Here is a 221,649-nt window from a genome sequence, read left to right as displayed (position 1 = left end):
GGCGCTCCTCTAGGAAGCTGCAGGCATGCTACGGGGCATCGGAAGGAGCGCCTGTTAGAGCTCGCAGAAGCTTACGGTATCCTTGGCCAGATGAAGCGAATGGTTTTCCGCCGCTCAGGACTAGCTTTATTTAGGACGTAAGGCGCCATAGCATCCGATGGATCGCATCGCTGCTCCGTTCTTAAATTGCGCCTGACTTCTTGTTTCTGTCCACCAGCTTAGATGTTCGTTTGCAGGGTTGTTCCGTTTTTGCAGGAGCGGCAGATGCTTGCCAAGGCTCTTCCGAGGTCAGTAATTTTGTGCGATCGATTATGGCGTGGGCACGCAACGATCGTAAGGAGGGTAGTAGTAATAGCCGTATCCACAGCGCACCGGCGCGGCAGCGCCATAATAGCTGGGAGCGTAGTAACCTGGCCTGTAGTACGCACCTGCGGCGGCACCGAGTGCAGCGGCACCGACTGCAGCAGCGCCGATGCCTACTGCGGGGCGGTAAATACCTCCTCGGTAAACGCCGCCCCGGTAGACGCCGCCACGAACTCCAACGGCGCGCACGCCGCCTGCCCGAAATTCGCCTGCGTAAAAACCACTAGCTCGAAAACCGCCGGCGTGAAAACCACCAGCGCGAAATGCCGATGCTTCGCCTGAAAAGGCCAACAAAACGCCTATGCCGACAATGGCATATGCGGCGAGTGCTCCAACGGTTCGAGCCGACATTTTGCTCCTCCTCACGCTGATGAGATCCGGCCGCGGGCGCCTAAATCGGCCCTACTCGAGCAACCGTACGCCGTGACTGAGCGGCGCCTATGCAGAAACGGCGCTATATGATTTCGACGCGAAGGGCTTCTGACTGGACTGGAGCGACGCCCTAAGCCGGCGCCGCCGCCTTTCTCTGCCGTTTTTGCATAGTCAACGTCTTTCGCCAGCTTTAACGTGTTCGCACGTTTTGCGTGCATGCAAAGATAGCTTTCCGAACTCTCGCTGGAGGCGAAGTCCCCTCTCGGCGGCGAGTAAGCTTTCGGATGCGGCATCAAATACTTCGCAGGGAGCACACATTAGATCTCCGGACGTATTTCGCAATGAATGGTGTTGAGCAGCCTATGGCCTGGAACCCGAGTTTTCAATTTTAACGATCCATTCCCTTTCCAGCAGTCTATCCGAGGGTCGGACAACAAGCCGCTGCTAACAAAAAACGGGGACTTCCGCGCCGAACTGACCCAGGTGACATTCAATCGACTCATGATGCAGCGCTTCGACGTTACGCTGCCGACGAGTTGTCTGGAGTGGAGCTGGAATATTTGGTCCGGCCAAGTTCGATTCTTATGTGGCAATTGCAACAACAGCACGAATTAAATTGGCAAGATGGCCATCGCGACACCAGACCTTCTCGAGCTCCCAGAGGTGGCTCGGGCCTTGAGCACAACATAACTTACACAATGATCAAGTGCCTCACTGACGGCTTAACGACGCAAGTAGAAGGCGCTAATCATCGCCACGGACGGATAGTTGCGCGTTTCGATGCGTTTCTCGAGGCACATCCCGTGCAGCCCTTGTACTTAGCCGATATCTGCACTGCGATTGGTGTAGCCGAGCGAACACTTCGGATGGTCTGCGAAGAACATCTGGGGATGGGACCCATCCGCTATTTGACTCTGCGAAGATTGCATCTGGTTCGTCGCACGCTGCTCAGGGCTGATCCTTCATGCTCGACAGTCACAAAGATCGCCACCGATCATGGATTCTGGGAACTGGGGCGATTTGCGGCAGCTTACCGAACGATGTTCGGAGAACCGCCCTCGATCACGTTGCGCCGGTTCGCGGACGACAACTATGTCTTCGATCGTCCGACCTCTCCGGCAACCTTGTCCTTTAGCGACTAACGTCCGCTTAAGCGTCGCGCTGCTCCGCGGCGGAAGCGGAAAAGCACAGCACATTCGATTCCGACGATAAGTGCGAACGCGACCTTCTCACCAGTCCTTGAATGTGGGCTCGGCGCACCCCCCGCAAACCCAAGGAAAACTCCAGTCGGCTGTCAGTCTCGCGCTTGCGGGAATGTATCGGCTCCAAACCGAGGGTTTGATCGGTGAAATCGATCGCCAGACTACGTCGAACGTTCCTGCAGAATTTATCTTACCAACCATGGCAGGCTTGGACAGATGGTGATTGGTGTTCATCACAACTTCAAAGCCGCTCGGCGCTTTCACTCGCTGACCATACATCGCTTGACGGACGGCGTTCACATCAACAGTGCCGGCTTGGCTGACCGCCTGGGCCCACATTCGAAAACCGACGAAAGTGGCTTCCATCGGGTCATTTGTCATGCTGTCACGCTGCCCGTTGAAGTCAGTCCACATTTTGACAAAAGCGTCGTTTTCTGGCAGCTTGATGGACTGGAAATAATTCCATGCCGCCATTTGACCAGCCAGCTTGTCAGCGCCAATCTGATGCAATTCGCGGTCTCCGATCGAGAGCGCCATAACAGGAAGGGTCGTGGCGCTGATGTGTTGCGCAATCAGCTCACGGTAAAAATAGGTGTTGGCATCCCCATTAATGGTCGAGATAACAGCCGTCTCTTTCCCTTCCGAACCGAACGCTTTGATCCTTCCGACAATCTCGCGCCACTCTGATTGCCCAAAGGGCGTGTAGATCGTTGTGATATCCTCGGGAGCTACGCCCTCGCTGTAAAGATATGCGGTTAGGATCTTGTTGGTGGTGTGCGGATAGACATAGTCGGTGCCGAGCAATACCCACCTTCTAACTTGGCCGCCCTCCTTGCTCATTAAATACCGAACGGCCGGAATTGCCTGCTGGCTCGGCGCGGCGCCACTGTAGAAGATGTTACGCGAACTCTCCTCGCCCTCATACTGAACGGGATAGAAGAGCAGGCCATTCAACTGTTCGAAAACGGGGGTTGCCGCTTTTCGGGACACGGAGGTCCAGCAGCCGAATACGACTGCAACTTTCTCCACCGTGAGCAACTCGCGAGCTTTCTCGGCGAAAGCTTCCCAATTGGAAGCAGGGTCCACGGCTACCGGCTCCAATCTTTTCCCCAGCAAGCCACCCTTTTTGTTCTGGTCCGCAATCATCATGAGAACCGTGTCCTTGAGAACGGACTCACTGATCGCCATGGTTCCGGACAACGAATGCAGAATGCCCACCTTGATGGTCTCTTCGGAAGCATGACCCAACGGACCAGAAAGAGCGAGCATCGCCCACAGCAAGCCGCGCCAGATCGAAGCGAATTTCATGCGAACCCTCCGTCGAGCCCATAGATGCGCGTCTCAGTGGACATCCCCTTCGCCATGACCGCATCGAAGGCCCTGAATTTAAATTGATCGCGAACGCGCGAGTAGACGGCTTCGCTCACTAAGATTGTCGTACCGACCTGCTTGTTCAGTCCTTCGAGCCGAGCAGCAAGGTTCACCGTGTTGCCGAGAGCGGTGTAGTTCATTCGCTCAGTTGATCCGACATTTCCAACGACGGCCTCTCCAACATGAATACCGAACCGCGTGATGAAGGGCTTCCACCCTTCCGCCGCGAACTCAGCGTTGAGTCGTTCACCGGCGGCTCTGGCTGCGAGTGCCGCACGGCAGGCACGCGCGACATGATCTGCTTGTGGCGCGGGCGCATTCCAGAACACCATCACCGCGTCACCGATAAATTTGTCGATTGTGCCGCCTTCCGCGAGGAAGGCTTGGCTTAGGGCCGAGAAGTAGCGCGAGGTCTGCTGCATCAACAAGTCGGGGTCGACCGATTCCGCGATCGTCGTGAAGCCCTGAACATCCGTAAAGATCAACGTGATCTCCTGTTTGATCCCTCCGAGCCTAGTGGAGATGGAGTTGTCCAGCACGCCGCGCACGATCTCTTTTGGAACGAAATGCGCAAAAGACCATATCGCACGCTGCGCCAAATTCACGGTACTGCCTAGATCGTGTATCTCCGCAATGTAGGATGTTACTGGCACTGGATCAGGCTGAGCCAGATTCTGAAGTTTTCCGGCCTGCGCAGCAATAGCGTTTAAGGAACGGGCCATGCGATTGCCGAAAATCCAGACCATCGGGATGAAGGCCGCGCCGACGACGATCGCCAAGATCAAGCCCGTGAACTGTACTTTCCTGACATTCTGTACAAAATCATCCTGCGCCGCCACCAGCAATATGCTGGCGCTGTAGCCATCACTCAAGGTGAAACTCGTCAATCTAAAAAGATAACCATGGCCCCGGTTATCTTCGACCGAACCTTCGTCCACGCCGAGATTGCGTGATATCCGCAGCACAGAGGCAACGAGTCCATCTTTGATTTCGCCGATGTTCGGTAGCTGCGATCGTGTGGGATCGATCATCGCATTTGCGAGTAATTCCACAAAGTCAGGATGGGCAATCAGGGAGCCAGTTTGGTCGAAGATCGTTGCGGTGCCATGCGGTCCTGGGCGCTGGGCCTGGACGAAGGCGCTGAAGCTATCGAGCTTAAGATCGGCCGCGAGCACGCCGGTCACTTTGCCCTGCAAGGGCGCAGCCACAGTAATTACTGGTGCGCCAAGATTGAAGGAAAGATACGGCTCGGTGACAAAGGCCCGGCCCGTTTTCATGGTCTGGGTGTACCAAGGCCGCGTCCGAGCATCGTAGCCGTATTTCCAGAAATCGATTTCGTCGACTTCGCTGCCCTGCCGATCTTGGAACACCCGGCGCATCGGCAGCTCGCCTGCGGCCGTGGGCCGTACGAGATTAATCACGATGTCAGCATTGGCCGGTGCTCGCAGCTTTGCGCGCTGGTCCTCAGTTAGATCGCTGGTGCGCCGCACTTGTAACCAGGCGCCATTCGCAAAGCCGACGTAGATACTGTCCATCTGCGGCATTTCGTGCAGAGCGGCCTTGAACAGGGGGATCGCCCTGCCCGTTTCAGATCGGTCATCCGAATCCGCTACGCTCGAACTAGTAGCAAGCACGTTCACAATTGAAGAGATGGAGCTCAACTCACTATGCAAGCGGCCCAAAGCCTTGGCGCTTGCTGCGTCCATATAGGCTGAAGCCGCTTCGTGCGTTGCCAAGCGCAGAGATCGAACCTGAATTGCAATCAATAAACCTGCAAGCGCAACCACAAAGGTAGCTACAGCAAGCGTTATCGACGTTCGGAACGTGAACATGCAGGCGCACCACTACTTTGAGACTAGACTACGGGAGCTTGCCTCTCGCCACTATGCTAGTTCGGCAACAACGTTGGCTTGATCTGAACACTTTCAGCTTTGCAGTTCCTCGCGCCCCGGGCGTCTCGTTCGACCTAAGGCGACGGCCGTGATCGCCGACGAGACGAGTGCACGAGCAGGATAAGAGGTGCGCTTGATGTGATTGTCCCCCGCTGCTGTCGTTCCCCAGCATGCGGAGAGAACCATTACCCCACAAAGCAGACCCGACTTTTGCCGCGCAGATTGGCCGAAGTAGCATAGTCAGGCCCGCGTCTGTTGATACCCTCTTCACGTGGCGATTTCGGGCCACGTGCAATCACTAGGAGCAAGCGATGATGACTCTAAGGGTTCTGGGCGCGACCGTGATTGTGGTATCAGCCCTTTCCGGCTCTGCTGCATCGGCACAATCGGCCCTCTCTAATCCAGACATGTGCCAAGCTGAATTCGCAAGCTGCACGGGACTTGGGACCGGGGCGACCCCTACCACCGGCTATCGATACCGGCACTCAACGCGGCGCGCCAATATCCAGCCCGTCGCTGCGGCAGCAGGTGCTACGGTCGGCGGATGGGGCAACTCTTACGCCAACGCCGGCGAGATGGGCTGGCACGGCAACTGGAACACCTATGCCACTCGCAATGGCATCGTTTGCCGCCCCGGCACCTATTTCAAGGGTCCTGACGGCCTTCGACATGTCTGCCAATAGGTCGTCCACTGTGACCAGAACCAGGCGGTCCCTCAGGACCGCCTATTCCCTGCCCTGTAGTCGCGTTCGTCCTGAACAAGGAAATCGCACAATTGCAACCGCTTGTGTAGCGGCTGACGACTGCGCCCGAAGTTGCGAGGTGGGGACGTCTCTGGGTAAGCAGGCGCAATGGTTGCAATAGTTAAGCGGCTCAATTGACCTCAGGCCGCCGGTATCCGCCGCGCGCGGTGTCGTCAACAAGATGGCGCCATCCGGCGTCTCAGTTTCTGACGAAGTATAGCGGCGTTCTAATCGTCAGCTGATAGGCGGGCTTTGGTGTCCATGCAATCTGGGCTGTGACGCCAAACAGGCGTTATCGTCCATCCGGTCGAGGTCGAACCGTACAATTGGCTGAGTAAAGGATAGCACTGTCGCCAGGTTCAGCAGTTGCGCTCCGCCAAATGATTGGACGCCCGCGCGGCCCGTGAACTTCCAGTTGTTGGGCCACTGATAGTAGCCGCCGAGATAGCCAATGGTATTCGGGTTGATCGTTGCGAAAGGAGAATCGACATTGATCCTCGTGTATTGGACGCCGGCCAGCAACCCTTTAGTCTCGTCTTCGTTCAGGGCATAGTCGAACTCCACAATGTTGTTGAAGGACGTCGTCGCAAGCGTAGAATCCGGTACCGATCTCGTGATGGTGGTCTGCAGTGTAATCGTTGGCATGGATCCGCCACGATGGTCGTTGACAGCGAAGGACCGCTGAAGCCGATCGAAAGTGTATTGGCGGGCACCGTGGCGTAATGCTGTCGCTAGGATCCTGAGCCAGGGCGGGACCGGATAGACATAACAAAGCCGGCAAGAGCATCAGGCAACAGTACGATCGAACCACATCGGCAAAACGTTGCTCTTGCGCCGTCCCTTAGGCGCGAGCTCGGAAAATGAACATTGTCATCCCAACCGGCCGCTTTGACCGCTGCGGCAGTATGGAGCGGACGTAATAGGTTGTCCAATGTAGCTCTAATGTCTGGTTCCGGCCCATCGCTGCCGTTGATGCGACCCCGCTGAATGTCGGTTGATAGGGACGGACCGGAAGCTTGCGCGGGTGGGCGAACTAGCGCTCCTGAGCTAGACGTCCGGTAGCCCGGTCTTACCTTTGTCTACCAAGGTCGCCGGCGGTCTAGGGACGAAGCTTACACCTTCGTGTTCGTCGCAGTTTCTATAGCGACCAGCAGGGCTGCAGGTTGCAGGGGCTTGGTTAGGAAAGCCGCGCAGCCGGCGGCTTCGCAGCGTTCGCGGGCGCTGGTTTCGTTGTGAGCCGTGATGACGATGGTCGGAATCCGAATCCCTGAGCGAGTGAGTTGGTGCTGGAGCTCAAGGCCGCCCGTTTCGGGCATCTGCAGGTCGACGATCAGGCACACTGGCAGTCCGAGTGGCAGCCCGGCCAGAAAGTCCCGGGCCGAGGTGTATGTCCTGACCTCGAGGGCGCGTGCCCTTAACAAGCGCTCGAGAGCCCTCAGCACGAAAGGGTCGTCATCCACAATCGCGACCCAGCCGGAGTTGTCTCCCATGGCGCCACTATCGGCGTCAGGGTTGTGGCCTGTCGAGTTGGCCCTTGGACCAACATCGCTTCTCATACCCCTCCGCACTAGATCCGCGCTTTTTCCGTCAACCTTACGAGGTCCGCGACCGAGCGTACCCCGAGTTTCACCATCACTCGCCCGCGGTGCACCTTGATTGTCTTCTCCGCAGTACCTAGGTCCCCGGCGATCTGCTTGTTGAGGCGACCGGCGACGACCTGGGTCAGAACTTCGCGCTCCCGCGGTGTCAGCATCGCGAGCCGTACCTTGATCTCGTCGATCTCAGCGATAGCAACACGGGTCGCCGCATCCTGTTTCTCGGCTCGTGCGATGGCAGTCAACAATTCTGTTTCTTTAACCGGCTTGGTCAGGAAGTCGATCGCACCCGCACGCATCGCGCGGACGCTGGTCGATATGTCGCCCTTGCCAGTCAGGAAGATGATTGGCCTTTGCGATCCTGCTGCAGTCAAGGTCTGCTGCAACTCTAGCCCATTTAATCCCGGCATCGACACATCTAGTATGGCACAACCGGGTACCGATCCATCGTGTTCGGTTAGAAACGCCGGCGCAGACGTGAATGTTTTGACGTCGAACTTTCGAGCCCGTAACAGCCGCGACAACGCATTCAGCACCCTTGCGTCATCATCAACAAGGAAAATTGTGAACGTCAGATCTTCCATTTAAGCCTCCACAAGAACTTCTTGCGTTGGCAGCAATATGGTTGCGACGACGCCACCACCAGTACGGTCATTGGCCACGGCAATCCTGCCTCCATGCCCTTCAATGATGGTGGAGCAGATCGTCAGTCCCAGTCCAAGGCCATGGTTCTTTGTCGTGAAGAAAGGTTCGAACAGTCGGTCTTCCTGGGCAACCTCAATCCCTAGTCCTCGATCTCTGACACAAACCTCAATGCATCCCTGCCTTGCTCGGCTGGAGATCGTGATCATCCGTGTCCCCTCGGTCGAAGCCATCGCGTCCATCGCGTTCATAAGGAGGTTTAGCAGAACCTGTTGCAATTGGATGGGATCGCCTGAGAGCTCCGGCAAAGCTGCTGCAAGATCCGTGTTGACCACAATGCGGCGATCGATCATTTCGCTCCGAAGCAACGCGACCGTCTGATCGATCAGTGCGTTTATACTGACGGATTTCAGCTCCGTCTTGCCTTTCTTCAGCAGGCTTCGCAGCCGATGAATGACTTCGCCCGCCCGGTTAACATCTTGCACAATATCCTGCAGCGCGTCTCGAACCTCCGCGACGTTGGGGGGATCGTCAGCCAGGAGATAGAGCGCCGCCTGCGCGTTCGATAAGACCGCAGTGAGTGGCTGGTTGACTTCGTGCGCGATCGCGCCGGAGAGCTCACCCAGAACGGAAACCCTCATCAAGTGCGTGACTTCCTGTCGTTGCAACTCCGCTTCGGCCTCAAAGGCCTTCTGTTCGGTGACATCAACGAAGATTCCGCTAAATCGGTTCGGAACTCCATGATCGTCGGGGCGCACACGCGTCCGGATGCTTATCCACCGGACCCGCCCTTCTGATATGACACGAACTCGCGTTACGGCAGGTTCCCCGGGATGCCGAATTTGGCGGATCGCGGCGAGTGCGACATCGCGGTCGTTAGGGTGTACGACCTCCAAAAACGCATCGCGAGTAAGCGGCAGGTCACCCGCGAGTCCGAACATTGCTCGGCAATGCTCAGTCGTCCACATTTCGTTGGCAGTTTCATCAAACTGCCACAGGCCCACATTTACCGAAGCCGCTGTGAAGCTCATTCGCTCTTCGCTTTCCTTGAGCGAGATCTCAGCTTGATGGCGCCGGCGTCGTTGGAACAGCAATGCGACGACGAAGGATGCCTGCAATCCGACAATTAAGACCGTGCTCAGTACGAGGTGGCGGTGCTCACTCCAGAGAGTAGGCTCCTTGAAGAGCACGACGCTGCCGAGCGGAAGGTCGGTTTCTTTGAGGCCCCACTGCTTCATCGCCCGCGCGTCAGTACGGAAAGCGGGCTTGGGATTGGATTTGGGAGGTACCTTTGTCACCTCGGTACCCGAAAGTATCTCAAGGGCCATGTCAGCGGCAGTTATGCCCAGAGACTCGAATGTGTCTGTGTACCCTCCAACGATCCCAGCGCCGATATAGGTATCGAAGATCCCATAGACTGGAGCGGCGGAAGCTTTCGCCACAGCGGCAGCCACGTCTCTTGGGATGAAGCGTTTGTCTTCGCGATCCGCGAAAAAGGTAAGCATCATGACAATGCTGTCGCTTGGCAGCTGCGAAACATCGCGCAGCAACTCCGCATGAGTGAGGTCAGACCAGTAGACCACCTCAAGCCCGGCATTCTGGCTTTGAATCGCGGTGCGTGCAATTTCGCGCCAGCGGAGATCGACGGCGTCGTTCCCGCTAATCACAACTAAGCGACGTGCGTTGGGCTGAAGCCGTTCTGCAAGCTCAAGTGTTTTGCCAGGATAGGAGTTATTGATCACGCCGGTGATGTCCGGCGGCAGCTGCAGCGCTTCGTAAGTCGACCGTGTGACATCCGAAAATACGACGGGGACCGCCGGGCCGACCACGTCGCGATACTTCAGGATGAAAGGTATCGCCGAGACGCCGATTACGAAGAGAAGGTCAAAATGTACGCCGGCGTATTTCTCGCGAAGGAAATTGGCCATTCGTGATGCGTGCGCCTCATCCGGACGTCGGGCCAGATCCAAATATTCGGCGTCGATTTCAAGCCGCTCAGGAGATCGTTCCAGGAAGCGCTTTCTAACCGCGTCCGAAACCATTGCGGTAGCCGGAAACGTATAATTGTATGCGTGGAGAATTAAGACTCGCCGCGATGCAACTTCAGCCTGAGATCGCGCGATGAGAATCCAAGGCGCGAAAAGAATCAGCAAAAAAACGCCACGCCAAAAACGCGCGTACCTAGCAGCCGGCCAACCACCCCGATCCCAGGCTTTCACGGAGCTCGTCCATTGAAAACTCGGGCGAGGATAGAGCATTCATTCGGGAACTGTCGAGTGGTGAACTCGCCTCGGGGCGTGGCGGGACTAAGCCGCACCGGATCCGAGCCCAATTCATGCGCCTCATGTCCTGCGGCGTCGCCAATGTGGGACCTTGGTCCAATTCAGCGGGGCCGCCTCGGGGAATAACTTCCTCACGTTAGTACCTTTGCTGCGGAGCGTCTGCAGTGCCGTTCCGAAGCGGGCGCGAAGATCAGAACCCCACTTTTGAATGCATCAATTCACGTTTCGGGCGACCAACCGTTTCATTCGCGCGAGATTGCGATAGCAATGCCCCAAGTTCATCATCTCAAGTTGTTTTGGTCCGGTCGGCAGAGCGGCAGCTTCTTCGGTCAGTGCGTCGGCGAGTTCGTCGCACTCGTCCGCTGTCAGGTTGATCGGCTGCTCTGGCTCGCTGCCCATAATCATCCCCGACCCCTTCGGACCTTAAGCGAAAGGGCCTTGCAAGTCTATTGGTGGCTGCCAGCCAGATCGGTTGGGTTGGATCCCGCCGCCGAGCCGCTAAAGCCGACCGTCCAATAAGAAAATGCTGGCACACAACGCGTGTGCCGAAAACTGCGGAGGAGAAGATGGATCGGAGTGCGACGCTCAGTTTTGAAGATCCACTTTGTTACCAGGCGGCGATCACCACTGCGAATTTTGAGGTGCTACCCACGTCAGGCAGTTCGTTTAAAGCGGAACTGACCAAGGTCCACCTAGGTGAGCTATTGCTGCAACGCTTCTTCCACAATTTGCCCACGATCAACACCGGGTTCATCAAACCCGGACGCAGCGTACTTACCTTCCTGACGTCATCGTCGCCGGCTAGTATGCGGCACTGCGGGATGACCGTTTCGTCTGGGAACATAATCGTGAATGACAGCGACGAGATACACCAGCAGACCGAGGCCGAGTTTCGTCTGGGGTCGATATCTCTTGAGATGTCCAGACTTGATGCGGCTTCCCAAGTCATAGCCGGTTGCGACTTGTTTTCGAACTCTTCGCAAAGGCAACTTGTTCGGCCAGATGCTGCTATGATGTCACGGCTGTTGGACCTGCATGAGATAGTGGGCCAAATGGCAGCGAACGCGCCTGAGATTCTTCTAGTGAACGAGGCGGCGCGCTCTTTGGAGAACCAGTTCATTCATCTATTGGTCAGGTGTCTGACCGAGAGCGCCTCTAGTCGATCCATCAATTGCGGCCTGCGTCAGGCCCGGATAATCGCAAAATTCCACGAATATCTCGAAGCTAACCCGAACGTGCCGCTCTATTTAGGAGACATATGCGGAGCGATCGGAGCTGCGGAACGCAGCCTTCGCGCCGCCTGCGAAATACATCTCGGTATGGGTCCTATCCGCTACCTCGCGCTAAGGAGAATGCACCTTGTTCGCCGTGCACTCTTGCAAGCCGGTTCTTCCACGACAACAGTGACGGGAATTGCCATGGAGCACGGATTCTGGGAGCTGGGGCGCTTTTCCGTGAACTACCGCGCGATGTTCGGGGAAACGCCTTCCGCTACGTTGTTCCGAGCCACCGCGCGACCGACCCTACAGATGGCCGATGTGGCGTGAGCGGTCCCAGCAGAATTAATCTGGTAAGTGCCACATCCTTGAAGGAGGCAACTAGCGCCATCTCCAGCTTTCCCCTCCTGCCGCAGAGGATCTCGTACGCCGCTGCGCGAGGAGCGCGACCTCGAGGCACTGTTCGGCGATGTACCGTCACTACAGGGAAAATGTCGATGTTGATCCCGGGCCTGTTCTGACGCGCAGTCGGGCATCCGCAACGAGGCCGCATAGGTCAGACGGTTGGCGCAAGCATAGAAGCCTGAATGTTGATGCTGCTCAAATGCCTCCCATACATGGGCGGCTTCTGCACATATTCCCGGACATTGTCTTTGGTTATTAGCCGTCCGGGCCGCAAGGACCGGGGGCTATATTACAGCTACATCCCCAGACTATGGAAACAGGATGCCGACCGACGCGCTCCGCCGTGAAGAGAAGTTATCGGAAATGCGCAGCTTTTGTGTTGCTTCCACGGTGCGCACCATGCCCCCTCGCCGCCCGGCATCATGAGCTACCTTCGAAGCCTAAGCCGGGCAACCGTTCCCGCGGACCGTGTCTTGGATCTTCCTCTCGTCTTCTCATCCGGCAACCCATTCGCCAAAGCAGCTTTTCGCATTTCAACTGCCTTGGCCAAGCGCGGATCTTTCTTCGCAGCTTCGTAGGCCGGCAACACCGCCTCCATCCACATCAGCATACCTTCAGCCTTGAACACCACGCGGTCGGCGGCGCTGTAAACGCTCTGGGTGATGGCAGCGACCTCACGCGACATCTTGTCTGAGCCGCTCACGCGATGATCCAAGAGCGCGGATGCATATGCACCTTCGCCAAAATTCTCGAAGAAGCTGGTGACGGACCGACGCTCGTCATGAGGGCCAATCCGGTTGGGCAGTCCGACGCCGCTTGTTTGCCATTCGCGGCCATTTGGGGATACATGGGGATACACCCATATGGAGACGGAAGGCCCGCCCTGCAAGCGGTCGATTTACATCGCCCGATAACCTATTATATTGTCAACAAAGTTTGCTTTTGATACCGCTCCAGGTGATATCCTGTTTACAGGCAAGTGGTTTTGTAAACCGAAGGTCGGGGGTTCAATCCCCTCAGCCGGCACCACCGATTTAGCCGACACCGCGGCCTGATAGATCGGGGCACTCCTCCGTCTAACGACAGCTAGAATCGATTTCCCACACATCACGTCAGAGCTTTCCGAGCGACCGTTACACTCAACTGGAGCAGCGGGTGCTTCTCGTTCCTGACTGTAATGAGGACCTGCGCCCCCTTTGCCGACGCGACGTCTCTGGCAATCGAGGTCGCCATTGCGATCGCCTCTCTTTCGGCGGCTTCCGGGCCGGGCAAATCCACCCCATCCTCGTCGACCGCAGCGAAAAAGTCGTCCTTGATATCGAAGTAGAACTTCATGGCTCAGAGCGACGGATTGAGATGAAGGTAAAGCACGTCGAAGTCTGCTATTTCGCGCAACCTGGCTTCATCAAGAATCGATATTCTTCCCCGCTCCAGGTCCAACACGCGCTGAGCACGTAGCTGCTGAACGACCCGATTCATGTGGACCACACTCGTGCCGACGGCGTCGGCGAGGAGTGCCTGAGAGGCCGGAAAATCGAAGGACAGGCCGTCCGCTCGGCCGATCGCCTTCAATCTGGTGTAAAGCTCAAGCACAAGATGCGCCACGCGGCTTGTGGCTTCGCGTTGACCAACGTTGCAAATCCACTCCCGGAAGATCGCGGCGTCGGTCAATGTATCGCGCCAAAGCGCTTCAGCCACATTGGGCCGCTTTCTTATAATTGAGCGCACCGCTGCATGCGGAATGAAGCCGAGAACGCTATCGCCAAGCGTGCTGACGTCATGGTCCATCACATGGAGAAAGAGCCCCTGCAGATCGGGAATGTCGCCAGGTTGGTGAAAGGCCATGATCTGGCGGTGGCCATTGCCGACGATCTTTGATCTCAGGATAAAGCCATCAACGACAAGGCAGCATGCCGAAGGTCGGTCTCCGAGAGAAACGACCGGCTGACCGCCAGCCATCCGTTTCACCGTGATTGGCAGATCACGGATAACGAGCTCGTCCTCTTCGTCAATTTCGGTGCTGACCCGCAACCGCTTCAAGAAAGGTTCGAAAATTTCCGCGTTATTCATCGTTAGCTCCGGTCGGCAAACGAGTTTCTGTCACGTTCGTTCCAACCCGGACCGCTAGCTATTGCCTCACGCGAAGCAGAGGGACTGCCGCAGATTCCACCCTCGCGGAACCGCACGGGAACGGCGTCAATTCATCTCGCCGCGAGCCTTGGAGCGAAATTTGACGCGCAACGCTCACTCCGAATGCTTCGGTGCGCTGCTTTGCTGGAAGTGCTCAGCGTCGGGGATTTCCACCCAGGCATGTTTCGACTGTTCGAAGACCGAGCGGATGGGCGCCGGGTAGTTCGGAACCGCGATCGCGCCCACGGCAACGCCGATCATCGCAGGCAGATTGTCCGCCTTCCAATAGACGGTCGAACCGCACTCGGGGCAAAAATAGCTGCGGACCTCGCCGCCGCTTGCAGCTGTCCGGACGTACTCCTTCGACGTCCCTGAGATCGTGACGCCCTCCGCCGGATAGAACGCACCGACCCCGAACGGCGCGCCGGTTCGACGCTGGCAGTCAATGCAGTGGCAGGCGACGACGAGGCTGGACGGTCCTGGAAGCGACAGCGCGAGAGCGCCGCACCTGCATTGGGCATCGATCATCGAAGCTCCTTCCTCCTCAGTTGGCTGACAGGTTCTGTCGCTCGGCTGGAGCGCAGGGCAATCCAGGACTGACCCTCACTCCTTCGCAACCTCGAACGCCAGCAGTGCGTTGCCGGCGACGCCGCCCCACTGGCCGTAGCCGGAATTGGTATAGAGCATTCCGCCGGCGATGATCGGCCCCGGGCCGTCGATCGCGCCGCCATGAGCAGGGACGCCGTTCACCGTCGTATAGTCTCGCGCCGTGTCGTATTCCCACAACAGCTTTCCGTCGGCTGTCGCGTAGGCGCGCAGAAAGCCGCTGACGCCGCCGGAAAACACGACGCCGGGAATCAGGCTTACGGCAGCCGACAGCGCAGGGCTGCATTGCAGGCGATCGCCACAAGCGACAGGCGATACTTCCATCGCAATTTTTCCGCTGGCGAGGTCGAGGCCGAACAGACCGCCGCCTTGTGTGGAATCGAGCCGCCGCGTACCATCGCGCAGGAACCGCACGTCGGAGTTCGCGACATAGATGCGATCCTGGTCGGCGGCCGAGCCCCACTCGCTGCCGCCGAGCGCACCGCCCTTCCCGATCCGCGTCTGCCACAGGATCTTGCCGCCATCATTAGGATCGAGCGCGTGCACGACGCCGGACTTCTGCGCGATGGCAAGAACGCGCCTGCCGTCACGCAAGGTCACGAGGATCGGCGACTGGCCAAAATCGTGGTCGGGCCCGTGATCTTCAGGACAATTGGTCTTGTCCGCGCCGAAGCACGCGACGATGAAGGCGTCGCTCGGGGTCGCCTGCTGCTTCCAGAGCAGCTTACCGGTCGCAAGCTCGAAAGCGAGGACCGCATCGGCGGTTGCGGCGGGTGGATTCGAATAGGAATTGCTGGTCGCGACGTAGACGGCGTTGCGTTTCGGATCAATCGTCGGTGCCGACCACACCGCCGCGCCGGACGGGCCGAACAGCTGCGTGCCTCTCGCATTCTTGCCGGTCGGATGCGGCACCTCGGGGATCGTGTAGGCCTGCCACACCGGCTTGCCGGTCACTGCCTCGAGCGCGACCACGCTGCCGCGGAAGGTACAGCATTCGTAACTGGCCTGCGAACCGGCGGCCTCCTCCAGCGAGGAGACCGGGATATAGAGCACGCCGGAATGCAGCGTCGGCGCGCCAGTGATGCGCGCTGCCGGATGCTCCTCGACCTTCGTCTTCCAGATCAGCGCGCCAGTCAGTGCGTTCACCGCATAGGCATTGGCGCGCAGGTCACCGAAGAAGATCGCGAACTGATCGGTGCCGGGAAGCGGCCCGAAGCTGATCGCCGCGCGCACCGCGGCATCGGTCGGCAGCGTCCACCTCGTGCAGCCGCTTCGCGCGTCGAGCGCGTGCACCTTGCGGTCAGTGCCGCCGATAAACAGCAGACCGCCCACGATGGTCGGCGGCGCAAACGACACCGAGGCGCCGGGAAAGGCATAAGCCCATTTCAACCGCAGGCGCGGCACCTCTTCCGCGGTGAGGCCGGCCATTTCGGCCGACTGGAAGCGCCTGTTGGCAACGTCGACGCCCCAGCCATTCCAGCGCGGACCATCGAGCGCTTGCGGAAAGAAATTGACCTGCTGCGTGCAGCGTCCCTCCGCATCGACTGCATTGTCGCCCACCGCGGCCTTGCCGGTGACAAAGGCGGCAATCGCACGCCGTTCCGAGTCGCTGCGGTCCTTCGCCATCGCCGCCATGCTTCCAGAAGTCAGCGTTCCCAGCACATGATCGAACGACATCGCCTGCATGGCGCCGCGGCCTGGCACACGGCTCTCGCCATCACCGCCATCGTGACATTGCGCGCAGTGGCTTGCGTAGAGCGCAGCGCCGTCCTGCTGCGCCAACGCGGGCGCGCAGCACCAGACCAGCATGGCGACGGCGACAACACTCGGTCTCATGGCGTGCTCCAACATCGTCACCGCAATGCGAGACGGCATCATGCAACCCAAAGTATAGCGCGAGGGCAATCACTCACGCAACGGACGTTCCGCCCGCGTCCGTCATATCCCCCGGGCAGTGAGGACAGGATCGGGCAGTTCATCGAGCCGCCACAGCCCGAGGCTCTTGTCGCGCCAGCCGCCACTGCCCTCTTCGCAACGCTCGTTGATCAGCTCGCGCGGTGCCGGCCAGTCGAACGGCGCCTTCTCCATGTTCAGCGCCCGCCAGTCGCCGTCCTCGCAATCGCGATTGTCGTCCCATTCGGGAAACGTCGTGACCAGCAGGAAACGCGCGCCGCTGGCGCGAAAGTTCGCGACGGCGCGGACGATATGGTCGAAACTCAAATGCACCAGGCAATCCCGGCACAGAACGACATCGGCGCGCGGCAATGCATCGCGCGTGATGTCGGCAACGAGAAACCGGCCTGACAACTCACCGCCAGCCACGCGCTTGCGATTGGCCGCGATCAGCGACGGCACGATGTCGATGCCGGTGTAGTCGAGATCCAGCTTGATGCGACCGATCCAACCCGCGTCGCCGCAGGGCGCATCGAGCAGCGAGCGCGCGCCGAGCTGCTGCAGGAGTGCAGGAAGCTCCTCGCGGATTGCTGCGGTCGCGGGATTCTCCGAGCCGAGGCCCGACACCGAACTGGCCGCGCCCCACAGGTTGGTCATCTCGATGCGCTCGAACCGCGCGGCCAGATCGAGGCCGACAAAATTCTCGCGGTCGGCGGTGAACCGCTCATGGGCGAGCACGGGTGGGCGCTTGGAGATCATCGTCCGGACCTTAAGATTACGTTGTGAACACTGTGGTCATGCGTTCCATCCGAATCTCATCCCATCCTCAAAACCGGTTTCTGCCACTCCATGATGTGGAAGTAAGGCACCCGGCGATGAAAGGCATTCCTGTCGGGGTCGCCGCCGCTGGGCTGCGGCTCGACGAAAAGGCGCAACAGGAGCCCCTGATCGAGTAGCAGCGTCATGTAGGTGCTGAGCGGACGATGCCAGTTCAGAATTCGGATGCCGCGCCAAGTCACCCAAGTCGGCCGCTCCTCCATGTAGTGATCGATGTTGAAGCGCAAGGCGCCGTCGCCGTCACGCGTCCAGCCGTCGGGCGGACCCGCGGTGTTGAAGCTGGTCAGATTGGCAATCAGCAGCGTACCGCCCGGCCGCAGCGCTGCCACGATCTTCCCGATCGCCGCACCGAGATGGGGCATGTCGACCAGGCTGAGATAGCTGAAGACCAGATCAAATGGCGCTTCGATCTCCATTGTTTCAGCTCGGCCAAGCCGGTAGTCGCCCTGCGGGTCCAATTTCATGGCACGCGCGAGCAGCGCTTCGGTCGGGTCGATGCCGGTGGTGCGGATGCCGGCGCGCTGCATGATGCGACAGAAGCGCCCCTCGCCGCAGCCAACGTCGAGCGCATTGCGGAAGCCGCGCCCTTCGATCCGCGCTCGCATCGGCGCGTCCAGCACGAAGCGGCGACCATAGTCGCCGTCTTCACCCTGCTCGACGATCCAAGCAGCCGCGGACGCGGTCCAGCCGTCGCTGATATCCTCGTTCATGGATCGACCTTCGGGAATGGACGTTGGCCGCACGCATTTCGGGCGCGGCTACTGACCACAGATTGGATCAGAGTTCAACATGAGGTAGCATGCGCATCCCATGCGTCCCTATACCAGCCGAGAGATCGCCAAGATCACCGCGGGTGCTGTCGCGGCGATCGTCGCAACGGGCTTCCTGTTCGCGATCGCGATGTCCCTCTTGCTGCCGCAATAAATCAGCTGCTTGCCGGGGCGCCGTGCCGCCGGAGTTTGTGCCACCCAGCCGGTTGCTGTCGCTCGCCAGCATCTTGGCCGTGGAAAGCACTTGGCCAGCGTCGAGGACGACGCTTCAAGCTCGGTGGACGCCGCGCCCACCGTCTTGATCTCGCCGGCTGCGCGCTCAAAGCCGTCGGCAAGGTTGACCATGTCGCGCTTGCGCTGATGGGCGGCTTGCTTCTCAACCTCGATCTGCGCTGCCGTGAGGCGACCTCGATCCGTGGTTTTGAAGATTTGTCTTTGAAGATTTGTCCTGGCCATGTCCTGATCGCGTCCCGCCGGCAGTTTGGGGAGCGATCCGGGCATGGTCAGACGGAACCGGTCAAGGGCGTCTGCCGTTGTCGACCCATGCGGATCAGGGAAGAAAATCGAAACATGTTTCTGCTGGCCACGGTGACGCTGTGCTGTAGCGCGTTGGCCGGGGCTGTTGCGCTGTTCGAACAGGCTCCCTGGCCGGCTCCGGCAAAGCAGCGGGCTGAAACGGTAGCAATAGACGGGGCCACGCCGACGCCGGTTCGGGTGGTCGGGGCGCCGTTCGAGCCCAACCTCAATCCGCGGGAGCGCTAGCGCTCACGCCGGCGAGACGTCGGCGCCCTCCTCCGGACGGCGTTTGGCGCGGGCCAACTCCTCAGCGAACGCGATCACCTCCGCCCGTTTGTCGGGCGGCAGCGATAGGAACGCGCGGACGAGCCTCAAGCCCTCGGCTTCGCCTGAATGGTCTGCTTTAGCATCCATTCCCCACTGTCGGGCGGCCGGGAAAAATATGCAATCCCCCACCCAACACCTTCTTGATTCGGCCGGCCAGCTTTGCTGGAATGGCGCCAACAGGGGTGCACCATGAAGTGGATCGCGGAACGCGACGCGCTGATCGCGCAGACAATGGCTTTCGTCCAATCGGTAACCGGCAAAAAGGATGACTTGCATCCACCGGAGATCCCGATGGCGACAGTGGCCGCGTCGGTGCAGATCGCCCCCGTCAACACCGTCATCGGGACCGAGCCACTTCAGGCCGCTCCGCCGCAGCCGTTACCTCTCCCGTCGCCCCGGGTGGCGAGCCACGACGTCCGCACCGAAATACAGGCCCGCATCGCCAATTTCCGCAAGCATCAGGAGCGGTTCGAGCGGGAGCGCGAGGAATATTGCGCGGCCACCCTGACCAAATTGCGGGCCGCCATCCGCGAGCCCTCCTCCCGTCCACCGGCTGACAAGTAAAGCCGGATCTCCCGTCGCTGGACTAAAGCCAGGACCACACTAGCCAGAGATTGGCCGCGCAGGCGCCGAACAGGGCCAGCGTGAGGGGCAGCAGCATGTGCCCGCAAGAGGTTTTCAGGTCCGTCGTCATGACCGAAAACATCCGCTGATTCCGCCAAATGAGTCCCGTGGATTCTTTTTTTCGGGATTCAGGACTCGTTAAGGACTCAGGACCCGACGGCCCTGATCACGGCCGCGTGATCGACCGGCGAGCGGAACCCCTACCCCGTCAAATTCGTTAATGCGCTTTCCAGGAGCGGGAACAATGCCCTACGCCCTGTTCTGCAACGATGCCCAGATCAGCAAGGCCTATCCTGACGAGTCCGACGTCTGGAGGCTCGCGCAGCGAAGTGGCCTCGTCGTGGACGTAACCGCGGATGACAACCGTCCCGGGCCACGCCGGGTGCTCGACAACGATTACGAGATCAAGCCGTGCCGGGCCGCACAGGGCGAGGACCCGGCCCGGAACAAGGCCGAGGCTGATCGCCAAGCGAGGATGGAGCTTGAGCTGAATTCCTAAAGAGGAATCGAAGCTGGGAAGCCAGAGCTCAGGAAAAGCTTAGGGGGTCGTCCGTGAACAAGGTTCTAAGCGATTGAGCAGGAGTCTCTTTTTCGGATTCGAGGCGGTTTGAGATTGCAGGGAATGCGAGGTTGAAGCCGCCAAACCCTGCAATTTCGCTTTTGGATTCCCTTTCCCTGCGGCCCATGATTCTGTGGTGCATCGGAGGGAACGATGCGGCCGAAGAAGCACAAGACGACGGGATCGAACGATCTGTTCCGGGCGCGGCTGGACCAGATCATCAATCTGAAGCACGAGTTGGTTCTGCTTGCCGGCAAGATCGATTGGGACAGGATCGACGGCGAGATCGCGCCGCTCTACAGCGAGAACGGCCGGCCGGGGATCGAGACCCGCTTCATGATCGGGCTGTTGTTGCTCAAGCATATCTACGGGCTGTCCGATGAGGGGGTGTGCGAGCGCTGGGTCCACGACCCTTATTTCCAGTTCTTCACCGGCGAAGAGTTTTTCCGGCACGCTTTCCCGCACGAACGCTCGGACCTGAGCCATTGGCGCAAGCGGCTCGGCGACAAGCTGGAGCTGCTGCTGGCCGAGAGCCTGCGGGTGGCGCACGAAGCCGGCGCCTTACGCAGCCAGGACCTCAAGCGCGTCACCGTCGACACCACGGTGCAGCCGAAGGCCATCACCTTCCCGACCGACGCCAAGCTGCTTCATGCGGCCATCCAGGGCCTCAACCGCCTGGCGAGAAGGCACGCCGTCAGGCTGCGGCAATCCTATTCTCGTGTGGCCAAGGCCGCTGCGATGATGGCGGGCCGCTACGCCCATGCCAAACAGTTCGGGCGGCATCAGCGGCAGTTGCGTATCCTGCGCAGCCGGCTGGGCCGGATCATCCGCGACGTCCGTCGCAAGATCGAGGGCCAGCCAGCCCTCGAGGAGGCATTCGCCCTTCCGCTTGGCCGAGCCAGCCAGATCCGCTCCCAGCAGCAGCGCCAGCGCGGCTGGAAGCTCTATTCCTTTCATGCCCCGGAGGTGGAGTGCATCGGCAAAGGCAAGGCCTCAGCCCCTTACGAGTTCGGCGTGAAGGCCTCCATCGTCACCAACAATCGCCGAGCTCCCGGCGGCCTGTTCGTACTGCATGCCAGCTCGCTGCCCGAAAATCCCTACGACGGTCATACCCTGCGGAACGTCATCGACCGGACCGAGACGCTCACCGGATGTCCGATCGAGCGGGCCTATGTCGACAAGGGATACCGCGGCCACGATGCTCAAAATCCACGTCGCATCTTCATCTCCGGCCAAAAGCGCGGCGTCTTCGGCGTCATCAAGCGCGAGCTGCGCCGCCGCTCCGCCATCGAGCCCATCATCGGCCACATGAAGACCGAAGGTCACCTCGGTCGCTGCTACCTCAAAGGCCGTGCCGGAGACGCCGCCAACGTCATCCTCTCAGCCGTCGGCCACAACTTCCGCCGCATCCTAGCCTGGCTCAGAGAACTCTTGTGCCTGTTCCTGGTCCGACTATGCCGCGTGCTGGCCGGTCCAGCCCCGCTCAATTCGCCTTCTTAACGGACGACTAGGGGGTCGCGGTGGCCAGTGACGCCTGCTCGCCCGCCAGAGCCACGCAGGCCTTCCGGCGATGCAGCCCACGGATCGCGCCGGTGACCTTCAGCACCTTACCGGAGGAGCACGAGGCGTCCTTGACGAAGGCCACCTCGTAGGGTGCCAGCATCAGAGGCTCGGATTTGAGGATTGTTTGGGCAGCGCACGGCAAACTGACGAAGCACGAGAGCACCACAGCCGACACCAAGATACGCATGTCCGTCGTCCCACCAGCCCGGTAATTGTCATATAACGCGTTGCGGCGCGCGAGTTCCGTAAGCTGCAAAAATTATTTTTGCTTTACCCGAGCTCCATGACGCGCGTGAGAAAGCGCCCGCCAGAACGTTTGCCTGCAAATGACGCGCCAGATGGTTGACGCGATGCAAACAAAGGACTTGCGAACGAGGGCTGGGCAAACGAAAGGCCGGCGAGAGCCGGCCTTTGTCAGGTCGTGGGTCGCTGGTGGCGCGTCAGTAGCGCGAGGCTGCCGGACCGCCCCAGCCGAAGCGGTAATTCACGCCGACCTTGACGGTATGCTCGTCCTCCCGGCCGCGGACGCCGACGACGTCAGCCGGACCGGAGGTGATCGTCGTGTTGCCGAAGTTGTAATATTGGTACTCGGCCTTGGCCGACCAGTTCGGCGCGAACATGTATTCGAGGCCAGCGCCAACGGTATAGCCGTCCTTGCTGTTGCCGGTGGCGGTGAAGGGCTGCGGGACGCCGGCGACATTGACGCCAAGACCGCCATTGCGCCAGGCATAACCGCCCTTGGCGTAAAGCAGCGCCGGTCCCCAGGTGTAGCCGATGCGACCGGTCACCGAGCCGAGCTGGTCGGTATTGGAGGTCACCTGCGTGCCCAGCGGGAACGTAGCGCCGCCGTTGTTGGTCGGCAGCCAGGAATACTGGGCCTCGACACCCATGACCCAATTGGGCGCGAACTGGTAGTCGAAGCCGCCCTGAACACCGCCGAGGAAGCGCGCGTCGCTCGACTGGAAGCTGCTGTCGCCGGCAAAGGCGCCGCCGACATGGCCACCGATGTAGAAGCCGGTCCAGTTGTAGATCACCTGCGGCGGCGTGTAGGCCGGAGCCTTGGTGTAGGTGCGCGCCTGCATGTCGGCTGCGGCAGCCGGCGCAGCCAGCGCAAGCAGGGCAACCGCGCCCAGCAAAATCCTCTTCATGATTATCCCCGTTCTTTCAATTCGACACTCAGGAAACAACGTGGCGTGAATTGGGTTGCTTCGAGGCGATGCCGGAACGTTGATCGTTCGTTACTGTGACGGAGCGGCAACAGCGCGATTTTGTTCCGTCCGACAGGCGCGTGCCGACGGTTTTTTCCGTCGGAAACAAAACATTCCGTAACGATTAGTCGCAACGCGAAACCACCCCGTTCAAAGCTCCCCGAAATGTGATCCGGCAGCTCCGGCGGGCTTTGTCTATCACCAAGCGATGAAGGTGGGCTTTGCGCTACCGCGTCATCTTTTCAAGTTCCGGAAAGGGTACGTAAACCGCGCCCGCGCACAGCTCGCTGGCGCGATCGACGACGCGGTCCGCCCGGCCGTTGACGAAGATCACGGCGCGCTCCCTCATGGCCTTGTAGGTGCCGTCGGTCTCGCGTGGGGTGAAGTGCAGGCAACTGACGTAGAACTGGCGGCCTCCGACCTCGCGCTGCGCCGGCTCGGCCATGCTGGCGTCACGCACGCCGACGGGATTGTTCAGATAGCTGCGCATCAAGGCCAGCGTGTCGCCACGGAAATTATCCGGGAACGGTTGTGGACCTCCGGCCTGGGTCCCCTCCATCAGGGTTGGACGGTCACCATCGCTGCCGAAACATCCCGTGAGCGCCAGCGGCAGTGCCAGCATCAACGCCAAGCTCACTGCGCGTTCCGCTAGTCGCCGCACCGCTTACGCTCTCCGCTCGATCAGTCTCGGAGACGTTCCAGCCCCAAGGTTGCAATGATGCATGTCTACAGGTGCTTTGCCCGACGAGTCAAACGGATTCGTAAAATCCGCAAATACGCCACCCCTTAAACCATTGATTTATCTACGACCCGCTACTGTGCATGGGGTTGTTTTCGAGGTTTTGTTTGCGGCCGCCAAATCTGGGACGTTGCTCGCGGGCTTCAGCATGGTCATACCGGCCCGCCGCCAGCACCTCGAGCTTTCGCGCAAGGCGTGACGAACGGGCCGGGCCTGAATTCCTCACGCGGCGGCCGGGGCAATGCTAGGACGCCGCCGCGCAGGCTCAGTCGTTAGCTGCGCTTCTCCATCGTCGCCGGCTTGGTCACGTCCGGCTGCGTCTTCAGCGACTTCTTCGCTGACAGATGCTTGTGGTGGTGGTGGCGATGCTTGCGCACGGTCTTGTGCTCGTCCGGTGTGACGGCGGCGTTGGCGTTCATCGCCTTCGACTTGGTGTCCACCTTGGCATCGGCCTTGACGTCCGAAGCCTTGACGTCCGAAGCCTTGACGTCCGAAGCCTTGGCGTTGGCCTTGAGGCCGGCATCGGGTTTCGCGGCGGTGGTCGACACCTTGGTCTGGCTCTGGTCTGCCTTGATCACCGGCGTGGTCGTGGTGGTCTCGGCTGCGAAGGCCGGGGCTGCGATCACGGAGGCTGCGAGCAAGGCTGCGGAAATGGTCTTCAACATGGTTGGTCTCCTCTTGGAAGGATCTTGAGGCGGGCGCCCTCTCGCCAACCCTTTGATCGTAGGTTGGAGCCTAGGAGGCTCGCACTGAACCCAATCTGAAGCCCACAGCAGGCTCCCGTTCATCTGGATGACAAGTTTGTCATCCGCGCTAGGCCAGGATGCCGGGAATGTTTTTGCCTGATGGGTGTTCCGGTCTTTTGGCAATCGTGTAGGATCGCCACGTTCCATACCGGAGAACTTATATGCGCAAACTCTCAATGCTTCTTGTGCCGGGACTTGTGGCCGTGTCGTTGGCAGCGGCGCCGGTGCTGACCAGCGCCTATGCCGCGGGCAGCGACGAGCCCTCCTCGCCACCGAAATCCGACACCTCGACCAAGAAGGGCAAGAAGAAGAGCTCCTCAGTCAGCGATCCGAAATTCCTTGCTGCCTATCGCACCGCCTACACCACGATCTATGACAATCACGACTACACCGGCGCGATCGGCCAGCTGAAGTCGCTCAAGCGCGACGACGTCGCCGACGTCGCCAATCTGATCGGCTACTCCTATCGCAAGCTCGGCGACTACCAGTCGTCGAAGGTCTATTACGAGCTCGCGCTGAAGGACGATCCGAACCACGTCCGCACCTGGCAGTATTATGGCCTCTGGCAGCTCGAGCAGGGCAACCGCGAGCAGGCGCAGTATCACCTGAACAAGCTCGCCTCGCTCGCCGGCACCGACAGCTCCGAATATCGCTCGCTCGCCGCCGCGCTCGACAAGCCGACCGGAGCGACGCTGGTCTATTAAGAACAGAACATCGCATCTCCGAATGGGACGAACGGGCACAACCTCAGGGTTGTGCCCGTTCTGCGTTCTCGGTTAGCCTCTCGCATCAAACACTCTCCTGGTAAATCGGTGCGCAATGGACAAGTGGCTGCGATCCGCGATCGACTACATCGGCTCCTGGATCGAATTCCAGCACACCACAATCCACCAGCCGGGCGTCATGGTCGCCTTCGTCCATCGCGGCGAGGTGGTTGCCGAGCATGCGTTCGGCCTCGCCAATCTCGACACCGGCGAGAAGCTCACCCCGCGCCACCGCTTCCGCATCGCCTCGCACTCGAAGAGCTTTACCTCGGCCGGCATCATGAAGCTGCGCGAGCAGCGCAAGCTCCGGCTCGACGATTCCATCGGCCAACATGTCGCCGGCCTGCATCCGCGCGTCGCCGAAACGACGATTGCGCAAGTGCTCTCGCACAGCGCGGGACTGACGCGCGACGGCGCCGATTCCGGCCAGTTCATCGACAGCCGTCCCTATCTCAACGCGAGCGAGCTGCTCGCGGAATTGAAGCGGCCGACCGCAATCGAGCCGGGCACACGCTTCAAATATTCCAATCACGGCTTTGGGCTGATCGGTCTCGTCATCGAGGCCGTGACGAAGGAGCCCTACCCGGTCTGGATCAAGCGCGAGATCATCGAACCTGCGGGCCTGCGCGAGACCGAGCCGGACGCGCCGCTTCCCAAGGGCGCGTCGTTCGCGCGCGGCCACACTCGCAAGCTGCCGTACGGAGAGCGATGCGTGATCCCCGGCGACAATCCCGCGCACGCGATGGCCTCCGCCGCCGGCTTCATCGCGACCGCCGCCGATACCGCCCGCTTCTACGCGCAGCTCGCGCCCAATGCGAAAAAGAGCGTGCTATCGGTCGCAAGCCGCCGCGAGATGACGCGAAACCATTGGCGCGTGCCGCAAAGCTTCGAGGCCTATTACGGCCTCGGCGTCAACGCCGGCAAAACCGACGGCTGGGATTGGTTGGGCCATGGCGGCGGCTTTCAAGGTTACATCTCCAGGACCTGCTCCATCCCCGCTTGCGAGCTCGCGATCAGCATCCTCAGCAACTCCATCGACGGCGCGGCCCCGTTCTGGATGGACGGCGCGATGCAGATCCTGCGCGTCTTCCAGTCCCGTGGTGCACCCGACCGCCGCGTGCGCGACTGGACCGGCCGTTGGTGGACGATCTGGGGCGCGAACGACCTCGTGCCGGTCGGCAACCGCGTGCTGGTCGCCAATCCCCAGTTCAACAACCCGTTCATGGACGCCGCCGAGATCGAGGTCACCGGCCGCGACACCGGCAAGCTCGCCTGGGCCGCCGGTTACTCCAGCCACGGCGAGCCGGTGCGCCGCGTCCGCGACAAGCGCGGCAAGGTCAGTGACGTCTGGATCGCGGGCGCCAACATCAAGCCTGCGGCCGTCGTGGCGCGTGAGATCGGACGAAGATACAAGCCGCGCACGCGACGGCCTACTCCCGAATGAGAGTCTCGACTTCGCTCCGAAGAGCCTGCCGCGAGCCGTCGCGCGAATAGAACATGTGGCCGCCGGGATAGACCACGAACTTGACCCGCTGCGTTGCGAAGGCCGGCAACTGGTCGAGCACCCGCTTCGATCCGAAATAGGGGGTGGCGAGATCGAACAGGCCGTGCGCGACCAGCACGTTCAGCTTCGCATCCGTGGCAAGGATCTGGCGCAGCTCGGAGACTGATTGCGGCGGATTGATGCCGCGGCCGAAATCCCAATGACCCTCGACGGCGCCGTTCAACACCTCGTAGGAGCCGTCGGGCCGCCAGTTGAGCTTGTGTGTCAGCAGGTCAACCGCCGCACTCGTCAGCGGCGCCTGCAGCGCATCGCCCGAGGGATCACCGAACCGCGAGCTGCTCGAATCCGGATAGGGATCAAGGCCGCGTACCGAGCCATCATAGCGCCCCGTCACCTTGCCGTTCTTGCGGTCGAATTCGCGGCGGAATTCGCCGACGTCGAAGCGGCCGGCAAGCCGACGGCTCACCGCCTGGTCGATGCCGGTGAGCTCGGCGACCTTGTCGGCAAGACGATTGGTCGCCTCCTTGTCCGCCTCGCCCTTGACGAGGTCGGCCAGGAATTCGCCGCGCGCGTAGGCCTCGACGTCGGCGAGATCGGCGCGCTTGACCGGGCCTTTCGCCTCGCGCGCCACCGCCACATAGCTCGGCAGCGTCGCGACATATTGCAGGAGGCTGGTGCCGGTGAATTCGCGGAAGTCCAGGAGCGGCGACACCAGGATCAATCCCCTGACGCCGACGCCGTGCTGGAGCTGCAACTGGCGCACCACCTTCGGCCCGCGAATGCCGCCATAGCTTTCGCCGGCGACGTATTTCGGCGAGGTCAGCCGGTCGTGCTTCTCGAGCCAGCGGCGGATCACCAACGCGATCGAATTGACATCGCCGTCGACGGAGTAGAACGATTTGCGCGCGTCATCGCTGCTCGCGACGAAGCGGCTGTAGCCGGTGCTGACGGGGTCGATGAAGACGAGATCGGTGAAATCGAGCCAGGTCTCCGCGTTCGGCTTCACCTCGGGCGAGGCGGACGGCGACAGCGCTTCGCCATCGAGCGGCAGCCGCCACGGCCCGGCCGCGCCGAACTGGAGCCATGCCGACGACGCACCGGGCCCGCCGTTGAACAGGAACGTCACGGGACGCGTCGCACGGTCGGCGCCGTCGAGCTCATAGGATGTATAGGCGATGTCCGCCACCGGCTCGCCCTTGCCGTCGAACACGCGGATCGAACCAGCGGTCGCTGCGAAATTGAGGCTGCGGCCGGGAAGATCGAGTGTCTGCTTCGTGGTCGAATCCGACGGAAGACGGTGCGGCTCGGCGGATGCCGATGCATTCTGCGACGCGCTTTGTGCGCCGCCGCGCCCGCCCTTCTGTCCGGCTGCCGCCGCCTCGGCGCGCGGCTGCGGCGGATCGTCGGCGCGCGCCAATCCTGCGAGCGCGAACGCCGATACCGCCAGCACCAGGGTCGCACGGCGGAGCACCGGCATATTCATATTCATGGTCGTTCTCCCTGCCGGCGACGACCACCGGTGCGGACCGCAAGGCTAGCGCGGAATTGCGACGGTTTGGGGGATCATGGCTCCGGCGGCGCCTGAAGAGCCCGGTGGGCCACAAATCGACCCGGTTTCATCCTCAAATCGGAATGGGCAGTTGCCGGTCTGCTGTGAAGGGTGGTCATCCTCGACAATCGGGGTCGAGATCGTTAGACGAGCCCGGCGGAACTTTCTCGAGCCAGCGGCCCTGCCCGGAAACCATGACCAAGCCAGCGCGATACGACCAGATCGCCTTCGTCGCCAGCCCGAGCAGCGAGGCGCAAGCCGCCTTCGGCCAGCTCACCAGGGACTTCGGCAATTGCGATCCGAAGGACGCCGACATCGTGGTCGCACTCGGCGGCGACGGGCTCATGCTCCAGACGCTGCATCAGCACATGCATACGGGCAAGCCGATCTACGGCATGCACCGCGGCACCGTCGGCTTCCTGATGAACGAGTACTCGACGGTCGATCTTCGAGCCCGCCTCGAGGCGGCGCAGGAATCAGAAATCCACCCCCTCCTGATGCGCGCGACCGACGCCAACGACCGCGTCCACCTGCATCACGCCATCAACGAGGTCGCCCTGTTCCGGCAGACCTACCAGGCCGCGCGCCTGCGGATCCTGATCGACGAGCGCGAGCGCATGTCCGAGCTGATCGCCGACGGCATCATGGTGGCAACGCCAGCCGGCTCGACCGCCTACAATCTGTCCGCCCAGGGACCGATCCTGCCGATCAACGCCGCGCTGCTGGCGCTGACGCCGATCAGCGCCTTCCGCCCACGACGCTGGCGCGGCGCGCTGCTGCCGAACACGGCTTATGTCGTGATTGAGGTGCTGGAGGGCGACAAGCGCCCCGTGGCGGCGGTCGCCGACCACGACGAGGTGCGCGATGTTCGCCGCGTCGAGGTGCTGTCCGACAAGACCATCTCGATGCGCATGCTGTTCGACCCCGGTCACAGCCTGGAAGAGCGCATTCTGCGCGAACAGTTCGGCTCCTGAGCCGCCTCGTCGGACTGCCGATCGCAACCCTTCATTAACCCCCGGCGAGATATGGTTAACGAAAGTTGACCACTTCGGCCCGGGCTCCATGTTCCGCATCGATTTCAACAAGCTGCGTTTCCTCGTCTGCGACGACAATCCGCACATGCGCCGCATCCTGCGCACGCTGCTGCATTCCTTTGGCGCGCGTGAAGTCTACGAGGCCGAGGACGGCGCCACGGCGCTGGAAATGTACAGCCATTACGTGCCTGACATCGTCATCACCGACTGGGCGATGCCGATCTTCGATGGGCTCGAGCTGGCGCAGATGATCCGGCAGCCGGAATCCAAGGGCAATCCCTACGCGCCGATCATCATGCTGACCGGTCATTCCGAGAAGCGCCGCGTCACGGTGGCGCGCGATGCCGGCGTCACCGAATTCCTGGCCAAGCCGATCTCGGCCAAGGGGCTCTACCAGCGCATCCTCAACGTGGTCGCCAGTCCCCGCCCCTTCATCAAGACCAAGACCTATTTCGGCCCGGACCGCCGCCGCAACATCAACTCAGCCTATATGGGCCCCGAGCGCCGCGTCGGCGAAAAGCACGAGGTGCTGCAGCAGCCCTCGCTGCTCGACAAGGCCCGCTCCTCCATCTAGCGCAACGTCTCTCACGATCGAGGCCGATATCATGGCGAAGAACAGCGCAAGAGACATCGAGATCACGGCCTTCGCCACGCATCAAATCATCACGCAGCCCAACCCGCTGCGGTCGGTCCTGCGCCGCGTCGAAGACAAAGACATGGACGATCCGATCGGCCGCGCCGAACAGGCGCTCGCGGGCCTTGCTGGCGAGTTCAAGGACTGGATGGCGACCGAGATCAACCGACTGTCGGCCGCCTACGTCGCCATCCGGCACGACGGCTTCAGCAAGGACAGGCGCGACGAGTTGTTTCGCGCCGCGCACGACATCAAGGGCGATGCCGCGACTTTCGGCTATCCGGCGGCAGCGGGCGTAGCCGAGAGCCTGTGCCGCGTCATCGAGCACGCGCCCGATCTCGAAAAGGTACCGGCCGAGCTGTTCACGCACCACATCAACGCCATCCTTGCCATCGTGCACGGGAACACCAAGCTCGACAGCATCAGCGTCTCCGCCGAACTCAGCCGGCGCCTGCGCAAGGTCGCCGACGACTATCTCGCCGACGCCAACCGCGATCGCCGCGAGCATCTCGAGGTGATCCTGGCACCGAGTATCGCGCCGGCGGGGTAGCTTCGCCGTTCGCGAGGTGTTGTAGGGTGGGCAAAGCGAAGCGTGCCCACCAATCGACATGGATTGTGCGGAGAGACGGTGGGCACGGCGCAATGCGCCTTTTGCCCACCCTACAGCGTCTCGTTACGCCGCAATCAGATCGTCATAGACCGGATCAACCGTCTCGTCCGCGACCAGCTCGTCGCAGAACAGCCTTGCCTCTTCGCGCGCGGATTCGGTGGCGAAGCGGCGGAGCAGGACCATCAGCGGCTCGGTCGCGCCGCGGTCGGTCTCGCAATGGGTGAGCACGCGCTCGACCATGCGGCGGCGCAGCCTCGCTGCATTGTCGTCGCTGTCGACGAAGCCCTGCTCGTGGCAGGCATCGAGCGCGACCTGGAAGGCTGCAAACGTCGCCTCGGGAAGCCCGGCGCGGCGGAGCAGCGCGTGCAGGCTGTTGCCGCCGCGATCGTGCAGCAGCGCGGACACGCGCGCCAGCGGCAGCTCGGCAAGCTCAGCCAGCGCCGCATCGAACAGGTCGAGATTGCTCGACAGCAGCGCGCGCAGAATGAGACCCGCGGTGAGCTGGCCGGTGATGCGCAGGTGCCGAACAAGCCCTTCCATGTCTTCGCCGCGGGAGCGCGCCGCAATGTTCATGGTGGAGCGGTCGCGCGCCTCGGTCGCGATGCGCTCGGCGCGGTCGGCAGTCAGCCAGTTCCGGGCTACGACGAATTGGGCCAGCGTCTCCGAGAGTTTGGCCACCAGCGCGGCGCGCGTGGCAGACGGCAGATCCTCCAGCACCAGCATCGCCTCGCGGATCGCGGCGAGATGGCCGTGACGCTCGACGATGCGATCCCAGGAGAACGGCGCAAGCTCGGCATGAGGATTTTCGATCAGCTCGAGCGCTGCCGCCGCGCAGCCGACTTCGGCAATGGCGGCGCAGACCGATACCGGCAGCGCGATGCGGCGCGCGACCGCGCACTGCACCTCGTCATTGCCGGTCGCGACGATGTCGACGAGATCGGCGTCGATCAGCAGCGGAGAATGTTCGAGCACGGGCAGCGCGACGGTCGGCTGGTCCGCCGACAGCGCCCGCACGATCGACGCCGGCGCTTCGGTACTGCGCGCGAACGCCTCGGCCATCGCCTGCCGCACCAGCGGCGAGGGATCGTCGAGCAGCATCAGAAGCGCGCCTTCAGCGGCAATACGGTCGTCATGGGAAAGGTCTGAGATCAACCAGGCCCGGGCCAGTGCCCGCGTCGCCTCGGCCCGCTCGCCGGCGGGCGCCGTCCTGATCCAATTGATGAACTGCCGAACGATCATGGTGCTTCCGGCTTACGCAACGAAGACGAAGCGGTGACGGCTTGTCACCTGCAACACAAAATAAACCACGACGCTTAACAAAGCGTTCACCATAACTGGCTGGTTTTATTGACGTTTTGTTAAGGGAACAAAGGCGGCCCGTTCACGCACCGGACCTTGCGCAGCAGCGTTCACGCTGCGACGTGTCCGAGACACGGGAGTGCGTATTAGCTTGAGAACGTGCCGCTGCGATCGCTGAACAGATCAAGTGGCTGGGGCGGCCGGACGTCGGGCGTTGCCGATGGGACCGAGGTCGCGGGTGCGACCGAGGTGAGCGAGGCATTGTTGCCCCACAATTTCTGCACGGTCGTCGAGACCGGCTGGGTGGTGTCGCCGGGCTGATAGATCGAGCGAAACACCGGCGTGATCGGTGCATTGTCCGCGGCCGTCGTTGGCGCTGTCGCGCTGACCGGCATCACCGCGCGTGTGTTCGGAAAGGTCTGGAGATACGCGGCATTGTCGATCAGCGGCGCGGCAGGCTGTACGCCGTTGGCGCTCGCGACCTGCGTGGTCGACGGCGTGCCGCCATACATCGACATCGCGCTGCGGGTGGTTTTCGAATTTGCCGCGCCGGCGTAGCGTGCATCCAGCACGGAATAGACCTCGGAGATGCTGCGCGCGCGGCCGTCCTTGGCGTAGAAGATCGAGCGATTGGCGGACGCCGCGTTAGGAAACAACCGCGCGCCAACCGCTTGCGGATTGTCCTCGGCATTGGCGATCAGTTTCGCGGCGCCGCCGACGCCCATGAAATGCGCCATGTAGAGTTCGCTGTCGGACGGCCTGCGGCCGAGCAGGCCAGTGAGCTTGAAGCTGTTCGACTGCGTCAGCGCAGCCGCCATGCTGGAGGCGGCCTCCGGATCGTCGCGCAGCTTCATGATCGACCGCTTCATCGCGGGATCATCGACGGTGTAGGTGCCCGACGACGTCCTGGTGATGGCGTCCGAATAGTTGCCATAGCCGAGCTGGGTGCCCGCTTCCTTCACCGTGCCAAGCCAGGTCTGGTCGATGAACTGGTAGAGCCCATGCGCGGATGACGTAGTCGCCCCCGCCGTGGGATCGAAATCCGATTCCATCTTGGCGGTGGTCAGCATGTACTGGAAGCTGACGCCACCTACGTTCGAGGCCTGCTTGATCGCACTGGCGACGCGTGCGCGCGACGGATCAAGGACCGCCGCCTGTGAGACACTGGAATTGTCGACCGACATGATGAAGTGTCCGCCCGCATGGCGTTGAGGCGCGCCGGCAATTCGACGCCCTGTCGTCTCACCGTGGGACAGATATGGTTAATGCGGGGTAAATTCGGGCCGCCAGCGCCGCGCTCCGCATGACGGCAGGACTACTTCTTGTACACCGCGTCCGGATCGAACAGCTTGTCCGCATCGACAAAGACGAGCCTGGCGCCGCCGTCTTCGGCCTCGACCTTGCGGTAGAAGCAGGACCGGCGGCCGGTGTGACACGCAGCGCCGATCTGCTCGACGCGCAGCCAGACCGCATCCTGATCGCAATCGGTGCGGATCTCGAGCACGCGCTGGGTCTGACCTGAGGTCTCACCTTTTCGCCACAAGGCATTGCGCGAGCGGCTGAAGTACCAGGCTTCGCCGGTCGCGATGGTCTTGCGCAGCGCCTCGTCATTCATGTGCGCGACCATCAGCACGTCGCCGGTGGCAAATTCGGTCGCCACGACCGTGACGAGCCCGGCCGCATCGAATCTCGGAAGGAAGGCGAGACCTTCCTCGGTTTCATGGGAGTGAGCGGACACAACGCCCTCGCCGGTCTATTCGCGAGGTCAGCGCTGCAGGCCTCGCACCAGGGACAGAAAACGAGCCTGTTCCGCCGGATTGTCGCGGAACATGCCGGTGAAGCGGCTGGTGAAGGTGGAGGCACCATGCTTGGCGACGCCGCGCACCGACATGCAGGTATGCTCGGCCTCGATCAGCACGGCAACGCCGCGCGGCTTGAGGATCTCGTCGATCGCTGCCGCGATCTGCGCGGTCATGTGCTCCTGGGTCTGGAGCCGGCGGGCGAAGATGTCGGTGAGGCGCGCAAGCTTCGACAGGCCGACCACACGTTCCACCGGCGTATAGGCGATGTGCGCCTTGCCGTAGAACGGCATCATGTGATGCTCGCATTGCGAGGTAAACTCGATGTCACGTACAAGGACGAAGTCGTCATAGCCGGCGGTCTCGCCGAAGGTGCGATCGAGCACCTCGGCCGGACACTGGTGGTAGCCCTGATAGAGTTCGTCGAAAGCCTCGACCACGCGGCGCGGCGTGTCGAGCAGTCCCTCGCGGTTGGTATTCTCGCCGATATAGGCGAGCAGTGTCTTCACCGCCTGCTCGGCCTCGGCGCGCGCCGGGCGCGGCTGGTCGGCGCGGACGGCGGCGGCGAGGAATTCGGAAGGATCAAGCTCCGCCGGACGGCTCTCGGGCTGCCGATCGGAGGGCTTGTTGGGGCGGATGGATTTGATGGTAGCGTCCATGTCGACTCCGTTCGACGGCCTTGCGGCCGGAGTGTCACCGGCAGACGGGGCGGCGAACCGCCGGACGCCTGAGAGAACAGTTTCGGCGAAAAGTCTGCAAGCCGTAACGTCGGCAGCAGGGTTTTGGATCACACCACTGCTGCAGCGCTGGACTGTTTTTCCGCCAGTTCCGACCCTATATAAGGCCGTGGACGGCGCACGCCAAGGCCGGTCCTGCTGGACTCCATCACATGCTGAACGACATTTATAACAAGCGCATCATCGAACTGGCCGGGAATATTCCGCGGCTCGGGCGGTTGCCGAATCCCGATGCCACTGCCACCGCCCATTCCAAGCTGTGCGGGTCGACCGTCAAGGTCGACCTCAAGATGGAGGGCGAGAAGGTCACTGACTTCGCCCATGACGTGAAGGCCTGCGCGCTGGGACAAGCTTCTTCCTCCATCATGGCAAGTCAGATCGTCGGATCGACTGCGAGCGAACTCCGTGAGTTACGCGAAACTGTTCGCAAGATGCTGAAGGAGAACGGCGCGCCTCCTGAAGGCAAATGGGAAGAGATCAAGTTCCTCGAGCCGGTCCGCGACTACAAGGCGCGCCACGCCTCGACGCTCCTGACCTTCGATGCCGTGGTCGATGCCATCGGCCAGATCGAGGCGAAGGCGAAGCAGCCGGCTGCGGCGCAAGGCTGATTCCGGAGGCTGATCCGGGCTCGTCGCTCGACCCGGAAATAGATCAGAGATTCGAGGCTACTTCTGCGACGCCGCAACCGGCGTGGCCACGCCGCCCGTGGGCACCAGGGCTTCCGCCGTCTTGGTCGACTTCGCAGGCTGCTCCGGTTCCGCACCGAACCTCGCCTGGGTCTTCGGTGCAAGCTCCGCCATTGCCGGCGCGGAGATGTCGACATGCGGCAGCACGTCGGCCACGAGATCCGTCGTCACGAGATTGGTCAGCTTGAGCTCGCCTGCATCGAGCTGATGCAGATCTTCCCAGGGCGGGACGCTGAGCGCGAGCGACAGCAGATCGCCGGCACCGCCCATGTCGAACGTGTATTTGGCAAGCCGGCCGATGTCGCGCTCCACGATCATCAGGTCCTGCGCGCTGTAGCTCGCCGCCTTGGCATCGTCGGCGCGATCGCCCATCCAGATCTGGTGAACCCGGACATGGGCCGCTTCCGGCACGTAGCGCTTCTTGCCCGCCAACAGCAGGAACACGCACATGGATTCGCAATAGGCCTCCGGCGCGACTGCCGGACGGGCCGACTGCCCGCCGCGGTTCTGAACGCTAATGCCGACCGTGGTCAGAAGTCCGAGATTGCGGAAGCGCCGGCCGAGCGTGATCGCGTCGTTGACGGAACCGCCGCTGGAATCCAGCACCACGGTGGCGCCGCCGAGCTGGCGCCCGCGGGAAAACTCTTCGAAGTCCCGGGGCGTATCGGCGGTGATGATGCCGACTGCACTGACCCAACCGCGGCAATTCGGCTCGCAGGCGACCCAATTGAACTTCATCGGCAGCTTGCGCTCTTCGAGGGCAGCACCGGCCCGGGCAGACGACCCGAGCATCGCGACGGCACCAGCCAGCACGACTCCACAAGCGGCGATTCCTACCAGCAACCAGCCGCGAAGATTGAGCGCCTTCAGAAGTTTCAAACTGGTCCCTTCCCCAAGTCCCAAGCCTTAGCCCAAGCCTTACGGCGAGCCGACTCAGCCAAGCCCCGTTCCGACATTCCAATGAGTCTCACATGGACGTCACAAAAATGGTATCCGGGGGAATACAGCTCGTCCATAGGCATTTGCTGCACTGCTCCCAAAAAGCACGCAAAATATGACGTACAAACAACAGCTTACAGTTCCCTGCACCGGAACCGCGCAAAACCTCGCCCACGATCTCAGCAAAGCGCCCATGAAGCAATCAGCCTGCGAGCACTGTTCCAATCCCGTCGCGGGCGCGCTCCGGCTTCCACGCAGATTCGCCCGCGCGCTGATCTGGCTCTACCGCCACACGCTCTCGCCGCTGGTTGGCTACAATTGCCGGCACCTGCCGACCTGCTCCACCTATGGCGACGAGGCAATCGAACGGTTCGGGCTGTGGGCCGGCGGCTGGATGACGCTCGCGCGCCTGCTCCGCTGCAACCCTTTCGGCACCTCGGGCATCGACAACGTGCCCCTCACCGCACCACAGGGCGCGCGCTGGTACTTGCCCTGGCGCTACGGCCGCTGGCGCGGCGTCAACGCATCCTGAGCATGATGCGGCGCCTCAGGTGTCGCTACCTTGAGTGGAACCGAAACTCTCTCCTCGCGTTGCTGTGATGCTCCCGCGGGAGGAAACAACAATGCGCTGGAAAATCAGCCCTCATTTTCACGTCAGACTTGGACCGGATTCCCGGGGTGGTTCGCGAGGCCACGATCCCAGAACCCTCGACATGCTCGCCATCATCGCCCTGCTGCTGCTCGTGGTCGGTTCCGGCTGGTATCTGGAGACGAGTCTTGCCACGCCGCCTAGCACAACGGCGTTCATCGTGCCGAGCCAGAGCGTGCACTGGTAATTAGCGGGACCAGAAAAAGCGTCCGGGTGGCGGCGGGACCGGCTCAGGCGGACGTGGCCGCTTCGGACGCAGCGGTTTCGGCGACGGCTCGGCGGACGAGGTGGTCTCCGCCCCCGGCGCCGTCTCGCTTCCCGGCACCTTCACCGCCAGCAGCAAGTTCGACTCGTGCATCCGCCAGCGGTAGCCGACGCCGAAATCGATCGGCTGGGCGCGCGTGAACAGCGCGGCGTAGCGTTCCTGGTAGCGGCCGGGAAATTCGCTGATCGGTCCGAGATAGCGGCCGAACGGGAAGAACCGCCATTGCCGCGAATTGTAGCTCGAAAGCGGAATGCCGGAATCGTCCTGGACGATGGTCGCGCTGTTGGCGAGCAACCAGTCGCGCGCCACGGTGAAATTGCCGGAGTGCAGCAGATAGGACGCACTCTTGATCAGGCTGTTGCCGGGTCCGAGCGTCTCGCAGAACTTCAGGAATCCTGCCGCGCGTGCACCTGAATTGGAGAGATCGGTCGAGAAATAATACAGCGTGCGCGCCTCGCCGTCGGGGCCCGCAAAGGTGATGCGGGCGCCGCGCGTCGCGTTCGGTCCTGGATTGTCGTTGCCGACATGCACGCCGCCCTTGTCGTCGAGTGCGACCATCTCGACATTGCGGATGATCTTGCCGGAGCGGACGAGGAAGACGTAGAGGATCGGCAAGGTGCCGTTGACCTGGTTGGTGTGCAGGTCGACCTTCATTTGCTTGGTGATGAAGAAGGAAAAACTCAGGATCGAGCCGAGCGAGCGCTCGACATTATAGAGCGCGGCGCCGACCGAACTGCGCGGCAATCGCGCCAGGTCAGCCACCGCACCGACCGGCTCCAGCGCGCCAAGCACGTAAGTGCTGGCCTTGGGATAGAAGGCGTTGGCGTAGAGGAAGTCGGGGCCGCTGAACCAATAAAACATGGTCGGCCTGGGCGCCGCCAAATTGACGTCGGCCCAGTTGCGGATCTTCGCGAGCTGGCGCTCCTCGAGCTGGGCGAAGGCACTGTCGAAGAATCTCGCGTGGCGTTGCCAACCCGAGTCCTTTGTGAGCGGCACCAGCGGCGAATCCGCCGAAGGCTGCATGCCCGCGAGGAAGCGCGCGGTGTCGTCGAAGGTTGCCTCGGCAGCACGTGCGGACGAGACGGCCGCAGCCAGCAAGGCGAGAGCCACGGCCGCAATTCTCATGGGTCGAAACATGTCTATTCGCGATTGTGTGACGTGCCAGCGGCGACCGGCCGCCTGCGGAAAACAGCATAAATCAACAGGCCCGAGACCATGACGAGCATCCCCGATAGCGATTGCACCGGCCGCTCAGTCAATAAATAGTACATCATCAACGCGGTCACGAGCAGGAACACGAGCGGCGTGAACGGGTATCCCCAGGCACGATAGGGCCGCGGCAAATCGGGATCCGTGATGCGCAGCTTGATGACGCCGGCGACCGTGAAGAACGAGCAGAACAGCAGCGCGAACTGGATGAAGTCGAGCACGGCCTCGAAGCTGCGCGTGAACAGCAGCAAATTGGCGACGGCGAGCTGAAACAGGATGGCATAGGCCGGCGCGCCGCGCACCGATCTCCGCGAGAACACGCGCAGCGCCGGAATATCCTCCCCCATCGTCATCATCACGCGCGGGCCGATCCACATCATCGCGCTGATCGAGGAGATCAGGCCGAAACAGATCATCGCGCCGACGATCCGGCCGCCGAGATTGCCGAAGATCGCGCTGCCGGCAACGCTGGCAACGTCGAGCTGTCCCGCGAGCGCGCTGACCGGCGTGGAATGCAGAAACACCGCATTCAGCGCGACGTACAGCACGAGCACGATCAGCGTGCCCGCGAGCAGCGCGCGCGGCAGGTCCCGCTGCGGCATGTTCATCTCGCCGATGATGTAGGTCGCGGCATTCCAGCCCGAGAACGAATACATCACGAATACGAGCCCGATCGCGAAAGGCGCGCTGACGATATGCGCGAGATCGCCCGCCTGCGGCGTGAAGGCGATCGGCTGCGGCTCGCCGACGATGAAGCCGGCAACCAGGAAGGCAACGATCAGCACGACCTTCAGGATGGTCGAGATCAACTGGAAGGTCGAGGAGTGCCTGACTCCGGTCAGTTGCACGAGCGAGACCAGCCACACCACGCCGATGGCAAGCGGGATCGGCGGCACACCGGGCACGACCGATTTGGCGTATTCGCCGAAGGCCATCGCGGCGAGCGCGACGGGCGCTGCAAAGCCAACCGTCGCCGACACCCAGCCGGCGAGAAAGCCGAAGGCGGGATGATAGGCACGGCCGAGGAAATTGTATTCGCCGCTCGAGCGCGGAAACATGGCACCGAGCTCGCTGTAGGAGAACACCCCGCACAGCGCGACGATGCCGCCGACCGTCCAAAGCAAGAGGATCGAGAAGCCCGAGGGAATGTCCTTGACCTGGAAGCCGAGGCTGGTGAAGACGCCGACCCCGATCATGTCGGCCACGACGATGGCGGTTGCGACCAGAACGGAGACCCCCGACCCGCTTCCGGTCAGCCGGCCGGTCCAGGGTGCAGTACCCGCATCTGATGCCGTCATCGCCGTCCTCAACCTCAGGCGTCACGCCTCGTGGGAAGCATCGTGCAGCTCGGTCCAGTCAATTCAAGCAGGGTTAACAAGGGTTAAATGAGGCGGGGCCAAATCGGTACTGCAGCACCATCAATGCACGATGCGGGCAATAAAGCGTCGTAAACACCGGGACATCCCGTCTCCCTCCCCCCACAATCACGACACGATTGCGTGGTCCCTTTGAGCGTTCCGGATGTGGGGAAGTTTCTCCGGACACTTAACGTCGCCTAAACGCCCATCGGCTCAATTGCCTTAATGATTGCCGATGGACTTGTGGTCATGACTTGGGGTCATGGGTGAATGGTCGGGGCCGTTCCGAAGCCGAGAGCTGACATCCGCGCTGACCGGACCACGTCCGGCGCACGCGGTCGTGCGCTTCGGATCGCTCTGATCTCAGCTTTGGTGCCGTTGTCGCTGACGCTGGTTCAATGCGGCAAGGCGCCTAATCCGGCAGCGCTCGCGGCAAACTCACAGGCCAACGTCCAAGGCAACGTCCCAGCCAACGTCCAGGTCGTCGCGAAGACAAACCAGCAAGTCGCAAGCAACGACACGTTCGAGGATCGATTCCCGGCCCCCCAGTTCAGGGAGCGCTTCCCATCCGCGAGCGAGGGTTTTCTGCAACGGCAGATGTCGGACTTCTCACCCAAGCGCACCGTGCAGCCGCAGCCGGAGCAGGCGCCCTACAAGGTCGCTTCGCTCGCGCCGCAGGCCCCCTACCAGCGTCCGCCACGTGAGGACCTGACGACGCTCGTCAGCATGAAATCGTCAGCTTTCCCCTATTTCGGCAACAACCCCGCCTCCGACGCGCCCTTCCTCAACATCTCCAAGGGCGACCGCCGCGGCCACCGCAGCTATTCCGGGCGCGTATTCTGGCAGGACGAGACTTACAACGATAACCGCGTCCTGATGCACGTGCCCGAACATTTCGACGTGCGGAAGCCAGGCGTGATCGTGGTGTTCTTCCACGGCAATGGCGCGACGCTGGAGCGCGACGTGCGCGACCGGCAGCTGGTGCCGCAACAGATCACCGATTCCGGCGCCAATGCCATCCTGCTCGCACCGCAGATGGCGGTCGATGCCGCCGATTCCAGCGCAGGAAAATTCTGGCAGGCTGGCGGCCTCAAGCGCTTCATCGACGAGTCGGCGAACCATCTCGCCCGCCTCACCGGCGATCCCAACAGCGGCCGCGCCTTCGCCAACATGCCGATCGTGATCGTCGGCTACAGCGGCGGCTTCCTGCCGACGGCCTGGAGCCTCGAGGTTGGTGGTATCAGTGACCGTGTCCGCGGCGTCGTGTTGCTCGACGCCGTCTATGGCGAGATGGACAAGTTCGCCTCATGGATCGAGAGCCACCGCTCCGGCTTCTTCGTTAGCTCCTACACCCGCTACACCGCGCGGCGCGACCGCGAACTGATGAGCACGCTGCGGCAGAAAGGCATAACCGTCTCCGAAGACATGGACGGCCCCTTGCGTCCGGGCAGCGTGGTGTTCGTCGAAACCGGGGACGGCATCACGCATCGTGACTATGTGACCCGAGCGTGGACGCGGGACCCGCTCAAGGACGTCCTGGTGAAGATGTCGGCAACGCCATCACTCGCGCTCACGCGCGTGGCCTCCACCAATCCATCCCCGTCGAGCCGGTAAGCCCGCGATATTGCGCCGTCGGTATTGGCTAGGTGGGCCTGTAACTGTCGCAGGCCCTGATCTGCCTCAGGTCTTTGGCAGCTTCGGAATGCTTTCGGCAAAGCCGTTGAAGCAGGCCAGCCGCTCGTCCTCTTCCTTGAAGAAACGGCAATCGGCGTAGCCCTTGGCCTTGGCCGGCTTCGGCTTTGGCGTCGGCGGGATCACGGCGTCGTAGCAATTGAGCCGGTCCTTGGTGCCGTCATCGAGGTCCAGGCAAGCCTGCAGCCGCGCCGCGATGGATTGTGGCTTGCCCTTCGGCGCGGCAGCCGGCTTGGCCGCAGCCTCCTTGGTGCCCGCCTTGGTCCCTTTGGACTTGACCTGCACCAACGGCTTGTCTCCGATCATTGGTGGCTTGTCGGCTTGCGCGAAAGCGGAAGCTGAATAGAGCACCGCGGCAACCGCCAGAATCATCCTCATCTCAGTCAACCCTCTTTGGTCCCCATGACCGGCCTTCTAGCCTCCCGGCGCGCGGTTTGCCAAGCACCTTGCGCACACAGGCACGCTTCCGTTCAGGCCGGGGCGGCTGTTGCCGGCCGGGGCCGGGTCAGGACGACCAGGATCAGCGCCACCACCACGAAACCGACTGCGACGAAGCTGAGCGTATGCAGGAGCTCGCGGGCGAACAGCAGTCCGCCGACGGCAGAGCCGACCGCCTGGCCGATATAAAGGACGGAGGTGTTGAGTGCGACGGTCGCCGATGCCAGCGACGGTGCAGCCGAGACCAGCCGCACCTGCTGCATCGAATTGGTCGAGGCAAAACCGAGGCCCCAGATCGCGACCGCACCCGCCATCAACGCGAGCGTGCCGGCGCCGAGTGCCCAGCCCGTGATTCCTGCAAGCAGCAGGCAGGTGAACAGCAGCGAGGTGCGATAGGGTCCCGAGGTGTCGACGATGCGGGTCGCGATGACAACGCCGAGGAAGCCGCAGACGCCATAGAGAGCGAACACCAGGCCGATCGCATCGGGCCCTGCGCCGGTCAGCTTGTTGAGCAGCGGCCCCATGAAGGTGAACACCACGAATTGCCCGGACATCTGCAACATCGTGATCGCAAGCAGAAGCAGGATCGTCCCGTTGCGACCGACCGCGCTCCAGGTGTTGAGATCCACCGGCGTCCCCTTCAAGCCCCCCGGCAGCCGCATCAGCAACAGCAGGAAGCTGACGCAACCGAGCGCGCCGATTCCGCCATAGGCCGCGCGCCAGCCATAGCGGCTGGCGATGAAGGTGATCAGCGGCAGGCCGACGGCGGCAGCGAGCGACCAGCCGAGGAAGATGTAGGCAATCGTGCTGCCGCGACGCTCCACCGGCACGATCAACGCCGCCGTACCGGCGGCCTGCGGCGTGTAGAGCGCGCCGACCGCGAGCATCACCAGGCGGGTGACGAGGAGGCTCGCATAGTCGGGCGCAAAGGCCGAAGCGAGATTGCCAAAAGCGAGCACCGCCAGCGTCGTGGTGAGTAACGCCCGGCGCTCGATCCGGCTGGTGAGCCAGGCCGTCAGCGGCGAGCCGATGCAGAGGATGACAGCCCCGAAGGTGATCAGGAGCGCGGCCGCATGGATGCTGACGTCGAGCCCCGTCGCCAATTCCGGCAGCATGCCCGCCGGCGCCAGTACTGAGCAGCCGGTGACGAGATTGCCGAGCATCAGGGCGGTTGGCGCGAAACGGCCGGCGCGTGCATTTTCCATGCAAACGCATGTAGAGCCGCCTTGCGACCAGTTAAAGGGCGTTGCCCGGAATAGTTCGTGCAGCGCCTCCGCTTTTGCGCGCCGGTTTCTTGGAAATGCCGGATTGCGCAGGCCGACTCGCCTGATATATCGCTCGTTCCCGCTTACCTGCGCTCGTTCGCAGGAGTGAGCCTCAGGAGACATGCCATGACCGACCAGCCCAAGGACCCATCCAAGGACCAATCCAAGTCCGAGCAGCCCAAATCCGAATCCGGTTTCCAATACAGCCTCAGCAATTTGAGACCCGTGACCCCACCGGAAAAAATCACGCTCACCTTCCCCGACGGCGCCCGGCGCGAATACGCCAAGAGCATCACCGGCCTCGAACTCGCCAAGGGCATTTCGCCGTCGCTGGCCAAGCGTACGGTCGCGATGGCGCTCGACGGCGTGGTCTCCGACCTCGACGATCCCATCGAAGCCGATGCCAGGATCGAGCTGATCAACCGGGACGATCCGCGCGCGCTCGAGCTGATCCGCCATGACTGCGCCCACGTGCTGGCCGAAGCCGTGCAGACGCTGTGGCCGGGCACGCAGGTAACCATCGGCCCCGTGATCGAGAACGGCTTCTATTACGATTTCTTCCGCAACGAGCCGTTCACGCCGGAAGACTTTGCCGCGATCGAGAAGAAGATGCGCGAGCTCATCGCGCGCGACAAGCCTTTTACTAAGGAGGTTTGGGATCGCGAAAAGACAAAACAGGTGTTCCGCGACAAGGGCGAGGCGTTCAAGGTCGAGCTGGTCGATGCCATTCCCGGCAACGAGCCGATCAAGATCTATTACCAGGGCGACTGGTTCGATCTCTGCCGCGGCCCGCACATGACATCGACCGGTAAGGTCGGCAACGCCTTCAAGCTGATGAAGGTGGCCGGCGCCTATTGGCGCGGCGACAGCAACAACCCGATGCTGACCCGCATCTACGGCACGGCATTCGCCAAGCAGGAGGACCTCGACGCTTATCTGAAGCAGATCGAGGAAGCGGAAAAGCGCGACCATCGCAAGCTCGGGCGCGAACTCGACCTCTTCCACTTCCAGGAGGAAGGTCCGGGCGTCGTGTTCTGGCACGCCAAGGGCTGGACCATCTTCCAGCAGCTGATCGCCTATATGCGACGCCGCCTGGCCGGTGACTATAGCGAGGTCAACGCCCCCCAGATCCTCGACAAGTCGCTGTGGGAGACCTCGGGCCATTGGGGCTGGTACCGCGAGAACATGTTCGCGGCGCAGTCGGCCGGCGAGGAGGCCGAAGACAAGCGCTGGTTCGCGCTGAAGCCGATGAACTGCCCAGGCCACGTGCAGATCTTCAAGCATGGCCTGAAGAGCTACCGCGACCTGCCGCTGCGGCTCGCCGAGTTCGGCGTGGTGCACCGCTACGAGCCGTCCGGCGCGATGCACGGCTTGATGCGCGTGCGCGGCTTCACCCAGGATGACGCGCACATCTTCTGCATGGAGGATCAGCTCGCCGACGAATGCCTGAAGATCAACGAGCTGATCCTGTCGACCTATGCCGATTTCGGCTTCACCGGCGATCTCACCGTGAAGCTGTCGACACGGCCGGAGAAACGCGTCGGCACCGACGCGATGTGGGATCACGCCGAACGCGTGATGGCGACGGTGCTGCGCGAGATCCAGTCGCAGAACAATCACATCAAGACCGAGATCAATCCGGGCGAAGGCGCCTTCTACGGGCCGAAGTTCGAATATGTGTTGCGCGACGCCATCGGCCGCGACTGGCAGTGCGGCACCACGCAGGTCGACTTCAACCTGCCGGAACGGTTCGGCGCGTTCTACATCGACCACGACAGCAGCAAGAAGCCGCCGGTGATGGTGCACCGCGCGATCTGCGGTTCGATGGAGCGCTTCATCGGCATCCTGATCGAGCACTATGCCGGCAACTTCCCACTCTGGCTGTCGCCGGTCCAGGTGGTGGTCACCACCATCACGTCGGAAGCCGACGAGTATGCCAAGCAGGTGCTGGAGCAGGTCCGGCGTGCGGGACTTCGGGCCGAGATCGACCTGCGCAACGAAAAGATCAACTACAAGGTCCGCGAGCATTCGCTGGCCAAGATTCCGGCACTGCTCGTGGTCGGCAAGAAAGAGGCCGAGACGCAGTCGGTCTCGATCCGCCGGCTTGGCAGCGACGGGCAGAACGTGATGCCGACGAGGGAGGCGCTTGCCGCTCTCGTCGGCGAAGCGACCCCGCCGGATATCCGGCGGGCGCGCGGCGCGGCCTGACATCTGAAATCGGTCTAAACTCGCTTTCGGTTGCGGGCGTGCATGCTTATCTCGGCATGGCACGCCCGACGACCAGCCGAAGAGGAAACCGCAGTGCCCGACGCCATCGAACTCCTGAAGACCCGCCGCTCGATCAAGCCGCGCGAGATGTCCGGACCTGGCCCCTCCCCGGCCGAGCTCGAGACGATCCTCACCATCGGTGCGCGCGTGCCCGACCATGGCAAGCTCGCGCCCTGGCGCTTCATCATCTTCGAGGGCGATGCGCGCCAGCGCGCCGGCGAGGTGATCGCGAAGGTGTTTGCCCGGAAGAATCCCGGCGCGCCGGCGGCCGACGTCGAGACCGAGCGCAAACGCCTCACGGATGCGCCGCTGGTGATCGGCATCGTCAGCTTCACCAAACCGCATCCGAAGGTGCCGGCCTTCGAGCAGGAATTGTCGGCCGGGGCCAGCGTTATGAACATCGTCACGGCCGCGGCGGCGCTCGGCTACGGCGCCTGCTGGCTGACCGGCTGGTTCGCGTTCGATCGCGACGTGCTGGATGGCCTCGGCCTCAAGCCGGACGAGAAGCTCGCGGGCTTCGTCCATATCGGCAAGCCGACCAGGCCGAGCGAAGACCGTCCGCGACCGGTCCTTTCTGAAATCGTGACGCGATTTTAATCGAAGGCGTGTTGACGCCTTCGACGTCTTGCGGCTTTGATCCCGGCGAGGGAGGAAGCCCGGATGAAGCGTCGTGAATTTCTGGTCGGAGCCGCGCTGCTGGCCGGCACGATGGCGCGAAGCCGCGCCGCCGACGTCCCCGCGCCGTCGTCCGACGGGCTCGACCGCATCACAGCGTATTTCGACAACGAGGTGACGAATGGCCGGCTGCCCGGCGCCGTGGTGCTGGTCCAGCAGCACGGCAAGCCGGTCTATCTGAAGACTATTGGCGTGCGCGACACCAGGACCGGTCTCGCGATGACGCCCGATACGATCTTCGCCATCCACTCGATGACCAAGCCGATCACCTGCCTTGGCGCGATGGTGCTGATCGACGAGGGCAAGCTCGCGCTCACCGACCCCGTCTCGAAATACGTTCCTCTCTTCGCCGACACCAAGGTGGGCCTCGAGGTCACCAATCCCGACGGCACGTTGCATCTGGATCTCGTGGCCCCGGTCCGTCCCGTCAACATCGAGGATCTGCTGCGGCACACCTCCGGCATCAGCTACGACTACATCGGCGGCAAATGGGTCGAGCAGGCCTACAAGGCCGCCAATATCTTCGAAGGTCAATTCAACAACAGGGAATTCGCCCAACGCATCGCAAGGCTGCCGCTGGCACGGCAACCGGGAACGCTGTGGCGCTACGGTCATTCCACTGACGTCCTCGGCAGCGTCATCGAGATCATCTCGGGCCAGACGCTGTACGAATTCCTCAAGCAGCGCATCTTCGATCCGCTCGGCATGAGCAGCACCAAGTTCGCGCTGGCGACCGAGGACGAGCTTGCGCGGATGGCGCGGCCGCTGCCGAACGACAACATCCTGCTCGCCGCCGAGCGCGAGCGCCTCGATCACCCCGAATGGCAGTCCGGCGGCGGCGGGCTGCTCTCGACCATCACCGACTACCAGCGATTCGCGCAGATGCTGCTCAATGGCGGCGAGTTCGACGGCAAGCGCTATCTGAGCCCCGCTGCCTTCAAGGCCATGACGACCGATCACGTCGGGCCGGGCTCGGGCGTCGGACGCGATTACTTCTATTTTCCGGGCGACGGCTTCGGCTATGGCTATGGCCTCGCGGTGCGGACCGATCCCGGCAACGCCAAACCGCCGCCGCCGGGCTCGCTCGGCGAGTTGAAATGGGACAGTGGCAGCGGCACCTATTTCGGCGTCGATCCCAAGCTCGACATGGTCTACCTGCTGATGCAGCAGACCCAGAACGAGCGCAGCCGCATCACGCCGGCCTTCAAGGCGCTGGTCTACGACTGCTATCCGTCCGAGTTACGCCGTCCGTGAATCTCGCTCGCCGAAATCGGCGAGCAGCTTTGCGATCTCGGCGGCGTATACTCCCATCATCCTCGTCATTGCGAGCGCAGCGAAGCAATCCAGAGTCTTTCCGCGGCGGCAGCCTGGATTGCTTCGCTGCGCTCGCAATGACGGAGTGAGTGGCTGGCAGCCTCGCGCTTCGATTCGCATTCCGAGTGGCAGACACACCTTCGCCCTCTCGCGGCGAATTTCGCCCGAGCTTTGCTCGTCGCCTAGCCCTCAAATGAAAGAGGGCGCAGGGAAGACCGGGTGCCGGCTGGCACCCGCGGTCCACTGTGCGAGATTGTCGTAACAAAGATTGCACAGCGGCATACAGGTGAAGCCAAAACAACCGGCCTTCCCTGCGCAGTGGCTTTACGGCTTATGTCGTGCTCTCCCCGGGGAGCGATGCACTATTGCCCCCGTCGCCTTACGGATGACTGATGCGTATGCCCGGTCGGGCAACCCACATCACCGCAACGCTTGACGCACAGACCCCGGGCGTCAGGACCACACGATTTTGCCGTACGCCGATCACACCGGTCGTGTGCGCGAGGCCTTCACTCACGGTTGCCCGACCTGCGAAGCCGATCGCGCCGATGCGACTAACGTCCACCGCCGCCCGACCCGCGTTCGTGACGATCGCGATACGCCCCTCTTCCTTGGGCCGGGTTGCGGCGACACATACGCCGTTTCCGAATTTCGGTAAAGTGGAATATTTTTGGTGCCGCGTGTTGACCGACCGTTGGGGTGTTTTGCCCGTCGGGCAACGCAAGGTCTTGTAGCCAGGATGAGCGAAGCGATATCCGGGATTCCTACCACGGGCTGTCCCGGGTATCGCTTCGCTCACCCGGGCTACGGCAGCGTGTCAGGAGCCATCACCCTGCCAATCGCTCGATCACGAGATCGAGCAGCGCGCGCAGGCGGGTGAGGCGCTTGAGATCGCGATGATAACCCACAAAAGTGTCGCGGCCGGGTGGCGTCGCGCCGATGTCGAGCGCGACCAGCCGGCGGTCGCGGTCGCCGAGCGGGCGCGGCAGCACCGCGAGCCCGCCGCCGCTCGCGCAAAGCTCCGCCTGCGCCTGCCTGTTGTTGCTGCGCGAGGCGATTTCCATATTCGGCAGCGTGCAGTTCAGCCACAGGGCATCGGGCATGTCGGCGAATTCGGTATTCATCGTCACAACGCGGACACCGCTTCCGTCGCCCGCGCGTGGCGGCTTGCTGCCTTTCTTGCCGTAGAGTGCGTAGGGAATGTGGAGCAGCTTTCGGGAGATCACTTCAGGCTCGCTAAACGGTTTGATGCGGAAGACGAGATCAGCCTCGCGGCGCGGCAGGCTATAGAGGCGCGCATCGGTCAGAAGCTCGACGGTCACCTTGGGATGGCGCTTGCCAAAAGCGGCAATCACCGGCGAGAGTATTACCGTGCCGAACCAGTCCGACGACGACAGACGCAGCAAGCCATCGAGCTGCGTCTCCGCACCGGACGCACGCCGCTCCAAGGCGAGCGCCTCCTCTTCGATCCGCTCGGCATGGCGCAGCACAGCCGTTCCCTCGTCGGTCAGCACGAAACCATCCGCCGTACGCTGGAACAGCGTTTGCCCGAGCGACTGTTCGAGCGCGCGAAGTCGCCGTCCCATCGTCGGCTGGGTCTGGCCGATCTTGCGCGCGGCCGCGCCGAGAGTGCCTTCGCGCGCAATCGCCAGGAAGATGCGCAGATCACCCCAGTCCACCGGAAGCCTCCCTCATACAAAAACGCACGGACATCGTACATTCTCATTCCTTCCCATGCAAAAATTCATGAGCATATTGGGGCCACCAACGGAGCAAGACGATCATGACGAGACTATCGACCATGCGCGCGGCCGTCCTGGAGTCCCACAACGCGCGCCAGCGCCTCTCAACGATCTCCACGCCCGAGATCGGCCCACGCGAGGTGCTGGTGCGAATCCGCGCGAGCGGGGTCAATCCGCTCGACACCAAGATCCATGCCGGTGCCGCGGCGCATGCACGCCATCCGCTGCCTGCGATTCTCGGACTGGATCTCGCCGGCGTGATCGAGCAGACCGGACATGACATCTCGCGGTTCAAGCCGGGCGACGAGGTCTATGGCATGACGGGAGGCGTCGGCGGTGTACAGGGATCGCTCGCGGAATTCGCCGCTGTCGACGCCGACCTGCTGGCATTGAAGCCTGCCAATCTCAGCATGCGGGAGGCAGCCGCCCTGCCCCTCATCTTCATCACGTCCTGGGAAGGACTGATTGACCGCGCGGCGCTGAAGGCCGGCCAGAAGGTGTTGATCCATGGCGGCGCAGGCGGCGTCGGCCACATCGCGATCCAGATCGCGCGCGCGTTCGGAGCAGATGTGTTCGCGACCGGCTCGGCATCGCAGCGCGCCACCATCGAAGGTTTTGGCGCAACCTTCATCGACCGTGACACCGCCATCGCGACTTATGTTGCAGAGCATACGGGCGGCCGCGGCTTCGACGTCGTCTACGACACCGTCGGCGGTAAGGTCCTCGACGCCTCCTTCGAAGCCGTACGCCGCTTCGGTCATGTCGTGAGCGCGCTCGGATGGGGTACGCATGGGCTTGCGCCGCTCTCGTTCCGCGCCGCCACCTATTCCGGCGTGTTCACGCTGCTGCCACTGCTGTCAGGCGAAGGCCGCGCGCATCACGGAGAGATCATGGCGGAGGCCACTCGCCTGGTTGAGGCGGGCAAGCTCTTGCCGCTGCTGGATGCGCGGCACTTCACGCTGGAGAGTGTCGATGACGCCTATGCGCTGATCCGCGATCACGCGACGCAGGGCAAGCTCGTCGTGGATATCTGACGGCGCTCGCAGAGAAGTCCCGTCCCCCCGATGGATGAGGCGCAAGGCGGGGCGGCGGAGACCCGCACGCGCAGTCGCGACTAGTCCTCGCTGGACGTCGCCAAGCGGTTGCGCAGCGGGGCCTGCGACAACAGAAAGAACAATGCGCGCTCGCCATGATATTTGGCGGACGGCCGAGTGCGCTCGAAGCCATCGGCAAATTTCTTGCCGGATTGGTCGCACACCTGCCACCGCCAGCCGAACCGCTTACGCCTGGTGAGGATCACTTCGAACATGCCGACGAGCTTGGTCCCCTGCTCCTTGCCGGTCTCGCAGACGCACGAGCCTGCTCCGGCCTCCCCCGTTGGAGTGATGTCCGACATATAACGCGGCAGGATGGAAAGCGAATAAAATTGATTATCGGAAATAGGTATCTTGCACCGGCTGTGAGGAAGTCGCGGCGCCGCTGGAATAAGCCGCCGGTGCCGGTGTTGATCGGTCCTGCTTGGTAGCGCTGCCAGAGCTGTTCAAATCGAAACGCCAACAATCGCAACAGCGGAGCAGCGGAAAACATCTGCTTTCGCACACGGGACTGGCGGTAATAAGATATGGGAATCCATGCGCTGAATGAGAAGTGTTCACCAGGCACGAAGACCAGCGTCGGGCCGCATGCGGCATCACCGCTCAAGCACTACCGCGCGACGACCTCGACTTCGCCGTCGACGCCGTTGACGACATTGAAGCCGCGCTCGTAGACCTTGCCCTCGTTCTTGGCGATGGCGCGGTATTCGCCTTCGGAGAGCACGACGCGCGGAAAGGCGCCGATCGATTCCTTGATGACGTCGCCGCCCGGGGTCAGCACCGACCAGGCGGTGTTGGCGAGCGCCTCGCCGCCCCTGTCGCTGACGAGCTTGAGCGTAATGACGGCAGCGCGGTGGGTGATGGTGACGTCGGTGAGCTTGCTGGCCTGAACGCGGATGTCCGAGCGCACCACCGAATTGGCGTCGCCGTAATTCGAGATGATGTAGTAGGTGCCCTCCGGCAGCAGCACGACGTCGCCGGCGGCGACGTTCGGCACCAGGGAGGCGCGCTCGCCGGATTCGAACTGGCTGCCCTTGTAGATCGCGAACGAGATCTGGTTCTGCGGAATGCGGCTGGTGCCGACGCGGCCCTCGATGCGCAAGCCGCCGGCGGGCAGCACGAAGGATTCCCGATCGGTCTCGGCTTTCAGGCTGACAGTGCGCACAGCGCTGACGAGGCCAAAGGCGACATGCACGACGTAATTGCCGGGCGGCAACACGATGTTTGGCGTGGCATTACGATCTTCGCGAATCAGCTTGAAGGTGCCGTTCTCGTCGGGACGATCGGCAAACACGCGCCAGACCAAGCCGCTGGTGATCGGCGGGGTGTCCTTGCCGTATTTCGCGGTCAGCGACAGCACGCCCTGTCCGGGCACCGCCGCGTTGAGCGGCGGGGCGGATGGCACAGTCGTGACTGCGGGCGGCGGCATGCTGGGCGTGGTCGGCTGCAACAGGGTCGGCGGCAGGCTCGGCGGTCCGGCACCCGGGCCGGAGGGCGGCGCCAGGCTGACGGCACCGCCGGGATCGGGCACCGACGCGGGCGGCACCGGCGGCGGACGATCGGAGAAAAGCTGCGCCTGCGCAGCATTTTGGCCAAGAGTATAGAGGAAGGCAGCAAGGACCAGCACCGGCAGCAGCGATGCGCTGCGCCGCCATCCGATGATGCCGTCACCCCCGAGAGTCATGCCACCTGCTTTTCACCGAAAACGCGGCAAATTCAAGCCTCTGGACCCCTGAGAAATACGGCCAATACGGTTCTTTGGAACCCGGCTGACGCCTGCGTGATTACCCCAGGGGCACCCGTCCCTCGCCATACTCCTGCCCCGCGCGCTTCCCAAACCGGCATAAACCATGCTTCGGCCCGGTTCTGGCGGAGCGCGAGTGCGGTGCCTAGTCTGACGGCGGGTCCCGGCGTAGGAGAGTTTCGGTGCTGGACATATTGAAGGGTCGGGGTTCGAACAGCGATAAGGTCGGCGAGAAAGTCGGCCTGGGCAGCATCCGCCGGCCGGTCATCGGCCTTGCCCTCGGCGGCGGCGCGGCGCGCGGCTTCGCTCATATCGGCATTATCAGGACCCTGCTCGCCAACGGAATCGTGCCTGACGTCGTAGTCGGCACCTCGATCGGCGCAGTGGTCGGCGGCCTCTATGCAGCCGGCCGGCTCGATACGCTGGAAGAATGGGGCCGCAGCCTGCAAGGCATGCGCAACATCCTCGGCTATCTCGACATCCGCCTCAACGGCTCTGGCCTGATCGGCGGCGAGAAGCTGGCGACCCGGCTCGAGGCTGCCTGCGGCCAGAGCCAGATCGAGGATCTCCCAGTCAAGTTCGCCGCCGTCGCGACCGAGGTCCGCACCGGCCACGAGATCTGGCTGACGCGCGGCCGCGTAGTCGACGCGATGCGCGCCTCCTACGCGCTGCCCGGCATCTTCTCTCCGGTCCTGATCGGCGATCGCTGGCTGGTCGACGGCGCATTGGTGAACCCGGTGCCGGTCTCGGCCGCCCGCGCGCTCGGCGCGGAAATCGTCATCGCCGCAAATCTTTCCAGCGACATCTTCACCTATTCGACGACGGTCTATTCGCACGGCGCGATGCCTGAACCGGTGATCCCCGCGACCGAAGAGCCGGCGTCAAAGCGGCGCTTCCCGAGATTCTTCTCGCCTGAGAAGACGGTGAAGCGCGAGTTCTTCGGCGGCGGCAGCGCCCGGCCCGGCCTCTCCTCGGTGATGGTCGACGCTTTCAACATCATGCAGGACCGTATCACCCGGGCCCGCCTCGCCGGCGATCCGCCCGACATGCTGATCACACCGCGGATCGGCCAATTCGGCTGGTTCGATTTCCACCGCTCCGAGGACCTCATTGCGCTGGGCACCCGCGCAGCCGAGCGTGCGCTGGAGTCCATCCAGGAGGCAATCCACGAACTGGCGCCCGCGCCCGAGGGCGCCGCGCCCAAAGCCGACCAGCAGGCCTGATCAGGCGGTCTACTGATCAGGCAGTCTTGATGTAGTCGCGCAGAGCTTCCTGCTCGGCCTCGTATTCCTGCACCCGACGCTTGACGATGTCGCCGATCGAGATCAGGCCGACCACCTTGCCGTTGTCGACCACGGGCAGATGGCGGAACTTGCCGGTGGTCATCATCTCCATGAGCTCGGCGACCGTGTCGGTCTCCTTGCAGGTGACCACCTTGCGGGTCATGACCTGCGAGACCGGCTCCTCCAGCGCGCCGGCGCCGCGCTCGCCGATCACCCGGACGATGTCGCGCTCCGACAGGATGCCTTCCAGCCGGCTCTGGTTCATCACCAGCACCGCGCCGATCTTCTTGTCGGCGAGCAGTTTGACCGCGGCAGCCAGCTTGGCGTCGGGCTCGACGCTCATGATCTGGTGGCCCTTGGTGTTGAGAATCGAACGTACCGTCATTGTCGCCTCCCTGAATCGCAACCGTCCGCTGTTCGCGGTCCGGACTTGTTCTTCGAGTCTTCAACTAACAGTTTCAGCGCCGGTTCACGCTCAGGCGCTTTGCGAAGCATCGCCGCTAGCGGCCTGTCGCTTCGGAACATTGTTCTCGGGAATGATGGATGAATTCGGGCGGCGCCGCAAGCGCCGCTTCAAATGCGGTCTGAAATGTCCCGTGATGACGCATCCGCAGCATCACTTCGCACGCGCGGCACCGGATCGAACAGCGCGAACAGCAACAGGCCGGCAAGGAAGCCGCCGATATGCGCCTGCCAGGCGACGCTCGTGGTCTCGCTGTCGACGCCAATCGCGCCGACTCCGAAGACGATGTTGACGCCGAACCACACCGCAAGAAAACCGAGCACCCGCCCGTCGCGCAACGCGCGCGACAGCGGCAGCGCCGGAACTCTTGCGGCGGTATCGGCATCCGATCGGCTGAACGACAGGAAGCTGCCGCGAACGAAGGCGAAGCGGATCGCCGCCGCCATCGCGCCGGACACCGAGGCCGAGGCGCCGATCATCGGCGCCACCGCGTGCTCATGGGTGACGAGATGGGCGAGCGCGCCGGCCGCCGCCGTCACCGCGAGGAACAGAAAGAACCTGATGGCGCCAAAGCGCCGCGCCAGCGCGCTGCCGAACGGCAACAGCCACAGCACGTTGAAGCCGAGATGGGTGAGATTGGCGTGCAGCAGCGAATAGGTGACGAAGGTCCAGACCTTGGCGCCGGCTCCGCCGGGGATCTCCAGATTGAGCAGCGAGGAATCGTAGCGCTTGGGGATGAAGCCGAAGACGTCGATGGTCCAGTTCTCGAGCTCCGGCGGCAGCAGCACCCGCAGATGGATCACCGCGAGCAGGAGGATATAGGCGGTCAGCGCGAACGGCAGCGTCAGGATCGGCTCGCGCGGAGCCTCCTCAACGACGGCCGGCACCCCCAGCGAAGCATCTTGCGACGAAGGATCTTGCGGCGGAGAATTTGGCGGGAATTCCAAGGGCGGCTTCGCTTTCAGGCGCGATCGGAGCGACAGGCTTCACGACAGGCCTTGGAGATAGTCGCCTTTGCCCGCGCTGCGCAAGTGCACAAAAGGAAAAGGCAGGGCCCTGGGAAAGCCCTGCCTATCCGTGTCGGACTTCCGGTACCCAGAGAGGCGGGAGTATCCCCACCCCTCCCCGCGGCCGGTGACCAAACTGTTTGACGCCTGTGTACAGGCCTCGCCGAGAACCTGGAGAAAAGCGGCGAGGCTTGCGACCGCGATCACCATAGCAGCGGGGCGGTGCACGGAAAGCGCATAGTTAATTTAACGTTAACGACGCAAAGGCAGCGCCAGGAGCACCGAAAATGCCGCTGCGGCATGGACGCTGCAAAGCCCCTCCTGCACAACAACACAGGGATCGCGGCTGCACTGAAGCGGGACAGGTTTGTCCCGCGAGGTTGCGCCCCGGGGTAAGCGTTCAGCCATGAAACATCCGTCGAGCCGCGAGTTCTTCGCATATTGGGACACCAAGCGGGGCACCGCGCGGGCCCCTGACCGGGCCGATATCGATCCGGCCGCCGTGCGCGGCCTGCTCGGTGACATCTTCGTGCTGTCCTGCGAGCCCCATCTCGGCTTTCCGTTCCGCGTCGCCGGCACGCGCGTCTGCGCGCTCGCAGGATGCGACCTCAAGGACTCAAGCTTTGCGGCGCTGTTCAACGAGGCTAGCCGCCGCGAGATCGAGGAGATCACGACCATCGTCGCCGACGAGAGCCTCGGGGCAATCGCCGGCGTCACCGCCGCGCGCGAGGACGGCAGCAAGGCCTATCTCGAGCTGCTGCTGCTGCCGTTCAACGCCCGCCCGCATACACCGGTGAGCGTGACAGGCGTGCTCGCGCCGTTCGACGACGAATGCGGCGCGCTGGGTCCGTTCGCCCTCACCTCCTGGCGCTATCTGCACCAGCCGGAAAAACTGCTGCCGCGCGCGATCCGCAAGCTGCAGATCGCACGCGGGCTGATGGTGTATGAGGGGCTGCGCTAGGAGTGCACCCTGCTCACGGCATCGCCAGATGCCAGGCGCCGTTCAGAAAGCCGTCGCCCGTGACGTCGCCGGGCTTGGTGTCCTTGGCAAAGGTGTAGAGCGGCTTGCCCTTGTAGGCCCACTGCTTCGAGCCGTCGTCGCGCGTGATGACGGTGTAGCCGTCGGCGGCGGCATCGCTCGCCTCGGCTTTCAGCACCGGCCAGTTGGTCGCACACGGACCATTGCAGGCCGACTTGCCGTCAGCATCCTTGTCGAAAATATAGAGCGACATGCCCTTGGCGTCGGTGAGCACGTTGCCCTTGTCGGTTTTGCCGGTCTTGGTCGGCGGTGCCGCAAAAGCAGCGGGAACCAGCGCCAGCGATATTGCGAGCGTGAGCGCGAGGCGGATCGAGGATGTCGTCATGGTCTCTCCTGTCATGCAATGGGCTTGCATGGGTAGGACGCCGCGCGAGCCGTCGTATTCCTGAGACGGCGGCAAAGATATTTTCGCTGCGCGCATCGTCGCATCGGAATAAACTGGGACGATTGAGACGGAACGACGGATCGACATGAGCAAGCCGCATTGGCGTCCCGCCCGCGCCTCCGATCTGCCGGCGATCAGCAAGATCGCAGCGCAAATCCATCCCGATCTGCCTGAACGCCCCGAGGTGCTTGCGGAAAAGATGCGGCTCTATCCCTATGGCTGCCGCGTGATCGTCGCGGACGACGGGATCGTCGGCTACGGTCTGGCGCATCCCTGGATGCAGCACCGGATTCCGCCGCTCGACGGCTTCCTCGAGCAATTGCCCGGCGATGCGGACTGCCTCTATTTGCACGACGTCGCGGTGCTGCCCGACTTTCGCGGCGGCGTCGCGCGCGACTATGTCATCGCGATCGAACAGCTCGCGCGCACATCAGGAATCGCGACGCTCGCATTGGTGTCGGTCTACGCCACGCGGCCGCTGTGGCAGCGTCTCGGCTTTCGGCCGGTCACCGCGGATGCGGAGCTGCGGGCGAAACTCGCGTCCTACGGCGACAGCGCGACCTACATGCTGCGCGACCTCGCTGCGACGTAACGCCCCTCCCCGTCGACGCCGGTAGGCCGCCGTCAGGCGCGATGCTTCTTTTTAGTCTTCGGCTTCTTCCCGGCGGCGCGCTTCTCAGACCACGACGTGACCGAGGGCTCAGCGTGGCCCGGCTTGTTCTTGTGCTTTTTCTTCTTTGCGAAGGAAGGCGCATCGTCGAATTTCGGTGTGCGTTCGCCGTACGGCTTTTCGTGCGGTTTACCGTGTGGCTTGCCGTGAGGTTTGCCTTGCGGTTTGAACCCGTTCGGCTCGCGCGCGCGTTCGCCCTGGCGTTCACGATGATCGCTGTCGCCGATCTCGCGCCGCGGCGCGTGGGGCCGCTCTTCCGAAGCCGCCTGTCGCTGCGGCGCATCCGCCATCGGCTCGAGGCGGATATTGTCTTCCTTGTCCGGACGCTTGATCTTCACGGCGAAGGATTCCGCGACCCGCTCGGAAATTTCGAACTCGGTCGTGGTGTCCATGATCTTGATCGCGCCGATATCGTTCTTGTCGATGCCGCCGCGGCGGCAGATCATCGGCAACAGCCAGCGCGCTTCCGCATTCTTTTTTCGTCCGATGTTGGCCCGGAACCAGACGCTGCCATCCGCCATGCCATGTTTCGACGACGATTTTCCCGCTTTGGGCCGCGCCCTTTCGGGCCGATCATCGCCACGCGATGCGCGGATATCGTCGCGCGGTGCGCGCGTATCATTGCGGCCGCGATCCTCGCGCGGCCGGCTGCTCCGCTCGCCGGGATCCATAATGTCTTCGGGCGACGGCAGCCGCGCGCGATAGAGCCGTGCGAGTGACGCGGCGATCTCCTCGGCCGACCGCTCGGCCAATAGCGCCTGCGCCAGCGCCAGATCGTCGGCGGTGGTCTCCTCCGTGAACAGCACGTCCTTCATGCGCTCGTGATCGAGCTTGCGGATCTCATCCGGCTGCGGCGCCGTCCCCCAGACCGCGTCGATGCCCGAGACGTTCAGCAGCATTTCCGCACGCCGCCGCCGCACGGGCGGCACCAGCATGACGCTCGTCCCCTTGCGGCCCGCGCGGCCGGTGCGGCCGGAGCGATGCTGCATGACCTCGGCGTCGTTGGGCAGGTCGGCATGAATGACGAGATCGAGGCTCGGCAGATCGATGCCCCGGGCGGCGACGTCGGTCGCCACGCAGACGCGCGAGCGTCCGTCGCGCAGCGACTGCAGCGCCGTGGTTCGCTCGTTCTGCGTCAATTCGCCTGACAAAGCGACCACGGAGAAGCCGCGCTCCAGCAGTGCCGCCTGCAAGTGCCGGACGCCGTCGCGCGTGCTGCAGAATACCAGCGCGCTCGGCGCCTCGTAGAAGCGCAACACGTTGACGACGGCGTGCTCGGCATCACCGGGCGCGATCCGGATCGCGCGGTACTCGATATCGGCGTGACCGCCTTCGTCGCCGGCGACCTCGATCCGGAACGCCCGCTGTTGATACTGCTTGGCCAGCGCGACGATGCCGCGCGGGAACGTCGCCGAGAACATCAGGGTGCGGCGCGTGTCCGGCGTGGTCTTGAGGATGAACTCCATGTCCTCGCGAAAGCCGAGATTGAGCATCTCGTCGGCCTCGTCGAGCACGACTACCTTCAATTCCGAGATGTCGAGACGGCCGCGGCGCAAATGATCGCACAACCGGCCGGGCGTGCCGACGACGATATGAGCGCCGGCCGCAAGCTCGCGCTGCTCGCGCCTGGGGTCCATGCCGCCGACGCAGGAAACGACGCGCCCGCTCGCATGCTCGTACAGCCAGGCCAGCTCGCGATGGACCTGCAAGGCAAGCTCGCGGGTCGGCGCCACGATCAGGGCAAGCGGTGCACCCGCCCGCTCGAACCGCTCGGCGTCGCCCAACAGGTCCTTGGCCATGGCGAGCCCATAGGCCAGGGTCTTGCCGGAGCCGGTCTGTGCCGAAACCAAGAGATCGCGGTCAGCGGCCTCGTCCGTGAGTACGGCGAGCTGAACGGGGGTCGGACGGTCGTAATTGCGCTCGGCCAAAGCTCGGGCGAGCGGCGCACTCATGGTCGGAAAAGACACGGGATAAACCTTGGTTGGTCCAGGCGCGGAACGTCGAGCCGCGCGACCTGAAGCTGCGTAGGCGGCAAATGGTCCAGCCGCACGCGTGGTGATCTGATTTGGACGCTCTTTACGCCAAGTGCGGGCAAATCACCATGCCTATGACGCATGGCTTTGGTGATGCCGAGAAGAAGCTTACTGGCCAGCTCGACCCACTACATCCAGCGTTTTCGGGGCATTTTACTGCATATAGCGGGATTTTGGGGCGAGGCTGCAGATTTTCACGGCCACCTCGCTTAAATTATGCGCGGTTGAAGCTGCCGGAGACGCACAACAGGGCTAAGCTCAGGCCGATTGGACTAGGGAGCACGACGATGCGATTGGCAGTCATTTCCGATATCCACGGCAACCTTGCCGCGCTCGAGGCGGTGCTGGCCGACATCAAGGCGCGTGGCGTCGATCGTACGGTCAACCTTGGCGATTGCGTCACCAGCCCGTTGTGGCCGAAAGAGACTTTCGAAGCGCTCGAGGCGCTGTCGTTGCCGACCGTACGCGGAAACCATGATCGCTGGATTGAGGAGTTTCCGGACGACAAGCTCTCGTCGGCGGGTCTGTTTGCGCGCAACGCATTGACTGCGGAGCAACGTCTCGCACTCCACAGCCTGCCTTCCCAAATACGGCTGGACGATGGGATCCTGGCCTGCCACGGCACGCCCGAGAACGATACGACATGCCTGCTGGAAGAAACGCTCGACGACGGCCGCTTCGTACCGGCACGCCGCGACGTGCTGGCAATGCGCCTCGCGAGTGAGCCGACGGCGCGTGTGGTGCTGTGTGGTCATAGCCACCGCCAGGCCGTCGTTCACGGACCTCATGACTGTCTGGTTCTCAATCCAGGGAGCGTTGGTTGCCCGGTCTTCGCAGACATTCCCGTTGCCGCAAACCTGGAATACCGCTCGCCGCACGCGCGATATGCAATCCTCACGAAGCGACAAAGGGGCTGGCAGGCCGAACTCTTGGCCCTCGAATACGATTGGGACGCCGCATCGTCCCGTGCCCTCGCCAACGACCACCCGAAATGGGCGCAGGCCATATCGTCGGGATATGTCAAATAGCTGCTGGCATCGCTCGACCCAAATTGTGCCGCACGGAAGAACGGGAGAACACATGGCCGACGGAATCTCGCTTGCCGACAAGCTCGCGACATTTGGGGATTTCTGGTCCCCACGCACGATCACGACCTTCAACGATTGCGACGTGATGGTGGTGAAAGTGAAGGGAGAATTCACCTGGCACAAGCATGACGACACCGACGATTTCTTTCTCGTCCTGAAAGGCAGTTTGGAGATCGAATTACGGGATCGCACGGTGACGCTTGGTCCGGGCGAACTCTATGTCGTGCCCAAAGGTGTCGAGCATCGCCCGGTCGCGCGCGAGGAGGTTCATCTCCTGCTCATCGAGCCGACCGGCACGCCGAACACGGGCGACAAGGCCACCGCCGCGGCCCGCAAGCTCGCATAGAGGGCAACTCGCCCAGCGCAGCTCTATGCCTGCAGCCCTAATCCCTGGAGGTCACCAGGCTGCTGAAGCCGCCGACCAGTCTAGCTCTTGCCCGCACAAGAGTGTCCCTGGCCGCGCGGCTCAGTGCGCGGATGGCGCGCCAGGCGTCGGTTGCCTGCAGCCACGCCTTCACCTCGGAGTACTTGCCGTACGTCCAGGCAAATGCCGGAATCCGCATCAGCTTGTCACGCGTGAGATGGAACAGGCGCTCGACCAGCACGAGCTTGAGCAGCTCGCCGACGATAAAAGTCGCCGCCCCGCTCAGGACCTGGCCCGTTGCCGCGAGATAGGCTGCCACGGGCTTGACCGGCTCCAGGATGATGACGGGCACGGAAAACAGGGCGAGCGAGCAATAAGGCGACAGCGATCTGATCCAGGCGCGCAATCGCTTCAATTGGAGATGCCGCCCGATCCAGCGCGAGATTGGCCTCGCCACAGCGATGAAGACCGCATCCACGAGGAAGTAGATGGCGGCCGCGATGTAGGTCAGGGGCTTCAGGATCTGCTTCACGATGAACTCTCCCGTGAACTCAAAGCCGTAACCTGGGCCTAAGTTTCACCCCGGCGTGAATAACTCGCGGATTTTCGGTGGAACTTTTCGTGCACGGGCCCGCCGCTCGCGCGTTTCAGATCTCCGCATAGACCTCCAAAAGATTGCCGTCGGGGTCGCGGAAGAACAGGGTTCGATGCCCGAAAGACTGGTCGGTCGGCGGCGACAGCAGCGCGACGCCGTGCCGTACCAGTTCGTTGGCACACGCATCGACTTCGGCTGCGGAGACCTTGAAGGCCAGTTGCAGCGCGGCACTGCCCGCCGGCGTCGGCGCGTCAGTCGCGGTTCGGCCCGGCTTCGCCAGGGCCAGCGTATTGCTGCCCAAGCCGTATTCGATCCAGTTCGGCGACAGTTCGCGCAGCAGCGGAAATGCGAGGACCTCCTCGTAGAAGCGGCGCATGGCCACCATGTCGCGCACGAAAATGACAGTGTAGTCGATCGCGCGGATGGCGCTGAAGGGGGAGCGGGAGTCGTTTGAGTGCGGCTCCATGGGTCGTCTCCTACTTCACCGAGCGGTCGCCGACGAAGATGCCGTTCGGCTGATGAAAGACGACCTGGTCAATCCGATCGTCCTCTCCGCGAAATTCGATGGCAAAACCGTCCAGCTCGACGATCCGAAACCGGCGGCCCTGCTGCGGCTCGAGACGATAGGCGGGCTGGAAATCGGACTTCAGGATCAGCCGGCCTTCGGCGTCGAGACTCACGTTGTGGTTCACGCCACCGCTCTTGAAAAGCCCGGCGCATCGCTCGCAAAACGCAGGATCTATACACTCGCCGGCGGCGCGGCGTGCGAACACGATGTCCTTCACCATCGGCTCCAGGGGCACGGACAGGTGCACGATATTGCCGTCGCGGTCGGTTTGGAACGTGATGGGCAGGTTGTCCGGATGGAGTTGGTCGATGATCTCTGGCGTGACGAACGTCTCGAAATGCCAGTGCGATAGCGGCGCGCCCATGCCGCGCCACGACCAGTGCAGCGCGTGGTCCCGCTCGCGGATCGATATAAGACGGGATGGGCATAGTCCGCCGCATAAGTGGACAAAGCATGCGCCGGCCTTGTGTCCCTGTGACGCGCTTTCTCGCGCACCTCCTTGTTGGCAGGAATGTGAGCGATGAAGTCGTCGCGCATCTTGCGGAAGCGTGAGAGCCAGTCGACCGGCTCCCGGCCGCGCAGCCGGTCGATGATGTACCACGTCAGGATCGATGTGACCTCGTTTCGACTGCGGTTCGTCAGCACGACCACGCCGATGCCAGCGTCCGGCACCAGCGTCATCAGCGAGCCCCAGCCGTTCCAGCCGCCGCTGCAATACTACGCGCTCGCCCTGATACGTGTTGGACTGAAGCCCCAATCCATAGTGCCAGTGGCCGAACTCGGAAAATTCCGACTTGCCAACAGGCGCGAGCGGCGCGTGCAGCTGGTCCACCAGCGATGCCGGCAGCAGGCGTTCGCCCTCGAATTCGCCCCTGCCGAGATGCAGCCGCATCCAGTTGGCAAGATCGGCCACCGACGTGTTGATGGCGCCTGCGGCCGTGGTGCGGATCGGCAGCCGCAGCGCCGGCGACCGCGTGTCAACGTCGATCTTGTAGGGCCGCGCCGGCTCCTGTGCAGCTTCGAGTTCATCGAGCGAGAAACTGACCGTCATGCCGAGCCGATTTGTCAGGCGCTCGCGGACGAAAGCCTCATAGCTCTGGCCGGTTACGCGCTCGATGAGGAGACCGGCGGCGTTGTAGCAGAGGTTGCAGTATTGCCAGGCGGCGCGGATGTCCCGGCTCAGTTCGAGATGCCGCATCAGCGGCAGCATCTCGGACGGCGCGAGGTCTCCGGGCAGGTGAAGCCAGTCGTGTCGCGGTAACCCCGACTGATGGCTGAGCAGGTCGCGAACGGTGACGCGTTCGGTCGCGACCGCATCCGAGAGGCGAAACTCCGGCAGATAGTCGCGGACCGGCTTGGTCCAGTCGAGCAGCCCCTCGTTATGCAGCAATGCAATCGCGGTCGCGGTGAAGGATTTCGTGATCGAGCAGATCACGAATTGGGTACGCGGCGTGACCGGCAGATCGGCCTCGACGTCGCGCTGGCCGTAGGCGCCTGTGAGCACCACCTTGCCGTCCTGCACGATGGCGAGCGCTGCGCCCGGCACCTTCCAGACCGCCATCGCGTCAGCTGCAAGTCGGTCGATGTCGGGGATAAGGGATGCGAGGGAAACGTCGGGAAATTCGGATGAAATGTTCATGACACCTGCCGGCCTTGCGAGGTGCGCAGGCTAGCTGGTTCAACGTAAAATGGAAGTCGCGGATACGATTTTTTTCGCGATAGCGTGCTCTTCACTCCACCAATTCCGGCCACGGCACGATGGTTGATTTCACCGTCTTCATCGCCATCGCATCCCTGACCGCCTGTGCGACGCCGTCTTCCGTGAACGGATAGATCGTCTGCATCTTCAGCCAGGGATATTTGTCACGGGTGCGGTAGAGCATGTCGACGCCGAGCGGCAGATCATTGGCGGTAAAGCCCCAGGATCCCAGCACATTGAGGTCCTTGGTGCAGATGCGGTGCCAGGACGTGTCGATCGAACCGGCGTCGGTGAACTGGCCCATCTCGACATAGGTGCCGCCGTCGCGCAGCATCTCGATGCCTTCGGGGCCGGCGGAGGGGTGACCCGAGCAATCCATCACCAGATCGGCGCCGAAGCCGCCGACGATGTCGCGCACGCGGGCGATGCGGTCCTGCGGTGACTTCAGTTCCTCGATGTTCACTGTCGCCTCGGCGCCGAACTCACGCGCGAGCTTGAGCCGCGGCTCCTCCGGCGCACCGACGCAGATCACGCGCCCTGCTCCCATCTCCTGCGCGGCAGCGACCGCGAGAATGCCGATTGGACCCGAGCCCTGGATCACCACCGTGTCGCCCCAGGTGAAACCGCCGGCGCGGCTGGCGCGGTTGAAGGCGCGGATGCAGGACGTCAGCGGCTCCGACAGCGCGCCCAGCCGCAGCGACATGTCGTCAGGCAATTTGTAGATCTTGGTGCCCGGCAGCATGTCGAGATCGACATAGACATATTCGGCCCAGCCGCCCCACATGTGAGGCGCCTTGTCGAAGCCGAGATAGCGGCCGTAATAGACCGGCGTCAGGCACTTGTTGGCGACTTGGGGATAATGGATGCAGTAATAGCAGCGGCCGCAGGGCATCAGCGGCGGGATCATCACTTTTGATCCGACCTTGAGCGGCTTGCTCATGAAGTCCTCGGTGAATTCGTCGCCGCATTCGACAATGATTCCGCCGAGCTCATGGCCGAGCGTGAACGGCCACGGCAGCGGCTTCGGCCAATGCCCCTTCAGAATGTGCAGGTCGGTGCCGCAGACGCCGCACGCGCCGACCTTGATCAGCGCGGCCTTCTTGCCGACCTTCGGCCACGGCACGGTGCGGATAACGGGTTCGCTGCCCGGCCCTGCGTGAGTGCAGACGCGGATCTGGTCCATGGCGTGTCCTCGCTGCCCGTCTGTTATGATTGATTGGTGCGGGCTGAAGCGAAGCGTATGTGAGATGCGCGCTGCTGCCAAGCCGCGGTCTCGTAACCCGCATGAGCGAAGCGACATGCGGGGCCAGCATTCCCGGATATCGCTTCGCTCATCCGGGCTACGGGACCCTGGTCTCCACACACCCAAGTGCCTTGAGCGCTCGACGGCGAACGTGTAGGCACGGCGCCAAAGTCCCACCCCAGGTGCCCGCTTGAACCCCCTCCCTCAAAATCCCGTGGTCGCGTCCGGCTCGTTCGCAGCGATGAGGTCGGTGCCCTACCGGCTCCAGTTCATCGCTTACGTGCTGGCGATGATGGCCGACAATATCGAGCATGTGATCAGCTATTGGGTGGTGTTCCAGAAATTCCATTCGCCGGCGCTGGCGGGTTTTGCCGTGCTGTCGCACTGGTTGCCGTTCCTGCTGTTCTCGGTCGCGGTTGGCGGGCTGGCGGACCGGGTGGATCCGCGCCGCATCATTCAATGCGGCATGCTGCTGTTCATCGTGGCCTCGGCTGGATGGGGTTTCTTCTTCATCACCGACACCATCCAGATGTGGCACGCCATGCTGCTGCTGGTGATCCATGGCTGCGCCGGCGTGTTGTGGCAGACGCCGAACCAGCTGCTGCTCTATGATCTCGTCGGTCCGGCCGATCTTCCCAGCGCGGTGCGGCTGAATGCGATGGCGCGCTATCTCGGCATTTTGGTCGGACCTGCCGTCGGCGGCATTATCATGCTGACGCTCGGCACCTCGCATGGCATTATCTTCAACACGCTGTTCTATCTGCCGATGCTGCTGTGGCTGTTCTGGGCGCCGGTGCGGGACAAGAGTGTCGCGGTGCGGCGCTTCGCCGTGCGCGGCCTTGCCGACATCATGCTGACCATCCGCGCCATCGGCACGCAGCCGGTGCTGACGGCGATGACTTGGCTTGCCGGCCTCACCTCCTTCATGATCGGCAATGCCTATCACGCCCAGATGCCAGGCTTTGCCGGCGATCTCGGCCACGGCGATCCCGGAATCTCCTACAGCGTGCTGCTCGCGGCCGATGCCGCCGGCGCACTGCTCGCCGGCATCGCGCTGGAATCCTGGGGGCGGCTCAAGGGCACGCCGCGCACCGCGATCATGCTCGCCATGCTGTGGAGCGTGGCGCTGCTCGGCTTCGCCTCGGTGCGGATCTATCCGGTCGCGATCGTGCTGTTGTTCTTTGCAGGCTTCTTCGAGCTGTCGTTCAATACCATGGCGCAGGCGCTGGTGCAGTTGAACGCGCCGTCCGACATTCGCGGTCGCGTCGTCGGCCTCTACAACATGGCGGGGCTCGGGATGCGGGCGTTCAGCGGCATCACGGTCGGACTGTTCGGTGCGGCGATCGGCATTCACTGGTCGCTCGGGCTCTCAGCCGCGGTGCTGCTGGCGCTGCTATGTCTTCTCTATGGGCGCGCGACGAGGAAGACGGCCGGTTGACTCCGGCGTCTCCCCACCGCACGCTTGATATAGGGTTTGGGGAGATGAAGCGTTGCGCAATCGCTGGGGCATACTTGCGATCCTGTTCGTCGTTCGCCTCACCATGGCATTCCAGTTCCAGAGCGTGGCCGCGGTCGCGCCGCTGCTGCAGCAGAGCTTCGGCGTCGGGCTCGCCGATATCGGCATCCTGATCGGACTCTATTTCACACCGGGCATCGTGCTGGCGCTGCCGGGCGGCGCGATTGGCCGGACGCTTGGCGACAAGCCGACCACGATCCTGGCACTGCTGCTGATGACGGCGGGCAGCCTCGTCATGGCCACCACCGACGTCTGGGGATGGCAGATGGCGGGCCGGCTCGCCTCCGGCGCCGGCGGCGTGCTGCTGACCGTGCAGCTCACCAAGATGGGCACTGACTGGTTCGCGGGGAAGGAGATCGCCACCGCGATGGCGATCTTCGTCAACTCCTGGCCGGCCGGCGTTGCGATCTCGCTCCTGGTGTTGCCGGCGATCGGCACGGCCTATGGCGCGGGCGCAGTGTTCCTCGTGGCCGGCGCGCTCACCGCGATCGGCATTGTGCTGATCACGTTCTACCAATCGCCGCCGGGAGCAACCGCCAGCACGACCGGCTCCGGGCGGCTTGATCCGCTCGCGCTTCTGGCGGTGATCGTCGCGGGTGCGATCTGGGGCCTCTATAATGTCGGCTTCGCCATGATCTTCTCGTTCGGCCCCTCGCTGCTCGCCGAGCGCGGCTGGAGCATTGCCGCGGCGGGATCGGCGATCAGCCTCGTGATGTGGCTGTCGGTGATCTCGGTGCCGGCAGGCGGTTATCTCGCCGATCGCTTCAAGCGGCCGTTCGTGCTGGCGATCGTGGCCAGCCTGGTGGTGGCCGGGCTGCTGGCCTGGCTGACCCGGTCCGACGCCGTGATCACGATCCTCGTCCTGATCGGCCTGATCGGCGGCCATCCGGCCGGGCCGATCATGAGCCTGACCGCCCGCGTGCTCGTGCCGGAAACCAGGGCGATCGGGATGGGCGTGTTCTACACTCTCTTCTATGCCGCGATGATGCTGGGACCGGCGGTGGCGGGCCGGCTCGCCAAATCGGCCGGCACGGCCGCGGTCGCGCTTGACCTCGGCGCGCTGACAGTGCTGGCCTGCCCGCCCCTGATGTGGCTTTTCGAACGCATTGTGTCTGTTCGTCATCGCCGCGCCCGATCCTAACGCGGCATTAACCCTGTGCACCTTAGGGTCGTCCCGGACTCCGCCAGGCGGGGGGTCGGGTTGTGAAAATGGCGTTGGCGCACAAAAAATTTCTTCCGGCCGCCGAGGAACGTCGGCGTTTCCAGCGGGTGAAGGTTCACCTGCTCGGCCGCTACATGCTGCCGGACCGCCGTGAATTCCCCTGCCAGGTGATCAACATGTCGCCGGGCGGGCTGGCACTGCTGGCCCCCGGCATCGGCAATGTCGGCGACCGCGTGGTCGCCTATCTCGACCATATCGGGCGCGTCGAGGGCAAGATCACCCGCATCATCGACAATGGCTTCGCCATGACGGTCGGTGCCACGCCGCGAAAGCGCGACAAGCTTGCGGCACAGCTGACCTGGCTCGCCAACCGCGACATCCTCAATCTGCCGGAAGACCGCCGCCACGATCGTATCGTGCCGCGCAATCCGATCGCGGTGCTGACGCTCGAGGACGGCACCAAGATGACCTGCCGCATCATCGACCTCTCGCTGTCGGGCGCCGCCATCGCCGCGGAGAACCGCCCCCCGCTGAAATCGACGGTTTTGCTCGGCCGGGTGCAGGGCCGCGTGGTCCGAAACCTCGAAGATGGCTTCGCGCTCGAGTTCATGCATTCGCAGCCAATTGAAACTCTCGAAGAGAGCGTTACCGCGCGGTAAAGCGCGAAGGCACCAAAACCACTGCATTTCCAGTACTGAAGGCGGCCTCCGCGATGCGGACGCCGCCTTTTTCATGAGTGGCGTCGAGGCTCGCGCGGGTTAACGCGGAGGCTGCGGGAGCGTGCAAACAACGGTTCCGCTAGCGTTTCCGCGTTAATCCATAAAATTTGAATCAATTGCAGTCATATCGAATTTTATTCAAATTTGACTCAAGTATAGATCGAATTCGCCGCGTGTTTTACTTGCATTCGTCTCGACTTGACTTGACTGACTTAGCGGCAACTCAAAAGCTGCCTGCGCAATGTGGTCCCAACAAGAAACGGGGGCCGCAATGTTTCATTTCAGGGGACAGGGGAAGGGATTGGCGCTCGCCGCCATGCTCTTCGGAATGAGCGCGGCAGCGCAGGCCGGCGAAGGCCGTCTGCTCTACGCAAGCCTCGGCGACACCACGCGTGCGCCGATCGGCTGGGTCGAGTTCTGTGCGGACAATGCCGCTCAGTGCCAGGGCGCACCGACGCAACCGCGTGACATCGTGATGTCGCAGGCTGCATGGCGCGACCTCGTCAAGGTCAATCGCTGGGTCAACGAGACCGTCAAGCCTTTGACCGACCAGGAGCACTGGGGCGTGATCGAAAAGTGGTCGCTGCCGTCGGACGGTTACGGCGACTGCGAGGACTACGTGCTGTTGAAGCGCAAGATGCTGATCGATGCCGGATGGCCGCGCGAGGCCCTGCTCATCACCGTCGTGCGCGACAAGAAGGGCGAAGGACACGCGGTGCTGACGGTGAAGACCGACAAGGGCGAGTTCGTTCTCGACAATCAGAACGAGAACGTCGTTGCCTGGACGGAGACCGGCTACCGCTTCGTCAAGCGCCAGTCGCAGAGCGATCCCAATGTCTGGGTCTCGCTCGGCGACACCAAGCCGGCGATCTCCACCGCCAGCGCAAGGGATCAGTAGAGACAAACGAAAGAGATACGCGACCCGGTCACATCCCCACCCCTCCCCGTCCCAGACCGGTTCGCGCGCGGCCAGCCATCCCCCAATGGCTGGCCGCAACTTTTTTAGGGTGTACTTCGCTTAGTTCTGCGGCGCCTGCCGCGACCAGGGCACGCGCGCGACGGTGAAATCGCGCCATGTGCTTTGCAGGACGGGTTGCACCCCGATCGACGCGCGCGCCTGCCAGCCTGCGATCGCCGCCGCGGCGATGGTGCCGTCGGGCTCGGCATCAAGCCCGTCCAGCAATGATGCCGTAACCGCCATGTCGTTGACGGCGCCAAGCTGCTCCTGCAAGCCGGCGAGCCTTCGCGAGAATTTTCGCGTGGATTTGCGGTCTGCGAACAGCGGCAGCAGAAACTCGCTGAGATAGCGCAGCCGCTTGGTCGCGAGCCGCAGGCGGTGCAACTGTTCGGCGGAAAGCGACTTGAAGCGGCGGCCGCGCTTGAGCACCTTGGCGTATTGCGCCGATAGGATGCGTGCCGCGAAGTCGGCCGCGGGTTCGGCGAGCTGGCCGAGATCCTCGGTGGCGACGTCGTTGCGCCAGCCGCGCGCCTCGATCCAGTTGCCGAGGCCGAGCAGGAACATGGCGCAGCGGCGATCTTCGAGGGCGCCATGCGCCTTGCGATAGGCGTCGGACTGGCGCCCGGCCGCAGCCAGGCCCAGTGCATCGAAGCCCGCGACCGACGGACAGGCTGTTGCGATCTTCGGCAAGGTATCGAGCCGGAACACATCCCAGTCGCGCGCAGCGGAGAGCTCTTGCGCCAGCCATCTGGCTTCCAACCGCAGCGCATCGAGATTGCTGAGCGCGCCGACCGACCCCATCAGATCCAACGCCGATCGAAGCCGGCGCAGCGAGACGCGCAGCTGATGGATTCCTTCCCGATTGCGGCCATCCTCGGCCGCCGGCAGCGACTGAAGCAAATGGAGGAAGCAGGAACGCAGGATTGTCGCGAACGCCTCGTCCAATGTCACCGACGGATCGAGACGAAGTTTTCGCGGACGCCGCGCCGAGGGTGGCTTGTCGGCGGCAAGATCGAAGCCGCGTGCCGATTTGGAGCGAATGGACGGCTTTACGTCGCCGTGCTCCGCGAGCCGCAGCGCGATCTCGTAGACCGCGCTCGCGCTGCCGCTCTTGAGCTCCAGCTCGATCTCGCTCACCGGCAGTGAACGGTCGCCGGCCGTCAACTCACCCTGGTCGAAGGCGATCTCGACCGTGCCTGACGGCAGTTCGATCGGCCGCGCATGGCGATGGACATCGGCGGTGAAGACCGATTCGAGCGGCTGCGCTTCCAGATTGCCGCGAAGCTTCTCGGGAATGAACGGCATTGCCAAACCGAGATCGGGCGCAAGCGACGGTACCCTCATCTCCCACTCACCACGGCGGAGCGGATCGTCCACCGCATCGGTCTTCACGGTCTGCACGAAGCGCGCGCCGCTCTGACGAACGCGCAAGCTCAAGCCGTGGCGACGCAACGTCCGCTCCGGCGTGTCGTAATAGACGGACTTGAGATGTTTGCGCGCGCCCTTGTTGCGCGCGTTCATCGCGATCACAGGCGCGGCCTTGAAATGCGCCATGCGATCGGCATCGACGAAAAGCTTGAGCTCGATCTCACCGGCACCATGCGCGGCAGCGCTCGACCGCAGTGGTTCCGTTGCCGGTTCCGCGTCTTGCAATGGCGTCTGATCGATCACAGGTTCCGCGACGAGTTCGGCCGGCTCACGCTGCCTGAAGAAGCCAGCAACGACTTGCGTTCTCTTGTTTTCCCTTGCAACAGGATTTCCATCCCGCGCGCTCGGAGCCTTGCGAACCGGCGTTGCGTCTGACTTCAGCATTTACGGTAACATGACAGTTCGATGACAGAGCGCCATCCTATAGCCGGTGTGGCTCGCGAGGAATAGTCACGTGACGTCGCAGCGCCCTACCGTCCACACGAGGCTGGGAGCGCACAATCCAGCTTGACCACAGGAACTAAATTGCCGCTGGGCACAGCAAGCGATCGAATTGACTGCGAATCCCGCCCTTCTCGAAACCGAGATGAACGCGTCAGCGAGCTTGACTCATGCCAACCTTCCCGCAATCGGTGGCGATGGCGTCGAGCGCGCTGCCCTGTCCCTCCGGCTGTTGCTTCATCGGCTAGCGGCACAGGCAATCACAAGGAGTTGGCATGACGTCGTTCCGTCCCGTCATCGCGTTGTCCAGGGGCCTCGAAGTCCTTCGGGTGATCAATCAGGAACGGCAGTCGACCGTCGGCTCGCTGCACAAGGCGACGGGGCTGAACAAGTCAACGATCGTCCGCATGCTCGAGACGCTGGAACATGAAGGTTATGTGGTACGTCGTACCGAGCCGGCCAGCTACGCGCCGACGGGACGGGCGCTGCTGCTCAGCGCAGGCTATGATGAGCCGACCTGGATTGGCGGCATCGCCGAACCCATCCTGAACAAATTCCGCAAGCAGATCCATTGGCCGTCAGACATCGCGGTGCTCGATCAGGAGTCCATGGTCATCGCCCACACGACGCGCGTCGATGGATCGCTGCTGTTCAGCCGCCCGCCGGGTTTTCGCTTTCCCGTCCTCGGCACCTCGATGGGACGCGCCTATCTCGCCTTCTGCGAACCCGCCGAGCAGGAGCGCATTGCCGCACGGCTGGCCCTTGGTCCGGAGCCCTGGAACGATCTGGCGCGCAATCCCGGCAGACTTGCCAAAGTGCTGCGCACGATCCGTAGCGCGGGGTTCGCAGTCATGGACGAGACCTACAGCCGCCGCGTCTTCGGGGGCGCAGTGTGGGCGATCGGCGTACCGGTCGTTTTGCGGAATCGCCTGTTCGGCAGCATGAACGTGATGATGCTTCGCGAGGCGGTCGGTCTGGAGGACGGTGTGCGGCGCTTCGTACCTCCGATGAAGAAGGTCGCTTCCGCACTTGCCGAGGCGCTCGGTGCCAAGCTTGCTGCGCCGGGTTCTCCTGCAGGTCGGCGATGATCATTTCACACAGTGAAACGATATTTTGATTTCTTGACCCCCCTTCCTGCCCGTGTGACACCTCGTTGCGGCGGCTGCCGGCTGCCCAATGACACAGGGAAAAGGGGAGGCCGAAGTGCGGACATCCGCGAGAATTTGGGCTGCCGCGATGGCATGCCTGACGATGGCCGCTTCTGAAACGGCTTTGGCCGAAGCCTGGCCGACCCGGGCAATCAGGATCGTCGTCTCCACGCCGGCAGGCGGCATCACCGATGCCTTCGCCCGCGCCTATGGCGACTATATCTCGCAGAAGCTTGGCCAGCCGGTCATTGTCGAAAACAAAACCGGAGCCAGCGGTGCGCTGGCGGCACAGTCGGTGAAGGATTCCCCGGCCGACGGCTACACGCTGATGTACACGATCTCGTCCACCTTGCTCGGTAACCGGCTGTTGTTGAAATCGCTGGCCTATGATCCGGACAAGGATTTCACGATCGTCGCGATGACGCCTTCGGGGCATCTGCCGCTGGTGGTCCATTCCGCCACCAATGCAAAGACGATCGAAGAGTTCGTCGCGTACGCACGTGGCAACAAGGTCACGGCCGGCTCGTACGGCATCGGCTCGTTCGCACATATTGCGATCGCCGAGCTCAACCGGCAATTCGGTCTCGACATTTCCATCGTGCATTACCGCGGCGAAGCGCCGATGTGGCAGGATCTGGCCGCGGGGGTGATCCAGGCGGCCGTCGGCAGCTATCAGGCTGCGCTACCGGTGCTCGATACCGGCATCGGCCGCCCGATTGCCGTGCCGACACCAGTGCGCATGAAGAAGCTGCCCGAAACCAAGACATTTGCCGAGCAAGGGGTCACGGGCAATGTCTTCCAGCTCATCAGTTTTACCGCGCTGGTGGCGCCCGCTGCGATGCCGGCAGACCGGATCGACATGCTCGCCAAGTTGATGGTCGAAGGCGGCAAGACGGAGCGCGTGCAGAAGCTGCTCGATGCCTTCGGCGTCGACCAGCCGGCCATGGATCGCGCATCCTCGATTGCGCTCTACGAAAAGGAAGGGCCGATCTGGCTCGAGTCGATCAAGACTCTCGGATTAGAGCCGCAATAGCCGCCGTCGCGCCCAGCCGGGTGCGGACGCGCCTCGTTGAGCTCAGACCCCGAGCACGTCCGCGAGTCGCAACTCGTCAGCGGCGGGATCCTTCAGAAACAGCTCGGCCTCGATCTCGTTCAGATGCGACAACATCTGCGCGCGCGCGGCCTCCCTGTCGCATTTGCGGATCGCGGAGACGATTCCGGCGTGATGATCGGTGCCGCAGGCCGGCGTGTCGTGCCGGCGGTAGAGCAGGATGATCAGCGAGGACCGCGCGATCAGCTCCTTGAGAAAACCAAGATAGATGCTGTGGCCACTCATCTCGGCGACGAGTCGATGGAAGTCGCCGGAGAGGCGGACCGAAGCACGCGCATCGCCACGCAGCTCCGCCTCGCGCTCCTCGGCAAGATGCCGCTGGAGACGCCCGATCCAGGCCGGCGACACCGCGTCAACGGCGTGATCGACGATTGTCGGCTCGATCAGGCGGCGCGCCTCGAACACTTCGCGGGCGTCCGCAGGCGTCGGCCGCGCGACGAAGGCGCCGCGGTTCTTCTCGATGTTGACGATGCCCTCGTGCGCGAGCTGTTGCAGCGCGGTGCGAACCAGCGTTCGGCTTGCTCCGTAGATCTCGCCGATCTCGTCCTCGCCGAGTTTCGTGCCGGGCAACAGGCGATGCTCGAGGATCGCCGCAGTCACACCTTCCCGGATGCGGCTGACGCGATCGCTCGCATCTGGCGCGTCGGAGTTCGGTCGGGACTTGACGGCCATGGGGGTGAGGACTCGATCGTCGACGAGGGCGTTGAATCCTAATCGACCAGCTGTATCCAATCACAGGCGAAACTTTATACAATCCGCGCCTGTTTTGTGTGCACGCAACTGCGAAGGCAGCGAACCGCCCAAGCCCGTGGGATTCGATCTAACGATCTGACTCCGCTGCACTGTTTTGGAATTCGGCCGGCCGAGAACGATTCAAGCGCGATTGGCATGGACCTTGCGGAGAGAGGCGCAGCATCGCCCTCGCCCCGGACACGCCATGGCCACTCCCGCCGCCCTCGAACTGGTCGCCGTCACCAAGCGCTACGACACGACGCTGGCGGTCGACACCGTCAATCTGAAAATCCCGGCCGGCACTTATTGTTGCCTGCTCGGCCCCTCCGGCTGCGGCAAGACCTCGACCTTGCGCATGATCGCCGGCCACGAGGCCGTCAGCGAAGGCGACATCATCCTGGGTCCGCAGAACGTCACGGATCTCGAACCCGCCAAGCGCGGCACGGCGATGATGTTCCAGTCCTACGCGCTGTTTCCGCACCTCACCGTGCTCGACAACGTGGCGTTTGCCCTGAAAATGCGCGGCATCGACCGGGCGACGCGGCACAAGCGCGCCGGCGAGTTGCTCGAGCTGGTGGCGATGACGCCCTATGCGGCCCGCCTCCCCGCACAGCTGTCCGGCGGCCAGCAGCAGCGCGTCGCGCTCGCCCGCGCGCTGATCACGGAGCCGCAGATCCTGTTGCTCGACGAGCCGCTCTCGGCGCTCGATCCGTTCCTGCGGGTGAAGATGCGGGGCGAATTGAAGCGGCTGCAGCGCGAGCTCGGCATCAGCTTCGTTCAGGTCACGCACGGCCAGGAAGAGGCGATGGCGCTGGCCGACCACATCGTGGTGATGAACCAGGGCAGGATCGAACAGCAGGGAAGCGCCCGCGACATCTTCCATCACCCCCGCACCGAATTCGTGGCGCGCTTCATCGGCGGTCACAACGTCCTCAGCGACGCAGGCAAACTCATCGCCGTGCGCGCCGATCAGCTCGGCATCGCGCCGTTCACTGACGGCGCCCTCGGCGCGCCCGCGCTACTGACCCAGACCGAGTACCAAGGCTCCTACATCGCCGTCTCGCTCACGCTCGACGACGGGACCGCCCTGTTTTCCCACCTTCCCGAGGCCGCCTTCGACGTCCACCAGTTCCGGCCGGGCGATCGCGTGCTGGCCATCTGGGATCCCGCCAAGGCGCAACGTCTGCAATAGCGCCGATCAATCACCGGAATGCGCAACAGAGGAGTGAGTGATATGACCGAAACGACCAGGAAGAAGGGCCTTAGCCGCCGCACGCTACTGAAGAGCACCGCGGGTCTCGCCGGACTTGCCGCGGGCTCCGGCGCCATCACAGGCTTTCCCTATGTAATGTCGGCCGAGCCGAAGGTGCTGCGCTATCTCGGCACCGCAGTGAACGAGGGTGACGAGATCTCCAAGCAGTGCCTGAAGGACACCGGCATCAAGATCGAATATATCACCGCGACCACCGACGACGTCACCAAGCGCGTGATGACCCAGCCGAATTCCTTCGACGTGCTGGACACCGAATATTTCGCGCTAAAGAAGATCGTGCCGTCGGGCAACATCCTTGCCCTCGACGCGAGGAAGATCAAGGAATTCGACAACATCACGCCGGTCTTCACCAAGGGCGTCACGCCCGGCGGCAAGAAGATCGGCGGCCAGGGCACCGCACCCTGGAAGGTGCTCTATCTCGAAGGCAAGGACTCCAAGAAGTTCGCGACGTCTGCCACCGAGTTCGTCACGCTGATCCCGACCGTCTACAACGCCGACACGCTCGGCATTCGCCCCGATATCATCAAGCGTCCGATCAGCTCGTGGGCCGAGCTGCTCAACCCCGAGTTCAAGGGCAAGGCCTCGATCCTCAACATCCCCTCGATCGGCATCATGGATGCCGCGATGGTCGTGGAAGCCACCGGCAAGTACAAATATGCCGACAAGGGCAACATGACCAAGGAAGAGATCGATCTCACCATGAAGGTGATGACCGAGGCCAAGAAGGCGGGCCAGTTCCGCGCCTTCTGGAAAGACTTCAACGAGAGCGTCAACCTGATGGCCTCGGGCGAGACCGTGATCCAGTCGATGTGGTCGCCGGCGGTGACGAAGGTCCGCTCGATGGGGATTGCCTGCACCTTCCAGCCGCTCAAGGAAGGCTATCGCTCCTGGGCCTCCGGCTTCTGCGTCTCCAAGGGCGTCTCGGGTGCGAAGCTCGAATGGGCCTATGAGTTCGTCAACTGGTTCCTGTCCGGCTATGCCGGCGCCTATCTCAACCGCCAGGGCTACTACTCGGCCGTGCTCTCCACCGCGAAGGCGCATATGGAGCCTTACGAGTGGGCCTATTGGATGGAAGGCAAGGCGGCCGAGAAGGACATCAAGGCGCCCGACGGCTCGCTGCTCGAGAAGGCTGGCGCCGTGCGCGACGGCGGCTCCTACGAGGACCGCATGGGCAGCGTCGCGTGCTGGAACGCCGTGATGGACGAGAACGACTACATGGTCCGCAAGTGGAACGAGTTCATCGCGGCGTAATCTGATGGACACGTCGGAGGACATTTTGCAACAGGCATCTCCGGACCTGGTCCGGGGATCGGAGACGGCGCGCCGCAGCAAAGCGGCGCGGCTGTCACCCTCCTTCATCTCCTGGCTCCAGGCCGGGCCGATGATGCTGGTGTTCCTCGCCTTCTTCCTGATCCCGCTCGTCTTCGTCGTCATCGTCTCGTTCTGGGACTACAACGAATACCAGTTGCTGCCGGCCTTCTCGGGCCGCGGCTACACCGACACGTTCGAGGGCTGCATCGCGCAGCTCCCCGATCTCTGCACGATCGCCAAGACTTATCTGAAGACGCTGAAGCTTTGTTTCATCGTGTGGGTCATCACACTCTTCATCGGCTTCTGGGTCGCCTACTTCCTCGCCTTTCACGTCAAGTCGAAAACTTGGCAGATGGGACTGTCGCTGCTCTGCACGATCCCGTTCTGGACCTCCAACGTGATCCGCATGATCGCCTGGATTCCGCTGCTCGGGCGCAATGGCCTTGTCAACTCAGGCTTGGTGAAGACGGGGCTGATCAACCATCCCGTTGAATGGCTGCTGTTCTCCGAATTCTCCGTGGTGCTGGCGCTGGTGCACCTCTTCACCTTCTTCATGGTGGTGCCGATCTTCAACTCAATGGTTCGCATCGACAAATCGCTCATCGAGGCCGCCTATGACGCCGGGGCGACCGGTTTCCAGACGCTCGTCAACGTCATCATTCCCCTGGCAAAACCCGGCATCGTGATCGGCTCGATCTTCGTCATCACCATCGTGATGGGCGACTTCATCACCATCGGCGTGATGGGCGGGCAGCAGATCGCGGCCGCCGGCAAGATCATCGAGACGCGGGTGAATGCGCTGCAATTCCCGGCAGCAGCGGCCAATGCCGTGATCCTGCTCGTCATCACGTTCCTGATCATCACCATGATGTCGCGTATCGTCGACATCAAGAAGGAGCTCTAGAGCATGAAGGAAGGACGCCCGCGCTCTTTCTACGTGCTCGCGATCTTCTTCGCGGCCTACACGCTGTTCCTCTACGGCCCGATGATCGCGATCTATGTGCTGTCGTTCCAGGGACCGCAGGGCGGCCTCACCTTCCCGATGAACGGTGTATCGACTTTCTGGATCGCAAAATTGTTCCAGGGCACCGGCATCGTCGATCTCGGCGCCGCCTTCCGCCGTTCGCTGCTGCTTGGCATCATCGTGATGATCGTCACCGTCGTGCTGTCGGTCGCAGCGGGCATGGCGTTTCGCCGCAAGTTCAAGGCGCAAAGCATCCTGTTCTACTCCGCGATCGCGAGCCTCATCGTGCCCTCGATCATCACCTCGCTCGGCATCTCGCTTGAATTCCGCATCATCGACGATCTGATCAAGGCGCATTGGAACGAGAATTTCGAGACCTCGATGGGTCTGCTCACCTCGGGCCTCGGTGCACATCTGACCTGGACGCTGCCGTTCGGCCTTCTCATCATGTTCGCGATCTTCAATCGCTTCGATCCCAGGCTCGAGGAAGCCGCGCGCGATCTCGGTGCGACACCGTGGCAGGCGTTCCGTCATGTCGTGCTGCCGATCATCCTGCCCTCCGTGATCGGCATTGGACTGTTCGGCTTCACACTGTCCTGGGACGAACTCGCGCGTTCCAGCCAGGCGATCGGGGCGGTGAACACGCTGCCTCTCGATCTCCAGGGCCTCACCACCACCGTGACGAACCCCGACATCTATGCGCTCGGCACCGTGATCTCGGCCGTCTCGTTCACGGTGATCGCGCTTGCGCTTGGCACCATCCACATGCTCAACAAGCGACAGGCGGCCAAAGGCTCGGACGCCGGCAAAGGGCTTGTCTGAGAAGGGGCTTGTCTGATCCGATGCGGCTTCACGTCGTCAATCCCAACACCACTGCGTCCATGACGGTGAAGATCGCCGCTGCCGCGCGCGCGGTCGCCCTGCCCGACACCGTGATCGATGCGCGCCAGCCCACGATGGGCCCGGTCTCGATCGAGGGATTTTACGACGAGGCGTTCGCGGTGCCGGGCATGCTCGGCTGCATCCGCGAGGCCGACCGCGACGGCGCGGATGCGCATGTCATCGCCTGCTTCGACGACACCGGCCTCGACGCCGCGCGCGCTGCGGCAAGGGCACCAGTGATCGGCATTGGCGAGGCCGGCTTCCACATGGCGAGCCTGATTGCCGCGCGCTTCGCCGTGGTGACGACGCTCGGTGTCTCCATCGTGCCGATCGAGCATAATTTGCGGAAATACGGCCTCGCCGAACGCTGCGCGCGCGTCCGCGCCGCCGAGGTGCCGGTGCTCGCGCTCGAGGAGCGCAACACCGATGCGCTCGCAAAAATCTCTACGGAAATCACGGCCGCGATCCGCGACGATCGCGCAGAGGCCATCGTGCTCGGTTGCGCCGGCATGGCCGATCTCGCCAATGAACTCGCCGCCACGCACAGCCTGCCCGTGATCGACGGCGTCGCCGCCGCGGTGACCTTGGCAGAATCACTGGTGCGACTGGGACTGAAGACCTCCCGGCTCGGGCCCTACGCGGCGCCGCGCTCGAAGACCTATTCCGGTCCGTTTTCGCTGTTTCAGCCCTGATCTCTGCCTCTGACGGGGGCACGGATGCCCTAAGGCATCCTGATTGTTGGTTTTTTTGCTCTTAGCCTCTTTTTGGTCCCATTCCTTGCCGACACGTAACGCTTTCGGGACGCCCCGGTAACCTCAGGTTGCCGGTCTTCGCCACTCACCAAGTTTCAATTTGGGTTTTGTCAGCGATGATCGATCTCGCAGAGGACACACGGTCCCATCCCCTCTTTCGCCTTGGCACCCAGCCTATCGCGCTGACCGCCGCCGCGCTCCTGCTCCTGATCGCGGGGGTGACCTCGATCGCGATCTGGCGTGCCTATACCGGTGCGGCCCCTGAGACCGACCGGGTGGTGGCGTCGCGGCAGCTGCAGGCTCGCACCGCACAGGCATCCGAGCAGCTGGTCGAGAAGACCAAGGGGCTGGAGGCAACCCAGCAGGAATCGATTGACCAGCTCCAGGTCGTGCAAGACCAGCTCCAGAGTGTGAAGCGCTTGCTCGCATTCCAGCAGGCCGACACCAAGCGTCTGTCCGAGCAGGTCACGATACTCAACGAGTCCATCGATGGCCTGCGGCAATCCTTTGCCAGCGCCCGGGCGAGCGAGGCGGAGACTCCCTCAGTTACCCGCAGGAAACCTGCACGGCATCGTGTCCATGCCAGTGCACGCAAGCGCTCGCGCGGCTGAGCAGCCGGCGCCGCCACCCTTAAATTTTTGGACTTGTGAACTGGATCACATTCGCCCGTGTGATTCCAAGCGATGCTCGCCGTTACCGGATGGCGTGAGCCGATTTCAATGTCCGGGGCTGGCAAGGTCGTTGACGGTATATTGCGTCAACGGCCTTGTTTTTTGACGGGTACCGCCGTCTATTCGCAGACATCCACGGGGCGGATGCGCCAGCCCGCTGGCGTCATGACGCGCTTCCGCACAACGTAGCAGCCGCCATAACCGCCATCATCGTATCGGGTACCATAGTAATATGGATTGCCGTAATACGGTTGGCCGTAGCCGTAATACCCGCCGTAGTAACCTGCGCCGGCGATACCGGCACCGATGGCGACGCCTGGCCAGAAGCCACTGCCATGCCAGTGGCCGCCATGACCCCAGCCGCCACCACGGCCCCAGCCACCGCCGCCATGACCCCAGCCGCCGTGACCGCCCGCTTGTGCCGCCTGCGGCATCGACGACCCAACCGCCACCACAGCCAGCGCCGTCAACATCATCTTCCGTATCATCACTCGATCCTCTGCGTGGATACCCTCCACGCTCCAAAGCAGGACCAAGCTAATCGGCTTGAGGCGTTCCTGACAGCCTCACTGTCTCACTTCCCCGCGAGCGTCAGCAGCCGCGGCAGATGCTCTTGAGCTTCTTGTCGAGCAGCCGGTTCTCGGCGTTGACGGCGGCGTCGGTGGACCCACCTGCGCCGGTCCCAGTGGTGACGCCGGGTGCATTCGCACCGGACGATTGGGCGGTCCCCAGACTGTTGGTGCCTGGCGCGGGAGCCGGAGAATTGGCGACACCTCCGGCCGATCCTGTGGAGCCGCCGGTGGCTTGCGCGAACGATGCGGCCGGCACCGGAACAAGGGCGAAGATCACGATCACGGTCTTGATTGAACGGGCTATAGGCAATCTGGCCATTGAAATTCTCCTTCGCCGATCAACCGCCGCAGCAAGGACCGGTTCCGGAACAAATGCCGTCGCATCAGCTTGAAACCGGGAAGGCGGGCACGATCACGCGCAAGCTGATCTTCTGCTCCGCAAACAGAAAGGCGCAGTCACGATGAACGATCGCGATGCTTTTGCAGAAGGCGAACGCGCGGCGCGTAAAAACATTCCGGCGGAAGCCAATCCGTACCAGGACGGTAGCGATGAGCATGCCCTATGGTCCGCGGGGCACGAGAAGGTCGCAAGCGCAATAGAAGCGCGCGAGTCCGAAGGAAGCTGAGTTCACCCGATCCGCTTGAGGCCCTTTGTGAAGCGCGGTCCATTGGCGACGTAGAACTTCGCAGCACTCCCCATCTTCTGCACCTGAGCATCGTTGAGCGTGCGGATCACCCGCGCCGGCGAGCCGATGATCAGGGACCGTTCGGGAAACTCCTTGCCCTCGGTGATGACGGAGCCGGCGCCGACGGTGCTGTTGCGCCCGATCCTGGCGCCGTTCATCACGATTGAGCCCATGCCGACGAGTGCGCCCTCCTCGATGGTGCAGCCGTGCAGGATGACGTTATGCCCGACCGTACAGTTCCTGCCGATCTGAAGCGGAAAACCGAGATCGGTGTGGCAGGTCGAGCCGTCCTGCACGTTGGCGCCCTCGCCGATCTCGATCCACTCATTGTCGCCGCGCAGCACCGCGCCGAACCAGACGCTCGCGCCCGGCTTCAGGCGCACGCGGCCGATCACGGTAGCGGTCTCCGCGATGAAGTAGTTGCCGTCGGCGGGAAGGTCGGGCGCCTGCCCGTCGAGCTCGTAGATCGCCATGAGGGTCTCCTGTCGCGTCAACCCCAGCCATAGCGAAACGGCGGCCTTGACGCAAAGGGCCGCCGCGCAGGCAGCCCTACAGCGGCGCGCATCAGACCAGAACGCCGGCCGCGCGGAGCGTCATCAGGAAGAAGGTGCCGCTCATCATGCTCCAGAAGCCGGCGATGACGGTCGCCATCATCACGAATTCGACGCGGCGGCTCTCCACCTGCCTGCCGCGCAGAGTATTGCGCATGATGATGAAAGGCGCCGCGAACACCAGGAACGGAACCGCCGCGAAGGTCTTCGGCGCCACGCCGTCCTGCAACAGACCGAAGCCGGCCGGCCGCTGTGCGACCGTCTGGTATCCGCTCACGAGCGCTCCCGCGAGCGCGAAACCAATGCCGATCGAGAAGAATGTGTTGAGAGCTTCAGGTGTCATCGGAACAGTCCGCCCTTACGCAACGCGAGGTACCTTCCTGTGACAAAGAGTGCCGGTTAACGCTACATTATCCTTAAGGGAAGGTTAACGCCGCCAGCCGTTCCACGCAGGCCTCTCTCCCTTCCCTGCAGCCGGCCAACGCTCCGCGAAATCGCCACCACGTGGCATATTCGCCGCTGATTCGTCGGCCATCGGCCGACTTCCGGCTCATTCGCGCGGCTCATGACGGTGTTTTCGGCAATTTCCCCTCAATCTCCCCGGGTGCGCACCCGGGCCCACGTCGTCCCGATCGTGCTCGGCGGCATTGCCGCGGTGTGCGCCGTCGCGCTCGTCGCCTATTTGTTGTGGCCGACCTGGGGGCCGAGCGGCGCGAACGCCCCGGACAAGCTGCCGGTGAGCGTCGGCGGCACGCTGTTCAACCTGCCGACCAACGCGATCCGCATGAAGATCCAGCGCCACTCCGGGCCACAGGAGCGGATCGATCTCGACTTCCTGTACCCTTCGCTGGAGCCGCCGGGCGCGCCGAAGCACGTCACCGCCGATAGCGTGGATGCGGCGATGCAGCCGATCGACCGCATCTTCCTGTCGATCGCCGCACATCGCGATGCGCTCTCGCCCGAGCAGCGCACCGCCACGATTTATCCACGCTATCTCGACCAGGCCGCGGCAATGCCTCAGGATGGGCTGACGATGCGGATATTCCGCGCTGACACGCCTTACGGCACCGAGGATCTCTATTCTGCCGCAAGTCCCGCGCTGACCGCGCGCTGCACGCGCGATGGTGCGACGCCCGGCATGTGCCTCGCCGAACGCCGCGTCGGCGGCGCCGACCTCACCTTCCGCTTTCCGCGCAGCTGGCTGTCGCAGTGGCGCGATACGGCGGAAGCGATGGAGAAGCTGACGGCGCAGCTGCGCGGCCCGAAGGGCTGAACGCGACCGCGCGACCTGCGCCTCCAAAACAAAAACTGCGAAAACAACCCCATGCACAGTAGCCAAGCTCCTGTAATGCTTCGTATTTTTCGAAGTCAGCTTCGCGCGTATGGTGTCAGGATGGGGCGGCGGCGAAGCTGTTGCTCGTCCTTGCGAGCGAAGCGAAGCAATCTCGGCTACATTGCCTTTTCATCTCAATGCACGATGCCGTGCTCGTCCGACTCACGGACCGAACCGGCAGGCATCCGCGACAGAGGTTAGTCATGATTCTCCGCAGAAGTGACGGTGTGTGGCTAAATGAACCGCAGCGATGGGCGGCAAAGGGTGATGACCTGCGGATCCTCACGGACAAGGCCACCGATTTCTGGCGCGAAACCCATTACGGCTTCAATCGCGATAGCGGACATTTCCTGGGCTTTCCGACAGGCGAAGCATTCACCGCAGATTTGCGTGTTCAGGGCGATTTCCGGGCGCTCTATGATCAGGCGGGCATCATGGTGCGCCTCGACGCGCATCATTGGGTCAAAGCCGGAATCGAATTGTCAGATGGCCGCGCTATGCTCGCGAGCGTGCTGACAAACGGGCAATCAGACTGGGCGACAGCACCCTATGAGCATAATGCCAGCGACTTCTGGGTCCGCGCGACCATCGCCAACGGTGTCCTTCGTCTGCAAGTTTCGGCCGACGGCAAATCCTGGCCCCTCATGCGGCTGGCGGCGTTTCCTAAAGCAAACTCCTACCTTGTGGGACCGATGGCCTGCACACCCGAACGGGCGGGGCTAGAAGTCGTATTCTCGACGTTTCGTCTGACACCTCCCCCCGGAAAAGACCTGCACGACCTGAGCTGAACATCACCCTTGCAGAAATATGTTCTTGCAAGAAAGCAAAGGCATGGAGCCGCGCCCGCGCGGCCCCGTTGAGCGAGACGATCGCCGAACTATTCCTGGTCGACGAGGTCGTCCTCGAGGATCGCCATCTGGAATTGGAACGAGCGATCATCGTCCTCGTCGTCGACGAAGAGCACACCGATGAATTCCTCGCCGATATAGACCTCGGCGGAATCATCCTTCTTTGGCCGCGGCACGACGCGGATCTTGGGATTGCCGAATACGCGCTTCAAATACGCGTCGAGCTTCCTAACTTCCTTGACGTCCACGGCAAGTCTCCAATCGAAATCTGGGTTGGCGCGGGTTTTAGGACGAGACGCGACCAACCGCCAGCATGAATTGCCAAAGAATTTTTGGACGAAAGGGGCGGAAAATCCGCCCCTTCCGACAAGCTCGAAGGCCCGCCTCAGAGGCCCATCTCAGAGTCCCATGGCGTTGATCATCTGATCCATGGTGCGCGACGGCTCGGCGCAGCCAGCTTCGCCGACGACCTTGGCAGGCACGCCTGCGACCGTCACGTTGTGCGGCACCGGTTTGACCACGACCGAGCCCGCCGCGATGCGCGCGCAACGACCAATTTCAATGTTGCCGAGGATCTTCGCGCCGGCGCCGATCAGGACGCCGTGGCGGATTTTCGGATGGCGGTCCTCGTTCTCCTTGCCGGTGCCGCCGAGCGTAACGCCATGCAGGATCGAGACGTCGTCCTCGATCAGCGCAGTCTCACCGCAGACGAAGCCGGTGGCGTGGTCGAGGAAGATGCCGCGGCCGATGCGCGCGGCGGGATTGATGTCGGTCTGGAATACCGCAGACGCCCGGCTCTGCAGATAATACGCAAAATCCTTGCGGCCCTTCAGATAGAGCCAATGCGCGAGGCGGTGGGTCTGGATGGCGTGAAAGCCCTTGAAATAGAGCAAGGGATCGATGAAGCGCGAGGTCGCGGGGTCGCGATCGTAGACGGCGACGAGATCGGCGCGGAAGGCGTTGCCGAGATCGGGATCGTCGCGCAGCGCCTCGTCATAGGTCTGGCGCACGAGATCGCCCGACAGCGCGGAATGATCGAGCCGGTCGGCGACCCGATGGATCACCGCATCTTCCAGGCGGCTGTGATGCAGCACCGTCGAATAGATGAAGGTCGCAAGCTCCGGCTCGCGATGGACGATGTCCTCCGCTTCGCCGCGGATCCGATCCCAGATCGGATCAAGCGTTGCAAGCTTTCCTCCCGGATTGACCTGATGCACTGCCATGAGATCTGCTCTTTCGAATTGGCTCGTTTCACTGGTTCTATAACACAGTCTAGGCGACAAAGTCCTGACGGGCTTGCCTGAGAGTGAACAGTGCGTTGCCCGGCGGGGGCATGCCAACGCGTTGAATCACAACAGTTTCTTCCGACACCCCGGGCGGCAAGGTCGGCTCAAAATGGTCAGGGTTTCGCCAAATTCAAGCCGGGCGGCGTCAAACTATTGGTGAATTCCGCCTCAACGGTAATTGCGGGCATGGTCCGAGTGAGGACGGAGCGGATTTGACCATCACCACCGATCATGCGCGCGCGGGCGCCGCGGGCTCACTCTGGCTGCGGCTCGCCGCCATCGCCCTGCCGCTCCTGTTGATCGCGCCGGCATTCTGGAACCGCTATCCGCTGTTGCAATGGGATACCGGAGGCTATCTGGCGCGCTGGTACGAGGGCTATCTCGTCCCGAGCCGCTCCACCGTGTTCGGCATCTATCTGCACTATGGCGAAAGTTCAGGGTTCTGGATCAACCTCGCGGTCCAGTCGCTGGCCACGCTGTGGCTGTTGCAACTCACCTTGCGCGTGCTCTCGATGATGCAGACGTTCCGTTTCGTCGTGATCAGCCTGCTCCTGATCCTGTCGACTGCGCTGCCCTGGCTTGCGAGCATGCTGCTCACCGACATTTTTGCAGGCCTGTCGGTGCTGTCGCTATTCCTGCTGGTCGTCGGCGGGCCGCGGACCTCGGCGCTCGAAAAAATCTCGCTGTTCGTCTTCACGGCCTTTGCCGCCGCGACCCACAGCGCCACGCTCGGCGTGCTGCTCGGGCTCTGCATCGCCGGCTGGATGGCGCGGCCGTTGCTGGGGCCCCGGCTTCCGATCGCCGGATTGGCCCAAGCGAGCCTCACCATCCTCGCTGGCGGCCTGATGCTGGTGTCGGCGAACCATGCCTTGTCGGGCAAGTGGACATGGACGCCCGGCGGCACCGGCGTCGCCTTCGGCCGCATGATGCAGGACGGCATCGTTGCGCGTTATCTCAATGACCATTGCCCACGCGAAAAACTCAAGCTCTGCCCCTATCGCGACCAATTGCCGGCGAGCGCCGACGAATTCCTGTGGGGCAAGAGCATGTTCAACACGCTCGGCCGCTTCGAAGGCATGAACGACGAGATGGGCACCATCGTCGTGGGTTCGCTCGCCGACTATCCGGCTTGGCAGGCCGGCGCGGCCTTGCAGGCGCTGGGCCAGCAATTGCTGCATGTGGCGACCGGCGAAGGCACCAATGGCTGGATCCCGCACACCCGCGGCATCATCGAACGTTATGTCCCCTCGCAGGCCGCGCCGATGCGCGCCGCGCGCCAGCAGAATTGGGGACTCGATTTCGACACCATCAACTGGCTGCACGTTCCCGTCGCGCTGGCCTCGATGCTGGCGCTGGTCGCGCTGCTGGCGCATGCCCTCGCGAACCGCCGGCTCGACGACCTGACCTTGCTGGCGGCGACCATCACGCTGGCGCTGCTCGGCAACGCCTTCATCTGCGGCGTGATCTCCGGCCCGCACGACCGCTATGGCGCGCGGATGGTGTGGGTTGCGACCTTCACCGTGCTGATGGCGCTGGCGCGCCGCCTTGGGGAAGACAGCAAAGCGCGGTGAGATTGGGGTGAAGCGCCATCGTGCCTGGTTTCGTCCGAGCAGCGATCGCGTTTATCCAGTAAGACCAGCGCATCGTTGGTTCTCAAGGGTGTTTGGAGCCCTTCATCGCCCCCGCAAATCGGCACACGCGGCGGGGCGGTGGCATGAGCACGACCAGCCGTTAGTCAGCCGGCTGCGTGAAAACGGACCCAAGTGCGAGACGGTCAGTGCCGTACAACAACTGAGGCGTTCCGCGGCTAGCTCTTTGTGCCGGTGCCGCCGGCACCGGAAGAATGATTTCGGAAGCGACCCTCCAGTCCTTCCCGACGCGAAGCCAGTTGCTGATCATGAGAAACGGCCTGGCTGTTCCATCTTGCCCCGCATAAGAGACGGTGATGTTCATCGGCACATAGGACTCGGCGACGTCGCGCGTCAGGCCGACAACCCTGAGCTTCGAAAAATCTGGCTCGAGTACGACCGGACCGGGCTACCGATATCATGCAGCTATTGATCAATCGCCGCGTTACCCCAAAAGCCGGCCCAGTTTCCCTCGGACGGGATCGCGCTCTTGGCCACCAAAAGGGCCGAGGGCGATTGCCAGAACATCCGATGCAGAGCCTTGAAATCATGCTTGTTTGCCAATTTCATCAGCCTTCCGAACTTCGATTTGATTGCGCTGAGCGTCGCAGCATTCAGCGGCTCTCTGCTGACGGCGGGAGCAGACGCGGCAGACACGGTGGTAAGAGCCACAGCAGTGAGGGTGACAAGAAGTGCCTTATACATGCAGGAATGTCCATTCCAATGCGTCGCTCACATCATGACAACACTTGTTGCGTTCCGCGATTGGAGGTGTTCACGTCCGTGAGCTGAAGTGTCGTCAGGACGTTTCAGCACTCTACGGATGCCTGGCTTAAAATGGTCGAGCGGGAGCGCGCGGGCTCCCGGCGCCACAGCGCCGGGAGCGGCACCGTCACCTCGTGAGGGCGGCTTTTTCGATCACCTCAGCGACCTGCTTCGCATGGACGACGAGCGAGGCATGGCTGCCGGTGACTTCCGTCGTCTGGGCGTGGATCCTGGCCGCGAAGGACTTCTGGGCCTCGGGCGCGAGGACTTTGTCCTTCGTGCTGATGACGTAGAACGTCGGCTTGTCATGCCAGGCCGCAACGTCGACCGGGGCTTCGAATGCAACGTGGTTCAGCGGAAGCTGCGAGTTGGCCAGGTGCGCGGCGATCTCCGGAGGAAGGTCAGCCGCGACGGCTGACGGAAACACCTTTGGATCGATGTACAGATTGCCCTTCGCATCGGGGTGGATCGCCTTGCCGCCTTCGGTCGGCGGACCGGCCTTTGCCAGCGACGCCAGGGATTCACCGACCTCCGGCGCAAAGGCGGACACATAAACCAGCGCCGAAACCTTGGGATCGTTGCCGGCTTGCGTGATCACCACGCCGCCCCATGAGTGGCCGACCAGAACGGTCCTGCCGGCTTGCTTCGCGAGCGCCTGTTTGGTCGCATCGACGTCGGCGGCGAGCGAAGTGAGTGGATTTTCGACGAGCGTGACGTTGTAGCCTTTCTTGGTGAGAATATCGGCAACCGGCTGCCAGCTCGTCTGGTCTACGAAGGCGCCGTGCACGAGCACGACGTTGTGCGCTGCCCCCTTGGGCAGTTCGGCGGAATGTACGGCTCCGACCAACGTCGTTCCGGCCAGGAGGACGGTGGCGGCTGAGAGGAGAATAGTTCGCATTGTTTGTTCCTGTTGGCATGTCGGACGAAAGTAGTCCGGGGGAATGGACAGGCGTTTCCAGCAAGGTCGCGGTTCTTCCATCTGCCGTTGGCGAAATGGTTGCCGCACGTCCGGTCGGCCCGCCGTGGCATGACGTATTCCGTGGACCTCTCGGACGATAGGGACCAATCGTCCGTGTCTTGTGTCCGATCGTCCGCGGTTCTAGTCTCGGGGGATGGATATACTCACCCAGGTGCTCGATCGGGTTCGTCTCGGCGGGACGCTGCTCTTTCACTTCGAGCTCGGCCATCCCTGGCATCTTGAGTTGCCGGCGCGCCCCTACGCCCTGTTTCACTATCTCAGCCAAGGTTCAGCGACCCTCGCGCTCGAACGGGGAGAGGAAATCCAGATCACCGGGGGCGATTTTGTCGTCATCACACGTGGCGAGCCCCATGTGTTTTATTCGGATCGCCGGGCCGAGCCTTTGCGCATCGTGGATATCGAACGGTCGTCGCCACGCCTCGGATTCGTTCGTCACGGCAGCCGTGCAAAGCCGCTCTCGACCATGCTCTGCGGCAATTTCACGGTGTCGCGGCCGACGTTTGGCAGCGTGCTGGAGTTGCTTCCACCCGTGCTCTTGCTGAAGCCGACGTCCGACCGTGGTTGGCTTGAAGCCATCCTGCGCCGCATGATGAGCGAGTCCGCGCTCGAGCGTCCTGGCCAAGGCGTCGCGCTTTCACGACTGACGGAAGTGCTCTTCGTCGAGGTGCTGCGAAGCTGGATCGCGTCTCTCAGTCCCGGGCAAGGCGGCTGGATCGGGGCCATTTCTGACCCCCATATCGGACCGGCGCTGAAGCTGATTCACGAAAGTCCGGAGCAGCTTTGGACGCTGAGCGACCTAGGCCGTCGCGTCGGGCTCGGCCGCTCGGCATTTTCGGCGCGCTTCACTAGGCTCGTGGGCCAGCCCATGCAACGTTATGTGATCGAACGCCGGATGGCGGAGGCGGCGTTCCTGCTGGAAACCAGCGACGAACCGATCGCACGGATTGCCAACCGGATCGGTTACGAGACTGCAGCGGCGTTTTCGAAGTTGTTTCACCGGCACATTGGTCAGTCGCCCGGCCGTTACCGGGCTGCGCGACGCGCCGACGGAGCCCGTGCGCAGTTGGACGGATCGGAATTGCAAGTATCCGATTGACCTCGATAAAGCTGTGGCTTCGAGCTGAGTCTCATATGCGCCCTTAGCGAACCCCGATCCCTAGGTACAGGAATGGACGGTTGCCGAAGGGAGTGGATGGCCCACTGTAACGAGACATTTCAGGATAGCTGAAACCGCCTCATCGCCTCAGGCGCGGCGTGAGAGGAAATCGAGCACGCCAGTCTTGTAGACCTTGTCGCCGACTGCGCGCATGTGATCGCGACCGGGAATATCGAGCACTTCCGAACCCGGGATGATGGCACCGAGTGCGCTGGCCGAACCCGCGACGTCGTCGGTGCTGCCGACCGCGATCAGCACGGGCACGTCGATGCGCGCGGCTTCGTCCTTCGTCATGAGATCGCGCGTGCCGCGCAGGCAGGCGGCCAGCGCCTTGCGGTCGGAACGGGTTTGGTCTGCAAAAGCACGAAACGTGCGTCCGACGGGATCGGAGACGTCGTCGAGCGAGGGCGCTTCCAGCGCCTTCGCGACGTTCTCGCCGGGCCCGGTGCCCTCGATCAGGCCGCCGATGCCGATGCCGCCAAGGATTGCCGAACGCAGGCGCTGCGGCTCGTTGAGGGAGAGCCAGGCCGTCATCCGTCCGCCCATCGAATAGCCCATGAGATCGGCCTGCGGGATGGCGAGGTGATCCATCAGCGCGAGCACGTCGGCGGCCATGGTCGGGATGGAGTACTGCGCGGGCTCGTAGAGCTTTGCGCTTTCGCCATGGCCGCGATTGTCGAGCGCAATGACACGGCGGCCGTTCTTGCGCAGCTCCGAGACCCAGGTCGGATAGACCCAGTTCACGTTCTTGCTGGAGGCAAAGCCGTGCACCAGGATGATCGGATCGCCCTCGCCTTCGTCGAGATAGGCAATTTCAACGGCGCCGTTGTGAAAGCTCGGCATCATCAGTTCCGCAATCTTGAGGGGAAGAGGTATCTTAGGCCGTGACGGCAGGGCTTGCCAGAACGGCTTCGGCGGCGATCCGCGCCTGGCGAAGTCGCCGCGCCCGTCTGCGATCGCACCAGGCCTGGGTCAGGCGCTCCGTCGTCGCCTTGATCGAGGACAACAGGCCGAGCAGCGTCAACGCCGCACCGAACAGCCAGAGTGCAAGATTGAACGCCCCGCCGATCAGCAGCAGCGCGCCGCGGCCGAGCAGCTTCAGAATCGCGCGCGTCTTGCCGCCCTGCGCTTCCGCGAGCCGCGCCGCGCGTGCGACGTCCTTGGGACCTTCAGCGATGCGCAAGCTATCCATCGCGCCGCGCGTGCCGGTCTTCTCGACCACGCGCGTGACATCCTTGCCGAGCCGAACCAGCGCGCCGGCCTTCTCGGCGCGGAACGCGGCCTTGATCGCGCTCAAGGTCTGGCCCGGCCGCAGCACCGAGCCGGAGGCAACCGCGTTCTGGAGCATCGGCGTATCGACGACCTCGCGCGCGGACCGGCCGGCCCATGCCGCTAGTCCCTCGCCGAGCCGGCCGACCTTGCGCGCGTCCTTCACCAGCGTCAGCCCGGCGCGAACCGGCGCGGCACCGCCGACGGAGACGTAGGTCACGGCCGTGACCGCGAGACCCGCGGCCGCAAGGCCCAGCACCAGGCGATCGGTCTCCTCGCCCATGGCGAGGTGCTTGCCCTCGCGGACGACGTCCCTGATGTCGCCGATGACGAAGAGATCGCCGGCCACGGTTCCCGACAAGCTCGCAACATCATCCGCGTTGCCGGTAACGAGACCGGCGGCAAACCGTTTTGCGAAATGCGAGGTGGAGTTTTCGGCTTTGACCGCGTCACCGACACGGCTCGGGAGGTCGTCAGGCAGCGCGATGTTGCGGTCGCGCGCCAGTGCGACAAAACTGTCGGCAAGATCGGCATCGCCCGATGCGAGCGCGACCTCGATGTTGTCTTGAATCAGGCGGTCGTTGTGCCGCAGCAGCGCGTCGAGCTTGATCTCTGAGAGCGCGGCGGGATCGTCCTGGGCGGCCAGAATCGCCCCGGCCTCGCGGGCGTGCGGTGCTACCTGCGCGAGCATGAAGCCGCATGCCGCGATACCGGTCAACGCTGTGCTGATTCGCAACCACTTCATGCGGAGAGCCTGGACGGTCCTGAGATCGTTGACGCCTAACGGTTGTCTTTCGTCGCAATTACGCTCGTCCACAGACATAGTATGCCAAAATTGCGACACAACGTCCCCGACGAAAGAAGGGCTTCTCTCAGGCCGCAAGATTGTGTCGAATTTGCATGAGCAAATGAGCATGGGGCATTGCGGAGCTTTCGGTTCCGCTGGACTAGCAATCATCTCCACCCACCAGTATGGTCCGCGGCGCCTTAATAATGCCGCGGCAGTCGTGATTGTGTCTGCCGCCATTGCCACTCCAGGATGAGTACGATGTCCGACCATGTCGTCCCGCACTTCCACAACGATGCCGGTGTCCCCGTCATCGAGATCGGCTCGCAAGAGTTCATGTGCGTGGGCGCCAACCCTCCGTTCGATCATCCGCACGTCTTCCTCGACCTCGGCAACGACAACGAGATCATCTGCCCGTACTGCTCGACTCTGTACCGTTTCGCCGCCGACCTGAAGGCGGGCGAAGCCCGTCCGCCGGAATGCGTCCTGAAGGACAAGGTGGCCTGACCGCTTCCATCGGCCAGGGGTGGCGCTCTCCCGAACGATTGTCATCGCCGGTGCCGGCATCGGTGGACTGACGGCTGCGCTTGCGCTCGCGGCCCGCGGCTTCCGCATCATCGTGCTGGAAAAGGCCGAGCGGCTCGAGGAAGTCGGCGCCGGTCTGCAACTCTCCCCGAACGCCAGCCGCGTGCTGGTCGAACTCGGGCTCACCGAGCGCCTCAAGTTGCGCGCCGTGATCCCGGAGGCAGTCTCGATCATGAGCGCGCGGGCCGGCGGTGAGCTTTTGCGCATGCCGCTGGGAGAAGCCGCCGCCGAGCGCGCCGGCGCCCCCTATTGGGTGGTGCACCGCGCCGACCTGCAATCCGCCCTCGCCGGCGCAGTTTCCGACCATCCCCATATCGACCTGAAACTCGGCGCGACCTTCGAAGACGTCGCGCCTCACGCCAAGGGGCTCACGGTGGTTCATCGCAGCGGCACGATCCGGCGCAGCGATCTCGCCAGTGCGCTGATCGGCGCCGACGGTATCTGGTCGACGGTGCGCCAGCATCTATTCCCCGAGGTGCAGCCGCGCTTCTCCGGGCTGATTGCCTGGCGCGGTACGCTCGATGCCACGCAACTGCCGAAGGACTACACAGCGCGCCGGGTCCAGCTCTGGATGGGCCCGAATGCCCATCTCGTCGCCTACCCGATCGCGGGCGGACGCCAGATCAACGTGGTCGCGGTGCTGCCGGGCACTTGGAACAGGCCGGGCTGGAGCACGCCCGGCGATCCCCGCGAAGTGCTGGACGCCTTCGCCGCGCCGCGCTGGCCGCCGCCGGCGCGCATGATGCTCGGCACAGTCGACAGCTGGCGGAAATGGGCGCTGTTCGGCGTCCCCGACGACTGCCCCTGGAGTAAAGGCCCGGTCGCGCTGCTCGGCGACGCCGTGCATGCGATGCTGCCGTTTGCGGCCCAGGGCGCCGGCATGGCGATCGAGGACGCCGCAGTGCTCGCGCAGCATTTGAGCCCTGAGATCGCCGAGACCACCGCGGGCATCACGGCAGCGCTGAGACAATACGGCCGGACGCGCCAGGCGCGCGTGCGGCGGGTGCAGCGGACCGCGCGGCAGCAGGGCCGCATCTATCATTTCAGTGGGCCGCTCGCGTTCGCGCGCGATCTTGCGGTCCGCGCCCTCGGCCCGGAACGCATGCTGGCACGGCAGGACTGGATCTACGGCTGGCGGCCCTGACGCGAGGCGCTGATGTCAGGACGTTTCAGCGCACGGCTCTTGTCGATTTCGGGCCAGGCTTGATCGGGCCAGGATTGGCTGCGGGCGCCGCGGCGGCCGGCGTCGCCTCGGGGGGCGTTTCCCGGCACTTGTTGCGGCGCCAAGCGTCATCGGCCATCTGCGCCTGCCCGCGTACTGCGATGTAGTCGTTGCGATAGGCAAGCTCCGACACCACGGCGCCGCCCGCGCCGGTCTGTGCCTTGTCCATCAGCCTCTGCAAATCGCCGGTGCGGTTGGCGATCGACTTGCGCTCGCCTTCGAGCTGCTTGCAATCGTACAATTCGTACTTGGCGGGATCGGCAAAGGCCGGAGCGACCGTCTCGCTCATGCCGGCGCAGCCGGACAGCGCGAAGTCGGCCGCGAGCAGCGCGGCGACCACGCAGCACGGGCGCAGGCGATATTGGATCAAAGCTGACATGCCGGATGAATAGTCCCCGTCGATTGAGAATGCCTAAAGCAACAACAGATGTCCGGATTGAGGCTTTGCCTTGTGCCGCCGGCTCGCCTAAGGAAGAACCACCCCTCCGGCCTGCAAATGCCAATTCCAGACCGCCGGCAAGGGACTTAAGTGGCTGATCTCGTTGGATCAAGCGGGCATGGCGGAATTGGTAGACGCAAGGGACTTAAAATCCCTCGGCGCGCAAGCGCTGTGCCGGTTCGACCCCGGCTGCCCGCACCACGAAAGCTGCGCGGAGGATCCCGCCGCGCGCGGCGGCCGCGAGCGCTGATACCTCATCAATTCCTGTCTGCTCCTGCACCGCCTGCCAGCCATCCCGAAACGTTGCTTGTGCAACGCAGCATTGAAGATAGATAAGGGCCTCAAATCAGAGGTGAGCTTCTTGTCCGACGTCAATGCCGACGACTGGGTGTCCTCGGGACACCGTCCCATGGGTTTCCCCGAATTCGTCATCGTGATCGCGTCGATCATGGCGCTGAATCCGCTTGCGATGGACATGATGCTCCCGGCACTGCCCAATATCGGGTCGGCCTTCAATATCCCCGTCGCCAACCATCTTCAGCTGGTGCTGTCGACCTTCCTGATCGGCTTTGGCGCGGGGCAGTTCGTCATGGGCCCGCTGTCGGATCGCTTTGGCCGCCGCCCGGTGCTGCTCGGCGGGATGGCGGTCTATGCGGTGGCAAGCGTGCTGGCGATTGCGGCGCCGTCGTTCGAGACGCTGCTGCTGGCACGCGCACTGCAGGGTTTCGGTACCTCGGCGACTCGCGTGATCGCGACCTCGATCGTGCGCGACTGTTACGTCGGCCGCCGCATGGCGAGCGTGATGTCGCTTGCGATGATGATCTTCATCGCCGTCCCCGTGATCGCCCCTTCGTTCGGACAGGCGGTGCTGCTGGTGACGCAATGGCGCGGCATCTTCGTCGTGCTGATGCTCTACGGGCTGCTCGCGCTTGCATGGTCCGTGCTGCGGCTTCCGGAGACCCTGCCTGAGAGCGAACGCAGGTCGCTTGCGCCGGCCGACGTGCTCACGGCCTACTGGCAGACCGTGACCCATCGCCAAACCCTCGGCTATGCGCTCGCCGCCGGTAGCGTCATGGGCGCGCTGTTCGCCTACGTATTTTTGGCTCAGCAAGTTTTTGTCGGCATCTATCACCTCGGCCATTATTTTCCGCTCGCCTTCGCCGGGATCGCGGCCGGCACCGCCATTGCCGGCTTTCTCAATGCGCGATTCGTCGGGACCCTCGGCATGCGCGTGATCTCGCACGGCGCGCTGACGCTCTACACCGCGGTGGCGGGAGTGATGCTGCTGACGGAAAGCCTCGCCGCGTTGCCGCTTCCCCTGTTCATGGTGCTCTCGGCGCTGATGATGTTCTCGTTCGGCATGATGGTCGCCAACTTCACTGCACTCGCCATGGAGCCGCAGGGCCACATCGCCGGCACGGCGTCCTCGCTCTACGGCTCGATCACCACGCTGATCGGCATCGCCGTCGGCATGGCCATCGGACAAAGCTTCGACGGCACGTTGCTGCCGTTCTCGGTCGGCTTCTTCGTGTCGTCCCTCGCCGCGCTCGCGATCGTGCTGGTGGTGGAGAGAGGACGGTTGTTCAGGCCGCATCATCGCGCCATCGGCTGAGGAACTCCGTGGCGCTCTCGATGTTGTACTGCAACAATTTGAAAGGGCGCTTCAATGGAACCGAAACACCGTAAAGACCACGACGCCGCGGAACGGGCGGAGACGGAACGCACGCCGTCGAGCGTCGAAAAGACCGCCGTCACCGTGCCATTCGCGAGTGAAGGGCTCGAGCGGGTCCGCGACAGCCACTGCTGAGCAAGACGCCTATTCCGTTGCGCGCCTGCTGGCGCTGAAATCGTCCGCAATGCCTTCAGGTGCCGCGCCGCTTCCACGGGGCGGCACCATCAGCACAACCACTTCCCGCGTGAGACCGGGCCGGCCCCATAGCTGCGCCTGTATGATAAGTTCCCGCCTGATGAAATGCCCGGCGCGCCCGGCCACCGAGTCCATCCACCGGCTGCAGTCATCCTGATCGCGAAAACAGAGCGCGGCCCAGCCGCGCTCCAGCGTCGTCTTGTGCGGCAAGCCCCCGGGATATTGATCCTCGAACGGCCGCACGTGGTGCGGGTGGTCCGGGCTGTAGAAGGCTGTCGCGAAGGCCAGTGAATCGTCGCCGCTGACGGCGGCGAGCGGCTCGTCCGTCAGTTCGCGCCAGTCGCGTGTCAATCGGCTCGCCGCCTGCGCGTAGAAATTGCGCCCCTCCTCGTAACCGTGATCGTTGCGATAGACCGCGTGGGTCGGCGCGGCGACGAGGACGGCCGTGAGCGCGACACCGGCCACGACCACGGTGAGGTTGACGGTGTAAAAGCGCTCGATTGAATAATTTGCGCCGCAGACCACGAGAATGGCGAACAGAAACAACGCTTGCAAAGCCCATAGCGACGGCAGATCGGTGCCCATCACTAGCGAGATCAGGACCGGCAGCGCAATCGTGCCGACGGCAACGTAAAAGAGGAGCCGCAGGCCCGGATTCATCGCCGCGAAATCGTCCGGAAACTGCTTCAGCCGCGTGCCGGCGATCAATACCCAGCTGACGGCTGACACACTCGTGGCCGCCAACAGGCCCAAAAGGAAGTTCCTGACATCAGCAGCAGAACTCGCCGCAGTGCCGTTGGCATGGTTCAGCGCGTAGGTGAAGGTCGATGCCCCCGTGGTCGCGAGCCAATGAAGATGCGGTGACAGCGCCGCAAGCCCGACGACGACCGAAATCCAGGGCGAGGCGGAAGTGAAATAGGCGCGTCGCGCCGGATGCGCCAGCGCGGCAAACGTGAAGCTCGCGACAAGGAAGATCGAATAATATTTGCCGACCATGGCCAGTGCCGTCGTGCATCCCACGGCAACCGCCCATGACGCCGCTCGGGTCTCGAATGCGCGCAGGAAGCACCAGGTCGCCAGCGGCCAGACCGCCAGCAGCACCGCATTGGCGTTGAAGCGCTGGGCATGGAATTGATAGGCCGGCGTCAGCATCAGGATCAACAGCACCAGGACGCGCTTGTGCCCCCTCACGAATTGCCGCGCGATCCGATCGACGAAGACCAGCGCGAGCCCGGCGTTGGCCATCGCCATCAATTGCAGCGACCAGTCGGTGAGCGGAAAAATGGCGCTCCAGGTCGCGGCAACCCAGCCGGTCAATGGCGGATGCTTGGGATAGCCCCACGCGAAATGCCGCCCCAGCGTCCAGGCCTCCAGCGTATCGGGGTGCAGACCGCTGCCGGCATAGGCGACTGCCAGATAGAGCGTCCAGATCCCGACGAAGCAGGCGACGAGAAGCGGCACGGCCCAGCCCGTCTCGACGCCATCGAGCCAACGCCGGAATGGCCGGCGCCATCGTGCCGGCGCGCGATCGGACCGTTCGGCCATCGCCTGGAATGCAAAATCGATCGGCACTGGAATCAAATGGAGGAAGGAAGATGATGCGCGAGCACGACACATCTAGTTCTGGATCGAAACAAATAGCAATGACCGCAGACTGGGAACGTTGAAAGCATCCGCTTTCTCAGCCGGCGTAAGGTCAACAAAGGACCGAGACTGGCAAAAGAGCGGCGCCGCTGATGACAGCGGCGCCGCATGATGATCCGGACGAAAGGAAGGGCCTTTGCCCTACTCCGACTTGTCGACGTTCCAGAACAGCGGGGTCGCGGGACCGTCGAGCACGCCGGTCAGCGATTTGCGCCAGCCGCTCGGCAGGAGATACTGCCCCAGCGGGATGTAGATCACCTGCTCATAGGCTTCCTTCTGGATGTCAGCGGCGATCTTCTTCTGATCGTCGAGCGAGGCGGCGCGAACGAAGTCGTCCTTGAGCTTTTCGATCTTGGCGTTCTCGGCCCAACCGAACCAGCCCTTCTTGCCCTGGCCGCCGATCGAGAGATTGGCGATCGGGTTGGAGACGTCGGCCGCGACCCAGTTGGTGAAGAACATGTTCCAGCCGCCCTCTTTCGGAGGCTTCTGACTGGCGCGGCGGCTCACCACCGTCTGCCAATCGGTCGCTTGCAGGTCGACCTTGAAGCCGGCCTCGCGCAGCAACTGAGCCGCAACGATCGGCTGCGCCTTCAGCGTCGTGACATCGCCGGGGGCCATGATCACGATCGGGGTGCCGTCATAGCCGGACTCGGCGAGCGCCTTCTTGGCTTCGGCCATGCCGTTGCCCTTCACCAGGGTCTCGGCACCGGCCTCCGTCGCGAACGGCGTATCGCACACGAAGAAGGCGCCACAGACCTTCTGATATTTGGCGTTGCCGACGAGCGCGTCGAGAACGTCCTTCTGGTTTATCGCCAGAAAGGCAGCACGGCGCACTTTGACATTATCGAACGGCGGATAAAGGAAGTTCATCCGGCCGAGCGTCTGGAAACCGAACTTGTTCGAGACCTCGATCGTGATGTCCTTGTTCGCTTCCAGTAACGGGAGCATGTCGTAAGGCAGATTTTCCACGAAGTCGATGTCGCCCGACTGCAACGCGTTCACCGCGGTCTGCGAGTCCGGCATGGTGATCCACTCGACGCGGTCGACCTTCACCACCTTGCCGCCGGAGGTCCAGCTCGACGGCTCCTTGCGCGGCACGTAATCGGTGTTCTTGACATAGACCGCCTTCACGCCCGGCTGGAATTCCGACTGCACGAACTTGAAAGGACCCGAACCGATCTGCTCGGGGATTTGCTTGTCCGGCGGCGTCTCGGCCAGGCGCTTCGGCATCATGAAGGCAACGCGGGAGGACGGCTTGCCGATCGAGTCGAGCACGAGGCCGTAGGGCTCCTTCAGCTTCAGCGTGATGGTCTTGGCATCGGTCGCCTCGATGCTGGCGGTGAAGTCGAGCAGTTTCTGGCCCATGCCATCGACTGCGGCCCAGCGCTTGAGCGAGGCGACGCAGTCCTCCGCCGTCACCGGCGCACCGTCATGCCACTTCAGGCCGTCGCGCAGCGTGAAGGTGTAGGTGAGCTTGTCGTCGGAGATCTTCCAGTCCGCCATCTGCGGCTGGATCTTGAAGTTCGAATCGGGCGCCACGAGCGTGTCGTAGATCATGTAGCCATGGTCGCGCGTGATGTAGGCCGTGGTGAAGATCGGATCGATGATGCGCAGATCCGAATGCATTACCGCCGTGATGGTCTTGCCGGCCGCAAGCACCGGCGAGGCCAGTGCGGTCGAAAGCGCGACGAGCGACAGCGCAAGTTTGGAGGCGAACGCGCGAGGCCCCCGGCGCATCAACTTAAACATAAAAAGTTCTCCTGACGTGAAACTGTTCAAAGGCAGGTTATTGATTGAGCATCCGGTTCGTTCTTTAGGCGAACGAACCTCATGCAATGCCTTTATCTTTTCGAGACTTGCAGACGGTGCCGAGCGCGTCAATCCGGTTTCGCCGCAAGCCCAAGCGGCGCGCACACGGGCTCCACAAGGATCGGTTTGGCTCTACAACACTCTCCGCCTGTCCTGCCCCGCGCCGATGCAATGCGCGTTCCATGTTCCAAAGCCCAAGAGACATTGGAGAGACATTGAGATGAATCCAGCCAATCTTCCCTTCGATTCCGAAGCGATGCTCCAGGGTCTGCGCGGCTGGGTGGAATGCGAAAGCCCGACCTGGGACGCGAGCGCCGTGAACCGCATGCTCGATATCGCAGCGCGGGAGATGGCGATCATGGGTGCGACGATCGAGCGCATCGCCGGTCGCCAGGGCTTTGGCGGCGTGATCCGCGCCCGCTTTCCGCATCCGAAGCAGGGCGAACCGGGCATCCTGATCGCCGGACACATGGATACGGTCCACCCCACAGGCACCATCGAGAAGCTGAAATGGCGCCGCGAGGGCAACAAGTGCTATGGCCCCGGCATCTACGACATGAAGGGCGGCAATTATCTTTCGCTGGAAGCCATCCGACAACTGGCCCGCGCCTCGTTCACGACGCCACTGCCGATCACCGTGCTGTTCACGCCCGACGAGGAAGTCGGCACACCCTCCACGCGCGATATCATCGAGGCGGAAGCCGCGCGCAACAAATACGTGCTGGTGCCGGAGCCCGGCCGCGCCGACAACGGCGTCACCACCGGACGTTACGCCATCGCGCGCTTCAATCTCGAGGCGACCGGCCGACCCAGCCACGCCGGCGCGACCTTGTCGGCAGGCCGCTCGGCGATTCGCGAGATGGCGCGGCAAATCCTCACCATCGATGCGATGACGGGCGAAGACTGCACGTTTTCAGTCGGCGTCGTGCACGGGGGTCAATGGGTCAATTGCGTTGCCACGACCGCCACCGGCGAAGCGCTTTCGATGGCCAAGCGCCAGGCTGACCTCGATCGCGGCGTCGAGAGGATGCTGGCGCTCTCCGGTACAACCAATGATGTCACCTTCAAGGTGACGCGCGGCGTGACACGTCCGGTTTGGGAGCCTGATGCCGGCACCATAGCGCTGTATGAAAGGGCGCGCGGGATCGCCAAGTCGCTTGGCGCAGAACTGCCGCATGCGAGCGCCGGCGGCGGCTCCGACGGCAATTTCACGGGCGCAATGGGCATCCCGACTCTCGACGGCCTGGGCGTGCGTGGCGGCAACGGCCACACGCTCGAAGAGTATATCGAGGTTGAAAGTCTGGTCGAACGCGGCCGGCTGATGGCGGGGCTGCTCGCGACTCTGGAGTAACGGCGCGAGCCACATCGCCAAAACGGGCCAGATCACCGAAACAAGTTGACCGCACTGCAAAAACGGTGGCCCGGATGGCATGGGAATTGCTGAAATGTTAGGCTGGTGGCAGAACCCCAGGCTCCAGCCGCTGTCTCTGATTTGACTCTCATCTGACGGGATCCAACTTGCTCGGATATCTCCTTCGCCGAATTCTCGCCGCCGTGCCCGTGATGGGCGTGGTGGCGCTGTTCGTCTTCCTCCTGCTCCGCCTCACTCCGGGCGATCCCGCCGCGATTCTGGCCGGCGACAACGCCACGCCGGAGCGGCTCGAGCGCATCCGCACCTCGCTCGGCCTCAACGAGCCGCTGATCGTGCAGTTCATCACCTGGCTGAACAAGCTGCTGCATGGCGATCTCGGAACGTCACTCATCTCCAACCTTCCGGTGATGAAGATGATCGGCCAGCGGGTCGAGCCGTCGATCTCGATCGCGCTGTCGACCATCATCCTCGCCGTCATCGTCGCTGTTCCTCTGGGCGTGATCGCGGCCTGGAAGCACGGCACCTGGATCGACCGCTTCGTGATGGGCCTGTCCGTGCTCGGCTTCTCGGTGCCGGTGTTCGTGGTCGGCTACATCCTGATCGAGGTCTTCGCGATCGACCTGCGCTGGGTGCCGGTGCAGGGCTTCCGCAGCATCTCGAACGGGTTTGGGCCGTTCTTCGAGCGCATCATCCTGCCGACCTGTGCGCTGTCCTTCATCTATATCGCTTTGATCGCGCGCATGACGCGCGCGGCGATGCTCGACGTGCTCGGCGAGGACTACGTCCGCACCGCGCGCGCAAAAGGCATCAACGAGGTCGCCGTGATGATGCGGCACGCGCTGCGCAACGCGGCCGTGCCCGTGATCACGGTGATCGGTACCGGCTTTGCGCTTTTGATCTCCGGGGTCGTCGTCACCGAGAGCGTGTTCAACATCCCCGGCATCGGCCGCCTCACAGTGGATGCGGTGCTGGCGCGCGACTATCCGGTGATCCAGGCGATGATCCTGCTGACGTCGCTGATCTATGTCGTCGTCAATCTCCTGATCGACGTCGCCTACACGCTGCTCGATCCCCGGATCCGGTACTAGGGCTAAGGATAACAACAAAAATGTCGGTCGATACCCTTCCCCAGTCCTCCATCCCGATCACGTCGCCGATGCGACCGCGCCTCGGATTCCTGACCTCGACGCCGATCATCGCGGCGGCGACCATCTGCCTGGTGTTGGTTGTGCTGATCTCGATCCTGGCACCGTTGATCGCGCCGTATGATCCGATCCAGCTTGCGCCCTCGCAGCGGCTGAAGCCCTCTTCGGCGCAATTCCTGCTCGGCACCGATGCCTATGGCCGCGACCTGCTATCGCGCGTGATGTATGGCGGACGCATTTCGCTTCTGATCGGCATCGGCTCGGCGATCATGTCGATCGTCATTGGGTTGGCGATCGGCCTCGTCTCCGGCTTCTTCAAGCTGGTCGATTCCGTCATGATGCGGATCATGGACGGCCTGATGGCAATGCCCAGCATCCTGCTGGCAATCGCCGTGGTGTCGCTGTCCGGCGCCAGCCTCTGGACGGTGCTGATCGCGATTACGATCCCCGAAGTTCCGCGCGTGGCACGCCTGGTGCGTTCGGTCGTGCTATCGGCGCGCGAAGAGCCCTATGTTGAAGCGGCGATCTCGGTCGGCACATCCCTGCCAAAGATCATGTGGCGGCATTTGATGCCGAACACGATCGCACCTCTGATCGTGCAGGGCAGTTATGTCTGCGCGTCCGCGATCCTTACTGAGGCCATCCTCTCCTTCCTCGGCGCCGGCATCTCGCCGGAAACGCCGACCTGGGGCAACATCATGGCCGAGGGCCGTCAGTACTTCCAGCTCAAGCCGACGCTGATCTTCTGGCCGGGCCTGCTGCTCTCGATCGCCATCCTCAGCATCAATTTGATCGGCGACGCCGCCCGCGATGCACTCGATCCGCGGATGAAGCAGCGGGAAGGCAAATGATGACCGATCAAGCGATGACCAGCCCCATCCTCGACATCAACAACCTCATCGTGTCCGTCGGCAAGAAGCCGAATGCTGCAAACATCCTCGACGGCATCTCGATCCAGGTGCACGAGCGCGAGACGCTGTGCCTTGTCGGCGAAAGCGGCTCGGGCAAGTCGGTGACCTCGCTGACCACCATGGGTCTGCTGCCGAAGGGCACGCTGGTTCCCACCGGCGGCAGCGTCAAGCTGGTCGGTGAGGAGATTCTCACCGCGACCGACCGCCGCCTGCGGCAGCTCCGCGCGACCCGGATGGCGATGATCTTCCAGGAGCCCATGACGGCACTCAATCCGGTGATGCCGGTCGGCCGCCAGATCGACGAAGTCCTGCGCGCGCACACCAAACTCGACGCGAAGGCGCGCAAGAAGCGCATCCTCGACATGATGGAGCAGGTGCGTCTGCCCCAGGTCGAGCGTATCTTTGCCTCCTACCCTCACCGACTCTCCGGCGGTCAGCGCCAGCGCATCATGATCGCGATGGCGCTCGTGCTCGAACCGAAGCTGCTCATTGCGGACGAACCGACCACCGCGCTCGACGTCACCACGCAGAAGCAGATCTTGACCCTGATCCGCGACCTCCAGCGCGATCACGGAACCGCAGTGCTGTTCATCACCCACGACATGGGCGTGGTCGCCGAGATCGCCGACCGCGTCGCCGTGATGCGGCAGGGCCGACTGGTGGAGACCGGAACGCTGGATTCCATCCTGCGCAATCCGACCATGGAGTACACCCGCAACCTGCTTTCCGCAGTGCCGAGCCTGGTGCCGCGCGCGGCACGGCTTGAGACCAAGGAACCGGTGGTGCTGGAAGCCAACGAGCTTGGGAAGGTCTACCGCGAGCGCGCGTTCTTCGGTAAAGGCCGCGAAGTCGTCGCTGCCGACAAGGTCACGCTGACGCTGCGCAAGGGCCGCACGCTCGGCATCGTCGGCGAGAGCGGCTCAGGCAAATCGACCGTGGCGCGCTGCATCGTCCGCCTGATCGACCCGACTTCGGGCGGCGTGCGCCTCTCCGGCCGCGAGATCTCGGACATTTCGCGGCGGCTGTTGCAGCCGCATCGGAAGAAGATCCAGATCGTATTCCAGGACCCCTACCGCTCGCTCAACCCGCGCGTCACCGTCGGCGAAAGCATCGCGGAAGGCCCGATCAATTACGGCGTGTCGCATGCCGACGCAACGAAGCGTGCGCGCGAATTGCTCGAGCTGGTCGGCCTGCCCGCCGATGCGGTCGCGCGCTATCCGCACCAGTTCTCCGGCGGCCAGCGTCAGCGCATTGCGATCGCCCGCGCGCTCGCACTCGATCCCGACGTGCTGGTCGCGGACGAGGCGGTCTCCGCCCTCGACGTCTCCGTGCAGGCGCAGGTGCTGGAACTGTTCGACGAGATCCAGCAGCGGCTCGGCATCGCCATCCTGTTCATCACTCACGATCTACGCGTCGCAGCACAGATCTGCGACGAGGTCATGGTGATGCAACACGGCCGCGTCGTCGAGCAGGGTCCGGCCGCCGAAGTGCTGACGCATCCGAAGGAGGCGTACACCAGAGCCTTGCTCGAGGCAGCGCCAGGCCGCGGCTGGGATTTTGCGAACTTCCGGCCGGTGGCCGAGGGCGCGGCGGCCAGCGCCTAGTCTCTCGCCTCGTCATTGCGAGCGCAGCGAAGCAATCCAGACTGTCCCCGCGGAGGGATTCTGGATTGCTTCGCTTCGCTCGCAATGACGGTGGTTGCGACAAGCATTCCCAAAACGGCTTGACGCCATGCGCGGCGCGATTGCTTCCCGGCTTGCTCTCGCCGCAAGCACAGGGCTAACGTCGCGCACTTTCAATTGCTGGACTTGAGTTGATGACACGTATCGCCGTCGGCGGCTTCCTGCACGAGACCAACACCTTCGCTCCGACGAAGGCGACGTTCGCGGACTTCCAGCACGGCGGCGGCTGGCCGGCGATGACGCAAGGTCCCGACGTGCTGAAGGTGATGCGCCGCATCAATGTCGGCCTCGCCGGTTTCGTCGACAGCGCCGAGGCCCACGGCTGGGAACTCATTCCAACGATTGCCTGCGGCGCGAGCCCTTCGGCGCATGTCACCAAGGACGCCTTCGAGCGCATCGTGAAGGTCATGGTCGATGGCATTGCAGCCGCCGGCCCGATCGACGCCGTCTATCTCGATCTGCACGGCGCGATGGTCACGGAACATCTCGACGACGGCGAAGGCGAGATTCTCGCGCGCGTGCGCCGCGTCATCGGCAAGGACATTCCGCTGGTCACCAGCCTCGATCTCCACGCCAACGTCACCCCCGAAATGATTGAGCATGCGGACGCGCTGATCGCCTACCGCACCTATCCCCATGTCGACATGGCCGAGACCGGCCGCGCCTGCGCGCAACATCTCGCATTGCTTCTGAAGACACAGCGGCGTTTCGCAAAGGCCTTCCGGCAATTGCCGTTTCTGATTCCGATCAGCTGGCAGTGCACCAACGACCAGCCGACCAAACGCATCTACGAAAAGCTTGCCGCGCTGGAGAGCGACGCGGTTCCGACGCTGTCCTTTGCCCCCGGCTTCCCCGCCGCCGATTTCCGCGATTGCGGGCCGAGCGTGTTCGCCTATGGCAAGACGCAAGCCGATGCCGACCGCGCGGCGGATGCGATCGTGAAGCTGATCGAAAGCCACGAGGACGATTTCGACGGCAAGATCTGGTCACCTGATGACGGCGTACGCCACGCGATGGAACTCTCGAAGGGCGCCAGCAAGCCGATCATCATCGCCGACACCCAGGACAATCCCGGCGCCGGCGGCGATTCCGACACCACCGGCATGCTACGCGCGCTGGTCCGCAACAAGGCCAGCGCGGCGACCGGCGCGATCTACGATCCGGAATCGGCCAAGGCCGCGCATGCAGCCGGCGCCGGTGCCACCGTGACGCTGTCGCTCGGCGGCAAGTCCGGCATTCCCGGCGACGAGCCCTATCGTGCGACCTTCGTCGTCGAAAAACTTTCGGACGGCCGCTTCATCGCGCCCGGTCCCTACTACGGCGGCCGCGAGATGGAGATGGGCCCGTCGGCCTGCCTTCGCATCGGCGATGTCCGGGTCGTCGTATCCTCGCATAAGGCGCAGCTCGCCGATCAGGCAATGTACCGCTATGTCGGCATCGAGCCGACCGAAGAGAAGATTTTGGTCAACAAGAGCTCGGTGCACTTCCGCGCCGATTTCGAGCCGATCGCAGAAAAGCTGATGATCTGCGCCGCCCCCGGCGCGATGCCCGCGGACACAGCCACGCTGCCATGGACGCGCCTGCGGCCGGGCATCCGCATCAAGCCGAACGGCCCGATTTTCACTCCCTCCTCACGCTAACTGGACAGAACACATGCCCACGATCGACCGCATCGACGGCTATGCCGACGAACTCACTGCTATCAGGCGCGACCTTCACGCCCATCCGGAAATCGGCTTCGAGGAAGTGCGCACCTCCGGAATCGTCGCGGACAAGCTGAAGAGCTGGGGCATCGAGGTGCATCGCGGTCTCGGCGGCACCGGCGTGATCGGAGTCATCAAGGGCAAGGGTTCGAGCGGCAAGCGTATCGGGCTTCGCGCCGACATGGACGCGCTGCCGATGGAGGAGAACACCAATCTGAAATGGAGCTCGAAAATCCCCGGCCGCTTCCACGGCTGTGGCCATGACGGCCACACCACCATGCTGCTCGGCACCGCGCGCTACCTCGCCGAAACCAGGAACTTCGACGGCACCGTGCACCTGATCTTCCAGCCGGCCGAGGAAGGTCTCGGCGGCGCCCGCGCGATGATCAAGGACGGGCTGTTCGAGAAATTTCCCTGCGACGAACTCTACGGCCTGCACAACGCGCCCGACCTCAACCACGGCGAGATCGCGATCCTGCCCGGCCCCGCGATGGCCAGCGCCGACTTCTTCGACCTCCGCATCACTGGCTACGGCGCGCACGGTGCGATGCCCGAACGCTCCAAGGACGCGGTGATCATCGCGACCACGCTGGCGCAGGCGATCCAGACCATCGTCAGCCGCAACGTCGAGCCGCTGCAGGCCGCCGTCGTCTCGATCACGCAGATTCACGCCGGTTCGGCGTACAACGTCATCCCCGGCGAAGCGCATCTTTGCGGCACCATCCGCACTTTCTCGAAAGAAGTCCGCATCCTGATCAGCGAACGCATTCGCACGATCTGCGCCGGCATTGCGAGCGCCTATCAGTGCGTGATCGACGTCGACATCCGCGACACCTTCGATGTGCTGGTCAACCAGGTCGAGCAGTCCAAGGTGGTCGAGGAGGTCGCGCGCACCATCGTCGACCCCGCCAACGTGATCACCCGCGCCCAGCCGAAGATGGGCAGCGAGGATTTCGCCGACATGCTTCAAACCATTCCCGGCGCCTATTTCTGGGTCGGCCACGACGGCTCGGTGCCCGTGCACAATCCCGGCTTCGTGCTCGACGACAAGATCCTGCCGATCGGTGCCAGCATGTTCGCCCGGATCATCGAGACCCGGATGCCGGTGGGTGCCCATGCATAAAAAGGGTGTCGAAGAGGAAGTCACCTCGCTGCACGATCTCTCTGCGGTCGATCTGATCGCGGGCTATCGCGCCAAGCAGTTCTCGCCGAGCGAGGTGCTGGAAGACGTGCTCGCGCACGTCGCCGCGTGGGAGCCGCACCTCAAGGCGCTTTATGCATTCGATCCCGACGGCGCGCGCGAGACCGCGAAGGCCTCGACCGCGCGCTGGTCCGGGGGCGAGCCGTCCGGAGCGCTCGACGGCGTGCCGGTGACGGTGAAGGACAACATCGCGACCAAAGGCGTGCCGGTGCCGCTGGGCGCGGCCAGCGTCAAGCTCGTGCCGGCCGAGAAGGACGCACCGCCCGCCGCGCGCCTGCGCGAAGCCGGCGCGATCATCTTTGCCAAGACCACCATGCCCGATTACGGTATGCTGTCCTCGGGGCTGTCCTCCTTCCACGCGCTCGCCCGCAATCCCTGGGACCTCTCCAAGAACCCCGGCGGCTCCAGCGCCGGCGCGGGCGCCGCTGCGGCGGCTGGCTATGGTCCGCTGCATCTCGGCACCGATATCGGCGGCTCGGTCCGCCTGCCCGCGGGCTGGTGCGGCCTCGTCGGATTGAAGCCGAGCTTTGGCCGCGTGCCGATCGATCCCACCTATGTCGGCCGCGTCGCCGGCCCCATGACCCGCACCGTTGACGATTGCGCGCTGATGATGAGCGTGATCGCAAAACCCGACCGGCGCGACGGCATGAGCCTTCCAGCGGAGCCCCTCAACTGGAAAGGGCCGGAGAAATCCCCGCGCAAACTGCGCATCGGATTGATGCTCGATCCCGGCGTTGGCCTGGCGCTGGAGAAACCGGGGCGCGAGGTCGCGGTAAAGGCGGCGAAAGCGTTCGAATCCGCAGGCGCCGTCGTCACCGAGGTCGACGGCATCCTCACGCGCGAGATGCTCGACGGGCTCGACAGCTTCTGGCGCGCACGGATGTGGGACGATCTGTCCAAGCTGACGCCCGCCGAACAGGCAAAGGTGCTGCCCTACATTTTCAAGTGGGGCGAGTCCGGCGCGAAGCTCTCGGGCGTCGACGTCATCAGGGGCTTCAACCAGACCATGGCAATCCGCGCTGCGGCATCAAAGCTGTTCTGCGAGCTCGACTATGTGATCTCGCCGACCGCGCCGAACGTGAATTATCCGGCGGAGTGGGCCTCGCCGACCAACGATCCCATGAAGCCGTTCGAACACATTGCCTATACCGTGCCATGGAATATGTCGGAGAATCCGGCGATCTCCATCAACGGCGGCTTCGACGCCAAGGGTTTTCCCATCGGCGTGCAGATCGTCGGCCGCCGCTTCGACGATATCGGCGTGCTTGGCATGGCCAAGGCTTTCGAGAGCCTGCGCGGGCCGCAGAAGCCCTGGCCGAGCCCGCCGGCGAATTAGATACACTCCGTCATGGCCGGGCTTGTTGTTTAGACTGGCCATCCGCGTTCTCTTACTGGCCGCCACATGCCCAGTCCGCGCAAGACGGACGCTGGCGGCTATGCATGACGTCTCTTCGAGACAGAATTCAGGACAGGAAGGAAACCACCATGGCGTATGAGACGATCAAATACGAGGTCGCCGAGCAGATCCTCACCATCACGCTGAACCGGCCCGACAAGCTCAACGCCTTCAACGCGCAGATGCAAGGAGAGCTGATCGACGCGTTCGACGCCGCCGACAAGGACGACGACGTCCGCGCCATCATCGTCACAGGCGCCGGTCGCGGGTTTTGCGCGGGCGCAGATCTTTCGTCGGGCGCGGACACCTTTGATCGCGACGCGCGTCGCGGACCGGTGAAGCGCTTCGCCGACGGCAAGGTCGACTACAGTGATTCCCAGGTGCGCGACGGCGGTGGCCAGGTGACACTGCGCATCTTCAAATGCCTGAAACCGGTGATTGCCGCGGTGAACGGTCCCGCGGTCGGCATCGGTGTTACCATGCAGCTCGCGATGGACATCCGCATCGCCTCCGATGCCGCGCGCTTCGGCTTCGTGTTCTCCCAGCGCGGCATCGTGCCGGAGGCGGCCTCGAGCTGGTTCCTGCCGCGCATCGTCGGCATCTCGCAGGCGCTGGAATGGTGCTATTCGGGCCGCGTCTTCCCGGCCCAGGAAGCCCTCGCAGGACGTCTCGTCAGCAAGGTCGTGGCCCCCGATGATCTGCTGCCGACCGCCCGCGCGCTCGCCAAGGAATTCGCGGCCAAGACCGCGCCGGTATCGGTGGCGCTGATCCGGCAGATGATGTGGCGCATGATGGGCGCTGACGACCCGATGGAAGCCCACAAGGTCGACAGCCGTGGCATCTACGCCCGCGGCCGCTCCGACGACGTGAAGGAAGGCGTGGTGTCGTTCCTGGAAAAGCGCCCCGCGCAGTTCAAGAACAAGGTATCGAGCGACATGCCGGATTATTTCCCGTGGTGGACTGAGCGGGAGTACAAGTGACCTTGTAGGCGCTTAGTCCATCACCAGCGCCACACGCCCGATCGCCTTGCGGTCGATCAGCAACCGCATCGCCTGCGCAAACTCCTCCAGCGGCAGGCGATGCGAGACGTTAGGGCGCAGCTTGCCCTCTTCCGCCCATGTGAGCAGCGCCCTCAGGCGCACTTCGCCAAGCGCTGGATTTTTCCGCACGGCCTCGCCGGCACGCACGCCGAGCACGCTGGCGCCTTTGATCAGCAAGAGATTGGTTTTCGCCGAGCCGATGCCGCCGGTGAAGCCGATCACCAGCAGCCGTGCGCCCCAGGCGATGCAACGCATCGAGTTTTCGAACACTTCTCCGCCGACGGGATCGAACACGACGTCGGCACCGCGCCCATCGGTAATACGTTTGACAACATCACGAAACGGCTCGCGGTCGTAGCGCACGAGATGATCGGCGCCGCGCGCCTTGGCGATCGCGAGCTTTTCGTCGCTGGACGCCGTCGCGATTACGGTGGCACCCAGCATCTTGCCGATCTCCACGGCAGCAAGGCCCACGCCACCGCCGGCGCCATGCACCAGCAGCACCTCGCCCGGCGCCACCCGGCCGCGGTCGATCAGCGCGTGATAGGCGGTGCCGTGCCCGGCGAGATAGGTCGCGGCTTCCGCATAGTCGAACGTGGATGGCTTCGGCGTGAGCTGCGACGGCGTCACCACGGCTTCATCCGTGAAGGCGCCGTGCCGCATCTTGACGATGACCTTGTCGCCGACGGCGACGCCGCTCGCCTCTGCGCCGACTTCGGTCACGTCGCCGGCCGCCTCCATGCCCGGCGTGAACGGCAGCTCCGGCTTGAGCTGGTATTCGCCGGCCGCCATCAGCACGTCGGGAAAATTCAGGCCGGCGGCACGGATCGCGACGCGCACTTCGCCCGGCTTCAGCTCGCGCGACGGAAACTCTTCGAGCTGCAATTTTTCGGGCGCGCCGAGCGCGCGGCAAACGACAGCCCGCACCATCAGGCCGCGCTCGCCTTGCCGCGCAGCAGCGCCTCGCGGATCAACGGCAGGCGGTCATTGCCAAAATACATGTCGGTCTTGCCGAGAAAGATCGTCGGCGAGCCAAAGCCGCCGCGGGCGACGACTTCTTCGGTGTTGGCCTTGAGCTGATCCTTGATCCCCTGCCCCGAAATGCCCGCGAAGAATTTCTGCTCATCGACGCCGACCTTCCTGCAGATCTCCGCGAGCACTGAATCCTGCGAGATGTCCTTGTCCTCGCCCCAATAGGTCTCGAACACCGCCGTGGCGAAAGGCACCGATTCGTGCCCGAGCCAGATGCAGCCGCGCATCGCTTTCACGCTGTTCACCGGAAATACCGTCGGCGGCATCTTGATCGCGAGACCGGCCGAGCGCGACCAGTCGGCAAGGTCCTTTTTCATGTAGCGCGCCTTCAGCGGCACCGGCGTCTCACGCTGCGCGTAGACACTTGGGTTGACCGTATTGAAGATGCCGCCCACCAGGATCGGCCGCCAGATGATCTCCGCGCCAACCTCCCTGGCCAGCGGCTGGATGTTGTGGAAGGCGAGATAGGTCCAGGGGCTGGAACAGTCGAAGAAGAATTCGATCATGGCGTTTCCGGTCCGGCGCCGCCGGTTTCAAGGCGACTTTTGTTGTTCTGTACCTCGACGTTAAGACATGGCAGGAAGGGGCGCAATCATAACCCGCCGAGAGGGCCGCCATGCTGTTTCCAACCACGATCGCCGGCTCCTTGCCGAAGCCGGAATGGCTCGCCGAACCCAACATGCTCTGGGCGCCCTGGAAGTCGCAAGGCGACGAGCTCGTCCGCGCCAAGCGCGATGCGACGATGCTTGCCGTTAAAGTCCAGGAGGACGCCGGGATCGACATCGTCACTGAGGGCGAGCAGGCCCGGCAACATTTCGTCCACGGTTTCCTGGAGAAGATCGAGGGCATCGATTTCGCCCACAAGGTCGAGATGGGTATCCGCAAGGATCGCTACAAGGCGATGGTGCCGCAGGTCGTCGCCCCGCTCCGGCTGAAGAGCCGCGTCCACGCCGACGAGGCGCGTGTCGCCCGCGCGCACACGATGAAGAAGCTGAAATTCACCCTGCCCGGCCCGATGACCATCATCGACACCATTGCCGATCGCTACTATGGCGACCGCGTCAAGATGGCCTTTGCGTTCGCCGAACTGCTGAACGAGGAAGCCAAGGCGCTCCAGGCCGACGGCGTCGATCTCGTGCAGTTCGACGAGCCCGCGTTCAACGTCTATATGGACGAGGTCAACGATTGGGGCATCAAGGCGCTGGAGCGCGCCGCGCAGGGCCTGACCTGCGCCACCGCCGTGCATATTTGCTACGGCTACGGCATCAAGGCCAACACCGACTGGAAGGAAACGCTCGGCGCGCAATGGCGGCAGTACGAGCAGATATTTCCCGCGATCGACGCCAGCCCGATCCAGCAGGTCGCGATCGAGTGCCGCAACTCGAAGGTGCCGCTTGACCTGCTTGCGCTGCTCAAGTCCAAGATCGTGCAGGCCGGCGTGATCGATGTCGCCAGCGACACGGTGGAGACGGCCGAGGATGTCGTCCAGGTGATCGACGCGGTGTCGAAATTCGTGCCCAAGAGCAACATCATCGCCACCACCAATTGCGGCATGGCGCCGATGCGGCGCGAGATCGCCGAAGCCAAGCTGATGGCGCTCGGCGCGGGTGCCGCGCTGGCACGCGAGAAGCTGGGTTAGGGATGTGATCCGTCTGGCGTTCACCATTGCAACGCTTGCCGCGTTCGCGCTGTCGGCGCGCGCAGAGGATCGTTCCGTGCTTCTCAATTGCAAAGCAATCGTGGAGCGTGCGTCGAAGGATGCGAATGCCGCGAGCGAAGCCGAGCTGACGCGCTGCCGCCAAGTGATCCGCGAATGGGCACTGCGGGATGCGCGGACCACAGTGGATGAGCACGGCAAGCCGCTGCGCTAGCGGCGCGCGGTCCGATGCAGCACAGGTTGATATCCAGCGATGATCGCGCGCAGCGTGGAAGGCGGCGTCAACAGCAACGGGTGATCGAGGGCGCTCGGATGCAGGGCGTAGCCCGCGGGTGACCACTGCAGCGCCTTGCCCTGCGCGAGGAGGAAGCAGTCATCGCCCTGTTGCACCATCGCGCCGTCAGGCAATTCCGCGAGCGGCATCGACAGCACATGCAGCCGTTTCTTGCCACGATCGAGCCGCTCCCGATGCAGTACGGCATCCATCGCCTTGGCGCTGATGCCGCGGGCGTCGTTGCCCATCTCCCATGCAACGCGAAATCGCTTCGCATCGTCGCGGCGGCAGAAGAAGCAGGGCCGATGGCCGGCGGCAAAAGCCGTGGCCTCGTCGAGGAAGAACAGCTCGGTCCAGCTCCGCCGCGCCATCACCGGCCGACGCCAGCCGCGGAATTCGCACAGGCAGGTGATCCAGGTCGGCGACGACCAGCGCTTTTTCAGCAGCGTCTTCGTCGCGGGATCATGAATGATGCCGCGGTTGCCGGTGAACATGCCGCGGTGCGGTGTCGCGATGATCTCGCCGGTCGGCGTGACGCGGTTTTGCAGGGGCATGGTCGCCTCCACCCGTCATTGCGAGGAGCGAAGCGACGAAGCAATCCAGACTGTTTCCGCGGACACATTTCTGGATTGCTTCGCTGCGCTCGCAATGACGGCGATAATCACGCCGCCCCGTCGCGAAGCGGCGGGTGATAGGACAGGGCGGTGTCCCAGGGGAAGAAGATCCAGGTGTCCTGCGAGACTTCGGTGATGAAGGTATCGACCAGCGGACGTCCCTTCGGCTTGGCGTAGACAGTTGCGAAATGCGCGTCGGGGAGCATCGCGCGCACCAGCTTGCCGGTCTTGCCGGTGTCGACGAGATCGTCGACGATCAGGAGCCCCTTGCCGGTGCCGCCGCCGAGCTTCATCACGTCTTCGGAGATGCCCTTCAGCACTTTAAGGTCGCCCTGCTTGTCGTGGTCGTAGCTGGCGATGCAGACCGTATCGATCACGCGCACGCCAAGCTCGCGCGCCACGATCGCCGCCGGCACAAGCCCGCCGCGGGTGATCGCGATCACCGCATGAAACGGACCAACTTCATTGAGCCGCCAGGTCAGTGCCCGGCAATCCCGGTGGAACTGGTCCCACGACACCGGAAAGGGGCGGCCCGCCCGTTCTTCCGCACTTAGTTCCGGTGCTTCACCAGCCATCGTCGTCTCCTGCTTCGTCTGCCGGCAGCTAGGTTGCTAGCGGGTGATGTTCAATCCCGCCAGCATTTCCTTCACCGCCGCCATTGCGGCTGCGAGCTTGTCCGCATCGCGCGAGCGCACCACCAGATTGGTGTTCGGCTTCTGCTCTTCATCCATGAAGGGATAGCTGCCGATGATGGTGTCGGGATGTTGGGCGGCAATCGCCCGCAGCGGGCTGCCGATGTCGCCTTCCCGCGCATTGGCGCGGACCGATTCAGAGAGCATGCGCACGCCCGATTTCAGCTTGGGCGAGACGATGTCCATCATCGCCTGCATGATCGAGGGCACGCCCGCCATCACGATGACATTGCCGATCTTGAAGCCGGGAGCGAGGATGGTCGCGCTCTGGATCAGCTCGGCACCATCAGGAATGCGGGCCATGCGCAGGCGGGCCTCGTTGAGGTCCTGCTCGCTCCAGCGCTCGCGGAAACGGGCGACCACCTCCGGGTGATGGTCGATGCCGACGCCGAACGCCTTGGCGACGCTATCAGCGGTGATGTCGTCATGGGTCGGCCCGATGCCACCTGTGGTGAAGACATAGGTGTAGCGATGCCGCAGTGCATCCAACGCGGCAATGATGTCGGACTCGTCGTCGGAGACGACCCGGACCTCCTTCAGGTCGATGCCGATATTGGTCAGGTATTCGGCGATGAAGCCGATGTTCTTGTCCTTGGTCCGGCCGGACAGGATTTCGTCCCCAATGACCAGAATACCCGCCGTGACGATCTCGCTCATACCTCAAGTCCCTCACCTATCGGCCCGACTTTGCCGAGGTAACGCGTTGAAGTCACGCGGTTTTGCTGCCGAAATAAGCAGTCCTCAGCCATTTTTTCAGGCAAGCCGCCGGCCATCCCCGGCAAATGTCCTCTCCCCATGCTTATCGCGCTGGCCCGGCCCTTGCTACCGCATGAAAGTCATGCACTCTTGCCGCATGGCCAGGACGTTGCGGTCTTCACCAGGGCCTCGCGACCTGTCGAATGGCGCAACGCCTTGCGGAGACAAGTCGGGATCTATGGCAGTCGCGTTTGATGAAATGAACATTCCCGGTGGGGACCTTCGGCCCGCCTATCAGGAGCTGGCGCGCTGGCTCAAGGAGACGCCTCCCGAGGCGCTCGAATATCGCCGCCAGGAGGCCGAGCTCCTCTTCCGCCGCATCGGCATTACCTTCGCGGTCTATGGCGACTCCGAGTCCACGGAGCGCCTGATCCCCTTCGATGTGATCCCGCGGATCATGTCCGGCAAGGAATGGTCACTGCTGGAGAAGGGCCTGAAGCAGCGCGTGCGCGCGCTCAACATGTTCCTGCGCGACATCTATCACGGCCGCGATATCCTCCGTGCCGAGATCGTGCCCGACGACCTCATCTTTCAGAACCCGGTCTTCCGTCCCGAGATGAACGGCCAGCAGGTGCCGCACGACGTCTACGTGCACATCGCCGGCATCGACATCGTCCGGGTCGATGCCGAGGACTTCATCGTGCTGGAGGACAATGCACGCACGCCCTCGGGCGTGTCCTACATGCTGGAAAACCGCGAGATCATGATGCGGCTGTTTCCGGACCTGTTCGCCCGCCACAGGGTGGCGCCGGTCGAACGCTATCCGGACGAGCTGCTATCCGCCTTGCGCTCGGTGGCGCCGCAAAGCGCCTCCGGCGAGCCGACCGTCGCGTTGCTCACGCCGGGCGTCTACAACTCGGCCTATTACGAGCACTCCTTCCTCGCCGACAAGCTCGGTATCGAGCTGGTCGAGGGCCGTGACCTCATCGTCAAGAACAACGAAGTGTTCATGCGGACGACCGAGGGCGTGAAACGGGTCGACGTGATCTACCGCCGCGTCGACGACGACTACCTCGATCCCCTCACCTTCCGCCCCGACTCCGCCCTCGGCGTGCCCGGGCTGATGTCGGCCTATGCGGCCGGCAACATCACGCTCGCCAACGCGGTCGGCACCGGCATCGCCGACGACAAGGCGATCTACTCCTACATGCCGGACATCGTAAAATTCTACCTCGGCGAGGAGCCGATCCTGAAGAACGTGCAGACCTGGCGCTGCCGCGAGCCGAAGGATCTCGCCTATGTGCTGGACCATCTGAGCGAGCTCGTCGTGAAGGAGGTGCACGGCTCCGGCGGCTACGGCATGCTGATCGGCCCTGCCGCGACCAAGGCGACGATTGAAGCCTTCCGCGAGAAGCTCAAACGCGAGCCCGAGGGCTTCATTGCGCAGCCGACGCTGGCGCTCTCGACCTGCCCGACCTGCACGGCATCCGGCCTTGCGCCCCGCCACGTCGACCTGCGGCCGTTCGTGCTCACCGGCAGCAAGAGCACCACGATCGTCCCCGGCGGGTTGACACGCGTTGCCCTGAAGGAAGGCTCCCTGGTGGTGAATTCGAGCCAGGGCGGCGGCACCAAAGATACCTGGATCCTGGACGAGTAGAGAGATGCTGTCGCGTACCGCCGAAAACCTCTATTGGCTCGCCCGCTACGTCGAACGGGCCGAATATCTCGCGCGCACCATCGATGCGACGCTGCGCGTCACCGCGCTTCCCGCCGCCTATATCGGCAAGACCAACGAATGGGACTCGGCGCTCTTGACCGCCGGCGTCGCCGCAAGCTTCTATCAGCAGTACGAAGAAGCCAACGAGCGCAACGTCGTGGATTATCTCTCGTTCTCGGCGGATAATCCGTCCTCGATCAGGAATTGCATCGAGGCCGCGCGGCTGAATTCGCGCTCGGTGCGCACAGCGCTGACGAGCGAGATGTGGGATACCATCAACTCGGCCTGGATCGAGTTGCAGGAGGTCTGGAGCAGAGGGACCTCCACGCGCGAGGATCTCGCAAAGTTCCTGCGCTTCGTGCAGGAGACCTCGCTGCGCTTCGACGGCTCGGCCTACCGGACCATGCTGCGCAACGACGCCTACTGGTTCTCGCGGATGGGCCTGCATCTCGAACGCGCCGACAACACCGCTCGTATTCTCGACGTGAAATACCATGTGCTGCTGCCCGAGGAGGAGCATGTCGGCGGCCCGCTGGATTTCTACCAATGGACCTCGATCCTGCGTTCGGTTTCGGCGCTGACGGCCTATCACTGGGTCTATCGCGAGACACTGAAGCCCTGGCTGATCGCGGATTTGCTCATCCTCAACGATTCGCTGCCGCGTTCGCTCGCAAGCTGCTACGGCAATCTGGTGCGCAATCTCGATCAGATCGGCGTCGCCTATGGCCGCCAGGGTCCGGCCCAGCGCCATGCCCGCGGCATTCGCAACCGGCTGGAACACAGCAATATGAACGACATTTTCCAGCATGGCGTGCATGAATTCATTCAGGAATTCATCTTGGACAATTCCAGGCTGGGCGAAATCATCACGAAGCAGTATTTGATCTGATACTGCTGTCATTCCGGGGACGCCCGCAGGGCTAGCCCGGATCGATGACGCTACAACAACGGTCCACCATGCGCCTGCGAATCCTGCACACCACGACCTATCGCTACGAGCCGCAGGCCACGAGCGTGATCCAGATCCTGCGCATGACGCCCGGCAGCCATGACGGGCAATATGTGGCGGAGTGGCAGATCGACGTGTCGACCGACACCAAGCTCGACACCCACGAGGATGCGTTCGGCAACGTCACCCATGTGCTGTCCTGCGGACCGGTCGGCGATATCAAGATCACCGCCGAGGGCCTGATCGAGACCCATGACACCGGCGGCGTTCTCCGCGGCGCCGACGAGCGCTTTCCCGCCGGCATGTTCTTGCGCGCCACCGACCTTACCACGGTCAATCCGGCGATGAATGCGGTCGCGCGCCAGCTGCGTAGCGAGGCCGAGAGCGACACGCTGGGCTTCCTGCACACGCTGATGACGCAAATCAGCGATCACATGACCTTCGACGAGGACCCCACCAACAGCGGCACGTCGGCGGCGGAAGCGTTCACGCTCAAGCGCGGTGTGTGCCAGGACTACGCGCACATCTTCATCGCCTGCGCGCGCAGCGGCGGCGTGCCGGCGCGCTTCGTCTCCGGCCACTTCCTGCGCTCCGACGGCACGGTGCATCAGGACGCGGGCCATGCCTGGGCGGAGGCCTATGTCGACGGTCTCGGCTGGGTCGGCTTCGATCCCGCCAACAGCATCTGCGCCACGGACGCCCACGTCCGGGTCGCGATCGGGCTCGATTATCTCGGCGCCGCCCCCGTGCGCGGCACCCGCTATGGCGGCGGCGCGGAGACGCTGTCGGTGGCGGTCAAGGTCGAGCAGGCCGGCCGCGGCGGCCAGTCGCAATCGCAGTCCCAGCGGCAGAGCTGAACCGCGCCCCGCGCGCCCCTCACCCATGGTCGGTTTCCACCCTGCCGCCCCGCGGCAATCGGGGGTTGGAGCGGCCCTTGAAATTGGCTAGTAATCCGCGCAAACGCGTTCGGGGACAGGAAATGACCTATTGTTGCGGAATTCTAGTTCGGGACGGTCTGGTGATGATCGCCGACACCCGCACCAATGCCGGCCTCGACAACGTCTCGACCTTCCGCAAGCTCCACATCTTCTCCAAGCCCGGCGACCGCATTATGGCGATTGCCAGCGCCGGCAACCTCGCCATCAGCCAGTCGGTGCTCTCGACGCTGACCGAGGGCCTCGAAGACCCCGACACCGGTGAGATCGAGACGCTGATGAACGCGCCGACCATGTTCCAGGCCGCCCAGCGCATTGGCCGGGCGATCCGGGCCGTGCACGCGACCGAGGGCCCCGCACTGAGGTCTGAGGACGTATCGTTCGACGTGTCCTTCCTGTTCGGGGGCCAGATCAACGGCGCGCGCATGCGCCTGTTCATGGTCTACACCGCCGGCAATTTCATCGAATGCACCACCGACACACCCTATCTGCAGATCGGCGAGCACAAATACGGCAAGCCGGTGCTCGACCGCGCCATGCATTACGACGTCGAACTCTACGAGGCGCTGAAGACCGGGCTGATCTCGATGGATTCGACCATGCGCTCGAATCTCGGCGTCGGCCTGCCGATCGACGTTCTGGTGGTGCGCGCCGACGCCTGCGAGGCCGACCTCAACCACCGCATCGAGGCGGGCGAGCCCTATTTCCACGATTTGCGCTCGCGCTGGTCGGCGGCCTTGCGCGCCGCGCATCAGAACATTCCGCGGCCGCCCTACAAGAACGAAAAAGAATCCAAAACCTGACAGATCAAGAGAAAAGGCAGGAAACGATGAGTGAAGCGAAAAAGATCGCAGTGGTGACGGGCGCTGGCACTGGAGTCGGGCGCGCGGCGTCACTGGCGCTGATGAACACAGGCTTCACCGTGGTGCTGGTCGGGCGCCGGCCCGAGATGCTCGAGGAGACGGCCAAGCTCGGCCCCGCCGGAAAGAGCCTCTGCATCACCGCCGACATGACCAAGCCGGACTCGATTGCGGCACTGTTCGACAAGGTGAAGGCCACCTATGGCCGGCTCGACGTGCTCTTCAACAATGCCGGCATGGGCGCCCCGCCGGTGAATTTCGAGGATCTCAGCCTCGAGCAGTGGCAGGCGGTGGTGAACACCAATCTCACCGGCCCGTTCCTGTGCACCCAGCACGCCTTCCGCATCATGAAGGACCAGAGCCCGCGCGGCGGCCGCATCATCAACAACGGCTCGATCTCGGCGCATGCGCCGCGGCCGTTCTCGGCGGCCTATACCTCGACCAAGCACGCCATCACCGGCCTCACCAAGGCCTCCAACCTCGACGGCCGCATGTACGACATCGCGGTCGGCCAGGTCGACATCGGCAACGCCGCAACGCCCATGACTGACCGCATGGTCAACGGCCCCGGCGTGCTGCAGCCCGACGGCACGTCGAAGCAGGAGCCGCGCATGGATGCGAAGGCGGTCGGCGATGCCGTCGCCTACATGGCCGGCCTGCCCCTCGATGCCAACGTGCTGACCATGACCGTCATGGCAACCAAGATGCCGTTCGTGGGACGGGGCTGAATCAGAAAACGCGAAAACAACCCCATGCACAGTAGGCGGCATGGGGTTGCAGCCTCGCTCCGCAAGCGGACGTGAAGTCGGCTAAATCTCCGCACTGCTTCAACAATCGTCATTGCGAGCGCAGCGAAGCAATCCAGACTACCACCGCGGCAAGATTCTGGATTGCTTCGTCGCGCCAGCGCAAAATTACTTCACAATTTTGTCGCGGGCTCCTCGCAATGACGGGGAGAGAGCGAGCTCCTACTCCAAACTCTCCACCCGGCGCAGACTCGGAAACAGCTTCATCCACAACAGCGCCACCGCAACCGTGCAGACGCCGCCCAGCACGGCTGCCGGCATGGCGCCGAACAGTGCGGCAGCAACCCCGCTCTCGAACTGGCCGAGCTGGTTGGAGGCGTTGATGAAGAGGAAGTTCACCGCGCCGACCCGGCCGCGCATCTCGTCGGGGGTCGCGAGCTGCACCAGCGAGAAACGGATCACGACGCTGATCGTATCGGCCGCGCCGAGAACGGCGAGCGCGAGCACCGAGAGCCACATCCAGGACGACAGCGCGAACACGACCGTTGCGACGCCGAACACGATCACGGCCTGAAACATGCGCAGGCCCACATGCCGCGAAATGGCGTGACGGGCCAGCACCATGGTCATCAGCAGCGCGCCGACCGCGGGCGCGGCGCGGAGGATTCCGAGTCCCATCGGACCGGTCTGGAGGATGTCGCGGGCATAGATCGGCAGAAGCGCGGTGACGCCGCCGAACAGCACCGCGAACAGATCGAGCGAGATGGTGCCGAGGATCGCCGGATTGCTGCGGATGAAGCGGACGCCGGCGAAGATATTGTCGGCTCCCGCGATATCCTTGGCGATCGCCTGCGGGCGCGGCCGGATGAAGCCGGTCAGGATCATCCCGAAGATCCAGAACAGCACCATCACCGCGTAGGCGAGATGCGGCGCAACCGCGTAGGCAAAACCGCCTAGCGCCGGACCGGTAATGGTCGCGACCTGCGCCGCACCGCTGGAGACGGCGGTGGCGCGCTGGAGCGAGCCCTGCGGGGCGATCGCCGGCAGCAGCGCCGCGGTGGTCGGGCTCTCGAACGCACCGGCAATGCCGAGCACGAAGGTGGCCACGAAAATCTGAACTTCGCTGACCAAGCCGAGATAGGTGATGACGCCGAGATAGAGCGCGGTCGCTGCTTCCACGAGTTGGCAGAGCTGGACCACGCGCTTGCGCTCGTAGCGGTCGGCGGCATGGCCGGCGATGAACACCAGCAGCGCCGTGGGCAGGAATTGCACGAGGCCGACCATGCCGAGATCGAAGGCCGAGCCGGTGAGATCGTAGATCTGCCAGCCGATCGCGACCGCCGCAATCTGGCTGGAGAAACGCGACAGGCTGCGCGAGAGCAGAAAGAACAGAAAGGCGCGATGGGAGAGGAGCGCGCGGGCACTGACCGGCGGGTTTCCCGATATGGGCTGGTCTGGCATCGCCTCTTCGGTCACGCTCGGGCTATCCGGCTCCTGATGTCGACGTGCTCCGCGTGGCTGACGCGGACCTGCTTGTCAACAGCGAGACGCTTCGACAATCTCCCGGCATTGCGTTTGCAACGCAGGGGTGGCCATAATCATCGGGGTTTGGGGACATCATGCTGCGGCTGCAATCGGCACTCGGCGTTTTCGCATTGCTGTTGATCGCCTTGGTCCTGAGCGAGAATCGCCGCGCGGCCTCGCTGCGCCAGGCGGCGATCGGCCTCGCCGCCACCTTCGTCACCGCGATCGTTCTCCTGAAGGTGCCCGTCGTCGCGCGCGCGTTCGGTGCCATCAACGACGCGGTGAGCGCGATCTCGGCGGCCTCGCGCGCCGGCTCCTCCTTCGTGTTCGGCTATGTCGGCGGCGGTCCCCTGCCCTTCGACCTGAAAGCACCGGGTGCCGATTTCGTCCTGGCGTTCCAGGCGCTGCCGATCGTGCTGGTCATGAGCGTGCTGACGACGCTCTTGTTCTATTGGCGCGTGCTGCCGCCGGTCGTGCGCGGCATGGCCTGGCTGCTGGAGCGGACGCTCGGCGTCGGCGGCGCGGTCGGACTCTCGACCGCCGCCAACATCTTTCTCGGCATGGTCGAGGCGCCGCTGTTCGTGCGGCCTTATCTCGCGCAAATGACCCGCAGCGAGTTGTTCCTGGTGATGACCGGCGGCATGGCCGGCATCGCCGGCACGGTGCTGGTGCTGTATGCGACGCTCCTTGCTCCCCTCATTCCCGACGCAGCCGCCCATTTCGTCATCGCCTCGGTGCTGGGTGCCCCCGCCGCGATCCTGGTCAGCCTCATCATGGTGCCGGAGACATCCGACAAGCGCACCGGCGGCGCGCTGGAGGCTCCCGAGATGGAGGTCTCCAGCACGATGGACGCGATCGTGAAAGGGACGGGCGCGGGGATCGAGCTGCTGATCAACATCGTCGCCATGCTGCTGGTGCTGGTGGCGCTGGTCTATCTCGTCAATGCGATCCTCGGCCTGCTGCCTGATGTCGGCGGCGCTGCGATCTCGTTGCAGCGCCTGCTCGGCCTCGTGATGGCGCCGGTGTGCTGGCTCATGGGATTGCCGTGGGATCAGGCGATCACCGCCGGCAGCCTGATGGGCACGAAAACCGTGCTGAACGAGCTGATCGCCTATGTCGACTTCTCGAAATTGCCGCCCGGCACGCTCGATCCGCGCTCGCGCCTGATCATGCTCTATGCGATGTGCGGCTTCGCCAATTTCGCCAGCCTCGGCATCATGATCGGCGGTCTCGGCGTGATGGCGCCGGAACGGCGCGAGGAAATCAATGCGCTCGGGCTGAAGTCGATCGTGTCGGGAACGCTGACGACGTGTCTGATGGGAGCAGTGGTGGGGGTGTTGACGTGAAGCTTGTGTGAGGCTGGCGCCCTCGCAGCTCCGATGGGGCGCAGCGCAATCGCGACAATCCTTCCATGTTAATCTCTTCAGGAGATTCGGCTGGAATTGATTCATGAGCAACAGCGCAGGCCAGCGGGCATTTCAAAATGCCCGGCTTCAGAAACGGCAAAAAGCCGAGCTAGGGCCGTTGCTCGCGCGCGCCCTCCAGCTGCACAAGGCGGGACTTCTCCCCGAGGCCAAGACGGCCTATCGCGAACTCCTGGAGCTTGCGCCCGACCAATTCATCGCGCTGCATTTGCTGGGCGCTTTGGAGTCTGAAGCCAAAAACTATCGGCAGGCGCAAGTTTTGCTGAGCCGAGCGGTGGCCTTGGATCCGCGATCTGCCGAAGCCCATATGAGCCTGGGCGTCGCGCTCAACGGGCTGAAACGTCACAATGAGGCCCGCGAGAGCTATCGGAAGGCCCTCGCCCTTCGACCCAACTACGCCTTGGCCCTGTCCAATCTCGGCAACGCAAGCGCGGCCCTTGAACTTTACCAGGAAGCGCTCGAGAGCTACGACAAGGCGCTCGCAATCGACGGAAGACTTTCCGAAGCCCATAACGGCCGGGGTTGGGCGCTCTGCCGTGTGCGCGCCTATGACGAAGCGATCGCAAGCTTAAACCGCGCGCTATCGATCAAGCCTGACTACGCCTCGGCGCTGTCGACCCGCGCCGTTGCATTGCGGGAGCTTCAGCGATTTGACGAAGCCATGGCGGATTGCAATCGCGCAATCGCCCTCGCACCCGACGACGCGAATGGATGGCTCTGGCGGGCCAGTATCTTGCTCCTGACCCGGCAAGTTGCCGAAGCATTGTCCGATTGCGAGAAGGCTCTCGCGGCCGATCCCGGCTTCTCTCAGGCCCACAGCCTGCTCGGCCAATGTCTCGCGGCACTTGGCCGGGTCGACGAAGCCCTCGCCAGTTTCGACAGAGCTCTCGACATCGAGCCTGATCAGAGCACGATTTCCAGCAAGATATTCACCCTCGATTTCATGGCCGACGCCAGCGTTGCGCAGCATCAGCAAGCGCGACATGTATGGTGGGAGCAGATCGGTGCGAAGATCGCCTCAGCAGCGGCGGGATCGCATGAGAACAGCCGCGATCCGGATCGCCGTCTGGTGCTGGGTTATGTCTCGTCGGATTTTCACACACATTCAGCGGCGTTCATTTTCAAGCCGGTCCTGCAGCACCATGATCGGGCACAGTTCGAGATCGTGTGCTACGCTTGTTCACCGAAAACGGATGCGACGACCAGCGAATTTCAGGGGATCGCCGATCGCTGGCGCGACGCCTCGCAATGGTCCGACGATCGCCTCGCCGCTCAGATCCGCGCCGACGGCGTCGATATCCTGATCGATCTGTCCGGCCACACCAGCGGAAACCGCCTCGGTGTGTTTGCGCGCAAACCGGCACCTGTTCAGGCGCATGGCTGGGGCCATGGGACCGGGACCGGGTTGCCAACCATCGATTATCTATTCTCGGACCCGGTCGCGATTCCTGCCGCGGTTCGGCATCTGTTTGCGGAGACCATCGTTGACCTGCCGTGCTTTGTGACGCTGGCGCCGCTGCCACCCGGGATTGCGCGGGCGCCGACGCCGGCGCTCGCGAACGGCTTCATCACATTCGGTGTCTTCAACCGCACCAGCAAGATTTCGAACGAGGCGGTGGAAGTCTGGTCTAGGATTCTCGAGCGGGTGCCGGGTTCGCGACTGCTGATCAAGGATACTGCACTGGACGCTCAGCTGGTCCGCGACAATCTGCTGGCGCGGTTTGCCGCTTGCCGGTTGCCGGCCGAACGCGTCGATCTGCTCGGAGCCACGTCGCGAGACGAACATCTGGCAACGTTCAATCGCGTCGATATTGGCCTCGACCCATTCCCGCAGAATGGCGGCGTCAGCACGTGGGAAGCCTTGCAGATGGGCGTGCCGGTGGTGGCGAAGCTCGGTCACAGCCTGCCGAGCCGTGCTGCCGGCTCCATCCTCACCGCGCTGGGCCTGCCGGAGTGGGTCGCGGACAGCGATGAGGCCTATGTCGAAATCGCAGCGAGCCGTGGGTTGCAGATCGGCGAGCTCGATAAGTTGCGCGGCGAACTGCCCGGACAGATCAGGGCTGCCGCCGCCGGCAACCCAATCTCATACGTGCAAGCGGTGGACGATGCCTATCGCGCGATGTGGAAACGCTATTGCAACGACGGCGGCTGATCTCCGCCTCGCCTACGCCTTAAACTCCACGGTCCTGAACTCCGCCGGCAGGATCACCTCCAGCAGCTCGACGTCGTCCGAATAGTCCAGGATCATGTGCTTGATCTTCGGCGGCTGGGTCCAGGCGCTACCTTCTTTCATCAGCGTCTCGCCCTCTCCGTCCATATAGGTCTTCACCCAGCCCTTGAGCACGTAGACCATCTGGAATTCGACGTCGTGAAAGTGCAGCTTCGACACTTCGTCCGGATTGCAGGGGCCTTGCAGCCGGATCACGTGCGCCTGCGCGAGGCCGTGGCTGGCGGCGGCGATGCCGAGGTCGCGATATTTCGCGTAGGTACGCAGACCGTCGGCTTTGAAGTCTTCCTCGCGGTGATGGCTGATCGCAATGCGCTGCTTGGGCCGCGCCGGTTTCTTGGCGGATGACTTTGCCGTTGTCGTGGGGGCTTTTGCCTTCACCGCCGTGCGCGCCGTGGATCGTGCTGCGGGTTTGGCCCCGCTACGCCTCTTCACCGCGGCTTGCGATGCGCTGCGCGATTTTGCTTTCTTGGCCATGGGCGGCCTCCCCTGTTGTTATGGGGAGAGGCTAGCACAGAATGCGAAATCGCAGGGCGGGTTAGCGCTAACGTACCCACCACTTCTTTGCGCAAGCGTTGAAGCATGGGGGGTTACACTGACGCTAACCCACCCTACAGCTCCGCCCTTCAATGCAGCCGGAATACTCCGTCCACCGCGCGCAACTCGGCCGGCTTGATCAGCTTGGAATGCGCCACTGTCACCGAGTGAAGCGGTCCGTCGAGCTTTTCCTGCCAGAACGCCAGAAAATCCTTCAGCGCCGGAAATTTCGGAAACATGTCGTAGTCCTGCCAGACGTAAGTCTGGAGCAGCGAGGGATGATCCGGCATCCGGTAGAGAATCTGCGCCGTCGTCATTCCGTAACCCAGCAGCTGTTTCCGGAAATCGTCCGAAACGGCTCCACTCCGCAAGCCCATGCCAACCTCCTTTGCAGGAGCGCATTCAAGGAGTGGCTTTCCGGTGCGCCTTAAGAGCCACCCGCTGCTGATGCGCTCACATAAGAGAAATGTGACGCAAACTGACAATCCATCTCAAGCCCAAAAGTTTAACAAGCTGTTGAAATTCAATGCGTTAGCAGCAGATCTAGCTCCGTGCTAATACTGCGCCGAGCGCGATTAACGATGGAAAGAGATTTTGGCAGGCGGCGCCTCCGAGTGCTATTTTTCTGCTACAAGCCCTTGCTCCCGCCAAAATCCTGCCTTATCTCAGTTGTGCCTGCGCTGGCACTCGCCGGCGTAGACTGCTAACAACCCAAAATTCCCAAATCGTGCAAAAGCTTAGGAGAACTGCATGAATTTCCGTCCGCTTCACGACCGCGTCGTGGTCAAGCGCATCGACGCAGAAGAGAAGACCGCTGGCGGCATCATCATTCCCGACACGGCGAAGGAAAAGCCCTCGCAGGGCGAGATCGTCGCCGTCGGCCCGGGTGGCCGCGACGAAGCTGGCAAGCTGATCCCGATCGACCTGAAGGTCGGCGACCGCGTGCTGTTCGGTAAGTGGTCCGGCACCGAGGTCAAGATCGACAACGTCGACCTGCTGATCATGAAGGAAAGCGACATCATGGGCGTCCTCGACGTCCCCGCTTCCAAGAAGAAGGCGGCCTAAGAGCCCCTCTCTTATCCAGTTAAACACCTAAGGAAAAAATCCAGATGGCAGCTAAAGAAGTCAAATTCTCGGTCGATGCGCGCGACAAGATGCTTCGCGGCGTCGACATTCTCGCCAACGCGGTGAAGGTCACGCTCGGTCCGAAGGGCCGCAACGTCGTGCTCGACAAGTCGTTCGGCGCTCCCCGCATCACCAAGGACGGCGTCACCGTCGCCAAGGAGATCGAGCTCGAGGACAAGTTCGAGAACATGGGCGCGCAGATGGTGCGCGAAGTCGCCTCCAAGTCCGCTGACGCGGCCGGCGACGGCACCACCACCGCGACCGTGCTGGCCCAGGCGATCGTGCGCGAAGGCGCCAAGTCGGTTGCCGCCGGCATGAACCCGATGGATCTGAAGCGCGGTATCGATCTCGCGGTCGAAGCCGTCGTTGCGGACCTCGTCAAGAACTCCAAGAAGGTGACCTCGAACGACGAGATCGCCCAGGTCGGCACCATCTCGGCCAACGGCGACGCGGAGATCGGCAAGTTCCTCGCCGACGCCATGAAGAAGGTCGGCAACGAGGGTGTCATCACCGTCGAGGAAGCCAAGTCGCTCGAGACCGAGCTCGACGTCGTCGAGGGCATGCAGTTCGACCGCGGCTACATCTCGCCCTACTTCGTCACCAACGCCGACAAGATGCGCGTTGAGATGGACGACGCCTACATCCTCATCAACGAGAAGAAGCTCTCCTCGCTGAACGAGCTGCTGCCGCTGCTCGAGGCCGTGGTGCAGACCGGCAAGCCGCTGGTCATCGTCGCCGAGGACGTCGAAGGCGAAGCGCTTGCCACCCTAGTCGTGAACCGTCTCCGTGGCGGCCTGAAGGTCGCGGCCGTCAAGGCTCCGGGCTTCGGCGATCGCCGCAAGGCCATGCTGCAGGACATCGCGATCCTGACCGGTGGCCAGGCGATCTCGGAAGATCTCGGCATCAAGCTCGAGAACGTCACGCTCAACATGCTCGGTCGCGCCAAGAAGGTGATGATCGACAAGGAGAACACCACGATCGTCAACGGCGCCGGCAAGAAGGCCGACATCGAAGCGCGCGTGTCGCAGATCAAGGCGCAGATCGAGGAAACCACCTCGGACTACGACCGTGAGAAGCTCCAGGAGCGTCTTGCCAAGCTCGCAGGCGGCGTCGCGGTGATCCGCGTCGGCGGCGCGACCGAGGTCGAGGTGAAGGAGCGCAAGGATCGCGTTGATGACGCGATGCATGCGACCCGCGCGGCGGTCGAGGAAGGCATCGTCCCGGGCGGCGGCGTCGCCCTGCTCCGTGCCTCCGAGCAGCTCAAGGGCCTGCGCACCAAGAACGACGACCAGAAGACCGGCGTCGAGATCGTGCGCAAGGCGCTCTCCGCGCCCGCTCGCCAGATCGCGATCAACGCCGGTGAAGATGGCTCCGTGATCGTCGGCAAGGTCCTTGAGAACAAGTCGTACGCCTACGGCTTCGACTCCCAGACCGGCGAATATGTTGACCTCGTCAAGAAGGGCATCATCGACCCGACCAAGGTGGTCCGTACCGCGATCCAGAACGCAGCCTCGGTTGCGGCGCTCTTGATCACCACGGAAGCCATGGTCGCCGAGCTGCCCAAGAAGGGCGGCTCCGGTCCGGCGATGCCCCCGGGCGGCGGCATGGGCGGCATGGATTTCTGATCCAGCCATTCCGGCAAACGACAAAATGCGAAACCCCGGCAGCGATGCCGGGGTTTTGTTTTTCTTCGGTGGTCCCATCCCGGAGCAGCGCGGAGCCCGGAATGACAGTGGGGCTTCACCACACCTTCCCCAGCCGCTCCATGTGCGGTTCGCCGTGCTGGTCGAGCGACCAGAATATCCGCGTCACCTTGCCGACCAGATTGTCCATCGGCACGAATCCGATCGACGACATCACGCGGCTGTCACTCGAGTTGTCGCGATTGTCGCCGAGCACGAAGAAATGGCCCGGCGGCACGGTGTAGACGTCGGTGTTGTCGTAGTAGCCGTTGTCGACACAGTCCTGCGTCACGTAGGACGCGCCGTTCGGCAGCGTCTCGCGCCAGCGCTTGGCCTTCGCACCGTCATCCACGCCGCAGGTGGAGCCGGCGAATGCCTGCTTCAGAGCGACGCGCGTCACCGGGCGGTCATTGAGGATGAGTTGGCCCTGCCGCATCTGGATGCGATCACTGGGCAGCCCGACCACGCGCTTGACATAGTCGACCGCGGTGTCCTTTGGCGTCCGGAACACGACGACGTCACCATACTCGGGATCGGTGGCCCGGAAACGCCCGGAGATCCACGACGGCGCGAAGGGAAACGAATAACGGCCATAGCCATAGGCATATTTTGCAGCAAAGACGTAGTCGCCGACGACCAGCGTCGGCGTCATCGAGCCGGAAGGGATGTTGAACGGCTGAAACAGGAAGATGCGAAACAGGAACGGCGGCGACCACAGCACCGGAATCAGGAGGATCAGGATGACGATCGCCTTCCATTCCCGCACTTTGGCCTGCGGGTGGATGGTTTCCTGAAGAGTGGTCATGCGCCTGCCCTGATCAAGCCCGTAGTCGTCGCGAGATTACGCAACCCTCGCGCGTACGCAATCCCATAACTTGGTCGCGCCGCGCGCGGATCGCGTTCACGGGTCGCAATCAACCGCGCGCGAGATCGCTGAAGCAGCGGCGGATCCATTCGATGGTGAGCCGCGTCGCCGGATCGCGCTTGAGATGGTTCTGCACCAGCAGCCAGACGTCGCGGCGCCCAGGCAGCAGCGTGGCGCGCAGGCGGCGATCGCCGAGTAAGTCCGCGCAGACATGCTCCGGCAACACGCCGGCGGCCTGATGCGCGCGGATCAGGTTACGGATGACGCGAACGTTGTCGGTAACGCAGCGCGCGTGGGCTTGCTTCATACGCAGGAATTGCATCTCGGGAATGGCACCGAGTTCGTCCGGATAGGCGCACAGCACCGGCTCGCCTTCGGTCGTGACAGGCTCAAAATAATAGAGCTTGACGTCACCGAGCCTGGAGATCGCGAAGTCGCCCTTGTCGGGCTTGCGCAGCCGGATAGCGAGATCGGCTTCCCAGCGCGAGAACTTGACGTTCTCGCTCGAGGTGAGGAATTGCAGCGTCAGGCCGGAATTGGCGCGCAGGAAGTCGCTCGCGCGCGGCGACAGAACCTCCTCGGCAACCGTGTTGGTGGAGGCGATACGCAGGCGTCCCACCGGGCCTGCAAGACTCTCGCCGACGCGACCGATCTCGGCGGCATGTGCGGCCATCGCCTCGACATGCGCCAGCACCGCCTCGCAACTCCGCGTCGGCCGGCGCTGGCCGTCCACCGCATCGAACAGCGGCACGCCGAGATCGCGCTGGATGCGCGCGAGCCTGCGGCCGACGGTGGTCTCGTCGATGCGCAGCCGCGCGCTGGCGCCGGCATAGGTGCCCTCGTCCCTGACCGCGGCGATGATGCGCAGATCGTCCCAGTTCATGGCGATGAGCCTAGCAGGCACGACGGGCTCCTGCAAATTTGCAGCCATATGCTGCAATAGTCCTGCACATTGGCAGGCCGCCGCCGCGCTACTGTGGCGCCATCCGATATGCCTTAGGAAGGCCCGACCCGCATGACCGCCCCAAAAACCCTGCTTGAATTGTCCGGCGCCGATCTCACTCCGCCCAGGCTCGCCGATTCCTGCCTCGTGCTAATCGACATCCAGAACGAATATTGCGCCGGGCCGCTCGCCTTGCCGGACGCGGAGCCCGCAATCGCCGCCGCCGCGCGCCTGCTCGCCCGCGCGAGGGCGAGCGGCGCTGCGATCTTCCATATCGCGCACAAGGGACGTGCCGGCAGCCTGTTCGACCGCGAGGCCGCGCGCGGCGCGATCGTCAGGAACGTGGCGCCGCTCGCCAGCGAAGCCGTGATCGAAAAAGCGCTGCCGAACGCTTTTGCCGGCACCGACCTGCAAGTCCGGCTGGCCGCAACCGGACGCACGAACATCGTGCTGGCCGGTTTCATGACCCATATGTGCATCAGCTCGACCACCCGCGCCGCGCTCGACCTCGGCCTGCGCACGACGATCGCAGCCGATGCCTGCGCCACACGCGATCTTCCCGACGGCCGCGGCGGAGCGCTCTCCGCAAGGATCATCCACGAGGTCGCCCTGGCCGAATTGTCGGACCGGTTTGCGATCATCGCACAAACCGAGACGTTGACCTGAAGGAGCGTAGGCGATGCTGCAACTCTATTTCTCACCGATGGCCTGCTCGCTTGCGAGCCGCATCGCGCTGATGGAAGCGGGCATCGAGGCCCGCTATCATCCGGTCCATCTCCAGACCAAGCAGGTCGTGGACGACGGCAGGGATTTCCTCGGCGTTTCCCCAAAGGGCGCGGTGCCGGTCCTGGTGCTGGAGAATGGCGAACGGCTGACCGAAAGCGCCGCGGTGCTGCAATACATCGCCGACCTAAAGCCGCAGGCGGGCCTTGCACCCGCCTTCGGAAATCCCGACCGGTATCGGCTCCAGGAATGGCTCAGTTTCGTCGGGGCCGAGATCCACAAGGCGTTCCTGTTTCCAACCTTCTGGTACAAGGACGACGCCTCGCTCGCCAAGCCGCGTGCAAGAATAGCGCAGACATTATCGATGCCTGCCGCGCATCTGACGGACCGCGAATTCCTCGTCGGCGACAGCTTCACCGTCGCGGATGCCCATCTCACCTGGGCTTTGCTGTTGCTCCGTCCCGCGGGAATCGACGTCGCGCAATGGCCATCGTTGTCGGCCTATCTCGCGCGCATGCAGGCGCGACCGGCCGTGCGGGACGCGATTGCGACCGAAATGGCCGTCCGCATGACGATGGCGGCGAGCCCGGCGTGACAGGATGTCACGGCCGGGAAATCTGAGCGGTGCTCCGGCAGGGCATTGATGTCGGCGCGGCATGCGCTAATCTGGAGGGATATTTTTCGACATTTCCTTGGAAGGCATTCATGCGTGCTCTTTCCAGATTTTGCCCGGCCGGACTTTGCCTTGCCCTCCTGGTCTGCTGGCTTTCCGTTGCGCCGGCATCGGCGGAAACCCGCGTCGCCCTGGTGATCGGCAATGGCGCCTATGCCAGTACGGCGCAGCTTCCCAACCCGTCGCACGATGCCGAAGACGTCGCCGCCTCGCTCAAGCGCAGCGGCTTCGAGGTGCTCCAGGGCATCGACCTGCGCCAAGCTGACATGCAGGACCTCACCATCCGCTTCGCGCGCGCCGCGAGCAAAGCCGACGTCGCCATGTTCTACTACAGCGGCCATGCGATGCAGTACAACGGCGTGAACTATCTGATGCCTGTCGATGCCGTGCTGAGCGACGAAGCCGACCTGAAGCGCTTCCTGCGGGTGGACGACATCGTGAACGACCTGCAGCAGGCCAAGAACCTGCGCATCCTCATCCTCGATTCCTGCCGCGACAATCCGCTGGCCGAAACCTTGAAACGCTCCGCCGGCATGACGCGCGGCGCCTCGATCGGGCGGGGCCTGTCGAAAGTCGAAGCACCGCGCGGCACGATCGTGTCGTTCTCAACCCAGTCCGGGCAGACGGCGGCCGATGGCAGCGGCCGCAACAGCCCCTATACGACGGCGTTCCTGAAGCACATCGAGGAGCCGCAGGAGATCGGCGAAGTCTTTCGCGACATCAGCAGCGACGTCTACGATTCCAGCGGCAAGACCCAACTCCCGGAGCTGTCGCTGTCGATCATCGGCAAGTTCTACCTGAACGGACCGGTGTCGGTCACGGTGGCGCCGGCGGCGCCACAAGCCGCGCCCCGGGCTGACCCTTGCGCAGCAGCAGAAGCACACTGGAAGGCTGCCGACGGCATCGGCACGCTGGGCGCTTTCGAGGATCACCTCGCGAGATTCCCGAATTGCATCTTCGCCACGCTCGCCAAAGCTCGGATCGAGGGGCTGAAGCAGAAGGTGGCGCTCGCGCCGTCAGGCAACGGCCGGAGCGGCGGAAGCAAGGATTTTGACGGCAGCTGGGACGTGACGTTGAACTGCTTGGCCACCGGCAAGGCGCAGGGCTTCACCAGACCTCTGGTCGCCACCGTCACGAACGGCGTGCTTCATGCCGAGGCGCAGGGTCCGGGCAACAACATCAACCGGCTCGAGATCGACGGCCAGATCCCGGCGGACGGCAAGACCACCTTGAGCGCGCGCGGCACGACGGGAGCGAGCGCGTACACGCTGAACAATCTCGCGCCCGGCTCGCCCTACGCCTTTACCGTCGATGCGCAGTTCGATCGCACCCGCGGCACCGGCAAGCGCAACGAGGCGCGGGCCTGCAATCTGGTTTTCGTCAAACGCTAGCTGCGCATCCCCGGCCGGTCACACGCCCGTCTGGCTGATGAACTTGGTGTTGAAATAACCCTCCATCGCCTCGGTGCCGCCCTCCGAGCCGTAGCCGGAATCCTTGATGCCGCCGAACGGCACTTCGGGCAGCGCCAGACCAAAACTGTTGATCGACATCATGCCGGCTTCGACGGCCGAACCGATCGCGGCCGCCGTCTTGGTCGAGCTTGTGAAGGCGTAGGACGCCAGCCCGAACGGCAAGCGGTTGGCCTCCTCGACAACTTCGTCGAAGGATGAGAAGCGCGAAATCAGCGCGAGCGGGCCGAACGGCTCCTCGTTCATGGCGCGCGCATCCTTCGGCACGTCGCTCACTACGGTCGGCTCGAAGAAATGGCCCTTGTTGCCGACGCGTTTACCGCCGGTCTCGAGCTTTGCACCCTTGCCGACGGCATCCTGCACCATGCCCTCAATGGCGGTGACGCGGCGCGGATTGGCGAGCGAGCCCATTTTGGAGTCGGGATCGAGGCCGTTGCCGACCTTGAACGACTTGGCGCTGTCGACAAATGTGTCGACGAATTCACGGAACACGTCATCCTGGACCAGCATCCGCGTCGGCGAGATGCAAACCTGCCCGGCATTGCGATATTTTGCCGCCGCCAGAATTTTCGCGGCCGATGCGACGTCGGCGTCCTTGAAAACGATCGCCGGCGCATGACCGCCGAGCTCCATGGTGGCACGCTTCATGTGCAGGCCCGCGAGCGCATTGAGCTGCTTGCCGACATGGGTCGAGCCCGTGAACGAGATCTTGCGGATCACCGGATGCGGAATGAGATATTCCGAGATCTCCGAGGGAATACCGTATACAAGGTTGATGACGCCATCGGGCACGCCAGCGTCCGCAAACGCGCGGATCAGCTGTGCGGGCGAGGCCGGCGTCTCCTCCGGGGCCTTGACGATGATCGAGCAGCCGGCGCCGAGTGCGGCGGAGAGCTTGCGCACGACCTGATTGATCGGAAAGTTCCAGGGCGTGAACGCCGCAACCGGGCCGACCGGCTCCTTGATCGCGAGCTGGTAGATGCCCGGCCCACGCGCAGGGATCAGGCGGCCATAGGCGCGTTTGGCTTCCTCCGCAAACCACTCGATCACGTCGGCGGCAGCCATCGCCTCCATCTTGGCCTCGCCAAGAGTCTTGCCCTGTTCCATCGTGAGCAGCGGCGCAATCTCGTCATTGCGCTCGCGCATGATCGCGGCCGCCTTGCGCATGATGCGGCAGCGCTCGAAGGGAGCAACGTTTCGCCAGATCTTGGACCCGGCGCTGGCTGCGGCGAGTGCCTCGTCGAGGTCGGACCGTCCGGCATGGGCGACCGTGCCGATCACCTCTTCAGTCGCGGGATTGCGGACCTCGATCACCTTGCCCGAATGGGCCGGTCGCCATTTGCCGCCAATGAAAAGCTGGGTGTTCGAATAGGCCAACGGATTCTCCTGTGGTCGCTTTTTTCTGCGTTAGGTCGGGATGGGAATAGCTCGGTGACAAATCGCGTCCGCCGCCTTTGTCATCTCCGGCCCCAGATAGGAGCGGAAGCGTGGCTCGGCGACCAGAGCGCCGAAATCGGCCATGCGTGTCACCCCACCGCCGGCCACAAAGAGGAATCGCCCGGCGATCTCGGCAAGGATGTCGAGGTGCCAGGCCGCCGTCGGATGCATGCAGAGAACGACCAGCCGCCCCTCGTCGCGCAGCTTGCGGAAGAAATCGAGCATGAAGCCGATATAGCCATCCTGCAGGTTGAACTGCGGTTCGTCGAACAGGTGAACCAGCGGCGTCCGGGTTGGCGACGGCGCCAGGAAGGCGGACGGAATGCGCTTCCGGAAGCGCCTAACCTGATAGGATTGGTGATAGTGGATCGCGAGCCGGTCGCGCTCGCGATATTTGACACCATGGATATCGGTGCCCGCGACCAGCACGCGCCCGGAGGTCGGGGCGTTCGAGCCCGTCATCATCTCGAACAAGGTCGTCTTGCCGGCGCCATTCGGGCCGACGACACCAACGATATCAGGTTCGTCCAGCGACAGGTTTGCCTGTAGCGTGAATGTCGGTCGGCGGATCACGCGGCCCCGTGTATAGACCTTTCGAACGTCGTCGAGAACGAGCAGCGGTGCGGCCACTTATTGTACTCCCAGCAAGCACTGACGAAGCCCGCGGTCATCGCGCAAGGCCGCGGCCTCCCCGGTCCAGACGATCCGGCCGCGATCGATCACCGCGGCATGGTCTGCGACCGCCAGCGCGATCTCGGCGTTCTGCTCCACGACCAGCGAGGCAATGCCCTCGTCCTTCATGCGCAAGATCGTCGCGAGCACGTCGCCGACGATTTTCGGCGCCAGTCCCTGGCTCGGCTCGTCGAACAGCACCAGTCCCGGCGAGCCGACCAGCGCGCGGGCGATCGCCACCATCTGCATTTCGCCGCCCGACAGGTTTTCGCAGTCGCGCTCCATGAGATATTCGAGCGGTGAGAAGATCGCAGCGGCCTCCTTGACGCTCCAGTGGCGAAAGCGCGTGCGCTTTTGCGCGATCGACAGGTTGCGCGCAACCGTCAATGTCGGACACAGCCGGCGGTCGTCGGGTACCCAGCCGATGCCGGCGCGCGCAATCTCGTGGGTCGGATCGCGCGTGACGTCGTGACCGTCGAAACAAACGGAGCCGCGGCGCGGACGCGTCAGTCCGAGAATCGAGCGGAGCATCGTCGTCTTGCCGGCGCCGTTAGGGCCGAGCAGCGCAAACACCTTGGCGTGCTCGATGGCAAGCGAGGCGCCGAACAGCGCCTGGGTCTCACCGTAAAAGGTATCGACCGCGTCCACTTCGAGGATCATGCGAACTTCCCGAGATTGGAGCGCCGCACCCATTCGTTCTGCTGCAGTTCATGTGGCGTTCCGCGCGCCACCACCTGGCCCCAATGGATGACCGAGATCCGGTCAGCCAACGAGAACAGGAACTCCATATCGTGCTCGATGGCGACGATGGTCAGCCGCCCCTTCAGGCGAGCAATCAGGGCTGCGAGCCGCTGCACCCCGTCGGAGCCGAGGCCGGAGGTCGGCTCGTCCAGGCACAACACCCGGGGCGCCTGCGCCAGGGCGACCGCGATCTCCAGCGCGCGCCGGTCGCCATAGGACAGGTCCTTGGCGCGGATGCCGCCCTTGTCGGCAAGCCCGACCGCCGCCAGCGCTTCAGAGGCCTTCGCGGCAAACCGGCTGTCGCCCGCCGCTGCGCGCGCGATATCGTGGCCACGGGCGCGAAACTCGGGCAAGCCCATCATGACGTTGTCACGCGCGGAGAATTCGTCGAACAGCGTCATGATCTGAAACGAGCGGGCGATGCCCTTGGCGGCGATGCGGTGCGGGCTGAGGCCCGTGACATCCTCGCCGCCGAGCAGGACTCGGCCACGGTTCGGTTTCACCCGGCCGGTAAGCACATTGAAGAATGTGGTTTTGCCGGCACCGTTCGGACCCATCACGCCGTGAAACTCGCCCTCCGCGACCGCGAGATCGACGCTCTCCAGCACGACGCGGTCGCCGAAGCGGACATGAACGGCCGCGGCTTCGATCATGTTCATCGCCCGCTCCCGAACAGCAGCCGCATCGCCGAGGTACCGCGCTGCCGTAAGGCGCCGAGTGAGTGCTGCTGCACGGCAGCGGATATCGCGCCGGCAATGCCTTCGGGGCGAAACAGCACGATGGCGATGAAGAGCAGACCAAAATAGAGCATCCAGGCATTGGTCAGCGCACCGATCACGTCTCGGGCGGTGAGGAAGAGAAATACGCCAATCACCGGACCCCAGAAGCTGACGAGGCCACCGCCGACGAGCGTCATCATCACGACGTAGCCGGATTGATGCAGGCTCATGACGTCGGGGAATGCGGCGAGCTGCGCCATGGCGAACAATCCGCCGGCAAACCCCGAGACGGCGGCCGACAGCGCAAAGATCGCGGCTTTGTAGAGCCACACATTATAGCCGAGATGGCTCGCGCGAACTTCGCTCTGCCTGATCGCAGCGACCACGCGGCCATAGGGCGAGTGCACCAGCCTCCACAATGCGGCGGTGCCGACCGCAAAGACGGCGAGCACGAAATAGTAGAACGCGACATTGTCGTTGAGATCGAACGACACAAGCCCGAAATCGGCCGGCAACCGTTTGATCTTGAGAAGGCCGTCTTCACCGCCGGTGATCCGGTGCGATTTTATCGCCAACGTCCAGAAGATCTGGCCGAAGGCAATCGTCATGAAGGCATAATAGATGCCGCGCCTGTGCGAGATGAACAGCGCCACCAGCACGCCGGCGAGACCTGCCGCCGCGGCCGCGGCAATCAGGCATATCCAGAGATTGGCGACGATGTCGAACTGACAGAGACCGAACGCGTAGGCGCCGATGCCGAAATAGGCACCATGACCGAACGACGGAAGTCCGGCGGTGCCCAGCACCAGGTTGAATGCGAGCGCATAGAGCGACCAGATCAGGATCTCGATCCCGAGATAGGGATAGAGCCCGATCCGCGTGATCCAGAGCGGCACCGTTGCAAGCACGAGCCAGAGCACCAGCATCGTCGGCGTCACGAGGCGCGCAGCGTCCGGTGAAGATTTTGGTCCCACAATCATTCCCTTTAGGCCTCGAGCACGCTTTTTTTGCCCCAGAGGCCGCGCGCGCGGAACGTCACGACGGCCACGAGCAAGATGTACATCGACAACAGCGACCATTCGGACGCGTAGGCGCCGGCAAGGCCGACACATAGTCCGACCAAAAGACCCGCCACGACCGCACCCCAAAAGCTGCCGACGCCCCCGAGCACGATCACCAGGAACGCAGGAATGACCGCATCGACGCCCATATGCGGGCGAATGCCCCAGATCGGCGCGACGATGATGCCCGCGATCGCGGCCAGCATCGTGCCGAACACGAAGACCAGCATCCGCAACCGCGACAGGTTGATGCCGAGCGCGCGAACGATCTCGCTGTCATGCGCGCCGGCCTTGACCGTCGCACCGAACGAGGTCTTTTCGATCAACAGCCAGACCAGGCCGATGACCCCGGCCGCGATGCCCGCTGCGTAGAAGCGATAGGTCGACCAGATCAGGTCGCCGAACAGGAAGCCGCCGTTGATGGCGGACGGCACCTGCAGCACGTAGTCGCGCGTGCCCCACACCAGGCGGATCATCTCTTCGATCACCATCGCGGCGCCGAAGGTCAGGAGCAGCCCGTAGAGCGGATCCTTGCCGTAAGTGCGCCGCATGCAGAGCTCGATCAGCATGCCGACCAGACTCACGGTCACGGGAGCAATGATCAACGTCGCCGCATAGCGCCAGCCGAGCGGCAGCGCGAGCCACGCTTTCGCAAGCTCCATCGGCAATGGAGGGCGCGGCCCCGTGAGCTGCATGGCGACATAAGCCCCGAGCGCGAACAGGGAGCCGTGCGCGAGGTTGATCTGCTCCATCAGCCCGACGATGAGCATGAAGCCGAGTGCGATCAGCGCGAACAACAGGCCGAGCGTCAGGCCGTTGAGGAGATGCGGAAGAAGGTCGAACAAGGTTTTTGGCTCTCGCAACTGGCATGTGTCATCCGGGACGCTGACGGTCCCGGAGGCGCGGCGCGCGAGATGCGCGCCGCTCGTTCTGCGACGTGACGCGCCGTCTCTAGGAGTCGACGGTCGGCACCTGCTCGTAGGGGGTGAGCTTGCACTTGCCGGGTGCCGCATCGTCGGCGGCCGATTTCGGCTCCGTCCAGCTGATGATGTCGAACAGATCGGTATTGTCGACCGGCTTGGCGTTGCGCCGCGCCAGATAGATCGTCTGCTGCATCTGGTGCGTCATCGGATCCATGTAGGCGTCGAAATGCTGCATGCGATCGGTCGCCGAGACCTTCAGGTTCTCGAGCTCCTTGATGATCTTGACGTTGTTGGTCGACCCTGCCCGCTCGATTGCACGCAGCAGTTCGCGCGTGGACATGTAGCCGTTGTAGGAGACGTTGCCCGGCACCGGGATCGGGCCGTCCTTGTTGGCGGCCTGCCACTTCTTGACGAATTCGGCGACACCTGGCAGCGGCAGCTTGTGATACCAGGTGGTGCCGAACACGCCGAACAGGCTGTCGGGCGCGCCCCACACATCGGGCCAGTCCTGCTGGTTGTTGATCCAGGCCGGCTTGCCGTCGAGCTTGAGCTGCGCCACCTGCTCGCGCAATGCCTTGATATCGTCGCCGCCAACGGCGGTCGCCACAACATCGGGCTTGGCCTGCTGGATCTTCAGCAGATAGGCAGTAAAGTCGCGCGTGTTCTGCGGCACCAGCAGATTGTCGAGGATCTTGCCACCGGCGCTCTCGACCTGCGTCCTGGTCGCGGCAGACGTCGTGTGACCCCAGACATAGTCGTTGGTCAGCAGCATCCAGTTCTTGCCGATGGAGTCCACCGCGTTCTTGACCGACGCCTTGGAAAAATTGGTGCCGTTGCCGTCCCATACGAATTTCACGCGCGAGCAGTTCTCCCCGGCTTCGCTGGGCGCGGAGGAATTGGTGTTCATGTAGATCACACCATATTTGCTGGCGACCTGTGTGATGGCGTTGGCGACGCCCGAATGCAGCGCGCCGATCAGGATGGTGCAGTCCTCGCGAGTGATGAAACGTTCCGCGACGCGGCTGCCCGTAGCTGGCGTCGTCTCGGTGTCCGCCGTGATGAAAGTGACCTGGCGCCCAAGTACGCCACCTTTGGCGTTGATCTCGTCGATCGCCATCTTGATGCCGCGGAAATCATCCTGGCCGCTGTTGCCGTATTGACCGCTGGCATCGCACGTCAGGCCCAGCTTGATCGGTTTCGCGCCTTGCGCCCAGGCATGATTCTGCCTCCACGGCCCAAAGAAGCTGCCGGCGCCGCCGATGACGCTCGCCATCAAGCTGCCCTTCAGAACGCTTCGCCGTGAGATCTGACGCCCTCTCATCGTGTCCTCCCGTTTCCGAAGTCTTTTGCTTCTTGTGGGATTAGAATATTCATTCCATATATTATGTAAAGTAGAATATTTGATCCAAATGGTGAAATGCCGTTAAACAGGCGACCGATCCGGAGATCCGACTCGATGAACAAGGCGGCTGGCGCCATGACTTATGACGAACTGCGCGGCGCGATTGCGCAGCGGCACCGGGCACTGTCCGGCCGGCTGCAGCAGATCGCGGAGTTCGTGCTCGATCACCCGACCGATGTCGCACTCGGCACCGTGGCCGAGGTGGCGCAGCGCTCAGGGGTGCCGCCGTCGGCGATCGTTCGCTTCGCGCATGCGCTCGGGTTCGGCGGCTTCACCGAGATGCAGCAGGTGTTCCGCTCCCGTCTCGTCGCCGGCGTCGCGCCAAGCTACAAGGCGCGCCTCGCCCGCATGAAGAGCCAGGAGAAGTCAGTGCTCGGCCGCCAGCCGGCCGCGGTCTTGTCGCGTTTCGTGTCCGAAGCGCAATCATCGCTGGTCACGCTCAGCCAATCCGTCCATGCGCGCGAACTCGACGCCGCAACCGCGATCCTTGCCAAGGCACGTGACATCTATCTGCTCGGCCTGGGCGGCTCGTTCCCGGTTGCGATCCACCTCGCGTACGTGCTGCGCAAGCTCGGACGGCGCGTCGTCCTGCTCGACGGCCTTGGCGGCAGCATCCACGAGCAGTCGCACGCGGCGACATCAGACGACGCGCTGGTCGCGATCAGCTTCCGAAATTACTATCCGGATACGGCGCGCTTGTTTCCTGAACTCGTCGCGCGGGGCGTGCCCACGATTTCCATCACCGACAGCCTTTTGAGCCCGATCGTCGAGGGCGCGAGCGTCGTGTTCGAGATCCAGGACATGCCTGAGCCCGCGCTGCGTACGCTTGTCGCACCGATGTGCCTCGTGCAGGCGTTGGCGATCGGCCTCGACCTCGCCGCAGACTGACATTCACAACAGGAACAAGATCATGACATCGCATGACACCAACAAGCTTCTGGCAGGCAAAGTTGCACTGGTGACCGGCGCGGGACGCGGGCTCGGCCGCGCTTTTGCAGAGAAGCTTGCCGCGCTCGGCGCTGACGTCGCTATCCACGGCATGCGCGAGAACGGGCCGGCCGAGTATGGCGAGGGCACCACCCTCACCGCGGTCGCCGTCGAGATCGGCCGCGAATTCGGCGTTCGCAGCCAGCGCGTGCTCGGCGATCTCACCAAGGGCGAGGACATCGCACGCGTCATCGCGGAGACCGAAGCGGCACTCGGCCCGATCGACATTCTCGTGCACAATGCCGGGGGCGATATCGCGGCCGGCGGCGGCAAGCCCGATCCGAACGATGCGGTGAATATCAAGGAGGCCGACGTGCGCGCGGTGCTGGAGCGCAATCTGCTCTCCACCATCCTGACATGCCAGGCGGTCGCGCGCGGCATGATGGAGCGCCGACGCGGCCGCATCGTGACGCTTGGCTCCGTCGCCGCTTTCAAGGGACGTACCCAAGGCTCGATCTATGCGGTCTCGAAGGCCGGCGTGACCCATTACACGCGATGCCTGGCCGACCAGCTCCGCCCCTACGACGTCGCCGTCAACTGCATCGCGCCCGGAGATACCCGCACCGGCCGCTTCCTCGGAACGCGTGCAGTCGACCCCGACAGAATGGTCGAGACCGGCACGCTCGACCGGATCGCAACCGTCGACGAGGTCGCGCGCGTTGTCGAATTCTTCGCAGGGCCCATGGGCGCCTTCGTTTCCGGTCAGGTGCTGCGGATCGACGGCGGCGGGCAGTGCTGGCCGGGCTAAAACGCACGCGCGAAGCGAAACAGAAAAGGGCCGCTGCAAGCGGCCCTTTTGCGTGATCTCGAATTGACTGAGCCTAGTCCACGCGCGCCAGCACCGCGAGCTTGCGGATGCCCTTGTTGCGGTAGGCGTCGAGGAACGCGTAATAATCCTTGAACGACACGCAGCCGTTGGAATCGCCGTTGGGCCCGAGCATGAAGGTATGCGCGAGCAGGCCGTCGCGGCCGTAGATCGCGCTCTCACCGCCAATCGGGGTCAGGCGCAGCGCAGGCACGCCGTGAAACAGCGCCTCGCGCGGTTTCAGCGTGTAGATATGCGGCGGCGTCACACCGCGCATGCGGACGCGCGAGGAGCGCGGGTCGTCGAGGTTGGAACCGAGGCCGGAATGCGCCTCGAGCTTGGTGCCGTCGGGCAAGTAAACCGTTTTAGCGGAGATGTCGTAGACCGCGGTGTCACGCTCATAGGGCGCCGAACCGCCGAGCATGGGGTTCTGCTCCCTCGGCGCGATGGAGGCGGTCACGCTGGCGTCGGCCGAGGCATAGGCGAGCAGCCCACCGGACGGCTCGCGCTTGCCCCAGAGCTTTTCCACCATCGACTGGCGCGGTCCGGTAATCGACATCACCGCAGCCTTGGCGCGATCGGCAATCGATTTTGGCTTCGCCTCAGGCGCCGGCACGATCTCGGCCGGATCTGCCGAGGCAAGCTGCAGCGGCGCGTCAGCGCCGCGCTTGGACTTCGCAGCGTCAGCGATCTTGGCGGGACCTGGCTTCAGGACTTCCGCGACCCTCGCGATCACGCTCGGCTTCGGCGCGTCCTTGGCTTCGGCGACCTTGGTTGCGGGCGCGGCGCTGGCCGCATTCGATGTCACGCCTTGGGTCGCAGCCGCGGCAAAGCGATCGTTGAACATCTCGCGCGAGATCGGCGCGGCCACCTGCAAGCGGTCGGGCAAGAGCGCAAAGGCGTCCTTGACGGCCTCACCGGCCTCGCGCAGCGCGACCCTGGGCGCCCGCTTGATCACGGGCTCGTCGTAGCCGCTGCTGCCGACGGTCGGATAGACGCTGGCGGCAAAGATGTTGCTGTAGATGGTCCAGCCGGCGCCAAGCACGACGCAGCCGATCACGGCGGCGCCAAGCACGTTTTGGGTGGTCATTTTCCGGGAAGGCTTCCGATAGGAATTGCTCGAGAATCCTTTGGACTTTCGTGCCGCGATGCCTTGCGCAGCGATACTCGTACTCATTCGCCTTGCGTCCAGAACGGTGTCACTCGGTCCCCCTTCGAAGCGCCGCTGGTCACGATCCGGGAACAGCATCTCGCAGAGGGTCGGAGCGTCATTAAGGCCACTTTTAGTTAAATGCGGATTAAGTTCGGGCGGATGTGAGGCAACCCGTTCGGGTGTCCCATTTCGAGAAAAAAGCCCGCAGAACTACGGACTTAAGGGCGTCTGTTAACTATAATTCTCGGCGGGATTGGCGTTGCCGGCGACCGTCTCCGGCCGCATCTCTAAGGCCATCCAACCAAGTCGTTTTCGTGGTGTTCAATACCCGGAAGATAGCGGGGAAGCGTTGCGCGAGGCTGGTGCGCAAGCACCCTCTGCTCCGCAGCCGCAGCGCGGTTGTCAGCAGCTACACCGCGCACGCGAGCAGGTGCCCTGACCGAAAGTTGATCGCACCGCACTGGAAAAGGCCGCAGCGAGAAAATAGCTACGGCAACCGGCACTTTTCAGCAGCCTCTGCGTGTGATACGGTACCGTATCAAGATCGCCTTGAACTGTGCCGAGCACGCAAACGGAGGCTGGCATGAGAGAGTTCGTGCGCGCAGGGTTTTTCGCTCTGGCGGGGTCGTTTCTGTTGATCGGACACGCGATTGCCCAGCCTGCCGCCAATGTGGGCTGCACGGCGACGCCATCTGCTGCCGGTACGCAGACCTGGCGCTGCGACAACGGAATCACGATCGTTGCCGAAAGCGGTGCCAGATTTGAACTTAAGGACGCTAACCGCGACGGACATATAGACTCGGTGGAGTTGAGCAGCAAAGCGCTGCTGGTCGAGGTGCCCAAGAAGCCCGGCGGCAATCCCTTCAAGGTGCTGACGCCGCAGGCGATCGCCGCGGTGCGCGGCACGAAATGGGCGGTCGATGTCGCAGAGGCCAAGACCTCCGTCTTCGTGGCTGACGGCCGTGTCGGCGTGAGCCGCAGGAATGGTGGGCGCAGCGTGGTATTAGACCGTGGCCAAGGCGTCGACGTGGAAGCCACAGGCCCGTTGACGGTCAAGACATGGGGCCAGCCGCGCGTCGACGCGTTGATGGCAAGACTTGGTCAGTAAGACTTGGCCAATGGTTCGGGTCACCTGGGCGCGGCGAACAGCATTTGGACGATAGAGAAATTGCAACACGACCACATGAGTAGCCGACGCGTTCAGATCCTGGTGGCACTCGTCCTCACCGCACTGTGGGGCGCGGGCATCTATGCCGGTCACGCCAACGGTCATCTGCGGTTTCTCGATCGCCTCGAGGCGACGCTGACGGATTGGCGGACGCAGGTCCGCGGCGTGCGGGTTCCGCCCGATCTCGTCACCATCGTCGCGATCGACGACACCGTCGTGAAGCGCGGCGGCAGCTATCCGCTGCCGCGCGCCGATCTCGCCCGCGTCGTCGACACCATCGTGCAGTTCAAGCCGAAGGTCGTCGCGATCGACCTGCTGCTGGTCGATCGCAGCGCTGCGATCGGCGACGCTACGCTGGCAAATACGCTGGCTACGGGTCCCATCGTCCTTGCCGCCGCAGCGATCTTCCCGTCCGCCAGCGAGACCGTGGAGACCAGCGGCCAAGGCCCCCTCGCCGCGCTGCCGCAGGCCGAGCGCTTCCTGCTGCCCTTGCCGGCGTTCGCCGATCATGCCGAGGTCGGCGTCGTCAATGTTGCGACCGGACAATCGGGCTCGCCGCTCTCGGTGCCGATGCTGTTCCGGACGAGCGACAAGGTCGAGCTGTCCTTTCCGTTGCGGGTCGCGGCGCGCGCGCTCGACAAGTCGCTGACGATCGCGCCGGACCATCTGATGCTCGGCGACCGCGCGGTGCCCACCGATGCCGACTTCGCGCTACCGATCACCTATTACGGCCCGCGCCGGACCATCCGCACCGTCAGCGCACAGAGCATCTTCGACGGCACGTTAAGTCGCGCGGCGATCGAGAACCGGATCGTCGTGATCGGGGCCTCGGTCGCCGGCGGCGGTGATTTTTACCCAACACCGTTCGATTCTCTAATGCCCGGCGTCGAAGTGGTCTCCACCGCGATCACCCATCTCGTCGCCGGGGACAGCATCGTGCGCGACCGCAAGGTCCACATCGCCGACGCGCTCATCGCGATCCTGCTGCCGGTGCTGCTGGTGGGCCTGCTCGCCTGGCGGCGCAGCGCGCTCGGCATCGTCGCCGCGGCCGCGGTGATGATCGCCTGGGCCGGGTTCAATCTGTTTGCGTTCACGCATGGCGTCTGGTTGAACGCCGCGAGCACGCTCGCCGCGGCAGTGCCGCCGGTTGCGGTCTTTGCCGGCGTGCAATTGTGGGCGGGAGGCCGCCGCACGCAATATTTTGCCGCCAAGAGCCGGTCGCTCGCGCAATTCCAGGCGCCGGCCGTGCAGGAGTGGCTGGCGCGGGATCCGAATTTCCTGTCAACACCCGTCCGGCAGGACGCAGCAATGGTCTTCATCGATCTCTCCGGCTTCACGGCGCTGAGCGAGCGGATCGATCCGGGTGAACTCCAGGACATTCTGAAGGCGTTTCACGCGCTGATCGAGAAGACCGCGGTCGATTGCGGCGGCATGATCAGCGGCTTTCTCGGTGACGGCGCCATGATCCTGTTCGGCCTGCCCGGCGCGATGCCCGACGACGCCGCACGCGCGCTGAAATGCGCGATCGACCTGCACCGCGGCGTCGAGCGCTGGATCGCGTGGTTGCCGCCAGCGATCAGGGATCAGCTCGGCTTCAAGATCGGCGCGCATTTCGGCCCGATCGTCGCCTCCCGCCTCGGCGAAAGCCATCAGCACATCACGGCGACGGGCGACACCGTCAACGTCGCGAGCCGGTTGATGGAGGTCGCTGCTAAAAACGGCGCGCGTCTCGCGCTCAGCGATACGCTGCTGGATGCGGCCGATTTCCAGGGCGCTCCCCACGGCGTTCTGTCGGGCCCCCTGCTCACGCAGGTCCGCGGCCGCTCCGGCGTCGTGAGCGTCTGGTTCTGGCGCGACCAGGACAGGCCGAACCAGGCCTCGACCAAGGCCGAGATGATCAACTGAACTTTCGTCGTCGTTCCGAGGAGAGCTACCGCGCTTCCGGCGGCGGCGAGCGGTCCAGCACGTCGCCCTTGGCGCCTTCGAGCAGATCGATGCTGTAAGTCTCGATCACGAGCGGGCCGCGCTTGCGCTGCAATTGCGCGACCTGCGTCACCTTGGCAAAGAGATCGTGGACGGCGGGATGGCCGTCAGAGCGCAGCTCGTCGACATAGATCAGTTTGCCCGCAAGCAGCTTTGGATCCGGCTCGGGCATGTTGGCCCAGCGGATGCGCTGGTTTTGCTGCGCCACGCAGCTGCCGCGCGGCAGATAGAAGGCGAGCCAGCCCGTCGTGCCGTAGTCCGGGGCAAGCACGCAGGTCGCGCCATTGCGAGCTCGCACCGCTTCGATTTCGGCAGCGAGCTCGCGCCAGCCGACGCCGACGCTACGCACGGTCGCATCGCGGCGATAGCCGGACAGCCAGCCGGTATTGGCCTGCACGATCAGCGCGGCAAACATCACGATGCCGGTGGGTGCGGCCCAGCGCAGGCAGAAATCCACCAGGCGACGCTGCCGCGGCTTCCACTGCACCAGATTGGCGGCGGCGGCCGCCGCGATGACGAAAGGCGGATAGACCGGCGCGAACCAGTTGGCCTCGACGCGGGCATGCAGCGAATGCCAGACGAAATAGGCGACGATGGTCCAGAACATCGTCTCGATCAGCACGCGCGAGGCGAGTGCGCCGGCCCGGCGCCAGGTCAGCGCGTGCAGCCCCATCGCGCCGAGGATGAACACCAGCGGGGTTGCGAACGCGATCTGCGTCGGAATCAGCTCGGCGATGAAGACCGGACGAAAATCCTCGATCCTGGCGCGCCCGAGCTGCTTTGCGAACGAGACCCATTGATGATCGGCATTCCAGAGGATCACCGGCGAGAACAACGCGAGCGCAACGAAACCGCCCAGATACGGCCAGGGCGAGAGAAACCAGTGCCGCAGTTTCGGCACGGCAGCGATCCAGATCAGGATCGCCAGCCCGAAGAACATCGCGGTGTATTTGGACAGGAGCGCCGCACCGACGGCTGCGCCGACCGCGAGCCACCAGATGCCGCGGCCGCTCTCCAGCACCTTGGCGAGAAAGAACAGCACGAAGCTGGAGGCAACCAGAAGCGGCGCATCGGGCGTGACAATCAGCGTGCCGACCGAGGCCAGCAGCGTTACATTGAGCAGGATGGCGCTGGTCGCGGCCACCCGCGCGCCGCCGATCAGGATCGCGGCGGAGCGATAGACCGCATAGCTCATCGGCAGCGCGAGCAGGATCGAGACCACGCGAACGCCGAGTTCGGTGTCGCCCGCGATCAGGGTACCGGCGCGGATGACGTAGGCAACCATCGGCGGGTGGTCGTAATATCCCCCAGCGAGGTTCTGCGACCACATCCAGTAATAGGCTTCGTCGAAGGTGATCGGCGTGACGGCGGCTGCGACGAGCCGCAAGCCGACCAGCGCAAGGATCACCAGCGCGGTATTGCGGACGATCCGCGCATCAGCCCCGCCCATCGTGAGCTATTTCTTGCGCCAGACGAACAGTCCGGACATCGCGTAGTTCCACACCACGCCCATCAGCGCCCCGGCCGCACCCGCAAGCCACCAGATCGGCTCCTGGTCGTAGACCGAGAAGGCGACGCCGACATTGGCCAGCAGGCCGACGCTGCACACGATGTAGAACGCGATCAGGCCGCGCAGCAGCGCAAAGCCCTTCAGCCGCTGGTCGCGATAGGTGAGGAAGTTGTTGAGAACGAAATTGCTGGTCATCGCGACGATGGCGCCGGAGGCCTGCGCTTCCGCGAACGGCTCCTTGAACAGCTCGAGCGATATGAACAGGGTGGTGAGATGCACCACGAGGCCGATCCCGCCGACCATCGCGAACAGCAGGAAACGTAACGAGACAGCATCGTTGGTGAACTTCGCCAGAACGAGGCCGAGAAAATCCAGCGCGACCATGGAATCGAGCTTGCTTTCGCCGTGCTGGCGCTCGCCGAACGTGTAGGGAATTTCGATGGCGCGCAAGGTGCCGTTAGCGCTTGCGACGAGGTCGAGCAGGATCTTGAAGCCGTGCACGGAAAGTTTCGGCGCCAGCTGCTCGAAGCGGTCGCGGCGAACCATGAAGAAGCCGCTCATGGGATCGGCGATCTCGACCCGCAGCGCTTTCCTGGCGAGTTCCGTTGCCAGCGCGCTGGCGCCGGCGCGCTGCTTGTTGAAGCCTTCGCTCTTGTAGCCCTCGATGTAGCGGCTGCCGACCACGAGCTCGGCCTGCCCGCTCGCGAGCAGCGACAGCATCTTCGGCAGTTGCGTCTCGTCGTGCTGGAGGTCGGCGTCGATCACGGCCGCATAGGGCGCGCTGGAGGCTAGGATGCCCTCGATGCAGGCCCCCGACAGGCCGCGGCGGCCGATACGGCGGACACAGCGCACGCGGCTATCGCGCTGGGCCAGCGCGCGCACGACGTCCCAGGTGCCATCAGGCGAATTATCGTCGACGAACACGACCTCCCAGGCGATGCCGGCCAGCACGGCCTCCAGCCGCCGGTACAGCACCGTGACATTGTCGCGTTCGTTGAAGGTCGGGACGACGACCGACAATTCGGGCGCCGGCGAAGCCTTCTGTGGGATGTCGGAGCCCGGTCTGATCGCTTCATTCATGACGGCAGCGTATATCCGCCGCGTCCTGTGCTGCCAAGAACTTGCGCCAGCAAGCCAGGGTTTCTCTGGGGGGCGGCCCCAAAAGGGGCCCAAAATGCCAACGACCCCGGAACGGCGGGCCGCGCGTACATCCGGCGCAGCCTGTGCTATTCCAAGGTCGTTCCAGCGCCGGAGTTTTTCGCTCAACGTCGCCGTTAGAAGCTAAATGGGAACGGTAACGCCGCTTTACAAGGGGCGGAAGAGGCCTTTTTCACGCGCTTACTGGTTCGGGACTTCCTTGATCACCGGCCCTCGCGGCACGGGCGCGGCAGGGGCCGCCGGCGCCGCAGCCCCGGCCGGCTCGGCCTTCGCAGGTTTGGGCGGCTTGCCGTACTGGCCGATCGGCCCAAAGACGACGGCCATCGCAAGCACGATCGCCGCGACGATCGCGCCCAAAATGCCCCCCACCGACTCAGACGACATGGAAACCCATCCCTGTTCCAGATGCGCCCAGTGATACCATGGATGAGCGCGCTGCCGGAAGGGCTTGTCGGACGCACCGGTTCAATGGGCTATTTCTGCGGCGGCTTGTGCTTGACGAAGGCCGTCACGATGTCCTTCTGCGCCGCCTCCACCGCCCTGTTCGCGGTCGCGAGATGGGCGCCGGCATCAATATCCGGATATTGCGTGGTGAGATAATCGAGCAGTGCCACCCGGTAGTATTGTCGCTCCGACGGACAGGCTCCGGCGACGGAGCGGCCAAAATCCTGTTCCGACAGGCCCTGATTGCCGACGCGCGAATATTCCCGCGCCAGGCAATGCCAATAATCGTCGCGGCCCTGCGTGGCGAGCTTCTGCGCACCCTTGGCATCGTCATCGTCGGCCATAACTGAAGATATCATGGCAGCAGATGTCATCATGACGAGCGCCGCTCCCACCATCAGCATCCGCATCTTGTTCTCCTTTTTTCGCAGATCCTATCGCGAGCTTAGACGGGACGTCGCAACTGGCCAATCACAACTGGTTTGATTAGGATGGAGGCCCTCCTCCCGCATCCGAGATCCTCCCGTGGCCAAAGCAAAAACCGCGTCCAAAAAATCCGGCAACATCTTCATCGGCATCGGCGGCTGGACCTTCGAGCCATGGCGCGGGGTGTTCTATCCGGAGAAGCTCACGCAAGCCAAGGAGCTGTCCTACGCCGCCTCGAAGCTGACCTCGATCGAGATCAACGGGACTTATTACGGCTCGCAGAAACCGGAGAGCTTTCGCAAATGGGCGAGCGAGGTGCCTGATGGTTTCGTGTTCTCGGTGAAGGGGCCGCGCTTCGCCACCAACCGGCGCGTGCTGGCCGAGGCCGGGGATTCCATCAAGCGTTTCTATGATTCCGGCGTGCTGGAACTCGGCGATCATCTTGGGCCGGTGCTGTGGCAGTTTGCGCCGACCAAAAAATTCGACGGCGCCGATTTCGGAAAATTCCTCGAGCTGTTGCCGCGCAAGCTCGAGGGACGCGCGCTGCGCCACGTCGTCGAGGTCCGTCACGACAGTTTCTGCACGTCGGATTTCGTCGCGCTGATCCGCGAATTCGAGACGCCCGTCGTGTTCGCCGAGCACGGCAAATATCCGGCGATCGCCGACGTCGCCGGCGATTTCGTCTATGCGCGACTGCAGAAGGGCAATGACGAGATCAAGACCTGCTATCCGCCGAAGCAGCTCGATGCCTGGGCCAAGCGCTTTCAGGACTGGGCCGAGGGAAGCGAACCCGACGACCTGCCGAAGGTCGACAAGGCCAAGCCGAAGAAGGAGCCGCGCGACGTGTTCGCCTATGTCATCCACGAGGGCAAGGTGCGCGCGCCAGCCGGCGCGATGGAACTGATCGCACGGGTGAGCTGAGGTATTTCGCTAAAGGTGTCTCATGGCAAAGGCAAAAAAGCTCTTCACCATCGGCTATGAGCAGACGCCGCCGAAGGCAGTGCTCGACGAGCTGGAGCAATCCGGCGTCAAGCTCGTCGTCGACGTGCGCGCGGTGACGTCATCGCGCCGGCCCGGCTTTTCCAAGAGGCAGCTCGCCGCAGGCCTCGATGAACGCGGCATCGCCTATGTCCATCTGGCAGCGCTCGGCACGCCCAAGGAAGGCCGCCTCGCCGCCCGCAGCGGGCAATACGATGTACTGGAGAAGGTTTTCTCAAAGCACCTGAAGACGCCGGAGGCCAGGGAGCAGATGGACGAGCTCTCGGCGCTGGTGAAGAAAGCCGGTCCCGTCTGCCTGCTTTGCTACGAGCGCGACCACACCCATTGCCACCGCCAGATGATCGCGGAGATCATCGAGGAGCGCGATGGGGTAACGGTGAAGAATTTGGCGGGACGGCAGGCCTGAACGACTCTCTCCGTCATGGCCGGGCCTGTCCCGGCCATCCACGCCTTGCCACACAGCACGAAGAACGTGGATGCCCGGGCCTTCGCGTCGCCGAAGCGGCTTCGGCCGCGCAGGCGGGACAAGCCCGGGCATGACGATGGAATAGAGAGCTAACCCTCCCCATCAAGCCTCAACGTCCCTTCCATCATCTGCACGCAGCTGCCGCCGACATGGGCGGAGACGATCTTGCCGTCCTGCTTGCGCACGCGCGTCTGCAGGATGCTGGGCCGGCCCATGTCAAAGCCCTGGCCGACCGTGAGCCTCAACTCGCCGTCGCGCCTGGGATCGAGATCGGCGAACAGCGCGGCGGCTGCGACGGTTGCGCTGCCGGTCGCGGGATCCTCGGTGAGGCCGCTGGCGCCGCGCATGAACATGCGCGCCTGGCGCTCACATGGCGCCTCCGCTGCGGGCACGTCACGGGTATAAAACCACACCGAGCGGGCGCCATCGCGTGGCAATATCTTGCCATAGGCCGCGGCATCCGGCCGGGCCCGCTTCAGCGCCTCGCGCGAATGCAGCTCCAGCACGAGAAACGCGTTTCCGACGGTGACGACGTGCGCTGCGTGGTTGTCGGTCTTGATGTCATCCGCGCCGAGCGAGATGCAACTCGCGGCTTCAGCAGGTGACAGTGGCGCATACCGCGCCAGCGGCTGCGGCGCGGTCAGCTCCGTTCTGACCACCCGGCCCTGCTCCCGCACGATCTCGACCGGCACGAGCCCCGCCTTCTCCTCGAACAGCAGGCGAGGTTTCGGCTCCTTCGCCAGCGACGCCAGCACGAAGGCTGTGCCGACATTGGGATGACCGGCAAAGGCGATCTCCAACACCGGCGTGAAGATGCGCACTTCGGCGTCGTTGGCCTTATCGCGCGGCGGCAGTACGAAGGTCGTCTCCGAATAGTTGAACTCGGTCGCGATCGCCTGCATCTGCTGCGTGGAGAGCCCGCCGGCATCCAGCACCACGGCGAGCTGGTTGCCGCCGAAGGCGCGGTCGGTGAACACGTCGACGGTGATGTAGCGGCGCTGCATCTTCGCTTCCTCTTCACGCAAGCGCAGCCTCGGTCGGCTGCATCGCCGGCACTCTACAAGCCGGCGACATCGCCCGTCATGCCCCAAAATAGAGTGCAATCGGAGCAATCGCGGAAGACGGATCAAAAGCGGCAGAGCGAACGTGGCGATGCGAGCACTTGCGCGCGTTCACTCTGATCGACGATCAGCCCATCGATAAATCGCCGGTTCTTCGCGTAGCTTTGCGCCTTCTCGAACTGCGTGTGCGGCCAGTCGCTGCCCCAGAGCAGTCGATCGAGGCCGTACGCGTTGCGCAGCAGCGGGTAGGCCGTCTTCGCAAAATCTTCGCCGGCCGCGCCGTTGCGATACGGCGCCGAATCTACTCGGCCTCCAGCGCGAGATCCCGCGCAGTCCGCCATCAGCGTTCGCGACGCCGGGCTGGCGGACTTCACCGGCCCGGCTTCGTCTCTGCCGCGAGTTAGTACGCGGACGCCGTGTTGGGCAGGCAAGGCGGCTATGCGTAAGGCGCAGAGGCATACGCGCCTGCTGCCGGAGCCCTGACGCAGTCGGCCGCCACGTGAGTTGCGGCGCGGCGCGGCACGCTGTCCCGCGCCGATGCGGCCTGGCTTTGGGTGACAGCGGCGATCAGGGCGGCTGCAACAAGGATCGATCGAGTCATTGGCTTTCTCCGGGTAACAAAGGGAAGCTGAGATTTTCGGCTTCCACCGTGCAAGACCCAAAGCTACCAAGGATATTTCATCACGCGCCTTCAACGAAACGCGAGCCGCTTCAACGAAACGCGACTCACAAGTGAAGGCGCAGGCGGCGGCCCTCACCCCAGTTGAAACACCGCCACCTTCTGCTCATAGCCGCGCACCTCGACCTCCCCAAGCGACACCGCATCGTCGCCGTCCTCGCCCAGCGCCTCGCGGACCGCCGCCGAGATCAAGAGCTGCGAGCCGAACTCCTTGTTCAGCGCCTCCAGCCGGGAGGCGAAGTTCACGGTGTCTCCGATGACAGTGTATTCCTTGCGCCGGGGCGAGCCGATATTGCCGGCGACGACCTCGCCGAAATGGATGCCGATTCCGATTCTGAGCGGCCAGCTCGTCTGCGCGTTGATGCGCGCCATCGCGGTCAGCATCTCGCGGCCCGCGGCGACCGCGCGGTGCGCGGCGTCGGAGGTCTCCAGCGGCGCGCCGAACAGGGCCAGAAAGCCGTCGCCCAAAAACTTGTTCACGATGCCCCCCTCGCGGTCGAGAATGTCGACCAGGACGGCGAAGGCGCCGTCGAGCCGGTCGACCACCTCCTGCGGCGTGCGCGACTGCGCGCCGGCGGTGAAGCCGCGGAAATCGACGAACATCACGGCGACGCGGCGGAGGTCGCCGGCGACGCTCGTCCCCGCCGCCATCAGCCGCTCCACGACCTGTGGCGACACGTGCTGACCGAACAGGTTGGTCACCCGGTCGCGCGCGGTCGCTGCGGCAATGCTTGCGGCGAACTGGCGGCGGAGCTGCGCACCGACCGCGCCTGCAAGCACGCCGCAGATCAGGATGATGGTGCTTCGAACCGCGTGGAAATAGATCTGCGGCTCGCCGCTCCCGCTGGCGGGATCGAAGATCAGCGCCACAGCGAGCAACTCACCCGCAGCGACGAAGCCGGTGAAGGTGGACAGCCAGAAGTCGAGCCGCAGGGTCGAGAGGATGACGAAAATGAAATAGATCAGCGGCACGACGAAGCCGAGCGCCTGGCTCGCGCCCATGCTGCGGATCTGCAGGATCAGGATGACGGTCGGCAGCGAGGTCTCGATCAGCGCGCCGATATAGCGCCGGATCACCGGCAGATCGCGGTCGAGCTTGAGGTTTAGCCTGATCTGGCTGTGGACCCAGACCTCGAACAGGATGAAGCCGGTCAGGAGACCATAGACCTCGGCAAGCCCCTCCGTGCCCCGCCAGACCCGCTGCACCACGGAGGAATTGACGAGGTAGATCGCGGTGAGGAACACGACGATGACGCAGCCCGTCGTGATCAGCGCCCTCACTCGCACGAGCTCGGTGCGCAGCACCTCGCGCGTCAGCTCGCGCTCGAAGTCTTCGGACATCACGGCATGCTGCCGGGCCTTCCTGCTCGCAAAACTGACCATTCCGCCCCCTTGATTCCAGGGGCATCTTGCCTCAATCCAGCGTGCGGCGGAAGCGCGTCACGGCGATGGTCATGGCGAGCAGCATCAGGACCGCCAGCGCCAACGCGTCGAAACGCAAATTTTGCATGCTCGCACCCTTCAGCATGATGGCGCGGACGATGCGCAAATAATGCGTCAGCGGCAGGCACTCACCGACATATTGCGCCCAGGCCGGCATCCCGGCGAACGGGAACATGAATCCGGACAGCAAGATGCTCGGCAGGAAGAACATCATCGACATCTGCATCGCCTGGAGCTGGTTTTGCACCAGCGTCGAGATCGTGTACCCGATCGCCAGATTGGTCGTGATGAAGAGCGCCGAGAGCAGCGCCAGCAGGAACAGATTTCCGAGCACCGGCACGCCAAACAGGCCGACCCCGATGCCAATGATGAGGAACGCCTGCACGAACCCGACCAGCACGTAGGGAATGATCTTGCCGAACATCACCTCGACCGGCTTGATCGGCATCGACAGCAGGCTCTCCATCGTGCCGCGCTCGACCTCGCGCGTGACCGAGAGCGCGGTGAAGATCAGCATGGTCATGGTCAGGATGGTGCCGACGAGGCCCGGCACGATGTTGAGGCTCGACGCGGCGGCGGGGTTGTAGCGGGCGTGCGCGCGGATCTCGAACGGCATCTCCGGGGGATCTCCGATGTAGAGATCGTGCTTGAGTGCGGTCTGCACGACCATGCCGAGCGAGCCGATCGCCGCGCTCGCCGCCACTGGATCGGTGGCGTCAGCCGCGACCAGCAGCGCCGGCTTATCGCCGCGCCGCACTGCCCGCTCGAAGCCGCGCGGGATCTCGACGCCGAACAGAACCTTGCCGGATTTCAGGAGATTGTCGAAATCTTCGACGTCGTGGACTTCGTAGAGAAAGCGGAAATAGGCGGTGTTCTCCAGCGCCTTCAGGATCGAGCGTGCGAGATCGGAATCCTCCTGAAGCAGCACCGCGCTCGGCAGATTGTGCGGCGTGGTGTTGATGGCATAGCCGAACAAGAGCAGCTGCATCACAGGCAGCATCACGATCATCGCAAATGACACGCGGTCGCGCTTGAGCTGGATGAACTCCTTGATCAGCATCGCATAGGAGCGCCTCCAGAAGCCGAAGCGCTCCCGGATCGCGTGCTGGGGTTCAGGATGATCGACCGCGCTCATTGGAAATTGTCCTTGGAACGGCTCATCAATTCGATAAACACGTCTTCCAGTGACGGCGATGATTTGTGCCAATGCAGTCCGCTTTTTTCGCGCCACGGCGCGATGCGGGCCTCGAGCGCGGCGACGTCGCGGCCGGAGACGTGCAGCGACGTGCCGAACGGCGCCACCATGTCGATTCCCGGCTTGCCGGTGAGCGCAGCCGTGAGCTCGTTCAGGTCCTCGCCCGTCACGGTGTAGGTCGTCAACGCGGATTTCGCGATCACCTCGTCCACGGTGCCATGCACGAGCAGATGGCCATAGGCGATATAAGCAATCTCGTGACAGCGCTCGGCCTCGTCCATGTAGTGGGTCGAGACCAGCACGGTGAGACCGTCGGCCGCGAGTGCATGAATCTCGTTCCAGAAATCGCGCCGCGCTTTGGGATCGACGCCGGCGGTCGGCTCGTCGAGCAGCAGCAGTTTCGGACTGGGCAATGTGCAGGCACCTAGCGCCAACCGCTGCTTCCAGCCGCCGGAGAGTTCGCCCGCGAGCTGTTCCTCGCGCCCCGAGAGCCCGATCCGCTTGATCATGTCGCGCGCGGCGCCGCGGGCGTCGGCAAGGCCATAGAGCCGCGCGACGAATTCGAGATTCTCGCGCACCGACAGGTCCTGATACAGGCTGAACCGCTGGGTCATGTAGCCGACCTGGCGCTTGATCTTTTCGGCGTCCTTCAGGATGTCGTAGCCGAGGCAGGTGCCCTCGCCGCTGTCGGGTGTGAGCAGGCCGCAGAGGATGCGGATGGTCGTCGTCTTGCCGGAGCCGTTCGGCCCGAGGAAGCCGTAGATCGAGCCGCGTTTCACCTGCATCGACAGATCGTGCACGACCTCCCGGCCGCCGAACGACTTGGTCAGGCCCTTGACGTCGATCGCGATGCCATTGCCGCTCATCGTTTGTCCGCCACCGGAGTTTTTGGATTGAGATAGACGTCGATCGGCTGTCCGACGCGCAAGGCGTCGGGACGCGAAGGCCGCGCCTGGATCAGATAGACGAGTTTGTTGCGCTCCTCGAGGCTGTAAATGACAGGCGGCGTGTATTCGGCCGAGGTTGCGATGAAATAGATCTTTGCGGTGAGATCGGCGGCGCAATTGTCGCACGCGATCCGCACCGTATCGCCGATCGCAAGCTTCGGCAGCTCGGTCTCCGGCACGAAGAAGCGCAGCTTCATGTTGCCGGGGGGCATGATCGAGAGCACCGGCCGCTGCGCCGCCACCATCTCGCCCTCGCGAAAATAGATCTGCTGGATGGTACCGGCGACCGGCGCAAAGCCCTTGCGCCGCGCCATCCGCGTCTCCGAGGTCGCCACCCGTGCCTCGGCGACGCGCAAGGCGGAGACCGCCGAGTCGAGATTGGCCTGCGTGCCCGAGCCGGTCTTGCTCAGCGAAGCCGCGCGATCGTAGGTTTGCTGCGCATTCGCCAGCGTCGCCTTGTTCTGATTGAGATCGGCAAGCTGGAGATCGTCGTCGACGGAATAGAGGTGATCGCCGACCTTGACCTGATCGCCCTCGCGGACATTGAGCTTCGTCACGCGACCCGCCTCGTCTGGGCTAACGAAGATCATGTCAGCCTCGACCCAGCCCTGGAAGCCGGGATCACGCTTGTCCTTACAACCGGCAAGCCCGGTCGCGAGGACCGCGATCAATGCGAGTACAGAAATTGCTTGCGACGGCCTCATGTCGTGCTCCGTTCGCCAAAAATCAAATCGAGATGAACGCGCAGCATGTCCTGCGCGTCGAGCGGCGCGTGCCGCGCAAACAGGCTCTGCCAGATCACCGCGATCATCGCGGGTGCGACCAGGATCTGCGGATAGTGCGCCAGGTTCTTCTGGCGGATCTCGCCGCGGGCGATGCCGAGCTCGATCAGGGCGCGCATGGCGGAGATGCCGCGCGAGACGACCTCGCGGTAGTAGAAGTCGGCCACGGAGGGAAACCGCGGCCCCTCGGCCACGATCAGGCGCACGAGATCGCCGCGCCTGGTGCCGATGACCTCCTTCAGGAAGTTACTCGCAAACGCCTCGACCAGATCGCGCACCGAGCCCGCCGGTGGCGGCAATGCCGTCAACCGGGTCACGACAGGCACGATCACCGTCCGGACCAGCTCCTCGAACATCGATTCCTTGTCCTTGAAGTGCAGGTAGATGGTGCCCTTGGCGACACCCGCACGCTTCGCGATGTCGTCGAGCCGCGTCGCGGCAAAGCCCCGCGCGATGAATTCCTCCATCGCGGCATCCACGATCGCCGCGCGCCGCTCCGCCGCGCGCGTGGCACGGCTCGACGCGGGCACCGCGTCCTCGCCAGCGTGTGAATTGGCCTTCGCGTTCGCGCGAGCTGCGGGCGGCGTGGCGGCTTTGGCGGGTTTCCTGGTCATCTATCTGATATGACTGACCAGTCAGTCATAGTCAAGACAGCGCTGCGGACCCAATCTGGTCCACAAATTAGTATTGACTAATTCATTAGCGACGGCTAATCTAATTCTATGATCGAAGCCGCCCCAAATCCCGTTACCACCGTCATGCGCGCCCTCGCGGACCCGACGCGACGCGCCGTCTTCGAACGCGTGTTCGAGAGCACGGAGATCAGCGTCGCTGAACTCACGCGGGGAAGTGGCGTGACGCAAGGCGCGATCTCGCAACATTTGAAGTCCCTCAAGCAGGCCGGCCTCGTCGCCGAGCGTGCCGAGGGCCGCAACGTCTATTACCGTGCCGCGCCGCAAGGCCTCGAACCGCTGGTCTCCTGGATGGACCATTACGGCGTGTTCTGGCGCGAGCGCTTCCAGAACCTGCGTGACCTCTTGAAGGAGATCGACCCGTGAGTGCTGTTGAATTGAAAGCCGAGACAAAAGACATCGTCATCGACGAGGTGCTCCCTCATGCGCCGGAGACGATCTGGAAGGCGCTGACCAGCGCCCAGCTGATCGCGCGCTGGCTGATGCCGCCGACCGGTTTCGAGGCCGTCGAAGGCAACACTTTCACCTACCAGACCACGCCGGGCGGCGCATGGGATGGTGTCATCCATTGCCGGGTCCTGGAAGTCATGCCGAACCGCCGCCTCGTCTACGCCTGGAAGGGCGGCGATGAGCGCAACATTGGCTACGGCGCGCCGCTCGACACCGTCGTGACGTGGTCCCTCACCCCGGTCGAGGACGGCACGCGGATCCGTCTGGTTCATGCGGGCTTCGTCTTGCCCAGGAACGAATCGGCCTACACGGGCATGAGCGGCGGCTGGAAGAAGGTCGTCCGCCAGCTCGACGAGATCAGCGGCGAAGACAAGTAAGGAGTAATCGCATGACCAAGCCCTATACCGGCGGCTGCGCCTGCAGCGCGATCCGCTATTCGATTGCCGGTGAGCCGCTGTTCAGCAATCACTGCCAGTGCCGGGACTGCCAGCGCGAAAGCGGCAGCGCCCACGGCTCGTACATGACATTCGCACGCGACGGCGTCACGGTGACGGGCGAGGCAAAGCATTGGGACATGGTCGCCAACAGCGGCAACGTGAAGACGCGCGGTTTCTGCACACAGTGCGGCGTGCCTGTGTACATGACCTTCGCGGCACAGCCCGACGTCTTCACGATCCGCGCCGCAAGCCTCGACGAGCCCGCCCGCTACAAGCCGCAGGCGGTCACTTTCGCCGCGCGCGGACATCACTGGGATCGTCTTGACCCTGACCTGCCCAAATTCGCGGGCATGCCGCCGGGGTGAGGCATCGCAGGTGGAAGCGCGCGCAAGACCGCGCGCGTTCACGTCAACTATGAAACTTCAACCCGTCGACGATCTTGTCGATCACCTTGCGCCCCGCGCGCATCGCGAGACCGACGAGATTGAGATCGGTGCGCGCCACTGCCCTCACCACCTCGCGGTTGGCGGCATCATGAGTGGTCTTGAACATGTCCTCGGTATAGACCGCCGGCTTGACGTTGCGCGTCAGGGCCCGATCGAGCGCGCGCGTCAATGCGGGACCGTCGGCGCCATAGATCAGGATGGGCTGACCGATCAGCGCGTGATATTTCGTGCCCGACGCGTCCTCATAGGGCTCGCCGATGCATTCCGGAAAGGCCGCGGCGATGCCGCTGGTGAGGAAGGCCGCGACGTTGAGCTTCTGCCAGGCTTGAAGATCGGTACGAATCACGATGGCGATCTTGGTATCGAACTGCATGCAACTCCCCGACTGTCATTCCGGATTCGATGCTACGCACGATCGGAATGACTGCAACAGGAATCAACCCTTGGCGTCGCAGGCCCAGGCGCGGATCACGCATTCCTTGCCGCCGTATTTGTAGCATTCGCGCGTGGCGGCATTGAGCGTGGTCGAGATCTTCGGCTTGACGGCATAGCCATAGGCGCCGCAGGGATTGGAAAGATCGACCGACATCGCGGCGCAGGCGCGCTTCATCGTCACGGTCGTGCAATCGCCCTTGCACTGCTTCTGCGCCGCCGCACGGGCTTCGTGCTCGGCGCCATAATCAAAGGCCTGGCCGTAAGCGCCGCACTTGCCGACCGCAAATGCACCGGCGGCATGCGCATCCGTGATATGGCGAGCGCCCGCGATGCAGACGGACAGCGCAAAGAAAAACATCGCGCAACGGCGCGCGACGACGTTCGAAGCCATGGAAAAACCCCTCCCCCCAAGGCAGGTGAAGGTGACTGTAAGCGGCGGTTGTTTCCAGATGGTGAACGGGGCGTTGAATTGAGGCCTGGGCGGCGCGGTAGGTGGGCAAAGCGACGCGTGCCTACCAATCAAACACCACCGTGTCGAGGGATGGTGGGCACGGCGCTGCGCGCCTTTGCCTACCCTACGAACCGCTATCCCCGCCGTGCCGCTTCCAATGCCTGCGGCGTGTCGATGTCGAGGAAGGCGCTCTCGCCGTCGACCGGCACTTCGGCGACGGCCTCGGTGTGCTTGGCGATCAGATGGCGCGCGCCGACATCGCCGTCGAGCGTCATCAACTCCTTGAAGAAGCGGCGCGACCACAGCACAGGGTTGCCGCGGCGACCTTCGCTGACGGGCACGACGATGAGATTGCCGCGGTCCGGTGCGAACGCGTCGATGAGACGGTCGATCAGGCCGGCGTCGATCAGCGGCATGTCGCCGAGGCAGACCACGGCGCCGTCGGACGCCTCGGGAACGGCCGCGATGCCCGCCTTGACCGAGCTTGCGATGCCGCCGGCAAAATCCGGATTTTTGACAAAACGCACCTTCAGGCCCTGCAAGGCTTGTTCGATCAGCTCGGTCTGATGGCCGGTGACGACGATCACCTCGGACGCCTTGGAGGCCAGCGCCTGCTCGGTCGCTATTCGCACCAGCTTCTTGCCATCGAGCTCGGCCAGTAGCTTGTTCGGCCCACCCATCCGGGTCGAGCGGCCTGCTGCGAGCACGATGACCGCGACCTGGTTGTTGCCCTCGATCTCCGGTTTTGCGCGCGGCTGCGGGCGCGTGACGATCTCCATCAGGAGGCCGCCAACACCCATGCCCATCAGCTCGGACCGCGTCACCTTGATGCCCGCGAGCAGCCGCATCAGCACCCAGTCAAAGCCGTTCTCGACCGGCGAGCGCGCGCAGCCGGGCGCGCCCAGCACCGGCACGGCGCCGGCCCGGGCGATCAGCAGCAGGTTGCCGGGGTCGACCGGCATGCCGAAATGCTCGATCTCGCCGCCGATGCTGGTGACGGCCGCAGGGATCACGTCGCGGCGGTCCGCGATCGCGGAGGCCCCGAACACGATCACGAGCTCGGCGCCGAGCCCGAGCAATTCCTTGATCGCAGCCGAAAGCGCCTGCTCTTCATGCGGGACCCGCCGCTCCGCGATGATGCCGGCGCCGGCCGGCGCCAGCCGCTCGGCGGTGACGCGCAACGTCTTGTCGATCACCTTGGAGGACAGGCCGGGCAGCAGCGTCGAGACCACGCCGACGCGCTTGATGACGTAAGGCGCGATCTTCAGCACGTCGCGACCCGCGGCCTTCACCGCGGCATCACGCAAGTTTCCTTTGACACCGAACGGGATGATCTTGACGGTGCCGACCATCTCGCCCTCGACCACCGGCTTGAAGGCGGAGAGCGTCGCAAAGGTGATGGCCTCGTCGACATTGTTGATGCGGTCGACCGCGGCGCGATCGATCACCAGCACGCCTGGCTGCGCGGCGAACAGATTGGCGCGGCCGGTAAAGGCGCGCTCGACATGGATGCCCTCGCCGCCGACCGCGAGCGCGATGCTGGCGGCCGCGACGTCTTCGGAGACATCGCCCTCCTCCATCCGCACCACGACAATGTCCCTGATGCCGGCGCGCTCCAGCGCCTCGACCTCGGTGGGCCCGATCGTTGTGCCCTTTTTCAACACCAGCGGTCCCTGGCGCAGGGTGTGGACGGTCACCCCGCCGATCGCATCCCTGGGACTCGCCGGGCCGAACTTCATGCGGCTTCTTCTTTTTCTTTGGGCGGCAGGCGAAGCACCGCCGTGATCTCGGCCATGATCGACACCGCGATCTCGGACGGCGAGACCGCGCCGATCGCAAGCCCGATCGGCGCATGGATGCGCGCGATGTCGCTCTCCTTGGCGCCTTGCGCCCGCAGCCGGTCGCCGCGCTTGGCGTGCGTCTTCCGCGATCCGAGCGCGCCGATATAGAAGCAGTTGCGCTCGAAAGCGTGCAGCAGCGCGGGATCGTCGATCTTGGGATCGTGCGTCACCGCGACGAAAGCCGTGTAGGCATCGACGTTGAGCGGCGGCAGCGCCGTGTCGGGCCATTCCGCGACCAGCGGAATGTCGGGGAAGCGCTCGGGGCTCGCAAAGGCCGTGCGCGGATCGACCACGGTGACGTCGTAGCCGAGCGAGCGCGCCAGCGGCGCCAGGGCCTGGCTGATATGGACAGCGCCGACGATGACGAGCTTGGCGGTCGGCGCATAGACGTTGAAGAACAGCTTCTTGCCACTGGCTTCGACGCTGGCGCTTTTGCCCATGCGGAGCTGCTTGTCGAGCTCGGCGCCCAATGGATCCTTGGCAAAATCCTTGGCCTTCACCAGGCGCTGCTCGCCACTCTCGGTGTCGGTGACCAAAATCACCGGGCGGCGCGCGGCGCGCTCGGTATTGAGTTCGTGCAGGATCTCGAGCTTCACGGCTAGCCGACTTTCTCGACGAAGACGCGGATGGTGCCGCCGCAGGACAGCCCGACATTCCAGGCAGTCTCGTCGGCAACGCCGAACTCCAGCATCCTGGGCTTGCCGCTCTCGATCACATCCATGGCCTCCGTGACCACGGCGCCCTCGACGCAGCCGCCGGAGACGGACCCCAGGAACGTGCCCTCGTCGTTGATGACGAGGCTCGAGCCCGCCGGACGCGGTGCCGAGCCCCAGGTCTCGACCACGGTGGCGAGCGCGACGCCACGGCCGGCCTTCTGCCAGTCCTCCGCCGCCTTCAGAATATCCTCGTCGCGATCGAGCATGGCTACCTCTCAGGCTGCGGAGCGGATCAAGCTGCGGTGATGCGGCGGCAGCGGCCGGGAGAGCGTGGTGATCAGCTCCTGGATCGAGCTCAAATTATGTACCGGACGGAATTCGTCAACGTGCGGCAGCATCATTTTGATGCCCTGAGCCTTGGCCTCGAAGCCGCCAAACCGCAGCAGCGGGTTGAGCCAGATCAGCCGCCGGCAGGAGCGGTGCAGCCGGTCCATCTCGAAGGCGAGCTTGGAATCGGCCTCCCGCTCCAGCCCGTCGGAGATCAGCAGCACGATGGCGCCCTGGCTCAGCACGCGCCGCGCCCACAATTTGTTGAAATTGTGCAGGGAGGCCGAGATCCGCGTGCCGCCGGCCCAGTCCTCGACCGAGGCCGAGCAGCTCGCCAGCGCCTCGTCGGGGTCGCGCTGGCGCAGCGCCCGGGTCACGTTGGTGAGGCGAGTGCCGAACAGGAACACCGAGACACGTTTTCGCGCGTCCCCTATGGCATGCAGGAAATGCAGGAACAGGCGGGTGTACTCGCTCATCGAACCCGAGATGTCGAGCAGCGCGACGATCGGCGCCGGTTTCTCGATCCGCCCAAGGCGATGGATGTCGATGATGTCGCCACCGGTGCGCAAGGACGCGCGTAAGGTGCGGCGCAAATCGAGACGAAGCCCGCGCGCATCAGGCCGGTGCCGGCGCGTCAATAGCTCGGCCTGCGGCAGCCGCATCCGCTCGACAGCACGGAGCGCTTCGGTGATCTCGGCCGCGCTCATCTGAGCGAAATCCTTCTTCTGAAGGATTTCCTTGTCGGAGACCGACAGGCGCAAATCCTGCTCCTGGTGCTGCGGCGTCTCCGTCATGCGCGGCTGCGACATCGCCTCCTGGACGCGGCGGGAGCCGGCCTGCGGCTTCTTCTTGGCCTGCTCCGGCAGCGGCACCGAATCCAGCATGTGCTTCCACTCTTCCGACGCCCGGAAGAACAGGTTGAAGGCCTGTTTGAAGATCAGCGCATGCTCGTGGCGCTTGACGAAGATCGCCTCCAGGGTGGTGAAGACGTCGGCGCGGTGGCCGATGTCGATCACCTCAAGCGCGCTCATGGCATCGATGACCGCACCCGGCCCGACCGGCATGCCGGCCGAACGCAGCGCGCGGGCGAAGCCCACGATGTTGTCGGCGAACTGCTCGGTCTGCTCAGGCGCAAGGTGGTTGATGGCCATGGTCTTTCCTCGCTCCGTCATTCCGGGGCGTCGCGAAGCGACGAACCCGGAATCCAGAGATTGTGGCGCGAGATTCTCAGGTGCGCAATTGCGCACCAGAGTTCACGCTCCCGCGCGCCCCGGAATGACAAGTTACTCGCTCGTCGCGTCCTTCAGCACCTTCTGCAAGGTGTCGCCCTGCATCCGCGTGATGTCGTCCTGGTATTTGAGCAGCGCGCCCAGCGTGTCGCCGACCACTTGCGGGGTCAGCGAGCGGGCGTCGAGCTCCGACAGCGCAGTGGCCCAGTCGATGGTCTCGGCAACGCCCGGCGATTTGTAGAAATCCTGATTGCGTAGCGCCTGGACGAAGCGCACGACCTGCTGCGACAGTTTCGCGGAGATACCCGGCACGCGCGACTTGACGATCGCGAGCTCACGATCGGCATCGGGATAATCGACCCAGTGATAGAGACAGCGCCGCTTCAGCGCGTCGTGGATTTCGCGGGTGCGGTTGGAGGTGATGATCACGATTGGCGGATGCGGCGCCTTCACGGTGCCGAATTCGGGAATCGTCACCTGGAAGTCGCTGAGGATTTCGAGCAGATACGCCTCGAACGCCTCGTCGGCGCGGTCGAGCTCGTCGATCAAGAGCACCGGCGGTCCCGCAACGTCGGGCTCCAGCGCCTGCAGCAGCGGCCGCTTGATCATGTAGCGGTCGGCGAAGATATCGGAGGAGAGCTGATCGCGATCGGTGTCGCCGGCGGCTTCCGCCATCCGGATCGCGATCATCTGCGCGGCGCTATTCCACTCGTAGACCGCCGAGGAAACGTCGAGGCCTTCGTAACACTGCAGGCGGATCAGCTTCCGCCCCAAGGCCGCCGACAGCACTTTTGCGATCTCGGTCTTGCCGACGCCGGCTTCGCCTTCCAGAAACAGCGGCCGGCCCATGCGCAGCGACAGATAGGTCACCGTGGCCAGCGATCGCTCGGCGAGATAGCCGCGCGACGTCAGGAGTTCGAGCATCGAATCGACCGATGCCGGCAATACAACTGAAGTATTGGCACCGGACGTATTGGCCGCTGAGGTCATGAAAAAGCCAGTCTCGCTACGCCCTCACCGGGGACAAGTTTGGGCCGAGGCGTGAGGATCACTCACTCCTTGGGGCGTTGGCGGCGTCGAGGGCGCGCCGCGTCAGCACGCCGATAAGATGCGCGCGGTATTCGGCGCTGCCATGGATGTCGCTGTTGAGGCCGTCCGCGGGGACCTCGATGCCATCAAGCGCCTTCGCGGCGAAGCGCTTCTTCAGGGCTTCCTCGAACGCGGTGACACGGAACACGCCTTCGGAGCCGGCGCCGGTGACCGCGACCCGCACGTCGGAGGGACGCCGCGCCACGAACACGCCGACCAGCGCGTAACGCGAGGCCTGGTTGCGGAACTTGATATAGGCCGCCTTCTTCGGCAGCGGGAACATCACCTTGGTGATGATCTCGTCGGCTTCGAGCGCCGTCGTGAACAGGCCCTGGAAAAACTCCTCCGCCTTGAGGCGGCGCTTGTTGGTGACGATGGTGGCGCCGAGCGCAAGCACGGCAGCCGGATAGTCCGCTGTCGGGTCGTTGTTGGCGAGCGAGCCGCCGATCGTGCCCTTGTGGCGCACGGCGGGATCGCCGATCTGGCCGGCCAGGTTCGCGAGCGCCGGGATCGCCTCGCCGACGATAGCGGAGCTTGCGACCTCGGCATGCCTGGCGGTGGCACCGATCACGAGCGCGCGGCCCTTCATCTCGATCGTGTTGAGCCCATCGATATGGGAGAGGTCGACCAGATGCGGCGGGCTGGCGAGGCGCTGCTTCATGACGGGAATCAGCGTGTGGCCGCCGGCGATCACCTTGGCATCTTCGTTCTTCACCAGGAGGTTGGCGGCCTGCCGAACGGTCCCGGGGCGATGGTATTTGAAATCGTACATCTGAATGTCCTGATCGCAGAGTGCGCGCGAGGTTTACGCGAGATCGGATTTCGCCATCGCCTTGGCGCCGGCGGAGATCGAGGTGACGATGTTCTGGTAGCCGGTGCAGCGGCAGAGATTGCCTTCCAGCTCCTCGCGGATGGTGTGGTCGTCGAGCTCGTTGCCCTTGCGATGGACGATGTCGATCGCGGTCATGATCATGCCGGGCGTGCAGAAGCCGCACTGCAGGCCATGGTGTTCGCGGAAGGCCTCCTGCATCGGATGCAGCGGCGCGCCGTCGGCGGCCAGGCCCTCGATCGTCTTGACCTCGTGGCCGTCGGCCATCACGGCGAGCGTGGTGCAGGACTTCACGGCCTTGCCGTCCAGATGCACGACGCAAGCGCCGCACTGCGAGGTGTCGCAGCCGACATGGGTGCCGGTGAGCCGCAGATTCTCGCGCAGGAACTGCACCAGCAGGGTGCGGGGATCGACATTGGCCGTGACAGGATTGCCGTTCACGATGAGGGAGATTTTTGCCATAAACACTCTCTATCAGCGCCCCGACGGGTCCCGTCGAAGCGGTTCTTATATTTATTCCAACCCATCATATGGGCCATTATGCCCCGGGGCAACATCACCCGGAATGCAAGGCGCCATGACAAAACGCGATATGCCGAAAGGCGCAATGCTTGAGGTGTTGGCCTTCAGCCCTGTACCGCCTTGGCGAAGTTCGCGAAAAATTCGTCGGCCAGTTTCTTGGCGGCGCCGTTGATCAGACGCTGGCCGAGCTGCGCCAACTTGCCGCCGATCTGCGCCTCGACCTCGTAAGACAAAAGCGTGCCGCCGTCCTTCTCCGCAAGCTTGACCACGGCGCCACCCTTGGCAAAGCCGGCCACCCCGCCCTCGCCTTCGCCGGAGATCTTGTAGCCGTTCGGCGGGTCGAGATCGGACAGCGTGACCTTGCCCTTGAAGCGCGCCGACACCGGACCGACCTTCATTTTCGCCGTCGCGCGAAAGCCGCCATCGTCGGTCTTCTCCAGCTCCTCGCAGCCGGGGATGCAGGCCTTCAGCACCTCGGCATCGTTGAGCTTGGCCCACACGGCCTCGCGCGGCGCCGCAAGCTGGACTTCGCCGTTCATCGTCATGGCCATTGGGTGCCTCCCGGGATACCGAACTTGGATCGCGCAACTATAATGCAGCTCAAGTACCGCACGGAGGCGGCAAAAGAAAGGGTGGCCCTCGGTCACGTGCAATGCATATTCGCAACTGCAAAAAGCTTGCGCCGCCGGTTTGGGATTGGCACAGGCGGGTCATGGTGGTTAGGTCCCGCACAATATGAGCACATCCCTCTCCCCCCTGCTCGCGCCGATGCTGTCGAGCGTGGCCATGCGCGCGGTCTGCGACGACCGGTCGACCCTTCAGAATATGCTCGATTTCGAGGCAGCCCTCGCCCGAGCCGAGGCGGCCACGGGTGTGATTCCCGCGTCCGCGGTGGGCCCGATCGAAGCCGCGTGCAAGGCCGATACCTTTGACATGGCTGCGCTGGCCGAGGCCGCGACTCGATCCGGCAATCTCGCGATCCCCTTGGTCAAGACTCTGACCGCCAATGTCGGCAAGGGCGACGCCGAGGCCGCACGCTACGTGCATTGGGGCGCGACCAGCCAGGACGTCATCGACAGCGCGACCATGCTCACGCTTCGCGCCGGCATCGATGCATTGGACGCCGATCTCAGCCGCGCCATCAAGGGCTTTGCCGCACTTGCGCGCAGTCATCGCAACACGGCAATGGTGGCGCGAACCTGGCTCCAGCACGCCCTGCCGATGCCGTTCGGACTGAAGGCCGCCGAATATGCCGCAAGCCTTGCCCGCGCCCGCTGCCGCCTCAGGCGGCTGCGCCGCGAGGGCCTCGCACTGCAATTCGGCGGCGCGGCCGGCACGCTTGCGGCACTTGGCGACAAGGGGCTCGTCGTTTCAGAACGGCTGGCGCAGGAGCTGAACCTGCCATTGCCAGAAGCCCCCTGGCACACCCACCGTGACCGCATCGCGGAAGCCGCATCAGCCTTCGCGATTCTCGCCGGAAGCTGCGGCAAGATCGCGCGCGACGTCTCGCTGCTGATGCAGACCGACGTCGCAGAGGCGTTCGAGCCCGCCGGGGAAGGCCGCGGCGGCTCCTCGACCATGCCGCACAAGCGCAACCCGGTCGCAGCCGCAAGCGCGCTCGGCTGCGCGACCATGGCGCCTCAGCTCGCAGCGACGATTTTTGCCGCACAGGTGCAGGACCACGAACGCAGCGCCGGTCCCTGGCACGCGGAATGGCCGACGCTGCCGCAATTGATGCTGGTCACCTCCGGCGCGCTTGCCGCCATCGTCGACATCGCCGAGGGTCTCGATGTCGATGCCGCGCGCATGCGCAGCAATCTCGATGCGACGCACGGGCTGATCATGGCGGAAGCGGTTACCTTTGCGCTGGCCGAGACGATGGGCAAGAGCGATGCGCATCATCTGATCGAGGCCGCGAGCAAGCGCGCGGTCGCCGAGAAGAAGCATCTGCGCGAGGTGCTCGCAGCCGATTCGCATGTCACTGCGCATCTTTCGCCGGACAAAATTGCGGCGTTGCTCGAGCCGATGGCCTATCAAGGCGCTTCCCAAGCCCTGATCGATCGCCTGCTCGACAGCCTCGAACGCGAATAAAGCAGTCCTGCGCGCAAATAAAACGGAGACGCCCGCATGCCCATGATTGATGCCGACGGTTGCCTGATCAACGTCTCCGTCGAGGGCCGCGACGGCGGGCCGACGCTGATGCTCTCGAACTCGCTCGGCTGCACGCTGCAGATGTGGGAGCCGCAGATGAAGGCACTGACGCAGATATTCCGCGTCATCCGCTACGACCGCCGCGGCCACGGCAAGTCCAACGTTCCGCCCGGCCCCTACACCATGGAGCGCTTCGGCCGCGACGTGCTCGCCATCCTGGACGACCTCAATATCGAAAAAGTGCACTGGTGCGGCCTGTCGATGGGCGGCATGGTTGGGCAATGGCTCGGCGCGAACGCGCCGGAGCGCTTCGGCAAGCTCATCCTCGCCAACACCTCCTGCTACTACGCCGAGCCGACCAAATGGCTCGAGCGCATTGACGCGGTGAAGAAGGGCGGCATCGCCGCCGTCGCCGACGCCGTTATCGCCGGCTGGCTCACCCAGGATTTCCGCGAGCGCGCGCCCGACATCACCGCCAGGATGAAGGAGATGCTGCTGGCCTCGCCGCTCGAAGGCTATCTCGCCTGCTGCGAAGCGCTGTCGACGCTCGACCAGCGCGCGTTGCTGCCGAACATCAAGAACCCGACACTGGTGATCGCCGGCCGCCACGACATGGCGACGCCGATTTCGGCGGGTGAATTGATCCGCTCAAGCATTCCCGGCGCGAGCATGACCATCATTGACGCCGCCCACATTTCCAATGTCGAGCAGCCGCACGCATTCACCGACGCGGTCGTGGGCTTTTTGACGCAACGCTAGCCACAACCGTCGTTGGGAGCACAGCGATGCAACCAGAAATCCGTCTGCCGTGAGAGACTGGATTGCTTCGTCGCTTCGCTCCTCGCAATGACGAAGGAGGAAACAGCATGGACGACCAGAAACGCCGCGATGCCGGTATGAACGTGCGCCGAAAAGTGCTGGGCAATGCCTGGGTCGACAAGTCGATCGCGGGTCGCAATGCATTCAACACCGATTTCCAGGACATGATCACGCGCTACGCCTGGGGCGAGATCTGGACGCGGCCGCATTTCGACGAGCGCACGCGGCGGGTGCTGGTGATCGGCACCATGGTTGCGCTTGGGCAATGGGATGAATTCCGCCTGCATGTGCGCGCGGCCCTCGCTGAGGGTGGCTTCACGCCCAACGACATCAAGGAAATCCTGCTGCAGCAGGCGATCTATTGCGGCGTGCCGGCGGCGAACCACGCCGTCAAGGAAGCCTCAGCGATTGTGCAGGAGCTCGGCCTGCTCAAGACCTAGCGGCGGGGTGGCCTCGACGGGCTTCTGAACGATCTTGGGCGCCGCCGCGGGCCGCTCGATCACCACCACGATGGCGGCACCGAGCAAGAGCAGAAGTTCGGTGGCGTGCAGCCGCAGCGCGGCCATCTCGCCGACCTTCGAGGCCATGATCATGCTCGCAAACGAGATCAGGCTGCCGATCGCAAGCGCAATGCCGAGCGCTTCGTCGCTGCCGCCGTTCTTGCGGATACGGGGGATGCAGAGCAGCGCAAGGTAGATCGCAAAGAACGCCACCACCGTTAAGCGCCCCAGCGCCAGCAGCCAGGCGGCGCGCACCGTGTCCATCCCCGCCATCTGGAGATGGTCGCTGAGGAAAAGAGCGACTGCGACGCTCGGCCGCTCATAGAGGCCGTGCACCGGCGCCACCATGATGTTGAAGGCAACGAGGGTCCAGGTCGGGATGAAATAGGCCGCCAGAAGTGCGCCGTTGACCGAACCGATCCGCCAGTTTCCGAACATGCCGCTTCCCGCTTCGTTTGGCCGCGCCTTCGATGAAAGGCTCTGCCGGGAGCTAACTCGCATCAGACTGTGGCGGCAATTTAAACCCTTTGTTTACCTTAACTGCCTCCCGACAGGCATCCGATGGCGCTGACGGAGCCGGTTCCGCCCATTGCGGGGGAACCGGAGCGCCAAATGATCTCTGTAAAAGCCTTGATGCGGAGGCGAGGCCGGTTGCAGCCGCCAGTTCCCTCCTGTTACAAAACGAGAATGCTTAAGGGCTGCCGGGGCCCGAGAAGAAACCAGCACTCTCTCGAAGAGCTCCCTTTGAGCCGCGTCAGATTTGGGTACGGCAGCCTATGGATTATTTCGCCCAGCAGCTCATCAACGGTCTCGTGCTCGGCTCGATCTACGGGCTGATCGCGATCGGCTACACGATGGTCTACGGCATCGTCGGGATGATCAACTTCGCCCATGGCGATGTCTTCATGATCGGCGGCTTCATCGCCCTGATCACCTTCCTTCTGCTGGTCTCGACGGGCCTGACTGCGGTCCCGGTGATCCTTTTGATCGTGATCCTGGTCTCGATGGCGATCACCGCCCTGTATGGCTGGACCATCGAGCGCATCGCCTACCGTCCGTTGCGCCACTCCTTCCGCCTCGCGCCGATGCTGTCGGCGATCGGCATGTCGTTCGTGCTGACCAACTATTCGCAGGTGGCGCAAGGCGCGCGGGTGAAGCCAGTGCCGCCAGTGATCACCGGCGGCTATACGCTGCACGAGAGCGCCGATGGCTTCGTCATCCAGCTCTCCAATATCCAGATCGTGGTGGTCATCACCACCATCGTGCTGCTGGCGATCTTCACCTGGCTGGTGTCGCGCACACGGCTCGGGCGCGACATGCGCGCCTGCGAGCAGGACCAGACCATGGCGGCGCTGCTCGGCGTCAACGTCGACCGCACTATCTCCATGACCTTCGTGATCGGCGCTGCGCTCGCCGCAGTGGCCGGCCTGATGTACCTGCTCTATTACGGCCTGGTCGATTTCTTCATGGGCTTCGTCGCCGGCATCAAGGCGTTCACCGCGGCCGTACTCGGCGGCATCGGCTCGCTGCCCGGCGCCATGCTCGGGGGGCTCGCGATCGGGCTGATCGAGACGTTCTGGTCGGCCTATTTCTCGGTCGAATACAAGGATGTCGCCGCGTTCTCGATCCTGATCGTCGTGCTGATCTTCATGCCGACCGGCCTGCTCGGCCGCCCCGAAGTCGAAAAAGTCTGACGGTCGCGCGCGTGAAAGCTCCCTCGATCAATACCGCCAAAACCGCATCGGGCATCCCCGCTCTCCTGAAGACCGCCTGCGTCAACGCACTGATCGCGCTGGTGCTGTTCTCGCTGATGGTCGGCGTCCGCACCGAAGCCGGTTCCGACGGCCAGCTCACCTATTGGACGCGCTTCGGCGAGGTCGCCTCCCTCGTCGCCGCGGTATTCGGCGGCTCGATCGTGCTCGAGCTGCTCAAGCAATGGATCGGTCCGACCGGCGCCGAGAAGCTGGTGCCGCCGGCGGTGCAGAGCGGAATGTCGTTCCTCGGCCGCTATCTCGCACCGGCGCTTCTGATCTTCACCCTGCTGGTGCCTGTGATCTTCTATGACCAGCGCTACATCCTAGATCTCGCCATCCTCGTGCTCACCTATGTGATGCTGGGCTGGGGGTTGAATGTCGTGGTCGGGCTGGCTGGCCTGCTCGATCTCGGCTATGTCGCCTTCTATGCGGTCGGCGCCTATTCCTACGCGCTGCTTGCGACCAATTTCGGCTGGTCATTCTGGATCTGCCTGCCGCTAGCGGGCGTCCTCGCCGCATTCTGGGGCGTGCTGCTCGGCTTCCCCGTGCTGCGCCTGCGCGGCGACTACCTCGCGATCGTGACGCTCGCCTTCGGCGAGATCATCCGCCTCGTCATCATCAATTGGCAGGATCTGACCGGCGGCCCCAACGGCGTCTCCAGCATTCCCCGCCCCTCTTTCTTCGGCATCCCGCTCGACAATAGCGACAACGGCCTCGCAGCCAGGCTCGGCATCGAATATTCGCCGACCCACCGCATCGTCTTCCTGTTCTACCTGATCCTGGCGCTCGCGCTGCTCACCAACTGGGTGACGATCCGGCTGCGCCGCCTGCCGATCGGCCGCGCCTGGGAAGCCCTGCGCGAGGACGAGGTCGCCTGCCGCGCGCTCGGCATCAACACCACGACGACCAAGCTCACGGCATTCGCGACCGGTGCGATGTTCGGCGGCTTTGCCGGCGCGTTCTTTGCGACCCGCCAGGGCTTCATCAGCCCGGAATCCTTCACCTTCCAGGAATCGGCGCTGGTGCTCGCCATCGTCGTGCTTGGCGGCATGGGCTCGCAGCTTGGCGTCGCGCTCGCAGCGCTCGCCATGATCGGCGGTTTCGAACTGTTCCGGAGCCTCGAGAGCTATCGCATGCTGGTGTTCGGCATGGCCATGGTGCTGATCATGATCTGGCGGCCGCGCGGCCTGATCGGCCATCGCGCGCCGACCGTGTATCTGACCAAGGCCCACGCGATCTCATCCGACCTCGTCAAGGAGGGGCACGGATGAGCCGCGACCAGATTCTCGAGGTCGACCGGCTCACCATGCGCTTCGGCGGCATCGTCGCGGTGCAGGACCTGTCGTTTGCTGCCGAGCGGAAGAAGATCACCGCGCTGATCGGACCCAACGGTGCCGGCAAGACAACGGTCTTCAACTGCATCACCGGGTTCTACAAGCCGAGCGGCGGCGCCATCCGCCTCGGCCATGACGACGGCAAGGTGATCGCGCTGGAGCGGCTGAACGATTTCCGCATCGCGAAGCAGGCCAAGGTCGCCCGCACCTTCCAGAACATCCGCCTGTTTCCCGGCATGACGGCGCTGGAAAACCTGATGGTGGCGCAGCACAACGCGCTGATGCGCGCCTCCGGCTTCACCTTGCTCGGGCTCATTGGCGCGCCCGTCTACCGCGACGCCGAGAAGCGCGCGATTGATCTCGCCACCGACTGGCTCAAGCGCGTCAATTTGCTCGATCGCGCCGACGATGCTGCCGGTAATTTTGCCTATGGCGACCAGCGACGACTCGAGATCGCACGCGCGATGTGCACCGAGCCCGCGCTCTTGTGCCTGGACGAACCCGCCGCCGGCCTCAATGCGCGCGAGAGCGCCGCCCTGAGCGAGCTGCTGCTGTCGATCCGGAACGAGCTCGGCACCTCGATCCTGCTGATCGAGCACGACATGTCCGTGGTGATGGAGATCTCCGACCATATCGTGGTGATGGACCACGGTGTGAAGATCTCTGAAGGCTCCCCGCGCGAGGTTCGCGACGATCCGAAGGTGATCGCCGCCTATCTCGGCACCGATGAGGAAGAGGCGGCGGCCGTGATGGAGAGCGGGTCGTGACGTCGCCCACTGCCCTGCTCGCGATCCACGGCCTTCGCGCTGCCTACGGCAAGATCGAGGCGCTGAAGGGCGTTGACCTCGAGATCAATGCCGGCGAGATCGTGGCGCTGATCGGCGCCAACGGCGCCGGCAAATCGACGCTGATGATGACGATCTTCGGCAAGCCCCGCGCCCGCGCCGGCCAGATCCTGTACGAAGGCCGCGACATCACCGAAGTGCCCACCCACGAGATCGCGCATTTGCGCATCGCGCAATCGCCGGAAGGCCGCCGCATCTTCCCGCGCATGAGCGTGGCGGAAAATCTCCAGATGGGGGCGGACGCCACCGAATGCACCGACGCCGAACGCGAGGTGACGCTACAACGCGTGTTCACGCTGTTTCCGCGGCTGAAGGAACGCTACGGCCAGCGCGGGGGAACCCTGTCTGGCGGCGAGCAGCAGATGCTGGCCATCGGCCGCGCTTTGATGAGCCGCCCTCGCCTGCTCCTGCTTGATGAGCCCTCGCTCGGTCTGGCGCCGCTGATCGCGCGCCAGATTTTCGATGCGATCCGCACTCTGAACCGGCAGGACGGCCTGACCGTGCTGATCGTCGAGCAGAACGCCAACCACGCGCTCAAGCTCGCCCATCGCGGCTATGTCATGGTCAATGGCCTGATCACCCTGGCCGGGACCGGTGCCGAGTTGTTGCAGCGCCCCGAGATTCGCGCCGCCTACCTGGAAGGCGGCCGGCACGGCTGAGGCCGCCAAGGCGAACCCGTGCGGCCGAATTTGGCGATATCTCTGCCAATGCCCGTATTTTGCCGGTGACTTCTCCTCGAATTCATTCAAGAATGGCGCCGGTTTGAACCGGGCATGCCCGGTAACTTCCACAGGCGACCACCCTCGAGGTATCTCATGAAATCACTGAAGCTCATCGGTCTGGCATTCGGCGCATCGATCGCGCTGTCGAGCGCGGCATTCGCGCAGGATGTCACCGTCGCAGTCGCAGGTCCGATGACCGGCGGCGAGTCCGCCTTCGGCCGCCAGATGAAGAACGGCGCCGAGATGGCCGTAGCCGATATCAACGCCGCCGGCGGCGTCAACGGCAAGAAGCTCGCGTTGTCCGTCGAGGACGACGCCTGCGATCCGAAACAGGCGCGCTCGATCGCCGAGAAGATCGCCGGCGCGAAAATTCCGTTCGTGGCCGGGCATTATTGCTCGTCCTCGTCGATCCCCGCGTCGGAAGCCTATGCCGACGGCAACGTGCTCCAGATTACTCCCGCCTCCACCAATCCGAAGTTCACCGATAGCGGACTGTGGAACGTGGCGCGCGTCTGCGGCCGCGACGACCAGCAGGGCCTGGTCGCCGCCCAGTTCATCGCCAAGAACTACAAGGGCAAGAACATCGCCATCCTCAACGACAAGACCACCTACGGCAAGGGTCTTGCGGACGAGACCAAGAAGGCGCTCAACAAGGCCGGCGTCACCGAGAAGATGTACGAGTCCTACAACAAGGGCGACAAGGACTTCAACGCGATCGTCTCGCGGCTGAAGCGCGACAACATCGATCTCGTCTATGTCGGGGGCTACCATCAAGAGAGCGGCCTTCTCCTGCGCCAGATGCGCGACCAGGGCCTGAAGACCGTGCTGATGGCCGGCGACGCACTCGCCGACAAGGAATACGCCTCCATCACCGGCCCGGCCGGCGAAGGCACGCTGTTCACCTTCGGCCCCGATCCGCGCAACAAGCCGACCGCGAAGAAGATCGTCGAAGCCTTCAAGGCCAAGAACATCGACCCCGAGGGCTACACGCTCTACACCTACGCAGCGATGCAGGTTTGGTCGGAGGCGGCCAAGAAGGCCGGCACCACCGACGCCAAGAAGGTCATGGCAGCCATCAAGGCCGGCAAGTGGGATACCGTGATCGGGCCGATCGAGTATGACTCCAAGGGCGATATCAAGCAGCTCGACTACGTCGTCTACAAATGGGACGCCAAGGGCGGCTACGCCGCGATCAGCGGCAACGGCACCTAAGCACGCTTGCCGGGGCCTGAAGGCCTCCTCCAATCATCATCGCGCCCCGGCTCGCCCGGGGCGTTTCTTCCTGCGTCAGGATCAGACTGCTGCTTGTATCGCGCCGTCCACCGCGCCTTGGGCCTTCCTCAGCGCTTCAAGAAGATCGTTCGGCCGAAACGGCTTTTGCAGGCAGACCACGCTGGCGAGGTGGGGCGATTGTTCCATGAAGTCCAGCGCCGTCATCCCCGACACGGCAACGACCGGGAGGCTCGGTGCAAGCTCGCGCAGGGTCGTGATGACCTCGACGCCACTGGTATCGCCGAGGAAAATGTCCACGATTGCCGCGTCGAAGCCGACCTCGGTGAAGGCTTTCACCCCGGCTGCGCCGCTGTCGGCCTCAACGACCTCATAACGGTTGACGCGCAGCACGATCGCGACCATCGCACGGACGTCCTTCTGGTCGTCGATGATGAGAACGCGGGGCATAGGGAACAACTCCCGGATCCTGAAATCAAAATGCCTGGTTCAAACCTGGAACCCGCAGCTGCGGGAGAGCATTATTGCACCATCCAGTAAAGCGCATCTTACCCGATCCCCGGTGCGCGTTCCCCCCATAATTAAGTAAACTGTAACCTTCGGTTGAGTCGCAGTGGGTTTTGTCATGATGCGTGCCCAGAACCCGCTACCATGGGCAGAAATTGATTGGGCCAAATGAGATTGGCGAAGATGCTCAAAACCGATCTGCGCGAGCTGCACGTGTCTGCGACGACCGATCGAAGCACATTCCTTTCGACGTTGCCGGCTACCCCGAAGGACCGCACCGCAGCATTGGCGATCGTGGGCGTCTCGTCGATCCTGTTCGCAGTGGCCGTGCCCTTCGCGGGTATCCCGCTACTGCCCGTGCCAGCCTTCGTCGCCAGCTATCAATCCGCCCTTGTGGTCGCGGACATTGTCACCGCCGTCCTGCTGTTGTCGCAGTTTGCGGTGCTCAGGACCAGCGCGCTGCTCGTGCTCGCGACGGGCTATCTTTTCACAGCCGCCGCGGCCGTGGTCCATGCCCTCACCTTCCCCGGACTTTTTTCGCCGACCGGGCTGCTGGGGGCCAACCAGCAGACCACGGTCTGGCTCTACATGATCTGGCACGGCGGCTTTCCGCTCTGCGTGCTGGCCTACGCCTGGCTGAAGGAGGCCGACGGCGGCGCCCGGATCACGGGCTCGGCAAGCAAGGCGATCTACGCCAGCGTGGTCGGCGTCGTCACGATCATGATCGTCTTGACCTGGATCGTCACTGCGCAGCACGACCTGCTTCCGGTCCTGCTGCGCGATGGCGGTTACACGCAGATCATGATCGGCGTGGTGTCCTTTGTCTGGTCCTTGAGCTTCGCCGCGCTGGTCTCGCTGTGGTTCCGCCGTCCGCATTCGGTCATCGATGTCTGGCTCATGGTGGTGATGTGCGCATGGCTGTTCGACATCGCGCTGTCGGCGATCGTCAACGTGGCGCGCTTCGATCTCGGCTTCTACGCCGGTCGTGTCTACGGCCTCTGCGCGGCGACCTTCGTGCTCGCGGTGCTCCTGATCGAAAATGTCCGCCTTCAGGCGCATACGCTGGGTCTCGTCGGCAGGCTGCGCCAGCAGTCGGCATTGGATCGCGACTATTATGGCAAGCGCCTTGCCCTGTACGGCGCCGTCGTCGAATCCGCCAATGATGCCATCATCACGAAGACGCTCGACGGTGTCATCACGGGCTGGAACAAGGCCGCCGAACATCTGTTCGGCTATGCCGCCGCGGAGGCCATCGGGCAGCCGATCGACATCATCGTCCCGGAGGACCGCAAGGCCGAGGTCAGGGGTATCCTGAACCGGGTCGGCGGCAACGAAACGATCGCACAGCACGAGACGGTCCGGATCCGAAAGGACGGCCGGCGGGTCGACGTCGTCCTCAATGTTTCTCCGCTGAAATCAGCCAACGGACAGATCATCGGCGCTTCCAAGATCGCCCACGACATCACGGAAGAGAAGCAGGCACGAGAAAAACTGCGCCGCGAGGTCGAGGAGCGGCAGCGGATCTTCGAGACCTCACAGGATCTGATCCTGGTCACCGACGGTTTTGGCAATTTCATCCAGGTCAGCCCGAGCGTGAAGACCATTCTCGGCTTGAATCCGGAAGACATGATCGGGCACAGCGCCACCGAGTTCATTCATCCCGATGACCTCCAGAAGACGCGCGACGAGATGCGCGCGGCGCGGCGTGGCGCGGTCAAGCGCAGCTTCGAGGCGCGCTACTACCACTACGACGGTCACGAGGTCACGCTGAACTGGATGGGCACCTGGTCCGAGCCGGTCAAGCGCCATTTCTTCATCGGCCGCGACCTCACCGAGAAGCAGGCGGCCGAGGCGCAGTTCAGGCACGTCCAGAAGATGGATTCGATTGGTCAATTGACCGGCGGTGTCGCGCACGACTTCAACAATGTGCTGACCGTCATCACCGGCACGATCGGAATTTTGGCGGACGCGGTCGCTGACCGTCCCGAGCTCGCCGCCATCACCAAGCTGATCGACGACGCCGCCGAGCGCGGCGCGCAACTGACCAAGCATCTGCTCGCGTTCGCCCGCAAGCAGCCGCTCCAACCGCGCGAAATCGACGTCAACGCATTGACGCTCGAGGCCGCAAAGCTCCTGCATCCCACGCTCGGCGAGCAGATCACCATCATGCCGCAACTCACCGAGGATGCGTGGCCGGCACTGATCGACCCGGGTCAGCTTTCCACCGCGATCCTCAACCTCGCGCTGAACGCGCGCGATGCGATGCCCGACGGCGGAACGCTGGTGCTGGAGACGCGCAACATCTTCCTCGACGACGGCTATGCCAGCATGAATCCCGACGTGGTGGCCGGCAATTACGTCATGATCGCCGTCAGCGATACCGGCTCCGGAATCCCGCCGGAGTTGATGGACCGGGTGTTCGATCCCTTCTTCACCACGAAGGAGGTCGGCAAGGGCACCGGCCTCGGGCTCAGCATGGTGTTCGGCTTCGTCAAGCAGTCCGGCGGACACATCAAGATTTACAGCGAGGAAGGCCACGGCACGAGCGTGAAGATTTACCTGCCGCGCTCGAGCGGCGTGCAGGAGACCGAATTCGAGGCGCTGCAGAACGCGCCCGTCACCGGCGGCCACGAGAAGATCCTGATCGTCGAGGACGACGCGCTGGTGCGCCAATATGTCGTGACCCAGATCAAGAGCCTCGGCTATACCGCCCTCGAAGCCGCCAACGCGGCCGAGGCCCTCGTCATCATCGACGCCGACAAGGACATCGACCTGCTATTCACGGACGTCATCATGCCCGGCAACATGAACGGCCGCCAGCTCGCCGACGAGGCGGCTCGCCGCCGCCCCGACCTGAAGACGCTGTTCACCTCGGGCTACACCGAGAACGCCATCGTCCACCACGGGCGGCTCGATTCCGGCGTGCTGCTGCTGGCAAAGCCCTACCGTAAGTCCGAGCTCGCCAAGATGCTGAGGACCGCGCTCGCGGGTTGAGCCTGCGGCATCCCTGCGATATCGCTGAAGCGAGCGCCTTTCAGCCTGCGGAGCCGCCTTGAAAAACCTTCTCACCGATATCGCCGGCGTCCGCGTCGGCCATGCCGAGGATGCGAAAATCGCCACTGGCACGACCGCGATCATCTTCGACGCCCCCGCGGTTGCGGCCATCGATGTTCGCGGCGGCGGACCCGGCACGCGCGAAGACGCGTTGCTCGACCTCGCCAGCACCGTCGATCGCGTTGACGCCATCGCGCTGTCCGGCGGCTCCGCCTTTGGAATCGACGCCGGCGGCGGCATCCAGGCCTGGCTCGCCGAACAAGGCCGCGGCTTGCGGATTCGCGAGGCGGTGATTCCGATCGTGCCTGGCGCAATCGTTTTCGACTTGCTCAACGGCGGCGACAAGGCCTGGGGACGCTTCGCGCCCTATCGCGACCTCGGCTACGCCGCAGCGTTGGCCGCCAGCGACGATTTCGCACTGGGCAGCGTCGGCGCCGGCCTCGGTGCCACCACCGCGACCTTCAAGGGTGGACTGGGGTCGGCCTCCGCGGTCCTGGCCAATGGTATCAAGGTCGCCGCGATCATGGTCGTCAACGCGGTCGGCAGCACAACCGTTGGCGAAGGGCCTTGGTTCTGGGCTGCGCCCTTCGAGGAGAACGGCGAGTTCGGCGGGCGCGGCCTGCCGTCCACGTTCACACCGGACATGCTGGCGATGCGCATCAAGGGCGGACCCGCCGCGAACGCGCGCGAGAACACCACGATCGGCGTCGTTGTCACCGATGCCACGCTGACCAAACCCCAGGCCAAGCGGCTTGCGATGATCGCGCATACCGGGTTCGCCCGTGCGATCTATCCGGTGCATGCCCCGACCGACGGCGACGTGCTGTTCGCCGCCGCAACGGGCGAGAAGCCGATCGAGCCGCTGGTCGGCCTTACCGAGCTCGGAACGATCGCCGCCAACGTGGTCGCACGCGCCATCGCTCGCGGCGTCTACAATGCGACGGCCCTGCCCTTTGCCGGCGCAATGCCGGCGTGGAAGGACCGGTTCGGATAGAAACGAAACGGCTGACACGGCGTTACCCTGGCCGACAAGGTGCACCGCCATGCCGTCTTCCGTGATCCGCTTTTTCCGCTACGCCCCCGATAGGCGCGAGCTGACGGTGACTTTCGTCAGCGGACGCGTCTATGTCTACGCGGACGTTCCGCCCGAGGTCGCCGCCGCGCTCAAGAATGTGCGCTCAAAGGGTACGTTCTTCAACCGCGAAATCCGTGATCGGTATGTCTATCGTGACATCACGCACGAATATGCAGGCTAGCCGTGAGCAAGGTTACACGCTCATCGACATCGATGAACCGACAGCCGCTGAGGCGCCTTGTCCCTGCCCGCCCTGCCGCTGCATCAACTGCGCGAACAGATCGTACGCCGAATTACGGGAGCTGGAGGCGCCCGGGACCGTCGTCGACATCTTGAAGCCGTCGGCATAGGTGACAGTGGTGGTGGTCGAACCGTCGGCGCCGGTCGTCGAGGTCGAGGTCGAGCCGCCGCTGGACCGCGAGGAGGAACCCGAACCGCTGCCGGAGGCATCGCCCGCGCCTTGCGCGTGATGGTGACCGTGATGGCCGCCCTTCAGCGCCTTCGACATCTCGTTGAGGCTGACGCTGCCGTCGGTATTCGAATCCAGCTTCGAGAAAACGTCGTCGGCCTGCGCGAGATTGGTGCCGCCGGCGCCGAGCGCATTCTCGAATTCCGACTTGGTGATCTTGCCGTCGCCGTCCCCATCGATGTGCGAGAACAGATCCTTCAAGGCGGCGTCGCGGCGCGTCGAGGAGGAGGACGTCGAACTCGACGAGGTCGAGCTGGCGGCGCTGCCGGTGCTGTCCGAGGATTGGCTCTGCGCAGCGAACAGCGCGTTCATCGTCTCCGGCGAGATCTGCGGGGTCTTGCCCGCATTGACCGACGAGGCCGCGCCGGTCGTGCTGTTGCTGCCGCTCTCGATCGCGAACGGATTGGTCGCGGGCTTTTGCGAGGATCCCGTCTTCTGCGTCGACGAGGACGATTTCGAATTCGTCAGCGACTGGATCGCGTCGAGTGCGCTCGATACGGCCCCAAGAGCAAACAACATTGCACAACTCCAACCGATGCGGCATGCCGCGGCCAATGTTCTGTTCAGGTGAAGTCAGCAAGCGCCGTGCCAGCGCAAAAAGCTCAATGAAATCCGCTTTCACCGCACTTTGCACGGCCCGGAACACCGGCAATTCATGCCGGTCGCGGCAGAAATTTCCGCCCACAGGAAGCACGCCGCCCCTGCATTGCCCGGCTGAGAGGCCCATGTTAGGCGAGTCCATCTTCCACGGCCGCCACGGGAAACCGCCATGACCCAAGCCTTCGCTCCCCGCGCCCTGGCAATCGCGCCCTCGATCCTGGCCTCGGATTTCTCCAGGCTCGGCGAGGAGGTGCGCGCCGTGGACGCCGCTGGAGCCGACTGGATCCATCTCGACGTCATGGACGGGCACTTCGTTCCCAACATCTCGTATGGCCCCGACGTCATTAAAGCGATGCGCCCGCACACCAAGAAGATCTTCGACGCGCATCTGATGATCTCGCCCTGTGACCCCTATCTCGAGGCCTTCGCGAAAGCCGGCTGCGACCACATCACCGTGCATGCCGAGGCCGGTCCCCATCTGCACCGCTCGCTTCAGGCGATCCGCGCACTCGGCAAGAAGGCCGGCGTTTCGCTCAATCCGGGCACGTCGATCAGTGCGCTCGAATACGTCCTGGACCTGGTCGACCTCGTGCTGGTGATGTCGGTCAATCCCGGCTTCGGCGGCCAGGCCTTCATCCCCTCCGCGATCGGCAAGATCCGCGACATCCGCGCCATGACAGCGGGCCGGCCGATCGATATCGAGGTCGATGGCGGCGTCGGGCCCGACGTCGCAGGTCCCCTGGCTGCGGCCGGGGCCAACGCCTTCGTCGCCGGCACGTCCGTGTTCAGGGGCGGCACGCAGGATGCCTATAAGACCAACATCGCCGCAATCCGCAACGCCGCCGCGGGTGCACGCGGCGAGGCGATCTGAGGGCCCGCTCGACTCCGCAGACGTGCGGCCTCTACGGGTGTTGCGGCGCGTAATGCCTAAATTTGCAACTTGATCCGTACTCCTCCGGGCTTCCCTGATTCGCGCAAATCACCGCAAGTGATTCTTGCCTGTTTTCGCGGGAGCACATCATGACGACGACCCTGGTCTGGACTGGCGTGGCGTTGTGGCTTGGTTTTTGTGCGTTTGTTGTGTTTGGTCCATCGGCCGGACCGGTGAAGGTCTCGGTACGCTCGGCCCGCATCGCTCGTCGCGACTGGTATCGGGCCTGACCCCATGCAGATCGCGCTCGTGAAACGTCAGCCGAAGCGCCGGTGCCGCATCCCGCGGCGCCCACATCCTGACCTCGATTTTTTCTTCGGTCGGCTCGAACGCACCGAAGGCGAGATGCGCGACGACACCGGGCCCGAGATGGACCTGGATCACCCGCTCCGGTCACCGCGCCGGCATTGAATTCTTTTCTGGACCAAGCTCATGAAGCCGCATTGCCCGAACTGCCTCAAGGAAATGACCAAGGCATCCGCGTCGCGTAACCTGTTCAACTGCGAGCCGTGCCGCGAGATCATCCAGTTCTTCGGCGGCAGCGCGGATCACTGCGAGCCCGGCCCGCAATTCTCCTGGCCGATCCGTCGCAAGCGCTCCGTCCACACCGCTCACGCGGCCTGAGCCTCCAGGATCCAGAGCGCGGCCCTATCCGGCCTCCTCGCCCGCATCCGCAGCCATTCGCGGCGGCCGTACCACGGTGACGGTGCAGGCCGCTTCCGAGGCCACCTTGGCCGAGACGCTGCCGAGCAGCGTGCGCCTGAACGAGCCCTGCCGCGCGCCGATGATGACGTGGTCGACGTGGTTGACCTCGCAAAACTCCAGGATGGCCGCCGCGGGATCGACGGCTTCCAGCACGTGAGCCGAGAGCCGGCTCTCATCGAGCTTGAGCGGCGTGGCCCAGTGTCTGAGCGCCACCAACCGGTCGATATGCTTGTTGGAGCCCTGCTCATCCAGCGTCCTGTCAATCGCGATGCGGTTGAGCCTCAGCACGTTGAGACAGGCGAGCCGCGCCGACGGCAGCGTGGCGAGAATACGCTCGGTGGTGACGCGCAACGCTTCGTTCAGCTCGGGGGCGCCTTCCACCGTGTCGAGCGCGACCGCGAGGATCGGGCTTGATGCGATCTGGGCTGCGACATCCGATTTCGCGCGCGGCTGCATGACGCCCTGGTTGAAGCGGCGCCGCCAAGCGAAGCTTAACGGGTCGCGCTTCATCCGCTCCGAGCGTGTGGTGAGCCTGATCTGGTCCGGATGGGTCAGATCGAAGGCGAGCTGCGACGCCGTCGGATAGCGCCGCACCGGCTCGATCTCGAGGCACCGCAGCACCACCTCCTGGAGCCAGGGCGGATAATCAGCGCGCAAGCCGCGCGGCGGGTGCGGATCGCGCCAAAGCCGGCGCCGCATCGCACGCAGTGTCTCGCCCTCGCCGAACGGCCGCTCGCCGGTCGTGAAGAAATAGAGCAGCACGCCCAGCGAGAACAGATCGCTGCGCGGATCGTCGCGCACCCCTGACAACCGTTCTGGCGCCATATAGGGCGCGGTGCCGTAAGGCAGGCGGAATTCCTCCTGCAACAGGTCCGGCAGATGGTTGTGATGCGACAGGCCATAGTCGATCAACACCGCCTCGCCGCTCTCGCGGAACATGATGCTGCTCGGCTTGATGTCGTGATGGATCACGTTCTGCCGGTGCAAATCAGCAAGCCCCGTTGCGATCCTGGCGACGAGCTGCCGCGCCTCGTCATACGGCAGCGGCAGGTCGGGCAACCGCTTGTAGAGCGTGGTCCCGGAGATGCGCTCGATCACGACATAGGCCTGGTGGGCGAAATCGCCGGTGCCGAAACAGGAGGGCACGTGCGGACCCGCAAGCCGCGGCAGGATCATCATCTCCATCTCGAAGGAGACGATCGCCGCGGGGTCCTCGCCCTCCGACACCCGCGGAATTTTCATCAGCAGCGGCACGTCGAGGCCGGGACGGGTGACGGTCCACAGCGTCGCCATTCCGCCGGCATGAACGCATTCGCCAATCGTGTAGCCGTCGATCTCTGCGCCCGATTTGACGAGGGGTTTCGGCATCGGCCTCTAACGCCCCTGCGACAGTCGGTCGGCGAGCCAATGCGGCAGGCCGTTCTCGCGGATCCGGTTCGCGGCCGTCTCGACGTCGTAGGGCGCGCGGCAATAGGTGATCTGGCACGAGACCGTGTCGAACAGCGCGAAAGCCGCGGATGGATCGCCATCGCGCGGCTGGCCGACCGAGCCGAGCACCGCAAGCCATTGCCGGCCACGCAGCAGCGGTACGGAGACGTCAGTCTTGGGCACGAGTCCCGACATCTTCGCCGTCACCGACATCGAATAGATCGCCGGGCGGTGGATGTGGCCGCAGAACGTGACATGAGCCGGCGTCGCGATCAGGCTCTTGGCTGCGTCGGCGGTCGATCGGACATAGTGCCAGCTTCGGGGGCTGGAGGCTTCCGAATGCACGAACAGGCGATCGCCGTCCTCCACCAGCATCGGCAATTCCGCCAGGAACCGCCGCTGCGCGGTGTCGAGCCGGCCGCGGGTCCATTCGATCGCGATTTGCGCCTCGGCATTCATGGTCTCGGCCGAGGAATTCACCGCCTGGTCATGATTGCCGCGCACGGCGACGGCGCCTTGGACAACCAGCTCCATCGCGGTATCCACCACCCATTCCGGATCGGCGCCATAGCCGACGAAGTCGCCAAGCAGGATGAAGCGCTCGGCGCCACGCGCCCGCGCGACTTTCAGGCACGCCTCGAACGCCTGCCGGTTGCCGTGGATATCCGAGAAGACAGCGAGAAGCACGCACCCTCCACCCTCGAACCTTATTGGGAGCCGATAAGGCTAAATTGAGGGAGGTCAAGAACATGCGCCAGCGGCGCGCGGTTTGCCAGCACTGCCCTGTCGCGATGGTGAAGAGCCTATTGCTCGTCCTTCGGCGGCATCCGGGGCGGCGGCAACGGCGTGAACACGGCGCCCTGCGCGCCGGCCGGTGGTGCCAGGAATTCGCCGGTCGAGGAATCGCCTCCGCTCGTCTCCATGATGGTCTTGGGCGTCACATATTCCCGGACCATGTCGATGAGGCTGCCATCGCCGCCGCCGAAATCGGCGGCCCGGCCGCCTTGCGGATGTCCCAGCGCGATCTCGTTCTCCGCCGCATGGGTCTTGTCGGCCAGCCTGTCATTGTAGGGCACACGAAAGGCGCGCGGGATGCCACTCGGCCGATTGTCCTCGTCGAGCTGCTCGACCCAGAGATAGATCGAGCCGGGATCGCCCTCCAGCGAATGCGGCTCGACGATGCGGGCCTTCAGCAGCTTGAACGAGGCCGGCAGCCGATCGGCGCTGGCCCAGCCGAGCAGCCCGCGCATCTCGGTGAAGCTGACGACATAGAACGCACTGGTCACGACCACCGCGACCGCCTTGAACGACCAATGCAGCCGCGCATAGACCAGAACGACCAGCAGCAGCGCACCGATGACGGCGTAGGCTATCGATAGCGTGAGGATGACCGTTGGCAGGCTAGTCACGGCGCACCCTCACAGCGTTCTTGCTCACGCCGGTGCTCGGGTCGAGATCGGCGCCGTTGCGCCAGCCGCTGCGAAAGGTCTCCAGCAGCGATTTCGGCCGCTGGTCCACATTGACGACTTTGCCTTCGGCGTCGAGCCGGAACCGCACCGCAGTCTTCTCGTCGCCGGTGTGATCGACCGTGAACTTGTTATCGAAGATCACCTGCGCCGTCGGATTGAGTTTTTGCACCTTCACATTGGCCGTCACAGGCTCGCCGGTCGTAGCCACGAAATGTGAGACATTGACGGTGTATTCGCCGGGAACGATGCCCCGCACCGTGACGATCTCCTCGCGGATCGGCGAGGCAATCTTTTTGCCGTTGACCATGATGAAGTCGTTGGCTCCGCCGCGATCGTCGCGGTCGAGCGTGAGGAAGCCGGCCTCGCGGTGGCGATACCAGGCGATATTGCCCACGGGATCCTGCACGAACAGGTCGAGATCGTCGGGATGGCTGTCGGGCCAGTCCAGCGTGATCATGAACTCGGCCTTGGAGTCGATCTTGCCGTCCTTGGCGTCCGGCGAGACCGCGAGCAGCGCGAGGAAGAACAGGAAAGCGATCACCTGGAGCGCCTTGAACAGCATCACGCCCAAGGGATCGAACGGCTCCTCGCGCGGATAGAGACCGAAATCATCCATCATGTCGCGATTCCAGCGCCCTTACGTTCCAGCACCGGCGTCACATAGGTCTCGGTCAGCACCACCGCATCCGAGAACACCTTCTGGGTCGCGGCATCCAGCATGTAATACTGGATGCGGACCAGGATCGAACCGACGAGGCCCGCCAGCGTCGTGTACATCGCGACCGCCATGCCGTCGCTCATTAGTCCCATCGAGGATCGCATCGCGACCTTGTCGGCGGCATCCAGTCCCGCGATCGGCGCCAGCATGATGATGAAGCCGACGATGGTGCCGAGCAGGCCGAGCTTCATCAGCGTATCCGAGACGAAGGCCCCGAAGCCGTTGGAGCCGCGCAGCCGGTCGGCGAGCGTTCGCAGCAATAGCGTCTGGTCGACGGGGCGGTAGTCCTGCGCCGCGGCCTTGGTCACGAGGCTCTCAATGTGGTCCCGCACCAGCCCGCGCGGCAGCGCGGCAGCGCCGACGTCGAGCGCCCTGCCGCCCTCGGGGGCCGCAAGCACCGCGCGGCAGCGCCTCGCCGCCGCGCCCTCGCGGGCAATGGCCCGCGTGCGCAGGAAGCAGTGACCGCAGGTGAGGACATAGAGCAGCGCGATCACGCTGGAAATGTAGGTCCGATCTGAGGTCAGCATCAAGCGGATCAGGCCGAACCGCCACAGCAGCACGACGGCGAAGATCGAAAGCCCGGTGAAGATCATCCAGAACAGGAGCGCACTGCGCTCGGATGGGTCGGCAGCAGGCCCCGCGATCGGCCCAATCGTCATCGAACTCATGCTGCACCGCTCCTGGCCGTGAATTCCGCCCATTAGATCAAAGCCGCCGCGCCCGGTCCAAAGAGCCATGCCCAATCCAGCATGGGAAATTTGCCCGAGCTACCATCTTGCCGTGCCTCGCAATTGGCAAGGCGCGGCGGCGTTGTTAGGCTGACCTTAGCAAACTTTGGGGTGATCGCATGCGCCTTGTGCTTCAGCTTGTCGCCCGTCTGTTTCTCATCGTCGCGCTCTGCCTTGGGGCGGCGACGATCTGGGCCACGTTCGACGCCTATCGCAGCGTCGACCGGGCAACTGCGGCCTCGGCGCAGCGGGTCGCCCAGGCGCTTCAGGCCCTGTATTGGCACGAATTCCTGTTGCGTAGCAGCAGAACACGCGAGCAGCTTCTGCCGGTTCCGGAGTGGCGCACGCTGGAAACGATGAAGCTGATCTCACCCGGCGTCTGCGTCGAATTCCAACCGGCCATCGCATTCGAAAAGCCGCTCTGCGGCCAGAGCGAGGGGCTGGGCAAGACGCCGCCGCGCTGGTTCGCGTCGATCGTGCCGACCTTCCTCGGCAGCCATGCCGAAGTGATACGGCCCGTCAGTCCCCGCGCGGCGACCGCCGGAACGGTGGTCGCGACGCCGGATGAAACGGCCGCCATCTCGCTTGCATGGGAGTACATCCTCAACGTGATCGACGTCGCGCTTTTGATGGCGGCGGCGATCGCGCTGCTGGCCTCGCTCGCGATTGCGCATGCGCTGGCGCCGGCGCGCACGATCGTGACGGCCTTGCAGCGCATGGCCCGCGGCCATTATCGCACGAAACTGCCGCGCTTCCGCTCGATGGAGCTGGCGATGATCGGCAGCGCCGTCGGCGAGCTCGGCGGCCGGCTGGAGGAAGCGACCGAACAGCGCGCGGCGCTGACGCGGCGCCTGATCGAGATCCGCGACGACGAACGCCGCGCGCTCGCCCGCGAGCTGCACGACGAGTTCGGACAAAATCTCTCGGCCATCCTCGCCTTCGCCAACACCATCGAGACGGCGAGCACGAAGGCAGACAAGCGCAACGATATCGTGCAGGACGCGCGGATGATCTCGCAGGCCACGCATCATCTGATGGCCTCGCTACGCGACGCGCTGAAGCGCCTGCGCAATCCCCTGCCCGCCGAGCTCGGACTGGAGGCGAGCCTCGTGAATTTGGTGGATAGCTGGCGCTCGCAGAGCTCGGCGCGGCCGACGATCCAGCTCGATCTCAAGGGCGACTTCACCGACATCAGCGGCCCGGCCGCTATCACGGCCTATCGCGTCGCGCAGGAATGCCTGACCAACGCGTTGCGCCACGGCGCGGCACGCGAGATTTCGCTCAGCGTGGAACGGCGCGCGGGCGACGACGATGCATTGCTGATCCGTGTCGACGACGATGGCGGCGGCAACGCAGCACGCGTCAAGCAGTCGGCCGGCTTCGGCCTCACCGGCGTCCGCGAGCGCGTCGCAGCGGCCGGCGGCTCATTCTCGATCCTGCCCGCCCGAGGCGGACTCAGCGTCGCCGCCACCATCCCGCTCGCCGCATGAGGCCGGCATGAACGAGATTACGGCAACAGGCATTTCCGTGCTGCTGGTCGACGACCATCCGATCGTGCGGCAAGGCTATCGGCGCGTGCTGGAAAGCCAGGGTGATCTGCATGTCGTGGCGGAAGCCGACAACGCTGCGGATGCCTACAGCGCCTTCAAGGCGCGCGATCCTGATGTCGTCGTGCTTGATATCTCGATGCCCGGCGCGAGCGGACTGGAAGCCATCCGCAACATCCGCGCGCGCAGCCCGCGGGCGCGCATCCTCGTCTTTACCATGCACAACGAAGCCGTTCTGGTGAAGGCAGCCTTCAGTGCCGGCGCCAGCGGCTTCGTCACCAAGAGTAGCGAGCCGTCCGCAGTCGTGTCCGCGATCCGCAGCGTTGCCCGCGGCGAGCGCGCCATGAGCGACGACATCGCGCACATCTTGGCCGAGGACAGTCTGTCGGCGGGCTCGGCGCTGGATCAATTGGGAGAACGCGAGATCGAGATCCTGCGCCAGTTCGCCGGCGGTGCCACGACCGAACAGATCGCTGCGCATCTCAATCTCAGCGTCAAGACGGTGCAGAACTATCACTATCTGATCAAGACCAAGACCGGCGCGCGCACGGATGCGCAGCTGGTGCGGCTGGCAGCCAATTGTGGACTGACGAAGATCTAGATGTTTGCCCCTCCCTGGAGGCAGGCGCACGGAGCCATCCTCCGCATGCGGGCGTCTCCCAGGTATATTTCGACCGCCTTGCGATGCGGATTGGAACGGAGGCCATCGAACTCCAGTTAGTACCGCAGTGAAGGAGTTCCGCCATGAGTAAGGCTATCCGCGAAGCTACCTATCCCGCGCTCATCACTGTCGGCGAGCTCATCGATGAACTCTGCCGCTTGCCAGACACAGCAACCATTCGATTCCACTGCCCCATGCTCGAACAGGAGCTTGCATTCTACAGGCTTCGAAAGCGGGCGAAGGACCTCGTCGAAATTGAAGTCAATGCGTATCCGGAAAGCCCCCCGGTCGTGCCATTGGCGGGTACCGCTCTTCGTGCGCGGAAAAAGTCCCACCATCCGCGTTCGCTTCGCGATGGTGCCATCGCCCACAAGGTCGACGGATAAAAGCGCCGCCCATGCGGGCGATCGAACGGCTTTGGAACAGCGCGTGGAGTATTCGGCCTACGCCTTCAGCCCGCGCAATACCAGCGCCAGCGTCGCATCGACACGCGCCGAGAGATCGGCATCCTTCCACTCGTCGGCATGGGCCGGATGGTGAAAGCGGACTGTGGCATCGAAGATCGCACGCGCGGTGGTCTTGACGTCATCGACGGCGAACACGCCCTGCGTCACGCCGTCGGACAGGATTGCCGCGATCTGGTCGATCATGGTGTCCTTGTGACATTTGACGGCCGCGCAGGCTTCGCGCGCCAGGGTCAGATAAGTGTCGAACATCTCGGGGTCGTCGAGCACACGCGAACGTTTGGCGGCGAACAGCGTGCGCAGCCAGCGGTCGAGCCTGTCAGGCGCCGGGCCCTGCTCCTTGGCAATCGCCAGCAGCGGCGCGTCGATGCGGTCAAGCCAGCGTTTGGCAACCGCTTCGCGCAGCGAAGCCTTGCTCGGGAAATGGCGATAGACGCTGCCATGGCTCACATCGAGCGCACGGGCAACGTCGACCACGGTGGCTTTGGCCAGTCCGTAACGCCGCAGCACGTCCTCGGTGACTTCGAGGATCCGCTCCGGCGTCAAGATAACGGCTTCGTTCATGCCAGCACCATGTTCCCGTTGAGGCTCAGTTACCCGGCGACAGAGCTGCTTCCGAACCGCCCGTGCCGGTCGTTTCGGAAAGCTCTCGCCTTAATGAGGCAGTTTTGCAGCCTGCGCCGCGATCTGGCGCGCCACCAGTAAATTGAGCCAGTGCCCAATCGTCCCAGTCAAATTGATGATTTCGGTCGTCATTGTCGTAAGTCTCCAATCAATTGGCGGTCCCTGTTGTTCAATTGCGACCCTCAATCCCCCATCTGCTTGGGACGTCGGGCTCCCGGGATGCCGCCGACGCCCAATCGGAGCGTCCGAGAACGGATATACACGTCTCGCTGACAGATTTCAATATCTGTCAGTCAATGATCCGTGATTGACAGTTAATATCTGCGGCCCCGGGGCACGTGCCGCTCATCGCGCGCCGCGGCCGGCCGATGCCCCCACCCAGCCCAATCATCCCCCGCTACGTTGCCGGTGCCGTTTGTTTCGCTCTCCCCGCTCTGCTAAGTCACGGCGTAAAAAGCATTTTGGCAGGTCGCCCCCTTCTGGGTCGCCCGCCCACCTTCCTGGAGCAGTCCAATGATCCCCCGCTATACCCGCCCGGAAATGGCCTCGATCTGGGAGCCGCAGACCCGGTTCAAGATCTGGTTCGAGATCGAGGCGCATGCGGCGGACGCCCTTGCCAAGCTCGGCACGATTCCCAAGGAGGCCGCCAAAACGGTCTGGGCCAAGGCCAAGGACGCCACTTTCGACGTCGCCCGCATCGACGAGATCGAGCGCGAGACCAAGCACGACGTCATCGCCTTCCTCACCCACCTCGCCGAGATCGTCGGCCCCGAAGCGCGCTTCGTCCATCAGGGCATGACCTCCTCCGACGTGCTCGACACCTGCCTCAACGTCCAGCTCACCCGCGCCGCTGACCTGCTGCTCGCCGACCTCGACAAGGTGCTGGCGGCGCTGAAGAAGCGCGCCCTCGAGCACAAGATGACGCCGACCATCGGCCGCAGCCACGGCATCCACGCCGAACCCGTGACCTTCGGCCTCAAGCTCGCCTATGCCTATGCGGAATTCTCGCGCGCCAGGGAACGCCTGATCGCGGCGCGCAAGGAAGTCGCGACTTGCGCCATCTCCGGTGCGGTCGGCACTTTTGCCCAGATCGATCCGCGCGTCGAACAGCATGTTGCGAAAGCCATGGGCCTCGTCCCCGAGCCGATCTCGACGCAGGTCATCCCCCGCGACCGCCACGCGATGTATTTCTCGACGCTCGGCGTGATCGCTTCCTCGGTCGAGCGTTTCGCGGTGGAGATCCGCCACATGCAGCGCACCGAAGTGCTGGAAGCCGAGGAGTTCTTCTCCGAAGGGCAGAAGGGTTCGTCCGCGATGCCGCACAAGCGCAATCCGGTGCTCTCGGAAAACCTCACCGGGCTGTCGCGCATGGTGCGCGCCTATGTGACGCCGGCGCTGGAGAACGTCGTGCTCTGGCACGAGCGCGACATCTCGCACTCCTCTGCCGAGCGCATGATGGGCCCCGACGCGACCGTGACGCTGGACTTCGCGCTGGTCCGCCTCGCCGGCCTGATCGACAAGCTGCTGGTGTACCCCGCCAACATGCAGAAGAACCTCGACCGCCTCGGCGGCCTCGTGCATTCGCAGCGCGTTCTGCTGGCGCTGACGCAGAAGGGCGCAAGCCGCGAGGACGCCTACAAGCTCGTGCAGCGCAACGCCATGCCGGTCTGGCGCGGCGAGGGCGACTTCCTCCAGCTCCTGAAGAAGGACGCTGAAGTGAAGAAGTATCTCACCGACGCCGAAATCGACGAGCAGTTCGACCTCGGCTATCACTTCAAGCACGTCGACACGATCTTCAAGCGCGTGTTCGGCGAAAGCTGAGCGTCATTCGTAACTCGGGTGAGCGCAGCGACACCCGGGACTTTTCCCACAAAAAATCCCGGATTTCGCTTCGCTCATCCGGGCTACAAATCAAGGCGGACCTCCCTCATGCCCATCGTCAACCGCGTTGCCGCCCTCTCCGACGAAATGGCCGCCTGGCGCCATGACTTGCATGAGAACCCGGAGCTGCAATACGACGTCCACCGCACCGCCGGCATCGTCGCCGACAAACTGCGGGAGTTCGGTTGCGACGAGGTGGTGACGGGCATCGGCCGCACCGGCGTCGTCGGCGTGATCCGCGGCCGCAAGTCCGCCTCGGGCAAGACCATTGGCCTGCGCGCCGACATGGACGCGCTGCCGATCATGGAGACGTCGGGCGTCGCCTACGCCTCCAAGGTCCCCGGCAAGATGCACGCCTGCGGTCATGACGGCCACACCGCCATGCTGCTCGGCGCCGCCAAATATCTCGCCGAGACGCGCAATTTCGACGGCGCGGCCGTGGTGATCTTCCAGCCCGCGGAAGAAGGCGGCGGCGGCGGCAAGGCGATGGTCGAGGACGGGCTGATGACGCGCTGGAACATCCAGGAGGTCTATGGCATGCACAACATGCCGGGCCTGCCCGAAGGCCATTTCGCGACTACGCCCGGCGCGATGCTCGCCTCCTCCGACAACATCCAGATCACGGTCCACGGCAAGGGCGGCCACGCCGGCGCGGGTCCGCACAAGTCGATCGACAGCGTGCTGATCGGCTCGCAGATCGTCAATGCGCTGCAGTCGATCGTGTCGCGCAACGTCGACCCGCTCAAATCAGCCGTCATCTCGATCACGCAATTCCACTCCGGCACGGCCTTCAACATCATCCCGGAGGTCGCCGAGCTCGGCGGCACCGTGCGCACGCTCGACCCTGAAGTGCGCGATCTCGTCGAGCGCCGCATCGGCGAAGTCGCCGAGAGCGTCGCGCGCGCCTATGGCGGTTCGGCGGAGACCAAATACACGCGGATGTATCCAGTGACGATGAACCATGCGCGCGAGGCTGGCCTTGCCGCCGACGTCGCCCGCGATATCGTCGGCGCCGAGCGCGTCAACGACAAGTTCATTCCGATGATGGGCGCCGAAGATTTTTCCTTCATGCTGGAAGCACGCCCCGGCGCGATGATCCTGGTCGGCATGGGCGACGGCAACGAGTGCCACCACCCGGCCTATGTCTTCAACGACAACATTCTAGGCCACGGTGCGTCGTATTGGGCGCGCCTGGTAGAGACGCGGATGCCGGCGGGTTAGTGCAGGTCTCGCAGGGTGGGCAAAGCGAAAGCGTGCCCACCAAACTTCTCCGCTGCAAATGGTGGGCACGGCGCTTCGCGCCTTTGCCCACCCTACAACACCGCTCATCCCTGATATTGCAGCACGTGCATGCCAGCGTTCCAGTCGGAGACGAACATCAGCCCGTCAGGCCGGACATAGGCGTCGCAGGTTTTGGCCGCGAGCGCGACGTTCGGGCGCGGATCGATGAGCTTTTTCGGTGTCGGCGGCACCCAATACGCGATCTCCTTCGGTGCGAAGGCGTCCCTGACGTCGAACACCCTGACGCCGGCATTGTTGTAGGTTGCGAAGATCGTCTCCTCGCTCTGGAATGAGCCCGGGCGGTTCTCGTGCAGATTATGCGGACCGAAGGTGCCGTTCGTGCAGAAATCGCGGTCGCGCGGGGTCGGCAGGGTCGCGATCGGCACCGGATTTGCCGGCGCGCGCACGTCGAGAACGAATGTATGGAACAGCCCCTTGGCGCAATTGTCCGCGTTCGCTTCGTCGGCGACGATTGCGAGCTGTCGCTTGGGCAGCGGCAGCGGCGTATGCGTCCCGCCGGCGAAGGGCGGCGACCAGTTGATGTGGGACAGCAGCTTTGGATTCACGGGATCGCTGATGTCGTGAATGGTGAAGCCGCCATCGCGCCAGGCAGCATAGCCGCGATCACCCGCCGTGATCATGTGATGGAGCGCAAAGCGCTTGCCCTTCGGCGTTGCCGGCTCGCCGGCCGCACGGTTCATGCCCGGCAGCCACCATTTCGCGACGATCTCCGGCTTGGTGATGGTCTTGAGATCGACCACGCAAAGGATGTGGTCGGTGAACCCGTCGAGATGCGCCGATACATAGGCATAGCGGCCGCCCGGCCACCACAGCCGATTGATGCCGAAGCCGGGCATTTCGAGGAATGCGATTTCGCGCATCTCGTTCGGTTTCGATATGTCGTGGATCGACAGCCCACAGCGGAATTTCTTGGCCTTGGTGATGCTGTCGACCAGCGTGTTCTCGAAATAGCCGCGCATATTGTCGTAGGACTGCATCGCGACGATGTTGGCGCCGTTTGCAAGCAGCAGCAGGTCTTCCGCCACCTGTAAATGGTGGGTGCGAGTGTATTGTCCCGCGGTGAAGAAATTGACCGGCTTCAGCGCACGCGGATCGGATGCGTCCAGGACCGTCACGCCGTCGCTGAACATATGTCCGACATAGACATGCTGCCGGTTGAACATCACCTGCACGCTGTCGGGCCGTCCGCCGATGTCGCTGTAGGAGATGTGCTTGATGCCCTTGCCGATGCCCTCGGGGGGAATGTCTGCCTCCGAAGCCCTAGCGCATCTCGACCACCCAGGCAGCGCGGCGGATCCGAGCACGGCCGACAATTGCTGAAGGTGACTGCGGCGCGAGAGCTCAAGCATCGGTTTTCCCCATTTTTTTTTTGGGAATGATGCTCGCTTGCGGCGGGGCACGCAAGCCTCGTGTCGCCTACCCTCACCTCAACCGCAGACGTGTCTGGTCCGGCCGGACATCACCGCTGCCTGGCCCTCAGTTGCAGACCTCGCCGGTGATCTTGGCGCTGGCGTTCGCATTGGGCACCGGCCCGAGGTGACAGCCCTTTGCGACCGGTCTGCATCCGGCGTTGTTGCAGATCATCTGCCCAGAGGACTGCGACTTCGGAGCCGCGGACTCCGCCTCCTTGCGGTCCTGGTCGCGCCTCTTCGAATCCTCGCGCGTGACCACCGGCTTCTTCTCCGGCACCTTCTCGCATTCATTGTCATCACCGACGTGATAGCCGGCGCGGCAGGTGATCTTCGCGCATTGATCGCCGTCGGCCTTGAAGCCGAAATTGCATACGAGCGGACAGACGCGTCCTGGCTTCGCCTTCAGCGCATCGAGCGCGTCGACGCTTGCAAGCTTCGCGTCGAGTTGGGTGCCGGCATATTTGTTGAACAGCGTCAGCGAGCGTTGCGATGCGGCGTTCCAATCGCCGTCAGCGGCGGCCGAAAGACAGCCGACGCGGCGCAGCTCGCTCTGAACGGATTTCGCGAGATCGCCGGGCGGCGGGGAGCTTGGCGGCGGCGACAGCGCGGCGACCTTCCTGCTTTCGGCATCAGCCGCCTGCTTGTCCGCCGCCTGCTTCGTTGCGGCCTCCGTCGCCGCTTTCTCGAGCGCCCGCTTCTCCGCGAGCGACTTGGCCGCGGCAGCTTCCGCCGCCTTGCGATCTCGTTCGGCCGCCTCCGCCTTGGCCTGCTCGATCTGCTTGGCTTTCTCGGCCGCGATCCTCGCCTCTTCCGCGGCTTTGGCAGCTGCGGCGGCTTTCTCCTGCTCGGCCTTCTGGGCTCGTTCGGTCGCGAGCCTCGCCTTCTCCTGTTCGGCCAGACGCGCCTTCTCGGTCGCCACCGTGCGATCCTCCTCGGCGGCAATCTTCTTCAACTGCACACGAGCGAGGTTGGCGTAAAAGCCGTCCGGATAGGTCTGGAGGAATGCTTCCCAGGCTTCGCGCAGGCCGGCCTGAAGCGCCAGCTCGTAGTCCTTGCGCACACTGTCCTGCGGGTTTGCCTGCGGACCTGCTGCGACTGGCCTCAGCGGCACCAGCGGCACGTCGCTGCCGCCCAGGGAGCCATAGACATACGGCTCCTGCTTGTTGCCGGTCTTCTTCAAGACGTCGTCACGGACAAACCCGAATGCCTTGCGCAAGTCGAGCCCGGGCTTCGGGAGATGATCGGTCAGCGCGACCGCGAACGGGCTGTTGCGGGAGTCGCCATCCGACGCCGTCGATCCCGCCTTGGCCGCAAAGGCGATCATCGTGTTCGGACTGGTCGGCTCGACCTTGGCAAGTCCGCCACCAATCGCGCGCGAGGCCAGGGTGCGCTTCATCGTCTTGGCGAATGGGTTGTCGCGGCACGCATCGAGGATGACGAGACGGAGTTGTTTGGCCGGTTCGACCGCGTACAGCGCGCGATCCAGCGCGACCGTCTCGTCGAGGACGTCACCGTCAGTTTCCAGCATCGCATCGGTCGGAACGAGATAGTTGCTGCCGTCCAGCTCGATGCCATGGCCCGCATAGTAGATGACTGCCATGTCGGCATCGCGCGTCCTGGCCGCGAACTCGCGCAACGATCGCCGCATTTCGCTGGCGTTGAGATCCAGCCTGACCTCGACCGTATCGAAGCCTGCGTTCCTGAACATGCTGCCCACGAGCCCGGCGTCGTTCACCGGGTTGGCGAGCCGCGGCGCGTTCTTATAGGCGGAATTGCCGATGACGAGCGCAACGCGCTTGTCGGCACAGGCCGGCCCGCAAGCGAGCCAGGTCGCAAAGACCATTACAGCGACGAGCCGATACACACTCAATTGCAAACCTCGGTGGTGACGCTCGATCCTATATTGAGCTTCGTCGTTCCGAGACGGCAGCCCTTTGCGACCGGCCGGCATCCCGCGTTGTTGCAGATCATCTGTCCAGACGCTTGGGACTTCGGCGCTGCGGACTCGGCGTCTTTCCGGTCCTGGTCGCGCCTTCTGGGCTCGTCGCGGGCGGTAGGCGGCGGCTTTCTCTCCGGCACCTTCTCGCACTCGTTGTCGTCGCCGACATGATAGCCGGCGCGGCAGGTGATCTTCGCGCATTGATCGCCGTCGGCCTTGAAACCGAAATTGCACACGAGCGGGCAGACCCGCCCCGGCTTCGCCTTCAGCGCATCGAGCGCGTCGACACTCGCAAGCTTCGCGTCGAACTGGGTGCCGGCATATTTGTTGAACAGCGTCAGCGAGCGCTGCGTTGCGGCGTTCCAGTCGCCGTCAGCGGCGGCCGAAAGACAGCCGACGCGGCGCAGTTCGCTCTGAAGGGATTTCGCCAGATCGGCTGCCGAAAGCGTGGATGCCGGCGCGGACGAAAGCGCGGCAACCTTCTCGGTCCCGGCCTGCGGCAGCTGTCGGTCGGCCGCGGGCTTCGCACCCGCCTCCGCCGAGGCCCTCTCTGCGGCCTGCTTGGCAGCAAGTTCGGCCTTGGCCTTCTCCGCCGCCTGCTTCTCGGCCTGTGCTTTCGCCGCGGCAGCCTCAGCCAGCTTGCGCTGGTGCTCCGCTGCCTCCGTCCTCGCCTGCTCGATCTGCTTCTGTTTCTCCGCCGCGATCCGGGCCTCTTCGGCGGCTTTGGCCGCCGCGGCCGCCTTGTCCTGCTCGGCCTTCTGGGCGCGTTCGGCAATGAGCCTTGCCTTCTGCTGCTCGGCCGCGTTCGCTTTTTGCTCGGCCGACGCGCGCGTCTCTTCAGCAGCGATCTTGTTCATCTGGCCCTTGGCCAGATTGGCATAGAAGCCTTCGGGATATTGCGCCAGGAAGGCTTCCCAACCGTCGCGCGTGGCAAGCTGCAGCGCGAGCTCGTAATCCCTGCGAATCGAATCCTGCGGATTTGCCTGCGGACCGGTTGCAGCCGGCTTGGCAGAAACCAACGGCACGTCATCGCCGCCCAGCGAGCCATACACGAAGGGCTCCTGCTTGTTCCCGGTGCTCCTCAGCACGTCGTCGCGCACGAATCCGAACGCCTTGCGCAAATCTAGGCCCGGCTTGGGCAAGTGCTCGACCAGCGCGGTGGCGAACGGGCTGTTCCTCGAATCGCCGTCGGACGCAGTCGAACCGGCCTTTGCCGCGAAGGCGATCATGGTGTTGGGGCTGGTCGGCTCGACCTTGGCGAGTCCGCGTCCGATCGCGCGCGAAGCCAGCGTCCGCTTCATGGTCTTGGAAAACGGATTGTCGCGGCAGGCATCCAGGATGATCAGGCGCAGCTGTTTGGCCGGCTCTACCGCGAACAGCGCGCGCTCCACCGGGATGGTCTCGTCGAGTACGTCGCCATCCGTCTCCAGCGTCGCGTCGATCGGAATGAGATAGTTGGTGCCTTCCAGCTCGATGCCGTGGCCGGCGTAATAGATCACCGCCATATCGGCATCGCGGGTCCTGCCGGCGAACTCGCGCAACATGCGCCGCATCTCGCTGGCGCTGAGATCCAGCCTGACATCGACGGAATCAAAGCCCGCCTTCTTGAACATGCCGCCGACCAGAGTTGCATCGTTGACGGGATTGCCGAGCTTGGGCGCGCTCTTGTAGGCGGAATTGCCGATGACAAGCGCCACCCGCCGGTCCGCATGGGCCGGTCCGCAGGCGAGGCCAATGGCCAAAATCAACAAAACAAATATCCGAAACGGAATCACTTGCGTCCCCCCGGATGCAATTCCACGAGACTATTCGGACCATGGCTCAATTGCCAATTCTTCCTATGTGATATTTGTCACATAAGGGGCTCTATCGGGGTATGGACAATGCGGCGAAGCGTCGCCCTGCTCTCGAACTGACGCCAAGGCCGTCTGTTTGGCCCGTTACATTTGCACCACCTCGTGGCGCATCACGAACGGTGCAAGCAGTGCGTGCACCTCGCTCGCAACCGCCTCGCGCTGATCCGCCGGCAGGCCCGCGAGCGTCACGGTGGCGATCGAACCGTGGCTGCCGTGAGCGCCGACCCTGACCTTGCAGTCGATGCCGCGCTCAGTGAGCGGCGTCAGCACCTTCGTGAACACGCGCTGGGCTGCGTCCCAGCGCAGCTGCGGCTTGAACACCTTGCCGACGCCCGTCACCGGCATCGGATCGATCGGGATGACCTGCACCGGGACAGCTGCGCGCTCCGGCGTACGCTCGCGCACCCATGTCTCCAGCTCGCCCGGTTCGACGGTCGCGCCCGGCTTCAGCTGCACATAGCCCACCGGCAGCTCGCCGGCATAGGCGTCGGGTTGGCCGACCACGGCGGCAAAGCCGACGGCGGGATGCCGGAACATGATCTCCTCGATCGGCGCCGGATCGATGTTGTGGCCCCCGCGGATCACGAGATCCTTGGCGCGGCCGGTGATCCAGAGATAGCCGTCGGCATCGAGCCGGCCAAGATCGCCGGAATTGACCCAGACCTCGTCGACGAAGGCACCCTTGCTGTGCTCGTCGTTGAGATAGCCGCCGAACACGCCTGGGCCAGCCATGATGACGACGCCAATCTCGTCCGGCGCGCAGTCGCGGATCAGCTTGCCCTCGGCATCGAGCTGGACGATGCGGACCCGCGCGTAAGGCATGGGAAGGCCGACCGAACCGAGCTGGATCGGCCGCGACCGATAGGCCAGCGTGTGCACGCTCGAGGTCTCGGTCATGCCGTAGACCTCGACGACCGGCAGCTTGAGCTTGTCCTGGATCGCAGAACCCACCGCGACCGGGATCGCGGAGCCGCCACCGGCTGCATATTTCAGGCTGGAGATGTCTGCATTGCCAGGCGGTACCGCGAGCGTCGCGGCGAGTACCGTCGGCACGCTCGACAGCGCCTCCGGCTTGAAGCGCTCGACCAGTTGCCAGATGTTCTTCACCGCATTCGGGTTGCGCCATCCGCTCGGCGACAGCACGACCAGCGAACCGCCAGCCGACAGCGTCGTCAGCACCTGCGTCAAGGAGCCCCCGACGTGAAACAGCGGCATGCCGAACAGCATGTTGGCGCCCGGCTTCGACTTCAGCAGCAGATTGAGCGCCCAGGCCTGATAGACTTGGTTGGCATGCGTGTGCCGCACCAGCTTTGGCGTGCCGGTGGTGCCGCCGGTGTGGAAATAGGCGGCGATGTCGCTGCCGAGAATCTTGCGTCCGCTGATAAGGCGGTCCGAAGGCTGCGGCTTGATGAGGTCGTTGAAGGCAAAGATTCCTCTCGCCGGATCGCCAGCACCGAACACCTGCACGATCGCCTTGAGCTGCTTGAGTTGCGGCCTGATCTGCTCGACTTTCTGCCAGATGTCGGTGCCCGGCATCGGCCCGAGCGCCACCAGGATTTTCGTATTCGCGGCCTCGAGGATCTCCGCGATCTGGTGCGGCTCCAGGAGCGGATTGACGGGATTGGCGATGCCGGCGGCCTCCGCGCCGAACAGCGTCACGAAGGCGTCCGGCACCAGCGGCAGCATGAAGCTGACGACGTCGCCCTTCTCCACGCCGAGTGCGTGAAACATGTTGGCGGCTTGCGTGACGCGCGCGATGAAGTCGCGGTACGTGACCACGACCGGCGTGTCGGCGGGATCGGCATTTTGCAGGAACTGGATCGCCGGCCCGTCGGGATTGCGGACCGCACCCAGCCTGATGGCGTCATAGGTGCTGTCGGCCGCGACGCGATCGGCGTAAGGGACCTGCTCGAAGGCTCGAACCTCGGCGTCCGTCGCCAGGTCCGGATAGTCGCTGCCGATGAGCCGATCGAGCGCGTGGATGCCCGCCATGGAATTCCGTCCTCCCTCAGATGCATGTCCGCGCCCCCTGTCTTTTGACATTTTGGTTTGGCGTGGCCTCGACCGATGGGCCGGCCGAGCACGGGCAGAATGATGCATGATTTGGCGTTCGTCCATGACCTAACGGCCTCGGACTGTGGTGAGAGGCTTTTGAACCTGCGCGCCCGATCCGGGGACCAAGAACTGGCATAGGCTCACATGCCGGCGTCCTCGCCAGCGCCCTGGCGCAAGACTGAGGTGATCATGACTACGCCCCCGCGGGATTGCGCTACCCGGCTGTTCATCGCGCTCGCCGTGACAGCGGGGATCATGACATCGGTGATCGCCCTGCCCCGCGCGGCACTTGCCGAGGACGGCCAGCTCGACAAGATGCGCGCCAAAATCTCGGCCTTCATCGGCGACAAGATGGAGAAGCTCGGCGGGTCACGCATCGTCTACAAGGTGGACACCGATGGCCTGCGCGAGAGCGTAGTCACGGATTTGCGCGACGACGTCTACAAGAACCTGCGCGAAGGCAAGATCGCCTTCTCCGGTCTTGCGATCCGCGACGGCGGCGTCGAGTTGAAGATTGCCGACGTCAAGGGCCGCGAGCAACTCGCGCGCAAGCTCGCGTCGGCCGCGGAAGGATTGCCGTCGCATGCACTCGCCGTGACCGACGGCGACGGACTGGTCAGGCTCGTGCCGACCAATGCGGCATCCGCCGCGCGGTTGCACGAACTCGTCGAAGATGCCATCGCCATGATCGAGCAGCGTCTGAAGGAGGCCGGCGTCCAGCTGGCCAGCGTCCAGCCCGATGGGACCGACCGCATCCGCATCTTCCTGCCCGGTGTGATGGAGCCCGAGCGCGTCACCGCGGTCTTCGCCCGCAGGGTCAAGGTCGGCTTCCGCCTGATCGACCTCTCGGTGCCGCCGGAGCAGGCGCAATCCGGCACGCCACCGGCAGGCACGGAAGTCCTGCCCGGCTTCAAGGACAAGAGCCTTTATCTGGTCGCCAAGGACAGCGTGCTCGACGGCGACGACATCAGCTATGCGGGCCCGGGGTTTGCGAACGCCACGAAAGAGCCGATCGCCTCGTTCCGCTTCAACGGCCGCGGCACGCGGCGCTTTGCCCACATCACCGAAGAGAATATCGCAAAGCCCTTCGCCATCGTGCTCGACGGCAAGGTGATCTCCGCCCCCATCATCCGCGAGCCCATCACCGGCGGCTCGGGCCAGATCTCCGGCAATTTCACCCTGGAGGAAGCAAACAGCGTCGCCATGCTGCTGCGCGCTGGTTCACTGCCGGGGCACCTCGGCTTGGTCGAGCAGGAGGTCGTGCCGCCCGCCAAGCCCTAAGGCGGGGGGATCGCCCCACGCCCACGCCTGGTCCCCCTCGCCCGGTCGGCCGCCGAGGTCGACCACGCCGAGGCTCGTACCCACTGGCCCCCGAATCGCGGGCGCGCCACGGCCATATGCACCGCCAAACAGGCAATTGCCGAAACGCCCGATCAGGCTAAAATTTGCCTCTTGCGGCACGGCGGCCCAAAACTTCATTCAAGCGGTCGTCGTTCGATTTCGGCTATAGGTGTCGAGAATACCGACCGAGACTGAAGGCCTTACGCGGGGATAGTACCATGCCGTCCGGCAGCACAGACATTTCGTCGATCCTCGACCGCATTCTCGAGGCGGCGACGGATAACCTCAGGATCGCGAAGATCCTGGTCCAGATGGGCCTCGATCCAAACAACGTCACCTATGACTCGATCTTCAATCGGATGCTGGAGATCTTCGTCCAGAACATCACGTTGGCCAATATGTTCGCCGCGGTCGGCGCCGGCTTCTTCGTCGCCACCCTCCTGATGCGAACGATGGTGCCGCTGCGCGTCGCCAACATGGTCGGCTGCGCGTTCTTCGCCGTCTTCGGCGCGCTCTCCGCCAACGTGTCGACCTTCCTGCTCTATCTCCTGCTGCTACCGATCAACGCCTTGCGCCTGCGGCAGATGCTCAAGCTCGTCAAGAAGGCGCGCCATGCAGCCGAAGGCGACATGTCGATCGAATGGCTCAAGCCGTTCATGACCGAACGCAAATATCGTCGCGGCGATACGCTGTTCAAGCTGCGCGATCCGGCTAACGAGATGTTCCTCACCGTCACCGGCAAGTTCCTGGTCAAGGAGATCAACATCGAGATCCTGCCCGGAACGCTCATGGGCGAACTCGGCTTCCTCACGCCGGACAACCGGCGCACCGGAACGGTCGAATGCATCGAGGACGGCCAGGTGCTGACGATCACCTACGACCGGCTGCTCGAGATCTACTTCCAGGACCCGCAGTTCGGCTATTACTTCCTGGTGCTGACCAGCCAGCGGCTGCTGCAAAACATCGAGCGCCTGCAGAAGCAGCTGGCAACAGAGAGGGCCGCCACCACGAACAGGATCGCGTGAGCGATCGCCTCGCCGCTCAGTCCAAGAGCAGCGCCATGCCCGGGTCGCCCTTCTCCATCGCACGCCGATAGCCCGCCCGCGCACTGATGCGGCCGAGATATTTGACCACGTTCGGAGAGCGCTGGAGGTCATAGGGCTGGAAGTAGCGCATCGTGGTCAGCGAGAAAACTGTCATGATGTCGGCGGTCGTGAAGGCGCTGCCCGCAAGATATTCGGCCTCGCGAAGCCTTGCGTCGAGAAGATCGTAGGCCTGATCGAGACGCCCCTTCATCGCGAGCAGGGTCGGATTGTCCTTGGCGAGATCGAGCCGGTTCAGGATCATCATCCGTCCCATACCGGGTTGCAGGCTGCCATTGGCGAAATGAACCCAATACAGAAACTGCGCGAAGGCGGGATCAGTGGGACCGAGCACGAGTCGGCCGTTGCCATATTTTGCAACGATGTAGTCGACGACGGCGCCGGATTCCGCGAGCACCAACTCGCCGTCGGTGATCACAGGCGCCGTGCCGGCCAGATGCAGCGCCTTGTACTCGGCCGGAGCCAGCATGGTGACGGGATCGCGCGCATAGCGCTTCAACTCGTAGGGAATCCCCAGCTCCTCGCACAGCCAGACGATACGCTCGGACTGCGACTTGCCGAGATGATGGACGGTGAGCATGAGACCTCCTGCGATCGCAATTGGATAGTTCGTGACCCCACACCTTACTCCGTCATTGCGAGCGCCGCGAAGCAATCGCGGGCGCGATGCTTCCTCCCATGTCCGCCCTACCCCGCCTCGTCCGTCACCATCCGCGCCACAATGCGGTCGCGGCGGATGAAATGGTGCCACACAGCGGCGATCACGTGAATCGCGATCAAGGCGAGCAGCACATAGGCAAAGAGGATGTGGCGGTCTTCATAGACGCCAGCCGCCGCGCGGTCGGGAGCCGTGAATTGCGGCACGTGAAACAGGCCGAAGAAGTTCGAATAATCAGGTGCCTGCGCACCGGAATGCGCCCAGCCGAGCATGGTGACGATGATGACAGCGAGGTAGAGCGCGCCGTGGCTGACATGGGCGGCGACCTTCTGCCAGCGCGAGGTCCCGGCCGGCATGATCGGCGTCGGGTTGACGAGGCGCCACACCAGGCGCAGCACGGTGAGCAGCAGGATCACATAGCCGATATCGGCGTGGATCGAGCGGTAGAAGAAGCGGTCGGGACGCGCCGGGATGTGGTTCATCCACCACCCGAAGCCGATCATGCCGATGATGGTCAGCGCCAGACTCCAGTGCAGCCATCGGGAAATGCTGCCCCAGCCGTGACTGGTATTTCTGATCATGTCGGTGCTCCGGAGTTTTGCGGGCCTGTCCCTATCCGCACCGCCGTACGGCAGCTGATACCGGGAACATGTGGCCGTCGCGAAATTGAATCGTTCCAAAATAGGCGTAAGTGCCCTTGCCGCAAAACCGCCCCAAAAACCGAATGGTAACCATGGCGGGCTAGAGTGTTCACGTGACCCATTCTCCGACGATTCTGGTGTTCGATTCCGGCCTTGGCGGGCTCACGGTCCTGCGTGAGGTCGTGGCCGCGCGCTCCGACGCGCATTACGTCTACGTCGCCGACGACGCCTTCTTCCCGTATGGCCACCATAGCGAGGACGAGATCATCGCCCGCGTGGTGCCGCTGATGGGGGAATTGATCGGCACGCACGATCCTGACCTCGTCGTGATCGCCTGCAACACGGCGTCCACCCTGGTCCTATCGCATCTGCGCGCCGCTTATTCCCTGCCCTTCGTCGGCACGGTGCCGGCGATCAAGCCGGCCTGCGCGCAATCGAGGAGCCGGCGCGTGTCGGTGCTCGGCACCAGGGGCACCGTGAAGCGCGAATACACCAAGGCGCTGATCCGCGATTTCGCACAGGGTTGCGAGGTGACACTGGTCGGCTCGCCCGAGCTGGCCGCGCTGGCTGAGGCAGAGCTCAGCGGCTCTCCCGTCAGCGACGACGCCATCCTCGCCGAGCTCGCCCCGTGTTTCGTGGGCGATGCCGGGGACGCAGGCGCACGCACCGACACCGTGGTGCTCGCCTGCACGCATTACCCGCTGCTGCTCGACCGGCTGAAAAAGCTCGCCCCCTGGCCGGTCGACTGGATTGATCCGGCGCCCGCGATCGCCCGCCGCGTCTCGGATCTGCTCGGGCCGCACACCGGTGGCATCGCGCAATCCGGCGCCGAAATGATCTTCACCTCGAACCGCGTGCATGGCCTTTCGGCCATGCTGACGCCGTTCTTCGGCGGCCGCATTCCAGCCTGATCTTGCGCCTCGACGCCCCGCTGCTAGGGTCCGCCGTCGTCGTTTCCTACAGGTTCTTCCCATGTCCGTCCCGACCACGCCGCTCAACCGTCTTCGCCAGCTCTGGCGCGAGGGTCGTCCTGCCTTCGGCGCGATCGCGACGATCCCGAGCGTGCAGACCGTGCAGATCATGGCGCGCTCTCTCGACTGGATCATCGTCGATCTCGAGCACGGGCCGATTGGACTGACCGAAGCACATGCGATGATCGCGGCCACCACCGGCACCCCATGCACGCCGCTGGTGCGCATCGCGGCGAACGAGCCATGGCTTGCGAAGGCACCGATGGACATCGGCACCTTCGGCATCAATTTCCCGATGATCACCAATAGCGCGGAGGCTGAGAAAGCGGTGCGCAGCGTGCGCTATCCGCCACGCGGCGATCGGCTCTGGGGTCCGTTCCATGCGCCATTCCGCTGGGGCCAGTCGATGCCGGACTACATGGCCAGCGCCGACGACGAGATGATCTGCATGATCACGATCGAGCACGTCGACGCCGTCAACCGCATCGACGAGATCATGGCCACGCCCGGCATCGATGTAGCTGTGATCGGCCCCGGCGATCTCGCCACCTCCATCAACAAGCGCGGCCAGATGGACGATCCGGAATTGCTGGAGCTGGTGGCGCGGGCCGAGGCCGGCATCCTCAGAAGCGGTGTGCCGATCGGCGGTGTAGCGCGGACCGCAGATCAGGCCAACCAGCTGGTCGACCGCGGCTACCGCGCGATCGCGCTCGGCTTCGACTGGTCGCTATTCCAGCGCGGCATCATGGCAGCGTTCGAGGGGATCAAGCGCTAGCCATTGAGTCTTGCCGGGAACCGCGGCGCTGCTAGGGTCGGCCGTTCCAGGGAGGAAAAACCATGCTCAAAAAGACTTTGCTCGCTCTCGCCTTCACCGGCCTCGCTGTTGCGGCCTTCGCCCAGCAGCCCGGCATCAAGCGCACCCCGCTCCAGAAGGTCGAGTTTCCCGATGGCTACAACACCATCACGGCCATCGCGGAGGTTCCGGCGGGCGGCGCGGCCGGACGTCATACCCACCCGGGCATCGAGACCGGCTACGTGCTCGAAGGCGAACTGAATCTCCTCATCGACGGGCAGCCGGAAAAGACGCTGAAAGCCGGCGATTCCTACCAGATCCCGGCGGGCGTCGTGCATGACGCCAAAGCCCACGGCGATAAGGCTATGAAAGTGCTTGGAGTTTACGTCGTCGACAAGACCAAGCCGCTGGCCTCGCCCGCGCCCTGATGCGGCGAACCGACCGGCCCCATGCGGGTTGGTTCGTGCTAGAGCAGGCGGCGAGCGGGGACCCCGCTCGCTGCACAAACTTTAATCAGGGGAAACCAAAGAGCGATGCGCGGGACGCCCAAGACCATTTCGCTGCCGCGTCGCCTGATTATCGACCTCATGCAGGCCTCGATGGGCGTGCCCTTCGTGTCCCTGTCCCGTTCGCTCGATATTGGCCCTCTGCTGGAGGCCCGCGCGGGCGCGATGGCGCCAGCCGGCTGGGCCGCCATGTTCGTCAAGGCTTTTGCCCTCGTCGCCAGGGACGAGCCGGTCCTGCGTACCGTCTATGCCAAATGGCCCTGGCCGTCGCTTTACGAGCTGCCGAAGAGCGTAGCGTCGGTGGCCATTGCGCGGGTCGAGGGCGGCGAGGAATGCGTGATCCCGCAGCGAATCGCGGCTCCCGAGGCCATGACGCTGACTGCGATCGACGCCGAGATCCGGCACGCCAAGACCGCCCCGATCGACGAAATTCCCATGTTTCGCAAGATCATGCGGGCGACCCGCCTGCCGCTGCCGTTGCGGCGGCTGTCCTGGGCGATCGGGCTGAATTTCGGCCGGCAACGCGGCAACTGGTTCGGCAGCTTCGCGGTGAGCTCGGTGGCCGCCTATGGCGGTGGCGAGCTTCACCCGATCACGCCCGGCCCCTTCATCGTCAGCTATGGGGTGGTCGGGCCTGACCAGACCATCCATGTCGTGATCCGCTGGGATCACCGGGTCACCGACGCCGCCCCGATCGCCCGGGTCCTGACCCGGCTGGAACAGGTCCTGAACACTGAAATCGCTGCCGAATTGCGTGCGGCCGGGTCGAAGCCGATCCGGGCAGTCGGAACGTGATTCCGGGCCATTCGCATTGACAGCGAGCCCCAAATCCCCCTAAAAGCCGCTTGCTCGCGGGCCGATTTCGGCCCGCGAAGCGTTTCGCGACCCGTGGTCCTGTCCCTTAAGCTTTGGGATCGGACCTGTCAGTGCCGGGCTAGCCCGTCACACAGGAGGGCGCGTTTCCTCAAACCAAGTACCTGAAGAGGACGCGATGACTAAGCGCAGTGAGGCGAAGTACAAGCTCGATCGCCGTATGGGCCAGAACATCTGGGGCCGCCCCAAGAGCCCCGTGAACCGCCGCGAATACGGCCCCGGCCAGCACGGCCAACGCCGCAAGGGCAAGCTCTCCGACTTCGGCGTGCAGCTCCGCGCCAAGCAGAAGCTGAAGGGCTATTACGCCAACATCTCCGAGCGTCAGTTCCACAGCATCTACGTCGAGGCCAGCCGCCTCAAGGGTGACACCGGCGAGAACCTGATCGGCTTGCTCGAGCGCCGTCTCGACGCGGTTGTGTACCGCGCCAAGTTCGTCTCGACGATCTTCGCCGCGCGCCAGTTCATCAACCACGGCCACGTCAAGGTGAACGGCCGCAAGGTCAACATCTCGAGCTATCTGGTCAAGCTCGGCGACGTGATCGAGGTCAAGGAAGCCTCCAAGCAGCTCGCCCACGTCCTCGAAGCCAGCCAGCTCTCCGAGCGTGACACCCCCGACTATCTCGAAGTCGACCATGGCAAGATGACCGCGAAATACATTCGCATCCCGCACCTCTCCGACGTGCCGTTCCCGGTGCAGATGGAGCCGCATCTGGTCGTCGAATTCTATTCGCGCTAAGATCTGAATATCGAAAGGCCCCGGTTCGCCGGGGCCTTTTTTGCTTAAAGAGCCACACTTCAGTGGCCGTTTACCTTCAGGAGGCGTCGCATGCTCTATACCCCTCCCCCGATCGATCCCAAGGCGCCGCCGGTGCGCATCAATCTGCTCTCGGACACGCAGACAAAGCCGACACCTGCGATGCGCGAGGCGATGGCGCGGGCGGAGGTCGGCGACGAGCAGGTCGGCGACGATCCGACCGTGAACGCCCTGTGCGAGCGCGTGGCCGAGCTGCTCGGCAAGGAAGCCGCGGTGTACATGCCGTCAGGCACGATGTGCAACGTCACCGCGACGCTGGTGCATTGCCGCCCCGGCGACGAGATCCTCGCCCATGAGAGCGCCCACATCATCGCGCGCGAAGGCGGCGCGCATGCCGCGATCGGCGGCTTTCAGGTCACGCAGCTGAAGGGACCCGACGGCCAGTTCACGCCGGAGACCTTTCGCAGAGCGCTGCATCCGCGTACCCGCTACCAGCCGCCGCAGACGGTGGTCAGCGTCGAGCAGACCGCCAATATCGGCGGCGGTACGGTCTGGAAGAAGGCCGCGCTCGACGAGATCGTCGCGATCGCGAAACAACATGGCCTCGTCACCCACATGGACGGCGCGCGCCTGCTCAATGCCACAGTTGCGAGCGGCATCTCTCCGCGCGACATGACCGCGGGGTGGGATTCGGCCTGGATCGACTTTTCGAAGGGCTTGGGCGCGCCGATCGGAGGCGTGCTCGCGGGCTCGCGCGCCTTCATCGATGCGGTCTGGCAGTGGAAGCAGCGCCTCGGCGGCTCGATGCGACAGGCCGGAATCTGCGCGGCGGCTTGCATCTACGCGCTCGACCATCATGTCGATCGGCTCGCCGACGATCACGCCAACGCGCGCGCGCTCGCCCGCGGACTGTCGCAGATCGCAGGCATCGAGGTGCAGGAGCCCGAAACCAACCTGGTGTTCTTCAAGCCCGATGGTACCGGCATTCCCGGCGACAAGATGGTCGCGGCGCTGCGCCAGCGCGGCGTGACGCTTGCGATGATGGATGGCCGCATCCGCGCCTGCACGCATCTCGACGTCAATGCGAGCCAGGTCGAGGAGACGATCGGATATATCCGCGAGATCGTGCGCGGAGCGTAATCACCGCCCCATCGCCTGGTAGATCAGCGTCTTCAGCGCCAGTTGAATCCGGCCGCGCTGCGTCGGGGTCTGCACCATGAAGATCCCGAACAGATCGTCCTCGGGATCGATGAAGAAGAACGTGCCGCCGACGCCGTCCCAGCGATATTCGCCAAGCGGCCACGTTGTTCCAGGAGGCACCGAGGTGCGCACGGCGAAGCCGAGGCCGAAGCCGGAAGACCCGCCCGGATAATAGTTCTGGTCGCGCGCGATCTTCGTCTCGGGGCCGATGTGATCCGACGCCATCAGCGCAATGGTCTCGGGCTTGAGATAGCGTCGGCCGTCATAGGTGCCGCCATTCAGCAGCATCTGGGCGAAGCGGGCGTAGTCGCCGATCGTACCGACCATGCCGCCGCCGCCCGATTCCCAGGTCGCAGGCCGCCTGATGTCGCGGACCTGCGTCGTCGGATTGATGTTGCGATCCTCCGGCATCGGCTCGGCGATGCGCGGGAATTTGGCGGGATCGGCGACGAAGAAAGCCATCTCGGTCATGCCGAGCGGATCGAGCAGCCGCTCCTTCTCGAACTGCAGCAGCGTCTTTCCCGCAATGATTTCGACGACGCGGCCGAGCACGTCGGTGGAATAGCCGTAATCCCACACCGTGCCGGGCTGCTCGACAAGCGGCAGCGTGGCGATCTTGGCGGCGAATTCGGCGTTGGTCAGATCGCTGTTGAAGAGATTGGCGTTCGCATAGAGCTCGCGCACCATGCCGCCGCCGTAATAGCCGTAAGGCAGCCCCGAGGTGTGGCGCAGCAGATCCTTGATCGTGATGGGTCGCTCCAGCGGCTCCAGCACCAGGGCGACTTTGCCGTCCTCGGCCTTCTTCTCGATGCCGACCTTCATGCCGGCGAAGGCCGGAATGTATTTCGAGACGGGATCGTCGAGCGACAGCTTGCCCTCCTCGACCAGCATCATCGCCATGACTGAGGTAACCGGCTTCGACATCGAGTAGAGGCGGAAGATCGTGTCCGCGCTCATCGAGAGTTCGGTCGCGACGTCGCGGACGCCGAAATTCTGATAATAGACCGGCTTGCCGTGCTGCTGAAGCAGCAGGATGGCTCCGGGGATCTTGCCGGTGGCGACCTCGTTGCGGATGTAGTCGGAAACCTTCGCCAGCCCCGCGGGCGAGAGCGTGTGGACGGCAGGTCTCTCGGAACCTGCCTTCGCAACGATGCCGCCGGCGAGTAGGACGAGCGCCGCGATCAATGCGCGGCGCCCGAACATGTCAATTCTCCATCGCTTCATAAACCAGCTGCTTCAATGTTCGCTGCACGCGCTGGCGCTCGGTCGGGGTCTGCTCCAGCAGCACGAAGAACATGTCCTGCTTGGGGTCGACCACGAAATAGCAGCCGGAGGCGCCATCCCATTTCAATTCGCCGAGATCGCCGGGCGGCGGCGGTTTTGCGTTGCCGGGGTCGGTGCGCACCGCGAGTCCGAGACCGAAACCAAAACCGTCGCCGGGGAAATAAAAATAATCGCGATCGACGCCCGACTTGGGGCCGATCTGGTCGGTCACCATCAGCTTGAACGTCTCGGGCTTGAGAATGGTCTTGCCGCCGAGATTGCCGCCCTGGAGCAACATCTGCGTAAAGCGCTCATAATCGGCCATGGTTGTGACCATACCGCCGCTGGCGAACTGGATCTTCTTGACGACCGTCGGATCGTTGATCCGCCCGACCCGGAAATCGCTGTCGTTCGGCACCGGCTGCGCCAGCAGCTTCTGCTTCTCCGGATCCGTGACGAAGAAGCCGGTGTCGACCATGCCGAGCGGGTCGAGCAGCTTCTCCCGTTCGATCTCGATGAGCGGCTTGCCGGCCGCGACTTCCATGACCCGCGCCAGGATGTCGGTGGAATGGCCGTATTGCCACAGCGCGCCCGGCTGGTTGTGCAGCGGCAGTTTTGCGATGCGCTCGGCGAACTCCGCGAGGTCGAAATCGCCGGCATAGATGTTGGCGTCGCGATAGGCCTTGCGGACCAGGCTGTCGCCATAGAAGCCGTAGGTGACGCCCGAGGTGTGCGTCATCAAATCGCGCACCGTCATCGGCCGGTTGGGCGGCACGAGCTCGAGCGACTTGGTGCCGTCCTCGGCCTTCTTCTCGACGCCGACTTTCACATTGGCGAAGGAGGGAATGTATTTCGAGACGGGATCGTCGAGCTTGATCGTACCTTCCTCGATCAACTTCACTGCAACGACGGAAGTGATCGCCTTGCTCATCGAGAACAGGCGGAAGATCGTCTTGTCGGTGATCGGCGCCTTGCTGACCGCGTCCTGCACGCCGAAGACTTCGTGGTAGACGGGCTTGCCATGTTGCTTGATGAGGACGTTTGCCCCTGCGATCTTGCCGGTCGCGACCTCGTTCTTGAAGAACTCGGTTATCCTCGCGAGCTTGTCCGGATTGAAATGCGCGCCGGCCGGAATCTCGTAGGTGCCCTCCGCCCGCGCGAACGACATCGTACCCAACGATACAAGCGCGGCGCAGACCAGCGCGCGCAGTCCAGACTGTGAAATCATATCCCCTCCCCGGAACATGGCCCGGCGGAGTGTACCGACCACGTCATCAGGCACAAGGGCCGCCTTACCGCGCCAAAGCGTCCGCGTGCAGAGCCGCGCTCTTTTCCGAGAAACAGCAAAATATGACGTCGACGACCAGCGGCGCGGCTGGCAGGGCCTCAATGGTCGCACAGACTGCAATCTTCGCGGCCTGGTCGGCTGGAAAGCCGTAAACCCCGGTCGAAATCGCGGAGAACGCCACGGAGGTCAGCTGATTGGCCCCGCAGAGCTCAAGCGCACGGCGATAACAGGAGCCTAGCGCCTCTGCCTCACCGCGAGTGCCGCCGTGCCAGACCGGACCGACTGCATGGATGACATGACGCGCAGGAAGAAGGTAGCCCTTCGTGATCTTGGCATCGCCGGTCGGGCATCCTCCGAGCTTCCGGCACTCGGCTGGAAGCTCGGGCCCGGCCGCCCGATGGATCGCGCCATCCACGCCGCCCCCACCCAGGAGCGACGTGTTGGCCGCGTTGACGATGGCGTCAACGCTCAGCGTGGTGATGTCAGCAACGATGACCTTGAGCTCCGCGCCGCCGATCCGGCGCGTCAGCTGGGTCACGTATCAGGCCGCGACAGCGACGCCCTTTTCGGAGAAGAGCTGCTGCAATTCACCGGCTTGGAACATCTCGCGGACAATGTCGCAGCCGCCGACGAACTCGCCCTTCACATAGAGCTGCGGAATGGTCGGCCAGTTCGAATAGTCCTTGATGCCGTTGCGCAGTTCGGCGGATTCGAGAACGTTGAGGCCCTTATAGCCGACGCCGATGTGGTCGAGGATCTGGACGACCTGGCCGGAGAACCCGCACTGCGGAAATTGCGGTGTGCCCTTCATGAACAGAACCACGTCGTTCGACTTCACTTCGTTGGCGATGAATTCCTCGATGCTCATATCCGTGTCCTTATGGGGCGGAGCCCACTCCAATTGCTTCGGGCTGGCTCCGCCGATCTAACCCGATACCTGGGTATATATGTAGCCCAAACCGTTGTGCATCCAAAGTAAAATGGCGGCGAGCTGCCTCTTGTGGACCGCTCTCGGCTGCACCGGCCCATTACATGATGCCACGAATATCATCGTCAGGGAGGACTTTCATACCGTCACGGAGCCCCTATCTAGGACGAACCCGGCGTTTTGGAACCCGTCCACACCAACAACGTTCTCTTGTCCTGTCTGGAGAAAAACGTGACGAAACAAGCCTCCGCTCCGGCCCCCGCTCCGTCACTGTCGGCCGATTTGGGCGGCCTTGCCCAGAGGCTGGAAGGCGCGTTTCTCGCCGTTCGCGACGAGACGGAGCGCCGGGCCGCGCCGCTGTCGCCGGAGGACCAGCAGATCCAGTCCATGCCGGATGCGAGCCCGACGAAATGGCACAGGGCGCACACCACGTGGTTCTGGGAGCAGTTCGTGCTCGGCGAGCACTGTGCGGGCTACCGGCCCTTTCACCCTGACTTCGCCTTCCTGTTCAATTCCTATTACGTCAGCGCCGGTCCGCGCCATTCCCGCAATCACCGCGGCGACATCACCCGTCCGAGCGCCGATCAGGTCGGCGCTTATCGAAAACATGTCGACGCTGCCGTCGTGAAATTCTTCCGCGACGCCGGCGAGGACAAGCTTCGCGAGATCGCGCCGCTGGTCGAGGTCGGCCTCAATCACGAGCAGCAGCATCAGGAATTGATGTTCACCGACATCCTGCACGCCTTCGCGCAGAACCCGATCCCGCCGGCCTATGATCCGGACTGGCGCTTCCCGGCCGCGACGCCGGCCAGCGAGAATTGGCTGACGCTGAACGAAGGCATCCACACCGTCGGTCACGTCGATGATAGTTTTCATTTCGACAACGAGAAGCCGGCACACCGCGCCCTCGTCGGCCCGGTCAAGCTCGCACGCAATCTCGTCACCAATCGCGAATGGCTCGCCTTCATGCGTGACGGGGGCTACCGGACCGCAACGCTGTGGCTGATGGACGGTTTTGCGGCCGTGAACAACGAGGGCTGGGACTGCCCCGGTCATTGGCGCGAGATCGACGGCCAATGGCATGTGATGACGCCGGCCGGCCTTAAGCCGGTCGATCCCGACGCGCCCGTCTGCCACGTCAGCTATTACGAGGCTGACGCCTTTGCGCGCTGGGCCGGAAAACATCTGCCGACCGAGATGGAATGGGAGGTCGCGGCCCGCTCGGGCCAGCTCAACGATGCCTTCGGCATCGTCTGGCAGTGGACGCGATCGTCCTACTCGCCCTATCCCGGCTATCGCGCGATCGAAGGCGCGCTCGGCGAATACAACGGCAAGTTCATGGTCAACCAGCTGGTGCTGCGCGGCTCTTCGCTTGCAACTCCGGAGGGGCACAGCCGTATCACCTATCGCAACTTCTTCTATCCGCACCACCGCTGGCAATTCACGGGACTGCGGCTCGCCGACTACGAGTAAAATTCTCATCCGACGACAAATGCGCGCCGGACAGCGCGTTCAGGAGAGTATCATGAATGTGCACGCCAGCGCCTTGGCCGAAGCCCATCTTCCCGACGAACAGACCACCGCCTTTGCCCGCGAGGCCATCGAGGACCTCTCGCAGCAGCCTAAAAAGCTGTCGCCGAAATATTTCTACGATGCGGCCGGATCTGAATTGTTCGAGGCAATCACGCGGCTGCCGGAATATTACCCGACGCGCACGGAGCTGGCGATCCTGAAGGAGCGCGGCAGCGAGATCGCGAAGATCATTCCGGAGCACGCGGCCCTCGTCGAATTCGGCGCAGGCGCAACCACAAAGGTTCGCCTGCTGCTCAATCACTGCAAGTTCGCGGCCTATGTGCCCGTCGACATCTCCGGCGACTTCCTGACGGCGCAGGCAAACGGCCTGAAGCGGGATTTTCCGTCGCTCGGCATCTACCCGGTGGCAGCCGACTTCACCACGCCGTTCGAGCTACCCAAGGCGGTGGCGACGATGCCCAAGGTCGGGTTCTTCCCGGGCTCGACGATCGGCAATTTCGAGCCGCATGAAGCGCAGGCCTTCCTGAAGAGCGCACGCGCTATTCTGGGCCGCGGCGCACAAATGATCATCGGCGCCGATCTCGAGAAGGAGGAGCGCCTGCTCCACGACGCCTATAACGATGCCGCCGGCGTCACCGCGCGCTTCAATCTCAATGTGCTGGTGCGGATCAACCGCGAGCTCGGCGGCAATTTCGACCTCTCCGCCTTCACCCATCGCGCGATCTACAATCGCGAGCGGCACCGCATCGAGATGCACCTGATCAGCAAGAAGAGCCAGACCGTGCGCCTGCTCGGCACCAGCTTTTCGTTCCGCGCGGGCGAGAGCATCCACACCGAGAACAGCTACAAATACAGCATCGAGCGCTTCGCGACGCTGGCGCAAGGCGCGGGTTGGCGGGTGCGCGAGAGCTGGACGGATGCGGCGAAGATGTTCTCGGTGCACGCGCTGGAGGTGGCGGAGTAAGCGCTCCAGCGCCAATGGCGCCGGCTCAATGCTCCCCAGCCTCTTCCACCGTCGATCCCAGCGAGATCGACTCCCATACCGCAACAATGATCATGATCACCGTCGCGGCGACCGACAGCCATAGCGGGGACAGTTCGGCGGCGAACCACCACAGCACCACAAGCAGAATGATGCCGATGCCGTGCGACAGCTGGAGGAAGCCGCGGATCGCGTGCTTGAACAGGATGGTACCGACCAGGAACAGCAAGGGACCGCCGATCGTGCTGACGACGGTCCTGATATCGGAATGGCCGACCGGATGCTTCAGCACCAGCTCATCGGAGACCGCGGTCAGGATGATGCCGGCGACGATCGGCATGTGCAGATAGGTATAGGCGAGCCGCGCCAACCGGCCGGATTCAGCGGATTTCGAGATGCGCTCGGCGCCGGCCTCGGCGCCCTTGTGGAAATAGACCCACCACATCGCGATGCTGCCGACCAGCGCGGAGACGAAGGCCAAAATGTTGTCCGCGGTCCAGTCAAGCTCGGCGAACGTCGCGCCGTTGACGACGACGGCCTCGCCAAGCGCGATGATGACGAACAGCGAGCAGCGCTCGGCCATGTGGCCGCCCTCGACCGCCCAGGCCTCGACCGACGAGAAGCCCAGTTTCGGGACCCAGAAGCGCACCGCCGGCGAGACATATTCGATCGTCAGCGCCACGATCCAGAACCATAGCCGCGCCTCGTCATGGGCGAGGCCGCCCGCGATCCACAACACCGCGGAGACCGAGAGCCAGGTCAGGATGCGGATCGCATTGTGCCGGACCGCAGTTCGATGCCGCGGCGTTGCAAACATCCAGAAGGCGGTGCGCCCGACCTGCATCGTCGCGTAGGCGATCGCAAACCACAGACCCCGCCCCTCGAAGGCGGTGGGGATCGTCGTCGACAGCACGAGGCCGCCCAGCATCATCAGGAAGATCAGGATGCGGACCGGCGTCAGCTCGGGATCGAGCCAGTTGGTGACCCAGGCGGTGTAGACCCACACCCACCATACCGCGAGAAACAGCACCGCGACGTGCACCGCACCGAGTGGCGTGAAATGGTGCAGCAGTGTGTGCGAGACCTGCGTGATCGCGAAAACGAAGACCAGGTCGAAGAACAGCTCGGCATTAGTGACGCGGCTGTGCTGGTTTGGCAGGATGACGCGAAACATCGCGCCGCGCGGATTGTCCGCAGCCATCGTCATCCCCCCGTCACGATCAGATCAAGCGCCCGGCACCCCGGTTTGCAGCGCCAGCGCATGCAGCACGCCGCCCATCTGGCCGCGGAGGGACTGATAGACGATCTGGTGCTGCTGGACGCGGGACTTGCCGCGGAAGGTCTCCGAGATCACGGTCGCGGCATAGTGATCGCCGTCCCCGGCGAGGTCACGGATGGTCACCTCGGCATCGGGGATCGCCGCCTTGATCATCGCCTCGATATCGTGGGCGTCCATTGGCATTCGGGTCGTGCTCCTGTCTCGGCTGCAATCAGCCTTGTCGTCGAATCGCTGCCGGGGTCCGGTTCTACAAAGCCAACCTTCCGGCGCAGCCAAACTTAGCGTGAACGGCCTTCTACGTCACGCCTTCCGGCACTATATCGGTGATCCGATCTGGATAAAGCCACGACAAAGTGCCGCGCGCGGCAGAGTGATCGAAAAAGGCGTGAAATCATGAAGCTTCCAGGGCCCGACCACCCCATCACCATCACCCCAAATCCCCGGCGCGTCCGCGTCACGGCCGGCGATATCGTGATCGCCGAGACCACAAAGGCGCTGACGCTGAAAGAGGCGAAATATCCGGCGGTGCAATATGTGCCGCGACAGGACGCCAACATGGCGCTGCTGGAGCGCACCGACCGCGTCACCCACTGCCCCTACAAGGGGGATGCGAGCTATTACAGCGTCAAGGCGGACGGCAAGACACTGGACAACGCGATCTGGACCTATGAGGCGCCCTTCCCCGCGATGACCGAGATTTCCGGTCATCTCGCCTTCTATCCGGACAAGGTGAAGATCGAGGAAGTGGGGTAGCTGCTTCGTCCCGGCCATCCACGTTTTTGGGCAATCGCGGATACAGAACAACGTGGATGCCCGGGACCCGGCTCCGCCGAGGCTTCGCCGGGCTATAGGTGTTGGGCCGGCGAAGCTTCAGCGAAGACGGCAAGCCCGGGCATGACGACTGTGTGCGTGGGCAGCAGCCCTGCTACGCCCTGAATATCGTGAGCCCCAGGATCAGGAGCACCAGGAAAATCACGACGAATACGTAGAACAGGAAGCGGGCGATGTCGGCGGAGGCGGCCGAGATGCCGGTGAAACCGAGCACGCCGGCTACGATCGAGACAAGTAAGAAGATCAGTGCCCATTTCAGGATCGTCATCGCCAGCTCCGAAATTGTACCGCCCGCCGCGGTCCTCAAGCCCTTTTGGCGAACGCTAACTTCGTCGCAGGGAACTGGTTCCTAGCGGTCTCAGGGACCTGCGGGCGTCCCAAACGACCCTTGCTGAATCCGGTTCCCGGCGGCAAAGTCCGGGCGGGACAGAAGCGCGACCGGGGCGGCCACGATGACGATGTCACATTCAGCGACGATCGGGGCAGAGGCGCACGCGGCGCCGAGGGCCAAGGCGCGCAATCTGTCGCTCGATCGCGCCCGCACCTTCCTGACGCTGGTGGTGCTGCTGCACCACGCCGTGATTCCCTACACCTATTTCGGGCACACCGATCCGGCGTCCTGGGCCGGTTTCGACGTGGTCGTGCTGGCCACCGACAGCTTCTTCATGGCAATGTTCTTCTTCCTATCGGGACTGTTCACCTGGCCGGGCATCGCGCGCAAGGCGCCGTCAGTTTTTCTCCGCGACCGCCTGTTGCGGCTCGGGCTGCCGTTCGCGATCGCGGCGTTCACCGTCATCCCGCTCGCCTATTACGCGATCGCGCTGCGGCACGATCCCGGGCTGAGCTTCACGGCGTTCTGGTGGAAGACGATCACGGTTGGCCCGTGGCCGAGCGGCCCGATCTGGTTCGTGTGGGTGCTGCTGGCATTCGACCTGACCGCGAGCCTGCTCTACCGGGTCTCCGCGCATCTGGTCGACCCGGGCAACCGGGTGTCGCTGCGCGGATTCGACCAGCCGGCCGTATTCTGGCTGCTGCTCGTCGTCGTCACGGCAATCGCCTACGTGCCGGCGCTGCTCTATTTCGGCGGCAGCAAATGGTTCGAGCTCGGGCCGTTCTCGGTGCAGGCGAGCCGCATCCTGCTCTACTTCGCCTATTTCTTTATCGGCGTCAGCGTTGGAGCGGCCAACTTCGATCGCGGCATCCTCAGCGCCGGCGGGCAGTTGCCGAAACAGCGCCGGCTGTGGGTGATCGCCACGCTGATCCCCTACTGCCTGATGTGGGGCATGATCTACATCAAGCGCGAGATCCTCGGTAATCCCGACCCACAACCGCACTGGTATCAGGCGATCTACGGTACGTTCTTCGTGCTGTTCTCAGGCTCGATCCTGCTCGCGATTCTCGCGTTCTTCCTGCACCAGAAGTCGCCGGGCCCGAACCTGCTCGACCGCATGCAGGCGGATGCCTACGGCATCTTCCTGGTGCACTACCCGATCGCGTTGTGGATCCAGTACGCGCTGTTCGACTACGGCCTGCCGGCGATCGTGAAAGCCACGATCGGCTTCGTGCTTACGGTGATCCTGAGCTGGGGTCTGACGGCGGCCTTACGGAAGATTCCGGGGGCGTCGCACGTGTTGTGAGGCGGATACCCGTAGCCCGGATGAGCGTAGCGATATCCGGGAAACCTCACGACAAAGACCCGGATGTCGCTTCGCTCATCCGGGCTACCGGTTCAGCCCCTCAGGCCGCCTTGCCGCCCATATATTCCGGCAGCCAGCGCTCGAACGAGGTCCGCAGCGCCTCGATCGTTACAGGCGCCTCGCCCGCGATCGCGATCGCGTCGCCGCCGGTGGTGCCGATCCGCACGCAGGGCACCTCGCAGCCGCGCATCTTGGCGAGCACGCGGCCGGCCTCGGTCTCAGGCACGGTGACGAGATAGCGCGCCTGGTCCTCGCCGAACCAATAGGCCTGAGGCACCAACGAGGTCGGCGCCGCGAGCAGTTTGGCGCCGATGCCGCTCGCCATCGCCATCTCGGCCAGCGCGATCAGCAGGCCACCGTCGGAGAGATCGTGCACGGCGGTCGCGGTGCCCGCATGGATCATGCCGCGCACGCAGTCGCCGTTGCGCTTCTCAGCCGCGAGGTCGACCGGCGGCGGCGCGCCCTCCTCGCGACCGCAGATGTCGCGCAGGTAAACGGACTGGCCGAGCCAGCCATGGGTCTCGCCGATCAAGAGGATCGCCTCGCCTTCGGCCTTGAAGGCGAGTGACGCCGACTTGGTGAAATCATCGAGCAGGCCGACGCCGCCGATCGAGGGCGTCGGCAAGATCGCGCGGCCGTTGGTCTCGTTGTAGAGCGAGACGTTGCCGGACACGACCGGGAAGTCGAGCGTGCGGCAGGCTTCCGAGATGCCCTTCAGGCAGCCGACGAACTGGCCCATGATCTCGGGCCGCTCAGGATTGCCGAAATTGAGATTGTCGGTGATCGCAAGCGGCTTGCCGCCAACCGCGGTGATGTTGCGCCAGGCTTCCGCCACCGCCTGCTTGCCGCCTTCAAACGGATCAGCCTCGCAATAGCGCGGCGTCACGTCGACGGTCAGTGCCAAGCCCTTCGGGCCGTCCTGCACGCGCACAACCGCGGCATCGCCGCCGGGACGCTGCATGGTGTTGCCGAGAATCACGTGGTCGTACTGCTCCCAGACCCAGCGCTTGCTGCACATATCGGGCGTTCCGATCAGCTTTTCGAGCGCGGCACCGAGACCCATCGGCGCCGCCACCTCGCGCGCATGCACGACCGGCAGCGCGGCGGAGGGGACATGCGGGCGATCATAGAGCGGCGCCTCGTCGCCGAGCTCCTTGATCGGCAAATCGGCCATGACGTCACCGCCATGCTTGACCACGAAGCGCTTGCTCGGCGTGGTGTAGCCGACCACGGCGAAATCGAGGCCCCACTTCTTGAAGATCGCCTCGGCCTCTTTCTCCTTCTCGGGCTTGAGCACCATGAGCATGCGCTCCTGGCTCTCCGAGAGCATCATCTCGTAGGCGCTCATGCCGATCTCGCGCGTCGGCACCGCGTCGAGATCGAGATCGACGCCGAGGTCGCCCTTGGCGCCCATCTCCACCGCCGAACAGGTCAGGCCCGCCGCGCCCATGTCCTGGATCGCGATGACGCAGCCCTTCTCCATGATCTCGAGACAAGCCTCTAACAGCAGCTTTTCGGCAAAGGGATCGCCGACCTGCACGGTCGGACGCTTCTCTTCGGACTTGTCGTCGAACTCGGCCGAGGCCATCGAGGCGCCGTGGATGCCGTCGCGGCCGGTCTTGGAGCCGAGATAGACGATCGGCATGTTCACGCCGGAGGCGGCGGCATAGAAGATCTTGTCGGTATCGGCGAGGCCGACCGCCATCGCGTTGACGAGAATGTTGCCGTCATAGCGGGTGTGGAAACGGACCTGGCCGCCGACCGTCGGCACGCCGAACGAGTTGCCGTAGCCGCCGACGCCAGCGACGACACCGGAGACGAGATGCCGCGTCCTGGCATGCTCCGGTGCGCCAAAGCTCAGCGCGTTGAGGCAGGCGATCGGCCGCGCGCCCATGGTGAAAACGTCGCGCAAGATGCCACCGACACCGGTGGTCGCGCCCTGGTAAGGCTCGATGTAGCTCGGGTGGTTGTGGCTCTCCATCTTGAAGACCACGGCCTGGCCGTCGCCGATGTCGATCACGCCGGCATTCTCGCCCGGGCCCTGGATC

General features: G+C 63.7%; 225 protein-coding genes, 1 tRNA gene and 2 pseudogenes (1 of these 228 running past the window's edge). 109 read left to right on the top strand and 119 right to left on the bottom strand.

The window, feature by feature from the left end:
- Window positions 1–309 precede the first annotated feature (309 nt).
- Entirely contained in the window at window positions 310–714 is a 405-nt protein-coding gene (locus ACIPUD_RS19375) for a hypothetical protein (protein ID WP_446481348.1), read from the bottom strand.
- Between the two features lie 605 nt (window positions 715–1,319).
- Here ACIPUD_RS19375 and ACIPUD_RS19370 point away from each other — a divergent pair.
- On the top strand, window positions 1,320–1,877 hold the full coding sequence (locus ACIPUD_RS19370; protein WP_446481368.1) for a helix-turn-helix domain-containing protein: 558 nt from the start codon (window positions 1,320–1,322) through the stop codon (window positions 1,875–1,877).
- An 87-nt stretch (window positions 1,878–1,964) separates the two neighbouring features.
- Here ACIPUD_RS19370 and urtA read toward each other — a convergent pair whose 3' ends face one another.
- Window positions 1,965–3,206: an urea ABC transporter substrate-binding protein gene (urtA, locus tag ACIPUD_RS19365; RefSeq protein WP_377787008.1), complete on the bottom strand. Its 1,242-nt coding sequence runs from the start codon at window positions 3,204–3,206 to the stop codon at window positions 1,965–1,967.
- Between the two features lie 35 nt (window positions 3,207–3,241).
- Window positions 3,242–5,140: a cache domain-containing protein gene (locus tag ACIPUD_RS19360; RefSeq protein ID WP_446481347.1), complete on the bottom strand. Its 1,899-nt coding sequence runs from the start codon at window positions 5,138–5,140 to the stop codon at window positions 3,242–3,244.
- Between the two features lie 371 nt (window positions 5,141–5,511).
- Here ACIPUD_RS19360 and ACIPUD_RS19355 point away from each other — a divergent pair, with 371 nt between their 5' ends.
- Window positions 5,512–5,883, top strand: a complete 372-nt coding sequence (locus tag ACIPUD_RS19355) for a hypothetical protein (RefSeq protein ID WP_446481346.1) — start codon at window positions 5,512–5,514, stop codon at window positions 5,881–5,883.
- Window positions 5,884–6,142: 259 nt separating this feature from the next.
- Here ACIPUD_RS19355 and ACIPUD_RS19350 read toward each other — a convergent pair.
- The 5 genes and pseudogenes from ACIPUD_RS19350 to ACIPUD_RS19330 form a co-directional block, all read right to left on the bottom strand.
- Window positions 6,143–6,597 (bottom strand): annotated as a pseudogene (locus ACIPUD_RS19350) (hypothetical protein); the annotation flags it as partial.
- A 458-nt stretch (window positions 6,598–7,055) separates the two neighbouring features.
- Complete coding sequence (locus ACIPUD_RS19345; RefSeq protein ID WP_377786966.1) at window positions 7,056–7,433, bottom strand: response regulator transcription factor; 378 nt, start codon at window positions 7,431–7,433, stop codon at window positions 7,056–7,058.
- A 77-nt stretch (window positions 7,434–7,510) separates the two neighbouring features.
- The gene (locus tag ACIPUD_RS19340) at window positions 7,511–8,122 is read right to left on the bottom strand and encodes a response regulator transcription factor (protein ID WP_377786969.1); all 612 of its coding nucleotides are present in this window, start codon (window positions 8,120–8,122) and stop codon (window positions 7,511–7,513) included.
- Complete coding sequence (locus tag ACIPUD_RS19335; protein WP_446481345.1) at window positions 8,123–10,333, bottom strand: sensor histidine kinase; 2,211 nt, start codon at window positions 10,331–10,333, stop codon at window positions 8,123–8,125.
- Between the two features lie 342 nt (window positions 10,334–10,675).
- A complete protein-coding gene (locus ACIPUD_RS19330; protein ID WP_377786975.1) occupies window positions 10,676–10,867 on the bottom strand; it encodes a hypothetical protein in 192 nt (63 codons plus the stop codon).
- 161 nt (window positions 10,868–11,028) lie between these two features.
- Between ACIPUD_RS19330 and ACIPUD_RS19325 the strand changes: the two genes are divergently transcribed.
- On the top strand, window positions 11,029–12,009 hold the full coding sequence (locus tag ACIPUD_RS19325) for a helix-turn-helix domain-containing protein (protein ID WP_377786978.1): 981 nt from the start codon (window positions 11,029–11,031) through the stop codon (window positions 12,007–12,009).
- 502 nt (window positions 12,010–12,511) lie between these two features.
- Here ACIPUD_RS19325 and ACIPUD_RS19320 read toward each other — a convergent pair.
- From ACIPUD_RS19320 to ACIPUD_RS19290, 7 genes are all read right to left on the bottom strand, one after another.
- Window positions 12,512–12,787, bottom strand: coding sequence for a hypothetical protein (locus ACIPUD_RS19320; protein WP_446481344.1), 276 nt, complete (start codon window positions 12,785–12,787; stop codon window positions 12,512–12,514).
- A 404-nt stretch (window positions 12,788–13,191) separates the two neighbouring features.
- Entirely contained in the window at window positions 13,192–13,419 is a 228-nt protein-coding gene (locus ACIPUD_RS19315) for a DUF6894 family protein (protein WP_377786985.1), read from the bottom strand.
- Window positions 13,420–13,422: 3 nt separating this feature from the next.
- The gene (locus ACIPUD_RS19310) at window positions 13,423–14,154 is read right to left on the bottom strand and encodes a Crp/Fnr family transcriptional regulator (protein WP_446481343.1); all 732 of its coding nucleotides are present in this window, start codon (window positions 14,152–14,154) and stop codon (window positions 13,423–13,425) included.
- Between the two features lie 174 nt (window positions 14,155–14,328).
- A complete protein-coding gene (locus ACIPUD_RS19305; RefSeq protein WP_446481342.1) occupies window positions 14,329–14,742 on the bottom strand; it encodes a GFA family protein in 414 nt (137 codons plus the stop codon).
- Window positions 14,743–14,817: 75 nt separating this feature from the next.
- Window positions 14,818–16,656, bottom strand: coding sequence for an outer membrane protein assembly factor BamB family protein (locus ACIPUD_RS19300; RefSeq protein WP_446481341.1), 1,839 nt, complete (start codon window positions 16,654–16,656; stop codon window positions 14,818–14,820).
- 102 nt (window positions 16,657–16,758) lie between these two features.
- Window positions 16,759–17,472, bottom strand: coding sequence for a class I SAM-dependent methyltransferase (locus ACIPUD_RS19295; protein ID WP_247476147.1), 714 nt, complete (start codon window positions 17,470–17,472; stop codon window positions 16,759–16,761).
- Between the two features lie 56 nt (window positions 17,473–17,528).
- Window positions 17,529–18,260: a class I SAM-dependent methyltransferase gene (locus ACIPUD_RS19290; RefSeq protein WP_247476146.1), complete on the bottom strand. Its 732-nt coding sequence runs from the start codon at window positions 18,258–18,260 to the stop codon at window positions 17,529–17,531.
- Between the two features lie 420 nt (window positions 18,261–18,680).
- On the opposite strand from ACIPUD_RS19290, the gene ACIPUD_RS19285 reads away from it, so the two are divergent.
- Window positions 18,681–19,082, top strand: coding sequence for a hypothetical protein (locus tag ACIPUD_RS19285; protein WP_446481340.1), 402 nt, complete (start codon window positions 18,681–18,683; stop codon window positions 19,080–19,082).
- A 3-nt stretch (window positions 19,083–19,085) separates the two neighbouring features.
- On the opposite strand, the gene ACIPUD_RS19280 is transcribed toward ACIPUD_RS19285, so the two are convergent.
- A complete protein-coding gene (locus tag ACIPUD_RS19280) occupies window positions 19,086–19,250 on the bottom strand; it encodes a hypothetical protein (protein WP_247453749.1) in 165 nt (54 codons plus the stop codon).
- A gap of 102 nt (window positions 19,251–19,352) precedes the next feature.
- Between ACIPUD_RS19280 and ACIPUD_RS19275 the strand changes: the two genes are divergently transcribed.
- The 3 genes from ACIPUD_RS19275 (at window position 19,353) to ACIPUD_RS19265 (ending at window position 21,846) form a co-directional block, all read left to right on the top strand.
- Entirely contained in the window at window positions 19,353–19,727 is a 375-nt protein-coding gene (locus tag ACIPUD_RS19275; protein ID WP_446481339.1) for a hypothetical protein, read from the top strand.
- Between the two features lie 304 nt (window positions 19,728–20,031).
- The gene (locus ACIPUD_RS19270) at window positions 20,032–20,286 is read left to right on the top strand and encodes a hypothetical protein (protein ID WP_018455390.1); all 255 of its coding nucleotides are present in this window, start codon (window positions 20,032–20,034) and stop codon (window positions 20,284–20,286) included.
- A 213-nt stretch (window positions 20,287–20,499) separates the two neighbouring features.
- Window positions 20,500–21,846: an IS5 family transposase gene (locus ACIPUD_RS19265; protein ID WP_446481338.1), complete on the top strand. Its 1,347-nt coding sequence runs from the start codon at window positions 20,500–20,502 to the stop codon at window positions 21,844–21,846.
- Between the two features lie 7 nt (window positions 21,847–21,853).
- Here the strand turns inward: ACIPUD_RS19265 and ACIPUD_RS19260 are convergent, their stop codons facing one another.
- From ACIPUD_RS19260 to ACIPUD_RS19245, 4 genes are all read right to left on the bottom strand, one after another.
- On the bottom strand, window positions 21,854–22,096 hold the full coding sequence (locus ACIPUD_RS19260; RefSeq protein WP_018455389.1) for a hypothetical protein: 243 nt from the start codon (window positions 22,094–22,096) through the stop codon (window positions 21,854–21,856).
- 253 nt (window positions 22,097–22,349) lie between these two features.
- A complete protein-coding gene (locus tag ACIPUD_RS19255) occupies window positions 22,350–23,057 on the bottom strand; it encodes an outer membrane protein (RefSeq protein ID WP_085384994.1) in 708 nt (235 codons plus the stop codon).
- Between the two features lie 286 nt (window positions 23,058–23,343).
- On the bottom strand, window positions 23,344–23,739 hold the full coding sequence (locus ACIPUD_RS19250; RefSeq protein WP_018455387.1) for a hypothetical protein: 396 nt from the start codon (window positions 23,737–23,739) through the stop codon (window positions 23,344–23,346).
- Window positions 23,740–24,128: 389 nt separating this feature from the next.
- Window positions 24,129–24,521, bottom strand: a complete 393-nt coding sequence (locus ACIPUD_RS19245) for a His-rich protein BRANT (protein WP_446481337.1) — start codon at window positions 24,519–24,521, stop codon at window positions 24,129–24,131.
- Between the two features lie 242 nt (window positions 24,522–24,763).
- Between ACIPUD_RS19245 and ACIPUD_RS19240 the strand changes: the two genes are divergently transcribed.
- On the top strand, window positions 24,764–25,306 hold the full coding sequence (locus ACIPUD_RS19240; RefSeq protein ID WP_085351154.1) for a tetratricopeptide repeat protein: 543 nt from the start codon (window positions 24,764–24,766) through the stop codon (window positions 25,304–25,306).
- Between the two features lie 115 nt (window positions 25,307–25,421).
- Window positions 25,422–26,810, top strand: coding sequence for a serine hydrolase domain-containing protein (locus tag ACIPUD_RS19235; RefSeq protein ID WP_247299733.1), 1,389 nt, complete (start codon window positions 25,422–25,424; stop codon window positions 26,808–26,810).
- Here the strand turns inward: ACIPUD_RS19235 and ACIPUD_RS19230 are convergent.
- On the bottom strand, window positions 26,797–28,359 hold the full coding sequence (locus ACIPUD_RS19230) for a S10 family peptidase (protein WP_446481336.1): 1,563 nt from the start codon (window positions 28,357–28,359) through the stop codon (window positions 26,797–26,799). The genes ACIPUD_RS19235 and ACIPUD_RS19230 overlap by 14 nt on opposite strands.
- Window positions 28,360–28,613: 254 nt before the next feature.
- On the opposite strand from ACIPUD_RS19230, the gene ACIPUD_RS19225 reads away from it, so the two are divergent.
- From ACIPUD_RS19225 to ACIPUD_RS19215, 3 genes are all read left to right on the top strand, one after another.
- Entirely contained in the window at window positions 28,614–29,393 is a 780-nt protein-coding gene (locus tag ACIPUD_RS19225) for an NAD kinase (RefSeq protein WP_018455381.1), read from the top strand.
- 88 nt (window positions 29,394–29,481) lie between these two features.
- Window positions 29,482–30,027: a response regulator gene (locus tag ACIPUD_RS19220; RefSeq protein WP_007611745.1), complete on the top strand. Its 546-nt coding sequence runs from the start codon at window positions 29,482–29,484 to the stop codon at window positions 30,025–30,027.
- A gap of 31 nt (window positions 30,028–30,058) precedes the next feature.
- On the top strand, window positions 30,059–30,637 hold the full coding sequence (locus tag ACIPUD_RS19215; RefSeq protein WP_446481335.1) for an Hpt domain-containing protein: 579 nt from the start codon (window positions 30,059–30,061) through the stop codon (window positions 30,635–30,637).
- Window positions 30,638–30,760: 123 nt separating this feature from the next.
- On the opposite strand, the gene ACIPUD_RS19210 is transcribed toward ACIPUD_RS19215, so the two are convergent.
- The 4 genes from ACIPUD_RS19210 to folE all read right to left on the bottom strand — a co-directional run bounded on the left by ACIPUD_RS19210 (window position 30,761) and on the right by folE (window position 34,454).
- Window positions 30,761–31,936, bottom strand: coding sequence for a DUF2336 domain-containing protein (locus ACIPUD_RS19210; RefSeq protein WP_204511586.1), 1,176 nt, complete (start codon window positions 31,934–31,936; stop codon window positions 30,761–30,763).
- A gap of 206 nt (window positions 31,937–32,142) precedes the next feature.
- Entirely contained in the window at window positions 32,143–33,180 is a 1,038-nt protein-coding gene (locus ACIPUD_RS19205; RefSeq protein ID WP_446481334.1) for a lytic transglycosylase domain-containing protein, read from the bottom strand.
- A 131-nt stretch (window positions 33,181–33,311) separates the two neighbouring features.
- The gene (gene hisI / locus ACIPUD_RS19200; protein ID WP_446481333.1) at window positions 33,312–33,734 is read right to left on the bottom strand and encodes a phosphoribosyl-AMP cyclohydrolase; all 423 of its coding nucleotides are present in this window, start codon (window positions 33,732–33,734) and stop codon (window positions 33,312–33,314) included.
- Between the two features lie 27 nt (window positions 33,735–33,761).
- Window positions 33,762–34,454, bottom strand: a complete 693-nt coding sequence (gene folE / locus ACIPUD_RS19195) for a GTP cyclohydrolase I FolE (protein ID WP_007602630.1) — start codon at window positions 34,452–34,454, stop codon at window positions 33,762–33,764.
- A gap of 230 nt (window positions 34,455–34,684) precedes the next feature.
- Between folE and ACIPUD_RS19190 the strand changes: the two genes are divergently transcribed.
- Window positions 34,685–35,140 (top strand): iron-sulfur cluster assembly scaffold protein, encoded by a 456-nt coding sequence (locus tag ACIPUD_RS19190; protein ID WP_446481332.1) that lies wholly within the window; start codon window positions 34,685–34,687, stop codon window positions 35,138–35,140.
- Between the two features lie 57 nt (window positions 35,141–35,197).
- Here the strand turns inward: ACIPUD_RS19190 and ACIPUD_RS19185 are convergent, their stop codons facing one another.
- Window positions 35,198–36,097 carry a hypothetical protein gene (locus ACIPUD_RS19185; RefSeq protein WP_446481331.1) on the bottom strand — a complete coding sequence of 300 codons (900 nt, stop codon included), beginning with the start codon at window positions 36,095–36,097 and terminating at the stop codon, window positions 35,198–35,200.
- Window positions 36,098–36,350: 253 nt separating this feature from the next.
- On the opposite strand from ACIPUD_RS19185, the gene yidD reads away from it, so the two are divergent.
- Window positions 36,351–36,689, top strand: coding sequence for a membrane protein insertion efficiency factor YidD (yidD, locus tag ACIPUD_RS19180; protein ID WP_247299741.1), 339 nt, complete (start codon window positions 36,351–36,353; stop codon window positions 36,687–36,689).
- 91 nt (window positions 36,690–36,780) lie between these two features.
- Entirely contained in the window at window positions 36,781–36,993 is a 213-nt protein-coding gene (locus ACIPUD_RS19175; RefSeq protein ID WP_026232939.1) for a hypothetical protein, read from the top strand.
- Here ACIPUD_RS19175 and ACIPUD_RS19170 read toward each other — a convergent pair whose 3' ends face one another.
- On the bottom strand, window positions 36,994–38,208 hold the full coding sequence (locus tag ACIPUD_RS19170) for a hypothetical protein (RefSeq protein WP_446481330.1): 1,215 nt from the start codon (window positions 38,206–38,208) through the stop codon (window positions 36,994–36,996).
- Between the two features lie 2 nt (window positions 38,209–38,210).
- Window positions 38,211–39,578, bottom strand: a complete 1,368-nt coding sequence (locus ACIPUD_RS19165; RefSeq protein WP_446481329.1) for an APC family permease — start codon at window positions 39,576–39,578, stop codon at window positions 38,211–38,213.
- A gap of 330 nt (window positions 39,579–39,908) precedes the next feature.
- On the opposite strand from ACIPUD_RS19165, the gene ACIPUD_RS19160 reads away from it, so the two are divergent.
- Window positions 39,909–41,252: an alpha/beta hydrolase gene (locus ACIPUD_RS19160; protein WP_446481328.1), complete on the top strand. Its 1,344-nt coding sequence runs from the start codon at window positions 39,909–39,911 to the stop codon at window positions 41,250–41,252.
- A gap of 66 nt (window positions 41,253–41,318) precedes the next feature.
- Here ACIPUD_RS19160 and ACIPUD_RS19155 read toward each other — a convergent pair whose 3' ends face one another.
- Both ACIPUD_RS19155 and ACIPUD_RS19150 read right to left on the bottom strand, forming a co-directional pair.
- The gene (locus ACIPUD_RS19155) at window positions 41,319–41,708 is read right to left on the bottom strand and encodes a hypothetical protein (protein WP_247299745.1); all 390 of its coding nucleotides are present in this window, start codon (window positions 41,706–41,708) and stop codon (window positions 41,319–41,321) included.
- A 92-nt stretch (window positions 41,709–41,800) separates the two neighbouring features.
- Window positions 41,801–42,973, bottom strand: a complete 1,173-nt coding sequence (locus ACIPUD_RS19150) for an MFS transporter (RefSeq protein ID WP_446481327.1) — start codon at window positions 42,971–42,973, stop codon at window positions 41,801–41,803.
- Between the two features lie 186 nt (window positions 42,974–43,159).
- On the opposite strand from ACIPUD_RS19150, the gene thrS reads away from it, so the two are divergent.
- The 3 genes from thrS (at window position 43,160) to ACIPUD_RS19135 (ending at window position 47,230) form a co-directional block, all read left to right on the top strand.
- The gene (gene thrS, locus ACIPUD_RS19145; protein WP_446481326.1) at window positions 43,160–45,241 is read left to right on the top strand and encodes a threonine--tRNA ligase; all 2,082 of its coding nucleotides are present in this window, start codon (window positions 43,160–43,162) and stop codon (window positions 45,239–45,241) included.
- A 93-nt stretch (window positions 45,242–45,334) separates the two neighbouring features.
- Window positions 45,335–45,898, top strand: a complete 564-nt coding sequence (locus tag ACIPUD_RS19140) for a nitroreductase family protein (RefSeq protein WP_446481325.1) — start codon at window positions 45,335–45,337, stop codon at window positions 45,896–45,898.
- 63 nt (window positions 45,899–45,961) lie between these two features.
- On the top strand, window positions 45,962–47,230 hold the full coding sequence (locus ACIPUD_RS19135; protein WP_446481324.1) for a serine hydrolase domain-containing protein: 1,269 nt from the start codon (window positions 45,962–45,964) through the stop codon (window positions 47,228–47,230).
- Between the two features lie 887 nt (window positions 47,231–48,117).
- On the opposite strand, the gene ACIPUD_RS19130 is transcribed toward ACIPUD_RS19135, so the two are convergent.
- A complete protein-coding gene (locus ACIPUD_RS19130; protein ID WP_446481323.1) occupies window positions 48,118–48,969 on the bottom strand; it encodes a LysR family transcriptional regulator in 852 nt (283 codons plus the stop codon).
- Between the two features lie 104 nt (window positions 48,970–49,073).
- On the opposite strand from ACIPUD_RS19130, the gene ACIPUD_RS19125 reads away from it, so the two are divergent.
- A complete protein-coding gene (locus ACIPUD_RS19125; protein WP_446481322.1) occupies window positions 49,074–50,066 on the top strand; it encodes a zinc-dependent alcohol dehydrogenase family protein in 993 nt (330 codons plus the stop codon).
- An 80-nt stretch (window positions 50,067–50,146) separates the two neighbouring features.
- On the opposite strand, the gene ACIPUD_RS19120 is transcribed toward ACIPUD_RS19125, so the two are convergent.
- Together ACIPUD_RS19120 and ACIPUD_RS19115 are read right to left on the bottom strand one after the other, a co-directional pair.
- Window positions 50,147–50,428, bottom strand: coding sequence for a hypothetical protein (locus ACIPUD_RS19120; protein ID WP_446481321.1), 282 nt, complete (start codon window positions 50,426–50,428; stop codon window positions 50,147–50,149).
- 308 nt (window positions 50,429–50,736) lie between these two features.
- Complete coding sequence (locus ACIPUD_RS19115; protein ID WP_446481320.1) at window positions 50,737–51,810, bottom strand: hypothetical protein; 1,074 nt, start codon at window positions 51,808–51,810, stop codon at window positions 50,737–50,739.
- A 242-nt stretch (window positions 51,811–52,052) separates the two neighbouring features.
- On the opposite strand from ACIPUD_RS19115, the gene ACIPUD_RS19110 reads away from it, so the two are divergent.
- Window positions 52,053–53,093, top strand: a complete 1,041-nt coding sequence (locus ACIPUD_RS19110; protein ID WP_085361736.1) for a patatin-like phospholipase family protein — start codon at window positions 52,053–52,055, stop codon at window positions 53,091–53,093.
- A gap of 16 nt (window positions 53,094–53,109) precedes the next feature.
- On the opposite strand, the gene ACIPUD_RS19105 is transcribed toward ACIPUD_RS19110, so the two are convergent.
- Window positions 53,110–53,538 carry a CBS domain-containing protein gene (locus tag ACIPUD_RS19105; RefSeq protein WP_085351136.1) on the bottom strand — a complete coding sequence of 143 codons (429 nt, stop codon included), beginning with the start codon at window positions 53,536–53,538 and terminating at the stop codon, window positions 53,110–53,112.
- Window positions 53,539–53,726: 188 nt separating this feature from the next.
- Entirely contained in the window at window positions 53,727–54,503 is a 777-nt protein-coding gene (locus ACIPUD_RS19100; protein WP_018455359.1) for a rhomboid family intramembrane serine protease, read from the bottom strand.
- 526 nt (window positions 54,504–55,029) lie between these two features.
- On the opposite strand from ACIPUD_RS19100, the gene ACIPUD_RS19095 reads away from it, so the two are divergent.
- Window positions 55,030–55,584 (top strand): PAS domain-containing protein, encoded by a 555-nt coding sequence (locus tag ACIPUD_RS19095; RefSeq protein WP_446481319.1) that lies wholly within the window; start codon window positions 55,030–55,032, stop codon window positions 55,582–55,584.
- Between the two features lie 13 nt (window positions 55,585–55,597).
- Here ACIPUD_RS19095 and ACIPUD_RS19090 read toward each other — a convergent pair whose 3' ends face one another.
- Window positions 55,598–55,987, bottom strand: coding sequence for a COG4315 family predicted lipoprotein (locus ACIPUD_RS19090; RefSeq protein ID WP_446481318.1), 390 nt, complete (start codon window positions 55,985–55,987; stop codon window positions 55,598–55,600).
- A 145-nt stretch (window positions 55,988–56,132) separates the two neighbouring features.
- On the opposite strand from ACIPUD_RS19090, the gene ACIPUD_RS19085 reads away from it, so the two are divergent.
- Complete coding sequence (locus ACIPUD_RS19085) at window positions 56,133–56,639, top strand: GNAT family N-acetyltransferase (RefSeq protein ID WP_085361733.1); 507 nt, start codon at window positions 56,133–56,135, stop codon at window positions 56,637–56,639.
- A 32-nt stretch (window positions 56,640–56,671) separates the two neighbouring features.
- Here the strand turns inward: ACIPUD_RS19085 and ACIPUD_RS19080 are convergent, their stop codons facing one another.
- The gene (locus ACIPUD_RS19080; protein ID WP_446481367.1) at window positions 56,672–58,669 is read right to left on the bottom strand and encodes a DEAD/DEAH box helicase; all 1,998 of its coding nucleotides are present in this window, start codon (window positions 58,667–58,669) and stop codon (window positions 56,672–56,674) included.
- Window positions 58,670–59,037: 368 nt separating this feature from the next.
- Between ACIPUD_RS19080 and ACIPUD_RS19075 the strand changes: the two genes are divergently transcribed.
- The gene (locus ACIPUD_RS19075; RefSeq protein ID WP_085361731.1) at window positions 59,038–59,778 is read left to right on the top strand and encodes a metallophosphoesterase family protein; all 741 of its coding nucleotides are present in this window, start codon (window positions 59,038–59,040) and stop codon (window positions 59,776–59,778) included.
- Window positions 59,779–59,830: 52 nt separating this feature from the next.
- Entirely contained in the window at window positions 59,831–60,184 is a 354-nt protein-coding gene (locus ACIPUD_RS19070) for a cupin domain-containing protein (RefSeq protein ID WP_446481317.1), read from the top strand.
- A gap of 37 nt (window positions 60,185–60,221) precedes the next feature.
- On the opposite strand, the gene ACIPUD_RS19065 is transcribed toward ACIPUD_RS19070, so the two are convergent.
- The 4 genes from ACIPUD_RS19065 to ACIPUD_RS19050 all read right to left on the bottom strand — a co-directional run bounded on the left by ACIPUD_RS19065 (window position 60,222) and on the right by ACIPUD_RS19050 (window position 64,247).
- Complete coding sequence (locus ACIPUD_RS19065) at window positions 60,222–60,734, bottom strand: hypothetical protein (RefSeq protein WP_247367996.1); 513 nt, start codon at window positions 60,732–60,734, stop codon at window positions 60,222–60,224.
- Between the two features lie 115 nt (window positions 60,735–60,849).
- Window positions 60,850–61,263 carry a VOC family protein gene (locus ACIPUD_RS19060; protein ID WP_446481316.1) on the bottom strand — a complete coding sequence of 138 codons (414 nt, stop codon included), beginning with the start codon at window positions 61,261–61,263 and terminating at the stop codon, window positions 60,850–60,852.
- A 10-nt stretch (window positions 61,264–61,273) separates the two neighbouring features.
- On the bottom strand, window positions 61,274–63,004 hold the full coding sequence (locus tag ACIPUD_RS19055) for a serine hydrolase domain-containing protein (RefSeq protein WP_446481315.1): 1,731 nt from the start codon (window positions 63,002–63,004) through the stop codon (window positions 61,274–61,276).
- Window positions 63,005–63,095: 91 nt separating this feature from the next.
- Window positions 63,096–64,247: a zinc-binding dehydrogenase gene (locus tag ACIPUD_RS19050; protein ID WP_018455349.1), complete on the bottom strand. Its 1,152-nt coding sequence runs from the start codon at window positions 64,245–64,247 to the stop codon at window positions 63,096–63,098.
- 250 nt (window positions 64,248–64,497) lie between these two features.
- Between ACIPUD_RS19050 and ACIPUD_RS19045 the strand changes: the two genes are divergently transcribed.
- The 4 genes from ACIPUD_RS19045 (at window position 64,498) to ACIPUD_RS19030 (ending at window position 68,602) form a co-directional block, all read left to right on the top strand.
- Window positions 64,498–65,745: an MFS transporter gene (locus ACIPUD_RS19045; RefSeq protein ID WP_256467740.1), complete on the top strand. Its 1,248-nt coding sequence runs from the start codon at window positions 64,498–64,500 to the stop codon at window positions 65,743–65,745.
- Window positions 65,746–65,797: 52 nt separating this feature from the next.
- Complete coding sequence (locus ACIPUD_RS19040) at window positions 65,798–66,964, top strand: MFS transporter (RefSeq protein WP_446481314.1); 1,167 nt, start codon at window positions 65,798–65,800, stop codon at window positions 66,962–66,964.
- Between the two features lie 68 nt (window positions 66,965–67,032).
- A complete protein-coding gene (locus tag ACIPUD_RS19035) occupies window positions 67,033–67,644 on the top strand; it encodes a PilZ domain-containing protein (protein ID WP_007602573.1) in 612 nt (203 codons plus the stop codon).
- Between the two features lie 331 nt (window positions 67,645–67,975).
- The gene (locus tag ACIPUD_RS19030) at window positions 67,976–68,602 is read left to right on the top strand and encodes a transglutaminase-like cysteine peptidase (protein WP_247335651.1); all 627 of its coding nucleotides are present in this window, start codon (window positions 67,976–67,978) and stop codon (window positions 68,600–68,602) included.
- 120 nt (window positions 68,603–68,722) lie between these two features.
- Here ACIPUD_RS19030 and ACIPUD_RS19025 read toward each other — a convergent pair whose 3' ends face one another.
- Window positions 68,723–70,474 (bottom strand): CYTH and CHAD domain-containing protein, encoded by a 1,752-nt coding sequence (locus tag ACIPUD_RS19025; RefSeq protein ID WP_247335649.1) that lies wholly within the window; start codon window positions 70,472–70,474, stop codon window positions 68,723–68,725.
- A 332-nt stretch (window positions 70,475–70,806) separates the two neighbouring features.
- Between ACIPUD_RS19025 and ACIPUD_RS19020 the strand changes: the two genes are divergently transcribed.
- The gene (locus tag ACIPUD_RS19020) at window positions 70,807–71,619 is read left to right on the top strand and encodes a helix-turn-helix domain-containing protein (RefSeq protein ID WP_018455343.1); all 813 of its coding nucleotides are present in this window, start codon (window positions 70,807–70,809) and stop codon (window positions 71,617–71,619) included.
- A gap of 163 nt (window positions 71,620–71,782) precedes the next feature.
- Window positions 71,783–72,712: a Bug family tripartite tricarboxylate transporter substrate binding protein gene (locus ACIPUD_RS19015; protein WP_247299768.1), complete on the top strand. Its 930-nt coding sequence runs from the start codon at window positions 71,783–71,785 to the stop codon at window positions 72,710–72,712.
- Between the two features lie 42 nt (window positions 72,713–72,754).
- Here the strand turns inward: ACIPUD_RS19015 and ACIPUD_RS19010 are convergent, their stop codons facing one another.
- The gene (locus tag ACIPUD_RS19010) at window positions 72,755–73,462 is read right to left on the bottom strand and encodes a GntR family transcriptional regulator (protein WP_085396146.1); all 708 of its coding nucleotides are present in this window, start codon (window positions 73,460–73,462) and stop codon (window positions 72,755–72,757) included.
- A gap of 265 nt (window positions 73,463–73,727) precedes the next feature.
- Here ACIPUD_RS19010 and ACIPUD_RS19005 point away from each other — a divergent pair, with 265 nt between their 5' ends.
- The 6 genes from ACIPUD_RS19005 to ACIPUD_RS18980 all read left to right on the top strand — a co-directional run bounded on the left by ACIPUD_RS19005 (window position 73,728) and on the right by ACIPUD_RS18980 (window position 79,315).
- Complete coding sequence (locus tag ACIPUD_RS19005; RefSeq protein WP_446481313.1) at window positions 73,728–74,714, top strand: ABC transporter ATP-binding protein; 987 nt, start codon at window positions 73,728–73,730, stop codon at window positions 74,712–74,714.
- A 42-nt stretch (window positions 74,715–74,756) separates the two neighbouring features.
- A complete protein-coding gene (locus tag ACIPUD_RS19000) occupies window positions 74,757–76,046 on the top strand; it encodes an ABC transporter substrate-binding protein (protein ID WP_446481312.1) in 1,290 nt (429 codons plus the stop codon).
- A gap of 4 nt (window positions 76,047–76,050) precedes the next feature.
- A complete protein-coding gene (locus ACIPUD_RS18995) occupies window positions 76,051–77,010 on the top strand; it encodes an ABC transporter permease (RefSeq protein ID WP_018455339.1) in 960 nt (319 codons plus the stop codon).
- Window positions 77,011–77,013: 3 nt separating this feature from the next.
- The gene (locus ACIPUD_RS18990) at window positions 77,014–77,892 is read left to right on the top strand and encodes an ABC transporter permease (RefSeq protein ID WP_085396140.1); all 879 of its coding nucleotides are present in this window, start codon (window positions 77,014–77,016) and stop codon (window positions 77,890–77,892) included.
- A gap of 20 nt (window positions 77,893–77,912) precedes the next feature.
- Window positions 77,913–78,644 (top strand): aspartate/glutamate racemase family protein, encoded by a 732-nt coding sequence (locus tag ACIPUD_RS18985; protein ID WP_085361723.1) that lies wholly within the window; start codon window positions 77,913–77,915, stop codon window positions 78,642–78,644.
- Window positions 78,645–78,820: 176 nt separating this feature from the next.
- Complete coding sequence (locus tag ACIPUD_RS18980) at window positions 78,821–79,315, top strand: hypothetical protein (protein WP_247335625.1); 495 nt, start codon at window positions 78,821–78,823, stop codon at window positions 79,313–79,315.
- 179 nt (window positions 79,316–79,494) lie between these two features.
- Here ACIPUD_RS18980 and ACIPUD_RS18975 read toward each other — a convergent pair whose 3' ends face one another.
- Together ACIPUD_RS18975 and ACIPUD_RS18970 are read right to left on the bottom strand one after the other, a co-directional pair.
- Window positions 79,495–79,863, bottom strand: coding sequence for a hypothetical protein (locus tag ACIPUD_RS18975; protein ID WP_247335622.1), 369 nt, complete (start codon window positions 79,861–79,863; stop codon window positions 79,495–79,497).
- Between the two features lie 103 nt (window positions 79,864–79,966).
- On the bottom strand, window positions 79,967–80,266 hold the full coding sequence (locus tag ACIPUD_RS18970; RefSeq protein WP_247335619.1) for a hypothetical protein: 300 nt from the start codon (window positions 80,264–80,266) through the stop codon (window positions 79,967–79,969).
- 142 nt (window positions 80,267–80,408) lie between these two features.
- Between ACIPUD_RS18970 and ACIPUD_RS18965 the strand changes: the two genes are divergently transcribed.
- Window positions 80,409–80,573 (top strand): ribosome modulation factor, encoded by a 165-nt coding sequence (locus ACIPUD_RS18965; RefSeq protein WP_247371639.1) that lies wholly within the window; start codon window positions 80,409–80,411, stop codon window positions 80,571–80,573.
- 2 nt (window positions 80,574–80,575) lie between these two features.
- On the opposite strand, the gene ACIPUD_RS18960 is transcribed toward ACIPUD_RS18965, so the two are convergent.
- Complete coding sequence (locus tag ACIPUD_RS18960; RefSeq protein ID WP_446481311.1) at window positions 80,576–81,106, bottom strand: gamma carbonic anhydrase family protein; 531 nt, start codon at window positions 81,104–81,106, stop codon at window positions 80,576–80,578.
- A 91-nt stretch (window positions 81,107–81,197) separates the two neighbouring features.
- On the bottom strand, window positions 81,198–81,527 hold the full coding sequence (locus tag ACIPUD_RS18955; protein WP_007602553.1) for a DUF6949 family protein: 330 nt from the start codon (window positions 81,525–81,527) through the stop codon (window positions 81,198–81,200).
- Window positions 81,528–81,749: 222 nt separating this feature from the next.
- On the opposite strand from ACIPUD_RS18955, the gene ACIPUD_RS18950 reads away from it, so the two are divergent.
- Together ACIPUD_RS18950 and ACIPUD_RS18945 are read left to right on the top strand one after the other, a co-directional pair.
- Entirely contained in the window at window positions 81,750–82,457 is a 708-nt protein-coding gene (locus tag ACIPUD_RS18950) for a hypothetical protein (RefSeq protein WP_085351113.1), read from the top strand.
- 263 nt (window positions 82,458–82,720) lie between these two features.
- Window positions 82,721–83,305 (top strand): DUF1349 domain-containing protein, encoded by a 585-nt coding sequence (locus ACIPUD_RS18945; protein ID WP_247361963.1) that lies wholly within the window; start codon window positions 82,721–82,723, stop codon window positions 83,303–83,305.
- An 89-nt stretch (window positions 83,306–83,394) separates the two neighbouring features.
- On the opposite strand, the gene ACIPUD_RS18940 is transcribed toward ACIPUD_RS18945, so the two are convergent.
- Together ACIPUD_RS18940 and cysE are read right to left on the bottom strand one after the other, a co-directional pair.
- Window positions 83,395–83,613, bottom strand: coding sequence for a DUF3126 family protein (locus ACIPUD_RS18940; protein ID WP_007602550.1), 219 nt, complete (start codon window positions 83,611–83,613; stop codon window positions 83,395–83,397).
- 150 nt (window positions 83,614–83,763) lie between these two features.
- Complete coding sequence (cysE, locus tag ACIPUD_RS18935) at window positions 83,764–84,588, bottom strand: serine O-acetyltransferase (RefSeq protein WP_446481310.1); 825 nt, start codon at window positions 84,586–84,588, stop codon at window positions 83,764–83,766.
- A gap of 275 nt (window positions 84,589–84,863) precedes the next feature.
- On the opposite strand from cysE, the gene ACIPUD_RS18930 reads away from it, so the two are divergent.
- A complete protein-coding gene (locus ACIPUD_RS18930) occupies window positions 84,864–86,222 on the top strand; it encodes a hypothetical protein (RefSeq protein ID WP_247361961.1) in 1,359 nt (452 codons plus the stop codon).
- 160 nt (window positions 86,223–86,382) lie between these two features.
- On the opposite strand, the pseudogene ACIPUD_RS18925 reads toward ACIPUD_RS18930, so the two are convergent.
- Together ACIPUD_RS18925 and ACIPUD_RS18920 are read right to left on the bottom strand one after the other, a co-directional pair.
- Window positions 86,383–86,984: pseudogene (locus ACIPUD_RS18925) on the bottom strand (hypothetical protein).
- Between the two features lie 187 nt (window positions 86,985–87,171).
- Entirely contained in the window at window positions 87,172–87,942 is a 771-nt protein-coding gene (locus tag ACIPUD_RS18920) for an alpha/beta fold hydrolase (RefSeq protein ID WP_026232924.1), read from the bottom strand.
- Between the two features lie 214 nt (window positions 87,943–88,156).
- Here ACIPUD_RS18920 and ACIPUD_RS18915 point away from each other — a divergent pair, with 214 nt between their 5' ends.
- Entirely contained in the window at window positions 88,157–89,119 is a 963-nt protein-coding gene (locus tag ACIPUD_RS18915; RefSeq protein ID WP_446481309.1) for a cupin domain-containing protein, read from the top strand.
- A gap of 147 nt (window positions 89,120–89,266) precedes the next feature.
- On the opposite strand, the gene ACIPUD_RS18910 is transcribed toward ACIPUD_RS18915, so the two are convergent.
- Together ACIPUD_RS18910 and ACIPUD_RS18905 are read right to left on the bottom strand one after the other, a co-directional pair.
- Window positions 89,267–90,022 (bottom strand): alpha/beta fold hydrolase, encoded by a 756-nt coding sequence (locus ACIPUD_RS18910; RefSeq protein WP_026232923.1) that lies wholly within the window; start codon window positions 90,020–90,022, stop codon window positions 89,267–89,269.
- A 34-nt stretch (window positions 90,023–90,056) separates the two neighbouring features.
- Complete coding sequence (locus ACIPUD_RS18905) at window positions 90,057–91,193, bottom strand: hypothetical protein (protein ID WP_317246138.1); 1,137 nt, start codon at window positions 91,191–91,193, stop codon at window positions 90,057–90,059.
- 303 nt (window positions 91,194–91,496) lie between these two features.
- Between ACIPUD_RS18905 and ACIPUD_RS18900 the strand changes: the two genes are divergently transcribed.
- Window positions 91,497–91,742: a zinc-finger domain-containing protein gene (locus tag ACIPUD_RS18900; protein WP_007602543.1), complete on the top strand. Its 246-nt coding sequence runs from the start codon at window positions 91,497–91,499 to the stop codon at window positions 91,740–91,742.
- 19 nt (window positions 91,743–91,761) lie between these two features.
- Window positions 91,762–92,964, top strand: coding sequence for an FAD-dependent monooxygenase (locus ACIPUD_RS18895; RefSeq protein WP_085351109.1), 1,203 nt, complete (start codon window positions 91,762–91,764; stop codon window positions 92,962–92,964).
- Between the two features lie 25 nt (window positions 92,965–92,989).
- Here ACIPUD_RS18895 and ACIPUD_RS18890 read toward each other — a convergent pair whose 3' ends face one another.
- Complete coding sequence (locus tag ACIPUD_RS18890) at window positions 92,990–93,421, bottom strand: twin-arginine translocation pathway signal (protein WP_085351108.1); 432 nt, start codon at window positions 93,419–93,421, stop codon at window positions 92,990–92,992.
- Between the two features lie 172 nt (window positions 93,422–93,593).
- On the opposite strand from ACIPUD_RS18890, the gene ACIPUD_RS18885 reads away from it, so the two are divergent.
- Both ACIPUD_RS18885 and ACIPUD_RS18880 read left to right on the top strand, forming a co-directional pair.
- A tRNA-Leu gene (locus ACIPUD_RS18885) sits at window positions 93,594–93,682 on the top strand.
- 160 nt (window positions 93,683–93,842) lie between these two features.
- Window positions 93,843–95,093 (top strand): multidrug effflux MFS transporter, encoded by a 1,251-nt coding sequence (locus ACIPUD_RS18880; RefSeq protein ID WP_026232922.1) that lies wholly within the window; start codon window positions 93,843–93,845, stop codon window positions 95,091–95,093.
- A gap of 204 nt (window positions 95,094–95,297) precedes the next feature.
- On the opposite strand, the gene ACIPUD_RS18875 is transcribed toward ACIPUD_RS18880, so the two are convergent.
- Window positions 95,298–96,893, bottom strand: coding sequence for a glycosyltransferase family 39 protein (locus ACIPUD_RS18875; RefSeq protein WP_446481308.1), 1,596 nt, complete (start codon window positions 96,891–96,893; stop codon window positions 95,298–95,300).
- Between the two features lie 240 nt (window positions 96,894–97,133).
- Window positions 97,134–98,741: an ABC transporter substrate-binding protein gene (locus tag ACIPUD_RS18870; RefSeq protein WP_247777320.1), complete on the bottom strand. Its 1,608-nt coding sequence runs from the start codon at window positions 98,739–98,741 to the stop codon at window positions 97,134–97,136.
- 280 nt (window positions 98,742–99,021) lie between these two features.
- Here ACIPUD_RS18870 and ACIPUD_RS18865 point away from each other — a divergent pair, with 280 nt between their 5' ends.
- From ACIPUD_RS18865 to ACIPUD_RS18830, 8 genes are all read left to right on the top strand, one after another.
- Window positions 99,022–100,152 carry a M20/M25/M40 family metallo-hydrolase gene (locus tag ACIPUD_RS18865; RefSeq protein ID WP_247367944.1) on the top strand — a complete coding sequence of 377 codons (1,131 nt, stop codon included), beginning with the start codon at window positions 99,022–99,024 and terminating at the stop codon, window positions 100,150–100,152.
- Window positions 100,153–100,319: 167 nt separating this feature from the next.
- Window positions 100,320–101,261 (top strand): ABC transporter permease, encoded by a 942-nt coding sequence (locus ACIPUD_RS18860; RefSeq protein ID WP_007602533.1) that lies wholly within the window; start codon window positions 100,320–100,322, stop codon window positions 101,259–101,261.
- A 20-nt stretch (window positions 101,262–101,281) separates the two neighbouring features.
- A complete protein-coding gene (locus tag ACIPUD_RS18855; RefSeq protein WP_247367942.1) occupies window positions 101,282–102,169 on the top strand; it encodes an ABC transporter permease in 888 nt (295 codons plus the stop codon).
- Window positions 102,170–102,183: 14 nt separating this feature from the next.
- Window positions 102,184–103,833: an ABC transporter ATP-binding protein gene (locus tag ACIPUD_RS18850; protein ID WP_247368071.1), complete on the top strand. Its 1,650-nt coding sequence runs from the start codon at window positions 102,184–102,186 to the stop codon at window positions 103,831–103,833.
- A gap of 212 nt (window positions 103,834–104,045) precedes the next feature.
- Window positions 104,046–105,551 carry a M81 family metallopeptidase gene (locus tag ACIPUD_RS18845; protein ID WP_247299781.1) on the top strand — a complete coding sequence of 502 codons (1,506 nt, stop codon included), beginning with the start codon at window positions 104,046–104,048 and terminating at the stop codon, window positions 105,549–105,551.
- 13 nt (window positions 105,552–105,564) lie between these two features.
- On the top strand, window positions 105,565–106,737 hold the full coding sequence (locus tag ACIPUD_RS18840) for a M20 aminoacylase family protein (protein ID WP_085351102.1): 1,173 nt from the start codon (window positions 105,565–105,567) through the stop codon (window positions 106,735–106,737).
- The gene (locus tag ACIPUD_RS18835) at window positions 106,730–108,151 is read left to right on the top strand and encodes an amidase (RefSeq protein WP_204511611.1); all 1,422 of its coding nucleotides are present in this window, start codon (window positions 106,730–106,732) and stop codon (window positions 108,149–108,151) included. The genes ACIPUD_RS18840 and ACIPUD_RS18835 overlap by 8 nt, the downstream gene beginning before the upstream one ends.
- A gap of 149 nt (window positions 108,152–108,300) precedes the next feature.
- Window positions 108,301–109,191, top strand: a complete 891-nt coding sequence (locus tag ACIPUD_RS18830; RefSeq protein WP_085351100.1) for a crotonase/enoyl-CoA hydratase family protein — start codon at window positions 108,301–108,303, stop codon at window positions 109,189–109,191.
- Window positions 109,192–109,203: 12 nt separating this feature from the next.
- Here ACIPUD_RS18830 and ACIPUD_RS18825 read toward each other — a convergent pair whose 3' ends face one another.
- On the bottom strand, window positions 109,204–110,181 hold the full coding sequence (locus ACIPUD_RS18825) for an NADPH:quinone oxidoreductase family protein (protein ID WP_446481307.1): 978 nt from the start codon (window positions 110,179–110,181) through the stop codon (window positions 109,204–109,206).
- Window positions 110,181–110,789, bottom strand: coding sequence for a 2-hydroxychromene-2-carboxylate isomerase (locus tag ACIPUD_RS18820; RefSeq protein ID WP_247367936.1), 609 nt, complete (start codon window positions 110,787–110,789; stop codon window positions 110,181–110,183). Before ACIPUD_RS18820 ends, ACIPUD_RS18825 begins: the two co-directional genes overlap by 1 nt.
- 110 nt (window positions 110,790–110,899) lie before the next feature.
- On the opposite strand from ACIPUD_RS18820, the gene ACIPUD_RS18815 reads away from it, so the two are divergent.
- On the top strand, window positions 110,900–111,922 hold the full coding sequence (locus ACIPUD_RS18815) for a methionine synthase (protein ID WP_204511612.1): 1,023 nt from the start codon (window positions 110,900–110,902) through the stop codon (window positions 111,920–111,922).
- Window positions 111,923–111,926: 4 nt separating this feature from the next.
- Entirely contained in the window at window positions 111,927–112,154 is a 228-nt protein-coding gene (locus ACIPUD_RS18810; RefSeq protein ID WP_085351097.1) for a hypothetical protein, read from the top strand.
- On the opposite strand, the gene ACIPUD_RS18805 is transcribed toward ACIPUD_RS18810, so the two are convergent.
- The 3 genes from ACIPUD_RS18805 to ACIPUD_RS18795 form a co-directional block, all read right to left on the bottom strand.
- The gene (locus ACIPUD_RS18805) at window positions 112,151–112,768 is read right to left on the bottom strand and encodes a hypothetical protein (RefSeq protein ID WP_446481306.1); all 618 of its coding nucleotides are present in this window, start codon (window positions 112,766–112,768) and stop codon (window positions 112,151–112,153) included. The two genes, ACIPUD_RS18810 and ACIPUD_RS18805, sit on opposite strands and share 4 nt — an antisense overlap.
- A 107-nt stretch (window positions 112,769–112,875) precedes the next feature.
- Entirely contained in the window at window positions 112,876–113,403 is a 528-nt protein-coding gene (gpt, locus tag ACIPUD_RS18800; protein WP_007602504.1) for a xanthine phosphoribosyltransferase, read from the bottom strand.
- A gap of 36 nt (window positions 113,404–113,439) precedes the next feature.
- Window positions 113,440–114,177 (bottom strand): competence/damage-inducible protein A, encoded by a 738-nt coding sequence (locus ACIPUD_RS18795; protein ID WP_018455305.1) that lies wholly within the window; start codon window positions 114,175–114,177, stop codon window positions 113,440–113,442.
- Between the two features lie 277 nt (window positions 114,178–114,454).
- Between ACIPUD_RS18795 and ACIPUD_RS18790 the strand changes: the two genes are divergently transcribed.
- The 5 genes from ACIPUD_RS18790 to ACIPUD_RS18770 all read left to right on the top strand — a co-directional run bounded on the left by ACIPUD_RS18790 (window position 114,455) and on the right by ACIPUD_RS18770 (window position 119,405).
- A complete protein-coding gene (locus ACIPUD_RS18790; protein ID WP_027518749.1) occupies window positions 114,455–115,873 on the top strand; it encodes a circularly permuted type 2 ATP-grasp protein in 1,419 nt (472 codons plus the stop codon).
- 4 nt (window positions 115,874–115,877) lie between these two features.
- Window positions 115,878–116,822: an alpha-E domain-containing protein gene (locus tag ACIPUD_RS18785; RefSeq protein WP_018455303.1), complete on the top strand. Its 945-nt coding sequence runs from the start codon at window positions 115,878–115,880 to the stop codon at window positions 116,820–116,822.
- A gap of 68 nt (window positions 116,823–116,890) precedes the next feature.
- Entirely contained in the window at window positions 116,891–117,739 is an 849-nt protein-coding gene (locus tag ACIPUD_RS18780; RefSeq protein WP_007611900.1) for a transglutaminase family protein, read from the top strand.
- Between the two features lie 122 nt (window positions 117,740–117,861).
- Complete coding sequence (locus tag ACIPUD_RS18775; RefSeq protein WP_026232918.1) at window positions 117,862–118,620, top strand: proteasome-type protease; 759 nt, start codon at window positions 117,862–117,864, stop codon at window positions 118,618–118,620.
- Between the two features lie 26 nt (window positions 118,621–118,646).
- The gene (locus tag ACIPUD_RS18770; protein WP_446481305.1) at window positions 118,647–119,405 is read left to right on the top strand and encodes an SDR family oxidoreductase; all 759 of its coding nucleotides are present in this window, start codon (window positions 118,647–118,649) and stop codon (window positions 119,403–119,405) included.
- 240 nt (window positions 119,406–119,645) lie between these two features.
- Here the strand turns inward: ACIPUD_RS18770 and ACIPUD_RS18765 are convergent, their stop codons facing one another.
- Window positions 119,646–120,884: an MFS transporter gene (locus ACIPUD_RS18765; RefSeq protein WP_446481304.1), complete on the bottom strand. Its 1,239-nt coding sequence runs from the start codon at window positions 120,882–120,884 to the stop codon at window positions 119,646–119,648.
- 158 nt (window positions 120,885–121,042) lie between these two features.
- Between ACIPUD_RS18765 and ACIPUD_RS18760 the strand changes: the two genes are divergently transcribed.
- Together ACIPUD_RS18760 and ACIPUD_RS18755 are read left to right on the top strand one after the other, a co-directional pair.
- On the top strand, window positions 121,043–122,293 hold the full coding sequence (locus ACIPUD_RS18760; protein WP_446481303.1) for a NupC/NupG family nucleoside CNT transporter: 1,251 nt from the start codon (window positions 121,043–121,045) through the stop codon (window positions 122,291–122,293).
- A gap of 103 nt (window positions 122,294–122,396) precedes the next feature.
- Window positions 122,397–124,523: an O-linked N-acetylglucosamine transferase, SPINDLY family protein gene (locus ACIPUD_RS18755; RefSeq protein ID WP_446481302.1), complete on the top strand. Its 2,127-nt coding sequence runs from the start codon at window positions 122,397–122,399 to the stop codon at window positions 124,521–124,523.
- Between the two features lie 12 nt (window positions 124,524–124,535).
- Here ACIPUD_RS18755 and ACIPUD_RS18750 read toward each other — a convergent pair whose 3' ends face one another.
- Both ACIPUD_RS18750 and ACIPUD_RS18745 read right to left on the bottom strand, forming a co-directional pair.
- Entirely contained in the window at window positions 124,536–125,075 is a 540-nt protein-coding gene (locus tag ACIPUD_RS18750; RefSeq protein WP_085351092.1) for a cupin domain-containing protein, read from the bottom strand.
- A 149-nt stretch (window positions 125,076–125,224) separates the two neighbouring features.
- The gene (locus ACIPUD_RS18745; protein WP_007611911.1) at window positions 125,225–125,512 is read right to left on the bottom strand and encodes an usg protein; all 288 of its coding nucleotides are present in this window, start codon (window positions 125,510–125,512) and stop codon (window positions 125,225–125,227) included.
- Window positions 125,513–125,885: 373 nt separating this feature from the next.
- Between ACIPUD_RS18745 and ACIPUD_RS18740 the strand changes: the two genes are divergently transcribed.
- Both ACIPUD_RS18740 and groL read left to right on the top strand, forming a co-directional pair.
- A complete protein-coding gene (locus tag ACIPUD_RS18740) occupies window positions 125,886–126,200 on the top strand; it encodes a co-chaperone GroES (protein ID WP_007611913.1) in 315 nt (104 codons plus the stop codon).
- A 44-nt stretch (window positions 126,201–126,244) separates the two neighbouring features.
- Window positions 126,245–127,885 carry a chaperonin GroEL gene (gene groL, locus ACIPUD_RS18735; protein ID WP_085351091.1) on the top strand — a complete coding sequence of 547 codons (1,641 nt, stop codon included), beginning with the start codon at window positions 126,245–126,247 and terminating at the stop codon, window positions 127,883–127,885.
- Window positions 127,886–128,000: 115 nt separating this feature from the next.
- Here the strand turns inward: groL and lepB are convergent, their stop codons facing one another.
- Both lepB and ACIPUD_RS18725 read right to left on the bottom strand, forming a co-directional pair.
- The gene (gene lepB, locus ACIPUD_RS18730; protein WP_085385036.1) at window positions 128,001–128,747 is read right to left on the bottom strand and encodes a signal peptidase I; all 747 of its coding nucleotides are present in this window, start codon (window positions 128,745–128,747) and stop codon (window positions 128,001–128,003) included.
- 109 nt (window positions 128,748–128,856) lie between these two features.
- Window positions 128,857–129,690 carry a LysR family transcriptional regulator gene (locus tag ACIPUD_RS18725; protein WP_018455621.1) on the bottom strand — a complete coding sequence of 278 codons (834 nt, stop codon included), beginning with the start codon at window positions 129,688–129,690 and terminating at the stop codon, window positions 128,857–128,859.
- Window positions 129,691–129,822: 132 nt separating this feature from the next.
- On the opposite strand from ACIPUD_RS18725, the gene ACIPUD_RS18720 reads away from it, so the two are divergent.
- The 3 genes from ACIPUD_RS18720 to ACIPUD_RS18710 all read left to right on the top strand — a co-directional run bounded on the left by ACIPUD_RS18720 (window position 129,823) and on the right by ACIPUD_RS18710 (window position 132,537).
- A complete protein-coding gene (locus tag ACIPUD_RS18720) occupies window positions 129,823–130,416 on the top strand; it encodes a cysteine hydrolase family protein (RefSeq protein WP_018455620.1) in 594 nt (197 codons plus the stop codon).
- 13 nt (window positions 130,417–130,429) lie between these two features.
- Complete coding sequence (locus ACIPUD_RS18715; RefSeq protein WP_446481301.1) at window positions 130,430–131,068, top strand: glutathione binding-like protein; 639 nt, start codon at window positions 130,430–130,432, stop codon at window positions 131,066–131,068.
- Between the two features lie 110 nt (window positions 131,069–131,178).
- Window positions 131,179–132,537, top strand: coding sequence for a caspase family protein (locus ACIPUD_RS18710; RefSeq protein WP_085361707.1), 1,359 nt, complete (start codon window positions 131,179–131,181; stop codon window positions 132,535–132,537).
- An 18-nt stretch (window positions 132,538–132,555) separates the two neighbouring features.
- Here the strand turns inward: ACIPUD_RS18710 and ACIPUD_RS18705 are convergent, their stop codons facing one another.
- The 7 genes from ACIPUD_RS18705 to ACIPUD_RS18675 form a co-directional block, all read right to left on the bottom strand.
- Window positions 132,556–133,992 carry an NAD-dependent succinate-semialdehyde dehydrogenase gene (locus ACIPUD_RS18705; protein ID WP_247297326.1) on the bottom strand — a complete coding sequence of 479 codons (1,437 nt, stop codon included), beginning with the start codon at window positions 133,990–133,992 and terminating at the stop codon, window positions 132,556–132,558.
- A gap of 30 nt (window positions 133,993–134,022) precedes the next feature.
- The gene (locus ACIPUD_RS18700; protein WP_204511621.1) at window positions 134,023–134,682 is read right to left on the bottom strand and encodes an ATP-binding cassette domain-containing protein; all 660 of its coding nucleotides are present in this window, start codon (window positions 134,680–134,682) and stop codon (window positions 134,023–134,025) included.
- Complete coding sequence (locus tag ACIPUD_RS18695) at window positions 134,683–135,384, bottom strand: ABC transporter ATP-binding protein (protein ID WP_018455615.1); 702 nt, start codon at window positions 135,382–135,384, stop codon at window positions 134,683–134,685.
- Entirely contained in the window at window positions 135,381–136,124 is a 744-nt protein-coding gene (locus ACIPUD_RS18690) for an ABC transporter ATP-binding protein (protein ID WP_446481300.1), read from the bottom strand. The genes ACIPUD_RS18695 and ACIPUD_RS18690 overlap by 4 nt, the downstream gene beginning before the upstream one ends.
- Window positions 136,121–137,164 carry a branched-chain amino acid ABC transporter permease gene (locus ACIPUD_RS18685; protein WP_446481299.1) on the bottom strand — a complete coding sequence of 348 codons (1,044 nt, stop codon included), beginning with the start codon at window positions 137,162–137,164 and terminating at the stop codon, window positions 136,121–136,123. The genes ACIPUD_RS18690 and ACIPUD_RS18685 overlap by 4 nt, the downstream gene beginning before the upstream one ends.
- A gap of 5 nt (window positions 137,165–137,169) precedes the next feature.
- Window positions 137,170–138,090 carry a branched-chain amino acid ABC transporter permease gene (locus ACIPUD_RS18680; protein ID WP_377789210.1) on the bottom strand — a complete coding sequence of 307 codons (921 nt, stop codon included), beginning with the start codon at window positions 138,088–138,090 and terminating at the stop codon, window positions 137,170–137,172.
- Window positions 138,091–138,196: 106 nt separating this feature from the next.
- Window positions 138,197–139,489 carry an ABC transporter substrate-binding protein gene (locus tag ACIPUD_RS18675; RefSeq protein ID WP_446481298.1) on the bottom strand — a complete coding sequence of 431 codons (1,293 nt, stop codon included), beginning with the start codon at window positions 139,487–139,489 and terminating at the stop codon, window positions 138,197–138,199.
- Between the two features lie 135 nt (window positions 139,490–139,624).
- Here ACIPUD_RS18675 and ACIPUD_RS18670 point away from each other — a divergent pair, with 135 nt between their 5' ends.
- Together ACIPUD_RS18670 and ACIPUD_RS18665 are read left to right on the top strand one after the other, a co-directional pair.
- A complete protein-coding gene (locus ACIPUD_RS18670) occupies window positions 139,625–140,458 on the top strand; it encodes a MurR/RpiR family transcriptional regulator (protein ID WP_018455610.1) in 834 nt (277 codons plus the stop codon).
- Window positions 140,459–140,480: 22 nt separating this feature from the next.
- Complete coding sequence (locus tag ACIPUD_RS18665; RefSeq protein ID WP_018455609.1) at window positions 140,481–141,305, top strand: SDR family NAD(P)-dependent oxidoreductase; 825 nt, start codon at window positions 140,481–140,483, stop codon at window positions 141,303–141,305.
- Between the two features lie 73 nt (window positions 141,306–141,378).
- On the opposite strand, the gene ACIPUD_RS18660 is transcribed toward ACIPUD_RS18665, so the two are convergent.
- A complete protein-coding gene (locus ACIPUD_RS18660) occupies window positions 141,379–142,452 on the bottom strand; it encodes a DUF2778 domain-containing protein (protein ID WP_018455608.1) in 1,074 nt (357 codons plus the stop codon).
- 646 nt (window positions 142,453–143,098) lie between these two features.
- On the opposite strand from ACIPUD_RS18660, the gene ACIPUD_RS18655 reads away from it, so the two are divergent.
- Both ACIPUD_RS18655 and ACIPUD_RS18650 read left to right on the top strand, forming a co-directional pair.
- Window positions 143,099–143,623, top strand: a complete 525-nt coding sequence (locus tag ACIPUD_RS18655) for a FecR domain-containing protein (RefSeq protein ID WP_026232987.1) — start codon at window positions 143,099–143,101, stop codon at window positions 143,621–143,623.
- Between the two features lie 75 nt (window positions 143,624–143,698).
- Window positions 143,699–145,588, top strand: a complete 1,890-nt coding sequence (locus ACIPUD_RS18650) for a CHASE2 domain-containing protein (protein ID WP_247297313.1) — start codon at window positions 143,699–143,701, stop codon at window positions 145,586–145,588.
- A 25-nt stretch (window positions 145,589–145,613) separates the two neighbouring features.
- On the opposite strand, the gene ACIPUD_RS18645 is transcribed toward ACIPUD_RS18650, so the two are convergent.
- The 4 genes from ACIPUD_RS18645 to ACIPUD_RS18630 all read right to left on the bottom strand — a co-directional run bounded on the left by ACIPUD_RS18645 (window position 145,614) and on the right by ACIPUD_RS18630 (window position 149,188).
- On the bottom strand, window positions 145,614–147,116 hold the full coding sequence (locus ACIPUD_RS18645; RefSeq protein WP_204511628.1) for a glycosyltransferase family 39 protein: 1,503 nt from the start codon (window positions 147,114–147,116) through the stop codon (window positions 145,614–145,616).
- Between the two features lie 6 nt (window positions 147,117–147,122).
- Window positions 147,123–148,256: a glycosyltransferase family 2 protein gene (locus ACIPUD_RS18640; RefSeq protein WP_085351076.1), complete on the bottom strand. Its 1,134-nt coding sequence runs from the start codon at window positions 148,254–148,256 to the stop codon at window positions 147,123–147,125.
- A 258-nt stretch (window positions 148,257–148,514) separates the two neighbouring features.
- Window positions 148,515–148,718: a hypothetical protein gene (locus ACIPUD_RS18635; protein ID WP_085351075.1), complete on the bottom strand. Its 204-nt coding sequence runs from the start codon at window positions 148,716–148,718 to the stop codon at window positions 148,515–148,517.
- A gap of 89 nt (window positions 148,719–148,807) precedes the next feature.
- Entirely contained in the window at window positions 148,808–149,188 is a 381-nt protein-coding gene (locus ACIPUD_RS18630) for a hypothetical protein (RefSeq protein WP_085351074.1), read from the bottom strand.
- Between the two features lie 115 nt (window positions 149,189–149,303).
- Between ACIPUD_RS18630 and ACIPUD_RS18625 the strand changes: the two genes are divergently transcribed.
- The gene (locus ACIPUD_RS18625) at window positions 149,304–150,125 is read left to right on the top strand and encodes a DUF72 domain-containing protein (protein ID WP_085385045.1); all 822 of its coding nucleotides are present in this window, start codon (window positions 149,304–149,306) and stop codon (window positions 150,123–150,125) included.
- A gap of 22 nt (window positions 150,126–150,147) precedes the next feature.
- On the top strand, window positions 150,148–150,609 hold the full coding sequence (locus tag ACIPUD_RS18620) for a DUF488 domain-containing protein (RefSeq protein ID WP_018455600.1): 462 nt from the start codon (window positions 150,148–150,150) through the stop codon (window positions 150,607–150,609).
- Between the two features lie 149 nt (window positions 150,610–150,758).
- Here the strand turns inward: ACIPUD_RS18620 and ACIPUD_RS18615 are convergent, their stop codons facing one another.
- From ACIPUD_RS18615 to ACIPUD_RS18580, 8 genes are all read right to left on the bottom strand, one after another.
- Window positions 150,759–151,673, bottom strand: coding sequence for a PhzF family phenazine biosynthesis protein (locus tag ACIPUD_RS18615; RefSeq protein WP_085396321.1), 915 nt, complete (start codon window positions 151,671–151,673; stop codon window positions 150,759–150,761).
- Between the two features lie 122 nt (window positions 151,674–151,795).
- On the bottom strand, window positions 151,796–152,104 hold the full coding sequence (locus ACIPUD_RS18610) for an amidohydrolase family protein (RefSeq protein WP_240550529.1): 309 nt from the start codon (window positions 152,102–152,104) through the stop codon (window positions 151,796–151,798).
- Between the two features lie 62 nt (window positions 152,105–152,166).
- Window positions 152,167–152,331, bottom strand: coding sequence for a hypothetical protein (locus ACIPUD_RS18605; RefSeq protein WP_446481297.1), 165 nt, complete (start codon window positions 152,329–152,331; stop codon window positions 152,167–152,169).
- 153 nt (window positions 152,332–152,484) lie between these two features.
- The gene (locus ACIPUD_RS18600) at window positions 152,485–153,792 is read right to left on the bottom strand and encodes an adenylate/guanylate cyclase domain-containing protein (protein ID WP_247337371.1); all 1,308 of its coding nucleotides are present in this window, start codon (window positions 153,790–153,792) and stop codon (window positions 152,485–152,487) included.
- Between the two features lie 31 nt (window positions 153,793–153,823).
- A complete protein-coding gene (locus ACIPUD_RS18595) occupies window positions 153,824–154,987 on the bottom strand; it encodes an ABC transporter permease (RefSeq protein ID WP_247337369.1) in 1,164 nt (387 codons plus the stop codon).
- Complete coding sequence (locus tag ACIPUD_RS18590; RefSeq protein ID WP_247337367.1) at window positions 154,984–155,913, bottom strand: ABC transporter ATP-binding protein; 930 nt, start codon at window positions 155,911–155,913, stop codon at window positions 154,984–154,986. Before ACIPUD_RS18590 ends, ACIPUD_RS18595 begins: the two co-directional genes overlap by 4 nt.
- Entirely contained in the window at window positions 155,910–156,698 is a 789-nt protein-coding gene (locus ACIPUD_RS18585) for an HlyD family secretion protein (RefSeq protein ID WP_085351069.1), read from the bottom strand. The genes ACIPUD_RS18590 and ACIPUD_RS18585 overlap by 4 nt, the downstream gene beginning before the upstream one ends.
- The gene (locus tag ACIPUD_RS18580; protein ID WP_085351068.1) at window positions 156,695–157,390 is read right to left on the bottom strand and encodes a TetR/AcrR family transcriptional regulator; all 696 of its coding nucleotides are present in this window, start codon (window positions 157,388–157,390) and stop codon (window positions 156,695–156,697) included. Before ACIPUD_RS18580 ends, ACIPUD_RS18585 begins: the two co-directional genes overlap by 4 nt.
- Before the next feature lie 108 nt (window positions 157,391–157,498).
- On the opposite strand from ACIPUD_RS18580, the gene ACIPUD_RS18575 reads away from it, so the two are divergent.
- Genes ACIPUD_RS18575 through ACIPUD_RS18565 form a run of 3 tightly spaced genes read left to right on the top strand, consistent with a single transcriptional unit; the run spans window position 157,499 to window position 158,720 of the window.
- Complete coding sequence (locus tag ACIPUD_RS18575) at window positions 157,499–157,834, top strand: ArsR/SmtB family transcription factor (protein WP_085351067.1); 336 nt, start codon at window positions 157,499–157,501, stop codon at window positions 157,832–157,834.
- Window positions 157,831–158,295 carry an SRPBCC family protein gene (locus tag ACIPUD_RS18570; protein WP_085351066.1) on the top strand — a complete coding sequence of 155 codons (465 nt, stop codon included), beginning with the start codon at window positions 157,831–157,833 and terminating at the stop codon, window positions 158,293–158,295. Before ACIPUD_RS18575 ends, ACIPUD_RS18570 begins: the two co-directional genes overlap by 4 nt.
- A gap of 11 nt (window positions 158,296–158,306) precedes the next feature.
- Complete coding sequence (locus tag ACIPUD_RS18565) at window positions 158,307–158,720, top strand: GFA family protein (protein WP_446481296.1); 414 nt, start codon at window positions 158,307–158,309, stop codon at window positions 158,718–158,720.
- Between the two features lie 43 nt (window positions 158,721–158,763).
- Here ACIPUD_RS18565 and ACIPUD_RS18560 read toward each other — a convergent pair whose 3' ends face one another.
- The 10 genes from ACIPUD_RS18560 to ACIPUD_RS18515 form a co-directional block, all read right to left on the bottom strand.
- Complete coding sequence (locus ACIPUD_RS18560; protein WP_085351065.1) at window positions 158,764–159,174, bottom strand: DUF2000 family protein; 411 nt, start codon at window positions 159,172–159,174, stop codon at window positions 158,764–158,766.
- 63 nt (window positions 159,175–159,237) lie between these two features.
- Entirely contained in the window at window positions 159,238–159,627 is a 390-nt protein-coding gene (locus ACIPUD_RS18555; protein WP_018455588.1) for a DUF4189 domain-containing protein, read from the bottom strand.
- Window positions 159,628–159,821: 194 nt separating this feature from the next.
- Window positions 159,822–161,426 (bottom strand): NTP transferase domain-containing protein, encoded by a 1,605-nt coding sequence (locus tag ACIPUD_RS18550; RefSeq protein ID WP_446481295.1) that lies wholly within the window; start codon window positions 161,424–161,426, stop codon window positions 159,822–159,824.
- Window positions 161,423–162,124 (bottom strand): XdhC family protein, encoded by a 702-nt coding sequence (locus ACIPUD_RS18545; RefSeq protein WP_446481294.1) that lies wholly within the window; start codon window positions 162,122–162,124, stop codon window positions 161,423–161,425. Before ACIPUD_RS18545 ends, ACIPUD_RS18550 begins: the two co-directional genes overlap by 4 nt.
- A 2-nt stretch (window positions 162,125–162,126) precedes the next feature.
- Window positions 162,127–162,450 carry an XdhC family protein gene (locus tag ACIPUD_RS18540; protein WP_148751517.1) on the bottom strand — a complete coding sequence of 108 codons (324 nt, stop codon included), beginning with the start codon at window positions 162,448–162,450 and terminating at the stop codon, window positions 162,127–162,129.
- Between the two features lie 9 nt (window positions 162,451–162,459).
- On the bottom strand, window positions 162,460–163,662 hold the full coding sequence (locus tag ACIPUD_RS18535) for a vWA domain-containing protein (protein WP_085361694.1): 1,203 nt from the start codon (window positions 163,660–163,662) through the stop codon (window positions 162,460–162,462).
- A gap of 132 nt (window positions 163,663–163,794) precedes the next feature.
- Window positions 163,795–164,730: an AAA family ATPase gene (locus ACIPUD_RS18530; protein WP_026232979.1), complete on the bottom strand. Its 936-nt coding sequence runs from the start codon at window positions 164,728–164,730 to the stop codon at window positions 163,795–163,797.
- Between the two features lie 58 nt (window positions 164,731–164,788).
- The gene (locus ACIPUD_RS18525) at window positions 164,789–165,601 is read right to left on the bottom strand and encodes an FAD binding domain-containing protein (protein WP_446481293.1); all 813 of its coding nucleotides are present in this window, start codon (window positions 165,599–165,601) and stop codon (window positions 164,789–164,791) included.
- Window positions 165,602–165,634: 33 nt separating this feature from the next.
- Complete coding sequence (locus ACIPUD_RS18520; RefSeq protein WP_007602418.1) at window positions 165,635–166,120, bottom strand: (2Fe-2S)-binding protein; 486 nt, start codon at window positions 166,118–166,120, stop codon at window positions 165,635–165,637.
- Window positions 166,121–166,284: 164 nt separating this feature from the next.
- Window positions 166,285–166,731, bottom strand: a complete 447-nt coding sequence (locus ACIPUD_RS18515; RefSeq protein ID WP_018455582.1) for an SRPBCC family protein — start codon at window positions 166,729–166,731, stop codon at window positions 166,285–166,287.
- 184 nt (window positions 166,732–166,915) lie between these two features.
- Between ACIPUD_RS18515 and ACIPUD_RS18510 the strand changes: the two genes are divergently transcribed.
- From ACIPUD_RS18510 to ACIPUD_RS18500, 3 genes are all read left to right on the top strand, one after another.
- On the top strand, window positions 166,916–168,271 hold the full coding sequence (locus ACIPUD_RS18510) for a 3-carboxy-cis,cis-muconate cycloisomerase (protein ID WP_247337359.1): 1,356 nt from the start codon (window positions 166,916–166,918) through the stop codon (window positions 168,269–168,271).
- Window positions 168,272–168,307: 36 nt separating this feature from the next.
- The gene (pcaD, locus tag ACIPUD_RS18505) at window positions 168,308–169,090 is read left to right on the top strand and encodes a 3-oxoadipate enol-lactonase (RefSeq protein ID WP_018455580.1); all 783 of its coding nucleotides are present in this window, start codon (window positions 168,308–168,310) and stop codon (window positions 169,088–169,090) included.
- 107 nt (window positions 169,091–169,197) lie between these two features.
- Complete coding sequence (locus ACIPUD_RS18500; protein WP_085351059.1) at window positions 169,198–169,590, top strand: carboxymuconolactone decarboxylase family protein; 393 nt, start codon at window positions 169,198–169,200, stop codon at window positions 169,588–169,590.
- Here the strand turns inward: ACIPUD_RS18500 and ACIPUD_RS18495 are convergent.
- On the bottom strand, window positions 169,552–170,088 hold the full coding sequence (locus ACIPUD_RS18495) for a hypothetical protein (RefSeq protein WP_018455578.1): 537 nt from the start codon (window positions 170,086–170,088) through the stop codon (window positions 169,552–169,554). The two genes, ACIPUD_RS18500 and ACIPUD_RS18495, sit on opposite strands and share 39 nt — an antisense overlap.
- A gap of 338 nt (window positions 170,089–170,426) precedes the next feature.
- Between ACIPUD_RS18495 and ACIPUD_RS18490 the strand changes: the two genes are divergently transcribed.
- The 5 genes from ACIPUD_RS18490 (at window position 170,427) to ACIPUD_RS18470 (ending at window position 175,517) form a co-directional block, all read left to right on the top strand.
- Entirely contained in the window at window positions 170,427–171,344 is a 918-nt protein-coding gene (locus ACIPUD_RS18490; protein WP_018455577.1) for an ABC transporter permease subunit, read from the top strand.
- 11 nt (window positions 171,345–171,355) lie between these two features.
- Window positions 171,356–172,675, top strand: a complete 1,320-nt coding sequence (gene livM / locus ACIPUD_RS18485) for a high-affinity branched-chain amino acid ABC transporter permease LivM (RefSeq protein ID WP_018455576.1) — start codon at window positions 171,356–171,358, stop codon at window positions 172,673–172,675.
- On the top strand, window positions 172,672–173,505 hold the full coding sequence (locus ACIPUD_RS18480) for an ABC transporter ATP-binding protein (protein WP_018455575.1): 834 nt from the start codon (window positions 172,672–172,674) through the stop codon (window positions 173,503–173,505). The genes livM and ACIPUD_RS18480 overlap by 4 nt, the downstream gene beginning before the upstream one ends.
- Window positions 173,502–174,242 (top strand): ABC transporter ATP-binding protein, encoded by a 741-nt coding sequence (locus ACIPUD_RS18475; RefSeq protein ID WP_018455574.1) that lies wholly within the window; start codon window positions 173,502–173,504, stop codon window positions 174,240–174,242. The genes ACIPUD_RS18480 and ACIPUD_RS18475 overlap by 4 nt, the downstream gene beginning before the upstream one ends.
- Before the next feature lie 156 nt (window positions 174,243–174,398).
- Window positions 174,399–175,517, top strand: a complete 1,119-nt coding sequence (locus ACIPUD_RS18470; RefSeq protein ID WP_018455573.1) for a branched-chain amino acid ABC transporter substrate-binding protein — start codon at window positions 174,399–174,401, stop codon at window positions 175,515–175,517.
- 81 nt (window positions 175,518–175,598) lie between these two features.
- Here ACIPUD_RS18470 and ACIPUD_RS18465 read toward each other — a convergent pair whose 3' ends face one another.
- Window positions 175,599–175,985 carry a response regulator gene (locus ACIPUD_RS18465; RefSeq protein WP_085351056.1) on the bottom strand — a complete coding sequence of 129 codons (387 nt, stop codon included), beginning with the start codon at window positions 175,983–175,985 and terminating at the stop codon, window positions 175,599–175,601.
- A 240-nt stretch (window positions 175,986–176,225) separates the two neighbouring features.
- Here ACIPUD_RS18465 and ACIPUD_RS18460 point away from each other — a divergent pair, with 240 nt between their 5' ends.
- The 3 genes from ACIPUD_RS18460 to ACIPUD_RS18450 are packed head-to-tail and all read left to right on the top strand — an operon-like array spanning window position 176,226 to window position 180,352.
- Window positions 176,226–179,036, top strand: a complete 2,811-nt coding sequence (locus tag ACIPUD_RS18460; protein WP_162496426.1) for a PAS domain S-box protein — start codon at window positions 176,226–176,228, stop codon at window positions 179,034–179,036.
- Window positions 179,037–179,094: 58 nt separating this feature from the next.
- Window positions 179,095–180,090, top strand: coding sequence for a P1 family peptidase (locus ACIPUD_RS18455; protein WP_018455570.1), 996 nt, complete (start codon window positions 179,095–179,097; stop codon window positions 180,088–180,090).
- A gap of 49 nt (window positions 180,091–180,139) precedes the next feature.
- Complete coding sequence (locus tag ACIPUD_RS18450; RefSeq protein WP_085351054.1) at window positions 180,140–180,352, top strand: KTSC domain-containing protein; 213 nt, start codon at window positions 180,140–180,142, stop codon at window positions 180,350–180,352.
- Window positions 180,353–180,364: 12 nt separating this feature from the next.
- Here the strand turns inward: ACIPUD_RS18450 and ACIPUD_RS18445 are convergent, their stop codons facing one another.
- Window positions 180,365–181,159 (bottom strand): EF-hand domain-containing protein, encoded by a 795-nt coding sequence (locus ACIPUD_RS18445; protein ID WP_446481292.1) that lies wholly within the window; start codon window positions 181,157–181,159, stop codon window positions 180,365–180,367.
- Window positions 181,160–181,409: 250 nt separating this feature from the next.
- Here ACIPUD_RS18445 and rpe point away from each other — a divergent pair, with 250 nt between their 5' ends.
- From rpe to ACIPUD_RS18425, 4 genes are all read left to right on the top strand, one after another.
- Window positions 181,410–182,111: a ribulose-phosphate 3-epimerase gene (rpe, locus tag ACIPUD_RS18440; RefSeq protein WP_446481291.1), complete on the top strand. Its 702-nt coding sequence runs from the start codon at window positions 181,410–181,412 to the stop codon at window positions 182,109–182,111.
- Window positions 182,112–182,260: 149 nt separating this feature from the next.
- Window positions 182,261–182,401, top strand: a complete 141-nt coding sequence (locus ACIPUD_RS18435; protein WP_162847284.1) for a hypothetical protein — start codon at window positions 182,261–182,263, stop codon at window positions 182,399–182,401.
- Between the two features lie 4 nt (window positions 182,402–182,405).
- Window positions 182,406–182,582: a hypothetical protein gene (locus ACIPUD_RS18430; RefSeq protein WP_162847283.1), complete on the top strand. Its 177-nt coding sequence runs from the start codon at window positions 182,406–182,408 to the stop codon at window positions 182,580–182,582.
- A 21-nt stretch (window positions 182,583–182,603) separates the two neighbouring features.
- Window positions 182,604–182,795 (top strand): hypothetical protein, encoded by a 192-nt coding sequence (locus ACIPUD_RS18425; RefSeq protein ID WP_085351052.1) that lies wholly within the window; start codon window positions 182,604–182,606, stop codon window positions 182,793–182,795.
- Between the two features lie 24 nt (window positions 182,796–182,819).
- Here ACIPUD_RS18425 and ACIPUD_RS18420 read toward each other — a convergent pair whose 3' ends face one another.
- The 5 genes from ACIPUD_RS18420 to ACIPUD_RS18400 form a co-directional block, all read right to left on the bottom strand.
- Window positions 182,820–184,244, bottom strand: a complete 1,425-nt coding sequence (locus tag ACIPUD_RS18420) for a bifunctional serine/threonine-protein kinase/universal stress protein (protein ID WP_247337350.1) — start codon at window positions 184,242–184,244, stop codon at window positions 182,820–182,822.
- A gap of 6 nt (window positions 184,245–184,250) precedes the next feature.
- Window positions 184,251–184,991 carry a metallophosphoesterase family protein gene (locus tag ACIPUD_RS18415; protein ID WP_085351051.1) on the bottom strand — a complete coding sequence of 247 codons (741 nt, stop codon included), beginning with the start codon at window positions 184,989–184,991 and terminating at the stop codon, window positions 184,251–184,253.
- A 116-nt stretch (window positions 184,992–185,107) separates the two neighbouring features.
- Entirely contained in the window at window positions 185,108–185,713 is a 606-nt protein-coding gene (locus ACIPUD_RS18410; RefSeq protein WP_018455562.1) for a hypothetical protein, read from the bottom strand.
- Window positions 185,706–186,392 (bottom strand): hypothetical protein, encoded by a 687-nt coding sequence (locus ACIPUD_RS18405; RefSeq protein WP_085351050.1) that lies wholly within the window; start codon window positions 186,390–186,392, stop codon window positions 185,706–185,708. The genes ACIPUD_RS18410 and ACIPUD_RS18405 overlap by 8 nt, the downstream gene beginning before the upstream one ends.
- The gene (locus tag ACIPUD_RS18400) at window positions 186,389–187,159 is read right to left on the bottom strand and encodes a MotA/TolQ/ExbB proton channel family protein (RefSeq protein ID WP_085351049.1); all 771 of its coding nucleotides are present in this window, start codon (window positions 187,157–187,159) and stop codon (window positions 186,389–186,391) included. The genes ACIPUD_RS18405 and ACIPUD_RS18400 overlap by 4 nt, the downstream gene beginning before the upstream one ends.
- A gap of 179 nt (window positions 187,160–187,338) precedes the next feature.
- Here ACIPUD_RS18400 and ACIPUD_RS18395 point away from each other — a divergent pair, with 179 nt between their 5' ends.
- The 3 genes from ACIPUD_RS18395 (at window position 187,339) to ACIPUD_RS18385 (ending at window position 189,813) form a co-directional block, all read left to right on the top strand.
- Window positions 187,339–188,709 (top strand): sensor histidine kinase, encoded by a 1,371-nt coding sequence (locus ACIPUD_RS18395; RefSeq protein WP_446481290.1) that lies wholly within the window; start codon window positions 187,339–187,341, stop codon window positions 188,707–188,709.
- 7 nt (window positions 188,710–188,716) lie between these two features.
- Complete coding sequence (locus ACIPUD_RS18390; protein ID WP_085396093.1) at window positions 188,717–189,367, top strand: response regulator; 651 nt, start codon at window positions 188,717–188,719, stop codon at window positions 189,365–189,367.
- 143 nt (window positions 189,368–189,510) lie between these two features.
- On the top strand, window positions 189,511–189,813 hold the full coding sequence (locus ACIPUD_RS18385; RefSeq protein ID WP_446481289.1) for a hypothetical protein: 303 nt from the start codon (window positions 189,511–189,513) through the stop codon (window positions 189,811–189,813).
- 57 nt (window positions 189,814–189,870) lie between these two features.
- Here ACIPUD_RS18385 and ACIPUD_RS18380 read toward each other — a convergent pair whose 3' ends face one another.
- Window positions 189,871–190,455 carry a TetR family transcriptional regulator gene (locus tag ACIPUD_RS18380; protein WP_018455555.1) on the bottom strand — a complete coding sequence of 195 codons (585 nt, stop codon included), beginning with the start codon at window positions 190,453–190,455 and terminating at the stop codon, window positions 189,871–189,873.
- A 573-nt stretch (window positions 190,456–191,028) separates the two neighbouring features.
- On the opposite strand from ACIPUD_RS18380, the gene purB reads away from it, so the two are divergent.
- Window positions 191,029–192,336, top strand: a complete 1,308-nt coding sequence (gene purB / locus ACIPUD_RS18375) for an adenylosuccinate lyase (RefSeq protein WP_446481288.1) — start codon at window positions 191,029–191,031, stop codon at window positions 192,334–192,336.
- A 108-nt stretch (window positions 192,337–192,444) separates the two neighbouring features.
- Window positions 192,445–193,617: a M20 aminoacylase family protein gene (locus ACIPUD_RS18370; protein WP_446481287.1), complete on the top strand. Its 1,173-nt coding sequence runs from the start codon at window positions 192,445–192,447 to the stop codon at window positions 193,615–193,617.
- A gap of 104 nt (window positions 193,618–193,721) precedes the next feature.
- Here ACIPUD_RS18370 and ACIPUD_RS18365 read toward each other — a convergent pair whose 3' ends face one another.
- The 4 genes from ACIPUD_RS18365 to ACIPUD_RS18350 form a co-directional block, all read right to left on the bottom strand.
- The gene (locus ACIPUD_RS18365) at window positions 193,722–195,047 is read right to left on the bottom strand and encodes an LVIVD repeat-containing protein (RefSeq protein ID WP_085358876.1); all 1,326 of its coding nucleotides are present in this window, start codon (window positions 195,045–195,047) and stop codon (window positions 193,722–193,724) included.
- A 127-nt stretch (window positions 195,048–195,174) separates the two neighbouring features.
- Window positions 195,175–196,953 carry a caspase family protein gene (locus ACIPUD_RS18360; protein WP_446481366.1) on the bottom strand — a complete coding sequence of 593 codons (1,779 nt, stop codon included), beginning with the start codon at window positions 196,951–196,953 and terminating at the stop codon, window positions 195,175–195,177.
- A gap of 23 nt (window positions 196,954–196,976) precedes the next feature.
- Entirely contained in the window at window positions 196,977–198,824 is a 1,848-nt protein-coding gene (locus tag ACIPUD_RS18355) for a caspase family protein (protein ID WP_446481286.1), read from the bottom strand.
- A 165-nt stretch (window positions 198,825–198,989) separates the two neighbouring features.
- A complete protein-coding gene (locus tag ACIPUD_RS18350; RefSeq protein WP_446481285.1) occupies window positions 198,990–200,897 on the bottom strand; it encodes an acyl-CoA synthetase in 1,908 nt (635 codons plus the stop codon).
- 252 nt (window positions 200,898–201,149) lie between these two features.
- Here ACIPUD_RS18350 and ACIPUD_RS18345 point away from each other — a divergent pair, with 252 nt between their 5' ends.
- Complete coding sequence (locus ACIPUD_RS18345) at window positions 201,150–202,241, top strand: SecDF P1 head subdomain-containing protein (protein WP_446481284.1); 1,092 nt, start codon at window positions 201,150–201,152, stop codon at window positions 202,239–202,241.
- A 278-nt stretch (window positions 202,242–202,519) separates the two neighbouring features.
- Window positions 202,520–203,326, top strand: a complete 807-nt coding sequence (locus tag ACIPUD_RS18340; protein WP_018455547.1) for a Crp/Fnr family transcriptional regulator — start codon at window positions 202,520–202,522, stop codon at window positions 203,324–203,326.
- A 16-nt stretch (window positions 203,327–203,342) separates the two neighbouring features.
- On the opposite strand, the gene ACIPUD_RS18335 is transcribed toward ACIPUD_RS18340, so the two are convergent.
- Together ACIPUD_RS18335 and ACIPUD_RS18330 are read right to left on the bottom strand one after the other, a co-directional pair.
- Window positions 203,343–203,984 carry a glutathione S-transferase family protein gene (locus tag ACIPUD_RS18335; protein ID WP_018455546.1) on the bottom strand — a complete coding sequence of 214 codons (642 nt, stop codon included), beginning with the start codon at window positions 203,982–203,984 and terminating at the stop codon, window positions 203,343–203,345.
- A 107-nt stretch (window positions 203,985–204,091) separates the two neighbouring features.
- Window positions 204,092–204,643: a cytochrome b gene (locus ACIPUD_RS18330; protein ID WP_446481283.1), complete on the bottom strand. Its 552-nt coding sequence runs from the start codon at window positions 204,641–204,643 to the stop codon at window positions 204,092–204,094.
- Window positions 204,644–204,816: 173 nt separating this feature from the next.
- On the opposite strand from ACIPUD_RS18330, the gene murI reads away from it, so the two are divergent.
- The 6 genes from murI to ACIPUD_RS18300 all read left to right on the top strand — a co-directional run bounded on the left by murI (window position 204,817) and on the right by ACIPUD_RS18300 (window position 209,740).
- The gene (gene murI / locus ACIPUD_RS18325) at window positions 204,817–205,614 is read left to right on the top strand and encodes a glutamate racemase (protein WP_446481282.1); all 798 of its coding nucleotides are present in this window, start codon (window positions 204,817–204,819) and stop codon (window positions 205,612–205,614) included.
- Window positions 205,615–205,675: 61 nt separating this feature from the next.
- Window positions 205,676–206,449: an HpcH/HpaI aldolase family protein gene (locus ACIPUD_RS18320; protein ID WP_446481281.1), complete on the top strand. Its 774-nt coding sequence runs from the start codon at window positions 205,676–205,678 to the stop codon at window positions 206,447–206,449.
- Between the two features lie 62 nt (window positions 206,450–206,511).
- Window positions 206,512–206,895 (top strand): cupin domain-containing protein, encoded by a 384-nt coding sequence (locus tag ACIPUD_RS18315; protein WP_027518835.1) that lies wholly within the window; start codon window positions 206,512–206,514, stop codon window positions 206,893–206,895.
- Between the two features lie 105 nt (window positions 206,896–207,000).
- Window positions 207,001–207,768, top strand: coding sequence for an acyltransferase (locus ACIPUD_RS18310; protein WP_446481280.1), 768 nt, complete (start codon window positions 207,001–207,003; stop codon window positions 207,766–207,768).
- A 196-nt stretch (window positions 207,769–207,964) separates the two neighbouring features.
- A complete protein-coding gene (rpsD, locus tag ACIPUD_RS18305; RefSeq protein WP_204511654.1) occupies window positions 207,965–208,582 on the top strand; it encodes a 30S ribosomal protein S4 in 618 nt (205 codons plus the stop codon).
- A 90-nt stretch (window positions 208,583–208,672) separates the two neighbouring features.
- A complete protein-coding gene (locus ACIPUD_RS18300) occupies window positions 208,673–209,740 on the top strand; it encodes a threonine aldolase family protein (RefSeq protein ID WP_247337337.1) in 1,068 nt (355 codons plus the stop codon).
- Here ACIPUD_RS18300 and ACIPUD_RS18295 read toward each other — a convergent pair whose 3' ends face one another.
- The 4 genes from ACIPUD_RS18295 to grxD all read right to left on the bottom strand — a co-directional run bounded on the left by ACIPUD_RS18295 (window position 209,741) and on the right by grxD (window position 213,219).
- Window positions 209,741–211,003: a serine hydrolase domain-containing protein gene (locus tag ACIPUD_RS18295; protein WP_446481279.1), complete on the bottom strand. Its 1,263-nt coding sequence runs from the start codon at window positions 211,001–211,003 to the stop codon at window positions 209,741–209,743. It lies immediately after the preceding gene.
- A 1-nt stretch (window position 211,004) separates the two neighbouring features.
- Window positions 211,005–212,291 carry a serine hydrolase domain-containing protein gene (locus tag ACIPUD_RS18290; RefSeq protein WP_446481278.1) on the bottom strand — a complete coding sequence of 429 codons (1,287 nt, stop codon included), beginning with the start codon at window positions 212,289–212,291 and terminating at the stop codon, window positions 211,005–211,007.
- 64 nt (window positions 212,292–212,355) lie between these two features.
- Entirely contained in the window at window positions 212,356–212,889 is a 534-nt protein-coding gene (locus ACIPUD_RS18285; protein WP_446481277.1) for an O-acetyl-ADP-ribose deacetylase, read from the bottom strand.
- Between the two features lie 3 nt (window positions 212,890–212,892).
- Complete coding sequence (grxD, locus tag ACIPUD_RS18280; protein WP_007602294.1) at window positions 212,893–213,219, bottom strand: Grx4 family monothiol glutaredoxin; 327 nt, start codon at window positions 213,217–213,219, stop codon at window positions 212,893–212,895.
- Between the two features lie 240 nt (window positions 213,220–213,459).
- Between grxD and egtB the strand changes: the two genes are divergently transcribed.
- A complete protein-coding gene (gene egtB / locus ACIPUD_RS18275; RefSeq protein ID WP_446481276.1) occupies window positions 213,460–214,752 on the top strand; it encodes an ergothioneine biosynthesis protein EgtB in 1,293 nt (430 codons plus the stop codon).
- Window positions 214,753–214,804: 52 nt separating this feature from the next.
- Complete coding sequence (gene egtD, locus ACIPUD_RS18270) at window positions 214,805–215,776, top strand: L-histidine N(alpha)-methyltransferase (RefSeq protein ID WP_085384329.1); 972 nt, start codon at window positions 214,805–214,807, stop codon at window positions 215,774–215,776.
- Window positions 215,777–215,801: 25 nt separating this feature from the next.
- Here egtD and ACIPUD_RS18265 read toward each other — a convergent pair whose 3' ends face one another.
- Both ACIPUD_RS18265 and ACIPUD_RS18260 read right to left on the bottom strand, forming a co-directional pair.
- Entirely contained in the window at window positions 215,802–216,995 is a 1,194-nt protein-coding gene (locus ACIPUD_RS18265) for a low temperature requirement protein A (protein ID WP_446481275.1), read from the bottom strand.
- 24 nt (window positions 216,996–217,019) lie between these two features.
- Window positions 217,020–217,256, bottom strand: a complete 237-nt coding sequence (locus ACIPUD_RS18260; protein WP_007602284.1) for a BolA/IbaG family iron-sulfur metabolism protein — start codon at window positions 217,254–217,256, stop codon at window positions 217,020–217,022.
- A gap of 210 nt (window positions 217,257–217,466) precedes the next feature.
- Between ACIPUD_RS18260 and ACIPUD_RS18255 the strand changes: the two genes are divergently transcribed.
- Window positions 217,467–217,826, top strand: coding sequence for a DUF427 domain-containing protein (locus ACIPUD_RS18255; RefSeq protein ID WP_027567668.1), 360 nt, complete (start codon window positions 217,467–217,469; stop codon window positions 217,824–217,826).
- 172 nt (window positions 217,827–217,998) lie between these two features.
- On the opposite strand, the gene ACIPUD_RS18250 is transcribed toward ACIPUD_RS18255, so the two are convergent.
- Window positions 217,999–218,172: a DUF1328 domain-containing protein gene (locus ACIPUD_RS18250; protein WP_007612121.1), complete on the bottom strand. Its 174-nt coding sequence runs from the start codon at window positions 218,170–218,172 to the stop codon at window positions 217,999–218,001.
- Between the two features lie 190 nt (window positions 218,173–218,362).
- Here ACIPUD_RS18250 and ACIPUD_RS18245 point away from each other — a divergent pair, with 190 nt between their 5' ends.
- Entirely contained in the window at window positions 218,363–219,541 is a 1,179-nt protein-coding gene (locus ACIPUD_RS18245) for an acyltransferase family protein (protein WP_446481365.1), read from the top strand.
- A 100-nt stretch (window positions 219,542–219,641) separates the two neighbouring features.
- On the opposite strand, the gene purL is transcribed toward ACIPUD_RS18245, so the two are convergent.
- Window positions 219,642–221,649, bottom strand: the 3' portion of a protein-coding gene (purL, locus tag ACIPUD_RS18240; RefSeq protein ID WP_446481274.1) for a phosphoribosylformylglycinamidine synthase subunit PurL. 203 nt of this gene lie beyond the right edge of the window; only the last 2,008 of its 2,211 coding nucleotides appear in the window; its start codon lies off the right edge, out of view; the stop codon is at window positions 219,642–219,644.

The organism is Bradyrhizobium sp. CAR08 (assembly GCF_052871955.1).
This window is presented reverse-complemented; position numbering and strand designations above follow the sequence as displayed.

Bases quoted from the DNA above. Each gene is read 5' to 3' on its own strand.
- ACIPUD_RS18400 (WP_085351049.1), bottom strand. From the start codon at position 187,159: ATGAGTTCGATGACGATTGGGCCGATCGCGGGGCCTGCTGCCGACCCA.
- ACIPUD_RS18500 (WP_085351059.1), top strand. From the start codon at position 169,198: ATGGACGACCAGAAACGCCGCGATGCCGGTATGAACGTGCGCCGAAAA.
- ACIPUD_RS18330 (WP_446481283.1), bottom strand. From the start codon at position 204,643: ATGATCAGAAATACCAGTCACGGCTGGGGCAGCATTTCCCGATGGCTG.
- ACIPUD_RS18715 (WP_446481301.1), top strand. From the start codon at position 130,430: ATGCTGCAACTCTATTTCTCACCGATGGCCTGCTCGCTTGCGAGCCGC.
- ACIPUD_RS18615 (WP_085396321.1), bottom strand. From the start codon at position 151,673: ATGCAGCGCCGCTACATCACCGTCGACGTGTTCACCGACCGCGCCTTC.
- ACIPUD_RS18865 (WP_247367944.1), top strand. From the start codon at position 99,022: ATGAATCCAGCCAATCTTCCCTTCGATTCCGAAGCGATGCTCCAGGGT.
- ACIPUD_RS18555 (WP_018455588.1), bottom strand. From the start codon at position 159,627: ATGGCTTCGAACGTCGTCGCGCGCCGTTGCGCGATGTTTTTCTTTGCG.
- lepB (WP_085385036.1), bottom strand. From the start codon at position 128,747: ATGACCACTCTTCAGGAAACCATCCACCCGCAGGCCAAAGTGCGGGAA.
- ACIPUD_RS18460 (WP_162496426.1), top strand. From the start codon at position 176,226: ATGCTCAAAACCGATCTGCGCGAGCTGCACGTGTCTGCGACGACCGAT.
- ACIPUD_RS18845 (WP_247299781.1), top strand. From the start codon at position 104,046: ATGACACGTATCGCCGTCGGCGGCTTCCTGCACGAGACCAACACCTTC.
- ACIPUD_RS18300 (WP_247337337.1), top strand. From the start codon at position 208,673: ATGCTCTATACCCCTCCCCCGATCGATCCCAAGGCGCCGCCGGTGCGC.
- ACIPUD_RS19250 (WP_018455387.1), bottom strand. From the start codon at position 23,739: ATGCTGGCACTGCCGCTGGCGCTCACGGGATGTTTCGGCAGCGATGGT.
- ACIPUD_RS18565 (WP_446481296.1), top strand. From the start codon at position 158,307: ATGACCAAGCCCTATACCGGCGGCTGCGCCTGCAGCGCGATCCGCTAT.
- ACIPUD_RS18465 (WP_085351056.1), bottom strand. From the start codon at position 175,985: ATGCCCCGCGTTCTCATCATCGACGACCAGAAGGACGTCCGTGCGATG.
- urtA (WP_377787008.1), bottom strand. From the start codon at position 3,206: ATGCTCGCTCTTTCTGGTCCGTTGGGTCATGCTTCCGAAGAGACCATC.
- ACIPUD_RS18580 (WP_085351068.1), bottom strand. From the start codon at position 157,390: ATGACCAGGAAACCCGCCAAAGCCGCCACGCCGCCCGCAGCTCGCGCG.
- ACIPUD_RS19285 (WP_446481340.1), top strand. From the start codon at position 18,681: ATGGGCGGCTTGCTTCTCAACCTCGATCTGCGCTGCCGTGAGGCGACC.
- ACIPUD_RS19015 (WP_247299768.1), top strand. From the start codon at position 71,783: ATGGCCGCTTCTGAAACGGCTTTGGCCGAAGCCTGGCCGACCCGGGCA.
- ACIPUD_RS18525 (WP_446481293.1), bottom strand. From the start codon at position 165,601: ATGTACGATTTCAAATACCATCGCCCCGGGACCGTTCGGCAGGCCGCC.
- egtD (WP_085384329.1), top strand. From the start codon at position 214,805: ATGAATGTGCACGCCAGCGCCTTGGCCGAAGCCCATCTTCCCGACGAA.
- ACIPUD_RS18605 (WP_446481297.1), bottom strand. From the start codon at position 152,331: ATGACTCGATCGATCCTTGTTGCAGCCGCCCTGATCGCCGCTGTCACC.
- folE (WP_007602630.1), bottom strand. From the start codon at position 34,454: ATGGACGCTACCATCAAATCCATCCGCCCCAACAAGCCCTCCGATCGG.
- ACIPUD_RS18430 (WP_162847283.1), top strand. From the start codon at position 182,406: ATGCAGATCGCGCTCGTGAAACGTCAGCCGAAGCGCCGGTGCCGCATC.
- ACIPUD_RS18630 (WP_085351074.1), bottom strand. From the start codon at position 149,188: ATGCGGATGCTGATGGTGGGAGCGGCGCTCGTCATGATGACATCTGCT.
- ACIPUD_RS18425 (WP_085351052.1), top strand. From the start codon at position 182,604: ATGAAGCCGCATTGCCCGAACTGCCTCAAGGAAATGACCAAGGCATCC.
- ACIPUD_RS18695 (WP_018455615.1), bottom strand. From the start codon at position 135,384: ATGATCCTCGAAGTGGACGCGGTCGATACCTTTTACGGTGAGACCCAG.
- ACIPUD_RS19240 (WP_085351154.1), top strand. From the start codon at position 24,764: ATGCGCAAACTCTCAATGCTTCTTGTGCCGGGACTTGTGGCCGTGTCG.
- ACIPUD_RS18535 (WP_085361694.1), bottom strand. From the start codon at position 163,662: ATGGCCATCAACCACCTTGCGCCTGAGCAGACCGAGCAGTTCGCCGAC.
- rpe (WP_446481291.1), top strand. From the start codon at position 181,410: ATGACCCAAGCCTTCGCTCCCCGCGCCCTGGCAATCGCGCCCTCGATC.
- ACIPUD_RS18970 (WP_247335619.1), bottom strand. From the start codon at position 80,266: ATGGCCAGATTGCCTATAGCCCGTTCAATCAAGACCGTGATCGTGATC.
- ACIPUD_RS18655 (WP_026232987.1), top strand. From the start codon at position 143,099: ATGAGAGAGTTCGTGCGCGCAGGGTTTTTCGCTCTGGCGGGGTCGTTT.
- ACIPUD_RS19165 (WP_446481329.1), bottom strand. From the start codon at position 39,578: ATGACGGCATCAGATGCGGGTACTGCACCCTGGACCGGCCGGCTGACC.
- ACIPUD_RS18790 (WP_027518749.1), top strand. From the start codon at position 114,455: ATGGCAGTCGCGTTTGATGAAATGAACATTCCCGGTGGGGACCTTCGG.
- ACIPUD_RS18345 (WP_446481284.1), top strand. From the start codon at position 201,150: ATGACTACGCCCCCGCGGGATTGCGCTACCCGGCTGTTCATCGCGCTC.
- ACIPUD_RS18995 (WP_018455339.1), top strand. From the start codon at position 76,051: ATGGACACGTCGGAGGACATTTTGCAACAGGCATCTCCGGACCTGGTC.
- ACIPUD_RS18670 (WP_018455610.1), top strand. From the start codon at position 139,625: ATGAACAAGGCGGCTGGCGCCATGACTTATGACGAACTGCGCGGCGCG.
- ACIPUD_RS19375 (WP_446481348.1), bottom strand. From the start codon at position 714: ATGTCGGCTCGAACCGTTGGAGCACTCGCCGCATATGCCATTGTCGGC.
- ACIPUD_RS19150 (WP_446481327.1), bottom strand. From the start codon at position 42,973: ATGGAAAATGCACGCGCCGGCCGTTTCGCGCCAACCGCCCTGATGCTC.
- ACIPUD_RS18495 (WP_018455578.1), bottom strand. From the start codon at position 170,088: ATGTTCGGAAACTGGCGGATCGGTTCGGTCAACGGCGCACTTCTGGCG.
- ACIPUD_RS18335 (WP_018455546.1), bottom strand. From the start codon at position 203,984: ATGCTCACCGTCCATCATCTCGGCAAGTCGCAGTCCGAGCGTATCGTC.
- ACIPUD_RS19010 (WP_085396146.1), bottom strand. From the start codon at position 73,462: ATGGCCGTCAAGTCCCGACCGAACTCCGACGCGCCAGATGCGAGCGAT.
- ACIPUD_RS19155 (WP_247299745.1), bottom strand. From the start codon at position 41,708: ATGAGGATGATTCTGGCGGTTGCCGCGGTGCTCTATTCAGCTTCCGCT.
- ACIPUD_RS19255 (WP_085384994.1), bottom strand. From the start codon at position 23,057: ATGAAGAGGATTTTGCTGGGCGCGGTTGCCCTGCTTGCGCTGGCTGCG.
- ACIPUD_RS18350 (WP_446481285.1), bottom strand. From the start codon at position 200,897: ATGGCGGGCATCCACGCGCTCGATCGGCTCATCGGCAGCGACTATCCG.
- ACIPUD_RS18905 (WP_317246138.1), bottom strand. From the start codon at position 91,193: ATGAAGTGGTTGCGAATCAGCACAGCGTTGACCGGTATCGCGGCATGC.
- ACIPUD_RS18295 (WP_446481279.1), bottom strand. From the start codon at position 211,003: ATGTTCGGGCGCCGCGCATTGATCGCGGCGCTCGTCCTACTCGCCGGC.
- pcaD (WP_018455580.1), top strand. From the start codon at position 168,308: ATGCCCATGATTGATGCCGACGGTTGCCTGATCAACGTCTCCGTCGAG.
- ACIPUD_RS18450 (WP_085351054.1), top strand. From the start codon at position 180,140: ATGCCGTCTTCCGTGATCCGCTTTTTCCGCTACGCCCCCGATAGGCGC.
- ACIPUD_RS19325 (WP_377786978.1), top strand. From the start codon at position 11,029: ATGGATCGGAGTGCGACGCTCAGTTTTGAAGATCCACTTTGTTACCAG.
- ACIPUD_RS18855 (WP_247367942.1), top strand. From the start codon at position 101,282: ATGTCGGTCGATACCCTTCCCCAGTCCTCCATCCCGATCACGTCGCCG.
- ACIPUD_RS19280 (WP_247453749.1), bottom strand. From the start codon at position 19,250: ATGGATGCTAAAGCAGACCATTCAGGCGAAGCCGAGGGCTTGAGGCTC.
- ACIPUD_RS18515 (WP_018455582.1), bottom strand. From the start codon at position 166,731: ATGGCCATGACGATGAACGGCGAAGTCCAGCTTGCGGCGCCGCGCGAG.
- ACIPUD_RS18245 (WP_446481365.1), top strand. From the start codon at position 218,363: ATGTCACATTCAGCGACGATCGGGGCAGAGGCGCACGCGGCGCCGAGG.
- ACIPUD_RS19270 (WP_018455390.1), top strand. From the start codon at position 20,032: ATGCCCTACGCCCTGTTCTGCAACGATGCCCAGATCAGCAAGGCCTAT.
- ACIPUD_RS18395 (WP_446481290.1), top strand. From the start codon at position 187,339: ATGCGCCTTGTGCTTCAGCTTGTCGCCCGTCTGTTTCTCATCGTCGCG.
- yidD (WP_247299741.1), top strand. From the start codon at position 36,351: ATGAAGCAATCAGCCTGCGAGCACTGTTCCAATCCCGTCGCGGGCGCG.
- ACIPUD_RS18575 (WP_085351067.1), top strand. From the start codon at position 157,499: ATGATCGAAGCCGCCCCAAATCCCGTTACCACCGTCATGCGCGCCCTC.
- ACIPUD_RS18825 (WP_446481307.1), bottom strand. From the start codon at position 110,181: ATGGTGCGGGCTGTCGTTTGCCGCGCGCTCGGCGCGCCCGAAAAATTG.
- ACIPUD_RS19055 (WP_446481315.1), bottom strand. From the start codon at position 63,004: ATGAACATTTCATCCGAATTTCCCGACGTTTCCCTCGCATCCCTTATC.
- ACIPUD_RS18585 (WP_085351069.1), bottom strand. From the start codon at position 156,698: ATGAGGCCGTCGCAAGCAATTTCTGTACTCGCATTGATCGCGGTCCTC.
- ACIPUD_RS19235 (WP_247299733.1), top strand. From the start codon at position 25,422: ATGGACAAGTGGCTGCGATCCGCGATCGACTACATCGGCTCCTGGATC.
- ACIPUD_RS18540 (WP_148751517.1), bottom strand. From the start codon at position 162,450: ATGCTCGATCGCGACGAGGATATTCTGAAGGCGGCGGAGGACTGGCAG.
- ACIPUD_RS18510 (WP_247337359.1), top strand. From the start codon at position 166,916: ATGAGCACATCCCTCTCCCCCCTGCTCGCGCCGATGCTGTCGAGCGTG.
- ACIPUD_RS18945 (WP_247361963.1), top strand. From the start codon at position 82,721: ATGATTCTCCGCAGAAGTGACGGTGTGTGGCTAAATGAACCGCAGCGA.
- ACIPUD_RS19305 (WP_446481342.1), bottom strand. From the start codon at position 14,742: ATGATCGATGCCCAATGCAGGTGCGGCGCTCTCGCGCTGTCGCTTCCA.
- cysE (WP_446481310.1), bottom strand. From the start codon at position 84,588: ATGGCAGTGCATCAGGTCAATCCGGGAGGAAAGCTTGCAACGCTTGAT.
- ACIPUD_RS19225 (WP_018455381.1), top strand. From the start codon at position 28,614: ATGACCAAGCCAGCGCGATACGACCAGATCGCCTTCGTCGCCAGCCCG.
- ACIPUD_RS18690 (WP_446481300.1), bottom strand. From the start codon at position 136,124: ATGAACATGATCGAAGCCGCGGCCGTTCATGTCCGCTTCGGCGACCGC.
- ACIPUD_RS18985 (WP_085361723.1), top strand. From the start codon at position 77,913: ATGCGGCTTCACGTCGTCAATCCCAACACCACTGCGTCCATGACGGTG.
- ACIPUD_RS18660 (WP_018455608.1), bottom strand. From the start codon at position 142,452: ATGACCACCCAAAACGTGCTTGGCGCCGCCGTGATCGGCTGCGTCGTG.
- ACIPUD_RS18875 (WP_446481308.1), bottom strand. From the start codon at position 96,893: ATGGCCGAACGGTCCGATCGCGCGCCGGCACGATGGCGCCGGCCATTC.
- ACIPUD_RS19370 (WP_446481368.1), top strand. From the start codon at position 1,320: ATGTGGCAATTGCAACAACAGCACGAATTAAATTGGCAAGATGGCCAT.
- ACIPUD_RS19310 (WP_446481343.1), bottom strand. From the start codon at position 14,154: ATGAATAACGCGGAAATTTTCGAACCTTTCTTGAAGCGGTTGCGGGTC.
- ACIPUD_RS18870 (WP_247777320.1), bottom strand. From the start codon at position 98,741: ATGTTTAAGTTGATGCGCCGGGGGCCTCGCGCGTTCGCCTCCAAACTT.
- ACIPUD_RS19210 (WP_204511586.1), bottom strand. From the start codon at position 31,936: ATGATCGTTCGGCAGTTCATCAATTGGATCAGGACGGCGCCCGCCGGC.
- ACIPUD_RS18490 (WP_018455577.1), top strand. From the start codon at position 170,427: ATGGATTATTTCGCCCAGCAGCTCATCAACGGTCTCGTGCTCGGCTCG.
- ACIPUD_RS18675 (WP_446481298.1), bottom strand. From the start codon at position 139,489: ATGAGAGGGCGTCAGATCTCACGGCGAAGCGTTCTGAAGGGCAGCTTG.
- ACIPUD_RS19315 (WP_377786985.1), bottom strand. From the start codon at position 13,419: ATGAAGTTCTACTTCGATATCAAGGACGACTTTTTCGCTGCGGTCGAC.
- ACIPUD_RS18830 (WP_085351100.1), top strand. From the start codon at position 108,301: ATGGCGTATGAGACGATCAAATACGAGGTCGCCGAGCAGATCCTCACC.
- ACIPUD_RS18255 (WP_027567668.1), top strand. From the start codon at position 217,467: ATGAAGCTTCCAGGGCCCGACCACCCCATCACCATCACCCCAAATCCC.
- ACIPUD_RS18620 (WP_018455600.1), top strand. From the start codon at position 150,148: ATGGCAAAGGCAAAAAAGCTCTTCACCATCGGCTATGAGCAGACGCCG.
- ACIPUD_RS18820 (WP_247367936.1), bottom strand. From the start codon at position 110,789: ATGATCGAATTCTTCTTCGACTGTTCCAGCCCCTGGACCTATCTCGCC.
- ACIPUD_RS18260 (WP_007602284.1), bottom strand. From the start codon at position 217,256: ATGCCAATGGACGCCCACGATATCGAGGCGATGATCAAGGCGGCGATC.
- ACIPUD_RS18850 (WP_247368071.1), top strand. From the start codon at position 102,184: ATGACCAGCCCCATCCTCGACATCAACAACCTCATCGTGTCCGTCGGC.
- ACIPUD_RS18720 (WP_018455620.1), top strand. From the start codon at position 129,823: ATGACCGCCCCAAAAACCCTGCTTGAATTGTCCGGCGCCGATCTCACT.
- ACIPUD_RS19105 (WP_085351136.1), bottom strand. From the start codon at position 53,538: ATGACGGTACGTTCGATTCTCAACACCAAGGGCCACCAGATCATGAGC.
- ACIPUD_RS18710 (WP_085361707.1), top strand. From the start codon at position 131,179: ATGCGTGCTCTTTCCAGATTTTGCCCGGCCGGACTTTGCCTTGCCCTC.
- ACIPUD_RS18360 (WP_446481366.1), bottom strand. From the start codon at position 196,953: ATGGTCTTTGCGACCTGGCTCGCTTGCGGGCCGGCCTGTGCCGACAAG.
- ACIPUD_RS18760 (WP_446481303.1), top strand. From the start codon at position 121,043: ATGCTGCGGCTGCAATCGGCACTCGGCGTTTTCGCATTGCTGTTGATC.
- ACIPUD_RS18435 (WP_162847284.1), top strand. From the start codon at position 182,261: ATGACGACGACCCTGGTCTGGACTGGCGTGGCGTTGTGGCTTGGTTTT.
- ACIPUD_RS18955 (WP_007602553.1), bottom strand. From the start codon at position 81,527: ATGACACCTGAAGCTCTCAACACATTCTTCTCGATCGGCATTGGTTTC.
- ACIPUD_RS18480 (WP_018455575.1), top strand. From the start codon at position 172,672: ATGAGCCGCGACCAGATTCTCGAGGTCGACCGGCTCACCATGCGCTTC.
- ACIPUD_RS19330 (WP_377786975.1), bottom strand. From the start codon at position 10,867: ATGATTATGGGCAGCGAGCCAGAGCAGCCGATCAACCTGACAGCGGAC.
- ACIPUD_RS19175 (WP_026232939.1), top strand. From the start codon at position 36,781: ATGCGCTGGAAAATCAGCCCTCATTTTCACGTCAGACTTGGACCGGAT.
- ACIPUD_RS18530 (WP_026232979.1), bottom strand. From the start codon at position 164,730: ATGACCTCAGCGGCCAATACGTCCGGTGCCAATACTTCAGTTGTATTG.
- ACIPUD_RS18780 (WP_007611900.1), top strand. From the start codon at position 116,891: ATGCGCCTGCGAATCCTGCACACCACGACCTATCGCTACGAGCCGCAG.
- ACIPUD_RS18380 (WP_018455555.1), bottom strand. From the start codon at position 190,455: ATGAACGAAGCCGTTATCTTGACGCCGGAGCGGATCCTCGAAGTCACC.
- ACIPUD_RS19095 (WP_446481319.1), top strand. From the start codon at position 55,030: ATGAAACATCCGTCGAGCCGCGAGTTCTTCGCATATTGGGACACCAAG.
- ACIPUD_RS18640 (WP_085351076.1), bottom strand. From the start codon at position 148,256: ATGAATGAAGCGATCAGACCGGGCTCCGACATCCCACAGAAGGCTTCG.
- ACIPUD_RS18420 (WP_247337350.1), bottom strand. From the start codon at position 184,244: ATGCCGAAACCCCTCGTCAAATCGGGCGCAGAGATCGACGGCTACACG.
- ACIPUD_RS18775 (WP_026232918.1), top strand. From the start codon at position 117,862: ATGACCTATTGTTGCGGAATTCTAGTTCGGGACGGTCTGGTGATGATC.
- ACIPUD_RS19265 (WP_446481338.1), top strand. From the start codon at position 20,500: ATGCGGCCGAAGAAGCACAAGACGACGGGATCGAACGATCTGTTCCGG.
- ACIPUD_RS18920 (WP_026232924.1), bottom strand. From the start codon at position 87,942: ATGCGAACTATTCTCCTCTCAGCCGCCACCGTCCTCCTGGCCGGAACG.
- ACIPUD_RS19260 (WP_018455389.1), bottom strand. From the start codon at position 22,096: ATGCGTATCTTGGTGTCGGCTGTGGTGCTCTCGTGCTTCGTCAGTTTG.
- ACIPUD_RS19345 (WP_377786966.1), bottom strand. From the start codon at position 7,433: ATGGGAGACAACTCCGGCTGGGTCGCGATTGTGGATGACGACCCTTTC.
- ACIPUD_RS18990 (WP_085396140.1), top strand. From the start codon at position 77,014: ATGAAGGAAGGACGCCCGCGCTCTTTCTACGTGCTCGCGATCTTCTTC.
- ACIPUD_RS18315 (WP_027518835.1), top strand. From the start codon at position 206,512: ATGCTCAAAAAGACTTTGCTCGCTCTCGCCTTCACCGGCCTCGCTGTT.
- ACIPUD_RS18385 (WP_446481289.1), top strand. From the start codon at position 189,511: ATGAGTAAGGCTATCCGCGAAGCTACCTATCCCGCGCTCATCACTGTC.
- ACIPUD_RS18520 (WP_007602418.1), bottom strand. From the start codon at position 166,120: ATGGCAAAAATCTCCCTCATCGTGAACGGCAATCCTGTCACGGCCAAT.
- ACIPUD_RS18445 (WP_446481292.1), bottom strand. From the start codon at position 181,159: ATGTTGTTTGCTCTTGGGGCCGTATCGAGCGCACTCGACGCGATCCAG.
- ACIPUD_RS18320 (WP_446481281.1), top strand. From the start codon at position 205,676: ATGTCCGTCCCGACCACGCCGCTCAACCGTCTTCGCCAGCTCTGGCGC.
- ACIPUD_RS18750 (WP_085351092.1), bottom strand. From the start codon at position 125,075: ATGGCCAAGAAAGCAAAATCGCGCAGCGCATCGCAAGCCGCGGTGAAG.
- ACIPUD_RS18635 (WP_085351075.1), bottom strand. From the start codon at position 148,718: ATGTCGTCTGAGTCGGTGGGGGGCATTTTGGGCGCGATCGTCGCGGCG.
- ACIPUD_RS18550 (WP_446481295.1), bottom strand. From the start codon at position 161,426: ATGAAGTTCGGCCCGGCGAGTCCCAGGGATGCGATCGGCGGGGTGACC.
- ACIPUD_RS18370 (WP_446481287.1), top strand. From the start codon at position 192,445: ATGCCCATCGTCAACCGCGTTGCCGCCCTCTCCGACGAAATGGCCGCC.
- ACIPUD_RS19080 (WP_446481367.1), bottom strand. From the start codon at position 58,669: ATGAGTGCGCCGCTCGCCCGAGCTTTGGCCGAGCGCAATTACGACCGT.
- ACIPUD_RS19190 (WP_446481332.1), top strand. From the start codon at position 34,685: ATGCTGAACGACATTTATAACAAGCGCATCATCGAACTGGCCGGGAAT.
- ACIPUD_RS18650 (WP_247297313.1), top strand. From the start codon at position 143,699: ATGAGTAGCCGACGCGTTCAGATCCTGGTGGCACTCGTCCTCACCGCA.
- ACIPUD_RS18755 (WP_446481302.1), top strand. From the start codon at position 122,397: ATGAGCAACAGCGCAGGCCAGCGGGCATTTCAAAATGCCCGGCTTCAG.
- ACIPUD_RS19360 (WP_446481347.1), bottom strand. From the start codon at position 5,140: ATGTTCACGTTCCGAACGTCGATAACGCTTGCTGTAGCTACCTTTGTG.
- ACIPUD_RS19160 (WP_446481328.1), top strand. From the start codon at position 39,909: ATGGTCGGGGCCGTTCCGAAGCCGAGAGCTGACATCCGCGCTGACCGG.
- ACIPUD_RS18960 (WP_446481311.1), bottom strand. From the start codon at position 81,106: ATGGCGATCTACGAGCTCGACGGGCAGGCGCCCGACCTTCCCGCCGAC.
- ACIPUD_RS18805 (WP_446481306.1), bottom strand. From the start codon at position 112,768: ATGCCCCTGCAAAACCGCGTCACGCCGACCGGCGAGATCATCGCGACA.
- ACIPUD_RS18980 (WP_247335625.1), top strand. From the start codon at position 78,821: ATGATCGATCTCGCAGAGGACACACGGTCCCATCCCCTCTTTCGCCTT.
- ACIPUD_RS18765 (WP_446481304.1), bottom strand. From the start codon at position 120,884: ATGCCAGACCAGCCCATATCGGGAAACCCGCCGGTCAGTGCCCGCGCG.
- ACIPUD_RS19115 (WP_446481320.1), bottom strand. From the start codon at position 51,810: ATGACTCTCGGGGGTGACGGCATCATCGGATGGCGGCGCAGCGCATCG.
- gpt (WP_007602504.1), bottom strand. From the start codon at position 113,403: ATGGCTGGTGAAGCACCGGAACTAAGTGCGGAAGAACGGGCGGGCCGC.
- ACIPUD_RS18645 (WP_204511628.1), bottom strand. From the start codon at position 147,116: ATGGGCGGGGCTGATGCGCGGATCGTCCGCAATACCGCGCTGGTGATC.
- ACIPUD_RS18290 (WP_446481278.1), bottom strand. From the start codon at position 212,291: ATGATTTCACAGTCTGGACTGCGCGCGCTGGTCTGCGCCGCGCTTGTA.
- ACIPUD_RS18595 (WP_247337369.1), bottom strand. From the start codon at position 154,987: ATGAGCGCGGTCGATCATCCTGAACCCCAGCACGCGATCCGGGAGCGC.
- ACIPUD_RS18740 (WP_007611913.1), top strand. From the start codon at position 125,886: ATGAATTTCCGTCCGCTTCACGACCGCGTCGTGGTCAAGCGCATCGAC.
- ACIPUD_RS18390 (WP_085396093.1), top strand. From the start codon at position 188,717: ATGAACGAGATTACGGCAACAGGCATTTCCGTGCTGCTGGTCGACGAC.
- ACIPUD_RS18665 (WP_018455609.1), top strand. From the start codon at position 140,481: ATGACATCGCATGACACCAACAAGCTTCTGGCAGGCAAAGTTGCACTG.
- ACIPUD_RS19085 (WP_085361733.1), top strand. From the start codon at position 56,133: ATGAGCAAGCCGCATTGGCGTCCCGCCCGCGCCTCCGATCTGCCGGCG.
- ACIPUD_RS19005 (WP_446481313.1), top strand. From the start codon at position 73,728: ATGGCCACTCCCGCCGCCCTCGAACTGGTCGCCGTCACCAAGCGCTAC.
- ACIPUD_RS19030 (WP_247335651.1), top strand. From the start codon at position 67,976: ATGTTTCATTTCAGGGGACAGGGGAAGGGATTGGCGCTCGCCGCCATG.
- ACIPUD_RS19135 (WP_446481324.1), top strand. From the start codon at position 45,962: ATGAAGCGTCGTGAATTTCTGGTCGGAGCCGCGCTGCTGGCCGGCACG.
- ACIPUD_RS19245 (WP_446481337.1), bottom strand. From the start codon at position 24,521: ATGTTGAAGACCATTTCCGCAGCCTTGCTCGCAGCCTCCGTGATCGCA.
- ACIPUD_RS18310 (WP_446481280.1), top strand. From the start codon at position 207,001: ATGCGCGGGACGCCCAAGACCATTTCGCTGCCGCGTCGCCTGATTATC.
- ACIPUD_RS19340 (WP_377786969.1), bottom strand. From the start codon at position 8,122: ATGGAAGATCTGACGTTCACAATTTTCCTTGTTGATGATGACGCAAGG.
- ACIPUD_RS19025 (WP_247335649.1), bottom strand. From the start codon at position 70,474: ATGCTGAAGTCAGACGCAACGCCGGTTCGCAAGGCTCCGAGCGCGCGG.
- ACIPUD_RS19020 (WP_018455343.1), top strand. From the start codon at position 70,807: ATGACGTCGTTCCGTCCCGTCATCGCGTTGTCCAGGGGCCTCGAAGTC.
- ACIPUD_RS18900 (WP_007602543.1), top strand. From the start codon at position 91,497: ATGTCCGACCATGTCGTCCCGCACTTCCACAACGATGCCGGTGTCCCC.
- grxD (WP_007602294.1), bottom strand. From the start codon at position 213,219: ATGAGCATCGAGGAATTCATCGCCAACGAAGTGAAGTCGAACGACGTG.
- ACIPUD_RS19000 (WP_446481312.1), top strand. From the start codon at position 74,757: ATGACCGAAACGACCAGGAAGAAGGGCCTTAGCCGCCGCACGCTACTG.
- ACIPUD_RS18795 (WP_018455305.1), bottom strand. From the start codon at position 114,177: ATGAGCGAGATCGTCACGGCGGGTATTCTGGTCATTGGGGACGAAATC.
- ACIPUD_RS18840 (WP_085351102.1), top strand. From the start codon at position 105,565: ATGCCCACGATCGACCGCATCGACGGCTATGCCGACGAACTCACTGCT.
- ACIPUD_RS18915 (WP_446481309.1), top strand. From the start codon at position 88,157: ATGGATATACTCACCCAGGTGCTCGATCGGGTTCGTCTCGGCGGGACG.
- ACIPUD_RS18365 (WP_085358876.1), bottom strand. From the start codon at position 195,047: ATGCTTGAGCTCTCGCGCCGCAGTCACCTTCAGCAATTGTCGGCCGTG.
- ACIPUD_RS19355 (WP_446481346.1), top strand. From the start codon at position 5,512: ATGATGACTCTAAGGGTTCTGGGCGCGACCGTGATTGTGGTATCAGCC.
- groL (WP_085351091.1), top strand. From the start codon at position 126,245: ATGGCAGCTAAAGAAGTCAAATTCTCGGTCGATGCGCGCGACAAGATG.
- ACIPUD_RS18560 (WP_085351065.1), bottom strand. From the start codon at position 159,174: ATGCAGTTCGATACCAAGATCGCCATCGTGATTCGTACCGATCTTCAA.
- ACIPUD_RS18265 (WP_446481275.1), bottom strand. From the start codon at position 216,995: ATGGCTGCGGACAATCCGCGCGGCGCGATGTTTCGCGTCATCCTGCCA.
- ACIPUD_RS18770 (WP_446481305.1), top strand. From the start codon at position 118,647: ATGAGTGAAGCGAAAAAGATCGCAGTGGTGACGGGCGCTGGCACTGGA.
- ACIPUD_RS19090 (WP_446481318.1), bottom strand. From the start codon at position 55,987: ATGACGACATCCTCGATCCGCCTCGCGCTCACGCTCGCAATATCGCTG.
- ACIPUD_RS18975 (WP_247335622.1), bottom strand. From the start codon at position 79,863: ATGATACGGAAGATGATGTTGACGGCGCTGGCTGTGGTGGCGGTTGGG.
- ACIPUD_RS18785 (WP_018455303.1), top strand. From the start codon at position 115,878: ATGCTGTCGCGTACCGCCGAAAACCTCTATTGGCTCGCCCGCTACGTC.
- ACIPUD_RS19205 (WP_446481334.1), bottom strand. From the start codon at position 33,180: ATGTCGGTCGACAATTCCAGTGTCTCACAGGCGGCGGTCCTTGATCCG.
- rpsD (WP_204511654.1), top strand. From the start codon at position 207,965: ATGACTAAGCGCAGTGAGGCGAAGTACAAGCTCGATCGCCGTATGGGC.
- purB (WP_446481288.1), top strand. From the start codon at position 191,029: ATGATCCCCCGCTATACCCGCCCGGAAATGGCCTCGATCTGGGAGCCG.
- thrS (WP_446481326.1), top strand. From the start codon at position 43,160: ATGACCGACCAGCCCAAGGACCCATCCAAGGACCAATCCAAGTCCGAG.
- ACIPUD_RS19075 (WP_085361731.1), top strand. From the start codon at position 59,038: ATGCGATTGGCAGTCATTTCCGATATCCACGGCAACCTTGCCGCGCTC.
- ACIPUD_RS18725 (WP_018455621.1), bottom strand. From the start codon at position 129,690: ATGAACTGGGACGATCTGCGCATCATCGCCGCGGTCAGGGACGAGGGC.
- ACIPUD_RS18590 (WP_247337367.1), bottom strand. From the start codon at position 155,913: ATGAGCGGCAATGGCATCGCGATCGACGTCAAGGGCCTGACCAAGTCG.
- ACIPUD_RS19050 (WP_018455349.1), bottom strand. From the start codon at position 64,247: ATGGACCAGATCCGCGTCTGCACTCACGCAGGGCCGGGCAGCGAACCC.
- ACIPUD_RS18340 (WP_018455547.1), top strand. From the start codon at position 202,520: ATGCCGTCCGGCAGCACAGACATTTCGTCGATCCTCGACCGCATTCTC.
- ACIPUD_RS18890 (WP_085351108.1), bottom strand. From the start codon at position 93,421: ATGTCAGCTTTGATCCAATATCGCCTGCGCCCGTGCTGCGTGGTCGCC.
- ACIPUD_RS18950 (WP_085351113.1), top strand. From the start codon at position 81,750: ATGACGGTGTTTTCGGCAATTTCCCCTCAATCTCCCCGGGTGCGCACC.
- ACIPUD_RS19230 (WP_446481336.1), bottom strand. From the start codon at position 28,359: ATGAATATGAATATGCCGGTGCTCCGCCGTGCGACCCTGGTGCTGGCG.
- ACIPUD_RS19125 (WP_446481322.1), top strand. From the start codon at position 49,074: ATGACGAGACTATCGACCATGCGCGCGGCCGTCCTGGAGTCCCACAAC.
- ACIPUD_RS19120 (WP_446481321.1), bottom strand. From the start codon at position 50,428: ATGTCGGACATCACTCCAACGGGGGAGGCCGGAGCAGGCTCGTGCGTC.
- ACIPUD_RS19215 (WP_446481335.1), top strand. From the start codon at position 30,059: ATGGCGAAGAACAGCGCAAGAGACATCGAGATCACGGCCTTCGCCACG.
- ACIPUD_RS19035 (WP_007602573.1), top strand. From the start codon at position 67,033: ATGGCGTTGGCGCACAAAAAATTTCTTCCGGCCGCCGAGGAACGTCGG.
- ACIPUD_RS18470 (WP_018455573.1), top strand. From the start codon at position 174,399: ATGAAATCACTGAAGCTCATCGGTCTGGCATTCGGCGCATCGATCGCG.
- ACIPUD_RS18600 (WP_247337371.1), bottom strand. From the start codon at position 153,792: ATGGTCAGTTTTGCGAGCAGGAAGGCCCGGCAGCATGCCGTGATGTCC.
- ACIPUD_RS19220 (WP_007611745.1), top strand. From the start codon at position 29,482: ATGTTCCGCATCGATTTCAACAAGCTGCGTTTCCTCGTCTGCGACGAC.
- ACIPUD_RS18745 (WP_007611911.1), bottom strand. From the start codon at position 125,512: ATGGGCTTGCGGAGTGGAGCCGTTTCGGACGATTTCCGGAAACAGCTG.
- ACIPUD_RS19170 (WP_446481330.1), bottom strand. From the start codon at position 38,208: ATGTTTCGACCCATGAGAATTGCGGCCGTGGCTCTCGCCTTGCTGGCT.
- ACIPUD_RS18685 (WP_446481299.1), bottom strand. From the start codon at position 137,164: ATGATTGTGGGACCAAAATCTTCACCGGACGCTGCGCGCCTCGTGACG.
- ACIPUD_RS18965 (WP_247371639.1), top strand. From the start codon at position 80,409: ATGAACGATCGCGATGCTTTTGCAGAAGGCGAACGCGCGGCGCGTAAA.
- ACIPUD_RS18405 (WP_085351050.1), bottom strand. From the start codon at position 186,392: ATGATGGATGATTTCGGTCTCTATCCGCGCGAGGAGCCGTTCGATCCC.
- ACIPUD_RS18815 (WP_204511612.1), top strand. From the start codon at position 110,900: ATGCTGTTTCCAACCACGATCGCCGGCTCCTTGCCGAAGCCGGAATGG.
- ACIPUD_RS18250 (WP_007612121.1), bottom strand. From the start codon at position 218,172: ATGACGATCCTGAAATGGGCACTGATCTTCTTACTTGTCTCGATCGTA.
- ACIPUD_RS19290 (WP_247476146.1), bottom strand. From the start codon at position 18,260: ATGAACGAGGATATCAGCGACGGCTGGACCGCGTCCGCGGCTGCTTGG.
- ACIPUD_RS19295 (WP_247476147.1), bottom strand. From the start codon at position 17,472: ATGATCTCCAAGCGCCCACCCGTGCTCGCCCATGAGCGGTTCACCGCC.
- ACIPUD_RS19300 (WP_446481341.1), bottom strand. From the start codon at position 16,656: ATGAGACCGAGTGTTGTCGCCGTCGCCATGCTGGTCTGGTGCTGCGCG.
- ACIPUD_RS19060 (WP_446481316.1), bottom strand. From the start codon at position 61,263: ATGGAGCCGCACTCAAACGACTCCCGCTCCCCCTTCAGCGCCATCCGC.
- ACIPUD_RS19275 (WP_446481339.1), top strand. From the start codon at position 19,353: ATGAAGTGGATCGCGGAACGCGACGCGCTGATCGCGCAGACAATGGCT.
- ACIPUD_RS19070 (WP_446481317.1), top strand. From the start codon at position 59,831: ATGGCCGACGGAATCTCGCTTGCCGACAAGCTCGCGACATTTGGGGAT.
- ACIPUD_RS18835 (WP_204511611.1), top strand. From the start codon at position 106,730: ATGCATAAAAAGGGTGTCGAAGAGGAAGTCACCTCGCTGCACGATCTC.
- ACIPUD_RS18910 (WP_026232923.1), bottom strand. From the start codon at position 90,022: ATGCCGAGCTTTCACAACGGCGCCGTTGAAATTGCCTATCTCGACGAA.